The organism is Gordonia hongkongensis (assembly GCF_023078355.1).
GTDB lineage: Bacteria > Actinomycetota > Actinomycetes > Mycobacteriales > Mycobacteriaceae > Gordonia > Gordonia hongkongensis.
In genome coordinates, this window is sequence record NZ_CP095552.1 from 1,725,715 (window position 1) to 1,956,400 (window position 230,686).

A 230,686-nucleotide genomic window follows, 5' to 3' on the forward strand; every position below is an offset into this window, starting at 1 on the left:
CGGGATCGACATGCCGTTGCGCTTGTCGCGCAGACGAGCCCCGGCGACCGGCACGTCGACGGTCACCAGCAGGGTGTCGTACCCGGCCTTCGCCGCGCGGTCGACCAGGGCCATCGAGCGCTCCCGGTCCTTCCACATGTACAGCTGGAACCAGTTGCGGCCGTGCGGATTCGCATCCCGGACGTCCTCGATCGACGCCGTACCCATCGTCGACAGCGAGAAGGGGATCCCGGCCCGGCCGGCGGCACGTGCACCAGCGTATTCGCCCTCGGTCTGCATCATCCGGGTGAACCCGGTGGGCGCGATGCCGAACGGCAGTTCCGAACGCCCGCCGAGGATCGTGCACGAGGTGTCGACCTTGGACACGTCACGCAGGATGGCCGGATGGAACTCGATGTCGGCGAACGCCTGTCGTGCCCGTTCGATGGACAGCTCGGCCTCGGCCGAACCGTCGGTGTAGTCGAAGGCCGCCTTCGGGGTGCGGCGCTTGGCGATCGCGCGCAGGTCCTCGATGGTGAGGGCGGCGTCGAGGCGGCGCTTCTTCGCGTCGAACTGGGGCTTCTTGAACTGCATCAGCGGCGCGAGGTCGCGCGGCTTGGGAACTCGACGCTTCATGGGAGAACTGCCTTGCATGGTCATGCCTTTCCTGTCCCCACCGCGGTGCGGGAGCGCGTGCCGCGGGAGTGTCGGGGTGCGTAGTGTTGCGGCGGGAACCTGTCGGCGACGATAGACCTCATCGCCTCGAGGTCGCCACCGATCAGACCGTGGGCGCGGGCGGTGATCAGCACGTTGCCCAGCGCGGTCGCCTCCACCGGACCGGCCTGCACCGGCAGGCCCAGCCGATCGGCGGTGAGTTGGCACAGCAGTCGGTTCTGCGAGCCGCCGCCTACGAGATGGACCGTCTCCACCGTCGTGCCGGACAGTTCGGCGGCCCGGGCCACCCCGTCGGCGAAAGCCGCCGCCAGGCTCTCGACGATCGCGCGCACCATCTCGGCGCGGGTCATCGGCGGACGCATGCCGCGCTCGTCGTACCAGTTGCGGATGCGCCCGGGCATGTCTCCCGGCGGGAGGAATCGGGCGTCATCGGTGTCGAAGATCTCGACCGTCGCCGGCGCCTCGGCGGCCTGCGCGAGCAGTTCACCGAGTTCGGCGCGATACCCTTCGCGTTGGTACTGGCGGACCGTCTCGCTGAGCAGCCACAGGCCCATCACGTTGTGCAGGTAGCGGATACGGCCGCCGGCGCCGACCTCGTTGGTGAAGTTGGCCTTCCACCCGTCGCGGGAGACGACCGGCTGCTCGAGTTCGACGCCGACCAGACCCCAGGTCCCGCACGAGATGTACGCCGACCGCGACGGGTCCATCGGGATGGCGGCGACCGCCGACGCGGTGTCGTGGGACGCGACCGCGGTGACGCGGGTCGACGTCGACAGTCCGAGGCGCTCGGCGACGTCGCCGAGCAACGGGCCCTGGTCGGTTCCGGTCTCCACGAGGTCGGGGAACAAGCCGACGGGCAATCCGAGACGCTCCATCATCGCGGTGTCCCACCGCCCGTTGATGCCGAGCAATCCGGTGGTCGAGGCGTTGGTGCGTTCGGTGCCGCGTCGGCCCGTGAGCCAGTATGTGATGAGGTCCGGGATCAGCAGGGCGGTGTCGGCCTGATCGAGCAACCCGTCGGCCTTCTCGGCGGCGAATTGGTACACGGTGGTGAACGGCAGGAACTGTAAGCCGTTGCGCACGTACAGGTCCGCGGGACCGAGTTCGGCGTGCACGGCGTCGACCCCGACCACGCTCCGGGTGTCCCGGTAGTGGTGCGGCAACCCGATCATGCGGCCCTCCCGCAGGAGCGCGTAGTCCACCGCCCAGGAGTCCACCCCGATCCCGACCAGATCGTCGGACTGCCTGCCCGCCTCGGCGAGGCCGGCCGACGCGGCGCGGAACAGCGCCGGGACATCCCAGTGCAGCGCGGACCTGCGCCCGTTCCAGATGTGGACCGGGTCGTTGGTGAACCGGGCGACCTGTTCGAGCTCGAGTCGTCCGCGCGAGACGTCGGCCAGCATGACCCGGCCGCTGGTCGCGCCCAGGTCGATCGCGGCGACCTGGGCGGACCGGGTGGATCGGCTCATCGCAGGAACGCGGCGGCGACGCCCGCATCCACCGGCACGTGCAGGCCGGTGGTGTGCGAGAAGTCGGACGTGCAGAGTGCGAAGGCGGCGTTGGCGATGTTCTCCGGCAGCACCTCGCGCTTGAGCAGGGTGCGCTGCGCGTAGAACTTGCCCAGGTCCTTCTCCTCGACGCCGTAGACGGCGGCGCGCTTGGCGCCCCAGCCGCCGGCGAAGATCCCCGAACCACGCACCACGCCATCGGGATTGATGCCGTTGACCTTGACCCCGTGCTCGCCGAGTTCGACGGCCAGGAGCCGGACCTGATGGGCCTGGTCGGCCTTCGTCGCCGAATAGGCGATGTTGTTGGGGCCGGCGAAGACCGAGTTCTTCGACGAGATGTACAGGATGTCGCCGCCGAGCTTCTGGTCGATGAGGGCGCGTGCGGCGGCCTTGCTCACCAGGAACGAACCACGGGCCATCACGTTGTGCTGGAGGTCCCAGTCGGCGGCGGTCGTGTCCAGCAACGACTTCGACAGCGACAGGCCGGCGTTGTTCACGACGAGGTCGATGCCGCCGAAGGCGAGCACCGTCGCGTCGATCGCGGACTGGACGGCCGCTTCGTCGGTGACGTCGGCGGCCACCCCGATGGCGACATCGGTGGAACCGATCTCCTCGGCGGCCGCCCGTGCCTTCTCGGCGTCGAGGTCGGCGATCACCACGCACGCACCTTCGGCGGCCAGACGCGTCGCGATGGCCTTGCCGATACCGGAGGCCGCCCCGGTGACCAGGGCGATGCGGGTGGCGAGCGGTTTGGGCTTCGGCATGCGCGCGAGCTTGGCCTCCTCGAGCAGCCAGTACTCGATCCGGAACTTCTCCGACTCGTCGATCGGTGCGTAGGTCGAGATGGCCTCGGCGCCGCGCATCACGTTGATGGCGTTCAGGTAGAACTCGCCGGCGACACGTGCGGTCTGCTTGTCCTTGCCGAAGCTGAACATTCCGACGCCCGGGATCAGCACGATGGCCGGGTCGGCGCCGCGCATCGCGGGGCTGTCCGCGGTGGCGTGACGGTCGTAGTACGCGCGGTAGTCCTCGCGGTAGGCCTCGTGCAGTGCCGTGAGGCGCTCCTTGCACTCCTCGACGCTCGCGTCGGCCGGGAGGTCGAGGACCAGCGGCTTGACCTTGGTGCGCAGGAAGTGGTCCGGGCAACTGGTGCCGAGTGCGGCCAGGCGCGGATGCTCCTCTGCCGCCAGGAATTCGAGGACCGGGTCGACGTCGGTGAAGTGACCGACCTGCGGCTTGTCCATCGAGGCGAGGCCGCGGATGAACGCGGCGAGCGCCGCGGCCTTGGCCCGGCGTTCCTCGGCGGGCAATGCGCCGTAGCCGTCGATCGGGCCGCCGAAGGGTTGCGGCCGACCGTTGGCGGCGATGTACTCCTCGGCGGTGCGGATGATCTCCAGCGAATGTGCCTGCGCCTCATCGGAGGTGTCGCCCCAGGCGGTGATCCCGTGGCCGCCGAGGATGCAACCGATGGCCTGCGGGTTGTCCTTCTTGATCGCCGAGATGTCCAGCCCGAGCTGGAAACCCGGACGACGCCACGGCACCCACACGACGCGGTCACCGAAGATCTTGTGCGTCAAGACCTCGCCGTCGGCCGCGGTCGCGATGGCGATACCGGAGTCCGGGTGCAGGTGGTCGACGTGCGCGGCGTCGACGAGGCCGTGCATCGCGGTGTCGATCGACGGTGCGGCACCGCCCTTTCCGTGCAGGCAGTAATCGAAGGCGGCGACCATCTCGTCCTCACGGTCGAGGCCGGGATAGACGTCGACGAGCGCACGCATGCGATCGAGCCGGAGCACGGCCAGGCCCTTCTCGGTGAGGGTGCCGAGATCACCGCCGGAGCCCTTCACCCAGAGCAGTTCGACGTCTTCACCGGTGACCGGGTCGGTGTCGGAGCCCTTGGCGGAGGTGTTGCCGCCGGCGTAGTTGGTGTTCTTCGGATCCGATCCGAGTCGGTTGGACCGCTCGATGAGGGCGGCGACTGCGGGATTGGTCATTAGGGGTGATCTCCTCGGGAGTTCAGGGAACTGGGGCTGGGGGAGGGCTCAGGCGCCCCAGGACGACTGGGTACCGCCGACACGCTCGGCGACGATGCGCTCGTGGTATCCGGAGTCGACGTATGCGGCCATCGGGTCTGCGGGCAGGCCGCGACGGACACGACGCTCGGCGAGCATCGGACGGACGTCGGTGTAGAACGCGTCCATCACGATCGCGTTCGCGCCCAACACGTCTCCGGCGGCCTGTGCCTCGGTCAGCGCATCGGTGTCGACGAGTAGTGCGCGGGCCGTCATCTCCTCGACGTTCAGCACCGAACGGAGCTGGCCGGGGATCTTCTCCTCGACGTTGTGGCATTGATCGAGCATGAGAGCGACCGGCGACCCGGCGTCGAGCCCGCCGCCGCGGATCACCTCGAACAGGATCCGGAAGAGCTGGAACGGATCCGCGGCACCGACGATGAGGTCGTCATCGGCGTAGAAGCGCGAGTTGAAGTCGAAGGAACCCAGCTTTCCGAGGCGAAGCAGCTGCGCGACGATGAACTCGATGTTGGTTCCCGGCGCGTGATGGCCGGTGTCGAGGCAGACCATCGCCCGCTCGCCGAGCGCGGTCACATGGGCGTAGGAGGTGCCCCAGTCGGGGACGTCGGTGACATACGTCGCGGGCTCGAAGAACTTGTACTCCAACACGAGTCGCTGGTCGTCGCCGATGTGCTGGTAGATGGTCGCGAGCGACTCGGCGAGCCGGTCCTGGCGTCCGCGGATGTCGCCCTGTCCGGGGTAGTTGGTGCCGTCGGCCAGCCAGATCTTCAAATCGCGCGAACCGGTCGCGTTCATCACCTCGATGCAGGCGAGGTGATGGTCGATGGCCATCTGCCGCACCGTCTTGTCGGTGTGGGTCAGGCTGCCGAACTTGTAGGCGTCGTCCTGGAAGGTGTTGGAGTTGACGGTGCCCAGGCCGACGCCGAGATCCTTCGCGTAAGCGGCCAGGGCGGTGTAGTCGTCGACGGTGTCCCACGGGACGTGCAGGGCGACGGTGGGTGCCAGCCCGGTCAGCTCGTCGACCTTCGCGGCGTCGGCGATCTTCTCGTGGATGGTGCGGGGGGTGCCCGGGGTGCCGAACACCTTGAACCGGGTGCCGGAGTTGCCGAACGCCCAGGAGGGGAGCTCGATCTCGAGGTTGTCGAGGATCGTCTCGTCAAAGGTGGCCATGAAATTTCTTTCGGTTGGGATTCCCCGCCGCCGGCGTCGGGGTCAGCCGGCGGCGGGGAGGTCTGAGTGGAACATTCGAACTGGTGGAACGTTTCAATCGCGCACCGCGCGATCAGGCCGTGGTGTCAGGCCGGGGCCCGGTGTCCCGACTCCGCGGCCGGGTTGGTGCCCGGGGTCGGGTGCGCGGCGGATGCCGGTGTCTCGATGAGCTCGGGTGACAGCGGAGCGCCGTAGCGCTCGACCTCGATCTGCTGCAGCGTCTTGCCCTGGGTGTCCGGAGCCGCGATGGCGCCGATGATCAGCGCGACGGTGAGCAGTGCGACCAGCAGGATGCCGACCGTGGTGAGTCCGGTCGCCGCGAGCATGGTGGGGAAGAAGTAGCTCAACAGACCGGTTGCGGTGCGGACGGCGAAGAACATGACGCCCTGGGCGCTGGCCCGATAGGGCGTCGCGAACATCTCGCTGGCCCAGAGGCTGTAGAACGCTTGCGCGCCGATGCCCGAGGAGATGCCCCACAGGACCGCGAAGACGAGCATCGTGGCGACACCGCTGTCGGTGAAGGCGACCAGCACGATCCAGGCGACGATGCCCAATGCGGCGCCGAAGACGTACAGGGCGCGCTGGGAGACCCGGTCGGCATATCGCATGAAGCCGAAGTAGGTCGCGAGGACGGTGCATCCCCAGACCAGCACCTGCAGCAGGTTCTGCTGGACCGCGCTCTCGACGCCCGCGGTCTCGTAGACACGCGGCATGAAGATGCCGGCCTGTCCGGCCACGGTGTTCCAGAAGAGGTAGATGCCACCGAGCAGGAGTAGTGCGGTGATGTTGACCTTCTTGGAGAACAGGCCCTTGATTCCCCGGGCGCCGACGGAAGCGGTGAGCTCACGGGTCTCGTTGACCGCCTCGTCGGACCAGATCTTGGACTCCGCGAGCCCTTGGCGAATCCACCAGACGACCGCGGCGACGACGAAGAGGTGCAGGAAGATGATCCGCGAGCCGAGTAGGCCCATCGGGGCGAGCGCGGCCGCCAGTGCGAAGCCGATCAGGGGTCCGACCGACCAGGCGAGCTGGGCGGTGCCGACGTGTTTGGCGCGTTCGACCGATGGCGCCTCTTCGGCGATGTAGGTCCAGGACGCGGGTACGCCCGCGCCGACCGCGAGGCCGGTGATGATGAACGCCGCCAGCAGCATGGTGAAGTTGAGCGCGAAGGCGGCGAGCAACACGCCGGCCATGTAGACCAGCAGGTCGTAGGTGTAGATCGCCTTGCGGCCGTAGCGGTCGCACAGCGGTCCGCCGATGGCGGCGCCGACCGCCGCGCCGAACGCGTTGGCGCTCAGTGCGGCCAGCAGGCCGACGGCGAAGTTGCTGATGCCGAACTCGTCCTGCCAGAAGGTCAGGCTGGTGGCGATCGCGATGATCGAGCCGGCTTCGATGTAGTTCGACATGGCAACCGAGATGGTCGCCCGCCAGCCGGTGGTGGAGCGCGCTCCTACTTTCATGGGATTCCTAGCGTCGGAGATCAGTAGAGAGGGTCGGGATCGGAGGGGTCAAGCCGGGTTCGCTGATGTCGGTGTGCCCGTCAGTACGCGTCGTGTGTTCGATGTCGGTCAGTCGAGGTGGAAGTACTCGAGGAGTTCGGTACGGATGGTGTCGGGATTGGCGCCGTCGGCGTCTCCGCCGGTGGCCGGGAGGAAGTACTCGGACATGTGCGCCTGCCACCGGGCGTTGACGTCCGTTGCCTCCATGGCGGCGGCGGTCGTCGCGAAGTCGTCGGTCTCGAGGTAACCCACGACCATGCCGTCGTCCTTGCGGAGGAACAACGAGTAGTTGCGCCATCCGGTCTCGCGCAGGGCGTCGAGCATCTCCGGCCACACCTCCGTGTGGGCGTCGAGGTAGTCCTCGACGCGCTCCGGGCGGAGCTGGAGCACGAAGCAGACGCGCTGGGTATCGGGCATGGCTGCTCCTGACAAACGACGTGATGGGAAACGCAGACCGTCGAGAGAGGATCAACCCGGCGAATTAAAACGTTTCAATTTGTGATGGCAGCAACACTAAGAGCGGCCTGTGAGGATGTCAAGACCCGGTTCGCACAAAGCGCACCCCGCCGGAACGGGATCGGTCATGCTCTGTTCGTGCTGGAATTCGGGAAGACGCGCGGAGCAGATGTCGGGGGCAGGATCGCGATCGTGACCGGGGGCGGGTCCGGTATCGGGGCCGCGCTCACGCGCGCGCTGGTGACCCGGGGAGCCCACGTCACCTGCGCGGACATCGCCCTACCCGCGGCGCAGCGGGTGACGGACTCCTTGTCCGGTGGGCCGGGCACCGCACGGGCGGTGCAACTGGATGTGACGGATGCTGCCGCTGTGCAGCGGGTGGTCGACGAGGTCGTCGCCGAGTGGGGGCGCCTGGATCTGATGTTCAACAACGCAGGGATCACCTGGGGTGGTCCGACCGAGATGCTGACGCCGGAACAATGGGACGCGATCATCGACGTCAACATCCGGGGCGTCGTGCACGGGGTCGCGGCCGCGTACCCGGTGATGATCGAGCAGCGTTCCGGACACATCGTCAACACGGCGTCGATGGCCGGGCTCGTCGCCGCCGGACTGATCACGAGCTACGTGATGACCAAACATGCGGTCGTGGGGCTGTCGCTCGCACTACGGACCGAGGCTGCGGGCCGCGGGGTGAACGTGCTGGCGGTGTGTCCCTCGGCAGTGGAGACCCCGATCCTGGACAAGGGATCGGTCGGCGGATTCGTCGGTCGCTCTTATTATCTGGCGAGTCAGGGTTCGTCGACCGCGTACGACGCCGACCGCCTTGCCCGGGACACGCTCGCCGCCATCGAGCGGAATCAACCACTGCTGGTCGTCCCGCGTCGATCCCGGATCACCTGGCGCGTCCAGCGATTGGCGCCCGGCCTCACGAATCGGCTTGCCGCGCAATTCATCGATCGGCAACGCGCGGAGTTGCGGCCGGAGGGTTAACCGCCGGCGGTGCTGCTCAGGATGGCGATGATGACACCTGCCACGGTCAGTACACCGACGACCCAGGCCATCGTGATCGCGACCCGTCTGCGTCCGAACCGGGCCGCGTTGATTGCGATCCCGAGGCACACCAGGACCGCGATCGAGTACACCGAGATACCGAGGGTGAGCAGGGCGACGGAGGAGTCGGCGAGCAGGACAACCCGAGTGGACATGACACCGAGTACATCATCAGCGGGCTCGGGGGATGCACGCGGATCGAGACAGCCCAGTGGCGTGCCGGCTTTCCGTGACACTTCGTCTCGTGCTTTCGACGCAACGCGTTTGCAACGACGCAGGTAGCGGGATCAGGCGCAGAGGTCTGGCGGTGTTCTTGACGTGCTCCCGCGCAATTGGGATGTCGCCGTTGCGCACTGCGGAGTGAGTCGGGATGGGCGATCTGGCTATCGGTTCGGAACAAGCTCCCAACGACCTTGCTCCCAGGTGTAAGAATCCCTGATCCCTGAGTAATCGAAGGGCAGGGTGACAAAATCCTCGCCATTGTCGCGCCTCAGGTCATAGCGCACAGTTTTGCCGTTGACGATGAAGCGCAGCCGCAGGAACCACATGGTGGGTCGACTGGTGGTGTACGCGTGTACTCGGAAGACTTCGGTCGAACCTTGTGGTATTTCGAAGCGAAATGGCACGCGTGGGGCACTTGGGTCGTCACCGCGATGGCATACAAGTGTTTCGTCATCGAGTGACACGAGGAGATAGTTACCCTCTAATGGCCCGCCCGCGGGCGGAGGGAGAATCGCTATGCCATCGACACTGCCGAAGCCGGGCCGCAAGACGGGTTTACCGCCCGTCAGGGCAACGGTCGCATTTTGAGCTTGTACTTCGAACTCGAACACGGTGTGCCCCAGCTCGATTCCCCTGTTCTCATTGATCCAATCAAAGGGCTTACTGTAGCTGGTCCGAGAACCTAGATCCCGCAGCTCGGTCAACTCGTCCGGCGTCCCTACGGGGAAGAAGAAGCGTTTGACCCTCATGTCACCGAAGGTGTCATAGTCCTCGTCGACGCTAACTGTGACTCGGGATCGACGCAGATAGGCCTGCGCCGCTTGTCCTGCCAATGCCGCTCCTGCTACCGGGTCCATTCACATATCCTCTCACTCCCGGCGTTTCTGCCGAGCCAAAATGTTGGCGTCCGAGTTCGGGTTGCGCCGACACTCGGCGACTGCGGGCCAGGCGTAGGTGTCGTCCGCCGCACGATTTTCCCTGCGGTAGCGGGCGGCCGCGAAAGGCGAACGGCATCGCTAAGCCTGCGCCACACGTTCGCGGAGATGCAACTTATGGAGGGGAGCACTTCATGTGGTCAGCCGGTGGATGGGTCGCAGCACCTTCACCCCACACACTCGACGCCTACGGTGACTGGATTCCTGAGGAAGGCGGCGGCGCACTGAACGATTTGCCCGATCCCTCCCAGCTGATTCCGCATGAGGCCCCCGAGTCGTCGGATGACGTTCCTCTATTCGGACGGTGAAGGTAAATGGGCGTAGTTGCTCGCGTACGTCAAGACACGTGGCGCGAGTAAAATGTAGGGCGGAACCGGAACCTTCCGTGTGAACCCTAGACCGGACTGCAACGCGTAAAGACCCTCTTTTCCTTCGAAACGGTCGACAAGGTCTTTCACAGTCGCGACATCGTCAGCGATATCGGGATACAGAATCGCATCCAGTTGGTCTTGTAGTTCAGCAATCTGAGGTTGGGCGGCCTTGATCATGTCCAAGACGCTAGGATCGTAGTCGATGGCCTCGAGTTCGGTGATCTTGATCCATTTTTCTCGTGCAGCCCTGTTGGATTTGATCATGTAATCACGGTCCATAAACACGTTCGCGGTGCTCTCGCCTTCTAGGCGAGCATTGAGTTCAATCTTGAAAGCATTAATGTCGCCATGAAGCAGGGCGTCACGCATTTTGATTAACCATCGGTAATCAAACGATGACACGAGCAGATCATCAAACAGATCGAGAGCTTGTTTCTCCTCTACGGTCTTGCGGCCGAACTGCTCGCGAACTGCGCGGATGGACTGATCTCTATGACTGTGGAGCGCGCTAGTGAAAGATATGAGCGCTGAACGGATTCGCCTTCGGCGCTCGTCGAAAGCATCTTGATCGGACAGTGAAATTCGCCGACTAGTGACATCGGAAATTACTGCAATAAGCAAATCGCAGAATCTCTCATTTTCATCAGAAATGTGCTGGAGAAGTTCGCTGTCAATCATGCGGCGGAGGCGCTCGTGTGCCGTGCGATACTCTGCGTCTTCATCTGCAGTGAATGAGCAGAGCTTTTTGAAGATGATAGCAGCATCGATACCCGGATCGGAATATCCCAACATTGCTCCGTACGGGTCGGAGGCGGCAGCTGCGTCGTCGTCAGCGTCCTGTTTTATCTGTTGCTCTCCCTGTTCCTGTATCTTATTGAACACCGACAGAGAATTGGTGATTATTTCGCGAATCTCATCTTCTGTCGGGAGCTTTGTAGATAGCCAGTTGCGAGCGCGCTGAGCGACTTCTTGTAGTGCGGTGCGCATTGAGTTCTGGACGTCGTTTCTCGTCATTCGGTCGCGGGCGTCTGGTGTGTTCGCGTAGTCCATTGCCGCGGAGGCCAAGACCTCCGCTTGAGCCCGCATTGTCTCCAGCACAATGACCATGGCCGCGCTCTGAGGCGGTGGCGCGGTTTCCCTGGAGATTAGGTCCCGCCACGCGTCCATGAAGTGTTCGCAGAAGTCAAATGGGCTGTCGCCGTCGAATTCGTCTAACTTGGCGATCAGTCCGTCTAACTTTCGTATCCAGTCTTCCAAACTGGTCTTGGCTTCATCGTCTTCCGGTGGCACACTTCGACTCCTGTCATGCTCGAACTTCGCGGCCTCGTCGTGGACAGCCTGTAAGCATCGCACGTACGCAACTCATTGCGTCTGACATCTGATCCCGCGTGTCGCGCTGATGCGGCAGCTTAGGTAGCACGGGGGTGGCACTGTAATCGTTCGGATGACGCGAGGGAACGGCAATAGTCAATCTACCTGCGGCGATGCGGTGCCCCCAGTCGGACTCGAACCGACACTGTGCCGATTTTAAGTCGGCTGCCTCTGCCAATTGGGCTATGGGGGCGAAGGGTCCGCTCGACGACGGTCCCCACGGTGAGCATAGTCAGCCGCGGCAGCGTGTCCGAATTCGTCCGGCGTTGCCACCGACAGACGTCAACTCGACCGCCAGACCTCGATCGAGGTCTGGCAGTCGAGTCGACGTCTGGGAGTCAGCCGTCCTTGACCGGCCCAGTCGCCGGGGTGATCATGGGGCATGGACGCGGCAGCGGTGACCGGGGCACGCAATTGGGAGGCCGTCCGAGAACGGCATCCCGCCATCGTCGAGCGCCTCGAGGCGGGTCTGACGCAGGGTGATCCGCTCGCCGACACGGTGATCGTCGAGGCCAGAGAACGCGGAATCTCTTTCTCCACACTGGTCGCGCTCTTGGAAGAGCACACCTCCGCCGAGGAGGAGACCGATGTCGAACACCTCGAGATGCCCGCCTCGATGACGCATCTGTTGCAGGTCGCGAGCGCCCCACCTCCGTGGTTCGACCCGGCCTGGGCGGAGGCCGGCGCCCGCGCCTGGTGGCGGTTCGGCACGTTGCAGTCGTCGACGCTGTATCAGTCGCTGATCTACGGGTTCAAGGCGCAGGGATTCGTCCGTCCGCTGGTGGCCACCGGCCGGCTGGGATCGGGGACACGTGATCGAGTCGAGTCGACGGCCCGCTGGGTCGCCGAGGCGACCACGCCCGGATCGATGCTCCCGGGCCGTCCCGGTTGGGTTGCAACGCTTCGTATTCGGCTGCTACATGCCTACATCCGCGACGTCCTGCGGCACCCGCCCGGCGGCGATCCGACGGACGACGCCGGGGCCTGGGACGAAGGGGAGTGGGGCGCACCCATCAACCAGACGTATGCCGTGATGACCATCTCGTGCGGCTTCCTGGCTCTACCTCTCGTCGTCGCACGGGATTTCGGGATCCACTACAGCAGTGCGGAATGTGAGGCGATCACGCATCTGTGGCGCTGGATCGGCTGGGTCATCGGGGTCGACGACGACCTCCTGCCGCCGAGTTACGAGCGTCGAGCGAATTGTTCCGTATCGCAGGCGAATTCGAGCTGCAGCCCGACGATTCGTCGAAGGTGCTGATCAAGGCGCTGCTTCGCGAGGGGTACGACCTTCCGCGCGTCGTGCACGGGGCCGCGCCGATTCCGGTGCCGGGGTTGCTGGTCTCCGCGGTGGATGCGATCACCAGACCCCTGCTCATGTCGTCGTTCTCGGCCATCAGCACCAGATGGGTCGAGCGCCCGGTCGCCCGGCGGATGGGTCTGCGCCGGACGCCGTTGCACCATCTCGTCGACGTCGCACGGCCCGCCGTCAGGCTGCGCGAGATCGCGCGGGCGACCGGACTGCTCGGATCGGAGTCGACGGTGATCGAGCGCGAACTGCGAACGGTCCGACGCGGACTCGGCATGCCGCACGTCCCTGAATCGTCCTTGACCGCCTAAATTACTGCTGATAACTTAACGCCGTAAAGTCGACCGACGCGACAGGGGTCCGCATGCTGGTCAGATTGACACGGCTGGTCATATCCATGCCCAAACGAGTGCTGCTGGGTGCACTCATCCTGCTGGTGGTGTGCGGCGCGTACGGCGCCACCGCGGCCGAACATCTGCTGGCCGGAGGGTACAGCGATCCGAACTCGGGGTCGGCGCGGGCGGAGAGAACGCTCGACGAGACGTTCAACCGCGGCGGGGTCCAGGTCGTGCTCAAACTGGACGGTCCCGACGGAGTCGACGTCTCCCGCGACCCGACGGCCCGGGCGGTCGGTGAGGACATCGTCGCCGACCTGAATCGCAATCAGTACGTGCAGGACCAGATTTTGTCGGTGTGGGCCAATCCGGCGCTCGACTCCGCGCTCGTCAGTCGCGACCGGACGTCGACGCTGATCATCGCCTCGCTCGACGGTGGCGAGGATTCGGCGCCGGGGCACGCCGAGGAGATCGCCGCGGCCCTGGCCGGTGACCGCGACGGGATCACCGTGCAGGTCGGCGGTCAAGGAATGGTCTTCGCACAGGTCAACGATCAGACCGCGTCCGATCTCCTCGTCGCCGAGGCCATCGCGATCCCGATCACGTTCATCGTGTTGATCTTCATCTTCGGCGGATTGCTCGCCGCGGCCGTCCCGGTCGGCATCGGCATCGTCTCGATCATCCTCACCTTCGCGCTGCTCCGGGCGATCGGATCGGTCACCGACGTCTCGGTCTTCGCGCTCAACCTCACCACCGCACTGGGTCTCGCGCTCGCGATCGACTACACGCTGCTGATCCTGACGCGCTACCGGGAAGAGGTCGGACACGGTCTGAGCCGGCCCGACGCGATCGTCCGGACCCTGGCCACGGCCGGGCGGACGGTCGCCTTCTCCGCGGTGACCGTCGCCCTGTCGCTCAGCGCGCTCGTGCTGTTCCCGCAGTACTTCCTGCGCAGCTTCGCCTTCGCGGGTCTCGGCGTCGTGGTCGTGGCCGCGGTGTCGGCGCTCGTGCTCACGCCGGCCGTGCTCATGCTCCTCGGTGATCGCATCGACGCGTTCGATGCCCGGAAGCCACTCCGGCGCCTGCTTCGGCTGCCGCCGGCGCGGCCCGTCGAACCCGAGGACACCTGGTGGTACCGGCTCGTCCAGTGGGTGCTGCGCCACGCCTTGCCGGTCGCCGCGGTCGTCACGGTTTTCCTACTGGTACTCGGTGCGCCGTTCCTGTCGATGAAACTGGGGTTCCCCGACGACCGGGTGCTCCCCGAGTCGGCGAGCGCCCACGCGATCCAGCAGGAGATCCGAGACGACTACGAGGACGACCTGTCCGCAGCGGTCACCGTCGTCGTGCGGGGGCCGGTGGACGATGCGGCCCTGGCCGACTACACCCGCGCCCTGTCGACGGTCGGAGATGTCAACTCCGTAGGGTCGTCGGCCGGGACGTTCGTCCGGGGTGCGCCGGCCGCACCGGGCAGCCCGGACGACACCCGGGGCGACGTACACGTCCTGCAGGTGTCGACCGACCGCGACCCGATGAGCGAGTCGGGGATCGCCCAGCTCGACGAGCTGCGGGCGGTGCCGCCGCCGGCGGGAACGGAGACCCTGTTCAGCGGGCTCGCCGCCGCCACCGACGACACCGTCGGGTCGATCTACGCGCATCTGCCGTGGGTGCTCGGACTGATCGCGATCGCGACGTTCGTGCTGCTGTTCCTGTTCACCGGGAGCGTCGTGTTGCCGCTGAAGGCGCTCGTCCTCAACATCCTGTCGCTGTCGGCGACGTTTGGCGCGATGGTCTGGTTCTTCCAGGAAGGGCACCTCGGAGGTTTGGGGACCACCGCGACGGGCACCCTCAGCGCGACCATGCCGGTGCTGCTGTTCTGCGTGGCGTTCGGCCTGTCGATGGACTACGAGGTGTTCCTGTTGGGACGGATCCGCGAGGAGTGGTTGCGATCGGACCGGACGCGGGGGGCCACCGACCATGCCGTGGCCCTGGGCTTGGCCCGGACCGGCCGGGTCATCACGGCCGCGGCACTGCTGATGAGCATCGTCTTCGCCGCCATCGCGGCGTCGGAGGTCTCGTTCATGCGGATGTTCGGGGTCGGTCTCACCCTGGCGGTCCTGATGGACGCGACGATCATCCGCATGTTCCTCGTCCCCGCCTTCATGCGGCTGGCCGGGCGGGCGAACTGGTGGGCGCCGGGTCCGCTGCGACGGCTACATGATCGGATCGGGTTGTCCGAGGAGGCCCCGGAGGTCGGGCGTCCCGAGAAAGCGGCGCCGGACACCGCGCCGACGAGGGTCTGACACCGAATACGTCATGGCGACGGATGAACGGCGGCGGGACAGGTGCAGGAGTGCAGTGACGACACGTAGACGAGCGAGATCACCGCGCGGGTCCGGAGAGAACCTCGCGGAGGAGATCATCGAGGCGGCCGGCGAGCTGCTGGTGGAGAACGGTGACGACACCGCGATGTCGATCCGTGCGGTCGCCAACCGGGTCGGTGTCACACCGCCGTCGATCTACCTGCACTTCGCCGACAAGGAAGCCCTGCTCGACGCCGTGTGCGCGCGCTACTTCGAGCGTCTCGACGACGAGATGGCGGCCGCGTCGGAGGGCGTCGACGACGCCTTCCGGCGCGCACTCAACCAGGGGATGGCCTACGTACGCTTCGCCGTCGCCACCCCGGTGCTCTACCGGGTGGCGTTCGGCAAGCCCACCTCCGCGGGGCATCCGTCGAAGGTCGACGAGGTACTCGCCGCCAGTGCGTACTCGCGGTTCGCCGGAACCGTCACCGAGCTGGCCGACGAAGGGGTGTTCGATCACGCCGAGATCGCCGACATCGTTCTCGAGTTCTGGGCCGCCGCCCACGGGATCGCGTCGCTGATGCTCGCCAAACCGGGTCTCGCCTGGGGGGACGACTTCGCGCGTGCGGAAGCCATGCTCACCGCCATGTGCCTGGGCCGGGCCTCGCTCGCGACCGACGGCGGTATCGATCAGACCGCAGTGGGCCGCCGGTTGAGGTCGCTGCGCGACCGGGTGAACTGACCCGGTGGCGGGTGTCTGACGACAGAAGGGTCAAGAGTCGGTAAAGTCGACGTCGACTCGGTCGTTGCGAGCTCTCGTCAGGGAACTCTCAGAAACGGCCCGACGTTGAGACGGCAGACATCCGTACCGATGAAGGAGCGCTTCGTGCGAGAAAGCAGCAATCCGGTGATGCGCGGCGTGGTCCGCGACAATCAATCCGGATACGCGGGTTTCGGGGCCGGCATGGCCGGCGCCGGCGCCGCGGCCAACCAGTTCGGTCAGGCCACTGACCCCTACACCCAGCCGGCACCGCCGGCCACTCGTCAGCTCACGATCGACGACGTCGTCACCAAGACCGCGATCACGCTCGGAGTGCTGACGCTGGCCGCCGCTGCCACGTACTTCGCGATCAGCAGCCGCGCCACCGAGGCCGCCCAGGCGGCTCTCGCCACGCCGCTGATGCTGGTCGGCGCCATCGCCGGTCTCGTTCTCGTCCTCGTGGCGAGCTTCGGTCGCAAGCAGGACAACCCGGCCATCGTGCTGGCCTACGCCGCGTTCGAGGGCCTCTTCGTCGGTGCCATCTCGTTCGTGTTCGCGAACTGGGCGGTCGCCGGTGACACCTCGGCCGGTGCGCTGATCGGACAGGCAGTCCTCGGCACCTTCGGTGTGTTCTTCGGCATGCTGTTCGTGTACAAGGTCGGCGCCATCCGCGTGACGCCGCGATTCACCCGCATGCTGTTCGCTGGCATGATCGGTGTCCTGGTCCTGATGCTCGGCAACCTGGTCATCGGTCTGTTCACCGGTGAGGCCGGAGTCCTGCGCGACGGTGGCCCGATCGCCATCATCTTCTCGCTGGTCTGCATCGCCCTCGCCGCGTTCAGCTTCCTGCTGGACTTCGACGCCGCGGATCGCCTGATCCGCGCCGGCGCACCCGACCGGGCCGCCTGGGGCGTGGCACTCGGCCTGACCGTCACCCTGGTCTGGCTGTACGTCGAGATCCTGCGTCTGCTGACCTACTTCAACTCCGACTAGTCAGTCATGTGACAGTGGCCCCGCACCTCGGCAGGTGCGGGGCCACTGTCGCGTCAGGGTCGGTTGGCGACAAAGTGTGCCACCCGGTGCGTTTGCGGGAACAACCCAATCACCGCGGTTCTACCGTGCGGACATGGTGTTCTTTCTGATCCAGCTGGCGCTGATGATCATCGGCGCCGTCGTACACATACTGGTGGACCGATCGACGCGACGACGCACCGTCGGCCGCGCAGCCGAACTCGTGCTGCTCTGGATACTCGTCCCCGGCGGCGCATTCGGCATCCTCGCCGGGGTCGGCCACGTCGGCCCGAACGCCCCCGAGATCGCCGAGGGCATCGGGCCGGACTTCATCCCGTCCATGTTCCAGTGGGAGCTGGGGTGGAACGACATCGCCGTGGGCGTGCTCGGCGTGCTCTGCTACCGGGTGCGCAATCGTGGCGGATGGCTCGACGCCGCCGTGTGGGCACTGGCGATCAGCTACGGGGGAGACCTCGCCGGTCACATCTCGCAGTACTACATCCACGACAACACCGCGACGAACAACGTCTGGGCGATCCCCGCCGAGATCTACATCGTCGGTGCCGTCGTCATCGCCTGGTTCGTGTACCGGCGAACGACCCCCCGCAGCGTCGCGGTCCTGGGACCGAACGCGGCGAGGGATGTCGACGAGACGGAGACGGCCTCGCTCAGCTGAGGCGCTCCAGCACTGATCAGCTGAGGCGCTCGAGGACCATGGCCATGCCCTGACCGCCACCCACGCACATCGACTCGATGCCGAAGGTCTTGTCGCGGGTCTGCAGGTTGTTGAGCAGGGTGGTGGTGATGCGGGCGCCGGTCATCCCGAACGGGTGACCCAGGGCGATGGCGCCGCCGGACACGTTGAGCTTGTCGTGGTCGATGCCGAGATCACGGGCCGAACCGAGGACCTGCACGGCGAAGGCCTCGTTGATCTCGACGAGGTCGATGTCCGACAGCGACATCCCCGAGACCCGCAGCACCTTTCGGATCGCCTCGATCGGACCGAGCCCCATGATCTCCGGCGACAGGCCGGTGGCCGCGGTGGCGACAACGCGCGCCAGCGGGGTGAGGCCCAGTTCCTTCGCCTTGGTGTCGCTCATGATGACCAGCGCCGCGGCGCCGTCGTTGAGCGGGCATGCGTTACCCGCGGTGATCGTGCCGTCCGGGCGGAAGACCGGCTTGAGCTGCGAGATCTTCTCGTAGGTCGTGCCCGCGCGGGGGCCGTCGTCGGCGGTGACGAGCGTGCCGTCGGGCAGGGTGACCGGGTCGATCTCCCGCTCGAAGAAACCGGACTTGATGGCTTCCTCGGCGCGGTTCTGGCTCAGGACGCCCCACTTGTCCTGGTCCTCGCGCGAGATGCCGGTGAACGAGGCGACGTTCTCGGCGGTCTGGCCCATCGCGATGTACACGTCCGGGATGACCCCGTCCTTGCGCGGATCGTGCCAGATGCCCGCGTCACCGGCGGCCGCCTTCTCCGTGCGGGCCATCGCGTCGTCGAACAGCGGGTTCTTTGAATTCGGTGCGCCGTCGGCGCCGCCGGAGATGCCGAAGCTCGACACGCTCTCGACGCCACCGGAGATGAGGACGTCGGCCTCGCCGGCCTTGATGGCATGCAGCGCCATCCGGGTGGTCTGCAACGACGACGAGCAGTAGCGGTTCACCGTGACGCCCGGGATGTGGTCATGACCCAGCTCGACCGCGATGACCCGGGCGATGTTGTAACCGCCCTGTCCGCCGGGCTGGCCGATGCCCCAGTGGATGTCCTCGATCAGCGCCGGGTCGAGCTCCGGCACCTTGGCGAGCGCGGCTTCGACCATCTGACGGGACAGTTCGTCGGGTCGGATGTCTTTGAGGGATCCCTTGGCGGCGCGGCCGATCGGGGAACGGGCGTGGGCGACGATGACGGCTTCAGGCATACCTCGAAACTACCGCACCAAGCATCTGCTTGGTCGCGAGGCCGGTCAGCCCGGGTCGTGGCTGGTCACCGACGTGTCAGGCGTCTCCTGAGACGTGTGACGAACCGTGTTTCTTCGACGGCCTCGGACACCTTCGGCGGTTCGGGCAGCGGCGTCGGACCCCACTCGCCGATCGAGGCGAGCACCTCGGGCACCAGGATGTCGGCGGCGAGCTCATACCCCGCGGCCGACGGGTGGAATCGATCGGGCGACAGCATGTGCTCGGGGCGCGCGAGGAACTCCTCGGTCAGCAGGTCGGCCAATGGGACCGGCCGCCCCCCGGCGGCCCGGACCGCCGATCGCTGCGCCGCCGCCAGCGTGAGTCCCCAGCGTCGCAACACCATTCGCAGGGGCTGGGGGATCGCGGTCACCACGCCGAAATCCGGGCAGGTGCCGACGACGACCTTCGCGCCTTCGTCGACGAGTGCGTGGACGGCATCTCCGAGCCGGCGCGCCGACGGGAGCGGACTGTTGCGGGCGGTGACGTCGTTGGCGCCGACGAGGATGACGGCCACGTCGGGTCGCTCGTGATGGACGAACATCGCCTCGATCTGGGCCGCGAGCCCCTTCGACGTCGCGCCGACGATGGCCTTGTTGGCGTAGCGGACCACCCGATCGGTCTCCGCGGCCACGCGGCGGGCGATCTGGACTCCTGGCGTCTCGTCCGCGGTCTCGGCACCCAGTCCGGCCGCGGTCGAGTCCCCGAACACCACGAGATACAGGTCGTACACGGTGTCCCGGGTGAAACGTGCGCTGGTGCCGTCGGGGCGGTACACGCCGTCGCCGTCCGGGGCGTTGTCGGTACGGTGCGGGATCACCACGCGGGCCTCGGCGGCCTGACTGTTCAACAGGTTGTAGGCGGCCCAGCCGGCGCCGGCCGCGCCCGCGGTCGCAACCGCTGTCGCGCCGACGTCGCGCACGATCCTGGCGGGGACGATTCCTCGACGACTCGAACCGGACACGAGTGCCAGTTTAGGCGTTCAGCGGGATCTGCTGACTGGGGCAGCGGCCGGGTGTCGCTGTTCGCGGTGGCTCTGGGACCATGGACACATGCGCATCGCCAATCACGTCGTCGACCTGGTGGGCAACACCCCGCTGGTCAAGCTGAACTCGGTGACCTCACCCGGATCGGGCCTGGTCGCCGCCAAGGTCGAGTACCTCAATCCCGGTGGCAGCAGCAAGGACCGCATCGCCGTGCGGATGATCGACGCGGCGGAGGCCTCGGGTGAGCTGAAGCCGGGCGGGACCATCGTGGAACCGACGTCGGGAAACACCGGCGTCGGCCTGGCGCTCGTCGCCCAGCAGCGCGGCTACAAGTGCGTGTTCGTGTGCCCGGACAAGGTCGGTGAGGACAAGCGCAACGTCCTGCGCGCCTACGGTGCCGAGGTCGTCGTCTGCCCGACCGCGGTGGAGCCGTCCCACCCGGACAGCTACTACAGCGTCTCCGACCGCCTGGTCACCGAGATCGACGGTGCGTGGAAGCCCAACCAGTACGCGAACCCGGCCGGTCCGCAGAGTCACTACGAGACCACCGGTCCCGAGATCTGGGCCGACACCGACGGCAAGGTGACGCACTTCGTGGCCGGCGTCGGCACCGGCGGCACCATCACCGGCACCGGCCGGTACCTCAAGGAGGTGTCCGGCGGCTCGGTGAAGATCGTCGGCGTCGACCCTGAGGGGTCGGTGTACTCCGGCGGGACCGGGCGCCCCTACCTCGTCGAGGGTGTCGGGGAGGACTTCTGGCCGTCGGCCTACGACCCGGACATCCCCGACGAGATCATCGCGGTCTCCGACGCCGACTCGTTCGACATGACCCGGCGTCTCGCCCGCGAGGAAGGGCTGCTCGTCGGCGGCTCGTGCGGGATGGCGGTGGTCGCGGCCCTGCAGGTCGCCGAACGCGAGGGACCCGACGCCGTCGTCGTCGTACTGCTGCCCGACGGTGGCCGCGGCTACATGGCCAAGATCTTCAACGACCAGTGGATGAGCAGCTACGGCTTCCTGCGGACGCCGCTGGACGCCACCACCAAGGAATCCCTCGTCGGAGATGTGTTGCGCGGCAAGACCGGCGCCCTGCCCGACCTCGTGCACACCCACCCGCAGGAGACCCTGCGCGACGCGATCGAGATCCTGCGCGAGTACGGCGTCTCGCAGATGCCGGTCGTCGGCGCCGAGCCACCGGTGATGGCCGGCGAGGTCGCGGGTGCGGTCACCGAGCGCGACCTGCTCAGCGCGGTCTTCGAAGGTCGTGCCAGCCTCGCCGACCCGGTGTCGGCGCACATGGGAGAGCCGTTCCCGCTCATCGGTTCCGGCGAACCGGTGTCGGCGGCCACCAAGGCGCTCGGCGACTGCGACGCGCTGATGGTCGTCGAGGACGGCAAGCCCATCGGCGTGATCACGCGCCACGACCTGCTCGCCTTCGTGTCGAGCCACCCGATCGTCGGATAGGAGCATCACCGTGAGTGAACGACGCAGTGCCGCGGATTCGGTTCGCTGGCAAGGCTTCTCGACCCGCGCCATCCACGCCGGCTACGATCCGGATCCGCAGACCGGGGCGGTGAACGTCCCGATCTACGCCAGTTCGACCTTCGCCCAGGACGGCGTCGGCGGACTGCGCGACGGCTTCGAGTACGCGCGCACCGGCAACCCGACCCGACGCGCCCTCGAAGCCAATCTCGCTGCGCTCGAGAGCGGCACCTACGGACGGGCTTTCGCTTCCGGTATGGCCGCCACCGACTGCGTTCTGCGTTCGACGCTGCGGCCGGGCGATCATCTGGTGATCCCCAACGACGCCTACGGCGGCACCTTCCGGCTCATCGACAAGGTGTTCAGCCAGTGGGGCATCACCTACTCGGTGGCCCCGGTGTCCGACGTCGCCGCGGTGCGCGACGCCATCCGGCCGGAGACCAAGCTGGTCTGGACCGAGACGCCGACCAACCCGCTGCTCAACGTCGGCGACATCGAGACCCTCGCCGCCGTCGCGCACGAGGCCGGCGCGAAGCTCGTGGTCGACAACACCTTCGCCTCGCCGTACCTGCAGCAGCCGCTCGTCCTGGGCGCCGACGTGGTGCTCCACTCCACGACCAAATACCTGGGCGGGCACTCGGATGTCGTCGGCGGCGCACTGGTCACCGACAGCGAGGAGCTCGACGAGGCGTTCGCGTTCCTGCAGAACGGCGCCGGGGCGGTCCCCGGACCGTTCGACGGGTTCCTCACCCTGCGCGGCATCAAGACCCTCGGCGTCCGGATGGACCGGCACTGCGACAACGCGGAGAAGGTCGTCGACTATCTGAGCGGCCACGACAAGATCGACGCCGTCCTGTACCCGGGCTTGGAGAACCATCCGGGCCACGAGGTCGCGGGCAAACAGATGAAGCGCTACGGCGGCATGGTGTCGGTGCTGGTCAAGGGCGGGCTCGACGCCGCCAAGGAGTTCTGCGCCCGCACCGAGGTGTTCACGCTCGCCGAATCGCTCGGCGGCATCGAGTCGCTGATCGAACACCCCGGTGCGATGACGCACGCCTCGACGGCCGGATCGCTCCTCGAGGTCCCCGCCAACCTCGTCCGGCTCTCGGTCGGTATCGAGGACATCGACGACCTCCTCGGGGACCTGGAGAACGCGCTGCGCTGAGGAGTCGGGTGGGCGTCAGACCCGCGCCTCGAGGAGCAGGTTCGACGCAGTGGTCGCCGCGACACGCGCCGAGGTCAGACCGGCCGCCCGGAAGGTGTCGAGCAGTCGAGTGGGGCCGGCCTGGGCGCCCAGCGAGGTCGTGCCGTCGGCGATGCTGTGCGGTACGCAGAGGTATGAGCTACCCGAATAGAACAGCAGTGCAACGGGATTGGTCAGATTCTCGGCCAGTGTGTCGTGCGCCAGCGGTTCGACGGCGATCACCTGACCGCCGGGACGCAGTGACGACCGTGCGTGTGCGAGCGCACCCACCGGATCGCCGAAGTCGTGCAGGGCGTCGAAGATCATGATCGCGTCGTGGTCGCCGGCGTACGACTGGGCCGTGGCCACCTCGAAGCGGACCCGGTCGTCGACCCCGGCCGCATGGGCGGCTGCGGTGGCGCGCCGGACGGACTCCTCGTGGCTGTCTACGCCGACGAACGTGGAGTTCGGGAAGGCCTCGGCGAGCAGGATCGTGGGGACCCCGTACCCGCACCCGACGTCGAGAACGCGGATGCCGTCGGTGAGGCGCTGTCCGAGGCCGTCGATCGCCGGAACCCACTCGCTGAGCAACGACGCGCGGTAGATCGTGCCGTAGAACCGTTCGACGCCGGAGAACAGCCGGGAATCGTGGGCGTGCCAGGGCACGCCGTCGCCGGTCGCGTACGCATGCGCGAGCTGGTCGACCGAGGACCACACCGCGGCAGCGACCTCGAAGCCGGCCACGATCGCCGCCGGACTGTTGTCCTCGGCGAGCACCATCGCGTGCTCGGCGGGGAACACGAACACCTCTGGGCCATTCGCGGCGTCATCGCCGGCGTCGTGGAGCAGGACGTATCCGGCCGCGGCCTGCACGCACAACCATTCGTGCACATACCGTTCGGCGAGTCCCGAGCGTTCGGCGAGCTCGGCGCTCGTCGCCGAACCGAGTTGCGCCAGAGCCCGCCACAGTCCCAGGCGGTCGCCGAGGTAGGTGCTGATCGAGTGATAGGCATGGGTGAGATCGGCGCTCACCTGGCCGGCGAAGGCCTCGACCCGAGCGAAGTCGGTCGCGGTGCCGGAACCGGCGGCGTGTGTGGTGGTCATGGGATGAACCTCTCGTGTGCGATGTCGTAACCACGCCGGGCGGCGTGTGCACCGAGCGTGCGCCGGCGTCCTGTCGCGGCGCTGTCATGACCGGACCGTGACCCGCTGGGCGGTGAGCCGATGGTGACAGCCCCGTGACAGCGGGCTCGGAGACCGTCGACGCATGAGAACAACACAGATCAGCGACCTGGGCACCGTGATGTCCATCTGGGCTCACCCCGATGACGAGACCTACCTCGCCGGCGGCGTGATGGCCGCCGTCCGCGACGCGGGTGGGCGCGTGGTGTGCGTGACCGCGACCCGCGGCGAAGCGGCCGACGAGAATGCCACCGCCGCAGAGCGTTCGGAGCTCGCCCTGGTCCGGACCGGCGAGCTTGAGAAGGCTTTTATCGAGCTCGGCATCCAGGAGCACCACTGGTTGGACCTACCCGACGGTTCACTGGCGGCGATCGACGAGAGCGGCCCGGTCGGACGCATCACCGCCCTCCTCGACGACGTGTCACCCGACACCGTCCTGACCTTCGGTCCCGACGGCGTGACCGGGCACCCCGACCACCGCACCGTCAACCGGTGGGTCCGCCTCGCCGTCGACCGTTCGTCGACCTGCCCGCGAATCCTTCACCCGGTGGGCACCGGGCGGGGGATCGAGTTCGACCTCGCCCGTGAGTTCGACATGTGGGCGCTGGGCGGGCCGCGCCAGTGTCCGAAGGAGATGGTCGCGTTGCGAATCGATCTCGACGGGGCCGAACTGGACCGTAAGGTGCGAGCCCTGCTGGCTCAGCGCTCGCAGACCGCGGACCTGGCCGCGGCGATCGGCCTCGAGCGATATCGAACATGGGTGTCGGTGGAGACCTACGCTCATCCTGCATAGGCCGTCGGAGAACAGAGAGCGACGATCGGGATGGTGGTGCGCGAAACCGAAGACGGGCACGTGTCGCCCGCGGTCGAGGTCGGCCTGCTGGGTGCACTGAGGTTGCGGGTCGACGGTGCCGAGGTCGCGGTCCCCGGGGAACGACGACGCGCCCTGCTCGCGCTGTTGACCGTCGCCGGCCGGCACGGCATGGGTATCGGGCGGCTCGTCGACGCGCTGTGGGGCGACGATCTGCCGCGGGAACCGATTGCCGCACTGCACAATCTGGTGTCCCGGCTGCGACGCCATCTCGGCCGACACGCCGATCTGTTGGAACGACGCCCCGACGGCTACCGGCTCCGGGTGTCCGTCGTCGATGTGACGATCGTGCGCGACCTGCTCGCATCCGCCGCCGACACGCCCGATCCCGCCGAGCGTCTCCGTCTGACCGTCCGGGCCCGCGAACTCTGGCGCGGCGAGCCGCTCGGCGAGTTCGCCGGCATCCCGGACCTGGACACCGAACGCGTTGCGTTGGAGGACCTCCACAATCGGCTCGCCGACACCCACGTCGAAGCGCTGGTGGAGTGCCGCGACCCGAGCGCGACCGCGACAGCGAGGGCCGGTGTCGCGTCCGCGCCGCTCCGCGAGAGTTCGGCACGACTGCTCATCCGCGCACTCGCCGCCGACGGGCGTGTCGGCGACGCGATGGCGGTCGCGATGGAGTTCCGCGACCGGTTGCGCGAGCGGACGGGTCTCGATCCGAGCCCGGCCCTCGCGTCGCTCGAGCAGCGGGTGGCGGCGGGCTCCGAATACGGGCAGGCCGAGACGAATCCGGGGCCCGGCGTGACGTCGCGGCGTCGACCTGCTGCGCCGGCCGGGCCTCTGGTGGGGAGGGAGCGAGAACGCGCCGAGATCATCCGGCTGTTGTCGGCGCATCGGGTCGTGACCCTGACCGGTACGGGCGGCGTCGGCAAGACCAGTCTCGCGCTCGACGTCGCCGCCGACCCCGCGGTGTTCCCCGGGTACGGCGTTGCCGTCGTCAACCTCGCCGCGGTCGCGCGAGCCGACCGCGTCCTCCCGTCGGTGGTGTCCACCCTGGGTCTCGAGGTCGGGGTGGGTGCTTCCGTGGACGCGATCGCGCGCGCCGTCGACGGGTCGCTCCTGCTCGTCCTCGACAACTGCGAACATGTGTTGTCGTCCTGCCGCGAATTGGTCGCGGCGATCGTCGAACTGGCTCCTGCAGTGCGGATCCTGGCCACCTCCCGAGTCGTGCTCTCACTCTCCGCCGAGTACGTCCTGCGTCTGCAGCCCCTGACCTTTCCCACCCGCGTCGACGACGTCGACGCGGTCGTTCGGCAGCCTGCAGTGCGCGCGTTCGTCGAGCACGCGCTGCGACGCAATCCGACCTTCGCGGTGTCGAGTCGTGAGCTCACGGACCTCGTCGACGTCGTGCGCCGTGTCGACGGGCTCCCGCTCGGCATCGAGCTGGCGGCGCGTCAGGCCGCCGTGATGCCGATCGGCCGTGGCCCGAATGCTCGATGGTGCACTCGATCTCGCGACGGGAACCGGAGCCGACGACCAGCGGCGGCTGACGCTCCGCAGCAGCATCGACATGTCATTCCGACGGCTGAGCGTGGTCGATCAAGCCGTACTCGCCGCCCTCGCACCGTTTCCCGGCGGTGTGTCGCTGCGCACGTTCGAATCCGTCGCACTGAGCGTCGAAGCGGAGGTCGTCGGCGCAGCGGGCATCGGCACGCGAGGTGACGGCGGGCTCGACCCGGTGGAGACCCTGCACCGTCTGATCGACAGCTCGTTGCTCGTCGCCGACGCGTCGGGCGGCAGATACCGTCTCGTGCATCTCATCCGCACCCATCTGCTTGATCACCTCGACCGTGCGGGCGTGCTCGCCGCGGCCGAGGACCGGTTCCTCGACGAATGTGTCGCAACGGTGCGGGACATCGGCGACGAGTGGCTCGGCGTCGCGGAGTTCGAGGCGAATGAGCGTCTCCATGCCGAGATGGACAACCTGCGGTCGGCGCGGGACCTGGCACTGGCGCGCGGACGCGTCGACGTACTCGTGGCGATCACGACATCGCTGTCGCTGATCAGCACATGGCGCAACCTCAACGAATTGTGGACGTGGGCCGTCGAATCGGCGCGTTCGGCGTGGCTCGATGGTCATCCCGATCGCGCCGAGATGCTGTCCGCGGCGGCCGAGGCCGCGCGGCTCGTCGGCGAGTTCGACCTCGCCGTCGACTTCGCGACCTCCGCCCTACGTCCCGATGCCTCCGGGGCACCACCGGATCCGGATGCGCCCGCGTTGGTCGGCGCGCGGGCGGCCAGGGCGGCGGTCGCGCACTTCCGTGGCGACTTCGCGGTGGCGGTACGGGAATGGACCCGCTGCGGCACACACCCGTCCCTGGGGTCGGCGTTCCTCGCGTCTGCGGCGCTCGCCGCGTCGTACTCCGGTGACTCGAGCGGGGCTGCCCGGCTGTTGGCCGAGGCCCGGTCGACGCTGGACCCGTCGGCGGGGCCGTCGCAGCACGCCTTCCTCGACTACGTCCACGGCGAGCTGCTGTCCGCGCACGACCCGTCCAGCGCGCTCGCCCTCTACGAACGCGCCCACGAACGGGCCGCCGGCGTCGGGGCGACGTTCATCGTCGGGGTCGCTCGTGTCGGCGCGGCGGCGTGTCTCGTCCGCGTCGGCGATGTAGCGCGTGCCGCGGAGGCCTACGTCGTCCTGCTCGGGGCATGGCGCGACAGCGGTCAGCCGACGCAGCTGTGGACCACGGCGCGCGACGCCGCCGCACTGCTGCGCGTCCGGGGCCGGATCGACGTGGCCGACCTGCTCGTCGAGTGTGCCGATCTCGACCCCGCCGCGGCCTTCGACACACGCAGAGGTGCCGCGGACCGTGCTTTCGGGGACCTGGTGCACGCCGACAACACGGTCCACGCCGACACCGAAGTCGTGCTCGACCGGGCGATGCGCGAACTCCGAGAGATCAGGGAGTCGACGTCATCGGACGACCGCGGGAGCTCGGCGGCGCGATGACGTCTCCTCGGGTGGCTCCTGCAGGGCGGAGATGGCCGATACTGGTCGCATGCTGCTGACTGCCGACGACGTCGACCGCGCGACCGACGAGCTTGCGTCCGTGATCCGGCGGACCCCGACGATCGCGTCGCGGGTGGTGTCCGAGCGGAGCGGTGCGCAGGTGTGGCTCAAGTGCGAGAACCTGCAACGCACCGGATCTTTCAAGCCACGCGGCGCGTACCTGCGTATCTCGCGGTTGTCGGCGGGGGAACGTGCCCGTGGGGTCGTCGCGGCCAGTGCGGGCAATCATGCGCAGGGAGTCGCCTGGGCGGCATCGGAACTGGGGATCGCCTCACGGGTCTACATGCCGGTCGGAGCCGCGCTGCCGAAGATCGCCGCGACGAAAGCCTATGGCGCAGAGGTGGTGCTCGCCGGATCGACCGTCGACGAGGCGCTCGTCGAGGCGCAGCGTCATGCCGGTACGACGGGCGCGGCTCTGATCCACCCGTTCGATCATCTCGACATCGTTGCCGGACAGTCGACGGTCGGCGTCGAGATCCTGGAGCAGATCCCGGACGTGTCAACGATTCTCGTGCCACTCGGCGGCGGTGGGCTGCTCGCCGGCGTCGCCGCGGCGGCGCGTCTGCGACGACCGGAGGTCGAGGTGATCGGCGTGCAGGCGGCGCAGGCCGCGGCCTGGCCGACATCACTCGCCGAGGAGCGACCGACGCCGGTCGCGGCGATGAACACCATGGCCGACGGCATCGCCGTCGCGACACCCGGGAAGGTCCCGTTCGCGCACGTCTCCGAGTTCGTCGACCGGATCGTCACGGTCAGCGAGGAAGAGTTGAGCACCGCGCTGCTGCTCATGCTGGAGCGGGCGAAGCTGGTGGTCGAGCCTGCCGGGGCCGCGGCGGTGGCGGCGGCGGTGAGCGGTCGGCTCGCGCTGTCCGGGACCGTGTGCGTCGTGTTGTCCGGCGGCAACATCGACCCGCTGCTGCTGCGCCATGTGACGACCCACGGCCTGACCGCCGCCGGACGATTCCTGACCGTGACCGCGACCGTCTCCGACCGGCCCGGTGGACTGGTCGCACTGCTGGAACTGCTCCGCGACCTCGGCGCGAGTGTGCTCGACGTCGTCCATTCCCGCGTCGCCGACGATTTGTATCTCGGCGAGGTGCAGGTGACCGTCAGTGTCGAGACCCGCGGACACGACCACCAGCACGACGTCCGGCGGGCCCTCGCCGACGCGGGGTTCCTGCGGGACTGAGGGCGAACGTCGGCGCTAACCTGTCTGGGTGGCTGCCGACGGACCCGCCCTGATCGGTGTGCTGGGCCCGATCGCGGTCGGCGCGTGCCCGGTGGGCGCCGAGAGCCCCGATCGGCTCGTCGCGGTGCCGGGGCTGCGGGCCCGACGCCTGCTCGTGTCGCTCGCCCTCGCCGACGGGCGCGTGATCTCGGCGGACCGCCTCATCGACCACGTCTGGGCTGACGATCCGCCGCGTTCGCCGCACAGTGCGTTGCACACCCAGGTGTCCCGGCTGCGCAAGCTCCTGCCCGAGGGGGTTCTGGAGGGCACCGAGAACGGTTATCGACTGCGCAACAGCCGCACCGACCTCGACGTGGTCGACACGCTGCTCGCCGAAGGCGGCCGGGATGCCCACGACCGGGCCCGGCAGTGGTGGCGCGGCGTGCCCGGAGACGATCTCGGGGACGGGTCCCCGGTGACGGTGACACTGTCCGCACGCATTCGACGTACCCAGGACGCGCTCGACGGTGCGCAGCTGACGGCCTCGCTCGCCGAGGGTGACTTCGCGACCGCGCGATCCATCGCCGAACAACGCTGCGCGCGAGACCCGTTCGACGAGCCGGCACACACCGCCCTGATGCGGGCGCTCGCCGGGGAAGGCCGCGCCGCCGACGCGCTCGTGGTGTTCGACCGGCTCCGACGGCGGTTGTCGACCGAGCTGGGGACGGACCCGGGTACCGAGATGGCGCGGGTCCACGCCGAGATCCTCACCGCGACATCACCACCTGAGATCAGCGCGCCACGGCCGGTGCGTGCCGTCGGATTGCGCTCGCCCACCACCGAACTCATCGGACGCGGTGCCGACCTCGACGCCGTGGCGAGCATGCTCGACACCGGGCGCGTGGTGACCGTGCTCGGTCCCGGCGGCGTCGGCAAGACGCGGATCGCGACCGAGATCGGCCATCGGCTGCATGCGGCGGGCGCCCCGGTCTACTTCGTGTCGCTCGCCTCGGTGCGGTCCGGCGAGGACGTGATCCCGGCGATCGCCGCGACGCTCGGGGTCGGCGAATCCGATCTCTCCGCAACCGGCCGTCCCCGCATGACCCCCGGAGACCTGACCGCACGTCTCGAGGACGCGCTGCGCGAGCGGGCGTCGGTGGTGATCCTCGACAACTGCGAGCAGATCATCGGCGCGTGCGCCCGGATCGTCGCCGAACTCACCGCGGCCGTGCCCGGCGTCCGCGTCCTGTCCACCAGCCGAACGCCGCTGGCCATCGTCGGCGAGCAGGTGCATCAGCTACCCGTACTTGCGGCGGTGGACGTGAATTCATCTGCGGTGCAATTGTTCCGGACCCGCGCTCGGGCTGTGCGTCCCGACGCGGAGCTGCCCGCGGGGCGCGTCGTCGAGCTGTGCCGCCACCTCGACGGACTGCCGCTGGCCATCGAGCTGGCGGCGGCCCGGATCCGGACGATGACGGTCGAGGAGATCGCCGACCGCCTGGGGGAGAAGTTCGCGCTCCTGCGGTCCGCCGACCGCACGACGCCGGATCGCCATCGCACCCTCTACGCGGTGATCGAGTGGAGCTGGGAACTGCTCGACGACGCCGGCCGGGCAGCGCTGGTGCAGCTGTGCCGCTTTCCCGGTGGGTTCAGCCGATCGGCTGCCCGGGCGGTGACCGGGGCCTCCGGGACGGTTCTCGACGACACCCTCGAGAGTCTGACCAACCAGTCGCTGCTGTCGGTCGTGGAGACCGACGGTTCGGTCCGTTTCCGCATGCTGGAGATGGTTCGTGAGTTCGGCGAGACCCGGATGGCCGCCGACCTGGCGGCCCGGGTCGAGTCGCAAATGCGTGGCTGGGCCATCGAATTCGTTTCCCGTATGCGCGACCTGGCCGAGAACGGCGACCACCCCGCCGGTGCCGGCGGTTTGGCCCGGGAGGCCGACAACCTGACCTGGATTCTCCGGTCGGCCTGCGAGTCCGCGGTCGTGGCGCCCACCGACGACATCGTCGCGGTACTCACGACGCTGTACCCGGCACTGGCGTATCACTGGACGGTTCGTGGTCTGCACGGGGAGACGCGCGCGTGGGGCGCGCGGGTCCTGATGGCGTTACCGCGCCCACCCGCGGCACCCGACGACGCCCTGCGCGAGAACTGGCAGGTGACCGCCATCGTCGGTGCGGTGCACGGCATGATGACGGGCGAACTCCGAGTGCAGGCCACCGCCCGGTTCCTCTTGCGCTCGCTCCATCGTGCCCACCTCACATTCCACCGGGCGAGCGAGTTCCTGTCGGCCGTGGCGCTGGCCTCGACGTCGACGGGCGCGTACCGGATCATCTGCGAGGCGGCCGAGACCGCGGTCGACGACGAGGTCCGGGCACTGGCCCTGACGCTACGGTCACATCTCCGAGAGAATCGCGGGCTGGTCGGTCCGGCACTCCGGGACTCGACGGCTTCCGGCCGATGGCTCGCGGGCAGCCGCTACGCCTCGTGGTTCCAGGGCATGCGGCAGTCGAGCACGGGCGGTCTGTACGGACAGCAGGGCAGGTATTCCGAAGCCGCGGCGACCTATCGAGCCGGAATCGACTTGCTGGCACCACTGGGCGCCGTCGAAGACGTCCGCCAGATCAGGACCATGCTGGTCCTCACCTTGCTCGCCGGCGACTTCCCGGACGACGCGCGTCGCGAACTCCACGTGATCACCGACGACTGGGACCTCGAGGCCGAGGACCCACAGGGCAATCCGGAGGTGATCGGGCCCGCTCTGCTGGGTGTTGCCGAACTCGCCTTCGCAGACGGCGCGTCGAATCCGGAGGTGGCCGCGGGTTTTCTGCGCGCCGCACGGGTCATGCTGCGGGAACACCCCTTCGGCGTCGCCGACCCCGCGGTGCTCATGGTGGTGTCCGCCGCCGTCGCGGGCCTCGTCCGCAGCGGAGATGTCGACGCCGCGTGGGAGCTGGTTCCGGAAATGGTGAAGGGACTCGACGACATGACGTTCGGTCCGGGGTGGCAGGACCTGCCGCAGGCGGGCACGGTGGCATCGGCCTTCACCGTGCTGTGGAACGCCGGCCGCCCCACGGATTCCGTCGGCCGACGCCTCGTCGAGTTGGCGGTGAGTCTGCCCGGACGACGAGACTGCCCGTCGCTGGACTGGGCATGGCACTGGACACAGGAGCAGGCCGGAAAGGACGGGGTGGCGCGACACCCTGCGGTGCCGCGCCACGTGGCCGTCGAGGAGCTGCAGCGACTACTGCACGATCAGGCGTTTCGCATATAGGCCCGCACGGCGAGTGGTGCGAACACCGCGGTGATCACCGCGGCGCCGATCAGGGCCCACACGACGTGGATTCCGGCGTGACCGGAGTTCGTCAGTTCGCGGACCGCCGTGACCAGATGGCTGACCGGGTTGACGTTCACGAAGCCCTGCAGCCAACCGGGCATGCTGTCGACCGGGACGAAGGCATTCGACATGAAGGTCAGGGGGAACATGATCATCATCGAGATGCCCTGCACGGCTGATGCTTTGCTCATGAGGCAGCCCATGAGTGCGAAGATCCACGAGACCGCGAAGCTGCACACGATGATGAGTGCGGCCGAGGCGATGACACCGAGAACATCGGGGCGCCAGCCCATCAGCACGCCCATCACGACGGTCAGTACGGTGGCGATGGAGTAGCGGATGACGTCGGCGAGCAGGGCGCCGGCGAGTGGGCTGATCCGGGCGATCGGTAGCGAACGGAACCGGTCGAAGACGCCCTTGTCCATGTCCTCCCGCAACTGGGTGCCGGTGACGATGGAGGTCATGATCACGGTCTGCACGAGGATGCCCGGAATGATCACCGGGAGATAGGCTTCCACGTTGCCGCTGATCGCGCCGCCGAAGATGTAGGTGAACATCAGCGTGAAGATGATCGGCTGGAAGGTGACGTCGAAGAGCTGTTCGGGGTTGTGCCGGATCTTGAGCACACCGCGGTAGGCCATGCTGAAGGACTGCCGGAACGACTCGGCAAGGCTGATGGAGGTCTTGACCTGCGCGCGTGCGGCGCGGGTTGTGATCGAGGTCGACGGGGGATTGTCGAGGGTCGTGGTCATGAACGGGCCTCCTGGGTGGTGTCGGAAGAATCTGTGTCGGATGGCCGGTGCCCGGGTGCGCCGGTGTCGGCGTCGGATTCCGCGGGCCTACCGGTGATGGTGAGGAACACCTCGTCGAGGCTCGGCTTCTGCACGGTGATCTCTTCGACGCCGATCCCGTTCTCGCGCAGTGCGATCAGGACGTCGGGCACAAGCTCGGCCGAACTCAGCGGCACGGTCGTCCGCGCGGCCTCCGGACTCAACGTGGCCTTCTGCCCGAGGATCGACTCGGCGATCTCGCACACGCGGGGTGCGTCGGCACGGTCGGCCGCGACGAGCTGGAGTGTGCTGGCGCCGATCGAGTGCTTGAGTTCGTCAGCCGTGCCATCGGCGATGACGCGGCCGTGATCGATGACGGCGATCCGGTCGGCCAGCTGATCGGCCTCGTCGAGGTACTGGGTGGTGAGCAGGACTGTCGATCCGCCGGCGACGAGCCGGCGGATCGTGTCCCACATCTGGGCGCGGGTTCGCGGGTCGAGGCCGGTCGTCGGTTCGTCGAGGAACAGCAGCGGCGGGGTGTCGATCAGGCTGGCCGCGAGGTCGAGGCGCCGTCGCATACCGCCGGAGAAGTTCTTCAGCGGTCGAGCCGCGGCGTCGGTGAGGGCGAATGCTTCCAGCAACTCGTCTGCGCGCGAGCGGGCCGCGGTCCGTGAGAAGCCGAGCAGGCGGGCGAAGAGCACCAGGTTCTGGGTGGCGGTGAGGTCCTCGTCGACGGAGGCGTATTGACCGGTGACGCCGACGAGCGAGCGCACGGCGACCGCGTCGTCGACGACGTCGTAGCCGAACACGCGCGCCTCTCCGGCGTCCGGCCGCAGCAGGGTCGCCAGCATGCTGACGGTGGTCGTCTTTCCCGCACCGTTGGGGCCGAGGACGCCGTACACCGATCCGGTCGGCACGGCGAGGTCGACGCCGTTGACCGCGCGGGTCGAACCGAAGTGTTTGACGAGGCCGCGAGCGTCGATCGCGAGGTCGGTGCGGAGGGACCGGGCCGACCCGACGTCGGGCCGGGGAGTGGTTGTCGTTGTCATGCCGACAACTGTGGCGCCGTCGCCTGTCGTCGGGCTTGCGTCGGCTTACGTGGCGCTGTCGTTGGGGCGAAGTGTCCCGCAGAACGCTCCGGAGGGACGTTGAATCACCCTAGGTTCTGTGCCGCCTCCAATGTGGGCTGGTCCTCGGGGCCGAGGCCAGCGTAGTGAAGCGTTTCGAGCTCGGTCGGGGGGATCTGGCCGATACTCGAGTGCAGCCTGCTGTTGTTGTACCAGTCGACCCAACCAGCGGTCGCGAACTCGACGTCGGAGACTGTCTTGTACGGACCGGAGTGGAAGATCGTGGTCCGGATGCACTCGGTCTTGTACAAGCCGTTCACCGACTCGGCCAGCGCGTTGTCGTAGGCGTCCCCGACCGTTCCGATCGACGCGGCGATGTCTTCGAGTCGCAGACGTTCAGTCAGTGTAACCGATGTGTACTGACTTCCGGCATCTGAATGGTGAATCAGCTCAGCAGCTTTCACCGGATGCCCTTCCCGCTTGCGCTGCCACAGCGCCATCCGAAGCGGGACCGTCACCAGCTCGACTGTCTTCGATGTCGATGCGTGCCACGCCACGATTCGACGGGAGAACACGTCGATGATGAACACCACGTACACCCACCCGGCCCATGTCCGGCAGTAGGTGAAATCGGTCACCCAGACCCGGTTGGGTTCGGCGGCACTGAACTGTCGGTTCAGCAAATCCTCCGCGCGTACACCGTCAGCGGAGCGGACGGTCGTGCGGACCCCTTTGGATCTTCGAATTCCGTTGTGGCCTAGCATTTTCATTGCTCGATCAACAGCGCCGTAGGACACCCCAGGCAGTGTTGTGCGGTGCAGATGGGCGCGCATCTTCACCCGCCCGTAGAGGCCCTCGGGAGTCATCTTCCGTCGGCCGTCGTCATCGGTGCGCCAGACGACATTGCGCACCGCATCGACGACGTGAGCGTCGGAGACGGTACGAGCAGCAGGCATTCGTGTTCGCCATGCCCGGTAGGTTCGTGCGGCAACCATGCAGCCCTGCTCACGCAGGACCCGGCAGATCGACTCGACCGCAAAACCGTTGCTGCGCATCTGATCTATGAACGCCACGATCATCGGTTGCGGGGGTCGAGTTCCCCGCGAAGAAAGTTGTCGCCGCCTTCAGAATGGCAACGTCTTCTCGCAACTGCTTGTTCTCCGCCTTGAGACGCTTGATCTCGGCGGACTCCTTCGAGGTGGTCCCGGAGCGGGCGCCGGCATCGACCTGCGCCTGCACTGCCCACCTACGTACCGTCTCCCCGCCGACACCGACCTGCTTAGCGATCGCTTCGGCAGCGGCAGTCAACGACGTGTACTCGCCGCCGTGGGCCTCCAGCAACCGCAGAGCCCTCGAACGGACCTCTGGATCGATCTTTTTAGGCATGAGCTCATCCTTCCTGACTCAGCCTGGATCCGTGGACGGGTGCGGGGTGTCGATAACGTGAAAATGCCCTCTGAGCTGGAATGATTGGTGGTGTTGAGACAACAAAACAAACCAGTCAAAAGGCATTTTCAGTGAAAGTATCGCACACGTTCTCCGCCGAGTCCGCGGTCTTCGACGACGATAACCTGGTGTCGCACGCCGGGCTGGTACCGGTCATGAGAGTGGCCGAGTCGACCGGGTTGGCGTCCCTGCTGGGCGAACGGGTCGATCTCGGCACCACCCAGGTCGCCTCCGCCGGGGCCAACCTCGAGGCGAAACTGTTGACCGTGATCGCCGGATTGTGTTGCGGCGCTGACAGTATCGACGACCTCGGAAGGGTCCGCAGTGGTGGGCACACCCGCCTGTTCGACCGCGTGTACGCCCCAGCCACGATCGGACAAACGCTGCGCGAGTTCACCCCCGGACATGCCCGGCAACTCAACGCGGTGATGACCCACACATTGCCGGCGATGTGCGCCACGGCGGGTCTGCTGCCCACCGACGGGTCCCAGGTATTTGTCGACATTGACTCACTACTACGCCCGGTCTACGGCTACCAGAAAGAAGGCGGCTCCTACGGGCACGCCAAAATCGCCGGGCGTGAACTCCTGCGCAAAGGGTTGTCCCCACTAATCGCCACCCTGTCCGCAGCCGGGCATGCCCCGGTGATCGCCAACGCCTGGCTACGCGCCGGGCGCACCGCTTCCGGGAACGGGGCAGCGAGAATGATCGCTGAAACCCTGACCACCGCACGCCGGTGTGGGGCGAGCGGGGAGATCACCGTGCGCGGCGACGCCGCCTATGGCACCGCTGCGGTGATGCGTACCTGTCAACGCCTCGGAGCGACGTTCTCGCTGGTCCTGCGCACCAATACCGCGATCACCCGCGCCATCACCGCGATCGGAGACGACGCCTGGACCCCGGTGCACTATCCCGGGGCGGTCACCGACCCCGACACCGGCGAACTGATCTCTGACGCCGAAGTCGCCGAAACCACCTACACCGTGCAACCGGACTCCGCCCAGCCGGTCACCGCGCGACTGATCGTGCGTCGGGTCACAGCCCACCACCCCGCCGGCACCGACACATTGATGCCCGCGTGGCGGTACCACTCGTTTTTCACCAACACCACCGACGACACCGTCACCGCCGACCTCATCCACCGCCGCCACGCCATCATCGAAACCGTGTTCGCCGACCTCATCGACGGACCACTGGCGCATCTGCCCTCCGGACGGTTCGGCGCCAACGCCGCCTGGCTGGCCCTGACCGCGATCAGCCACAACCTGATGCGCACCCTCGCCGCACTCACCAACACCCCCACACTGCGAGCCGCGCGGGGCGCTACGCTGCGCCGCACCCTCATCGCGATACCCGCCCGACTAGCCCGACCAGCACGAACACCGGTCCTGCACCTACCCCGACACTGGCCCACCCAACACGCCTTCACCACCCTGTGGGCCGCGGCCAACACCACCTGACCTGACGTCGCCACCCGCCCACCCACCACCAAGGAACCCCAGTGAAAAGGCTGACACAGGTCAGCGAATACCACACGCCCACAACACAATCAGGCGATCACGCGCCCCAACCCCACCCCACCTGAACTCCTTCCACGGATCCAGGCTCAGAAGGAAGCGGCATCAAACCAGGGGTGATTCACGTCGCCGCCAACGGGCGACCGGCGTGGATTCGACGCGGCTGACACGAGGAGTTCTGTGGATGAGCGTCTGTGCTGTGGATTCTCGGTGCGGCTGCGATAGCGGGACGGATTACGTTGCCCGCTATGGGACGACGCACACACTCCGCCGAGGCGGCCTGGACACCACGGATTGCTCACCGCGTCCGTCACGAGCTCATGGATGACCTTCATGAGCAACGACGGAAGGCCTACCGGCGGCTGGACGAACTCGAGGCCGAAGCGAGTCTGCTGGCCGAAGATCTCAACGATGCGGACGATGGCTCGCTGCATCTCGATCCGGACGAGTACACCGACAGGGAGGCCGCACTCGAGGAGGCGGACCGACTCCTCAGGCTCATCAACTGGTGGTCTTCGTCCCTCGCGGTGACGGTGTTGCATCTCGCCGACGCGCCGGTGCACTGGGTCACTGCCCCGGCAGTAGAGCTGATCACAGGCGTGCGGAACGAGGAAGCCACCGCCGGGGATGGCGGTGTGGACACCCGCGTCCTACCAACATTGGGTAGCGCCGGTCTCGCCTTGTTCGAGAGGTCCGCCGGACGCCATCGTCCATCGAAGAGATGTCCGGGTCTCGACAATCGCGACGTCGGGATCGACGGCTTGTGCTGGTGGCGAGCAACACTCGGTGGGGAGAACTCGCCGCCCGTCGTGGACATGATCACGCTGCATGTGCTGACCCGCGACCGGAAGCTCTGCCGCTCTGCAGAGGTCGACGGGCGACGCCCGGCGGTCGTCGACGTGGATGCATTCACCGTGGCGGTCGAGCCTGCGTGGACGGGGAGCGCACAAGCGTCTCCATCGGTTCGCGTGCTGATGCGTCTCGCCGATGACCTGGTCCGGGGCACGCTGACTGCCTCGCCTATGCCGACGACGGGTCGAACTTCGGCGGCCGTCGCGGTGGTTGCCTGACAACCGGCCGGTGACTCACTTCGCAGGTTCGAGGTTCGCGAAATGCTTGAGGGTGTCGGCCTCGATGGTCTTGTAGACCGTCGACGACGCGGGACCGGAGAACGCGGTGACCACACGGGACGAGGTGGGCAACTCGAGCGCGAAGGTCCACTTGAGTCGGCAACCCATGTCGGCGGGCAAGATCTCCGTGGCCTCGCCGAAGCGTCGGATGCCGGGGACGTTCGCCCTCAGGACCCGGAAACCGTTGCGGTAGTGACCGTTCGCCGGGTCCTCGGTCCAGTCGAAGAAGTCCTCGTCGAGGGTCACGTAGCCGGGACCGAGGACCGCGCGGCGTTGCGTTCCCACACCGTACGGCGGCGGTGAGACGAACTCGATCTTCTTGATCGCGCGGCACCAGTCCAGCGTGTGCTGACGGGTGAACTCGGCCCACGCGCGCTCCGGCGCGACCGGCAGACGCACGTCGATGACGTGCCGCACCGGCGCATCGTCGAAGAAGTCGAGATCGAAGGACTCCAGCTCATGGGAACGTGCCATGGGTCACATTGAAGCACGGGCGTATGACCGGCGCGTCGGGCGTGCCTCGGTCCCGACGGTGCACGGTGATGCGGCTGGAGGTTCGTCCGTTCGGATGACACTGTGCGGCAACGGTTCTGTCGGACCCCGGTGCGACAGTGCGTGCAGATGCGGGACCGCTTCCCAGGTGCCGCACGGTAGATGAGGACATACGATGACCGACCCCCAGAACCAGAATCCCGACCCCAACGCGGGTCAGCAGCCGCCGTACGGCCAGCCGTATCAAGGGCAGCAGTACGGACAGCCGCCGCAACCCGGGGCTCCGCAACCCGGGGCTCCGCAGTACGGCGCTCCGCAGTACGGCGCTCCGCAGTACGGTGCTCCGCCGCAATCCGGGGCTCCGCAACCCGGGGCTCCGCAGTACGGCGCTCCGCCGCAGCCATACCCGAGCCCACCTGCGAAGAAGAAAAAGAAGTGGCCTTGGATCCTGGGGGCTCTCGTGGTCCTGCTGATCATCATTCTTGCCGCCACCTCCGGCGGAGGGGCGGAGGACACGGACACCACGGCTGATTCGGGTGTTTCGTCCGCCCCTCAGAAACCCACTGCGGCAGAAGATTCCGTGACTGACGAGGCCTCGACGCCGGCACAGGCTACGGAGCCGCAGCCACCCGCTGAGCAGGACCTGTCCTCTGAGCAGAAGAACGCCGTGTCGAAGGCGGAAGACTATCTGTCCCTGTCCGGATTCTCGAAGTCCGGCTTGATCAAGCAACTGGAGTTCGAGGGTTTCTCGAACGCGGATGCCACGGTGGCGGTGGACAAACTGGAGTCTGACGGAGACGTGAACTGGAATGAGCAGGCGGCCAAGAAGGCCGGCGAGTACCAAGCCGTGACACCCATGTCACGCCAGGGACTCGTCCAGCAGTTGGAGTTTGAAGGTTTCACGCCCGAACAGGCTGCATACGGGGCCGACAACGCTGATTCCTGAAGGTCAGGTCGACCGACACGGCGTGAGTCGTCGCAACCGGTGAACGTCAACTCGACTCCTGGACTTCGATCGAAGTCCAGGAGTCGAGTCGAGGTTCGCCGGTCGTGGGGTAAGCGACCCTCGCAAGCGGATCCGATATCGGCCCTGGTGCGTCCTAAAGTCATGACCTCTTTTCCCACCGACAGACACGGGCTGATTCGCCGCACGGCAACGCTGCGACTCGGCATCAACGACGACGCTGTGACAGCCGCCGTACGGCGCGGCGAACTGATTCGTCTTGCCCCGGGGGTCTGCGCACTGGCGGCCGACGAGGCGTCCGCCGAGGACCCGGGTGACCGTCTGTACCGACTGAGATCGATCGCGGTCGCGACGTCTGTTCGAGACTGTGACGCGTCGATCCTGAGTCACGACTCGGCGGCAGCCGTTCACGAGCTGCCGCTGCTGCACCCGGAACGCGAGGTCGTGCATCTGACGAAGAAGTCGAAGGTGGGCGGGTTCGGGCACGGGTTACGGATCGTCCATGCCGGGCCGGTGGCGCCCGACGAGGTGGTCGACATCGGCGGAATCAGGGTCACGTCTCGTGAGCGAACCGCCGTAGATGTTGCGATGTCCGGTGACTTCGCCCAAGCGCTGGCCGTGTTCGATCGCGCGCTAGCGTCCGGCGCCGACATCGCCACGATGACCCGTATCCTCGCGTCGCGGAACCGTTGGCGCGGTGCGGGGACCGCGCGTCGTGCCCTTGCGCATGCGGACGGTGCGTCGGAGAGTGTCGGGGAGTCGTGGAGCCGGGCGCAGATGATCGAGGCCGGGTTGCCGACTCCGCGACTGCAGCACACGTTCCAGACGGACGCCGGAGACGCGCGGACCGACTTCGACTGGGACGGAACACTTGTCGGTGAGTTCGACGGACTACAGAAGTACGGCCGACTGTTGCGCCAGGGTGAGAGCCCGCGCGATGCACTCATCCGGGAGAAGCGTCGGGAGGATGCGCTGCGCGCACAGGGGATCATGGTGATCCGATGGACGTGGGGAACGATCGAGCGCGGCGGGCTCGCCAATCTGCTCCGGCCGTGGTTGGACAAACTGACCGCGGCTTGACCGATGAACCCCAACTCGACTCCTGGACTTCGATCGAAGTCCAGGAGTCGAGTCGAGGTTCGCCGGTCGGAGCACGACCGTCGTTGGCACGCCGTGTGTGGCCCCGTCTGATTGCCGGCGTGGTCGCGGTGTGCGGAATTGCGTTGGGAGTCAGTACGATCGGCATTCAAAGTGGCGTCGCTGTGACCGCTACCGGTTCGAGCCAGGTGTTCGAGCAGTCACCGACGACCGGGACTCCCGGTGCAGAGTCACTCGCGACCTGGGAGCAGACGAGCGCAGTGGCGAAGGCGAAGGAGTACCTCTCGATCATGGCGTTCTCGAGAGCGGGTCTGATCGATCAGCTGGAGTACGAAGGGTTCTCGACGGCCGACGCGACGTACGCCGTGACCGAGGTCGAGGCTCAGGGCGCCGTCGACTGGAACGAACAGGCGGCGCAGAAGGCCCGCGACTATCGTTCGATGACGGCGTTCTCGCGGCAGGGCTTGATCGAACAGCTCGAGTATGAGGGCTTCACGTCCACGCAGGCGACGTATGGGGTCGACCACGCGTAGGGCACGACCGATGAACCCCAACTCGACTCCTGGACTTCGATCGAAGTCCAGGAGTCGAGTTGAGGTTCGCCGGTCGCGCGACCGGCGGTAGCTCACGGACGAGAACCCCCGAAAACACGAAACCCGGGACGGTCATACCGTCCCGGGTTGTGTTCGTCGTCCGATCAGCCGTGGTAGGGCTCCGCGCTGACCAGGGTCACCTTGATGGTGGCACCGCTGGGCACGGAGTACTCGCGGGTCTCGCCGACCTTGGCGTCGATGAGGGCGGCGCCGAGCGGGGAGCTCGGGGAGTAGGTCTCCAGGCCGCCCTGGCCGCTCTCCTCGCGGGTGGCGATGAGGAACGTCTCGGTGTCCTTCTCGTCGCCGTCGTAGTAGACGGTCACGACGGAACCGGGCAGTGCGACGCCGGACTGGGTCGGCGCCTCGCCGACCTTCGCGTTGTTCAGCAGTTCCTGCAGCTGGCGGATGCGCGCTTCCTGCTGGCCCTGCTCCTCGCGAGCGGCGTGGTAGCCACCGTTCTCCTTGAGGTCGCCTTCTTCGCGACGCTCGTTGATCTCGGCGGCGATGACCGGACGGTTGGCGATCAACGAATCGAGCTCGCTCTTGAGGCGGTCATGCGACTCTTGGGTCAGCCAGGTCACCTGGGTGTCGGTCATCGGTCACTCCTTTGTGTTGTCCGCGCCCCGGGCGACCGTTTACACCAGGGGCATATGGACTGCTGAAAATGCAGCAACACGACCCCTCGCGGAGCCGTGTATCCGTTCAGGGTACCAGGTGGTGAGACCTATGGCACATCGGTACTACCGCGCGACAGCGCGCCGAGAGCGTCCTGATACGTCGGTTCCATCCGTTTTAGCCATCCCACAACGAAATACGTCACAGGCATGAGGATGACCTCGACGAGTGTCTTCCACACGAACCCGACGATCGTGTAATTGATGAAATCTCCCCAGGTCGAGATACCCAGGGCGGTGGCGGCGATCGAACAGAAGACGATGGTGTCGGCCAACTGGCCGACAATCGTCGAACCCAGCAGGCGCGCCCAGAGGCGATTTTCCCCGGCGCGTTCCTTCATTTTCACCAGGACGAAGGAATTGAGGAATTCGCCCACGACGTAACCGGCCAATCCGGCGAGCAGGAATTGTGGGACGACCCCGGCAACCGTCTCGAAAGCCGCCTGGCCTTCGTAGAATTCGGCGGCCGGCAGGTGAATGGTCAACCAGAAACACAACGACGCGAGAATCAGGACCGCGAACCCGGCGAGGATCGTCCGGCGCATGGCACGGAACCCGTAGACCTCGCTGATCACGTCGCCCAGCACGTACGCGAGCGGGAACAGGAAGAAGGCGCCGTCGGTCACCAGGCCGTCCATCTGGATCGGCCCGAGATCGACCTGCAGCCATTCGTCGAACAGGACGACGCCCTTGGTGCCGGTGACGTTGCTGATGAGCATGACGCCGACGAAGACGGCGACCAGAAGGGGGAAGTAGCGGCTGCCGATGGAGGCGAAGGCGGCGCGCGGCGACGGCAGCTCGCTGCCGGTGGACGCGGTCACGAGGCCGAGGGCTTCAGGTAGGCGGGGACATCCAGGGTGCAGCCGAAGACCTCGCCGATGACCGGTGGTTTCGACGTCGTGACCTCGGTGCGGACGCCGATCCGTTCTGCGGAGTCCGCGGGGATCAGGATCTCGCGACGCCCGGTCTCGCCGCCGTCGCGGGAGCGGCCGCGCACCACACAGGCAGCCGCCCGGCTCGGATCGGAACGCTCGACGGTGAACTGCACCGCGACGGTCGAGCCGTCGATGATCTCGTAGCCGGTGGCCTCACCGGTCACGTCCGCCGACGAGAACTTGCTGTAGCCGATGACGGCGAGGGTCACGCCGGCCGCGACGACCAGGATCGACAGGGCGATGAACCAGCGACGACGCCCAGAGGCGGTCTCCGAACGCTCCGGATAGGTGGCGCGCGGACCGCTGTGCGGTCGCAAGGTGTCGGGTGTCGCGCGCGGCGCGTCACCGGCGTCTGCGGCGCCCCCGTCCGAACTGTTCACGCGTCAATACCTACCATGGGAGGAGTAGCGATCCGAAGGTGAGGAACTGTGACCGAATCCCACGTCGGCGACCCCAAGTCGGGTGTGTTCCGGCTGATGGCGGTGCACGCGCACCCAGACGACGAGTCGAGCAAGGGTGCCGCCACGACCGCGAAGTATGCGGCCGAGGGCAACGAAGTGCTCGTCGTCACACTCACCGGCGGTGAGCGTGGCGACATCCTGAATCCGGCGATGGACCGCCCGGGCATCAAAGAGCGGATGACCGAGGTCCGTCGCGAGGAGATGGCCAAGGCCGCCGAGGCGCTCGGCGTCCGACAGACATGGCTCGGCTTCGTCGACTCGGGCCTCCCCGAGGGCGACCCGCTCCCGCCTGTTCCGGAGGGTTCCTTCGCCTCGGTGCCGCTCGACGAGGCCACCGAGGCCTTGGTGCGCGTGGTCCGCGAGTTCCGCCCGCACGTGATCGTCACCTACGACGAGCACGGCGGATATCCGCATCCCGATCACATCCGCTGCCATGAGGTGTCGGTCGCGGCGTACGAGCAGTCCGGCGATCCGGACGCGTTCCCGGACGCCGGCGAACCGTGGACGGTGTCGAAGCTCTACTACACCCACGGGTTCATCCGGGACCGGATGGTCCTGTTCTCCGACGAGTTCGCGCGGCACGGCCAGGAGAGTCCGTTCGCCGAGTGGCTCAGCAAGTGGGACCCGAGCCGTGGCGATCTGATGGGACGTGTGACGACCCAGGTCGAGTGCTCCAAGTACTTCCCGCAGCGTGACGACGCGCTGCGCGCCCACGCCACGCAGATCGATCCGAACGGGGTGTTCTTCGCGGTGCCGCTGGAGTGGCAACAACGCCTGTGGCCGACGGAGGAGTTCGAGCTCGCCCGGACCCGGGTCAAGACCGCGTTGCCGGAGACCGATCTCTTCGCCGGGATCGAGGCGTGATGGGCACCAGCACAGTCGTGAACGACACCCTGATGGTCCTGGCGCAGGAACCCCAGGGGCCGGAGTTCGGCAAGGCCTCACCGCTGGGCCTGCTCGTGATCCTGTTGCTGCTCGTCGGGACTGCGTTCCTCATCTGGTCGATGAACCGGCAGCTGAAGAAGCTGCCCGCGTCCTTCGACGCCGAACACCCGGAGGCCGACCAGGCCTTCGACGAGGGAACCGATTCGCCGGGCCCGGCCGGTTCGGACGCGGTCGCACCGAACCCGCCCGGGACCCCGGGTGCCACCAGTGCCGCGGGCACCGACGACCGGCGGCCCGCCGACACCTGAGTCGAGGCGTAGAAGTGGAGTCATGCGCATCTCCACTCTGATCGGGACGTCACTCGCGACCGCTGCGGCGGCAGCCATCGGCAGTGTGGTCACCAAGCCGGCGGTCGAGACCTGGTATCCGAAGCTGGCGAAACCGTCCTTCGTACCACCGAACTGGGCGTTCCCGCTCGCCTGGACCTCGCTCTACGCCGACCTCGCGGTGACCTCGGCAGTCACCCTCGACGACCTGGCCGACGACGGCGACCACGAACAACGTCAGCGGTATCTCGCGGCGCTCGGCGCCAACCTCGTGCTCAACGGCGGGTGGAGCTGGATCTACTTCGGCCGGGGCGCCCTCGGAACCGCGTCGGTCGCGGCGGCGGCGCTCACCGTGAGCAGCGCCGACCTCGCCCGGCGCACCGCACGGACGAACCGGACGGCAGGTGCCGCGCTCGCCGCCTACCCGGCGTGGTGCGCGTTCGCCACCGTGCTCTCGACGAGCGCCTGGTGGCTCAATCGTGGTCGGCGGTCACCGGCGCCTGCCTGAGCGTCGCGGCGAATCGGTCCATCGCCCAGTCGATCTCGGATTCCGTGACCACGAGCGGTGGTGCGAGTCGCAGCGTCGAGCCGTGGGTGTCCTTGGCGAGGACATTGCGTTCGGACAGCCGCAGACAGAAGTCCTTGCCGGTGCCGAGCGCGGGGTCGAGATCGATCCCTGCCCACAGGCCGAGGCCGCGCACCGCCACCACCCCGTTCCCGACGAAGTCGCGCAGTCGGGCGTGCAGATGATCGCCCAGTTCCGCCGCCCGTCGTTGCCAGGTCCCGTCGGCGAGCATGTCGACGACGGTGTGACCGACGGCTGCGGCGAGCGGGTTACCGCCGAAGGTCGATCCGTGCTGACCGGGATGCAGCACGCCGAGGACGTCGTGGTCGGCAACCACCGCCGACACCGGTAGGAGCCCGCCGCCGAGTGCCTTCCCCAGCAGGTAGACGTCGGGTTCGACGCCCCAGTGCTCTACTGCGAAGGTCCTACCGGTGCGGCCCAGACCGGACTGGATCTCGTCGGCGATGAACAGCACGCCGCGTTCGGAGCAGAGGGCCCGCGTGCCGGGCAGGTAATCGTCGGGAGGCACGACGACGCCGGCTTCGCCTTGGACGGGTTCGAGCAGGACGGCCACCGTGTTCTCGTCGATCGCGGCATCGAGGGCAGCCAGGTCGCCGAACGGGACACGAACGAATCCCGGTGTGTAGGGGCCGAATCCGGCGCGCGCCTCGGGGTCGTCGCTGAACGAGACGATCGTCGTCGTGCGGCCGTGGAAGTTCCCGGAGGCCACCACGATCGTGGCGCGGCCGTCGGGTACGCCTTTGACGTCGTAACCCCACTTGCGGGCGACCTTGATCCCGGATTCGACCGCCTCCGCACCTGTGTTCATCGGCAGGACCATGTCCTTGCCGCACAGGGAAGCCAGTGCGGCGCAGAACGGTTCGAGTCGATCGGACCGAAATGCGCGGCTGGTGAGGGTGACCCGCGCCAGCTGATCGAGTGCGGCGGCGACGATGCGTGGATGGCGGTGGCCGAAATTGACCGCGGAATAGGCCCCGAGACAGTCGAGGTGTCGACGGCCGTCGATGTCGGTGATCCAGGCCCCCTCGGCGGTGGCCGCGGTCACCGGGATCGGCGAATAGTTGTGCGCCACATGAGGTTCGACGACGCCGAGCGGTGCGCCCGCGCTGGTGTGGGTGCCGGTGCCGGGGCTCGTCATCGTCATGAATCGAGGGTATCGTCGAGGTCTGGTGCAAACAATCGACGTCGATTGCGTCTGAACGCAACGGATCGCCGGTATGGAAGCAAAGGGGAGCGGTCTGTTGCGGACACTGGACGACCTCGACGAGAGGGTGCTCGCGCACCTCACCCGGGACGCCCGGGCGACCTACCAGCAGATCGGGCAGCAGGTGGGGTTGTCGGCCCCCGCGGTGAAACGACGCGTCGACCGCCTGGTCGCCGACGGCGTCATCCGGGGTTTCACCGCGGTCGTCGACCCGCACGCGATGCAGTGGACCACCGAGGCATACGTGTTGGTGTACTGCCGGGGCAACATCTCGCCCGACGAGTTGAAGGCGGCGTGGGAGCCCATACCGGAGGTGGTGGGTGCGGCGACGGTCACAGGTCAGGCCGACGCCGTCCTGCGCGTGATGGCCCGCGACGTACGGCACCTCGAGCAGGCGCTCGAACGCATCCGGCGGGCCGGCCCGGTGGATCGATCAGAGTCGATCCTCGTGCTCAGCGAGCTGATCGACCGGGGGCACCCGTGAGAATCGGGGTGTCGAAACCGTTGTGCTAGTGTGGTCGCCGTGATCAGCACCGTGCGCGCGTATTGGCGCTTTATCGAGGCTCCGGGTGGGGCCACGATGATGCGTTGACCTGACGCGCGCACGACACACCCGGAGCCCGAGCAGCGACCCCACGGTCGCTGCTCTTGTCATTTGAGCGGGGCTCCGACCACACCCAGGGCATGCCTCGTCACCACAACGACACGGGCATGACCTCGAAAGGCACACAACGTGACCACCTTGCCGGACCTCCCGATCCGATCCGACGACAACGCCGAATCGACCTCCGACCGCCGCATCCGGGCGTTCCGTCCGATCCCGTCGCCCGACACCGTGCGCAGCGAATTGCCCCTCTCGGCACGACGAGCCGTCGCCGTCCAGCGCGACCGGGACGAGATCGCCGACATCCTCGCCGGCCGCGATGACCGGCTGCTCGTCATCGTCGGGCCCTGTTCGGTCCACGATCCGATCGCCGCCATCGACTACGCCCGGCGCCTCGCGCCGCTGGCCGATGCCTACTCCGAGCGACTCAAGATCGTGATGCGCGTCTACTTCGAGAAGCCGCGCACCACCGTGGGGTGGAAGGGCCTGATCAACGACCCCGGGATGGACAACACCTTCGATGTCGAGCGTGGCCTGCGCACCGCCCGGTCGTTGCTGCTCGACATCATCGACCTCGGTCTGCCCGTCGGATGTGAGTTCCTCGAACCGACCAGCCCGCAGTACATCGCCGACGCGGTCGCGTGGGGTGCCATCGGCGCCCGCACCACCGAGTCCCAGGTCCACCGGCAGCTGGCGTCGGGCCTGTCGATGCCGATCGGCTTCAAGAACGGCACCGACGGCAACGTCCAGGTCGCCATCGACGGCGTGAAAGCCGCTGCGGCCGAACACGTCTTCTTCGGAGTCGACGACTTCGGCAACGGTGCCGTGGTGGAGACCGCGGGCAACGAGGACTGCCACATCATCCTGCGCGGCGGCACGCGCGGCCCGAACTTCGACGCGGAGTCGGTGTCGGCGGCCGCCGAGGCGCTCGCCGCGGCCGGCCTGCCCGCCCGGGTCATGATCGACTGTTCGCACGCCAATTCGGGCAAGGATCATGTCCGTCAGGCGGAGGTCGCCACCGAGATCGCGACGCGACTCCGGGCGGCGCGCGAGGCCGGTGAGCCCTCGAACGTCAGCGGCGTGATGCTGGAGAGCTTCCTCGAGCCCGGCGCGCAGTCGACCGAGGCCACCCCGCTGGTGTACGGCAAGTCCGTCACCGACAAGTGCATGGGCTGGGAGGCCAGCGCCCAGGTCCTGGCGGCGCTCGCGCGGGGCTGACCCTTCCCTCGCCTCAGTATCTGCGGCTCGGCGGCCGTCGTGGACCATGAAAGAACACTCGTGAGCGTCCGAATCTCATGCTCCCTGAGGTGCGAGCGAAGCGAGCCACGAAGGGTGTAGCAACGTGTCTCACCAGGCCCTTCGTGGCTCGTCGCTTGCGCTCCTCGCACCTCAGGGATCAGTGGGTTGTGTGCTTCTTTCGGACCGGGGAACGATGGGAGACGCTTCGCTCGGGTCAGACGACGTCGACCTCAGACGTCGAGTCCGGGATCGTGATCAGTGCTCGACGACGCAGTGTTCCGCGGGGCGACCGTACCGACGGCGCCACGCGGAACTCGGCCTCCCACCGATCGGAGTGGATCCGGTTGAGCAGGTAGCCGCGTTGCGAGTTGCCGAACCGGACGTGGGGTGACGCTTCCTTGAGGCGGCGGTCGCCGTCGTCGCTGTCCTCCCCGTCCCCGCCGGAGGTGATCGACGTCGCGGCCAATTCGACGCCGCGCGTGAGCGATTCATCGGTGTAGGAGGTCCGGAGGTCGGCGACCACGCTGCGATGGATGTCGCCGGCGAGGGACACCAGATTGCGCACGCCCCGGTCGGCGGCGCCGCCGAGGATGCGGGAGCGCGAGGCCTCGTAGCCGCTCCACCCGTCCATGCTGACCGCCCGGGTCGAGCCGACGGTTCGGGCGAGGTCGGCCATCGGTACCTGCTGGGCGAGGACGTTCCACCGGTGCCGGGACGAGGCGAAACCGTCGAGCACCCATCGTTCCTGTTCGGCGCCGAGGATGGTGCGGGAGACGTCCGCGGTGCGCGCGTTCTGCCCGGTGTCGTTGTCCCCGTTGGCCTGATCGCTGCGGTGACTGCGGGTGTCGAGGAGGGTGAGGTCGACGAGATCGCCGAAACCGAGCCGCCGATGCGCGCGGATGACGGTTCCGTTCGGTCGGGCCGCCACCCGCACCGGCGTGTTCTCCCACCAGGCGCGCAGCGCGCGGGCGCGACGCAGCGCGAACGCGGTGAGTGGGGTGTGGTCCTCGGGAATCGCTGCGGCCCAGTTGTTGTCGACCTCATGATCGTCGAAGGTGATCACGAACGGTGCCATCGCGTGGGCGAGTTGGAGGTCGGGGTCGGACTTGTACAGCGCGTAGCGCTCGCGGTAGTCGTCGAGGTCGACTGCTTCCCGTGTTGCCGAGAGAGGAAGCACCGCATCGGGTCTCGCACCACCATGAACCGGGATCGGCTTCTCGTAGATGTAGTCACCGAGGTGGAGCACCACGTCGGGTGCATGCGCCGCCAGGTCGGCGTACGCATGGTAGTAGCCGTCGGACCAGTTCTGGCAGGACGCGACGGCGACCGTCATCTTCTCGACGCGTGCGAAAGGTGCTGGTGCCGTTCGGGTCCGGCCGACCGTCGAGACCTCGCCGAGTGCCCGGAACCGATAGAAGTAGTCGGCGGCGGGCGCGAGACCGCGGACATCGACGTGCACGCTGTGCCCCCATTCCGCGGTGGCGTGGACCGTACCCCGACGCACGATGCGGGTCATGGATTCGTTGGCGGCGATCTCCCAGTCGACTCGCACCGGGCGTGGTCCCATGCCGCCACCGGGCGCGAACGGGTTGCGCGACAATCGCGTCCACAGCACAACGCCGTCGGGGAGGGGGTCACCGGACGCCACCCCGAGTCCGAACACGCCGGCGGGGTGAGCCGGTGTGGGTAGGGCCGGCGAGGTGCCGCCGAGGAGGCCGGGCGTGAACGCGAGACCGGCGACGAGTGCCGACCAGGTGAGGAAGCGGCGTCGGGAAGTGCCGCCGCGGAGCGTGAGGTCGGGATGACAACGGATGGTCGACGGTGTGAGAAGGGCCGGTGATGCGTCGGCCGGGTTTCCCCGCATGGCCTCAGCCGACCAGGATCACCTGACCTGGGCTCCACCTGCAGACGGCGGGGACATGATGCGGAGGTGAAGTCTCCGACCTCCACGCGTACGTCCCCGCCGCCTGCCCGACGGGCTACCGCGAGTCGATCAACCCGCTCGACTCGCTCTCGGCGTCGGTCACGACGCCGACTCGCTTGCGACGGGCGCGGATTCCGAGTGCGGCGTCGACCACGAGGAACCCGAGCAGGCTGAGTCCGAGCAACGGCACGAACCAGCCCACCACCGCGGCCACCACCACGATCGCGACCGCGCCGGCCACCGGCACCCGACGCAGTGCACCCCGTGCCGGCGGGCGACCCACCGCGACCGCGCCGCCACGCTTCGGCCGCCGTTGCCACCACATCTGATAGCCGCGGACGATCAACACCACGAGCGCGATCGCCAGGAGCAGGAGAACCAGCTGGCTCACCCAGCCGAACAGGATGCCCATGTGCAGTGCGATGCCCCAGGTCGTGAGTTTCGCGGCGAGCGGCCAGTCGGCGAACCGCAGTTCGTCGACAACGGCACCGGTCGCGCCGTTCACGGTGACGGTGTCCTGGGCGAACTGCCAGGGCTGCCTGGTCTCGGCGATGGTGAAGGCGGTGTCCGCATCGGTCGGGATCGAGACCTCCACCTGGCCGTCCACACCGGCGGCCCGAGCGGTGCCCAGCACCCGGTCGAGCTGCGCGATCGTCTGCCCGGACGCTTCCGGAACGTGCTGCTCGTGACCCGCGCCGCCGTGATCGCCGTGCCCGCTGTGATCACCCAGCCCGTCCGATCCGGACGTCGATCCGGACAGCGAGGTGTCGACCGTCGGGGTCGTCCAGCTCAGCGCCGTGCGCACATCGGAGACGTGCTCACCGGCGTACTTCGACCAAGTCAGACCGGTGGCCGACAAGAACACCAACCCCACCGCGATCCAGACGCCGATCACGCCGTGCCGGTTGCGGGTGCGGTTGCGTCCGGTCGCCGATCGGTCGAAGGCGACCAGGTCGGCGGCGCGTCGTTTTCGGCGCGCGCGATACGCGGAGATCCACAGCGTGAGGCCGGCCACGGCGATGACCCACAGCCAGGAGGCGGCGAGCTCGCTGTAGATCCGGCCGGGCTCGCCGAGATGGAGGTGACGGTGCAGTTCGCTGATCCAGGTGCGCATCGGCAACGCCGCGCTGCTGCCGTAGGACACCAGCTCTCCGGTCGATTCCAGGGTCACCGGATCGATGAACACGGCCTGGCGCTTCGACGCCCCGAGGGAGGGATCGTCGAACAGGACGCGGGTCGTGTCGCCGGCCTCGGCGGCCGGGCGCACCGCGGACAGGGTGAGGTCCGGGCGGAGCCGGGCCGCCGCCTCGACCTGTTCGGAGATCGGACGTGCGTCGCCGGTGCTGTCGGTGGAGAGTTGATCGCGGTAGACGACCTGTTCCAGCGACGGGGAGATCGCGTAGAGCCCGCCACTGACCGCCGCAACGATCAGGAACGGCGCGATGAAGATGCCTGCGTAGAAGTGCAAGCGGCGCAGCAGAGGTTGCCAGCTGTTCGGGGTCACCCGCCGGTCTGGTGCGGCGGCTGGTGGAGTGGGGTTGTCGTCGGATGTTTTGGGACGGGGGTCGGGCGGCCCGGTGGGTTCACCGGGGCGGGACAGGTTCGACAGGGACACGGTGGGCCTCTCATGCGGAAGACGGCGCGCGGCATCGACCGCGGTCAGGCGGGATGGCAGACGCGCACCGACCGGCCCGTCGGGTGACGGGTCGGCGGAGTAGGGAATCAGCGCGTGAGGGCCGGGGGTCCGCGGGTGTCGAGAGCGGCGATGGCGCGCAGGCGGGGCCGCGCGTCGTCGTGGGTCGCCCGCGGGGCGCGCAGGATCGCGTCGTCAGCGGGCGGGTCGAGGACGGCCCGGATGAGAGCGACGACCGCGGTCAGGACGCTGAGCAGGGCGGGTTCGACGACGTGGATGGCGGCGGCGGTGAGCAGAGTCGCCACCGCGTGGACGAACAGCATGGTCCCGCTCGGCGCGTGTGCAAGCGCACTCACACCGGCGTGGTGCGCCGACGAGGCATCGAGCGCGGTGAGGGACACGTGTGCGAGCACCTGTCCGGCCGCGAGGAGCCCGATCGTGCCGAGCCACCCGGGACGACGACGGGCCGTCGCGCCGATCGTCCAGCCGAGTACGGTGCACGCCGCGATCATGAACACCAGAGATGAGGTGGCGGGGAGAGAACCGGCCGCGAGCCCGTGCGCGGCCACCGCGGTGCTCGCCGACAGCGCGCCGACGACCCCACCGCGAAGGCGGTGGAGGGCGCGCACGTCCGGGTTCACGGAAGGAGCATAGCGACGGCGGTCATGCCCGAACCGCGCGCGGTCAGCGAACGGGCAGGTCAGCCCAACACCAGGAGCCAGGCGGCGACGTAGTGCAGCAGGGCCGCGACTGCGGTGCATGCATGGAACACCTCGTGATGACCGAAGGTCTCCGGCCAGGGGTCGGGCCAGCGTGCCGCATAGAGGACGCCACCGACGCTGTAGAAGACACCGCCGAGCGCGAGCAGGATCAGAACGGGCAGACCGGTCTCGCCGACGAGCGCCGGGGCGACGGCCACGATCACCCAGCCCAGCACGATGTAGAGGGTGACCCCGAGCCAGCGGGGTGCGCCGGGCCACGCGATCTTGAGGGTCGCACCGGCGGCTGCGCCGGCCCAGACGATGCCGAGGACCCACCAACTGGTCGGCGAGGGAAGCCCGAGGGCGCAGAACGGCGTGTAGGTGCCGGCGATGAACAGGAAGATCATCGCGTGGTCGCCACGTTTCATCCGGGTCCGCGCGCGGGCGGTCTTCCACGGAATCCGGTGGTAGCCGGCGCTGATCGCGAAGAGTCCGAGCACGGTGACCGCGTAGACGGCACACGGGACGACGGCGACGGGGTCGCCGACCGTGGCCGCGCCGATCACCAGGGCCAGCCCCGCGACCGCGGCCACATAGGCGGAGTAGTGGTGGATGACCCCGCGCAGTCGTGGGCGGACGTCAGCCGGCGGGTTCAGCAACGTGCTCACCGAACCTACGGTACCGTAACTTCGCGCGTCCACAGCGTCACCGGCAAGGCGCGATGCGACGCGTAAGGTGTCCTGCGTGACACGAGGCCGACACGACGCGGGAACGACGCGAGGATGAAGCTCCTGCCGGACCGGCTTCGACGACCCGTTCTCTCCGTCTACGAACGGCGGCTCATCCAGCTCCTCGACACCGAGCGCCTGCCGCGTCACGTGGCGATCATCTGCGACGGCAACCGGCGGTGGGCGCGTGAGGCTGGTTTCGAGGACGTCAGCCACGGACATCGCGTGGGTGCCCAGCGCATCGCGGACATGCTCGGCTGGTGCGCCGGCCTGGGCATCGAAGCCGTCACGATCTACCTGTTGTCGGCCGAGAACCTCAACCGGTCGTCGGACGAGCTCGACGCACTCCTCGAGATCGTGCCGGACATCGTCGACGAGATCTCCGCGTCCGAGGGCGAGTGGCGGATCCGCATCGTCGGCACCCTCGACGCACTGCCCGAGCCGGTGGCCGGACGTCTGCGGGCGGCCGCCGACCGCACCGCCGAACGGCAGGGGATGAACGTCAACGTCGCCGTCGGATACGGCGGGCGCCAGGAGATCGTGGACGCGGTTCGCGCACTCCTGGAGGAGAAGGTGACCGCCGGGGCGACTGCGGCCGAGATGGTGGATGCGGTCACCGTGGAGGCGATCGACGCCAATCTCTACACCAAGGGTCAGCCCGACCCGGATCTCGTGATCCGGACCTCCGGAGAGCAGCGGCTGTCGGGATTCCTGTTGTGGCAGAGCGCCTATTCGGAGATCTGGTTCACCGACGCCTACTGGCCGGAGTTCCGTCGGGTGGACTTCCTGCGCGCCTTGCGCGACTACTCCGCGCGGAGCCGGCGGTTCGGCAAGTGACTCCGCCGGTGTCGATCCGCGCCGGGTTCAGCGTGCGGCGGAGTCGGCCAGGAGCCCGGTCAATGCGGTGAGATCGGCGCCGAAGGTCGACGCCGCGGGAGTGCCGAAGCCGACGCCGATCCCGCCGGAGGGCAGCGGGTCGGCGTCGGGATGCCGGAACAGGGACTGTCCGGTCACCGCGATTCCGCGTTCGTAGGCCCGGTGGACGATGGTTCCCTCGTCGGCATGGTCGACGGGGATCAACGCGTGCAGTCCGGCGGCGATGCCGGGGAGTTCGAGTCCGATTCCGGCCAGGGCCGACACCAGCGCATCGCGCCGGGTCCGGTAGGCCTGACGGCTGCGCCGGATGTGCCGGTCGTAGGCTCCGGAACCGATCAGTTCGGCCAGCGTGAGCTGATCGACGATGCTCGCGTCGGCCTCACGGAAGCCCTTGCCGCGCAACACCGGTTCGACCAGGTGGGCGGGAGTGGCCAGCCAGCCCGCGCGTACCGCCGGCGACAGGCTCTTGCTCAGCGAGCCGGTGTGGACGACGACGTCGGGGCCGAGCGCCTGCAACGCACCGACCGGTTCGCGGTCGTAGCGGAACTCGCCGTCGTAGTCGTCCTCCACGATGACCGCGCCGGTCCGCCGCGCCCAGTCGACGACCTGCATCCGGCGCGCCGGCGAAAGAGCGACACCGGTGGGGAACTGGTGGCTGGGGGTCAGCACGACCGCGGCCGCCCCGGTGCGTTCGAGCTCGTCGATCACCATGCCGTCGGCGTCGATGCGCACCGGTACGACCCGCGCGCCGCCGCGCTCGAGGGCGTGCCGATGAAAGGGCAGACCGTGGCTCTCGACCGCGACGACACCACCGATCACCGTGCGCGCCAACAACTCCAGTGCCGACAGCACCGACGTCCCGAGAACGATCAGGTCCGGTGCGGTGCGGACACCCCGCGTGCGGGCCAGGTAACCGGTGAGGGCGTTCCGCAGCTCGAGGCGCCCGCGGGGGTGAGCCGGTCCGAAGGCGTCGTCGGGGGTCTCGGTCAGGGCGCGTCGGGTGGCGCGGATCCAGTCGTTGCGCGGGAACATCCCGGCGCAGGGTCGTCCCAGCGAGAAGTCGTGACGCAGGGCCGGCAAGGCGGTGGACGCACCGGGATCGTCGATGGCCGGTGGCCGTGCCGCACCGTCGGCGACCCGGGTGGCCGAGCCCTGGCGCGCGGTCAGCCACCCTTCCGCGATCAGTTCGGAGTAGACCGCCGACACGGTGCCGCGAGCGAGACCGAGGTCCGCGGCGAGGGATCGGTACGGCGGCAATGCGGTGCCCGCGGGCAGCCGGTTGTCGAGGATGGCCGAGCGCAGCGCCTCGGTGAGGGCCCGGCGCAGGGTGGCACCGCGCCCGCGTGCACCCGCGCCCGGATCGGGCTGCAGATCGAGGAAAAGGTCCGCGCCCAGCCGCTCGGCTACTTCGGCCCAGGGATCCGCCATCGAATTGACCCGCTTTTCTGCCATCGGATTGGACCACTTTCTTGAGCTAATTGCGGCATAGCCTAAACCCACAACACAGAGCTGTCCGTCCTTGAGGAGGAACGAGATGAAGATCGTGGTCGTGGGTGCCAGCGGTGCGCTGGGAAGTCGGGTCGCCGACCTGCTCGTCGAGCGGGGCCACGAGGTGGTGCGCGCCAGCCGGGCGACCGGCGTCGACGCCTACACCGGAACGGGTCTGGCGGCGGCGTTCGACGGTGCCGACGCCGTCGTCGACTGCCTCAGTCTCCAGACGCTGAAGGCGAAGGAGGCGATCGACTTCTTCGAGACCACGGCGACCAAGATCGGCCGCGCCGCGACGACGGCCGGCGTCGCGCACGTCGTCGTGGTGTCGATCGTCAACGCCGGCGATCCGGCGGTCAACGCCAAATTCGGTTACTACCAGGGCAAAGCGGCACAGGAGGCCGCCTACGGCGAGGTCGTCGACCCCGCGGCACTCAGCATCCTTGCGTCGGTGCAGTGGTTCGAGCTCGCCGAGCAGATGATGTCGTCGATGGGGTTCGGTCCGATCGCCGCGGTGCCCAGGATGCGGTGCGCCCCGGCCGCGGTCGCCGACGTGGCCGTGGCGGTCGCCGACGTGGTGACCGCGGGTCCGACCGGGAAGCGGACGATCGAGGTGAGCGGACCGGTGGAGATGGACCTGGTCGATGTGGCGAAAGCGGTTGCTGCGCAGACCGGCTCACCGCGATGGATATTCGGCGTCCGGTTCGGGGGGCCGGCGATCCGCGGGGGCGGACTCGTGCCCGCCGATCCCGACGTCGTCACGTCGACGACGCTCGACGGGTGGCTGGCCGGTCGCGAGAGTGCGAATGCCGGGGAACGGCGATGAGCGCCGCCGCCCGGCCGGCGACGAGAATGTGGATACCGCAGGACAATCCGTCCGTGTACAAGGCCCTCGTGGCTCTGCAGCGGGCATCGTCGGCCGGCGTTGACCCAGAACTCGCCGAACTGATCGTCATCCGGGCCTCGCAACTCAACGGGTGCGCCTACTGCCTGCACATGCACACCTCCGATGCCCTCGCCAAGGACATCGACCCGCACAAACTGATGATGATCGCCGCGTGGCGGGAGGCCGGATCGGCGTTCACCCCGGCCGAACGGGCGGCGCTGGCTCTCACCGAGAGCGTCACGCTGATCGGCGAGAACGGTGTCCCCGACGACGTGTTCGATTCCGCACGAGCCTATTTCGACGCCGCCGCGATGGGTCAGCTGGTCGCGTCGATCGTGATGATCAACGCGTGGAACCGCATCGCGCTGGCCGGCGGGTACCCGGCCGGACTCGACGAACGCCGGGCCGCGTCGTCGGTCAGAGCTTCCGCAGGCGCACCCGGTTGATGGAGTGGTCGTAGTCCTTGCGCAGCACCAGTGACGCCCGCGGCCGGGTGGGCAGGATGTTCTCGATCAGATTCGGACGGTTGATCGAGGTCCACAGATCCCGGGCCGCGGCGGTCGCCTGATCGTCGGTCAGCGACGCGTACGCGTGGAAGTGCGAGTCCGGGTTGGCGAACGAGGTGGTCCGCATCTGCAGGAAGCGCGAGATGTACCAGGATTCGATGTCGTCGATCTTGGCGTCGACGTAGATGGAGAAGTCGAACAGGTCCGAGACCATCAGCGTCGCTCCGGTCTGGAGCACGTTGAGGCCCTCGAGGATCAGGATGTCGGGCTGGCGCACATAGTGATAGACGTCGGGCACGATGTCGTAGGCGAGGTGCGAGTAGACCGGCGCGGCGACCTCGCGCGCACCCGACTTCACCTCGGTGACGAAGCGCAGAAGGGCCCGGCGATCGTAGGACTCGGGAAATCCCTTGCGGTGCAGAATGCCCCGACGCTGCATCTCCGCGGTGCGCAGCAGAAAACCGTCGGTGGTGATCAGGTCCACCTTCGGGTGGGACTCCCAGCGGGCGAGCAGGGCGGCGAGCACGCGTGCCGTCGTCGACTTCCCGACCGCCACACTGCCGGCGATCCCGATGACGAAGGGCACCTGCCGATTGGTCTGTCGCTCACCGAGGAAGGTGGAGGTCGCGGCGAACAACCGTTGCCGCGCAGCGACTTGCAGGTGGATCAGACGAGAGAGCGGCAGATACACGTCGGCGACCTCGTCGAGGTCGATCTGCTCACCGAGGCCGACGAGCTCGGCCAGTTCGTCCTCGTTGAGGACCAGGGGCATCGACTCGCGGAGTTCGCGCCACTGCCTCCGGTCGAGTTCCAGGTACAGACTGGGATCCCGATCGGTGGCGTTGCGGGCCATCAGGGCAGCTCCGCCGATGTCGGTTCCGCCGCTCCCGGAGTGATCATGCGTACAGCTTAGGGCGACGTGTGACAGCGTCGATCGGTAGCCTGCCGGTATGCCGTCCCCGACCGTCGCCGACACCGACCACGCCTCGGACCCGCTGGTGGCCGAGTACCTCCGCCTCGGCCTCGCTTTCGACCGCCTCGAACGGGGCTTCGTCGACGCCTACACCGGCGATCCCGCGCTGAAGGCGGAGGTCGAGAACGCGTCCGCACCCGATCCCGCCCGGCTCGCCGACCGCGCGCGCGGGCTGCTCGCCGACCTGCCCGGTGCTCTCGACGCGGCGCGCGCCGAGTTCATCGGCGCCCACCTGCGCGCGCTGGAGTGCTCGGCGCGCAAATTCGCCGGCGACGACGTCGGATTCGTCGACGAGGTCCGCGCCTACTTCGACGTCGACATCGCGATGGCCGATCCGGACCGGTATCGGCAGGCGCACGCCGACCTGGCGGAGGCCCTCGGCGTCCCGGGCGCCACCGGCGACGAGCTCCGCGACATCTACGCCGCGCACCGGCGTGCCGACGAGATCCCGCCCGAGCGGGTCGACGAGTGTGTCCGCGCGTTCAGCGGCGCGCTCCGCGAACGAGTTCGGTCCGCATATCCGTTGCCGGACAACGAGATCGTCGAGTTCGAGGTCGTCACCGACAAGCCGTGGTCGGGATTCAACTACTACCTCGGCAACTATCGCTCACGCGTCGCCATCAACGCCGATCTCACGCAGTACATGTCCTCCCTGCCCGCGCTCATCGCGCACGAGGCCTACCCCGGTCACCACACCGAGCACTGCCGTAAAGAGCAGTTGCTCGTCGGCGCGGGGCACGACGAGCAGTCGATCTTCCTGGTCAACACCCCGCAGTGCCTGATGGCCGAGGGCCTCGCCGACCACGCGCTGGCCGCGATCGTCGGTCCCGAGTGGGAAACGTGGGCACAGGAGATCTACGCCGACCTCGGACTCCGCTTCGACGCCGGCCGGGCGATGGGCGTCGGACGCGCCACCGCCGGGCTCCTCGGCGTTCGTCAGGACGCCGCGCTGCTGCTGCACGACCGCCACGCCGACGCCGACACCGTCGCCGAACATCTCCGGCGCTGGCTTCTCGCACCCGAGGAACGGGCCCGGCAGATGCTGCGATTCCTCACCTCGCCGCTCTGGCGCGCGTACATCAGCACCTACGTCGAGGGATACCGATTGGTCGAGGCGTGGCTCGAGCAGGCCGACGACCGCGCGGCCGCCTTCGGTCGCCTACTCGACGAACCACTCATCCCGGCGAGTCTGCGGCGCGAACTGCTGTAGACACTCGGCCCGCTCGCTTCGCTCCCGGCGCCTGGTACCTAGAATCGGGGCATGACCGCGAATCCGTCATCCTTGAACTCGATGTCCCTGGCCGAGCTCGACCCCGACGTCGCAGCCGCCATGAACGGTGAACTCAGCCGCCAGCGGGACACCCTCGAGATGATCGCCTCGGAGAACTTCGTGCCGCGTGCGGTGCTGCAGGCCCAGGGCAGCGTGTTGACCAACAAATACGCCGAGGGATATCCGGGACGTCGCTACTACGGCGGGTGCGAGTACGTCGACGTCGTCGAGGACATCGCCCGCAACCGGGCGAAGGAACTGTTCGGCGCCGACTTCGCGAACGTGCAACCGCACTCGGGTGCCCAGGCCAACGCCGCGGTGCTGCAGGCCCTGATGGAGCCGGGGGAGACCATGCTCGGTCTCGACCTCGCGCACGGCGGTCACCTCACCCACGGCATGCGCCTGAACTTCTCCGGCAAGCTCTACGAGAACGCCTTCTACGGCGTGAGCAAAGAGGACTTCCGCATCGACATGGACGAGGTGCGCAAGATCGCCCTCGACGTCAAACCGAAGGTCATCGTCGCCGGGTGGTCGGCCTACCCGCGCACGCTCGACTTTGAGGCGTTTCGCTCCGTCGCCGACGAGGTCGGTGCATACCTCTGGGTCGACATGGCCCACTTCGCCGGTCTCGTCGCCGCCGGCCTGCATCCGTCGCCGGTCCCGCATGCCGACGTCGTGTCCTCGACCGTGCACAAGACCCTCGGCGGCCCGCGTTCGGGGATCATCCTGGCCAAGCAGGAGTGGGCCAAGAAGCTGAACTCGGCGGTGTTCCCCGGTCAGCAGGGCGGGCCGCTCATGCACGCGATCGCCGGTAAGGCGGTGGCCCTGAAGATCGCCGCCACCGACGAATTCGCCGAGCGCCAGCGGCGCACCCTGTCCGGGGCGCGGATTCTCGCCGAACGCCTCAACGGCACGGATGTGGCCGGCGCCGGCGTCTCGGTCCTGACCGGCGGTACCGACGTCCACCTCGTGCTCGTCGATCTGCGCAACAGCGCACTCGACGGCCAGCAGGCCGAGGACCTGCTGCATCAGGTCGGCATCACCGTCAACCGCAATGCGGTGCCGTTCGATCCGCGGCCGCCGATGGTCACCTCGGGCCTGCGCATCGGCACCCCGGCGCTGGCCACCCGCGGCTTCGACGACGAACAGTTCACCGAGGTCGCCGACATCATCGCCACCGCGCTCGCGGCCGGCGACGCCGCCGACGTCTCGGCGCTGCGTGGTCGCGTGTCCAAGCTCGCGCTCGACTTCCCGCTCTACGACGGTCTCGAGGAGTGGGGCCTGATGAGCCGGATCTGACCTGGATTGCCTGTCCCGGCGGCGCGTCCGTATCCTTTCAGCGATGAACGCCCTCACTGAAGACGACCTGATCATCGCGCTCGAGAAGGCTCTTCCCGAGATCGCCGAAGACCACCAGTCGGCCGCGGCTCCGTGGAATCCGCACGACTGGGTGCCGTGGGACGACGGACGCAACTTCGGGTTCCTCGGCGGAGCGGATTTCGATCCGTCGGAGGCCTTCCTGTCCGATGAGGCACGTGCGGGACTGCTCGCCCTCCTGCTGACCAAGGACAACCTGCCGTCGTACCACCGGGTGCTGGCCAAGCACTTCCCGGCCTTCTCGGACTGGCGGCAGCTCGTGGGCGTGTGGACCGCCGAGGACAACCGCCACGCGATCGTCCTGCGCGACTACCTCGTCGTGCGGCGCGCGATCGATCCGGTGGACGCCGAGGAGCGTCGTCGCATCCACGTCACGCAGGGGTATCGGCAGACGCCGGAGCAGGTCGAGCCGCTCGGCCCGCTCGACGTGCTCGCGCTGATGGCGGTACACGAGAACCAGTGCGTGCACTTCATCAAGCGCCTGTCGGCGGTTGCCGGCGACGAGGCGCTCGTGGAGATCCTGACGAAGATCTCCAACGACGACCAGGGCCAGGCCACCACCTTCGGCGCGTCCCTCAACGCCGGTGTCGTCGCCGACCAGGACACCACGGTCCTCGCCATCGACCGGGCGCTGGCCCTCGACGAGCCGATCGGCCACGACATCGCCGACTTCGACGCCGAGCGCGCACTCCTCGCCGACTACGAGAACGCCGAGGTGAAGGCGGCCATCGCGGCGGCCCTGGCCGACGCGGTCAAGCTCGACACCGTCTCCGGTCTCGGTGAGGAGGCGGAGGCCGCGCGCACCCGCATCCTCGCCCGCACCGGCCGCTGACGACTCGCGCCCAGTACGAACACGGCGCCACCGGGACGACGAAAGTCCTGGTGGCGCCGTGTTGCGTCTCCGGTGGAAACGATACGGCGGTTTACCCACAATTCACGCCGACACACCGGATTCCGGCGCGCCGCCAACGATTTCCGCGCGTACGTTGGCGAGTGACGGACCGCGGGGAAGCGGTTCGTTCGGGAGGTTCAATTCGTGGTTTGTGCGAGCAACGCGAGGGGGCCGGCCCCGGTCCTCGTCCCCCTCGGCTGACGCCGGGACAACGGACAACTGGACCGGCCGGTCGACCAACACTGGTTTGTGCGGGAGCCGCACGAACGTAGGAGCCCCACGTGACCACACGCACCTACGTCCTCGATACCTCCGTGCTGCTGTCCGATCCCTGGGCGGTCATGCGTTTCGCCGAACACCACGTCGTGCTGCCACTGGTGGTCATCAGCGAACTCGAGGGCAAACGTCACCACCACGAACTCGGCTGGTTCGCGCGTGAGGCGTTGCGCATGCTCGACGACATGCGACTCGAACACGGCCGGCTCGACCTGCCGCTCGAGATCGGCGACGAGGGCGGCACCCTCCAGGTGGAGCTCAACCACACCGACCCCGCGGTGCTGCCCGCCGGCTTCCGCACCGATTCGAACGACTCCCGGATCCTCGCCTGCGCACTGAACCTGCGCGCCGAGGGCAAGGACGTGACCCTGGTCTCGAAGGACACACCGCTGCGGGTGAAGGCCGGCGCGGTGGGCCTGGCCGCCGACGAGTACCACGCGCAGGATGTCGTGGTCTCAGGGTGGTCGGGCATGACCGAACTCGATGTCGCCACCGCCACGGTCGACACGCTGTTCGCCGAGGGCGTCGTCGACCTCGACGAGGCACGCGAACTGCCGTGTCACACCGGTGTTCGACTGCTCAGCGCCACGTCGAGTGCCCTGGGCCGGGTGAACGCGGACAAGCGGGTGCAACTGGTCCGCGGCGACCGCGAGGCCTTCGGACTGCACGGACGGTCGGCCGAGCAGCGGGTCGCCCTCGACCTGCTCCTCGACGAGAGCGTGGGGATCGTCTCGCTCGGCGGCAAGGCCGGTACCGGAAAATCGGCGCTCGCGCTTTGTGCGGGACTGGAAGCGGTCCTGGAACGGCGTACCCAGCGGAAGGTCGTCGTGTTCCGGCCGCTGTACGCCGTCGGCGGACAACAGCTCGGCTATCTGCCCGGTAGTGAGTCCGACAAGATGGGTCCGTGGGCGCAGGCGGTCTTCGACACGCTGGAGGGGCTCGCGTCGCCGGAGGTCATCGACGAGGTCTTGAGCCGCGGCATGCTGGAGGTGCTGCCCCTGACGCACATCCGCGGGCGGTCGCTGCACGATTCGTTCGTCATCGTCGACGAGGCGCAGTCGCTGGAACGCAACGTGCTGCTCACCGTACTGTCCCGCCTGGGGTCGGGATCTCGCGTGGTGCTGACACACGATGTCGCGCAACGTGACAATCTTCGCGTGGGCCGCCATGACGGCGTCGCCGCGGTCATCGAGAAGCTGAAGGGACACCCGCTCTTCGCGCACATCACGCTCACCCGCAGCGAGCGGTCGCCGATCGCCGCACTCGTGACCGAGATGCTCGAGGAGTTCGCGCCGTAGGGTCGGCGCCGACCTCTGGGTTCCAATTGCTCGGTGGCCGTAAGGATTTCGCCGCCGGAAACTCGAAGGCCGCGTCGACTCCGGAAGGGAGTCGACGCGGCCCTCGTGTGTCAGATCAGGCGGTCGGCGGTTCGATCGGGGTGAAGTCGCGGAGCGAATTCAAGAGGTCGACGATGGCGGTGAGCAGTTCGACGTTCTCCAAGGATGTCATTGTTCTCCTTTAATCGAATGGCTATCCGTTTCGACGGCCGCCTTTATTCGACGCCGTCGTTCGCAACAGTAATGATCTGATAACAAACGCGCAAACAAAGTCCAAGAGAATTCGACCCCTTTCTCAGATTAATTCGTCGAATGCGTTTTTGTACTGCATCTCGAATCATGGCAATTCGGTGTTTTCGAATCGAGAAATCGACCTCGACCGAGTGAATCCGGCTTCTGTCCATACGCTGACCGACTCGTCGCCGACACCCGATCCGAACCGCACCGTGACCAGGACGTGACTCATGGTCTCTTGCGTACTGTCAGACTGGCATGGTGCAGAAGTTACTGATGAGGCGAATGAGACTGCTGGGACTGTTGGTGATCGCGGTGCTCGCCGCGGTTGTCGGCGGCGCCGGGCAGTCGGTCGCCGCCCCAGAGACAACTACACCCGAGACATCCACGCCGGGGACGTCCACCACGCCTAGTCCGGGAACGACGCCCGGGTCGGGCATGCCGCTGCTCGACGGCATTCTCGACCAGCTCGCCGGTGGGACCGGGTCGGACGACGGCACCGGCGGTGCCGGTGTACCCGGGGCGGGTGGGCCGACGAGCCAGATGATCGTCGTGACCGCGCCGAAGGCGTCCGACACCACCGCCACCCTGACGGCCTTCGACCGGGGCGCCGACGGCAGTTGGAAACCCGTCATCGGCCCGACGAAGGCCTACCTCGGTTCGCTGGGCATGGGCGAGCCGAAGGACAACGTCCACCGGACCCCGCAGGGCACCTTCCCGCTCGACCAGGCCTTCGGCCGTGCGGAGAATCCCGGGACCAAGATGCCGTATCGCAAGGTCGACCAGCAGGACTGGTGGGACTCGAACATGAAGTCGCCGACCTACAACACGCACGTGCGTCAGCCGCAGAGCCCCGGCGGAGACAGTGAGAACCTCTACAACTCCGGACCGGTCTACGACTACGCGGTCAACATCGCGCACAACCCGCAACGCACCCCGGGGCGGGCGTCGGCGATGTTCCTCCACGTGACGAACGGTGAACCGACCATGGGTTGTGTCGCGATCGAACGCGAGCTGATGAAACAGATCCTCGTGTGGCTCGATCCGGCCAAGAACCCGAAGATCACCATCGGTGTCAACCAGGGTGCACCCGCAGGCGACGTGCCCGGAGCAACCCCTCAAACCGCTCCGGGCACGACGCCGGGGGCGACGCCTCCCACCACCTCGGGCGTTCCGGGTGCCGACGTCCTGACCGGTCTGCTCTCGCAGCTCGTCGGCGTGGTTCCGGCCCTCTTCGGGCTCGGCGGTCAGGCGGGCTGATCGGTCCGGCCGGGCCGGGCGCGAACGTCGGACAAACTCATCCGGGCACATTGGCAGCCGGGGCACCACGTGGCCTCGGTGCCGGTGTGCCACCCGTTGACCCGGGCGAGATCGTCCAGATCGGACTGGCGGAGCGGCGTACGGATCGCGAACGCGCGTCCGCAACTACCGCAGTGCCGGTCGGAGGGGGAAGTCCCGGTTTCCACGAATGCGGAAACAACTGTCATCTCGATGGATCTCTCTGTCACGGTTCGGGCGTCGGTCCGCACTCGTCCGAGAGCCCTCCCAGTCGGACGAGCGACCATTTCAGTGTCAGCTTATGTGATGTAGATCTCAAGAGTCGAATGACACATCGTTCGATCGACCCCTCCGCGTGGCCCCCCGCGCGGCGTTTCAGCGTCGTCGGTCGCGGTTCGCGGTCTTCGCCGCGTACACCGCCGCCTGGGTCCGGCGCTCCATGCCGAGCCTGCCGAGCAGTCGCGAGACATAGTTCTTGACGGTCTTCTCGGCGAGATGCATCCGCGCGGCGATCTGCCGGTTGGTCAGGCCCTCGCCGAGAAGGGCCAGCAGCGTCCGATCCTGCTCGCTGAGTCCGTCGTCCGCCGGTTCCGCGGCGTCCTGCCGGGCGCGTAGCCGATCCATCAACGCCGCCGCGGCGCGGTTGTCGAGCAGAGACCGGCCGGCGCCCACCTCGGCGATCGCCCGCGCCAGTTCCAACCCGGTGATGTCCTTGATGACGTATCCGCTGGCCCCGGCCAGGATGGCGTCCATCATCGCCTCGTCGTCGGTCAGTGAGGTCAGCATGAGGCAACGCAGGCCGTCCACCCTGCTGAGGAGCTCACGGCACAATTCGATGCCGTTGCCGTCCGGAAGCCGGACGTCGAGCACGGCGACATCCGGAGACACCGCGGGAATGCGCGCGAGCGCCTGCGCGACGCTGGCGGCCTCGCCGACGACCTCCACGTCGGAAACGGAGTCGAGCAACTCGACGAGTCCCCGTCGGACGATTTCGTGGTCGTCCACCAGGAAAACCCTGATCATGCCGTCTCCCTCCGGATCGGACACCTGAGTCGGATTGTAGGACGGGCCGAACGAATTAGACGAATGTGTGCAGGTCTAACCAAATGTCATCGCTCGTGTCCCAACCCGAGCGAAACCGCGTTCGAACCCGAAGTGCAGCACCCGGAAATGAACCTGACTATGATCCGGTACATGGTTTCCGAATTCTCGGAACTGGATCCGAGATCGCTCGAATTGCGGAAAGCGCTGTCGCAGATGCGTTTGCGCGAACTGCTCGACGAGGTCTCCGACCGGATCAGCCAGATCGCCGACGTACGCGATCAGACCGACGGGCTCCTGCAGGCGATGCTGGTCGTCAGTTCCGGACTCGATCTGGAAACCACCCTCGAATCGATCGTGGCGTCGGCGATCCGTCTCGTCGACGCCGAGTACGGGGCGCTGGGCGTGCTCGGGAGCGGGCATCACCTGTCCGCGTTCCTCTCCCAGGGCATCGACGCCGAGACCCGGGTACTGATCGGCGACCTGCCCACCGGTGGCGGCGTCCTCGGTCAGCTCATCGACCAGCCCGAGCTCCTGCGGTTGTCCGACCTGTCCGAGCACCCCGAATCGGTGGGTTTCCCCGCCAACCACCCGCCGATGACGAGTTTCCTGGGCACACCGATCCGGGTCCGCGACGAGGTCTTCGGCAATCTCTATCTGACCGAGAAGAGGAACGGCGGCGTCTTCACCGAGGACGACGAGGTGGTCATCCAGGCACTGGCCTCGGCTGCCGGGATCGCGATCGACAACGCCCGGCTCTACGCGCAGGCGCAGAACCAGCTGGCCTGGATCGAGGCCAACCGCGACGTGATGACCGAATTGCTGACCGGCGCCGATCATCAAGACGTCCTCGAGCAGATCGCGCGGAAGGTGCTGACCCTGGCCGATGCCGACCTGGTCTTCATCGCCGAGCCCCACGACACCGAAGAACCCGTGGAACTGATCGACGAACTGGTGATCACGGTCGCCGAGGGAGAAGACGGACACGTCTTCCGCGGCCAGAGCATCCCCATCACCGGGTCGACCTCGGGGACGGCGTTCGTCCAGCGCCGGCCCGTGCTCCGGAATCACCTGGAGTACGAGGTCGGCGATTCGACGCGCTACGGGCCGGTCATGGCCGCCCCGCTGCGCACCGTCGATTCCACACGAGGCGTGCTGATCGCGATGCGGGCCGACGGGCGGGAGCCGTTCGCCCGGGATCTCCTCGGGCTGAGCGCCGACTTCGCCGACCAGGCCGCACTCGCGATGCAGCTGGCCACCGCGACGATGCAGGCCCACCACATGCGCGTGCTCGAAGACCGCGAGCGTATCGCGCGCGACCTCCACGATCATGTGATCCAGCGGATCTTCGCCGAGGGGCTCAGCCTACAGGCGACGCTGCAGCGCACCCACTCACCCGATATCCGGTCGCGGCTCACCCGCTCGATCAACAACCTCCAGGACATCGTCCAGGAGGTGCGCTCGACCATCTTCGACCTGCAGACGGAGGACATGACCGTCACTCGGTTGCGCCAGCGTGTGCAGGAGGTCATCGACCAGCAGATCGACGACCTGCCGATCCAGATGCACGTGCGGACCTCGGGTCCGCTGTCCGTGGTCGATCGCCCATTGGCCGAGAATGTCGTCGCGGTGATACGCGAGGCGGTCAGCAACGTCGTGAAGCACGCCCGGGCCACGACGGTGACGGTGTCGATCACGGTCGCCGACGAGCTGGTCGTCGAGGTCATCGACAACGGCATCGGGCTGCCGGCGGACGTGACTCCGAGCGGTCTGGCCAACCTCGCGCTCCGGGCCGAGAAGGCCGGCGGAACGTTCACGACGACCCCGCCGCCGGGCGGCGGTCTCGCGCTGCGGTGGTCGGCGCAGCTCTAGTGACACACCACTAGGGGGCGTCCGCCTCGGCCGGTAGTCGCCATGCCGACATGCGTTCGGTCAGCCAGGCGACCGTTTGGAGTCCGGTGAGCACGCCGAAGAGCACGAGCAGCCACACGGACAATCCGATGATCGCGCAGACGGCGAATGCGGCGAGGAAAGCGACGAGAACGGCCGTGAGAGTGATGACGGTCCCCCTGGGAGAGCTTGCTCCGACTGTGTGCGGAGAAATTGACCCTCACACCATCCACCGACGTCGCGCCCGCCGGGAGGGGCCGAAGGTCACCGATCCGAGGGGCCAAGGAAACGTCGGGTCGTCGCCGCTGCCGCTGCTGATGCGCGGCGGGTCGTGCCGACTCAGGCGGGCCGACCCCGTTTGAGCTCGAAGCCGGTCACATGACGGGGGTCGCCCTCTCGAGGCGCGGTCGCCATCTCGATCTGCGCCCGCGCCTGGTCGACGACCGGGGTGTCCGGATCGAGGACGGAGAGGTAGCGGTCGTGGGCGGCGAGTGCTCGAACGGCCGCGTCGAGTTGTTCCTCGACCTCGACGCCGTGGGTCGCCGCCGGACCGTTCTCGAACAACCACGACGGCGGGGCTTCCAGGGCGTCGTAGGCCTCGAGGACCGCCGCGGCGAACTCCATGTGGTCGCGCTGATTGGGCATGCCCGGCGCCCACTCGGGTCCACCGAAGAGCGAGACGATCACCTGCGGCCGCACCCGTTCGACGGTCTCGGTGATCTTGTCCCGCAACTCCGGCACGTTGCGGATGTCACTGTCGGGGAACCCCCAGAACTCCACCTCGTCCACGCCGACGATCGACGCGGACGCGCGCTGCTCCGCTTCCCGCAGGGGGCCGCACTCGGCGGGCGGCAGACCCTCGATGCCCCGCTCGCCGCTCGAGGCCAGCGCGTAGACGACGCGCTTGCCCTCGCCGGTCCAGCGGGCGACGGCCGCCGCCATCCCGTACTCGGGGTCGTCGGGGTGGGCGACGAGCACGAGCGCGGTCTGCCAGTCGGTGGGGAAGGGGAGCAGCTGCGCCGTCACGGTTCTCAGCGCTCCCGGTCGAGATTGGCCATCTTCAGCACGTCGAGCCGGGCGTCCAGTTCGTCCTCGGTCAGCTTCTCGCCGACCAGGCCACGTTCGAGGACGGTCTCGCGGATGGTCTTGCCCTCCTTCAGTGCCTGCTTGGCGACGGCCGCTGCCTCCTCGTAGCCGATGGCGCTGTTGAGGGGGTGACGATCGACGGCGAACTCTCCGCGAGCGTGCGCAACCGCTCGGTGTTGGCCTGCAGACCGGTAATACAGCGGTCGGCGAACAACCGCGAGACGTTCGCGAGCAGCTTGAGGGACTCGAGGACGTTGCGCGCCATCATCGGGATGTAGACGTTGAGTTCGAAGGCGCCGTTGCCGCCGCCCCAGGTGACCGCGGCGTCGTTGCCGATGACCTGCGCCGCCACCTGCGTGACAGCTTCGGGCAGAACGGGATTGACCTTGCCCGGCATGATGGAGCTGCCCGGCTGCAGGTCGGGGAGCAGGATCTCGCCGAGCCCGGTGAGCGGACCCGAGCCCATCCAGCGGACGTCGTTGGCGATCTTGGTCAGCGACACCGCGATCGTCTTCAACTGGCCGGAGAGTTCGACGAGCCCGTCACGGGCCGCCTGCGCCTCGAAGTTGTCCTTCGCGAGGGTGAGTGACTCGACGCCGGTGAGCGACACGAGTTCGGCGACCACCTTGGTGCCGAAGCCATCTGGCGCATTGAGGCCGGTGCCGACCGCGGTACCGCCGATGGGCAGTTCGCCGACGCGCGGGAGGGCGGCGGTGATGCGCTCGATGCCGGCCTCGACCTGACGCGCGTAACCGCCGAACTCCTGTCCGAGCGTGACCGGTACCGCGTCCATCAGATGCGTGCGCCCGCTCTTGACGACCTCACGCCATTCGGTTGCCTTGTCGGCCAACGTCTTCTGCAGATGTTCGAGCGCCGGGATCAGGTCGGTGACGGCGGCCTCGGTGGCGGCGACGTGCGTCGCCGTCGGGAAGGTGTCGTTGGACGACTGGGACATGTTGACGTGGTCGTTCGGATGCACCTCGACGCCGTTGGACTTGGCGATCGACGCGATGACCTCGTTGGTGTTCATGTTCGAGCTGGTGCCCGAACCGGTCTGGAACACGTCGATCGGGAACTGGTCGTCGTGGCGTCCGTCCGCGATCTCGGTGGCCGCGGCGACGATCGCGTCGGCCTTCTCCTTGTCGAGCAGACCGAGGTCGGCGTTGACGGTGGCGCAGGCCGCCTTCAGCAGTCCCATCGCCCGGATCTGGGTCCGTTCGAGGGGGCGTCCGCTGATCGGGAAGTTCTCCACGGCACGCTGCGTCTGTGCCCGCCACAGGGCGTCGACGGGTACCCGGACCTCGCCCATGGTGTCGTGCTCGATGCGGTATTGCTCGCCCTGCGCGTCGGTCTGTGTTTCCTCGGTCATCGGCGTGCCTACTCCTTCGATCGAATCCTTATGCCGCTCAGCGGGACGTTGACGGCCCCACTCGGGTCGGTGAAAAAGTCGTTGCCCTTGTCGTCAACGACGATGAAGGCCGGAAAATTCTCGACCTCGATCTTCCACACGGCCTCCATGCCGAGTTCGGGGTACTCGATGATCTCCTGGCTCTTGATGCAGTCGAGCGCGAGACGTGCCGCGGGCCCGCCGATGGAGCCGAGGTAGAAACCGCCGTGCGCGCCGCACGCCTCGGTGACCTGCTTGGATCGATTCCCCTTGGCCAGCATGACCATCGAGCCCCCGGCGGCCTGGAACTGCTCGACATAGCTGTCCATCCGGCCGGCCGTCGTCGGACCGAACGATCCGGAGGCCATGCCCTCGGGGGTCTTCGCCGGCCCGGCGTAGTAGACCGGGTGGTCGCGCAGGTAGTCGGGCATCGGCTCGCCGGCATCGAGGCGTTCCTTGATCTTGGCGTGGGCGATGTCGCGCGCGACGACCAGCGGTCCGGTCAGCGACAGGCGCGTCTTGACCGGATACTGCGAGAGTTGCGCGAGGATCTCCGGCATCGGGCGGTTGAGGTCGACCTCGACCACCTCGCCACCCGAGATGTCCTCGGCCACACCGGCTGCGGGCATGTAGCGGGCCGGATCGGTCTCGAGCTGTTCGAGGAACACGCCGTCGGCGGTGATCTTGCCGAGGGCCTGACGGTCGGCCGAGCAGGAGACCGCGATCGCCACCGGGCACGACGCACCGTGGCGGGGCAGCCGGACCACGCGCACATCGTGACAGAAGTACTTGCCGCCGAACTGCGCCCCGATGCCGAAGGACTGTGTGAGCCGGAAGACCTCGTCCTCGAGCTCGAGATCGCGGAAACCGTGCGCCGACATCGAACCCTGCGTGGGCAGGTTGTCGAGGTAGTGCGCCGACGCGTACTTGGCGGTCTTGAGCGCGAATTCGGCTGAGGTGCCGCCGATCACGACGGCCAGGTGGTACGGCGGGCAGGCCGCGGTGCCCAGCGAGCGGATCTTCTCGTCGAGGAACTTCAGGATGCTCGTCGGGTTCAGGATCGCCTTCGTCTCCTGGAACAGGAACGACTTGTTGGCGCTGCCACCGCCCTTGGCCATGAACAGGAACTTGTACTCCGGACCCTTGGGCCCCTGCTCGGTGGCGTAGATCTCGATCTGGGCGGGCAGGTTCGAGCCGGTGTTCTTCTCCTCGTACGTCGTCAGCGGGGCGAGCTGCGAGTACCGCAGGTTGAGCTGCGTGTAGGCGTCGTAGACACCGCGGGAGATGGCCTCGGCGTCGTCGGTGCCGGTCAGGACCCCTTCGCTCTTCTTGCCCATCACGATGGCGGTGCCGGTGTCCTGGCACATCGGCAGCACGCCGCCGGCGGAGATGTTGACGTTCTTCAGCAGGTCAAGGGCGACGAACCGGTCGTTGCCCGAGGCCTCCGGGTCGTCGATGATCTTGCGCAACTGCGCGAGATGAGCCGGGCGGAGATAGTGGCTGATGTCGTGCATGGCCTCCGCGGTGAGCCTCCGGATGGCCTCCGGGTCGACCTTCAGGAAGGTCCGACCGTCGACGGAGAACGTGGACACACCCTCGGTCGTGATCAACCGGTACGGGGTCTCGTCGGCGCCGGTCGGGAGCAGATCGGAGTAGAGAAACTCGGGGGCTGAGGCTGGTTTACTCACGGACCGCATCGTATCGCCCACGACATCGGCCCCACGCCAGAGGTTGACTCGTGAAGTCACCGGTGTTGGTGTGGGGCCGATGTCGTGTCTCAGAGATCGATTCGGGAGTAGCCGCGAAGCTTGGCCGGCTTGTGGACGGCCTCGATGCGGCGGACGGTGCCGGACTTCGAGCGCATCACCAGCGACCGGGTCGTCGCGCCATTGGGCCGGTAGGTGACGCCGCGCAGCATGTCGCCGTTGGTGACCCCGGTGGCGCAGAAGAAGGCGTTCTCGCCGCTGACCAGGATGTCGTTGGTCAGCACCCGGTCCAGGTCGTGGCCGGCATCGATGGCCTTCTGACGTTCGTCGTCGTTGCGAGGCCACAGCTTGCCCTGGATCTCGCCGCCCATGCACTTCATCGCGACGGCGGTGATGATGCCCTCGGGAGTGCCGCCGACGCCCATCAGCATGTCGACGGTGGAGTAGTCGTCGGCGGCCGCGACCGCACCGGCGACGTCGCCGTCGGAGATGAGGCGGATCTTGGCGCCGGCCTGGCGGATCTCACCGATGAGATCGGCGTGGCGAGGACGGTCGAGGACGATCACGGTCAGATCGGCGACGTCGATGCCCTTGGCCTTCGCGACCGAGTTGATGTTCCACTCGACGGACTCGTTGATGTTGATGGCGCCCTTGGCCTCGGGCCCGACGGCGATCTTGTCCATGTAGAAGACCGCCGACGGGTCGTACATGGTGCCGCGCTCGCTGACCGCGATCACCGAGATCGAGTTGGGGCGGCCCTCCGCCATCAGCGTGGTGCCGTCGATGGGATCCACGGCGACGTCACAGTCGGGGCCTTCGCCGTTGCCCACCTCTTCGCCGTTGTAGAGCATCGGCGCCTCGTCCTTCTCGCCCTCTCCGATGACCACGACACCGCGCATCGAGACCGACGACAACAGTTCGCGCATCGCGTCGACCGCCGCGCCGTCGCCGCCGTTCTTGTCGCCACGACCGACCCAACGACCGGCCGCGAGTGCAGCCGACTCGGTCACGCGGACCAACTCCATCGCGAGGTTGCGGTCCGGGGCCTGATGGGTGCTGACGGTCATGGGCAATCGACTCCTCTGTTCGGCGCGGGTCGACTCCAGCGGCGCCGAGTGATGGTGGCGGTGGTCTCGACCACCATCCTTGCATGTCACACCGGGCATTCGGTCAGTGACCCTGCTGGTGGGATACTCGGCGCCATGGCTGACAAACCCCGCATTCTGAACAACGGCAAGGACATGTTCTGGTCGTTGGTCCCGTTGCTCGCGCTGTGTGCGCTGGTGGCGATCGCGTCGGGGAACTGCTCGATCGGGGCCTCCAAGGACGTGGCCGACAGCAAGCTGCCGCCGTTCGACGTGGTCAGCGCATTGAACGCCGACGCCGCCCAGCTCCCGTTCCCGATCCGCCGCCCGCCTACGCCGGAGGGCTGGCGGCCCAACTCCGGTTCGTCGGACGCGATCGAGGGGCACCGGGTCAGCACGGTGGGATGGCTCAGCAGCGACGGCGCCTACGTCCAGCTCAGTCAGTCCGATGCGCCCGAGGACGTGTTCGTCCCCTACCTCGGCGGCGGCAGCGGGGTGATTTCGCCGACATCTCCGGTACCGGTACGCGCCAGGCGGGCGGGCGGCAGTGGGTGACCTACGAGACGTCGGAGGGCAAGCGGTTCTGGATCACGGACCTGGGCAAGGTACGCATCGCGGTCCTGTCACGCGGCAGCGACGCCGACATCGAGACGATCGCGTCGTCGGTCGTCGCCCAGCAGCCGCTGCAATTGGGGTAGCGCACTACTCGTGAGAACCCGGCCCGCGGTTCCTAGCGTCTTCGGCAGGAGGCGCTCATGGATGGGGGATCGGGGTTCGGCTTGCACCTCGTGTGGGCCAGGCTCGTGCTCGTCGCGGTCCTCGTGCTGCTCGTGGTGACCGTTCCGGTGCAACAGGCGGGCGCCATCGATGCGCCGACCGACCCGCGATCCGGGGCCGCGACTGCATCCGGTCTTCCGTACATCGTCGGGCCGCCTCCGGATTCCGCTGTGGGGCGGCCGCTTTCCTCCTCATCGAGGGGTGGGGAGGATCGTCGGCCGGTCCTCGCGCGGGCCGGTGCGCGACCGACCGCCGAGCACACGCGCATCAGTGTTCTCGACCGCGAGGCGCTCACCCGGTTCGACTGATCGGTCTCAGTCGTCCTCGGGGTCGTCGGGATCGGAGCCGGTGCTGATGACCGCCTCGATGCGCTCGCGGGCACCGCGCAGGTGCTCCTCGCAGCGGGTCGCGAGGGCCTCGCCACGCTCCCAGAGCGCCAGCGAGGCGTCGAGGTCGAGTCCGCCGTGCTCGAGGGCGGTGACGATCTCGGCGAGTTCGTCGCGTGCTTCCTCGTATCCGAGTTCCTCGATCGGAGTGGATGATTCGTCGGTGCTCACGCATTTCCTCCGTGTTCCGGCATGGTCGTGGGTTCGTCGACCCGGGCGGTTGCGGCGCCGTCGGCGACCCGGATGCGCAGGGGTGCACCCGGCGGCAGGTCCGCGAGCGTGCCGACCACATGGGGTGGGTCGGTGTCGGTGCGCTGTACCACCGCGTAGCCGCGGGCCAGGGTCTGCGCGGGACCGAGTGTTGACAGGCGCGCACCGAGATGGTCGGTACGTCGTTCCTCGGAGTCGATGTGGCGCAACACATCTCGGCGCAGGGCGCGGACCAGCTCAGCCACCTGCCCGGCTTCGGAGTCCACGAGCACCCCGGGACGGGCGAGCACCGGCCGCGCCCGCAACGCGGCGACGACGCCGGACTCGCGGCGCACCCAGTTGCGCAGGGCCTGCGCGCTGCGTCGCCGCAGATCCGCGATGCCCGCGAGTTCGGCCTCGACGTCGGGAACGACCCGCTTCGCCGCATCCGTCGGAGTGGCGGCGCGCAGATCCGCGACGAGATCGAGCAGTGGATTGTCCGGTTCGTGCCCGATCGCGCTGACGACCGGGGTCCGGCACCGCGACACCGCGCGCAGCAACGCCTCGTCGGAGAACGGGAGCAGGTCTTCGACGCTGCCCCCGCCGCGCGCGATGATGATGACCTCGACATCGGGGTGGGCATCGAGATCGGCGAGGTGGGTCAGGATGCGGGCGACCGCCGTCGGCCCCTGCACGGGGGCCTCGCGGATGTCGAAGCGCACGTTCGACCATCGAGCGGTCGCGACGCTCACGACGTCGTGCTGCGCTGCGCTCGCGCGGCCACTGATCAGGCCGACGGCGCGCGGCAGGAACGGCAGCGGCCGTTTGAGCCGTGAATCGAAGAGGCCCTCGGCGGCCATGAGCTGCCGCAGCCGTTCGATGCGCAGCAACAGCTCGCCGATGCCCACGGCCCGGATCTCGCTGACCCGCAGCGACACCGTGCCGCGCCCGGTGTAGTAACTCGGCCGGCCCAGGACCACCACGGAGCTGCCGTCCGTCAGCGGGACCTCGGTGCGTGCCAGCAGGTCGGGGCTGCACGTCACCGAGATCGAGATGTCGGCAGCGGGATCGCGCAGGGTGAGGAACGCGGTGCGGGTCCCCGGCCGCCGGCTGATCTGGGTGACCTGTCCCTCGACCCAGATCTGTCCGAGCCGATGGATCCAGTCGGCGATCTTGGTGTTCACCGTCCGGACCGGCCAGGGATGCTCGGCCGAGTTCGGTGACGAGGAACGTCGCGGTGTGTCGCTCGTGTCGGCCCCGGTCACGCTTCGGTGGAGCGCTTGTTCTGCGCGGCGATCCGGTTCTCGAGCATCGTCACGAACGGCGCGCGGTCGCGGCGGGATTTCTCATAGTCGACGAGTGCGATCAGGTCCTCGACGGCGACCGACCGCAGGCGGGCCCGGAGTTGCGCGAGGGTGAGGGTGTCGTAGTCGATGAGCTCGACGATCTCGGGCCCCGAGCCGTCGGCGGAACCCACCGCCTCGGTGCCCGGCACCTCGGCCGCGACGACCTCGTCGGGGGTCGAGCTGTACAGCGCGAACCGCCCGGCATCGGCGCGCGGCGGTGCGGCGAGATCGGCGTCGGCGGCCGCCTCCTCGATCTCCTCGTCGATGGTCGTGGGCGACGGGGTCGTCGCGGCGGCCTTCGGCTTCTCGTCCTGCACAGACGTGTCGGTGATCGCCGCGGGCGCGACCGGGTCGGGACCCGCTGCGTCGTCCTCGTCGAAACGTGCCCACTCGGGCTGTTCGTCGGGCCGGTCGAAGAGCATCTCCAGGGCGGCGTCGCCTTTGATGGCCAGTTCGGCGATGTTCTGTTGCGCTCGCATACCGGCCTGGAGGGTCTGGCTGATGGCGGTCATCGGCAACGTGATGAGCAGCGCCGGGAGTTTGCGTGTCTCCTCGAGGGCGGTGACGATCAGACCTGCGGCTATCCGGGCGGGGTACGGTGCGCGATCCATGCCAACACTCTGCCATCACGGGCAACGCCGCGTAACCCGTACCCTGGGAAGCATGTCTGAGACGAAGCGTGTCCTGCTCGCCGAACCCCGCGGCTACTGCGCTGGTGTCGACCGTGCGGTGGAGACGGTCGAGCGTGCCCTCGACAAGCACGGCGCTCCCGTCTACGTGCGCAAGGAGATCGTGCACAACCGGCACGTCGTGGAGACCCTGGCCGAGCGCGGGGCGATCTTCGTCGGCGAGACCGACGAGGTGCCCGAGGGTGCGTTGGTCGTGTTCTCCGCGCACGGGGTGTCCCCGCTGGTGCACCAGACCGCCGCCGAGCGCAACCTGCGCACCATCGACGCCACGTGTCCGCTGGTCACGAAGGTTCACCAGGAGGCGAAGCGGTTCGCGCGCGACGACTACGACATCCTCCTGATCGGCCATGAGGGCCACGAAGAGGTCGAGGGCACCGCCGGCGAGGCCCCACAGCACATCCAGCTCGTCGACGGTCCCGACAGCGTGGACGCGGTCGAGGTCCGTGACGAGTCGAAGCTGGTCTGGTTGTCGCAGACCACCCTGTCCGTCGACGAGACCATGGAGACGGTCCGTCGACTCCGCGAGAAGTTCCCGCTGCTCAACGACCCGCCCAGCGACGACATCTGCTACGCCACCCAGAACCGGCAGGTGGCGGTCAAGGCGATGGCTCCCGAATGCGACCTGGTGATCGTCGTCGGATCGCAGAACTCCTCGAACTCGGTGCGCCTCGTCGAGGTGGCCCTGCAGGCCGGCGCGAAGGCAGGCCACCTGGTCGATTACGCCCGTGAGATCGACGACTCGTGGCTCGACGGTGTGACGACGGTCGGGGTCACCTCTGGCGCGTCGGTGCCCGAGGTGCTGGTCCGCGGGGTTCTCGACTACCTGGCCGAACGCGGCTACGGCACGGTCGAGACGGTCAACACGGCCAACGAGACGCTGACCTTCGCGCTCCCGCGCGAGCTGCGCCCCGCACGTTCGTCCAGCTGACCTCGGGCCACGATCCGGCGTCGACAGATCAGAACTCGTCCGGGTCGAGCTTGCGCACCCGTCGGTGGGGTAGTGCGATCGCGAGGACGGCGGCGATGACGATCGCCGCGACGGCGCTGCCGATGATCGCGACGTTGCGCGCGGAATCGTCCGGTGGCTGCGCCACGGGAGGTGCGGCGATGGGCGCCGAGGCCCGGTCCGGCTGCTGATCGGCCGGCACTTCGGCGGTCAGGGCGGCGACCGGATCGATGACACCGTGTCCGATCCGCTGATCGCGCCCGGTTCCCGGGGAGTGGGCGGTGGCGATGATGCGGTCCATCACCTCGCGCGCGGTCAGATCCGGGAAGCGGGCCCGGATCAGCGCGGCGGTGCCCGCGACGTACGGCGCGGCGAAACTCGTGCCGATCAAGGGCACCGGCCCGCCGTCGCTCTGCTGGGCCGACGCCAGCCGGCTCGAACCGCGCTTGCTGTCCAGGCTCACGATGTCGGTGCCCGGCGCTGCGACGCTCACCCACGGGCCATGCAGGCTGAAATCGCTCGGTGAGCCGGTGTCGGCGTCCACCGAGCCGACCGTGAGGACGTACGGCGAGTACCAGGCGGGACTGGCGACGGTCGCGACCGACCGCCATCCGTCGGGGTCGTCGGCGGCGGGAGCCGGATTCTGGTTCTGGCAGGCGCCGTCGCGCGTCAGGTTGCCGGCTGCCACGACGACCACGACGTTCCGGTCGTAGGCGTGCCGGATGGCCGCACCGAGCGCCCGGTCGTCGACCGAATCCGCCGCCGACGCGCACGCCACCTCGGAGATGTTGATGACGGTGGCGCGTAGATCGACCGCGCGCACGATGGCGTGCGCCAGCGTCCGGACGGACCCGTAACCCGAGCCGACCACCGGTGCGGCGTCGTCCCGGGCGCGGTCGTTCTTCTTCTGGAAAGCGCTGCTGGACTGGCGGATCGCGATGATGGATGCCGCGGGCGCGACGCCGACGAACGCGTCGGCGGTGCTGGGCCGGGCGGCGATGATCCCGGCGACCAGGGTGCCGTGGGCGTCGCAGTCGTCGAGTCCGTTGCCGCCCGAGACGTAATCGCCACCGGCGACGACGCGACCGAGCCGAGGATGGGGCGTCACCCCGGTGTCGATGACGGCCACCCGCTGACCCTGTCCGCGACTGAAACGCCACGCCTCCGGGAGATTCATCATCGCCTGCGCCGCGGTCGGTTTCGTCACGGTGCGCGTCAGTTCCGGGATGTTGCACAGGTGCCGCTGCTCGGTCGGTTCGAGCGGGGCGACCGGGGCCGACCGGACGAGGGCGCCGGGATCGATCCGAGGCGGGGTCACCGCCGCAGCGGGCGTCGCCGAGGCCCCGACGAGTGCCGCGACGAGGGTCGTCGCGAATACTCCAGCACCACGGACACGCTTGTCGCGCATCAGATCTCGCGGACCATTCGGTACAGGTCGAGCAGCCACAACAGCAGGGGCACGATGAGGGCGACGAGGATGTACTCGCCGATTTCGGCCCACCGACGCATCACGGGTGAGAAGTCCTGGTTCGGTGCGACGACCCCGAAGACGAGGGCGCCGATCACCACGAGGATGCCGAGGGCGAAACCGATCACCGGCCACTGGTCGTCGCCGAACGCGAGACCGGTGATCAGGGTGATCACCACGAGCGATCCGCCGATGACGAGGATTCCCGCCTGGAACAGGTCGCTGTGAGAGCGGCCCCGCAGACACAGCACGACGCCGATGATCGCGGCGTAGACGGCGTTGCGCCATTCGAACCCGGCGAGCGGGGCGGCGGTGAGCACGGCCGCGATGGCGGTGACGATCGTGAGCCCGCCGACGATGCCGGTCAGGTACGCGTTGGCGAGGTAGGAACGACGTTCCAGCGCATCGGCTTTGGGAAGGGCGGTCGCGCCGATCGCCCCGATGCCCTCGATGGCCGGTCGCGGTTCGATGTCCTTGACGTCGATGGCGGCACCCGCGGTCGGCACCGGGGGCAGCGGCAGTTTCGCGAGCAGGATCGTCGTGCGGGGAGCCAGACCGATGCACAGCAGACCGACCGCGGCGATGACGGCGGCGACATCGGCCACCGGCGCATCGATGAGGAGTCGCGCCCCGCAACCGGTGGCGCCGAGCAGCGCCGCGCTGGTCACAGCGCTGTGTGCGGTCGCCCCGGCCGCGGTCATGCGATAACTGACGACCGCGGCGACGAGTGCGAACGCGAAGCCCAGGGTGAGGTGTGCGGCGCCGTATGACCCGGGCGTCACGATCATCCCGGTCACGAAGGCCATCGGTGCGGCACACAGGGACAGCACCGTCGAACTCTGCTCGTCGCGGTAGTAGCGGGACACGATCGTCGAGGCGGTGACGAATCCGACGACCGCCAGCCCGGACAACCCGGCGAACCACAGGGCGCCGGTGCCGGAGCGGACCGCGGCCAGGGACGCCGCCGCCGCGATCGCGGCGACGAGTGCCAGTGCGTAACCGACCTTCCGCGCGGACGCCGCGGTCCAGTCGACGAACTGTGATTCGTTCAATCGGGCGACAGCGTCGACCACGTCGTCGAACAGCACCGGGGACTCCCCGGTTCGCGTGGAGGTCAACAGCAGCAGGTCGCCGTCACGGATTCCCGACTCCGACAGCGACCGGTGCAGGGGCAGTGGGTCCTGTCCGACGAGCGCGAGCGTCCACTTGTTCTGCCGGTCGTGCGGTCGGCCGGGATTGCGGGCGTCGGCATCCGGGTCGTCGGGGTCCGACCTCGAGGGATTGCGCGATTCGATCTGGGCGACAAGGTCACCGATGAGTCCGGCGATGGGGATGCCGGCCGGCAGTCCGACGTCGAGCTGGGTGTTGCCGCCCAGCACGGACACCCGTACGAGTTGCGGCTCGACGGCCCCCTCACCCCGCCGGCGATCCCCGGTGTCCGCGTCGGCAGCGGTGGCCGGGTACCCCGGTGCGAATCCGTCCACAGACGACATCAGGTCAATCCTCCCCCTAGATTCAGCAGCTAACATAGCCAACCGCGGCGGGTTCGACCGCCCGGGGATACACAGCGCGACATGTCAGGGGGGACGTGTGGTCACGACGACGGAGGGCTTTGTGCGTCGCCCGCGCATCACGCCCCCACGCACGCCCGGAGGCGAGGTCAACATCCAGGCGCCGCCGGATGTGCCGCGGGTGGTGCCCGGCGGCCTCCTGATGAAACTGCTGCCGGTGGTGATGGTCGTCGCCGTCGTCGGCATGGTGGCACTGATGGTCGTCACCGGTGGGCGCAACATCCTGACCAACCCGCTGTTCATGATGTTCCCGCTGATGATGCTGATGTCGATGTTCGGCATGTTCGCCGCCGGCGGCCGTGGCGGGGGCAAACGCGCCGGAGAACTCAACGAGGAACGCAAGGACTACTTCCGCTATCTCGGCCAGCTGCGCGGCCAGGTCTTCGAGACCGTCGACAACCAGCGCGCAGCACGCACCTGGAGCCACCCGGACCCGCGTGCGCTGCTCGACGTGATCGGCAGCAGGCGCATGTGGGAACGCCGCCCCAGCGACGCCGACTTCGCCCATGTGCGCGTCGGGGTGGGTGTCCAGCGACTCGCCACGCGGCTCATGCCGCCGGAGACCGGGCCCCTCGAGGACATCGAGCCGGTGTCGATGGTGGCCCTGCGCCGGTTCGTGCGCACGCACTCCGCGGTGTACCGCCTGCCCACCTCGATCTCGCTGCGCGGCTTCCCCGCCATCAACATCGAGGGTGCGCGGCAGGAGACCCGCGAACTCATCCGGTCGATGGTCGTGGAGCTGTGTGCGTTCCACGGTCCCGATCATCTGCACATCGGCATCGTGACCGGTGATCCGGCGGGGGAGGCCTGGGACTGGGCGAAATGGCTTCCGCATGTGGGACATCCGACGCTGCGCGACGGCGTCGGGGCGATGCGGATGATCTATCCGACGCTGGCGGACCTCGAGAACTCGATGGCCGCGGACCTCCTCGAGCGCGGCCGGTTCAGCCGGTCGGCGCCGCCGAACGCCAACCGCGCACACCTCGTGGTGATCATCGACGACGGTTACGTCGCCGGCGACGAGCGGATCATCAACGACGCCGGCATGGAAGGCGTCACGATCCTCGACCTGACCGCGCCGCCGGACGGTCTCGCGGTGCGGCGCGGGCTGCAACTCGTCGTGCGCGGGGGCAAGGTCTCCGCGCGCAGTGCCGCCGGCGTCGAGGAGTTCGCCGACATGGACTCGCTGACGATTCCCGAGGCGGAGGCGATCGCCCGGCGCATGGCGCGCTACCGGCTGGCCACCGCTGCGACGCTGGCCCACCTCGAGTCCGAGGCGACCTCGGCCGACCCCGGCCTGCCCGCGCTGCTGGGCATCGACGACGCCGCACGCTTCGATCCGGCGACGGCCTGGCGCGGTCGTACCGGCCGGGAGCGCCTGCGCGTGCCGATCGGTTACACGCCGACCGGCGCGCCCGTGGAGATCGACATCAAGGAGAGCGCACACGGCGGCATGGGTCCGCACGGGCTGTGCATCGGCGCCACCGGATCGGGGAAGTCGGAGTTCCTGCGCACGCTGGTCCTGGCGATGCTGGCGACTCATTCGCCGTCGGAGCTGAATCTCGTGCTCGTGGACTTCAAGGGCGGCGCGACGTTCCTGGGCTTGGAATCCGCGCCGCACGTCGCCGCGATCATCACGAACCTCGAGCAGGAACTCTCGATGGTCGACCGGATGAAGGACGCGCTCTCGGGCGAGATGAACCGGCGCCAGGAGGTGTTGCGGGCGGCGGGCAACTACGCGAACGTCGCCGACTACGAGCGCGCCCGCGCCTCGGGGGTGCGCCTCGATCCGCTGCCGGCACTGTTCATCGTCGTCGACGAGTTCTCCGAACTGCTCTCGCAGAAGCCCGATTTCGCCGAACTGTTCGTCGCCATCGGTCGTCTGGGTCGCTCGCTGCACATCCATCTGCTGCTCGCCTCGCAGCGGCTGGAAGAAGGCAAACTCCGGGGCCTGGACTCGCACCTGTCGTATCGGATCGGCCTGAAGACGTTCTCCGCCAACGAGTCCCGCTCGGTTCTCGGTGTTCCCGACGCCTATCACCTGCCGAGCGTCCCGGGTTCGGCGTACCTCAAGTGCGATTCGGCGGACCCGATCAGGTTCAACACCTCCTACGTGTCGGGGGCCTACTACTCGCCGACGGTCACCGAGTCGGTCGATCCGACGACCACGGCGTCATCGCGTCGCGGAAACCTCAAGGTGTTCACCGCACTTCCGGTGCCGCTGGAGGAGGGCGCGTCGCGTTCGCTGCTCGATCAGGCCGAGAGCCTGCTCGACGAGGAACCGCCGGCACCCGAGGCGCCCACCGAGTTCGAGCCGGTCTCGGCGCAGGTGCCCACGCTCATGGAGACCATCGTCGAACGCATGGAGCACGCGGGCCCGCCGGCCCACCGCGTGTGGCTGCCGCCGCTGGACGACTCGCCCACCGTGGAACATCTTCTCGGCGAGCGGGACTGGTCCCACCCGGCGGTGCCGGGGCATCTCACGGTTCCGATCGGTGTCGTCGACCGGCCCTACGACCAGCGACGCGACCCGCTCGTCATCGACCTCGCGGGGGCCGCGGGCAACGTGGCGGTGGTCGGCGGTCCGCAGTCGGGCAAGTCGACGACGCTGCGCACGATCATCATGTCGGCCGCCGCGTCCCACACGCCCGAACAGGTGCAGTTCTACTGTCTGGACTTCGGCGGCGGCAGTCTGGCCGGTCTCGCCGGGCTCCCGCATGTCGGCTCGGTCGCCTCGCGCGGCGACATGGACGCGGTCCGCCGTACGGTCGCCGAGGTGGCGGCCGTGGTCCGCTCGCGCGAACTGCTGTTCACCCGGCTGGGCATCGAGTCGATGCGCGACTACAGGTCCCGCCGGGAAGCGTGGTTCCGGTCCGGCGTCACCTCGCCGGCGTCGGACCCGCTCGCGCAGGACCGGTTCGGCGACGTGTTCCTCGTTCTCGACGGCATGAACGTGCTGCGTACCGAACTGGAATCGCTCGAGGAACAGATCACCGCGATCGTGGCCCAGGGGTTGAGCTACGGCGTCCACGTCATGGTCACCGCGTCCCGATGGGCCGAGGTGCGCCCGGCGGTCCGCGATCTCATGGGTACCCGGATCGAGCTGCGGCTGGGCGACCCAATGGATTCCGACATGGGTCGTCGCGCCGCCGCGCTGGTCCCGCAGAACCGACCCGGCCGCGGCCTGACCGGGCAGGAGCTGCACATGCTGATCGCGCTGCCCCGGCTCGATTCGGTCAGCAGTGCCGAGTCGTTGCCCGCGGGCGTCGCCCAGTCGGTCGAGAAGCTCACCGCCGCCTATCCGGGCCGCTCGGCGATGGCCGTGCGCAAGCTGAGCACCGAGATCGGCTACGCATCGGTGCAGCGCGCGGTTGCCGCCGCCGGGCTGACGCTGGCACCCAATCAGGTGGCGATCGGTGTCGGTGAGCTCGAACTCGCCCCGGTGGTCCTCGATTTCACCGCCCAACCGCATTTCATGGCGTTCGCCGACGTCGAACACGGCAAGACCAACCTGCTGCGGACGATCGTCACCGGGCTGGTCGCGGGTGCCACACCCGAGCAGGTGCGCATCGTCTTCGTCGACTACCGCCGCACGATGCTGGGGATCATCGACGGCGATCATCTTGCCGGCTACGCGAGTTCGCCCGACCGCGCGGCGTCGATGATGACGGAGCTGGCGGCGTATCTGAAGAACCGGATGCCGCCCGAGGACGTGACGGTCCAGCAACTGCGGGACCGCACCTGGCTCGACGGCCAGCCCGAGGTGTACGTGGTGGTCGACGACTACGACATGGTCGTCACCTCGACCGGCAATCCGATGCTGCCGATCGTCGAACTGGCCTCCCATGCGCGCGACATCGGGCTGCACATCGTGCTCGCCCGACGTTCCGGCGGCCTCGGTCGGGCGATGTTCGATCCGCTGATCGCGCGCCTCAAGGACCTGTCGTCGGACATCCTGCTGATGAGCGGTGACCGGGACGAGGGATTCATCACCGGCCGGTCGAGGATGCAGACGCTGGTGCCCGGCCGCGGCGAACTGGTGTCGCGCGTCCGGCCGCAGGAGATGATCCAGGTCGCCCATCTCCCGATCGGCGACTAGGGGTGGGTCGGGCCGGATGACACAGCCGGGCGAGGTGCAACCGATCGGCGACGGGATCCGTCCGATGGTGGTCGATCTCGCGTTCGGGACGCCGCTGGTCCATGACCCGGAGCGCGGGCTGCGCCGGGTGGATCGCGATGTGCGGCCGCTGCTCGAGGCGGTGGACCAGATGAGTGTCGTGGTCGACGGTCGGCGCGAACACCTGCGGCAGGTGTGGCGGCGGGTCTTCGCCGGCCTCGACCTGCCCGCGGGTCGACCGCTCGTCGTCGGGCACCCGAGCACCTGGGGACCCCGTCGGGCATCGACCCTCGCCGACCTCGCCGACGGCCGCGCGCCGGTGGCTCTCCTACCGCGGGCGGTGCTCGTCGCGCGCAGTCACGCCGACCTCACCGTGCGACGGTGCGCCGTCGTCGAGACCACTCATCTCCCGCGGCCGCCCGCCGATCCCGGCCACCCGCGACCAGCGTGGTGGGACGTGCAGATCGTGGGGCGCGGTCCGGACGGCTGGGTGATCGAGCGCTCCGGGCTCATCCGTCCCGGTGCCGACCGTGCGCCGCGCTCCTCGCCGAATGCGGACGGGCTCGACATCATCGACGACTCGGTCGAGGCGGTGTTCGTCGACGGGGACCGCCCGGACGAGGTGTCCGCGGCGATCGGCGTCATCGCCGGGCACGCGGTCGCCGGACGCGTGGTCGCCGTCGACCGCGAGCTCGTGGTCCGGCTCGGCCACCGCACCGGCGGTGCGGACGAGGACACGATGGCCCCGGCCCCTGATCCCGGGCCCCCGGACCCGCTCCCGGTCGGCGCCACCCGGCGCCGGTCAGGGACGCTGCTCGCCGCGGCGGTGATGGCGATCCTGGTCGTGAGCGGTGCGATCGGGGTGGGACTCTGGCAGCGCGGCACCGCACCGGACGCGGCGTCGACGGAGGTCGGCCTCGGGCGTGCGACGCTGACGGTGCCCGGCGACTGGCGGCAGTCCGAACAGCGGACCCCGAGCGGTTCGGCCGATGACCCCTCGACCACTCGCGCGGTGTTCGTCGATCCCGACGACGGCCGGCGCATCATCGCCGTCCTCACCGAGGTGCGCGCCGGCTCGACCCGGGAATCGGTCGCGGGGAGCCTGCGCAACCGGATCGAGCAGCGCGGCGACGACGTCGTCACCGAGTTCTCCGCCGCCACCCGGTTCGGCGGGCGGGACGTCATCGGCTACCGCGAGTCACCGGCCTCGGGCGGCGCGATCCGCTGGTACGTCGTGGTCGACGATGGTCTGCAGGTCTCGATCGGTTGTCAGGCGGGTACCGCGGCCGAGTCCCCCGACGACGAATGCGCGGCGGCGGTGCGGTCGGTCCGGGTGTCGCCGTCGTCGTGAGGGCCGAGTCCGTTTTGACCCCGGCCGGAGGCTGAGTCCGTTTTGACCCTGACCAGCACGGTCGCGTAGCCTGGATCGCTGGTGCTCGGCGCCTGGCGCACAGCTGTGTGTCCAGGTCAGCGGAGGCCCGGGTCCCCACTGGTCGCCGGGAACAACCTCTGCCGTGCACCCGACCAGCATTCATTCGACAAGAGTTGAGGACAACTGTGCCTACCTACACCCCGAAGGCCGGTGACATCACGCGTACGTGGCATGTCATCGACGCCGAGAACGTGGTGCTCGGCCGGCTGGCCGTGCAGGTCGCGAACCTGCTTCGCGGCAAGCACAAGCCGACCTACGCCCCGCACATGGACGGCGGCGACTTCGTCGTCATCATCAACGCGGAAAAGGTCGCGCTGACCAGCAACAAGGCTGATCGCAAGCTGAACTACACCCACTCGGGGCACCCCGGTGGCCTGAAGTCCCGCACCACCACCGAGCTGCTCGCGACCTACCCCGAGCGGGTCATCGAGAAGGCCGTCAAGGGCATGCTGCCGTCGACCAAGCTCGGCCGCGCCATGGCCTCGAAGCTGAAGGTCTACGCCGGCCCGAACCATCCGCACGCGGCCCAGCGCCCCGTCCCCTTCGAGATCAAGCAGGTGGCCCAGTGAGCAACGAGAACATCAACGACGCCGTCGAGGCCGTCGACGAGGCTGCCGTCGAGGTCGTGGAGGCCGTCGAGGTCGCCGCTGACGACTACGACGCCGCTGTCGTCGAAGAGGTCCGCGAGCCGGTCGTCATCGACCGTCCGATCCAGACCGTCGGCCGCCGCAAGGAGGCCGTCGTCCGCGTTCGCCTGGCGCCGGGTTCCGGTGAGTTCACCCTCAACGGCCGTTCGCTGGAGGACTACTTCCCCAACAAGGTGCACCAGCAGCTGATCAAGGCCCCGCTGGTCACCGTCGAGCGCACCGAGTCGTTCGACATCTACGCCAAGCTCGTCGGCGGCGGCCCGGGCCAGGCCGGCGCGCTGCGTCTCGCCATCGCGCGTGCGCTCATCGAGGTCACCCCGGAGGATCGTCCCGCCCTGAAGAAGGCCGGCTTCCTCACCCGTGACCCGCGTGCGGTCGAGCGCAAGAAGTACGGCCTCAAGAAGGCCCGCAAGGCGTCGCAGTACTCCAAGCGCTGATCTTGGCACGCCTTTTCGGAACCGACGGCGTCCGAGGCCTGGCCAACGACGAGCTCACCCCCGAGCTCGCGTTGCGCCTGGCCTCGGCCGCCGCGGTCGTTTTCGCAGAGAGTTCGGCGACCGATTCGCACCGGCGTCCGCGCGCGGTCGTCGGACGTGATCCGCGCGCATCCGGCGAGATGCTGGAAGCCGCGGTGTGTGCGGGGCTCGCCGCCACCGGAGTCGACGCCATCTGCGTCGGCACCGTGCCGACCCCGGCGGTCGCCTTCCTGACCGCGGACTACCACGCCGACTTCGGCGTGATGATCTCCGCGTCGCACAACCCCATGCCCGACAACGGGATCAAGTTCTTCTCCGGCGGCGGGCACAAGCTCGACGACGCTGTCGAGGACCGCATCGAAGCGACCATGGACGGCGAGTTCATCCGCCCGATCGGGGCTGCGGTGGGCCGGATCGTCGCTGCGCCGGACGCCGGCGACCGCTACCGGCGCCACCTCGCACAGGCCGTCGACACCCGCCTCGACGGATTGACCGTGGTCGTCGACTGCGCGCACGGCGCGGCGTCGGAGCTCGCTCCGCAGGTCTACGCCGACGCCGGGGCGACGGTCATCGCGATCCACGCCGAGCCGGACGGCCTCAACATCAACGCCGACTGCGGGTCCACGCACATGGACAAGTTGCAGGCGGCCGTGCTCGAGCACGGAGCCGACCTCGGACTCGCTCACGACGGTGACGCAGACCGCTGTCTCGCAGTCGATTCCACGGGTCAGATCGTCGACGGCGATGCCATCATGGCCGTGCTGGCGACGTCCCTGAAAGACCAGGGCAAGCTCCACGACGATGTGCTCGTCGCGACCGTCATGAGCAATCTCGGACTGCACATCGCCATGCGCGAGGCCGGGATCACCGTGCACACCACCGGGGTCGGGGACCGGTACGTCCTCGAGGAACTACGGCGGGGTGGTTATTCGATCGGCGGGGAACAGTCCGGTCACATCGTCGTCCCGGGTTCGGGCACGACGGGTGACGGCATCCTGACCGGGCTGATGCTGATGGCGCGGATGGCCGCCACGTCGACGCGGCTCGCCGACCTGGCCGGCATCGTGACGGTGCTGCCGCAGGAGCTCATCAACGTGCGCGTCGGCGACAAACACGCAGTGGCCCAATCGCAATCGGTGAAAGAAGCGGTCGTGGCCGCCGAAGCCGAACTGGGGGAGACCGGTCGCGTCTTGCTGCGTCCGTCGGGAACCGAGCAACTCGTCCGCGTGATGGTCGAAGCCGCGACCGCCGATCAGGCGCTGGCGGTGGCCGGCCGTCTGGCCGACGTCGTCCAGGGGGCCGGGGCATGACCGGTGGGGCACCGCGCGCGGTCCTGTTCGACTTCTCCGGCACCCTGTTCCGCTTCGAGGCGCGCGACGAGTGGTTCGCCGACCTGCGCGACGACTCCGGTGCCGAGTTCGACCGCGACCGTCAGGCGGACATCATCCGGCGCATGGTCGCACCCGTCGGTCTGCCCGACGGCGTCGTCGGTGCCGACCAGGATGCCTGGGAACGTCGTGATCTCGACCCGGCGCTGCATCGGACCGGTTACCTGGCGTTGCTGCGCACGGTCGGGATGAGCAATGCCGACCACGCGAACGCTCTCTACAACCGGGTGCTCGACCCGTCCTCGTGGGTTCCGTTCGCCGACACCGTCGCGGTGCTGCAGAAGCTCGGTGCGGCAGGGGTTCCGGTCGGCATCGTCAGCAACATCGCCTTCGACCTGCGCAAGGTCCTGGCCCTGCACGGCGTCGAGGACCTCGTCGCCGCGTTCGCGCTGTCGTACGAGGTCGGGGCGATCAAACCCGACCCCCGGATCTTCCGCGCCGCGCTCGACCCGCTCGGCGTGCCGGCCGATGAGGTGCTGATGGTCGGGGACAGCGAGACCGCCGACGGCGGGGCGCGCGCCCTCGGCTGCGCGTTCGCGCTGGTCCACGACGTCCCGGCCGCCGACCGGCCCACCGCTCTGCTCGACGCCGTGACCTCGAACGGCATCGAACTGCCCGACTGAGCGCTCGTCTGATGCCGCTCTGGCGCCTCGTGCCTCCGTACGCGACAATTCCCTGCGTGTCCGGAGAAGTCCCGGGAACCGACGGCCGCTGCCGTGCGTCCAAGAATGCAGGCCGCGCGGACGGGATCGCGGTGAACTGGTGGGCGCACGTCGGGGAGGGGTGACATGAACGGCAACGGTGCGGACGGTGTCGGGTCGCGCCCGATCTCGATGGACACCGCCGCGGTGTCCGCGGTGTCGGCGTACTACCGCAGGTCCTCGCTGGTGCTGTCGGCGGTCGCCGACGATCTGGCCGCACACGACTTCGGGACCTGGGCTCGGGAGTCGATCGCAGCAGACGGGAACCCGGTCGCCTTCGGGCCGTCGGCCGCGGCGTACGCCGAGATGAGCGCGACGCTGTCGCGCCGGTTACGGGTGCAGGCCACGGCCGCTGCGGCGCTCGCTGACACTCTCCGTAACAGTGCGCTGACCATGGCGGACGGGGATCGGCGCGTGGCGGGCGAGATCTCGCGAGCGCTGCCGCCTTCGGAGGTGGACGTCCGGTGAGGCGCGGCGCGGACTCGCTGTCGGTGCTGAGGTCCGACGCCCGGGGTGGCGTCGAGACGTTGATCGAACTCGTGGCGGCCGGGCGTCTGATGGGGGTCGCCGCCCCCGACGATGTCACCCTCCGCAACGGACTCCGCGTGGTCGACGGATTCGACATCGCGGCCTTGTCCGCGGACAGCCGCGCCCTGGTGTCGGCGCACCGGGCCGTGTCCGAACAACTCCACCATCTCCCCGAACAGCAGGTCCGCCTCGACGACGGCTGGAACAGCGAGTCCGCGGCCGTCGCCCTCACGACGGTCATCGACCATCAGCGTCGCGCCGAATCGGATCTGCACATCCTGCGCACGCTCACCGACGCCACCTCGGCCGCGGCGTCGGGCATCGACCGCCTGCTGCGCACCTTCTATCTGGCCGTCGCCCGGTTGTCGGCACCGACCGCGGCCGGGGTGCTGCCGGCGGAACTGCCGCAGGCGGTGCTCACCGGTCGCGTGCCGATCGGGGTGGCGGTCGAGGACATCTCGTCCCGGCTGGCCCTGTTCAGCACCTCGCTCGAGACGACGACCCGCGGGATCGTCGGAATCCTCGACCTCCTGAACCGGTCCGTCGACGGCATCGACGACGAGGCTTATCCGGTCGACGCCGGGCCCCCGGGCGCCGTCCCGGTCGTGTCGCCGGGATCACCGTCCGCGGCGGCACCGGCGCAGACCGTCGCCGCGCCCGCACCGGGACCCCAGACCTGGATGGCCGAATCGACCACCGATGCCCGACCGGCGGAAACCGGGGCGGCGACCGCCGCGGCACGATCAGAGCCCCCGGTGTCGATGTCAGGTGTCGCCGCGTCCGAGCCCCCGGCGTCCGTACGGTCGTCGGAGCCCGACGAGTCGGCGCGCGCATCCCGCGACGACGGCGTCGACGTCCCGTTCCGGCTGGGCGGCGCCGAGGGACACGACGCGCCCGTCGCGTCGGGGCCGACGGCATCGGCCACCGTCGAGGCGGCAACCGGGGCGGTCGCCGAAACCGAAGCCGCGGAACCGAATCGGTCGGAACAGAATCGGTCGGGGCCGGAACCGGAGGCATCGCCGGACCGATCGTCGGGTGATCTGGCGTTGGCGGGTGACCAGTGAACCTCGCCGACCAGATCGAGGCCCTCGCCCGCACCGCGACCGCCGGCGTCGCGGAGGCGTCACACGTGTTCTCCGCTCGACAGCGGGACCTCGAACTCGCCATGGACGAGCATCGCCGCAACGCGGTGCGGTCGGAGACGCAGCAGCTCCGGGACGAGCTCGAGAACGCCGCCGACGCCGCGGACGCCACCCCGGGCATCATGTTGCCGGCCGACGTGGCCGACGCCAGTCCCCATCTGCCGCCGCGCAACACATAGGCTGTCTGCTGTGCCAGGCAAGAAGCAGCAGAAGCCGACGCAGTCGCCCGCGAAGCTGATGAAGGCGCTCGCCCGACGCGGCCCCCATCGCGTGTTGCGCGGCAACCTCGGGATCGTCGGGACCCCGGGTGTCGTGTTCACTCCCGCCGAGGGCGAACGACTCCCCGCCATCGCGTTCGGGCACGGGTGGATGACGTCGGTCGAGCGCTACCGCGACCTGTGCCACCACCTCGCGTCCTGGGGCATCGTCGTCGCCGTCCCGGCGGGTCAGCGAGGCGTGCTCGCGTCCGACGACACGATGGCCGCCCAGCTCCGTTCAGCGCTGTCGATCGTGACCCGGGTCCCGCTCGGCTTCGGCGAGATCACCGTCGACCCGCGCAAGATCGGGTTCGCCGGCCACGGCTTCGGTGCCGCCGCAGCGGTATTGGCCGCGTCGGAGGGCGTGCTGCACGGTCAGCCGCAACCGCCGGCCCGGGGGTGGTCGCACTGTTCCCGGCGCCGACGACTGCGCAACTCCTGCCCGCGGCCCGCCGGGTGAGTGCTCCGGGACTCATCGTGTCGGCGATCGGCGAACTCGACACCATCGACGGCAACGCCCTGCCGCTGGCACAGGCGTACGGGTCGGAGTCGGCCGCCGATCCCCGTCCCGGTGTGGTGCTGCGTACCCCGCCGGCCGCGACGTCCCGCGGGCTGATCGAGCACCGGTCGATCAAATCACTCCTCGGCGGCAACGGCGCCGACAAGAAGACGCACACCGCCGCACGCGCCCTGACCACGGGATTCCTGCTGCACACCCTCGACGACGACAGCCGGTACAAGGCCTTCGCCGACGCCGACACCGAGCTCGGCAAGGTGCCCGCGGTGGACCTCGACGATCCGCCGGAGATCCAGGACAAGATCGCCAAGTTGCTCGGCGCGAAAGAACGCAAACGCCGCCGCGCGGCGAGCCCGGTGCCGTCCCGGGCCCCGAACGCGGTGGTGCCCGACACCATTGAGTGACGTCCGTGCCGCGGCACCCGACGGCGGCCTGCTGTGACCCCCGCTCGGCACCCGACGCGCCGCGCTGCCGCCCGCGCGTCCGCAGGTACCCTGACTAGCTATGTGTGGAATCGTGGGATACGTGGGGCGGCGCGATGCCCTGGACATCGTCGTCGACGCGTTGCGGCGGATGGAATACCGCGGGTACGACTCGGCGGGCGTCGCGATCCTCGACGGTGAGGGAAGCACTGCGATCCAGAAGAAGGCACTCCGGCTGGAGAACCTCGAGAAGCAGATCGCCACGGTCGGGCGCGAGTCGCTGTCGGGCACGACCGGGATCGGACACACGCGGTGGGCCACGCACGGCAAGCCGACCGATCGGAACGCGCATCCGCACGCCAGTGACGACGGCAAGCTCGCCGTCGTCCACAACGGCATCATCGAGAACTACGCCGAGCTACGCGCCGAACTCGAGGACGACGGCATCGAGTTCGTGTCCGAGACCGACACCGAGACCGCCGTGCACCTCGTGTCGAAGTACTACGCGTTCGGGCCGACCGCCGGCGACTTCGTGGCGAGCGCGTATGCGGCGCTGCGTCGCCTCGAAGGTGCGTTCACGCTCGTGTTCACCCATGCCGACCACGCGGACACCATCGTCGCCGCGCGGCGGTCGACCCCGCTCGTGGTGGGTGTCGGGCAGGGCGAGATGTTCCTCGCGTCGGACGTCACGGCCTTCATCGAACACACCCGGGACGCGGTCGAGCTCGGCCAGGACGAAGTCGTGGTGATCACCGCCGACTCGTACACGGTCACCGACTTCGACGAGAACGCCCGGGACGGCAAGCCGTTCCACATCGACTGGGATCTCGCGGCCGCGGAGAAGGGCGGCTACGACTTCTTCATGCTCAAGGAGATCGCCGAGCAGCCGCGCGCGATCGCCGACACCCTCCTCGGGCACCTGCAGAACGGTCGCATCGTGCTCGACGAGCAACGCCTGACCGACGACGATCTGCGCGACGTCGACAAGGTGTTCGTGGTGGCCTGCGGCACCGCCTACCACGCCGGGCTGCTCGCCAAGTACGCGATCGAGCACTGGACGCGCCTCCCGGTCGAGATCGAACTCGCCAGTGAGTTCCGCTACCGCGACCCGGTTCTCGACCGGTCGACCCTGGTGGTGGCCATCTCGCAGTCCGGTGAGACCGCCGACACGCTCGAGGCGGTCCGGCACGCGAAGGACCAGAAGGCACGCGTCCTCGCGATCTGCAACACCAACGGGGCACAGATCCCCCGGGAATCCGACGCGGTTCTCTACACCCACGCGGGCCCCGAGATCGGCGTCGCGTCGACGAAGTGCTTCCTCGCGCAGATCGTCGCCGCCTATCTCGTGGGGCTCGCGCTTGCGCAGGCACGCGGCACGAAGTACGCCGACGAGGTCGCCCGCGAGTTCGCGGCCATCGAGGCGATGACCGACTCGGTCGCGCAGGTGCTGGACACGATGGAGCCGGTCCGGGAGCTGGCGCGTTCGCTGGCGCACCACAACACGGTGCTGTTCATCGGCCGGCATGTCGGGTATCCGGTGGCGCTCGAGGGCGCTCTCAAACTCAAGGAACTCGCGTACATGCACGCCGAGGGGTTCGCGGCCGGCGAGCTCAAGCACGGGCCGATCGCGCTGATCGAGGACGGGCTCCCGGTGATCACGGTCATGCCCTCGCCGGACGGCCGCGCCGTGCTGCACTCGAAGATGGTCAGCAACATCCGCGAGATCCAGGCCCGCGGAGCCCGCACGATCGTCATCGCCGAGCCCGACGACGCGGCCGCCCGTGCCGTCGCCGACGAGTTCATCCCCATCCCGAAGACGCCGACGCTCCTGCAACCGCTGGTCTCGACCGTGCCGCTGCAGGTGTTCGCGGCGAGCGTCGCCCAGGCCCGTGGCTACGACGTCGACAAACCGCGGAACCTGGCCAAGTCGGTGACCGTCGAATAGCGGTTCCGCATGCCGATCCGGTACCTGACGGCCGATGAGGTCCGCGCCGCCGAGCGGGCGACGGGGAACCTGCTCACCGACGGCGTCCTGATGCGCCGGGCGTCGCACGGCGTCGCCCGGGTGATCGCGGCAGAGCTGAGCCGGACCGGCGGATGTTATGGACGGCCGGTCGGGCTGGTCGTCGGTGCGGGGGACAACGGCGGCGACGCGCTGTTCGCCGGTGCCGAGCTGTGCCGCCGCGGCGTGCGGGTCGACGCGGTCCTGCTCGCCCCGGACCGCGCCCACGCCGCCGGGCTGCGGGCATTCCGCGCCGCCGGCGGACGGATCGGCGAGCGGCTACCCGACGGCCTCGAGGTGATCGTCGACGGCGTGGTCGGACTCGGTGGCCAGGGGCCGCTGCGGGCGAACGCCGCCGAGGTCTTCGCGGCGGTCGGTCCGGAAACCACCGTCATCGCGGTCGACCTGCCGTCGGGCGTCGACGCCGACACCGGTGAGGTCCACGACCCGGCGGTCCGTGCCGACATCACCGTCACCTTCGGGGTCCTACGCCGCGCCCACCTGCTCGCCGCCCCACAGTGCGGGCGGGTCGTCCTCGTCGACATCGGCCTCGATGACGCCGGCCTCGGTGACCCCGCCGATTCGGCGCTCGCCACCTTGACCGACGACGAGATCGATTGGCCGACACCGGGTCCCGGGGACGACAAGTACACGCAGGGGGTGGTCGGGGTGATCGCCGGGTCGCATCGGTACCCCGGTGCGGCCGTCCTCGCCACCGGCGCGGCGGTGACCGCGACCTCCGGAATGACCCGGTTCGTCGGCTCCGCCCACGCCGAGGTGGTGGCGCAGTGGCCGGAGGTCGTCGCCACGCCCGACCTCGCCGGTGCCGGACGCGTGCAGGCGTGGGTCCTCGGCCCCGGCATGGGTACCGACGATGCGGCGGCGACGAGCCTGCGCACCGTCCTGGACACGGATCTGCCGGTCCTGGCCGACGCCGACGCGCTCACCCTGATAGCCCGCGACCCGGGCCTTGTCGACGGACGGACGGCACCGACGCTGCTGACCCCGCACGCCGGCGAATTCGCCCGCTTGACCGGTACCGAACTGGGCGCCGACCGTCTGACCGCCGTCTCCGGTCTCGCCGCGCGGTGGGGCGTCACGGTGCTGCTCAAGGGACGTATCACGCTGGTCGCCGACCCGACGGGTCACGTCCTGGGCAACGACGCGGTGTCGTCGTGGGCGGCGACCGCCGGGGCCGGCGACGTCCTGTCGGGGATCGCCGGGGCCCTGCTCGCCGCCGGGAGGTCGCCGCTGGTCGCCGGTGCGTCCGCGGCGCGCGTCCACGCCCGGGCGGCGCAGCTCGCGAGTGGCGGCGCGCCGATCGGGGCGTCGACGCTGCTGGCGGCGCTGCGGCCGGCGATCCGTGAGTTCACCACGCCGCCAGCGCGAACGCGAGCGGGTACAGCGCCGTCAGCACGCTGAACGCGGTGACCGACGACAGCACGATCGCGTCGGCGATGACGCCCGGGCGCCGAAAGGCGCCGTGCCAGACCCGCTGGACGAACGACACGACGAGACCCGCGCAGGCGACGATCGTCGCGAGTACTCCCACGCCGAAGGCGACGAGAGCCGCGACCCCGTACCCGTCGGCGGGTTCGCCCGCCATGGCGTGCCCGAGGGCGAGAAGGAAGAGCACCGCGGCCGTGGCGAACGCCACCCACCCGATGGTGTTGGCGGCCCACGACGTCAGCGATGCGCGCAGGCCCGGCCGACCGGGAGGCGCGGGCGGGACGACCGGGTCGACGGGCACGAAGCCGGCGGGCGTGAAGCCGGCGAGGTCGTGGGCTGGGCGCACGAGGCCGACCGGGGTGAGAACGGCGGGGTCCTGCGGATTCGAGTTCGTGTACATGGTGACTTCCGGTGGATGCGGCGGTTCGGGATCAGCGTCGGGGTCCACTCAACCGTCCTGCCCGACGCCGCACATCGGTGTGACTACTCAGACCATCTCCGCAGAACGACGCGCACCTCACGCCGGAGGCAGCCGGGACGAACCGCACCCGGCGATCTGGGACAATGGTCGACGATGACTTCCCCTGCTCTGACCGCGACCGTGGATCTCGGCGCGATCGCCCACAACGTCGGCGTGCTGCGCGCCGCTTCGGGCGCTGACGTGATGGCGGTCGTGAAGGCCGACGCCTACGGCCATGGCGCCCTGCCGGTGGCCCGCGCCGTGCTCGCCGCCGGCGCCGCCGAACTCGGGGTCGCGCACCTCACCGAGGCGGCCGCGCTCCGCGCAGCCGGCATCGACGCCCCGATCACCGCGTGGCTGCACACGCCGGGAGCCGACTTCGCCGGAGCGATCGCCGACGGCATCGACATCGCCCTCTCGTCGATCTCGCAACTCGACGCGGTGATCGCGGCGGCACACCGCACCGGCCGGTCCGCGGTCGTCACCGCGAAGGTGGACACCGGCCTCAATCGGAGCGGCGTCGCGGTGGACGAATGGGCGGATTTCGCCGAGCGGGTGGCGAAGGCGCACGTCGATGGCTCGGTGGCCCTGCGTGCGGCGATGTGCCACCTCGCGCGCGGCGACGAACCCGATCACCCGCTGAACGACGCACAGGCGCAGCGGCTCGACGCCGCGGTCGCCGACCTGACCCGACTCGGCGCTGCACCGCAGGTGGTGCACATCGCCAATTCGCCTGCCGCGCTGACCCGTCCGGATCTCGCCCGCGACCTGGTACGGCCGGGGATCGCCGTCTACGGCCGGACCCCGGTACCGGCACGCGGCGACTTCGGGCTGATCCCGGCGATGACCCTGACCGCGACCATCGCGCTCGTGAAGAGGGTCGCCGCGGGGCAGGGTGTGTCCTACAGCGAGACGTGGATCGCGCCGCGCGACACGGTGGTGGCCGTGGTCGCCGCGGGGTACGCCGACGGCGTGCCGCGACTGCTGTCGGGCCGGATCCGGGTCCGGATCGGCGAGCGGATGTTCGACGGGGTGGGCCGGATCTGCATGGATCAGCTGGTCGTCGACCTCGGACCCGACGGCGCGGGTGTCCGCGAGGGCGACCAGGCCGAACTGTTCGGCACCGGCGCCTCGGGCGGCCCCACCGCGAAGGACTGGGCGGACGCGATCGGCACCATCGACTACGAGATCGTCTCCCAGGTCGGGACGCGCGTGGTCCGTCGTTACCTCGGCGAGAGGCAGGTCGGGCTCGCCGCCGAGACAACGGAGACCGGACAGTGAGCGAGGCAGCAGTGGTGGAATCCGACCGGGTCGGACTGCTGGCCGGGGTGGCGGGGATCGCCGCCCTGGGCGGCATGGCAGCCGTCGGGGCAGCGCGCAACATCGCCCGCAAGAGCGTGGTGGGCCGTCCGGATCCGCACGCCGATGTCGATCTCACCGCGCTCTACCGCGAGCGGGGGACCACGGTCACCGCCGACGACGGGCTGGATCTCGCGGTGCGGATCGTCGACCTCGGGACGGTGTCGGAAGGCTCCGTGCCCGACCTCACGATCGTGTTCGTGCACGGCTTCAGCCTCCGGTTGTCGAGCTGGCATTTCCAGCGCGAGCAACTCGCCGCCGAGTGGCACGATCGCAACTACCGGCTGGTGTTCTTCGATCACCGGGGGCACGGGGAGAGCGACCCGGCCCCGACCGAGACCTGCACGATCGCGCAGCTGGCCGACGACGCGGCAGCGGTGATCCGTGCCACCGTACCTGTGGGACCCGTTGTCCTCGTGGGTCATTCGATGGGCGGGATGACGCTGATGGGGCTCGCGCGCCGGCACCCGGCATTGTTCTCGTCGCACGGTCCGGTCGCCGGGGTGGCGCTGGTGGCGACGGCGTCGCGCGGTGTCACCGACGCCGGACTCGGTGAGGGACTGCGCAATCCGGTGGTGGATGCCTTCCGGATGAGTGTGCGCCGCGCGCCGCGCCTGGTCCAGGCGGGCCGCGGACTGACCCGCGCCGCCCTCGAACCGGTGCTGGTCGCGGCGAGTTTCGGGCCGACGTTCTACAGTCCGGCCCTCGGCGCCGCGGTGGACACGATGATCCAGAGCACGCCGATCGAGACCATCGTGAACTTCTTGCACGCCTTGGAGATCCACGACGAGTCGACCGCCCTGCCGGTGGTCGCCCAGGTGCCGACCACGGTCGTGTGCGGAGACCGGGACCGGCTCACACCATTACGCAACTCGGTCCGGATGTACTCCCAGCTGGGCGCCGATTCCCGCCTGGTCGTCTCCAAGGGCGCCGGCCACATGGTCCAGATGGAGGAGCCCCGGCTCGTCAGCGACGCGATCGCCGAACTGGTGGATCGCGCGCGGATCGCTCTGCCGGCCCCCGTCGGCGCTGGTGGAAGCGAGGCCGCCGATGAGCGGCGTGGGTCCCCGCGGTACGCGCGACCTCCCCGAGGTCGACGACACCGAGGCCTTCGGCGCCGAGCTGGCGTCGACCCTCGCAGCAGGTGACGTGGTCATCCTCGACGGTCCGTTGGGCGCGGGAAAGACGGCGCTGGCCCGCGGGATCGGTGCCGGTCTCGGCGTCGAGGGGCGGGTGACCTCGCCGACGTTCATCATCGCCCGCGAGCACCGGCCGGGCCGGCCCGACCGCCCGGGGATGGTCCACGTCGACGCCTATCGGCTCGGCGGTACGGGAAGCGGGTCCGGGATGCTCGACGAACTCGATGCCCTGGACCTGGACTCCGACCTGGACGAGGCGGTCGTCGTCGTCGAGTGGGGCGAAGGTGTGGCCGAGCGGCTCGCCGACCGGCATCTGGTCGTGCGGCTGCGACGGGACACCGAAACCGATGTGCGACACGCCGAGTGGGAGTGGGTGAGCGCGGAATGAGTCAGGGTCTGGTGCTGGCGGTCGACACCGCCACCGATTCGGTGGTGGCCGGAGTGGCCGAACTGCGCGACGGTGAGGTGCGCGTGCTGGCCGAACGGGTGGTCGCCGACCACCGACGGCACGCGGAACTGCTCACCACCCTGGTCGCCGAGTGTCTTGCCGAATCCGGCACGGCCCGAACCGAACTGACCGCGGTTGTCGTCGGCTGCGGGCCCGGGCCGTTCACCGGACTCCGGGTGGGGATGGCGACCGGCGCCGCCTTCGCCGACGCGCTGGGGATACCGGCGTATGGCGTGTGCTCCCTCGATGCGCTTGCCGTCGACGCCGGTCCGGACGACGCAGGATCGCGGGCTCTGGTGGTGACCGACGCGCGCCGGCGCGAGGTCTACTGGGCGCTCTACGAGGGTGGCCGCCGTGTGCGCGGCCCCGAGGTGACCGCGCCCGCGGTGGTCGCCGAGGAGCTCGCCCCCGATGTCGCCGGGGGGCGGATCGGTGCGGTGGCGGGTTCTGCGGCCCACCTCGAACTCGCCGGCTGGACCGGTGATCCACCCGCGACCGGCGTGCCGACCGTACGCGGGGTGGTCATGGCGGCTGCCGCCGACATCGTCGCGGGCGCCGAACCCGAACCCCTTGTGCCGCTGTATCTACGACGCCCCGACGCGGTCGAGCAGAAGGCCCGTCGGGCGGGTGCGGCGCGATGACCACACCGGAGCTGGTCATCGACGCGCTCACCTTCGGTGACATCCCGCGCTGCGCCGCGCTGGAACGGCGGATGTTCGCCGACGACTCACCCTGGCCCGCCGCGGCTTTCCGCGCCGAACTCAACGCCCCGTACAACACCTATTTCGCGGCTCGGGAGCGCCTCGGCGCCGACGTCATCGGTTACGCCGGGATCTCCACGCTCGGGCAACCCGACGCCTGGGAGTGCGAGATCCACACCATCGCCGTCGATCCGGACCATCGGGGACGGGGAGTGGGCCGGGCGCTGCTCGAGGCCATGCTCGCCGTCGCGGACGAGAACGACGCCGCGGTGTTCCTGGAGGTACGCACCGACAACGAGGTGGCTATCGGGCTGTACTCACATCACGGGTTCAGCACCGCGGGTCTTCGCCGCAACTACTATCAGCCGTCCGGCGCGGATGCCTACACGATGTTGCGGCTCCCGGTGTCGGGCCGGCCGCTCGAACCGGAGGAGGGCCCGGCGTGATCGTTCTCGGCATCGAAAGCTCCTGCGACGAAACGGGTGTCGGCATCGTCCGGTGGACGCCGGGCGACGGCGACACACCCGGATTCGCGACGATGCTGGCCGACGAGGTCGCGTCGAGCGTGGACGAACACGCCCGGTTCGGCGGCGTGGTCCCCGAGATCGCCTCCCGAGCGCACCTGGAGGCGATCGTCCCCACGATGCGTCGGGCGCGGGAGGCGGCCGGGATCGACCGCCCCGACGCCATCGCGGTCACCATCGGGCCGGGACTCGCCGGCGCGTTGCTCGTCGGGGTGGCCGCGGCGAAGGCCTACGCACTCGCCTGGGACGTGCCGCTGTACGCGATGAACCATCTCGGCGGGCACGTCGCGGTGGACACCCTCGAGCACGGACCGATGCCGGAGTGCGTCGCACTGCTGGTCTCCGGTGGACATACGCACCTGCTGCACGTCACCGATCTCGCCGAGCCCATCGTCGAACTGGGCACCACGGTCGACGACGCGGCCGGGGAGGCCTTCGACAAGGTCGCCCGCCTGCTCGATCTCGGTTTTCCCGGGGGGCCGGCGCTGGACCGCGTCGCCCGTGAGGGTGACCCGGGTGCGATCGCCTTCCCACGCGGTATGACCGGTCCCCGCGACTCGCGGCACGACTTCTCCTTCAGCGGACTCAAGACCGCGGTCGCACGGTATGTCGAGAAATGCGTGCGCGACGGTGTGGAGGTACCGGTGGCGGACGTCGCGGCCTCGTTCCAGGAGGCGGTGGCGGACGTGCTGACGATGAAGGCAGTCCGGGCCTGCGGTGACCTCGGGGTGGACACCCTGGTCCTCGGCGGCGGTGCCACCGCCAATTCGCGCATCCGATCGCTGGCGGAGGAACGCTGCGCGGCGGCCGGGATCGACCTGCGGGTTCCGAAGCCGCGCCTGTGCACCGACAACGGCGTCATGATCGCGACGCTCGGCGCTCATGTGATCGGCGGGGGCGCGGCGCCCTCGCCGCTGACCGTGGCGTCGGACCCGGCGATGTCGGTGCGTGTCAGTCAGCTGTAGCGGACGGAGCCCGGCCGTCTTCGCGGGGAGCGAACACGGCCGGGTTTTTGCAGCCTCCACCCTTGAGTGCTGGCACTCGCATGTATAGAGTGCTAGATGGCGCTGACCGAAGCCTCGGACACCCGCGACGACGGGGTTTTGCAGGGCCGTGAACGTGCAGATTCTTTCTCAGTACGAAAGTTGAGGACTCACATCGTGGCGAGCGTGAACATCAAGCCGCTTGAGGACAAGATCCTGGTGCAGGCCGTCGAGGCCGAGACGACCACCGCGTCGGGCCTGGTCATCCCGGACTCCGCCAAGGAGAAGCCGCAGGAAGGCACCGTCATCGCTGTCGGCGAGGGTCGGGTCACCGAGCAGGGCAACCGCGTCCCCGTGGACGTCAAGGAAGGTGACACCGTCATCTACAGCAAGTACGGCGGCACCGAGATCAAGTACGCCGGCGAGGAGTACCTGATCCTCTCGGCGCGCGACGTCCTCGCCGTCATCGGCAAGTAGGACCGGCACCGAACTCCGGCCGAGTTAGACCCCGCGAGCCTTCATCGCGTCTCACATCGCCCCGGCGCCCCGTGCAGGGGTACCGGGGCGATGTGCGTTACGCCGACAGGCTCCCGTTGCAGAAAGTGATTCATGGCCAAGCAGATTGAATTCAACGAAACCGCGCGCCGGGCGCTCGAGCGAGGCATCGACCAGCTCGCCGACACCGTGAAGGTCACCCTCGGCCCGCGCGGACGGCACGTGGTCCTCGCCAAGGCGTTCGGCGGACCGAGTGTCACCAACGACGGCGTCACCATCGCGCGCGACATCGAGCTCGACGATCCGTTCGAGAACCTCGGCGCGCAATTGGTGAAGTCCGTCGCCACCAAGACCAACGACGTGGCGGGCGACGGCACCACCACCGCGACCGTGCTGGCACAGGCGATGGTCAAGGCCGGCCTGCGCAACGTCGCCGCCGGGTCCAACCCGATCGCTCTCGGGCAGGGCATCAGCAAGGCTGCCGATGCGCTGAGCGAGGCCCTGCTCGCCGCTGCGACCCCCGTCGCCGGTGAACAGGCCATCGCCCAGATCGCCACCGTGTCCTCCCGCGACGAGGAGATCGGCGAGATGGTCGGCAAGGCGATGACCGCGGTCGGCGCCGATGGTGTCGTGACCGTCGAGGAGAGCTCGGGGCTGAGCACCGACCTCGAGATCACCGAGGGCGTCCAGTTCGACAAGGGCTTCCTCTCGCCCTACTTCGTCACCGATCTCGACAGCCAGGAAGCGGTTCTCGAGGACGCGCTGGTCCTGCTCTACCGCGACAAGATCAGCTCCCTGCCGGACTTCCTGCCGCTGCTGGAGAAGGTCGTCGAAGCCGGCAAGGCGCTGCTGATCATCGCCGAGGATGTCGAGGGCGAGCCGCTGTCGACCCTCGTCGTGAACTCGATCCGCAAGACGATCCGCGCCGTCGCCGTCAAGGCGCCGTTCTTCGGCGACCGCCGCAAGGCCTTCCTCGAAGACCTCGCGATCGTCACCGGCGGAACCGTCGTCTCCTCCGACATCGGCCTGAGCCTGCCGACGGTCGGTCTCGACGTGCTCGGCTCGGTCCGTCGCGTCGTCGTCACCAAGGACGCCACCACCCTCGTCGAGGGTGCCGGCACCAAGGACGCGATCGCGGACCGTTCGGCGCAGCTGCGACGGGAGATCGAGCAGTCCGACTCCGACTGGGACAAGGAGAAGCTCGCCGAGCGTCTGGCGAAGCTCTCCGGTGGTGTCGCGGTGATCCGCGTGGGTGCGGCCACCGAGACCGCGCTCAAGGAGCGCAAGCACCGCGTCGAGGACGCCGTCGCGGCGGCCAAGGCCGCCGTCGAGGAGGGGATCATCCCCGGTGGTGGCTCGGCCATCGTGCAGGCGTCGAAGAAGCTCGACGCCCTCGCCGAGTCCCTGACCGGTGACGAGGCCCTGGGTGTGCGGGTCGTCCGCGACTCCGCGCGGGCGCCGCTCTACTGGATCGCCGCGAACGCTGGACTCGACGGTGCGGTCGTGGTCGACAAGGTCGCCGGTGGGGCCGAGGGCTCGGGGTTCAACGCCGCGAGCCTGTCCTACGGCGACCTGGTCGCCGAAGGCATCATCGACCCGGTGAAGGTCACCCGGTCGGCGGTCGTCAACGCCGCGTCGGTGGCCCGCATGGTGCTGACGACCGAGACGGCGATCACCGATCAGCCGGCCGACGAACCGGCCGGTCACGCGGGACACGGGCACGCGCACTGACGTAACTCCGCGCAGTTCGACGAACACGAGAGCCGGGCATCCTCGCAGGGATGCCCGGCTCTCGCGGTCGTGGTCTGGTCGGGTTCGACGCCCCTGGCCTCAGCTGGCCATCCGGCGGCCGACGCCCCGCTTCATCAAGATGCTGCGCTCGGATTCGGACAGTCCGCCCCAGATGCCGTACGGCTCCGCCACCGCGAGTGCGTGCTCCCGGCATTGCGCGATGACCGGGCACTGGTGGCACATCTCTTTGGCGCGTCGCTCACGCTGCGCTCGGGCGCGGCCGCGTTCGCCGTCCGGATGGAAGAACATCGACGAGTCGACGCCGCGGCAGAGTCCTGACATCTGCCAGTCCCAGATGTCAGCGTTGGGGCCGGGGAGATGATTGGGCTGAGGCATGACAGCTACTCCTTGTCGTGGGCCGCACCGGGGTGCTTCGGTGGGAAACGTCGATTTCCTGCAACGCTGAACTCACATTAAGCGGGCCTGAGAAATTGCGTCAATAGCCCTGAAATGGGACCGGATTGCTGCGAAAGTCTCAGAAATGTTAACGGCGGGTTAGGTGATCGCGGTTGGATAGCACAGCGCGGATGCGTCGTTGCGGTGCCCCCTGATCCGGGGTGACCGACCCGGTGTGACCTGCAATGATGACTGCCGGGTCCAGGTGTCTGTCCAGTGCGTCGGACGTAGGGGTGTGGTGACGTCGATCGAACCGATTTACACGGCGGAAATCTTCCGATGATGCACCCGTGATCTGTCCAGAGAATTAACGTTGGGAATCGTTCGTTAAATTCATGCAAACCGAAAAAGATCGAGTGACCAAGAACACCTCCTCGACGCTCGACGAAGCCGTTGAGCTGCGTCGACACCCCTCGATGCGACCTTCGGTGGTCCCGCTGCTGCATGCGTGGGCCGCGGCGGTCTCCGCCGGCGGGGACGGGAACTACGCCCGCGCGCTCACCGAGCTCGCGTCCCTCGAACGGGTCGCCGGTGTGCGAGCGCGGGGATTCGCGCCCACCGACCCCCACCTCGCCGTGCTGTCTCTGTGTCAGAGCACGCGGGCCTCGCTGATCCGCCAGGCCGGGCGACACCACATCTCGCATGGGGTCGACGGTCGAGCCCTCCTCACCGTCGGCATCTCCGGCGCCCGGGCCGAGCCGGGTGCACCGGGCCCCGGGCCACGCGAGGTCTCGCTCATCCGAGCGGCGGTCGCGGACGGACTCGTCGGGCTCGCGGCCGACAATCTGGGTCTGCTGCGGTTCGATGCGTCCCGTCGGCTGCTCGACCGGGCGCGAACGGTCCTCGATCCCACGGACGAGCGGCCGGTCGGGGCGAACCCCGAACAGTGGTCCTGGCGGCCGGCGGACGCGGACTGGATGACGGCCACGCGCTGCCGCCTGCGCTGGGAATGGGTGAGCGCCGAACTCGGTCTGTACCGCGGTGACGTGGCGTCCGGGCTCGAACACGCCCGAGCGGGGGCACTGCTGGTGCGGGAGATGCACGACGCGGCGACTCCGGTCCCGGCCCGCCATCGAGTGAAGACCGCGTTGATCGCCGCGGCTGCCGCCGCGGGCGCGGGGGATCGGGGTGGCACCGCGAACGCGGCGCGGGACGTCGTCGCCGACGCTCGCGACGAGGCCCTCCTGCCCCTGGAGTGGGCGGCGATGAGCCTGCTGCTGGGCACCGGAGCCGCGTCCGGCGACGAGGCCGTTCACCACCGCCGGCTCCGCGCCACGCTGATCGGCAAGGGCATGGCGCTGATGCCGGACGGTTGATCGCTAAGGTGTGTTGGGGTCTGCCACGTCGTCGCCGCCGGAGACGTCGCCGGAACGCGCTCTCCAGCCGCGTGCCACGACGATCGCCACCGGCGGCGTCACCGTGCCGGGGCCCGGACCAGGACCGGCAATTAGACCGGTTGGCCGACTTGTAACACGGGGATTCCTACGCGCGATGAAGTTGACAGGTGGTGAGTTGAACGACGCCGTTCGGGCCGCGGGCCAAGGCGATCGGGCAGCTCTCACGTCAGTTCTCGAAAGCGTGCAGGAACCGATCCTGCGCTACTGCCGAGGACGCATCGGGGTAGGGGAACGGCATCTGTTCTCCGCCGACGACATCGCGCAGGAGGCATTGATGGCGGTGATGACCGCGTTACCACGGTACCGTGACCAGGGCAAACCGTTCATGGCCTTCGTCTACGGCATCGCCTCGCACAAGGTCGCCGACGCCATGCGGGTGGCGGCACGGGTGAAGTCGGACCCGGTCGAGGAGATCCCCGAGGTCTCACACGTCACCGGTGGCCCCGAGCAGTTCGCGATCGATGCCGACGGCAGCAGGCGGATGAGAGCCCTGCTGGGCATCCTCCCCGAGAAACAACGCGAGGTACTGGTCCTGCGGTTGATCGTCGGGATGTCGGCGGAGGAGACCGCGCAGGCGATCGGCAGCACCGCGGGAGCAGTACGAGTCGCCCAGCATCGAGCGCTGGCGAAATTGAAAGACGAGTTGAGACGGACAGGAGGTCACGATGAGCGGACAGTCTGATTGGCGTAGACGCCGTGTCGCCGGTGGTGACCAGCCGAATCGACCCGGTCAGCCGCCGGCGCACCGTCGCGCGCCCGGTTCGAGCGGCCCGGCGCCCGCCGGGCCCGGACCCCGCCCGGTTGACCCGTTCTCCTCGGACGCGGAGTCCGGACTCGACGCGTTCGATCTCTCCGCTTCCGATGACGCGCTCGATCTCTCCGAACTGAACTTCGACGAGAACTTCCTCGACGCGCTGACCCGCGATGTGCCGGTGCCGACCCGCGACGCGGCCGAGTATCAGCTGGCCGAGATGCTGTCGGGCTGGCGGTCGGAGATCGTGTCCACCCCCGAGCCCGAGCTGCTGTCCGTCGACGACGTCGAGCGGGCAATCGGGACCAGCGAGCGCGCGAGTCGCGGCCGCCGCATGGTCCGTCACCTGCGCGTCGTGTCGGGTGCCGCCGCGATCGTCATCGTTGCGGCTGCCGGCCTGACCGTGCTCTCCGAGGGCTCGCAACCCGGCGACCCGCTGTGGGGCATCAAACAGGTCGTGTTCGCCGAGGCCGCGTCGCAGACGCAGGCGGCCCACGACGTCCGGAACAACCTCGAGCGTGCCGAGGCCGCGATCGCCGCCGGTGATCCGGGTGCGGCGGCCAGCCTGCTGGCCGAGGCGCAGGAGCGCATGGGTCCGATGGACAACGAGATGCGTGACGAGATGACGGACTGGATGAACCGCATCCGCGCGGGTGCGGGTCTGCCGACCGAGACCACCGATCCCGCACCGTCGACCGGTGCGGAACAGCCCGGGACGATCGACCCGACCCGGCCCGATCTCCGGAACTCCGAGGACCAGCCCTCACCCGACGCGTCGACGCCTCCGGGCGGCGGGACGGATGAACCGACCACGCCGTCCGAGCAGACGAGCGACCCGCAGGAGCCGTCGTCGGTCCCGCCCTCGAGCGAGCCGGCAGAACCGTCGACGCCGTCGTCGAGCACGAAGGTCACCCGTTTCCCGGCCGAGTTCCCCGAGATCCCGTGGACGCCGCCGCCCGGCGTGGACGCCGGTCGGCCGATCGGCTGACGCGACCGCACCATCGCCGGCCCCAACGGTCGTTGGAGATCATGAGCGAGGCCCCGCACCGGATCGATCGGTGCGGGGCCTCGCTCATTGGTGGTGCCGGAGAGTCGGCGACAGTTACCGCCGCGTCCGTGGAGGATCAGCGCTCGTCGTCGAGATGACTACGGGCGTCGGCGTAACCGCGGCAGTAATCCCACGTGACGTAGGCGTCCGGACGGGGATCCACCGCGGGCTCGTGCGGCCGGACGGTGCCGTCGATGAGAAGCTGGATCAGGTTGGCGCGCAACATGTCCCAGTCGTGGTAGTGGTCCTCGCGGCAGTCCTCACACACGACGACCAGGCCGCGTACACCGCGATTGGCCAGTAGGGCCTCGTAGAGTGCGAGATCGGCGAGGTCTTCTTCGACCGCGAGCCGCTCGTTCTCGTCCAACGGGATACCCGGCTCCACGCTGTCCAATGCGGATGCGGGATCGCTGGGATCGTCGGCGAACGGATCCGGCGGGAGGCCGGGTGGCAGGTGGTCACGCACCACACCACCGTAGCCGATCCGCGGGTGCGCGCGCCGCAGGCGTTCACCGGTCGAGCGCACCTGTTGAGAGTGGGTCGGGCGACCTCATCGGCGCGAAGACTCCTGTGTGACGATCGCCGCAACAAGGGACTCGATACCATGGTCCGATGACTGCTGTTCGTACCGGTGGAGACGATCCCGGCAAGGTCGCGATGCTCGGCCTGACCTTCGACGACGTCCTGTTGCTGCCCTCGGCGTCGGACGTGATACCCAGCGAGGTCGACACCTCGTCGCGGGTGACCAAGAACGTGACGCTGCGTGTCCCGCTGGTGAGTTCGGCGATGGACACCGTGACCGAGTCCCGGATGGCGATCGCGATGGCGCGCGCCGGGGGTATGGGTGTCCTCCACCGCAATCTGTCGATCGAGGAGCAGGCCGGCCAGGTCGAGACCGTCAAGCGGTCCGAGGCGGGCATGGTCACCGATCCGGTGACGTGCACCCCCACGCACACGCTCGCCGAGGTGGACGCCATGTGCGCGCGCTACCGCATCTCCGGTCTGCCCGTTGTCGACGACAAGGGTGAGCTCGTCGGCATCATCACCAACCGCGACATGCGGTTCGAGGTCGACCAGAGCCGTCCGGTCGCCGAGGTGATGACCAAGGCCCCGCTCATCACCGCCCAGGAGGGCGTCTCCGCAGAGGCCGCACTGGGACTGCTCCGCCGGCACAAGATCGAGAAGCTGCCGATCGTCGACGGCAACGGTCGCCTGACCGGACTCATCACCGTCAAGGACTTCGTCAAGACCGAACAGCATCCGCTGGCGACCAAGGACTCCGACGGACGGTTGCTCGTCGGGGCGGCCGTCGGCACCGGTGACCCGCAGTGGGACCGGGCGATGGCGTTGGCCGACGCCGGGGCCGACGTGATCATCGTCGACACCGCCCACGCGCACAACCGGCTCGTGCTCGACATGGTGGCCAAGTTGAAGGCCGAGGTCGGCGATCGGGTGGACGTGGTCGGCGGCAACGTCGCGACCCGCGAGGCCGCGCAGGCCCTCGTCGACGCCGGCGCCGATGCGGTGAAGGTCGGCGTCGGACCGGGCTCGATCTGCACCACCCGCGTCGTGGCGGGTGTCGGTGCCCCGCAGATCACCGCCATCCTCGAAGCCGTGGCGGTCTGTCAGAAGGCGGGAGTGCCCGTGATCGCCGACGGTGGTCTGCAGTACTCCGGCGACATCGCCAAGGCCCTCGCGGCGGGGGCGTCGACCGCGATGCTCGGTTCGCTCCTCGCCGGCACCGCCGAGGCCCCCGGCGAGCTGGTCCTGGTCAACGGCAAGCAGTTCAAGAGCTACCGCGGCATGGGTTCGCTGGGTGCGATGCAGGGTCGCGGACAGGCGAAGTCGTACTCCAAGGACCGCTACTTCCAGGACGACGTCCTCAAAGGAGAAGCTGGTTCCCGAGGGCATCGAGGGACGGGTGCCGTTCCGCGGTCCGCTGTCGCAGGTGATACATCAGCTCGTCGGCGGCCTTCGTGCCGCGATGGGCTACACCGGCGCGTCGACGATCCCGGATCTGCAGACCGCGCGGTTCGTCCAGATCACCGCGGCCGGCCTGAAGGAATCCCACCCGCACGACATCACGCTGACCGCAGAGGCACCCAACTACTATTCCCGCTGAACTCCCCGAGGTCGTTCCCGCCGGACTCGTCCGGGGGCCAGGCCGTAGGGTCGTTGTGCAGCTGAACTCCGCAGAAAGGCGCAGTGGTGCGTGACCTCGTCGAAATCGGCATGGGCCGGACAGCCCGACGGACCTACGAGCTGGGGGACATCAGCATCGTCCCGTCCCGTCGGACCCGTTCGTCCAAGGACGTCTCCACCGCATGGCAGATCGATGCCTACCGGTTCTCCTCGCCGATCCTGAGCCACCCGACGGATGCCCTGGTGTCGCCGTCGGTCGCGATCGAACTGGGCAAGCTCGGCGCGCTCGGCGTCCTGAACGGTGAGGGGCTGTGGGCCCGTCACCGCGACGTCGAGGCGAAGATCGCCGAACTCGTCGCCATCGCGGCGGAGGACCCGGATCCCTATGCGGCGGTTCGACACCTGCAGCAACTCCACTCGGCCCCGCTCGACAGCGGGTTGCTCGGCGAGGCCGTGGCCCAGGTCCGCGACGCGGGGGTCACCACGGCCGTCCGCGTCAGCCCGCAGCACGCACCCGAGCTGACCCCGGCGCTGCTGGCCGCCGGGGTGGAGATCCTGGTGGTGCACGGCACGATCATCTCGGCGGAGCACGTGGCGCAGGTCGATGCCGACGGCACGCAGCGGGAACCGCTGAACCTGAAGACCTTCATCGCCGATCTCGACGTACCGGTCATCGCGGGCGGCGTGCACGACCACCGCACCGCGCTGCACCTGATGCGGACGGGTGCCGCGGGCGTGATCGTCGGCTACGGTTCCGCCGCGGGAGCCACCACGACGGGCGAGGTGCTCGGCATCGGTGTGCCGATGGCCACCGCCATCGCCGACGCCGCCGCCGCGCGTCGCGACTACCTGGACGAGACCGGCGGCCGCTATGTCCACGTCATCGCCGACGGCGACATCCACAGCTCGGGCGACATCGTCAAGGCGATCGCCTGTGGAGCCGACGCCGCGGTCCTCGGGACCTCGCTCGCCGCAACGAGTTCCGCGCCCGGCAACGGGTGGTACTGGCCGTCGGCCGCTGCTCACCCCGACACCCCGCGCGGCGCCCTCCTGCAGGTCGCCGCGGGCGAGGACCGACCGAGTCTCGAGCGGGTCCTCTACGGCCCCTCCGACGACCCGTACGGCGAGCTGAACGTCGTCGGCGCACTGCGTCGGGCCATGGCGAAGGCCGGTTACTGCGACCTCAAGGAATTCCAGCGCGTGGGGTTGTCCGTCCGCGGCTGAGCTGAGGAGCGCCCGGAGCTTGCGGAACGGCAGCGGCCCCTCCGCTCCCTGGGGAGCGCTCGGAGCTTGCGGGACGGCAGCGGCCCCTCCGCTCCCTGGGGAGCGCTCGGAGCTTGCGGGACGGCAGCGGCCCCTCCGCTCCCTGAGGAGCGCCCGGAGCTTGCGGGACGGCAGCGGCCCCTCCGCTCCCTGAGGAGCGCCCGGAGCTTGCGGAGGGTGCGTCACGAAGGGTTAGGGTGACCTGGGTCTCTTTATGTGACAAGGCGCGTTAGTATGTTCGGCATGGGATTCGACAAGTCGACCGAACGCGCCACCGACTTCGACGTTCTGATCGTCGGCTCCGGGTTCGGCGGCAGCGTGAGTGCGCTGCGGCTCGTGGAGAAGGGGTACCGCGTCGGCGTGGTCGAGGCCGGTCGTCGGTTCGAGGACGAGGACTTCGCCAAGACCAGCTGGCGCCTCAACCGGTGGTTGTGGGCACCGAAGCTGGGCCTGTACGGCATCCAGCGGATCCACGCCCTGAAAGACGTGATGATCCTCGCCGGGGCGGGCGTCGGCGGCGGCTCGCTCAACTACGCCAACACGCTCTACAAGCCCCCGACGCCGTTCTTCACCGATCCCCAGTGGAATCACATCACCGACTGGGAGGACGAGCTCAGCCCGTACTACGACCAGGCCCGGCGGATGCTCGGCGTGGTCACCAACCCGACGGTCACCGCGTCCGACCGCGTGGTCGCCGAAGTCGCCGCCGAGATGGGTGTCGGGGACACGGTGACCCCGACGCCGGTCGGTGTGTTCTTCGGTGCGAAGACGGGTCTGTCCGGGGCGCCCGGCGAGACCGTCGCCGACCCGTACTTCGGCGGTGCGGGTCCGGACCGGACCGCCTGCACCGAGTGCGGCGCGTGCATGACCGGGTGCCGGGTGGGTGCCAAGAACACCCTGCTGAAGAACTATCTCGGCCTCGCGGAACGCCACGGCGCCACCATCATCGACCGGACCACGGTGGACTCGCTCCGGCAGCGCGCCGACGGTGTCTGGGAGGTGGGCACGCATCACTCGTCGTCGTGGGGTCCGCTCGGACGCCGTCGACGCACGATCACGGCGGGTCAGGTCATCCTGGCGGCCGGCACGTTCAACACCCAACGACTGCTGCACCACGCGAAACTCGGTACGCTGCCGCAGATCTCGGACGCGATGGGTCGGCTCACGCGCACCAACTCGGAGTCGATACTGGGTGCGATGGGGTCGCGGATCGATCCGGAGAACGACTACTCGCGCGGCGTCGCGATCACTTCGTCGTTCTATCCCGAGCCGAACACGCACATCGAACCGGTGCGATACGGCAAGGGCTCCAACGCGATCGCGTACCTGCAGACCCTGCTCACCGACGGCGGGTCCCGGCGCAATCGGTTCGGGCAGTTCCTGCGTCAGGTCGCCCGCAACCCGTTCCTGCTGGTGCGGTTGCTCGTGGTGCGACAGTGGAGCGAGCGGACCGTGATCGCCCTGGTCATGCAGAACAACAACAACTCGCTGACCACCTTCGTCCGCAAGCGCGGACCGGTGCGGTACGTCACCAGCAAGCAGGGCCACGGCGAGCCGAACCCGACGTGGATTCCGAAGGGCAACGAGGCAACTCGCCGGATCGCGGCGAAACTCGACGGCGGCGTCGCCGGCGGGACCTGGGGCGACATCGTCAACATGCCGCTGACCGCGCACTATCTCGGCGGCTGCGCGATCTCCGACGACCCGGACAACGGCGTCATCGATCCCTACCAGCGCGTGTGGAACTACCCGACGTTGCACATCGCCGACGGCGCGTCGGTGTCGGCGAACCTCGGCGTCAATCCGTCGCTGACGATCTGCGCGCAGGCGGAACGCGCGGCGGCACTGTGGCCGAACAAGGGCGAACAGGACCGGCGTCCTGCGCAGGGCGACCCGTACCGCCGCATCGAGCCGACGACGCCGGCGTCCCCGGTGGTGCCGGCCGACGCACCCGGCGCCCTGCGGCTGCCGATCACCCCGGTCGTCCCCGCCACTCCACTCACGGCACAACGCATCTCGTAGCGCCGGTGCGCCGTCACGCGCACTGTGACCACGAAATCCCGGTCGGAGGCGTCGGCGGGTAGTGTCGTCGTCCAGTGCCGAACGGGGGAGACGCATGTCGGGTACAGAGCCGCTGACCGTGGTGTTGGCGGGCGGAAGTGGCTCGCTGGGAACGCATCTGGCGACCGATCTCGCCGAGCGTGGATACCATCCGGTCATCCTGACGCGGCGGGTCGATCCGTCGTCGCCGTTCGAGCAGGTGGTCTGGGACGGCAGGACCCAGGGCGACTGGGTCGAGACGCTGGCCGCAGATCGTCCGACGGCGGTGGTCAACCTCGCGGGCAAACTCGTGGATTGCCGCCCCACGGACGCCAACATCGCCGCACTGCGGAACAGTCGGGTCGACGCGACGCGAGCACTCGTCACCGCATCGCGCGAACGCACGACGCCGATCTCGTACTGGCTGCAGTCCAGCACGACCGCGATCTGGAGCGACGCGGGTGAACTGTGGTGCACCGAATCGACGCCGATCCCGGTGGGCCTCCCGCAGATGACCGGTGTGGCGCAGCCCTGGGAGGAGGCGGTGGACGGCGCGAACACCGACCATCTGACCGTGCTGCGCACCTCGATCGTGCTCGATGCGGATTCGCCGGCCATCCGACGCCTCGTGGGCCTGACCAGGTTCGGACTCGGCGGGCGGGTCGGCGACGGCCGGCAATGGTTCAGCTGGATTCACATCGACGACTGGCTCGCGATCGCCCGCGCGGCGCTGCGGGTCGACGGCGCGGTGTCGCTGCCCGACGGTGTCGTCGTGGCGGCCAGTCCGAATCCGGTGCGCAACTCCGAACTTATGGCGATGCTGCGCGCGGAGATCGGACGGCCGCCCGCGCCGCCGACGCCCGCGTGGTTGCTGAAGCTCGGTGCGGTGGTGCTGCGCACGGACCCGGCCCTCGGACTCACGGGGCGCCGCGCGCGGTCTGATGTACTGGCCGACGCCGGTTTCGAATTCCGCTTCCCACGGCTCGAGGACGCACTCTCCGATCTGCTCTGAGAGGTCGCCTCAGTCCAGTCCGCGCGCGGTGAGGGTGTCGGCGAAACCGTCGGCGGTGCGCAGGGCGGCGAGGACAACCGGCGCGACGAGGATGCGTGGACCGGGCCGGAGCCCGCGAGCCTTGCGTGCCTCGTCGACCTCCCGCACCACCTCGACCATCAGCGGGATCGCCCGAATGGTCAGCGCCAGCGCGAGGGCGATGAGGTCCACGCGCACCCCGAGCCGTCTCAGGGGGCCGAGCGCACGGACGATCGTGTCGAGCATGTCCGTCGTGCGGGTGGTCAGCGAGACGGCCGCGGCGAGTGCGACCGACAGCGCGAGGACGCCGCAGACGATTACCGCCCGCCGCCAGTCGGTGAAGACGACCTGGAACGCGAAGATGAACAGCAGCAACCACATCAGTGGCCGCAGCTGCCGCCACGCCTCGCGCGGCCCGATCCCCGCCAGCGCGTAGACGACCGCGACCCCGGCCGTCGCGATGCCGAGGGCGGTGAGCGACCGGACCGTCAGCGACAGCACCAGGATCACCACGCCCATCGCGACGAACTTGACGCCTGCGGGCAGTCGGTGCAGCAGCGTGTTGCCGGGACGGTAGACGCCGAGGACGTTCACGACATCATCCCGCGGTAGGCGGCCAGCGCAGGCCGAGGTTCGTCGTCGACGACGACCCGCCCCTCGTCGATGACGATGACGCGGTCGAAGTCGGCCAGGATGTCGAGATCGTGGCTGACGACGACGAGTTGCTCGTCGAGGGTCGCGAACACGTCGGTGAGCATGCGGGTGTTGCGCAGGTCGAGCAGGGTGGTGGGTTCGTCGGCGACGATGATCGCGGGGTCGGTCACGAACACCGACGCCAGGGCGAGGAGCTGCTTCTGCCCGCCGGAGAGCCGCTGGGCCGGATGGTCCGCGTGGTCGGCGAGGCCGAATCGGGCGAGCACCTCGCCGGCACGCTCGGCGCGCGCGGACTTGTCGAGATCGGTTCGACGAAGCGACAGTTCGATGTCCTCGCGGACCGTCGGCATGATGATTTGACGGTCGGGGTCGGAGAAGATGAAGCCCACCCGGCGTCGGACCTCACGCTTGTTCTTCGCGACCGATAGCCCGTCGACGATGACGGTCCCGGAGTCGGGCACGACGAGCGCGTTGATCATCCGCGCCAGCGTCGACTTGCCGCTGCCGTTGGCGCCGACGATCCCGATCCGGTTCTCCGACAACGTCAGTGAGACCTCGCGCAGGACGACCCGGTCGCCGTAGGCGTGGGTGACATCGGTGAATTCGATCATCGCCGCTGGGGTGGGGCGGCTTCTCAGCCGGCCACGGTGCCGGATCGGCGCGCGCGCAACGGTTCGATGAGGCCCGGCCGGCCGCGGTGGACCTGGGCCGCGACCAGGGCCGCGATGACGCACTTGGCGATGTCGCCGGGGATGAACGAACCGTTGGTCGCGATGGCCGCCCACAGTGTCAGGTCGGTCCGCACCAGCAGGCCGAGCACCCCGCAGGCGTAGAGGACGACGATGCCGCCGAGCGCGTTGATGCCGATGCCCCACAGCACGCGATATTTCCCGGAGCCCGTCTTCCCGCCGGTCGAGACCATGAGTGCGGTCAGCACCCCGATGACGATGACCGCCGGGAGGAACCCGATGAAGTATCCGGCCGTCGGGGAGGACAGCGCGGTGAGGCCGTTGCGTCCGCCCGAGAGGATCGGGAGTCCGGCGATCGCCAGCACCATGAAGATGACCACGGCCAGCGTGCCCTTCCGCGGGCCGAGGACCGCCCCGGCGAGGATGACCCCGAGCGACTGGAACGTGATCGGCACACCGCTGGTGCCGATGTTGATGGTCCCGGGCAGGCCGAGCGCGGCGATCAGCGCGGCGAACACGGCGGCCTGGGTGAGGTCGCCGATGCTCAGCGACCAGCGGTTGGGGGATTTCGGCGATGCAGTCATGTCGATTCCGGAGTATTTCACGCGGCGGCGGCGCAGCCGCACCCACCGGGCGGGGTGACCAGGTATCGACGCCGGTCCGCCCACTAGACTCGGCCCGGTGACAGACACTTCTTCTGCGAACTCGTCCTCTCCCGAGGATTTCCTCGAGGGCCCGCGGCCGGTGCTCGTCGTCGACTTCGGCGCGCAGTACGCGCAGCTGATCGCGCGTCGGGTGCGGGAAGCGCGGATCTACTCGGAGGTGATCTCGCACGAGGCGCCGATCGCGGAGATCCAGGAGAAGGATCCGGTCGCGATCATCCTGTCGGGCGGACCGTCGTCGGTGTACGCGGAGGACGCGCCGGACCTCGATCCCGCCCTCTTCGACCTCGACGTCCCGGTCTTCGGCATCTGCTACGGCTTCCAGGCGATGGCGGACAAGCTGGGCGGCGAGGTGGCCAACACCGGCGGGCGCGAGTTCGGCCGGACGACGTTCACGACCAACGGCGAAGGCGTTCTCCACCAAGGTCTCTCGGACACCCAGCCGGTCTGGATGAGCCACAACGACGCCGTCCAGTCCCCGCCGGAGGGGTTCACCGTCACCGGGTCGACGCCCGGCGCGCCGGTCGCATCCTTCGAGAACCTGAAGCGCCGGATGGCCGGTGTGCAGTACCACCCCGAGGTGCTGCACACACCGCACGGCCAGCAGATCCTCACCCGTTTCCTGTACGAGATCGCCGGTCTCGAGGCCACCTGGACGGCGGCCAACATCGCCGACGCGCTGATCGACGCGGTCGCCGACCAGATCGGTGACGGGCGGGCCATCTGCGGGCTCTCCGGCGGCGTGGATTCCGCGGTGGCCGCCGCGCTGGTGCAGCGCGCCATCGGCGATCGTCTGACCTGTGTCTTCGTCGACCACGGTCTTCTGCGCGCCGGAGAACGCGAACAGGTACAGCACGATTTCGTCGGGGCGACCGGGGCGAAGCTGGTGACGGTCGACGCCGCCGACACCTTCTTGCGTGAGCTGTCCGGCGTCAGCGACCCCGAGACCAAGCGCAAGATCATCGGCCGCGAGTTCATCCGGTCGTTCGAGGGTGCGGTCAGCGAGGTCCTCGGCGAGGAGGCCGAGGCGGGGGAGAAGGTCGACTTCCTCGTCCAGGGCACGTTGTACCCCGACGTCGTCGAGTCCGGCGGCGGCAGCGGCACCGCGAACATCAAAAGTCATCACAACGTCGGCGGTCTGCCCGACGACCTCGAGTTCAGTCTCGTGGAACCGCTGCGTCTGCTGTTCAAGGACGAGGTGCGTGCGGTCGGCCGCGAACTGGGGCTGCCCGAGGAGATCGTCGCCCGCCAGCCGTTCCCCGGGCCCGGCCTGGCGATCCGCATCGTCGGCGAGGTGACCGGCGACCGACTGGAGACGCTGCGCAAGGCCGACCTGATCGCGCGCGAGGAACTGACCGCCGCCGGCCTCGACTCGCAGATCTGGCAGTGTCCGGTCGTGTTGCTGGCCGACGTGCGCAGTGTGGGCGTGCAGGGAGACGGCCGCACCTACGGCCACCCGATCGTGCTGCGCCCGGTGTCGAGCGAGGACGCGATGACCGCGGACTGGACGCGTGTGCCCTACGAGGTCCTCGAGATCATCTCCACCCGCATCACCAACGAGGTCGCCGAGGTCAACCGGGTGGTGCTCGACGTGACGAGCAAGCCGCCGGGCACCATCGAGTGGGAATGAGCTGACGAGAGCGGCCGGTGGCGTCTGCCACCGGCCGCTCTCGTCTGCGCGTGCCGGGTCTCAGCGCCGGGAACGCGTGCCGGACACGATCAGCACGAGTCCGACCAGCAGCCCGATCCCGACGACGACCCATCCGAGGTCGGCGGCGTCGGGAAGCGCCGGCCCGTCGGCGAGCCCCCACCCGGCCACGGCAAGGGCGGCGAGTCCGAGCAGCCCCAGACCGGGAGCGCGATGGGTGGCGCCACAACCTCGGTCGTCATCGGTGCCGGAAGCGTTCATCTCAGTGCTCATCGCAGGACCTCTACCTCTCCCAATCCGGTGCGGGCCTCGATCTGCAGGACCGGGCCATCGGTGCCGTCACGTCCGCCGTCGAGCCCGGTGGGGCAGTTGTAGTCGCCGACACCGGTCTGGCAGTCGGCACGCACGTTCATCGTCTCCGGCACGTGGACCGTGATCTTGCCGACCCCGCTCTCGAGTCGTACGGTCCGGTCGGCGGTGAGTTCGACCGCGCGCAGGTCCAGGGCCATCTCGCCGATGCCGAGTGAGTACTCGGCCTGGATGTCGTTCTCGGTCAACGGCTTCCACTCGCGGTCACCGACCCCGCCGGGCGGCAGCGGGCCGGACAGGCCGTTGACCCCGGAGATCACGGTGGTGACGATGACCGCGGCACCGAGAGAGACCGCGATGGGCGCCAGGCCCGTGCTGTGCTCGCCGGTGCGACGCTTGACGACGGCCGCGACGAGGAGTCCGGCTCCGATCACGGCGAGGGAGAGCGACAGGATGTGGGGGACGGTGAACCACTCGACACCCATCTGGTGCAGGCCCGCACCGATCGCACCCACGATGGTCGCCAGACCGACCACGATCAGGGTCAGCGGTGAGCGACGGTGCCGACGGACGGCCGGTTCGGCCGGGCGGGTCGGTTCGGGCAGATCCCAGGCGAACCGCGCCGCTCCCAACGGATCCCACGCGGGTGGACTCGCCTCGAGTGGTTCGTTCTTCGACAGTTCGACTTCCGGCACCGGGGTGGCCGGGTGTTCGGTGGCCGGATTCCCGCCGATCGCGGACGTGCCCGGTGCTTTGGTCATGGATACTCCTGGGGTCTGGGGGCCGTCCGTGGGGGTGACCGCGCCGGGGGCCGGGTGGCTCATCGCGCGCGGCACCCACCGTTCGAACTGCCCGGCCGCCGGTGGCGGGACGACGATGTCGGTGACCGCCGCGGTGTCGATGCTGGTACCGGCCGGTGGAGTCGGGGTCCGCAGGTACAGCAGGTACCAGCCGCCGAGCATCAGGATCGCGCCGACGAGCCCGCCCGAGCCCCAGGTGCGATTGGGGCCGAATGAGGTGACGATGACGATCGCGAGCACGACCAGCAGGATCACCTGCGGATTCCCCAGGCCGTGCATCGAGTTGTGCGACGCGGTGTGACCGGCCCGGGGGGAATCGACACGGAGCGCATCGGCGCGGGCGCGTCCGGCGCCCGGGAACGCGACCCAGGCCGCGAGGTAGAGGATGAGTCCGCTGCCGCCGAAGAAGGCGGCCACCACGAACGCGACCTTCACCAGAGTCGGGTCGACGCGATACCGGGCGGCGATGCCGGTGCACACGCCGGCAATCGTCCGATCGTCGGGCCGATACGGACGGGTCGCCCACAGGCCCTGGATCTGCTGCTGGAACTCCTTGGTGTCCATGACGATCATCGTGCCGCCCGTCCGGCCCCGGACACATCGGGTGATCCCCTGAATTGTCCCCCGGAGAATCCGCCAGGCCCGGGGGCGGCGGAGCGGACACACCCTGAGATCGCGGCGCATGAACCGGGGTTGACCCCGATGTCGCGAAGCCGATCGCATGGGACGATCGAGGAGTGAGTCGAATGGAGGTCGAGCCGGTCCCGAAACTGGTGCGCCGCGACGGCGGCCGCGTCGTCGCCGGTGTCGCCGGCGGATTGGCCGATCATCTCGGGGTCGAGGTCTTCCGCGTGCGGATCGTCTTCGTGGTCCTGGCCGCGCTGGCCGGCGCCGGGGTCGCCGCCTACGGGCTGCTGTGGTTCTTCTGCCCGCAGGGCGACGACACCGCGTCACCGGCACCGGGAGAGCGTCGTCAATCCCTCGGTCTGGCGATGGTCGGGCTGGTGGCCATGGGCGTGGTCGGATTCGCGGCGTCGGGGACCCCGGCGGAGTACCTCATCCCGTTCGTCTTCATCGCGTTGGGCGCCGCCCTCGTGTGGCGCGAATTCGATACATCCCCGCGCGCACCCCGCACCCCACTGCGCACTTGGACGCGGTTGATCGGCGGCGTCGCGCTCGTTGTCGGCGGCCTCGTGGTCGTGGTGGTGGCCGGGGATCGCAGCTTCGGCGGTCTCAATTCCACGATCCTCGCGGTCGGGGCGACCCTGATCGGCGTCGTCCTGTTGACCGTGCCCCTGTGGATGCGGATGCTGCGCACCATCAACGAGGAGCGCTCGGCCCGCATTCGCAACGCCGAGCGCGAGGAGATCGCCTCGCATCTGCACGACTCGGTCCTGCAGACCCTGGCCCTGATCCAGAAGAAGGCGGGCCGCCCCGAGGAGGTGGCACGCCTGGCCCGGAGTCAGGAACGCGAGCTGCGGGCCTGGCTGTTCGGCGACCCGGCCACCGAACGCGGCTCGCTCGCGGCCGCACTCCGGAGTGTCGGCGCCGAGGTCGAGGACGCCTACGGTATCGAGGTGGAGATCATCACCGTCGGCGATCTGCGTCCGGACAACACCCGGGACGCCAAACGCTGGTCGGCTCTCGTGGGGGCCACCCGCGAGGCGCTGGTCAACGCCGCCAAGCACTCCGGTGAACGCACCGTGGACGTGTACGGCGAGATCACCGACGACGAGGTCGAGGTGTATGTCCGTGACCGGGGAATCGGTTTCGACCCCGACGCCGTCGACGACGACCGCCAGGGCATCTCCCGGTCGATCCGCGCACGTGTGGAGAGGATGGGCGGCCGCGTGCGGATCACGTCGACCCCCGGGCGCGGGACGAACGTGGGTCTGATGATGCCGCGTGGTGACGGGGGATCGGGATCGATCGACGAGAGAGCGGACGACACCCGACGCTCTGCCGAGGTGACCGTCGACGCGGTCGCCCCGACCGACAACAGGAAGGCACGATGACGCCGAGTTCCCCGAGTTCCGACCCGACCGGCCCCGGTCCGGTGACCTTCTATCTCGTCGACGACCATGCGGTCTTCCGCTCCGGGGTCCGTGCCGAACTGGCCGACGAGCCGGGCCTGCGCGTCGTCGGCGAGGCGGGCACCGTACCCGAGGCAATCGACGGGATCGTGGCGGCGGCTCCCGATGTGGTCCTGCTCGACGTGCACATGCCGGCCGGCGGCGGGGTGGCGGTCCTGCGCGGGGTGCTCGATCGACTCGGATCGAACGGAACGGGTTCGAATGCAACGGGTTCGACACCGCCGGTCTTCCTGGCCCTGAGTGTGTCGGACGCGGCCGAGGATGTCATCGCGACCATCCGGGCCGGTGCCCGCGGTTACGTGACCAAGACGATCGCGGGCCCGGAACTCGCCGACGCGGTCCGCCGGGTCGCCGACGGCGACGCGGTGTTCAGCCCACGTCTCGCGGGTTTCGTCCTCGACTCGTTCACCGGAAAATCCTCGGCACCCGAACCGCCGCTCGACCCCGAACTCGACTCGCTGACCAGGCGCGAACTGGAGGTGTTGCGCCTGCTGGCGCGCGGGTACACCTATCGGGAGATCGCCGAGGAGCTGTTCATCTCGATCAAGACGGTCGAGACACATGCGTCGAACGTTTTGCGGAAGACCCAGCAGTCCAACCGCAATGCCCTCACCCGATGGGCGGCCACCCGTCACATCGGCTGACCGCAGCGGCGCCGGCTCAGCGCAACAGCGCGATCGCGAGTACGACGACGACCGCGAGCACGGCGAAGAACACGAAGATCGACACCGCCAGTGCCGTGCTCGACGTGCCCGGCGCCGGCGGACCGGGGTTCGGTTGCCGGGATTCGGACGAGTACTGCTGGGAGGCAGGCGGTCTCGGCGTCGACGAATGTGGTTGCGGCGTCGACATCAGGGTCGGGGACATGCCGCGACGTGTGTCCGGAAGGTCGCGGGAGCCGCGATCGGCGGACATCGTCGGGGCGTAGGGGGGCAGGGTGGCACCGGCCGGACGATGCGAACCGGTCGTCGACGACCGGCCGCCGCGCTGTGACCAGGTCGGCGTGCCCGCTCCGGGCCGGGTGATGAGGCCGGTCAGGACCTGGTCGCGGGTGCCTCGGGAACCGGCCGCGAACGAGGTGAGCATGTCTCGTGCCTGACTCATCGTCGGGCGTTTGGTCGGGCTCGGTTCCAGGAGGCGCAGCAGGATCGGCTCGAGCTCGGCGGCATTCTGCATGGGATTGATGCGTGCGCGTGCGACCTTGTGTAGCAGCGCGATCGAGTTGTCGTCGACACCGAAGGGCGGCTGACCCTCCACCATCGTGTAGACGGTCGCGCCCAGCGAGTAGACGTCCGAGGCCTCCTGCGGATCGGCGCCGCGCGCGACCTCGGGAGCGAAATACGCAGGCGTTCCGGTGATCACGCCGGTCTGGGTGAGAGTGACATCGTCCTTCGCCCGCGAGATCCCGAAGTCGGTGATCTTGACCAGGCCGGTCTGCCGTCCGCCCTCGGCGATGAGGATGTTGCCGGGCTTGATGTCGCGGTGCACGATCCCCGCGGCGTGGGCCTCGACCATCGCATCGGCCACCTGGGCGCCGATCTGGGCAGCCTCGGCGGGCGCGAGAGTCTTTGTGGTGTGCAAGATCTGGGCCACACTGCGGGAGGGTAGGTATTCCATGACCAGCCAGGGCTCACCCCGGTCGAGGGCGACGTCGTGCATGGCGATCGCATTGCGGTGGGAGAGCTTCGCGGCGATCCGCCCCTCCCGCATGGCCCGCTTGCGCACGTTGTCGGCGGAGTCCTCGGTGAGGCCCTCGGTGGAGACGACCTGCTTGACGGCGACGTCACGGTCGAGGAGCTGGTCGCGGGCGAGCCACACGGTTCCCATGCCGCCGCCGCCGATGCGCGACTTCAGACGGTACCGGCCGGCCACCAGGTACTGGGGACCCGGCGCATGGTGGGTTCCGGCGGTCGTCGACATACGGAGATGATAGCGGCGAGGTCGACGCCGCGGGCACCGCACTTGACAGCCATCTCGTACGTATGTTCGACTCCCATCATGCGATGGTCGGATCAGGCGGTCGAGGTCGACGACGGGTCGCTCCCGGGGCTGAGCCGCTCGGGTCTGGTGCGGTCGGTGCGTACGCCCGATTTCGAGGGTGTCACATTCCACGAGGTGCTGGCCAAGAGTGCGCTCAACCGCGTGCCGGAGGCCTCGCAGCTCCCGTTTCAGTTCACGGTCAACACCTTTCGCGGGTGCACGCATGCCTGCCGCTACTGTTTCGCCCGTCCGACGCACGAGTACCTCGACCTCGACGCGGGCACCGATTTCGACACCCAGGTCGTGGTGAAGCTCAACGTCGCGGCGGTGTTGCGCAAGGAACTCAAACGCCGGTCGTGGACCCGGGAGACGGTGGCGCTGGGCACCAACACGGACCCGTATCAGCGTGCCGAGGGGCGGTACCGACTCATGCCGGGCGTGATCTCCGCGCTCGCCGAGTCCCGGACGCCGTTCTCCATCCTGACCAAGGGCACCTTGATCCGTCGGGATCTTCCGCTGTTGCGTCAGGCTGCGGGGGAGGTCTCGGTCAGCGTCGGGATCTCGCTGGCGATCCTCGATCAGGACCTGCAGAAGAAGATCGAACCGGGGACGCCGTCGCCCCAGGCGCGGCTGTCGGTGATCCGCGATCTCGCCGATGCCGGCATCGCGCCGCATGTGATGGTGGCCCCCGTCATCCCGTACCTCACGGATTCGACCGCGCATCTCGACTCGTTGCTCGAGGCACTCGCCGAGGCGGGCGCGTCTGGTGTGACCGCGTTCCCGATGCATCTGCGATCCTCGACCAAGCCGTGGTTCCTCGAGTGGCTGGCGGAGGAGCATCCGGCGCTCATCCGCCGGTACCGGGGGCTCTACGGGCGTGGCGCCTATGTCACCCCGGAGTACTCCTCGTGGCTGCGTGACCGGATGAAGCCGCTCGTGCACCGGCATGGCCTGGCCGGTTCCGGCGGTCTCCGGCAATCGGGTCCCGACTCGCCGGCGACGGTGGCCGCGCCCGAGCTGCAGCACGCCCTCACCCTGTTCTGACCCGTGCCGTCCTGACCGCGCCCCTGAGCTGGGCTGTTTTCGGCGTGGATGCAAACATCCTGTGCTGCGCAACGGCTTTCGGCTTCGGTTGACGCTTGTCGGTGGTTGGTTCTACTCTCGAACAATCGAAACAGTGTTCGAATGATCGGCGGACGAGGGGCCTCCTCGGGATCGTTCGGGAACTGTGTCGAGAACCCTGATGGCGCGCACCTTCCCGGCTCGCTCGAGAACTACTCATGTCGACTGGAGGGTGCCGGATGGATGTCTCTGCTGGTGTGGCCGTGACCGATGCCGTGACCGATACGGCGGCCGGTGGCCGGGCCGACGAGCTGGCGGGTTTGCGCCGGCGGATGGCGGCCATGTCCGGTCGGCCCGACCAGCGGGTGGTCGAGGTCCGAGACCGGTCGGTGGGTGTCCTTCCCGTGCCGGAATCGTTGTCGGACATCTTGCCGCACAACGGTATTCCGCGAGGGTCGGTGGCCCGGCTCGACGGCGCCCGTTCGGTGCTGATCGCGATGATCGCTTCGGTGACCCGTGCGGGTGGACAGGTGGGGATCGTCGGGTTGCCCCGGTTGAGTCTGCTGCCCGCGGCGGAGATGGGCGCCGACCTGTCCCGCATCGCCACCATCCCCGATCCCGGTCCCGACCCGGTCGAGGTGGCAGCGGTGCTGCTCGACGGTATGGACCTGGTGATCCTGGACCTGGGGAGCGGTGGCGAGGGTGCTCGCCCGCGGAACGAGATGGTGGCCCCCTCGCGTGCCCGGGTGGTCATGGGCCGCGTGCGCAAACAGTCGTCGGTGCTGCTGGTGACCGGTGGTGCATGGCCGGGTGCGCAACTGGCCCTCGAGGCCCGTGTCCTCACCTACCGGCACAGTCCGGGCCTGCCCGGCCGGTCTGCTCCCGCCTCCCGCGCGGCCGGTCTCGACTCCGCACGCAGCGGCTACGGCCGCATCGGCGGGATGCGGCTGGAGGTCACGGTGTCGGGCCGCGGCCGGCGATCCGAGAGCACCGAGGTCGAACTCCGGGCGACGGGCCACGGTGCCGATCGCACGGTCGAGATGGTCGCGGCGGCGACCGTCTCCCCGGTGCTCGCGGTGGCGAACTGATGCCCTCCGGAGAGCAGGGGTCCCGGCGTATCCTCGCGCTCTGGTGCCCGGACTGGCCGGCGATGGCCGCGGCGGCCGAGGCGGATCTGCCCCCGCTGCATCCGGTCGCGGTGCTGTCGGCGAATCGGGTGGTGGCCTGTTCGGCCTCGGCACGGGCCGCCGGTGTGCGGCGGGGAATGCGGAAGCGACAGGCGCAGGCGGCGTGCACGGAGATGACCGTGGTCGCCGCCGACGAGAACCGGGACGGACGGCTGTTCGAACCGGTGGTCGCCGCGGTCGCCGAGGTGATCCCCGCCCTCGAAGTGCTCCGGCCGGGTCTCCTGGTGATCGCCGGCGACCGTGCCGCCCGCTACTTCGGCGGGATGGAGGCCCTCGCGGAGGAGCTCGTCGACGTGGTGTCGGCGTGCGGCATCGAGTCGCAGGTCGGCATCGCCGACGAGATCTTCACCGCCGTCCTCGCCGCCCGGAACGGGCATCAGGTGGAGCCCGGGGGTGACCGGGAGTACCTCGCCGGCCGCCCCGTCGCCGACCTCGCCGTCGAACCCAGCATGAGCGATCCGTCCCGTGCCGATCTCGTGGAGTTGCTGCGCCGGTTGGGGATCGGCACGATCGGCGCCTTCGCCGACATGTCCGTCACCGACGTCGCCACCCGGTTCGCCCGGGATGCGGTCGTCGCGCACCGGCTGGCCAATGCGCTGCCGGGGCGTGTCCCGTCGTCACGTGGTGTGCCGGCCGAACTCGACGTCGACCACACCTGCGACCCGCCGGTCGACCGCATCGACGTCGCGGCGTTCATCGGTCGCACCCTCGCCGACGTGCTGCACCGACGCCTGCGTGATGCCGCGGTGGCCTGCACGCGACTCACCATCATCGCGACCACCGAACGCGGACAACAGCATTCGCGAACCTGGCGATGTGCCCAACCGCTGACGCCGGAGACGACCGCGGATCGTGTCCGATGGCAACTCGAGGGGTGGCTGACCGGCGCGGCGCGGCCCACCTCCCCGCGGGTCGAGCCGCGCGCAGCGAGGAGCAGTGCCCGACCCGACTCGCCGATCGTCCGGCTGCGGCTCGAACCGGTCGAGGTCGTCGAGGCCGGGGCCCTGCACTATCAGCTCACCGACGATCTCTCCCGTGGCGGGCTGGCCGGTGAACCGGATGTGGAGGAGCGCGCCCGGCGTTCGCTGGTGCGGATACAGGGGCTGCTGGGCGGGGATGCGGTCCGTATTCCCGTGCTGAGCGGTGGTCGTGGACCCGCCGAACGGATCACCATGGTCTCACTGGGCGACGAGCCGGCTCCGCGCCGGGATCCGTCGGCGCCATGGCCCGGACGCCTGCCACAACCCAGCCCGACGGTGCTGGTGGAGACCGCGATCCACGTGCTCGACGCCGTGGGGCAACCGGTGAAGGTGACCGATCGCGGGGCCTTCACCGCCGAACCGGTGACCGTCGCGCTGGCCTCGTCCCGGGCGCGCCGGTCGAGTTGGGGCCTGTGCTGGTGGGCCGGGCCCTGGCCGGTCGGAGGCGCCGACCTGCCCGCCGGGGCCTCGGTGCCGACCGGAGCCGCCGAGACCGGACTGACCGCGCGGGCGCAGGTGCTGCTCGACGATTCGCGCGCCCTGCTGCTGTGTTACCGCGCCGGGGAGTGGATCGTCGAAGGTGTCTACGAGTGACTGCGTCCCGCGGAGTGGCTTCGAGAAGAAACGCCGCGACCGAAAGCGTGCGCGTTCGCCTCTGAGATGCCACTCTCGACGCATGGCACGTACCTGGTTGTCGGTGACAGTGGAACTGCTCGGTGGTCGCGGCGTTGAGTTGTGGCCCTGGCCCGGAAGGGTTTTCGCGGTCGGACCGGCGCACACGTTCAAGGATCTGGCGACCGCCATCGATGACGCGTTCGCTCGATGGGATCGTTCCCATCTGTCACTTTTCACCCTGGACGACGGCAGGGTGGTCGCCGACGCCGCGCTCGGTGCCGACCTGGCCGGTGGTATCGGCGGCCCGATCTCCGAGCCCGTGGACATCGCCACGGCCAAGGTCGCCGCGTTCGCAGCGACCGGTTCCGAGTTCCAGTACACCTTCGATCTAGGCGACGAGTGGACCCATCGGTGCGTCGTGGGAGATCTGAAGGTCGACCCGGTGGACGTGTTGGGCATCAAGCCGACAGCGCCGCTGGCGTACTTCGGTTGGGGCGACATCCCGGATCAGTACGGTCGACGGACGGCCGATGGGGACGACGAGACGCCACCACGCCCCACCGTTCCTCATCCGATGCTCGTCGGCCAGTGGCCCGCGCAGAAGGAGATACGTGAACTCGATCTGGGCGAGGTACGCGGGTCGATCGCGTCGTCGGATGCCGATCGTTTCCTGGATGCCGTCATCGGATGCGATCTGCACGACGCACTCCAGCAGGTCGGCCCCGGGGTACCGATGGCACTGCAGAAGCGCCGCGAGCGAGCCGAACCGGTGGCTGTGTCGATCGTCGAACAACTCAAACGACGGGGAGAGGCCGGCGACGCCGAACTCGCCGAGGAACTGCTCGCGAGCCTGCGCGGGGAACCCGCGCCGGGACGGCCGATCGCGGTGGATCTCGAGATGCTCAGCGACGAGATGGAGGGTGATCCGAACCGGTCCACCGGCGGACTCATCGACCTGAGCACCGGCTTCGTGTACAACGACGAGATGCTCGACCCGGGCGTGCTCGATGAGGAGATCGACGTCGAGGAGGACCCGGACCGCTGGCTGCGCTTCGACTGCATCGGTTCGCGCGACAGCTGGCGGGACATGGCCGATTTCGCCACGCGCACCACCGATCCCGACCTGCGAAACCGTCTGGAGCGCGCGATCGAGGGACGAGGTGCGTTCCGCAGGTTCCGGGACGTCGTCCACGAAGCGGGTGTGAGTCAGCAGTGGTATGCGTTCTCCACCGACCGCAAGTTCGGACGGGCACGCAAATTCCTGGTCCGTGAAGGCATCCGACCGATCTGACTCAACTGTTGTGCCCCCGCGCGATGACCGGCCACCGGCTGTCCGAGCCGTCGATCGCCACCAGTTCGTCGACGAGATTGACCGCAGTGCAGACGTGGTTCGGCACCACCCGGATCACGTCGCCCAACCGGGGGCTGACGTCGATTCCGCCGGGAACTCCACCACCGCGTGATGTTCGGACAACTGCACGACGCGGGCGTCGGGGTGATCGAGGAGGCGTCCGTGGCCGGTCGCCCAGGCGGCTCGGTCGGCGCCGAGGATCTTGCTGCCGGCGTCGAGGACGATCCGTCCGGGTTCGCTCCGCACCACGGTTGCCACCGCGGTCAGAGCGACGTCGTCGAATCCGCAGGTGCCGATCTCGACCTGCTGGGCGTCGTTGAGGGGATACACGCCCGGACGGATCTCGGTGAGCACGCCCGCATACGTGGGGTCGCCGACGAATTCGACGGTGGGTGTGGATCCGCCGCTGCGCACCCGCGGATCGATGCCCTGCGCTCGGAGACTCTCCGCCGCCGTACGCAGTGCCGCCACCTCCTGTTCCGCGGCCCGCCGGCGGGTGTCGCCGACGCCGTAGCCGTGGCCGGGGAAGGTGAAGACGCCGACGACGTCGAGCCCCGCTGACACGCCCGCCGCCGCGACGCCTCCGGCGTCCCCGGGTGCGGTCCCGGTGCGGTGTTGCCCGGAGTCGACCTCGACGAGTGCCTCGACCCGCTGCCCGCCGAGCAGCGCCCCGAGATGCCGTGCGCCCTCCGCCGAGTCGACACCCACCCGTAGCGACACCCGGTCTGCGAGGGCGCGTAACCGGGCGGCTTTCGCCGGGGTCGGCCAGATGGGATAGGCGATGAAGATGTCGGTGCACGAGGTGATGTCGGCGGCGTCGGCGAAGGCCTCGGCCTCGCCGATGGTGGCCACCGCCAGCCCCGTGGCACCGGAATCGATCTGCATCCCGCGATCTCGGCGCATTTGTGGGTCTTCGCATGCGGCCGGAAGTCGACGCCCGCCGATCGCGCGCGGTCGGCGAGCACCGCGAGGTTGCGCGTCATGCGGTCGACGTCGACCTCGAGATACGGGGTGTCGATCACGCGTCCCGCCCGCCGGCGTCACGATCCGAACGGCCCAGCGCCGCCGCCGATTCGCCGAAGACCAGGTACTCCTGGTGCAGGATGCGGGTGGTCAGTCCGGGGGTGACGCGGTGCCCGATCTCGGCGACGAGCCCGACCAGCGAGTCGACGCGCTTGGGTCGATCGATGATCGCGTGCAGCACGCGCGCCGCGGCCCGGTCGACGTTCCAGGTCCCGGGCTGGTTGTCGTAGGCCTCGGTGGGCGCGATCATCCGCGTCTTCACGAGGGGGAGACGGACATTGGAGAAGGTCACGTGGTCGGACACCGTTTCGGTGCCGGTGACGTCGCTGAAGGCCTCCAGAGCGGCTTTTGACGCCGCGTAGGCACCGAACCGCGGGCCACGCGACTGCACCGCGATCGAGGTCACGTTTACCACATGACCCGCCTGCCGGGCGATCATGTGCGGCAGCAGTCCGAGGACGAGGTTCACCGCGCCGAAGTAGTTGACCGCCATCACCCGGTGGTAGTCGTGAGACCGATCCACCGAGTTGATCGTGGCACGACGGATCGACCGGCCGGCATTGTTGACCAGGACGTCCACGTGACCGTGCGCGGCGAGCACGGTCTTGACGAGCGCATTGACCGATTCCTCGTCGGTGATGTCGCACTGGTATGCGGTCACCTGACCGGGCGGGATGCCCTTCTTGCTCGTCGTCGAGTTCAATTCCTCGGTCGCCGATTCCAGTTCGTCGGCGTTGCGGGCGACGATGAGGACGTTGGCCCCGCGTGCGACGCACATCCGTGCGGTGGCCTTGCCGATCCCGCTCGACCCGCCGGTGATGAGAACGTTCTTGCCGACGAGCGGCCCGCGCGGATCGGTGCGCCGGTTGCGTGACCGGTCGAGGTGTCGTGACCAGTAGGTCCACAGGCGCGGGGCGTAGTCGGCGAAGTCGGGCACGGTGATGCCGAGGTCACCCAGGACCGCCACGGTGGTGTCGGCGCGGAAGTCGACCGGCAGCGTCACCGCGTCGAGTACTGCCCCGGGGATCCCCTGCTGGGCGGCTACGAGGTTGCGTCCGACGCGCGCGATCCCCATGCCGGACAACGTCATCACGGGTTCCACCGCAGCCCGTGGGATGGCGTCGAACCCCTTCGGCGCCTTGAACGCCGGTGCCAGCGCGTTGTACATCTCGGTGGTGGTGAGCGACTTCGGGTCGCTGAGATGGAACACCAAACCGCTGCGCGTGGGGTTCACGCCGAGGAGGGCGACCATCGCGGCGGCGACGTAATCGACCGGCACGATGTTGAGCGTCCCGAGATCGGGCATCGGCAGTCGCAGCATCGAGGGCAGTCGGCCGAGCGTCGCGAGGTGGCCGAAGAAGTAGTAGGGACCGTCGATCTTGTCCATCTCGCCGGTGCGCGAGTCGCCGACCACGATCGACGGCCGGTAGACGCGCCAGCGGAGTCCCTCGCGTTCGCGCACGACACGTTCGGCCTCGAACTTGGTGCGATGGTAGGCAGTCGGAAAGCCCTGTCCGACTTCGAAGTCCATCTCGGTGAACCGCCCGCGGTGGTCACCGGCCACGGCGATCGAGGAGACGTGGTGGAACAGCGCATCGTGCGCGATCGCGAAGTCGGCGGCGCGCGAGGTCCCGACGACGTTGGCGGCGCGCTGTGACTCCGCATCGGCGGCCATGTCGTAGATCGCCGCGAGGTGGATGACGTGATCGATCGCGGGGACGGTGTCCGGTGCGATACCGAGTCCGGGTGCGGTCAGGTCGCCGACCACGGGTGTCACGCGGTCGCCCGCGTCGAGGTCGTCGAGCATGGCGACGAACGCCGCGCGCGAGGTCTCGCGTACCAGTGCGTGGATGGTGGCGTCGGGAGCGACGGTCAGGAGACGTTCGAGTACGCGTCGCCCGATGAACCCGCTGCCCCCGGTGATGAAGTAGCTCGTCATGGAAGAGATCCCATCAGATGGGCGGGCCGACGGCCCGCTGGCTGTCCACGGTCCGCGGGCCGCGGATCTGTCTGGTACTCAGGGTGACACTAACTTGCGGCGATGGCAATGACTACGCGCGCGGCGTCGCGCGCCCGTACGCGTCGATCGTGCGTCTCATTCCGTCGACTGTGCGTTCGACCCCGTCGATTGTGCACCGCGATCGCCCGACCAGGCCGACTTCCGCAACAGGCGGGCGCCGTTGAGCGCGACGAGCACGGTCGAACCCTCGTGCCCGGCCACGGCCAGGGGGAGTGGCAGGGTGCCGATGAGATCCCAGGTCACGAGGGTGAGGATCACGGTGGCGGCGATGCACAGATTGGCGATGACGTAACGGCGGGCGAGGCGGGACAGCCGTATCAGCGCGGGGACCGCGGTGAGGTCGTCACGCACGATGATCGCGTCGGCGGTCTGGACGGCGAGGTCCGCACCGCGACGACCCATCGCGATGCCGGTCCCGGCCGCCATGAGTGCCGGTGCGTCGTTGATGCCGTCGCCGACCACGAGCACGTGTCCCTCGATCTCGCCGACGATCCGGACCTTGTCCTCCGGCAGCAGGTCGGCGTGTACCTCGCGGATTCCGGTCCGGTCGGCGACGTCCGCGGCGACCGATGGCCGGTCGCCGGTCAGCAGCAGGACCGAACCCGACGTGACGTCGCCGATAAGCCGCACCGCCTCGGCGGCGTCGTCCCGCAGGCGATCGACGAGTTCGATCCGGCCGATCTCCCGCCCGTCGACGAGTACGCCGACCACCGTCCCGGTCGAACCGGCGACGGTGCGCTCGACGGTGACGCGGCGCCCGCCGACCGCCCCCGTCACCCCGCGTCCGGGAAGCGCCCGGAAACCCTCCACCGATTCGACGTCCAGTCCGCGGTCGGCGGCGGCGGTGACGATCGCGCGACCGAGGGGATGCTCGCTGGGGTACTCGACCGCGGCGGCCAGCGCCAACACCTGCGACGGGTCGTGACCGTCGAGCGCCGCCACGTCGACGACCTGCGGGCGTCCCTCGGTGAGGGTGCCGGTCTTGTCGAACGCGACGACCGAGGTCCGTCCCACCGACTCCATCACCGCGGCGGACTTGACCAGGACGCCGTGCCGACCGGCATTGGCGATCGACGCGAGCAGCGGCGGCATCGTCGACAGGACGACGGCGCAGGGCGAGGCGACGATCATGAACACGATGGCACGAAGCAGCGCCTCGTCGAAAGTATTGCCGAACAACATCACCGGGATGCCCAGCACCAGCAGGGTGGCGACGACGACGATGACGGAGTACGTCTGCTCGACCTTCTCGATGAAGAGCTGGGTCGGTGCCTTCGTCTCGGATGCCTCGGCCACGAGCGTCGCGATGCGGGCGATGGCCGACTCCGACGCCGGACGGGCGACCTCGACGATCAGCGCGCCGGTGCCGTTGACGGTGCCGGACAGCACGTCGTCGCCCGCCGCCCGCACGATCGGGACCGACTCGCCGGTCACGGCCTGCTGATCGACCTCGCTGCGGCCGTCGACGACGACGCCGTCCGCGCCCACCCGTTCGCCCGGACGGACGAGGATACGCTGGCCGACTTCGAGTTCGCGGCAGTCGATCTCGCGTGTCGTGCCGTCGGGCGCATACAGGGTGGCACGTTCGGGGGCCAGTCCGAGCAGGGCGGTCACCGAATCGGCGGTGCGCTGGGTGACGACGACCTCCAGAGCTCCCGAGGTCGCGAAGATCACGATCAGCAGCGCGCCGTCGAAGACCTGCCCGATCGACGCGGCGGCGACGGCGGCGACGATCATCAGCAGATCGACGTCGAGTCGTCGTCCCCGCAGTTCCTGCAGGCCCGATCGGGTCGGTTCCCATCCGCCGGCCAGATAGCACGCGAGATACGCGGTCCACCAGGACCATTCGGGCGCCTGGCTGATCTGGAGCAACCAACCCGCGAGGAACAGTGCCAGCGCGAGGCCCGCCCAGCGCACCTCGGGTAGCCGGAGTCCCGTCCGGAGGATCGACGGCGGGGTGCTCCCGCGGTCGGCTCCCGCGCGCGTCGAGTTGCGGGCCGTTCGTTCCGTCGTCTCCGCCGTACCCATCGTGTCTCCCGTCTGTCGTCGGCCCTCCTGCTGGTTGAGCCGGCACCGAGCGTGAGCGAGGCGCCGAGTCGAAGCCACTTGCCGACAGCCGCCCTCCTGCTGGTTGAGCCGGCACCGAGCGCGAGCGAGGCGCCGAGTCGAAGCCACTTGCCGGCAGCCACCCTCCTGCTGGTTGAGCCGGCACCGAGCGCGAGCGAGGCGCCGAGTCGAAGCGACTCGCCGACAACCACCTTCCTGCTGGTTGAGCCGGCACCGAGCGCGAGCGAGGCGCCGAGTCGAAGCCACTCGCCGACATCCACCTCTCAGACAGTAACAGTTCATATGAAGAGGTTTTCATGTAATGTCCAGCCGGTAGCATCCGCTGCATGGGACACGGCATCGACGAGGGGATGCGGCCGGCTGCGCGGCTCGATCCGGAATCGGCCGTGCACGTCGCCACCACCCTGCAGGCGCTGGCGACCCCGAGCCGGCTGCTCATCCTCACCGAGTTGCGGTCCGGACCGCGCTCGGTGACCGATCTCGCCGACGCCGTCGGCATGGAGCAGTCCGCGGTCTCCCATCAGCTCCGGTTGCTCCGCAACCTCGGGCTGGTCACCGGCACCCGGTCGGGTCGGTCGATCAGTTACAGCCTCTATGACAGCCATGTCGCCCAGCTGCTCGACGAGGCGGTCTACCACAGCGAACACTTGCGGCTCGGGCTCGCCGAGCGTCCGCAATCGGCGGGTTGATCCGACGTCACCGAAAGGCATCGCATGACCAGTGACCACACGGCCACGTCGGGAGAACCGCTTCTGTGGATCGAGCAATCCGGGCGGGTGCGGACGTTGGTCCTCAACCGTCCGTAGGTCCGGAATGCGCTCAGCTTTGACCTGATCGTCGCTCTCCGTTCCGAATTGGCGAACGCGGATCACGACGATGACGTCGACGTCGTCATCCTCACCGGCGCGGGCTCGGCATTCTGCGCCGGCCTGGACCTGGCCGAGTTGGGCTCGTCGACCGACAGTGCTCGACTGCTCGATCATGCGGACGTACCTGTCGGGCATCCGTGGCGCCCCATCTCGAAGCCGATCATCGGCGCCGTCAACGGTGTCGCCGCCACCGGTGGTCTGGAGTTCGCCCTCGCGTGCGATGTCCTGATCGCGTCCGAACGGGCCCGCTTCGTCGACACCCATTCGCGGGTCGGGGTGCTGCCGGGCTGGGGTCTGACGTCTCGATTGCCGGCAGCGGTCGGCCGGGGTTTCGCGCGCCGCATGAGCCTGTCCGGGGAGTTCGTCGATGCCCAGACGGCGCTGCGGGTCGGTTTGGTGACCGAGGTGGTGGCCCACGATCAGCTGATGGCCTCGGCGATGGAACTCGCGGTGTCCATGGCCGGGAGTGACCAGCTCGCGGTGCGGACCATGCTCGACTCGTATCGGCGTGCCGAGCAGCATCTCGTCGGCCCGGCGCTCGACGTGGAGAACGACACGTCGGTCGAGTGGATGTCAGGTTTCGACCCCGCTCGGGTGGCCGATCGTCGGTCCGGCATCGTCGAGCGGGGCCGGGCCAACAGCTGACCCCTCCCCGCTGTCGCATCGAACTTGTGTTCGATAGGCTTGGCGGGTGGGCTGGGATCAAGGACCACCGACGTGGTCGGAGATGGAACGGGTGCTCGCCGGCCGAGCGCCCGGCAGTGCCGACCGGCCCGGCACCGAGTTCGGTCCCGACCTCAGCGAATGGGCGCCGTTCCCCGGGGATGGCGGCGACAGTCCGGCCTGGTCGCGCAAACGCGGCGCCTACCAGGCCGAGGACATCGCGCGCGGCTCGTCGGCGGTGCCCTACGCCGAACTGCACGCCCACAGTTCGTACAGCTTCCTCGATGGTGCGTCGATGCCGGAGGAGCTGGTGGAGGAGGCGCAACGGCTCGGACTCCGCGCACTGGCCGTCACCGATCACGACGGGTTCTACGGCATCGTGCGCTTCGCCGAGGCGGCCCGTGAGTTCGGCATGCCGACCGTCTTCGGTGCCGAGCTGTCACTGGAACCCGACATCGCGCGGACAGGCCAGAACGATCCACCGGGCGAGCATCTGCTGGTCCTCGCCCGGGACGGTGAGGGCTACCGCCGTCTGTCACGGACCATCGCCGACGCGCACATGGTCGCGGGGGAGAAGGGCCTGCTCCGTTACGACCGCGAAGCCCTCGCCGCGGCCGGCGGCGGGCACTGGCTCATCCTCACCGGATGCCGGAAGGGTGCCCTCCGACGAGCACTCGATCGCGGCGGCGTCCCGGCCGCCGAGCAGGCGCTGCGAGAACTGATCGAGACCTACGGCCACGACAACATCGTCGTCGAGCTGACCGCGCAGGGCATGGCCGACGACGACGAAGGCAACGCGGTGCTCGCCGGCCTCGCCGCCGGGGCAGGCGTGCCGACCGTGGCCACCACCGGCGCCCACTTCGCCGCGCCCCGGCGCCGACGGCTGGCGATGGCGATGGCCGCCGTCCGGGCCCGCACCGACATCGACACCATCTCGGGGTGGATGCCCGGCGTTGCCGGATCACATCTGCGCAGCGGCGACGAGATGGCGCGGCTGCTGCCCGCACATCCCGATGCCATCGACAACGCGGTGGGCATCGCCGCGGACTGCGCATTCCACCTGGGCCTCATCGCACCGCAGTTGCCACCCTTCGACGTCCCCGACGGGTACACCGAGGCGAGTTGGTTGCGCGAACTCACCATGACCCGGGCACGCCGCCGGTACGGCACCCCCGCCGAACATCCGCAGGCCTACCGGCAGATCGAGCACGAACTCGCCATCATCGAGACGCTCACGTTCCCCGGCTACTTCCTGGTGGTCGCCGACATCGTCGATTACTGCAAGGCCAACGACATCCTCTGCCAGGGCCGGGGGAGCGCGGCCAACTCGGCCGTCTGTTACGCCCTCGGCATCACCAACGTCGACCCGGTCGCCAACACGCTGCTCTTCGAACGGTTCCTGGCCCCCGAGCGCGACGGCCCGCCCGACATCGACATCGACATCGAATCCGACCGACGCGAGGAGGCCATCCAGTACGTCTACCGCCGCTACACCCGGGAGCGCAGCGCGCAGGTCGCCAACGTCATCACCTACCGGGGGAAGTCGGCGATCCGGGACATGGCCCGGGCGCTCGGGTACGCGCCCGGTCAGCAGGACGCCTGGGCCAAGATGCCTGACACCGCGCCCGCCGACGTCGCCGAACTCGCCGGCGAGATCCTCGGCATGCCAAGGCATCTGGGTATCCACTCCGGCGGCATGGTGATCTGCGACCGGCCGATCGCCGATGTCTGCCCCACGGAGTGGGCGCGGATGGAGAACCGCAGCGTGCTGCAGTGGGACAAGGACGACTGCGCCGCCATCGGACTGGTCAAGTTCGACATGCTGGGTCTCGGCATGCTCTCCGCCCTGCACTATGCGATCGACCTGGTCGCCGAACACAAGGGGATCGACGTCGACCTCGCCACCCTCGACCTCGCTGAACCCGCCGTGTACGAGATGCTCTGTCGCGCCGACTCGGTCGGCGTGTTCCAAGTGGAGTCCCGTGCGCAGATGGCCACCCTCCCGCGGCTGAAACCGCGCTGCTTCTACGATCTCGTCGTCGAGGTGGCCCTGATCCGGCCCGGCCCCATCCAGGGCGGCTCGGTGCATCCGTTCATCAAGCGGCGCAACGGAGAAGAGCCGGTGACGGTCGAGCATCCGTCGATGAGCAGGGCGCTCGAACGCACCCTGGGGGTGCCGCTGTTCCAGGAGCAGCTGATGCAGTTGGCCGTCGACGTGGCCGGGTTCGACGCCTCCGAGGCCGACCAGTTGCGCCGGGCGATGGGTTCCAAACGGTCGCCGGAGAAGATGGAACGCCTGCGGCAACGTTTCTACGAGGGCATGGAGAACCTGCACGGCATCACCGGGGACACCGCCGACCGCATCTTCGAGAAGATGGCCGCGTTCGCCAATTTCGGCTTCCCGGAGAGTCATTCGCAGAGCTTCGCGTCCCTGGTGTTCTACTCGTCGTGGTTCAAGCTGCATCACCCGGCGGCGTTCTGCGCCGCGCTGCTACGGGCGCAACCGATGGGTTTCTACTCACCGCAGACCCTGGTGGCCGACGCCCGACGGCACGGTGTCGCGGTCCATCGCCCCGACATCAATGCCTCACTCGCGCACGCCACTCTGGAGAACGAGGGTCTCGATGTCCGGTTGGGTCTCGACGGTGTACGCGGGGTCGGGGAGGAGGCGGCGCAGCGCATCGTCGACCGCCGGTCCGACGGTCCCTACCTCGACATCACCGATCTCTCCCGGCGCGCCCGGCTGACGACCAAGGAACTCGAGGGGCTCGCCGGTGCCGGCGCCTTCGACGGGTTCGGCCTCAGCCGGCGTCAGGCCCTGTGGGAGGCCGGGGCCGCCGCGACGGTGCGCGACGATCAGCTGGCCCTGGAATCGGCGCAGGCGACCCCCACCCTTCCGGGTCTCTCCGACGTCGAGCTGGCGGCCACCGACGCCTGGGCCACGGGGATCACCCCCACGTCGTATCCGACGCAGTTCCTGCGTCCCCGGCTCGACGCGATGGGAGTGCTGGCCGCCGATCGCCTGCTGTCGGTGCCCGACGGTTCGCGCGTGTTGGTCGGTGGCGCGGTGACCCATCGGCAGCGTCCCGCCACCGCGTCCGGGGTGACCTTCATCAACCTCGAGGACGAGACCGGGATGGTCAACGTGGTGTGTTCGGTCGGTTTGTGGGCGCGGTACCGTGTACTCGCTCAGACGGCACCCGCTCTGCTGATCCGCGGCCGGGTGCAGAACGCCGAAGGCGCTGTGACCGTCGTCGCAGATCGACTGCAGCGCATGGATCTTCGGGTGGGGAGCAGATCCCGGGACTGGCAGTAGTCCTCCGGCGGACGCGCCGGGATGTCCGAGCCGGATCGGTGTTCACGAAGAACAGGAAGAGTCATGCCGCAACAGGTCGTGGTGACCGTCAAACCGAAGAGCAGCAAGGGCCCGTTGGTCGAGACGGGTCCCGGCGGCGCGATCACCGTCTACGTCCGCGAGCCGGCCACCGAGGGCCGGGCGAACAAGGCCGTCTCCGAACTGCTCGCCGCCCACCTCGGGGTCCCGAAGAGCAAGATCGCGCTCATCGGCGGTGCCACGGCACGCATCAAGCGCTACCGCGTCGGCTGATCACACCGCGCCGGCGAAACCGTGCTGACGCCACGCCTCGTAGACGACGATGCTCGCGGCGTTGGCGAGGTTGTGGGAACGACGTCCGGCGAGCATCGGGATGCGGACCCGGTCGGTCACCTCGGGTTCGTCGAGGACCTCCGCCGGTAACCCGGTCGGCTCGGGGCCGAACAGCAACACGTCGCCCGGCTGGTAGTCGACGTCGGTGTGATAGCGCTCGGCATGGGCGGTGAACGCGAAGACCCGTTCCGGCTTCAGCGTCGTCCAGGCGGTCACCAGGTTCGGATGCACGGTGACGTTGGCCATCTCGTGATAGTCGAGTCCCGCGCGCTTCACCTGCGCGTCGGACATCGAGAACCCCAGCGGTTCGATGAGGTGCAGTTCGCACCCCGTGTTGGCGGCCAGCCGGATCGCGTTGCCGGTGTTCGGCGGGATGCACGGCTGGTAGAACATGATTCGGAACATGATGGTGTCAGCGTAGTCGGTGACGACCGTCGCAGATGTCGCGCGATCGCGCCGGTCACACGGCGAGCGCGGTGTTGGCCCCGCAGAGCACGATGCACAGCGTCGAATCGGGTTGCGGCCGAACAGCTCCCGAGACCACACCGGCGACCGCGGTGGCGGTGCCGTGTTCGACGAGGATGCGGTGGGTGTCCCAGAGCATCCGTCGCGCCGCGATGATCTGTTCGTCGGTCACCAGGACGCTCCCGACCGCCGGGTTCCCGGCGACGGCGTTCCAACAGAGCCCGCCGACGCTGGTGGCGCCGAGCGAGTCCGCGGCGATGCTCTCGAGTTCGACGGGTACGGGAGTTCTCGCGGCGAGGGCCTGATGCAGACATGACGCGCCGAGTGGTTCGACGCCGACGATGCGGTCGCCCGGGCGCAGCGTCGCCGCGAGGCCCGCCAGAAGCCCGCCCCCGCCCACACAGACGACGGTCGTGAGCGGTCCGGGCACGTCGTCGATCATCTCGAGACCGATGGTGCCGGCGCCGGCGACGACATCGGGGAGATCGTAGGCGTGCAGCGCGAGCGCTCCGGTCTGCTCTGCCAGCGCGACGGCGGCGTCGGCGGCCTCGGAATAGCGCCGTCCCATGAGGTGGACGCGCGCTCCCGCGGCGCGCAGCGCGTCGATCTTGACCGGCGGCGCGGTCTCGGGGATCACCACGGTGACCGGCACGCCGACGATCCGCGCCGCGATTGTCGCGCCGATCGCGGCGTTGCCGCCGGAGGCGACGAGCACACCGGCGTCGGTCAGCAATCCCTGGTCTTGGGCGTGCAGCGTCGCCCAGAGGCTGCCGCGCGGTTTGAAACACCCGCCGACTTGGGCGTACTCGAGTTTGAGAACCACCTCGACCGGCCCGTGGACGGTGTCGATGGTCGTGCGTAGTGTCGGCGTGCGACGGAGGTGGGGTGCGATCGCCGCGCGGGCGAGGTCGACGTCGCTGCGCACCACGGTCACCGTTCCGACAGTAGCGCCGTGGAAGAATGTCGGCGTGACCGCGATACGACTCGATGGCAAGACCACGCGCGACGAGATCTTCGCTGATCTGGCCGAGCGGGTGGAGAAGCTCAGGCTGGCGGGTATCACGCCTGGTCTGGGTACCGTTCTGGTCGGCGACGATCCGGGTTCGCACTCCTATGTCAAGGGAAAGCACGCCGATTGCGCCCGGATCGGCGTTGCCTCCATCCGCAAGGACCTGCCGGCCGATGCCACCACCGAGCAGCTCAACGCGGCGATCGACGAGCTCAACGCCGATCCGGCCTGCACGGGCTACATCGTGCAGTTGCCGCTGCCCAAGCATCTTGACGAGAATGCCGCCCTCGAGCGGATCGACCCGCTGAAAGACGCCGATGGACTCCACCCGATCAACCTCGGGCGGTTGGTGCTGGGCAAGGAGTCGACGCTGCCGTGCACCCCGCGCGGGGTCATCCACCTCCTGCGACGCTACGACGTCCCGCTGGCCGGCGCCCGGGTCACGGTGGTCGGGCGCGGGGTCACCATCGGCCGGCCCATCGGGCTGCTCCTGACCCGGCGGAGTGAGAACGCCACGGTCACGCTGTGCCACACCGGCACCACGGATCTGGCGTCGGAGATCGCCCGGGCCGACATCGTGATCGCCGCGGCCGGCGTGCCGCACCTCATCACCGCGGACATGGTGAAGCCCGGCGCCGCGGTGGTCGACGTGGGTGTCAGCCGTACTGACGAGGGTCGTCTCGCCGGCGACGTTCATCCCGATGTCTGGGAGGTCGCGGGCCACGTCTCGCCGAACCCCGGTGGTGTGGGTCCGCTGACGCGGGCGTTCCTGCTGGTCAACGTGGTCGAACGTGCTGAGCAGATGCTCGCCTCGGGGAGTGGTAGCGACGCGTGACCCGAGAGGAGCACCAGAGTGAGTCCGCTCACTCCGAACCGCCCGGCGCCGCGGACGCCCGTCCCGGACACCGGGGGCGTCGTGCCGCCGACTCCTCCCGGTTGCGGGCAGTGCTCATCCAGCTCCCGTACCTGCTGGTGATGTTGGGTGTGCTGGCCGCCGCGCTGCTCGTGATGTTCGATCGCTGGCGGCGTGGGTCCTTCGTCTTCGGGGCGGCTCTGCTCGTCGGAGCCGTACTCCGTGCCTTCATCCCCTCCTCGCAGGCAGGCCTGTTGCAGGTCAGGGGCAAATCGTTCGACGTGACGGCGATGGCCACGGTCGGCGGCGTGATGCTGTGGCTGGCGGCGTCGATCGACTCTTTGGGCACGGATTGATTACAATAGAGACCTGAGCGTGACCTGGCGGACCAGTCATGCGTTCAACCAGGCAATTTTCCGCTGCTCTGCGCAGACACACCGACCGCTGGAGTTTGTATCACCGCATCACCAACCGACGGCACCGTGAATGAAGTGACGTCCATGGGCGTGTCAGCAGGGGCTGGCATGATTCACTACGTCCTCTTGACGCGTGACGATCTCGGTCGCAGTGTGGTCGATTCCCGCGTGATCGACGTGGATCCCACCGACGGCCTCGATTCCGCCGGCCGGGTCAACGCCGGGATCGACGTGATGCTCAGCGCCGCCCGCGAGACCGGGACGCGAGTGGGCCCGATCGGGGTCGCCGCACGCACGGGGAGCCAGCGTCGGCAATTGCGTTCACGGGGCAGCGGACCCCGGCGTCAGGTCCGTCTCGCCGGCGAGGACGAGGCCGTGCTGGCCTACCTGACCGACACCGGGGAGATCGACCGTTTCTCGTCTGCCGTCGTCGTCGACTGCGGCGACACCGGCATGTCGCTCTACACCGTCGATCCCCGCGAGGGTCGCATCGGCGACGCCGAGCACTCGACCGTGCTGAGCGGTCGTCGTCTCGACCGGTCCATCGTCGACCAGCTGACCGCCGACAATCCCGTCCTGGGCGACGCCACTCGGACGCGGGCGGAGCGCAGCGAGTTGCGCAGCGCGTGCCGGACCGCGAAAGAAGAGATCGCCTACGGCGGCGTCGCGGCCGCCGAGTCGGTCGTCGCGGTCTCGGCGAACACCGGTCGTGTGGCGCTGTCCGCGACCCAGGTCGAGCAGGCGATCGCGCCGATGATCGGTGATGCGAAAGAAGTGTTCGCCCGCTATGTAGCGGCCGTCAGGTCACGCGGCGTACGACCGGACGCGGTGGTGTTCATCGGCGGACTCGCCAACCTCCCCGCGGTGCGCGCGATCGCGGCAGAGCATGAGCTCGAGGTCGTGAACCCGACGGCGCCGGAGCTGGTCGTGGCCACCGGCGCAGCCTTGCTGGCCCTCCAGAGTTATTCGGGCGCAGCGCGTCTGGCGTTCATCGGGGGCAAGCGGCAGCGCGAGTGGCTTTCCGCGACCCCAATTGCGGTTGCCGGGGCGGTCATCGCGGCCACATTGATGACGATCTACGCGGTGAGCTCGTCGTTCGCCGACCGTCCGGCCGTCGAGCCGCAGCCGTCGGTCAGCAGTGTGCCCCCCGCGGCGGCGACCAGCGAGGAGGAGCCGCCGTCCACCGCGCGGCCCACCTCCCAGCCGATCACCCGAATCCCGGCCGAACCCGTCGAGCCCACCGTCGTCACTCCCGTTCCGACGCAACGGCCCGCGCCCGAGACCGGCTGGAACGACCCGCCGGCATGGGCGACGACGGAGTTGCCGCCGACGCGGCCGTCCACGAGTACCAGCACCCGCACCCTCTCGCCGTTCCCGTGGCCGGACCTGACCTTCCCGCCCGGTTCGACACCGACGATCCCGCCGGACCTGCTGCCCCCGGGTATGCGTCCGCCGAGTGTGGCGCCCACTCCGCCGCCGCCCACGTACTCGACGTCGACGTTGCGCTCCGCGCCCAGCGGCCCGCCGCGGCCGAGCAGCACCCGCGCCACCGGGTCGACTGAGATTCCGGGTGTAGCCGAACCGGGGAAATCCGTTGACGGGGAGTCGGGCTCACCGGTGACCCCGGTACCTCGGTCCGGCAGCCCGGTCCCGTCGGTGCCGGCGCCGCGCTGACAGGACGCCGCCGACAGCTGGGTTACGGTCCGTCAGGCGTCGCGACGCGCGAGTTCGACAGTGCGCTTGAGTAGATCGCTGATGGCATCGAATTCGGTGAGGAATCCGTCGTGGCCGGTCTCGGAGTTGACGACCTGGAGCCCGCCGACGCAGTTGCCCAGCTCGTCGGCGAGTTCGACCTGCAGCCGGATCGGGTAGAGACGATCGGAGTCGATCCCCCCGACGATCACCGGAACGCGGCAATTGTTGAGCGCCTTGGCGACTCCGCCGCGACCACGGCCGACGTCGTGGTGGTTGAGGACCTCGGTGAGGACGACGTAGCTGGCCGGGTCGAAGCGGGACATCAGCTTCGACGCCTGGTGGTCGAGATAGCTTTGCACGGCGTAGCGCCCGCCGGTCAGGGGATTCTCGTCGCCCTGGGCGTCGTTGCCGAAGCGGGAGTCGAGCTCCGGCTCGCTGCGGTACATGAGGTGGGCGATCCGACGCGCGATCCCCATGCCCTGCAACGGAATGCGGCCGGTGCCGTGGTAGTCGCCGCCGCACCAGTCCGGGTCGGCCTTGATCGCGGCGATCTGTGCGGACTGGATACCGATCTGATCCGCGGTCGCGCGGGCGCCGACGGCGAGCACGAGGGCGCTGCGGACGCGGTCGGGGTACTCGATGGCCCACTCGAGCGCGCGGGCGCCGCCCATCGAACCGCCGAGAACCGCACCGACGCTGCGGATTCCGAGGCGGTCCAGCAGTGCCACCTCGGCGCGGACCTGGTCGAGCACGGTGATCTGTGGGAAGCGTGAGCCCCAGGGCCGACCGTCGGGGGCGATGGAGCCCGGACCCGTCGAGCCCTTGCATCCGCCCAGGACGTTGGCGGAGATGACGCACCATTCGTCGGTGTCGATGGCCTGTCCCGGGCCGATCAGCCCGTCCCACCATCCGGCCGAGTCGTGGTCGGCGTCGGCGGGTCCGGTGACGTGCGAGTCGCCGGTCAGTGCGTGGAGCGTGAGGATGACGTTGTCGCGGGACGGCGACAACGTCCCCCAGCGCTGGAACGCCAGGGTGACGTCGTCGATCCGTGCTCCGCTGTCGAGAGGCAACGAGCCGATGGGAATGCCGACGAGTTCCCCGTCCGGGAGGGTCTCCCAGTCGGGCTGATCAGATGCTGTCGCATTCAGGTCGATACTCACCGACAAAGCTGCCTCACCTGTTTCACTTGGCCGCCGCGAATCCCTGTTCGAGATCGGCCAAGATGTCGTCGATTCCCTCGATGCCCACGGCGAGCCGGACCAGTCCCGGGGCCACGCCCGCGGCGAGCTGCTCCTCGGGGGTGAGCTGGCTGTGTGTGGTCGAGGCGGGGTGGATGACCAGCGACCGCACATCGCCGATGTTGGCGACGTGGCTGTGCAGGCTGAGCGCGTCCACGAACTTCTTGCCGGCGTCCACTCCGCCCTGGATCTCGAAGGCGATGATCGCACCCTGACCCTTCGGGGCCAATTCCTGACCGCGCTTGTACCAGGGCGAGGACTCCAGACCCGCGTACGCCACGGACTCGACCTGCGGGTGTGCATCGAGGAAGGCGGCGACCTTCTGCGCGTTGGCGACGTGGCGCTCGATGCGCAGACTCAGCGTCTCCAGGCCCTGTGCCAACAGGAACGCGTTGAACGGGGAGATCGCCGCGCCGGTGTCACGCAACCACTGCACGCGTGCCTTGAGTGCGAAGGCGGGCGCGCCCAGGTCGGCGAAGACAGCACCGTGGTAGCTCGGGTCCGGCGTGGTGAAACCGGGGAACAGGTCCTTCCCGTCGCGCTGGACCCGCCAGTCGAAGGTGCCGCCGTCGACGATGACGCCGCCGATCGCGGTGCCGTGACCGCCGATGTACTTCGTCGCCGAGTGCACGACGATGTCGGCGCCGTGGGCCAGCGGGCTGATCAGGTACGGGGTGGCGACGGTGTTGTCGATGATGAGGGGTACGCCGTTGCGGTGCGCGACCTCCGCGATCCCCGAGATGTCGAGGATCTCGTTGTTGGGGTTGGAGATCGACTCACCGAAGAACGCGCGGGTGTTGTCCTTGACCGCGGCCTGCCACGACGCCGGATCCTCGGGGTCCTCGACGAAGCTCACCTCGACCCCGAGCTTGGGCAGTGTGTAGTGGAAGAGGTTGTACGTGCCGCCGTACAGGCGGGGGCTCGACACCACGTGCCCGCCGGTCTCGACGGCGTTGAGGATCGCGTAGGTCTCGGCGGCCTGTCCCGATGCGACGAGCAGCGCGGCGACGCCGCCCTCGAGCGCGGCGATCCGCTGCTCGACGGCATCCTGCGTGGGATTCATGATGCGTGTGTAGATGTTGCCCGGTTCGGCGAGCCCGAAGAGATTGGCCGCGTGCTGGGTGTCGTTGAAGACATACGACGTCGTCTGGTAGATCGGCAGCGCACGGGCGTTGGTCACCGCGTCCGCGGACTGCCCGACGTGGATCTGCTTCGTCTCGAAGCTCCAGTTCTCGCTGGGATCGTTGCTGTCGAGGGTGCCGTCAGGGACATCAGACATGGCGATTCATCACTTTCTACGGTCGGCAGGGCCAACTCGACCCTGTTGGGGTCCGACCTTCGGACCCGCGCTTGCCGGGGATCGCCACTGCGATCCCGCAACCCGGTCATCACCCGGAGCACCCCACCGCGGAAGGAGGGTTGCCGATCAGCCAGCCGGGGCTTCGCACTGATACTCATGACCTGGCGACAAGGATATAACACGGATGTGAGCGCCCGAGAACCGTCCCGGTCACGCCGCGCCCAACCCTTGAGAAGTGCACCGGAAGGGTGCCGGTGGCTGTCCTCCGACCGAGTGAAATCGGGTGTGGTCAGATACGAAACCACTGGTCAAGGTAGTTAGCGACGCTCAGCGTGCTGTCGGTTCCGCGATCGCGGATCTAGAGTTCGGGACAGCCCCGGCTGCACCGGAATGCTCCGCTCAGGTGGTCCGGGTTCGCACAGGAGCGCTCATGGCCGTGATGGCTCATCTCCGGACCCGACGCGTCGCTCTGTTGGCCGCCTCGATGTCGACGTTGTCGACCCTCGCCGCATTCGGCTTCACCGGGGTGGCGGCGGCGACAGCCGGCGGGCCCTCGTGCAGCGGTGCCGTCGTGGTGGTCGGGGGGACCGTCGACGCTGAGTCGCTATTGCTCGAGGGCGTCAAGGAGCGTTACCGCGAGCAGGGCTATGAGGTGATCAACGCGCCCTACCCGGCGACCATATGGCCGCTCGGAGCGACGGGGTACGACCGCAGTACCGAACAGGGGATCGCATCGACGGCGTCCGCGATCTCGTCGTATCGAGAAGCGTGCGGGTCCGAGGCGCCGGTGGTGGTGACGGGCTATTCGCAAGGGGCGCGCATCGCTGGAGACGTGCTCGCCGGTATCGGCAACGGCCGGAAGTTCGATGTCGCGAACACGCCCGACGATCCCAGCGACGACGTCGTGATCTCCGACGTCGGGGTGTCGGGCGAGCTGTATTCGGATCCGCGGCAGGCCGGTGACAAGACCGGGCGAGGTATCGAGCTGTCGCTGATCGGGATCATTCCCGGACTGACCATGTCGGGGCCACGTGGTGCCGGCAGCACGGACGCCGGCTTCGGGACGGTCAGCGACCGGGTCGTGTCGGTGTGCATCGAGGGCGACCCGATCTGCGACCTGCCCGATCCCGTCTACGACCCGATCGGCGCCATCGACGGCATCCTCGGCTACCAGGTCAAGCATTTCCTGTATCCAGAGGAGATGTCGGGCAACCCGCTGCAGCCGGGATACACGTGGGCGAAACGTCCGGTCGAATGTGCGGACGGCGTCTGTATGGTCGCTGCGGACTCCGCACTCGCCGAACTCGTCCAGGGCTGGGCTCGCAACCTCGGCTACCAGGGCGCCATCGGCGATTTCCTGTCGGATCGCCCGACCATCGGGCTTCCGTTCGGCATCGAACTGGCGAATCTGCAGCCGGTGGTCCGGCTGGTGCAGGGCTTGCTGCCGCCACTCCCACGTCTCGGGTACGGCGCATACCTACCCGACATCTTCGTCTTCGAGGACATCCTGCAGGGCATCGTCACCGCGACACCGGCTCGGTTCGTGCGCGGTGTCAGCGCCCTGGCTGCCAGCGTGCGCAGCATCGTCCTGCTGCCGGTCAACTTCGTCCGATACTGGGCGGGCGCGCTCATCGGGCCGGTGGCGTCGGAGGGCGGCGCCGTCACGATTCTCGCGGCGGACACGTCGCACCTGCGATCGTCCACGTTCGCGCGACTGGCAGCCGTACCCGACGAGTCCGTGGGGCCGGTCCGCGCTGAAGAAGTGGGCGGGTCCGGCCCCTCGTCCGAGCCGTCGGCGGCCCGGGGTGCCGAACCGGATGCCACCGACCCGTCACCGGCCGAGCAGCCCCCGGTGGGCCACACGACCGACACGTCGTCGGGGGCCGACACGGGCACCGATACCGAGACCGATACGCCCGACGCGGACCCCGCGCCTGCCCCGCCTCGCGACGACGACTCGCCGGCCGCCACCGATCCCTCGGGAAGCGATGTCAAGACGTCTGGAACCGACGGCCACGGGGGAGAGGACGGCGAGAAGGCCGGCTCGTCCGACACGGCTTCGGACCCGGACGGGCCTTCCGCAGACCCGTCCGACCCCGACAGCGATGCGGGCTCCGAAGCCGGCGACTGACACCCCGCGCGATGCTGAGGACACTGCGTGTGTGAATGAACTCACCACCGGCTGAGGAATCAGCGCTGACGGGCGCGGGTTGGCATCGACCGTGCCTGATGCTCTCTCGACGACCGAAGCCCCGGCCGACCCCTCACTGACGGGTCCGTCCACCGCCGGGGAACTCCGCAGCCCCGCGCGGGCCGAATCGGCCGAGGTGTCCCGCCGGGTGCGTCGGTGGACGATCCTCGCCCTTGCGCTGGGTGGATTCGGGATCGGGACGACCGAGTTCGTCGCCATGGGCCTCCTGCCCAACATCGCCGGATCTCTGGGTGTCTCGGAACCGACTGCCGGACATGTCATCTCGGCCTACGCGATGGGTGTGGTGGTGGGTGCGCCGCTGATCGCGGCGCTCACCGCGCGGATGTCCCGTCGGACGCTTCTGATCGGCTTGATGGTGGCGTTCACGGTCGGCAACCTCGCGACCGTCCTCGCACCGGATTACGGTTTGCTGCTGGTGGCGAGATTCGTCGCCGGCCTCCCGCACGGCGCCTACTTCGGTGTCGCGGCTCTGGTCGCCGCTCATCTGGCCGGCCCGCGCAACCGTGGCAAGGCCGTGGGACAGGTGATGCTCGGTCTGTCCGTCGCGAACGTCCTCGGCGTACCGGCGGCCGCCTGGCTCGGTGAGACGCTCGGCTGGCGGTCCGCGTTCGCGATCGTGGTCGTGATCGGAATCGCCACCGTCGTCGCGCTGATCCGGGTGCTTCCCACGCTCAGCGGGGTGAAGACCACCGACCCGCTCACCGAGCTCGGTGCACTCAAGCGGTCCCAGGTCTGGTTCACACTGGTCATCGGAACCGTCGGGTTCGGTGGGATGTTCGCGTTCTACACGTATCTCAACTCCGCGCTGACCACCGACACCGGGCTGTCGGTGTCGGTCGTGCCGTTCGCCCTGATGTTGTACGGACTGGGAATGGTGACCGGCAACTTCGTCGGCGGTTATGTCGCGGACCGCAGCGTGGCGGTGGCGATCCTCGGCGGACTCACCGCCACCGCACTCTCCCTCGGCGCTTTTGCGGTGCTGGCCGAGAATGCTTGGGCGGCATTGATCCTCACCTACCTCGTGGCGCTCACGGGATCGATGATGCTACCCGCGCTGCAGACCAGGCTGATGGATGTGGCGGCCGATGCACAGACCCTGGCCGCGGCCCTGAACCATTCCGCGCTCAACATCGCCAACGCGGCCGGAGCGCTGCTCGGTGGCGTGGTGGTCGGTGCCGGCTACGGATACCTGGCGCCGTCGGTGGTCGGGGTGATGCTCGCGGTGGCGGGTATCGCGGTCACCGTCGTGGCCCTCGCGACCGCGCGGCACCAGCCCGTCGGGTCCTGAACGAGCGCGGCCGTTCTACCTACGACGAGGGCCGACCGGATAAGTCCGGTCGGCCCTCGTGTCGTCGAGTCGGTGCAATCAGCCGTTCGTGGGCGGTGTGGCGATCGTCTTCGACAGGTAGAGCTGCTCGCCGAGCTTGTTGATCAGCTCGAGTTGCGTCTCGAGATAGTCGATGTGTTCCTCTTCGTCGGCGAGGATCTGCTCCAAGAGGTTGGCGCTGGTGATGTCGCCCTTGGACCGGCACATCGCGATTCCGGGGCGGAGTCGTTCCACCACCTCGACCTCGATCGACATGTCCGACTCGAACTGCTCCCGGATCGACTGCCCAATACGCAGCGGCAGCAGGCGCTGATAGTTGGGCAGGGCGTCGAGGAACAGGATGCGATCGGTCAGGACCTCGGCGTGAGTCATCTCCTCGATCGACTCGGCCCGTGTCTTCGCGGCGATCTCGGTGAGACCCCAGCTCTGCTGCATCTTCGCGTGCAGGAAGTACTGGTTGATCGCGGTCAGCTCACTCGTGAGCTGTTCGTTGAGGAGGTCGATGACCTCGGGGTCGCCACGCATCTGTCCGCCTCCCATTTCCCGTGTATGTCCGTTCGAACCGTAACACGACAAAACCCCCCGCGCGTCGTCTCGCGCGAGGTTCGTCGGGTCGGAGGTCAGGTCATGCAGCGGTCGTCGCGGTTGACGCCCTTTCGCTCAGGATGGTGTGCAGTTCGTCCAGGCAGGTCCCGCAGCCTTCGCCCGCGCCGCAGCGGTCGCTGATCGCGTCGACCGTGTACGCGCCCGCATCGCAGTGCGCATGGACCTCGTCCACGGTGACGGCGCGGCATATGCAAACGAACATCTCGGAAACTCACCTTCGTGCCTGGATTAGGCAATGCTTACATATTTTAGGGTGTCCGCACAAGGGTTGCCTTACCTTTTATCGACGCTGTCCGAGTGGCGCGATCACGGCCGATGGGCTGTCGGACCGCCGCCGTAGGATGTGGCCCCGTGCCACTCACGATCTCCACGGTGAACGTCAACGGAATCCGCGCAGCGGTCAAACATCGATCGGAGGCCAACCGCGGCCTGCTGCCCTGGCTCGACACATCTGGACCGGATGTGGTCCTGCTGCAGGAGGTCCGCGCGAGCGAGGAACTCGCCCGCGACGCGCTGGCGCCGGTGCTCGACACCGGATGGCATCTGACGATGAGCGAGTCCTCGGTGAAGGGTCACGCGGGCGTCGGTGTGCTGACACGTAGCGCGCCGTCGGCGGTGCGCGTCGGATTCGGGAGCGCGGAGTTCGACGACCTCGGCCGCTATCTCGAAGTCGACGTCGACACCGACCTGGGACCGCTGACCGCGGGAAGCCTGTACCTGCCGAAGGGTGCCGCGCTCTCCGACGCCGAGAAGGACATCGCCAAGCACGACGAGAAGGTCCGTTTCATGCGTGAGTTCGGCGCATACCTGGATCGGTTGGTCCGTCGACGCCGCCACGTCGTCGTGGGTGGCGACTGGAACATCGCGCCCGCCGAAGCCGACATCAAGAACTGGAAGGGCAATCTCAAGAGCCCCGGCTTCCTACCGCACGAACGGGCCTGGGTGGCCGACCTGCTCGCCGCCGGGTGGCGCGACGTCATGCGCGAACTCTTCCCCGACGACGCCGGGCCCTACTCGTGGTGGTCGTGGCGCGGTAAGGCCTTCGACAACGATTCCGGATGGCGGATCGACTATCAGCTCACCAACAAGATGCTGGCCGGCCGGGCGACCAAGGCCGAGGTGGAACGTGCGGCGGCCTACGACCTCCGCTGGTCCGACCACGCTCCGGTCACCGTGCGGTACGAGTGACCGGGTCTGACAAACTGGGCGTCATGACCAGCGACGTAGAGCGCAACGGAGAGCCCGCGGCCGAGTCGATGCCGACCCGTCCGCGTGTGCTGTCCGGTATCCAGCCGACGAGTGACTCCTTCCACCTCGGGAACTATCTCGGTGCGGTCCGGCAGTGGGTGGCCTTGCAGGACGACTTCGAGGCGTTCTACTTCATCCCGGACATGCACGCACTCACGGTGCCGTTCGACCCCAAGGTCCTCGCCGAACGCACCCGCCTGAGCGTCGCGCAATTGCTCGCCGTCGGTGTGGACCCCGAGCGGTCGACGATCTATGTGCAGTCCCACATCCCCGAGATCGCCCAGCTGACGTGGGTCCTGTCGTGCATCACCGGTTTCGGCGAGGCCAGCCGGATGACCCAGTTCAAGGACAAGTCGGCCAAGCAGGGCGTCGACGCGGCGGGCGTCGGCCTGTTCACCTACCCCATCCTGATGGCCGCGGACATCCTCGCCTTTCAGGTCGATCGGGTTCCGGTCGGGGAGGACCAGCGGCAGCATCTCGAACTCACCCGCGACCTCGCCCAGCGATTCAACTCCCGGTTCGGCAAGGTGCTGAAGGTGCCCCAGGCGCACATCGTCGCCGAGTTCGCCAAGATCTACGACCTGCAGAACCCGACGGCCAAGATGAGCAAATCCGCCGAGACCGACAAAGGTCTGATCAATCTGCTCGACGATCCGAAACGTTCGGCGAAGAAGATCCGGTCGGCTGTCACCGATACCGGTTCGGAGATCCGGTTCGATGTCGTCGATAAGCCTGGTGTCTCCAACCTGCTGACCATCCAGTCGGCCCTGTCCGGTGTCGGCGTCGACGATCTGGTCGCCAAATACGAGGGCAAGGGATACGGCGACCTGAAGGTCGACACCGCGGAGGTGCTGACCGAGTTCGTCACCCCGCTGCGCGGGCGGGTCGAGGAGTACCTGTCCGATCCGGCCGAACTCGACGCCATCCTGGCTCGGGGCGCGGCCCGCGCGCGTGCCATCGCCTCCGAGACGCTGGCGTCGGTCTATGACAAGGTGGGGTTCCTGGCGCCTGGCCGGTGAGACCGCATCCGCCGGACGCCGTCCCGCGATCCGACCAGGAAGGCGATCCATGACCTCCGCGCGCGACTCGGCGAGATCACCGGTGGACACGGCGAAATCGGCGGTGGACAAAGGGATGACGACCGTCGACAAGGGCAAGTCGGCCTTCGCCGCGGCGCGGGAGAAGTGGCCCGCCGTCGAGCACCTGGTGCAGACCGTCGAACGCTACAACGACCGGCGCGGAAACGTGTATGCGGCGGCCATCAGCTTCAACGGCATCCTCGCGCTCGTCCCGATCATCATGGTGGTGTTCTCGGTCGCCGCGTTCGTGTTGGCGAATCAGCCACAGCTGCTCGAAGACCTGCAACAGGCGGTTGTCGACGCCGCGCCCGGCAAGATGGGCGAGCAGCTCAGTGAGGTCATCGATTCGGCGATCTCCTCCCGCGCCGCGGTAGGGATCGTCGGTCTGATCGGTGCCGCCTTCACCGGGATCGGGTGGATCTCCGGCGTCCGGGTGGCCTTCACCGAGATGTACGGGGGTCGCGTCGACCGCAACCCCGTGCTGTCGAAGGTGTGGGATCTCCTCACGTTCGCATTGCTGGGCATGGCCTTCGCCGTGACGATGGCGCTGACGACGCTGGGCAACAGCGGGCTCACCACCACGATGCTCTCCTGGGTGGGCCTCGACGACGCGTCATGGGCCCCGGTCGTGGTGCGGGCCGTCGCCATCGTCGTGTCGGTGTTCGCCAGCTGGCTGCTCTTCACCTTCGTGCTGGCGCGGCTACCGCTGGTGCCGCTGCCGATGACGCACGCCATGAAGGCCGGGCTGGTCATCGCGATCGCGTTCGAGCTGATGAAATCCCTTGGCGGGCTGTATCTCCAATCGGTCCTGGGTTCGCCGGCCGGGGTGGCGTTCGGTCCGATCTTCGGTGTGTTCGTCTTCGCGTACCTCGCGTCGCGGATCGTGCTGTATGCCACCGCGTGGTGCGCGACCGACCCCATCAACAGCAAGTACCAGGTGGTGGAAGAACCGGACGCGGAACTGCACCGGCCGGTCCAGATCTCGCCGACGGTCGAGGTGAGCCCGGCGCCCCGGCCCGGCGCCCTCGCGGCCGCCGTCGGACTGGGCGCAGTCGCGGCCGCGCTGATCGGAGCGCGTCGGCGGCGTTGACCTCCGGCGCTGGTCGTCTGATCAGCGGCGTCCGGCGAGCTTCAACCCGATGAGCAGGAGGATGACCGCCGCGAGTGCGGCCACGAGCCCGATGAGGATCTGGACGGAGGTCGACGACGCCTGGTCGGAACCTGTTGCGACGGCGCGGTTCTCGGTCCGCGTCGGCGCTGGTGTCGAGGACGGTCCGGACGCGGCCGACGGCTCGACGAGGCGGCCCACCGAGATGGCGGGGTCGGTTCGGAATCCGTAGTCGAACATCGCCTTCGCCTGGTCCCAGTACAGATCCCCGTCGACGGACAGGCCGAACATCTGCACGATGATCACCGTCCGGCCGTCGCGTTCGGCGGCACCCACGAACGTCTTCCGTGCGTCGTCGGTGTAACCGGTCTTGCCGCCGAGCATTCCCGGATACCCATCGACGAGGAGGCGGTTGGTGCTGTACATGTCGTAGGGCGGATGATCTCTGTCGCCGGGCACATCTGGACGCCGCGGGTAGCCCGGGAAACGGAACGTGGGCATCGCGATGATCTCGCGAAAGGTCGGCTCGGTCATCGCGGCCCGGAACAGCAGCGCCAGATCGTAGGGCGAGGAGGACATCCCGGCGGCGTCCAGTCCGGACGGGCTGGCAGCACGCGTGTCCGTCGCGCCCAGCTGCGCGGCCCGGTCATTCATCTTCTCAAGTGTCGCGTCGATGCCGCCGAGCTGACGCGCGAGCGCATGCGCGCAGTCGTTGCCGGACACCAACAACAGTCCGGTGAGCACGTCGCGAACGGTGTAGACACCACCGGGCCCCATGCCACAGGAGTCGCCTTCGGTGCTCCAGTCCTCGACGGTGGGCACGACCGGCGCGGCGAGGTCGAGTTCGTCGAGTGCGACCAGTGCGAGCAGCACCTTGATCGTCGACGCGGGCCGGTAACGGCCGTGGGGATCCTTGGCGGCGATGACTTGTCCGGACTCGAGATCGGCGATCAACCAACCCGCGGAGGTCAGCAGTGGCGGAACGGGACCGGCCGACGGATCGGCGATGACCCCGCAACCGGCGAGTTGGTCACCGCCGACGGCCGGTGCGGGAACAGGAAGGGGAGTGGGGGTCGTCGAACCCGGTGCGACGACCTCGGATTCGTCGACGGCCGGAGGCGTGGCGACTTTGTGCGGGCAGTGATCGGTGACCGGCGTGGTGATCGCCGGAGGCGGTACGGTCGGCAGCGGGACGGCCACGGCCGGGCCGACGCGAAGGACGAGGCCGAGCACTCCGACGGTCAGCACGGCGACGAGCGCGCACGCGGTACGACGAGTCCACGTCGGGGTCATCGGCCGCACGTTACCAGCGGGGCCGTGCGCTGCCGACGACATCGTGCAACCAGCGCCGCATCACTGCCTCCGCCGTCGGCACGGTCACTTTCTCGGCGGCCGCGGCGTCGATCGGGAAGCGGTCGGTGGCCGACTCACCCAGGACCTCGGCCACCGCGGACCGTGATTCCTGGTGTGACAGCCACCCCCTGACGAGATCGCCGCCGGCTTCGAGGTGGAACTGCACTCCGTAGCAGTTGTCCACGCGGAACAACTGATTGACGCAGGCGTCGGAGGACGCGAGCAGGGTGGCCCCGGGTGGCAGGGTGAACGTGTCGAAATGCCACTGGACTGTGTCGATGTCGCGTGGTGCGGGTGCGATGACCGCCCCGCCCCACACCGGGTCGGCCATCCCTGCGTCGTTGAGACGCACCCGGCGTACACCGAGTTCCGGTATGTCGCTCGTGTGCACCTCGCCACCGAGAGCCGCTGCCAGCATCTGCGCGCCCAGACAGACACCCCAGATGGGCACACCGCGTTCACGGGCACGGCGGAGCAGGTCGATCTCGTCGGCGATCCACGGGATGCGGTCCGCGTCACCGACTCCCATCGCTCCGCCGAGAACGAGGATGGCGTCGAAATCCGCTGGATCGACGGTCGCGGGTTCGCGCCAGATCCGCAGGGTGGCCGTCTCGGTGATCGCGTGCAGGGCGGGTCCGTAGGCGCCGGGTGGTTCGGACTCCGCGTGCCGGATCTCCAAGACCCGCAACCGCTCCCGCGGGCGCTCGACCGGCTGTGTTCTGGTGCTCATGACGAGTGCAAGAGTACGGTCTCGGTGGCGATTCCTCTCGCCGACGCGGGGTCGGAACCCACGCCGGGCTGCGTCAACCGGAATGACATGAACTCGTCGGACGGGACCCGTGCGCGGTGTGGTCGGCGACCCGTTCACCGTCGACGGTGATCTCGCACCGGGCGAACCGCCCGCCGGACTGGAACAGCGCGTCGACCGGTGCCTCGGCCGCGGCCCGCGTGTACACCAACGACGCCTTGAACTTGCCGTCTGGATCTCGTTGCGACAGCGGCACTTCGGACTGTGTGCGGAGTCTTCCGTCTGCGTCCGTCCACGCTGCGGCGCCGTTGTGCTCGTGGTCGGAGATCAGCGTGATCGTGATGCGTTGCGTGTCGGTGGTGGGTGCTGCCGCGGCCGGTGCGAACACCAGGAGGCACGCGAGCGCACTCACCGCGAGTGTCAGCAGCAGCCGGAACAGAAGGGCGCGGGCCATGAAGTACTCCGTTCGATGGGCGATCACCGGTCCGGCGACGGGCCGGGTTCCTCGGTCTTCCTTCGACGCATCGGACGGCATATCGGTTCCATCGCGCTGCTGAGCGAGCGGAAGTCGGGATTCTGCTGTCAGCGGGTGATCGTCAGCGGCAGCGTGGTGAAACGACGGACGAGAACCCCGGGCTCCCACGCCGTCTGCGTCAGATCGACCCGGAAAGCGGTCGTGGAGCGCAGCAGATGCTCGACCGCGAGGCGCGCCTGCAAGCGTGCCAATGTCGCCCCGACACACAGGTGCAGGCCCTTGCCGAACGCCAGGTGCGACCGCCGCGCCGCCGGATCGAGATCGATCGCGCCGGGATCGTCGAAATGCGCGGGATCCCGATTGGCGGCACCCCACATCAGGAACACATGTGACCCCGCCGGCAATGCGGAGTCGCCCAGCGTCGTGTCGGCGACCACGTGCCGGAAATGCCCACGAAACGGGGTCTCGAGCCGAAGGGCCTCCTCCACGAACACCGGGATGAGCCCGGGGTCGCTGCGTAACCGTTCGACGACGTCGGGATGGCGGTCCAACAGCCAGACGGCACTGTTGAGCAGGCTCGTGGTCGACTCGGCCCCGGCGGCGACCAGTTGGAACAGGATCATCACCGCGGTCTCGTGATCGAGACCGCCCTCGGCGACGCGGCGTGCCACCTCGACCAGCGCGGTCGGCCCGCTCGCTTCGCTCCCGGCGCCGGTGTCATTGTCTGCGTTGCTCATCGCCGCCGACAGATAAGCCGTCAGCTCACCGACCGCCGCGGTTGCCGTCGTCAGCTGGTCCGGCGTGATGACGCCGTCGATCAGGACGTTCGTCGCGATCGCCCACCGGGTCAGCGTGGCACGGTCGGCGACCGGCAATCCGATCACCGCCGTGGCGACCTCCATCGGAATCCGTTGCGCGACAGCGCTCACCCAATCGATCCGGCCACCACGGAGATCGTCGGCCCATGCCTCCGTGATGTATCGACGAATGGTCGGTTCGAGCTCGCGGGTACGTGCCGGAGACACCGACCGCATGGCGAGCTTCCGATGATCGCGGTGCCTGGCCCCGTCGGCGGTGGCGAGGACGTGCATAGCGTCGCCCAGGCCGGCGACCGGGAACTCCGAGACCGTGCCGTCGCCGTGCCACACCATCGTGGCGGTCAGGTTCGACGAGAAGTCCTCCGGGCGTCGGACCGCGTCGGCGATCAGGTCCCAGGAGCCGACGGCGAAGAACGATGAATCCCCGATTCGCTGCACGGGCGAACCGGTGTGCAGACGCGAGTAGAAGGTCGTGGGATCGGCGGTGGTGTCCATGGAGTCCAGCGTGGGCGACCCCGGGCCGTCGACGCACGCATATCCCCGAAGTCGAGATCGGTGAGAAGTCACAGCACCATCCGGTGTCTCAGGCTAGCCTCGTGAACAGCTGGAACGTCCTTCATCGACAGGATGGTTCGTCTCACCATGAGAACGGGGGAGCGATGGCCCGGGACTGGCTGGTCGACGGAGACCGGCACGATGCTGCACGCGAGCGTCTGATCGCGCACGCGGCGGCCCTCATCGCACGCCGTGGCCTCGACGGGTTCGACCTCGACGAGCTCGGTCGTCGGGCGCACTGTTCGAGGGCGACGATCTACCGCCATGCCGGCGGTCGGTCCGCGCTGATCGAGTCCGTGCTGGCCACCACGTCGGCACCGGTGCTCGCCGCCATCCGTGCGACCGTCGCGGATCTCACCGGGCCCGATCGCGCCCAGACGGCGATCATCGAGACCCTGCGCGCACTACGCGGCGACCGGGTCATCCGGCAGTTCCTCCGGCCCGACAACCTCATCGGCGCGACGCCAACCGTCCTGTCGTCCCCCGCGGTGCACGCGGTGGCCGCCGATCTGGTCGGCGTCGACCCCGATGATCCCGCGGATGCACGGTTCCTCATCCGTTCCGTTCTCGCCCTGCTGCTCTGGCCCGCCGAACCCGACGAGGAGGCGCGGAGCGCGGAATCGATCGTCGCCGGCATCTTCCGTCGGGACCCCGGCACCGACGACGACGGCCCGCACCCCTGAGGGTGCGGGCCGTTGCCGGGCTGCAGAGAAAGTTCGAATCGGCTAGCGCGAGAACATGAGTGCGCGCTTGACCTCCGAGATCGCCTGGGTGACCTGAATGCCACGCGGGCACGCGTCGGTGCAGTTGAACGTGGTGCGGCAACGCCACACACCGTCGACGTCGTTGAGGATGTCGAGTCGCTCGACGGCCCCCTCGTCGCGGCTGTCGAAGATGAACCGGTGCGCGTTGACGATCGCGGCGGGACCGAAGTACGAACCCTCGGTCCAGAAGACCGGGCAGCTCGTCGTACAGCAGGCGCACAGGATGCACTTGGTGGTGTCGTCGAACCGGGCGCGGTCGGCCTGGCTCTGGATGCGTTCGCGGGTCGGCTCGTTGCCCGAGGTGATCAGGAACGGCTTGATCGCGCGGAACGCGTCGAAGAACGGTTCCATGTCGACCACGAGATCCTTCTCCACCGGCAGGCCGCGGATCGGCTCGATGGTGATCGTGATCTCCTTGGACTTGTCCTTCGGGAGCATGTCCTTCATCAGCAGCTTGCAGGCGAGACGGTTGACGCCGTTGATCCGCATCGCGTCCGACCCGCACACGCCGTGGGCGCAACTACGACGGAACGTGAGCGTCCCGTCCAGGTAGCCCTTCACGTACAGGAGCAGGTTGAGCAGGCGGTCGGTCGGCAGCGCCGGGACGCGGAAGCTCTCGAAGCCCTGGGCGTCGGGATTCTCCGGGTTGAAGCGGAAGATCTTGAGCGTCACCATGGTGGCCTCGTCGGGCACCGGAGGCAACGGCGGATCGTCGGAAGACGGTGCGGGCTTGTCCAGAACAGATGTCATCAGTACTTACGCTCCATCGGCTCGTAGCGGGTTTCCACGACCGGCTTGTACTCCAACTCGATGTCTGAAAGGAGGTCCGTGCCCTTTTTGTAGGCCATGGTGTGCCGCTTGTAGTTGACGTCGTCACGATCCGGGTAGTCCTCGCGTGCGTGACCGCCGCGCGACTCCTTGCGGTTCAGGGCTCCGGCCACCGTCACCTCCGCCATCTCCAGCAGGAAGCCGAGTTCGATGGCCTCGAGGAGATCGCTGTTGAAGCGCTTGCCCTTGTCATGGACTCGGATGTGGGCGTAGCGCTCCTTGAACCGGTGGATGTCGGTCAGGGCCTGCTTGAGGGTCTCCTCGGTGCGGAACACCGAGGCGTTCGCGTCCATCGAGGCCTGCAGCTCGGTACGGATGTCGGCGACGCGCTCGTGTCCGTGGTCGCTGAGCAGCAGCTCGAGCCACGAGTCGACCATCTCGGTGGGCGTCTCGGGGAGCTCGGCGAACTCGGCCGAGTTCGCGTAGTCCGCGGCCGCGATTCCCGCGCGTCGTCCGAAGACGTTGATGTCGAGCAGCGAGTTGGTGCCCAGCCGGTTGGCTCCGTGGACCGACACGCACGCACACTCGCCGGCGGCGTACAGGCCGTGGACGACCTCGTCGTTGTTGCGCAGCACCTGACCGTTGATGTTGGTCGGGATGCCGCCCATGACGTAGTGACAGGTGGGGAACACCGGCACGTACTCGGTGACCGGGTCGACGCCGAGGTAGGTACGGGCGAACTCGGTGATGTCGGGGAGCTTCTCGTTGAGGACGTCCTCGCCGAGGTGGGTCACGTCGATGTAGACGTAGTCCTTGTTCGGGCCGGCACCGCGACCTTCGAGCACCTCGAGCACCATCGACCGGGCCACGATGTCGCGCGGCGCGAGGTCCTTGATGGTGGGGGCGTAGCGCTCCATGAAACGCTCGCCGTCGGCGTTGCGCAGGATGCCGCCCTCACCGCGGACCGCCTCCGAGATGAGGATGCCGAGCCCCGCGAGACCCGTCGGATGGAACTGGTGGAACTCCATGTCCTCGAGGGGCAGGCCCTTGCGGAAGATGATGCCCATGCCGTCGCCGGTCAGCGTGTGCGCGTTCGAGGTCGTCTTGTACATACGGCCCGAGCCGCCGGTGGCGAACACGATCGACTTGGCGTGGAAGACGTGGATCTCGCCGGTCGCGAGCTCGTAGGCGACGACACCGGTCGCGACCTGCTCGCCCTTCTCGTTCTCCGTGAGGCAGATGTCGAGGGCGTAGAACTCGTTGAAGAACTCGACGTCGTGCTTGACGCAGTTCTGGTAGAGCGTCTGCAGGATCATGTGGCCGGTGCGGTCGGCGGCGTAGCAGGCCCGCCGGACCGGGGACTTGCCGTGATCGCGGGTGTGGCCGCCGAAGCGTCGCTGATCGATCTTGCCCTCGGGTGTCCGGTTGAAGGGCAGGCCCATCTTCTCGAGATCGAGCACCGCGTCGATGGCCTCCTTGGCCATGATCTCGACGGCATCCTGATCGGCGAGGTAGTCACCACCCTTGACGGTGTCGAAGGTGTGCCACTCCCAGTTGTCTTCCTCGACGTTGGCGAGTGCCGCACACATGCCGCCCTGGGCCGCGCCGGTGTGGCTGCGGGTCGGGTACAGCTTGGTCAGCACCGCGGTGCGGGCCCGAGGGGCGGCTTCGATCGCCGCGCGCATGCCTGCGCCGCCGGCGCCCACGATGACGACGTCGTAGCGATGTTCCTGCATGTTGTGGGTCTCCTTTAGCCGACGCTGTTGACGTCGAAGGTCAGGAGGGCGTAGGTGCCCATCGTGAGGACGAGGATCATCGACACGGCGAGCAGCACGTTCAGCCAGAAACGGGTCGAGTCCTTGCGGGAGTAGTCGGCGATGACGGTGCGCACACCGTTGCCGCCGTGCAGTTGGGCCAGCCACAGCATGGTGAGGTCCCAGATCTGCCAGAAGGGTGAGCTCCACCGCGCGGCGACGAACGAGGAGTCGATGCGGTGCACGCCGCCGTCCCAGGCCAGCATGATGAACATGTGGCCGATCGTCAGGACGACGAGCAGCAGCCCGGAGAACCGCATGAACAGCCATGCGTTCTTCTCGAAGTTGCCGCCCTTGGGCTTGCGGGGCGAGCGCGGGTTGTCCAGGCTCGCGGGACGGTCGTGCTGAGTACCGAGGGTCTTGGCGACACCGGTGGCTTCCGAGGTGGTCATCTCTGGTGTCTCCTACAGGTGGCTGAACATGATCTGCAGCAGGCGGACCGTGCCGGCACCGAAGACGATGACGAACAGGGTCATGGCCACCCACAGCATCTGTCGCTGGTACTTGGGTCCCTTGGACCAGAAGTCCACGAGGATCAGGCGCACACCGTTGAAGGCGTGGAACAGGACGCACGCGACCAGGGCAATCTCCATGAGACCGATGATCGGCGTCTTGTAGGTCTCGATGATCTCGTCGTACTGATTGGGGTCGACTCGGATGACCGCGGTGTCGAGCACGTGTACGAAGAGGAAGAAGAAGATCGTGACGCCGGTGATGCGGTGCAGGACCCACGACCACATGCCGGGATCGCCGCGATAAAGAGATCGTCTGCGCACCGGGTCGGGTGCGACTTCGGTCGAGGTGCTCATCGGGAAAGTGGCCTCCAACATCGTCGATGGACGCGTCGAATCGGCATGCTCCGACTCGACCATGGACCCATACGAAGAGACTCTAAACCCATGCACATTCCGGTGGTAAATTGCCCGAACCGATCTGGGCGACAAGACATTACGACTTAGGTTTGCCTTACCCAAGCTTTGCGGTGATGAAATCCGGATGAACGGCCGATGACGCCGGGCGACAGGAGATCCACGTGGTTACAGAAATCGATTGGGATGTGTTGCGGGACAAGGCCAGATCGATGATCGGTCGTGCTTACGCACCCTACTCCCGGTACCCGGTGGGCGCCGCCGGGATCACAGCCGAGGGCGGTGTCGTCGCCGGTTGCAATGTGGAAAATGTCTCATATGGCCTGGGTATCTGCGCCGAGGTCGCACTGGTCGCGGCCCTGGTGAACGACGGAGGCGGAGCGCTGCGGGCGGTCAGCGTCTGCGACGCCCGCGGGGCGGTTCTGATGCCGTGCGGACGGTGCCGACAGGTCCTGCTCGAACACGGCGGGCGCGAGCTCCTCGTCGACCACCCCGGTGGTCCCCGGATGCTCGCCGAGCTGCTTCCCGATGCCTTCGGACCCGACGATCTCGAGGCGGTCCGTTCATGACGGTCGACGCCCGGGAGATCATCCACGCGGTGTCGGTGATCGCCACCAAGCGGGGCGGACACGAACTCGCCGACGCACAGATCGCGTGGATGGTCGACGGCTACACCCGCGGCGAGGTGGCGGCGGAACAGATGTCGGCATTGCTGATGGCCATATATCTGCGCGGGATGAATCGCCGTGAGATCGCGTCCTGGACGCACGCGATGATCGACAGCGGGCGCCGGATGGACCTGTCCGGTCTGCAGCGGGACGGGCGGCCGCTGGCCACCGTGGACAAACACTCCACCGGCGGCGTCGGGGACAAGATCACCCTCCCGCTCACGCCGCTCGTCGCGTCGTTCGGTGTCGCGGTGCCGCAGCTGTCCGGTCGGGGGCTCGGTCACACCGGTGGGACGCTCGACAAGCTGGAGTCCATCCCGGGGTGGCGGGCCGAGGTGAGCACGTCTGACATGCTCGACCAGCTCGAGCGGGTCGGCGCGGTCATCTGTGCCGCAGGCGCCGACCTGGCACCCGCCGATCGCAAGCTCTACGCCCTGCGCGATGTCACGGGCACGGTCGAGTCCATTCCGCTGCTGGCGTCGTCGATCATGAGCAAGAAGATCGCCGAGGGCACCGGTGCGCTGGTCCTCGACGTCAAGACCGGGTCGGGTGCCTTCCTGCCCGACGAGGACGACGCGCGCGAACTGGCGTCGACCATGGTCGAACTCGGTCACGACGCCGGTGTCGACACCCGTGCGGTCATCACCGACATGGGCACACCGCTCGGACTCGCGATCGGCAACGCCGTTGAGGTGGCCGAGTCGGTGGAGGTACTCGCCGGCGGCGGACCCGCCGACGTCGTCGAACTGACCCTGGCCCTCGCCCGGGAGATGCTCGACGCCGCTGGGCTCGTCGACGCCGACCCCGCAACCCATCTCGCCGACGGCCGGGCGATGGACACGTGGCGGGCGATGATCGCGGCGCAAGGTGGCGACCCCGATGCGCCCCTGCCGACGGCGCGCCACCACGACACCGTGACCGCGTCGGGCGACGGCATCGTCACCGAGATGGACGCGCGCGCGGTCGGCGACGCCGCGTGGCGACTCGGCGGCGGCCGATCGCAGCCGGGGGAGGCGGTCGCGGCAGAGGCGGGAGTGACCATCCATGCGAAGCCCGGTGATCGTGTCCGAGCCGGTCAACCGCTGTTCACCCTCCACACGCAGGATGAGGACCGGATCCCCGGAGCCCGCTCCTGCCTGGCCGGGGCGACGACCGTGGGGCCCGACTCCGCCGAACACGCGGGCGGCGCGCGCACCCGTCCACTGATCATCGACCGCGTTAGGTTTCCATCATGACGACGCTGACCCCGGCGAACATCTCCCTCGCCCCGAAGGTGCTCCTCCACGACCACCTCGACGGCGGACTCCGGCCCGCGACGGTCCTCGAGTTGGCCCACGAGGTGGGATACGACGGCCTCCCGGCGGATGAGAACGGCAGGCAGATCGACGACGCCGAGACGCTCGGGCAGTGGTTCCGACGTGCGGCCGACAGCGGCTCGCTCGAGCGCTACCTCGAGACCTTCTCGCATACGGTCGCGGTGATGCAGACCGTCGGCGGGTTGGAACGCGTCGCGCGCGAGTGCGTGGAGGACCTCGCCGCCGACGGGGTCGTGTACGCCGAGGTGCGTTATGCGCCCGAACAGCATCTCGAAGGCGGGCTGACCCTCGACGAGGTCGTCGAGGCGGTGCTGCGGGGCTTCGCCGAGGGCGAGGCGGTCGCGGCCGAGCGGGGCCGGACGATCACCGTGCGGTGCCTGGTCACCGCGATGCGCCACGCCGCCCGGTCACGCGAGATCGCCGAACTCGCGGTCCGCTACCGGGACCGGGGTGTCGTCGGTTTCGACATCGCCGGCGCCGAGGCGGGGCATCCGCCGACCCGCCATCTCGACGCCTTCGAATACATGCGGGCCAACTGTGCGCCCTTCACCATCCACGCCGGCGAGGCATTCGGGCTGCCGTCGATCCACGAGGCCATCGGCTTCTGCGGGACGGACCGGTTGGGTCACGGCGTCCGCGTCTTCGACGACATCGAACTCCCGGAGGGGGTCGATCTCGCGGCGCACTCGTTCGCGGGTGCGCGGCTGGGTCAGGTGGCGAACATCGTGCGGGACAAGCGGATTCCGCTGGAGCTGTGCCCGAGTTCGAATGTGCAGACCGGGGCGGTCGGTTCACTCGCCGAGCATCCGTTCAACGTGTTGGCGCGCCTACGGTTCCGGGTGACGGTGAACACCGACAACCGACTGATGTCCGACACCACCATGAGCAAGGAATTCGGCCTGCTCGCCGATCGGTTCGGCTACGGCTGGGCGGATTTCGAACGGTTCACGGTGAACGCGATGAAGTCGGCGTTCATCCACTTCGACGAGCGGCTGGCGTTCATCGACGACGTGATCAAGCCCGGCTACGCGGTGCTGCTCGGCTGAGCAGCACCGTCGCGGCCGGTTATGGGCGGAGAGGACTGCGCCCGTCAGCCCTTCTTGGTGAGCCGGGCCTCGAAGTCGTGCTCGAGCGCGCGCCACGCCTCGGCCTCGTTGTCGAACGGACCGCTGGGCGCCATGCGCTTGGGGTCGGGGTTGACGGTGTAGTCGACGAACCATCCCAGCGGGGTGGTGGTGCCGAGGGCCTCGGAGACCGTGTTGTCACCGGCGTAGTCGGCTGCGTCGGTGAAGAGTTCGACGGCGAGGTCGAGCTGGTCGCGATCCATTCGGCGGGGGCCGTCGGCGATGTCGTCGGCGAGACCCGGCAGGACGTAGACGTTGTCGTCGATGACGTCGAACTCGAGGGATCCGTTGGTCGCCTCGGTGCGGACCTCGTCGAACGTGGACAGGTCGGCGAGGTCATGCGTGTTGTCGTCGGCGAGGAACCGCGAGAGCGAGCGCGCCGAGGTGAACACGAAGATCTTGCCCTTGGTGCCGAGGAACACCGGGTCGTCTCCGAGATAGCACCGCAGTGTCAGGTACTCGTTCGCGCTGGTGACGATCTTGATCGGGTCGATGCCGACCGACGCCCAGAAATCGTCGTCGTCGTAGTCGTCCTCGTCCTCGTCGTCCGTGTCCTCTTCGAGGTCATCGTCGTCGGCGGCGTCCGAGGACTCGGCGTCGGGGGCACCGACGATCTCGATGTCATCGTCGGTCGGCTCGTCCTCGTCCTCGGCGGACGCGGCGGCCTCGAGTTCGGCCTCGGCGGTCTCGACGGCCTTGGCGTCCACCTTCGGTGTGCTGATGACACCGTCGATGGCATCGAGCACGTCATCCCAGTGCTTGGCGATGAGCCGGCCGATGCGCACCCAGAGGTCGGTGCCCTCGCGGCCGTCGAAGTTGCGTGTGCCGGTGGTGACGGCGCCCAGGATCGGGTTGCCGTTGAAGAACTTGGTGACCGGTGTCAGTTCGCAGACCTCACCGAGGATGCGCACGATCTCGAGTGCGTCTTCGAGTTCGGCGATGACCTCGGCGGTGGGGTCCTCCGCGGCGAGCTCGGGTACGCCGACGAGGTCGTAGCTGTGGCGCTCGTCGGGGACCAGTTCATCGGCCTGCAGGCCGACCACGGTCGACCACGCCGGATGCTCGACGAGATCGTTGTCCTCGTTGGTGCGGATGAACGCGGCGAGCTCGGCGACAGAGGGCAGGACGTACAGGTCCTCGTCCAGTCCGAGGAAGGCCTCCCATTCGTCATCGCCCTCACGCCAGCGGGGTGCCCACAGGGTGAAGCTGTTTCCGTCGGTGAGTCCGAGCTCAATCGGGACGATGTCTCCGGCCATGGGGACACAGCCTAGCGATTGTCGGCGGCGGATCCAGTAGTGCCCCCACAGACGGTCGGTGGTGTGCCGACGACTTTTCGATGAACTCCTGACTCGCCCGCGGGTGCGACCATCGGCGCGGCTCTCATCGTGGACGGAAGAATCCTTCGAATGCCTGGTCGAGGTTCGAGGTTCGCACCGGCGAGACGCCTACGGGGTCACCGGCTTCGATCATTTGACCATTGCCGATGTACATCGCCACGTGGCCGGACCACACCGCGAGGTCTCCGGGCTGCAGCTGCGCCTGGGACACCTGATACCCGGCGGTGTCCTGCTCCTGGGCGAGGCGGGGGATTTCGAGCCCGGCCTGCCGGTAGGCCCACTGTGTGAAGCCGCTGCAGTCGAATCCGTCGGGCGTCGTCCCGCCCCAGACATAGGGCACCCCGCGTTGACTCAGCGCGGCCCGCACCGCGGTCGCCGCGCGTTCGTTCGGAGCGTGGGCGACCGAGCCGTCGGGCAGCGTGATGGGGACGCCGCCGGGCGTGGGGACGGGCGACAGTCTGGCGGCGTCGCCGCCTGCGACTCCGACCATCTCGGCCGGCGCCGTGCGGCGGGCCAGGGCGGCCATCGCCTCGGTGTCGGAGCCGAGCTCGGCGCGAGCACGACCGATGATCTCCACGCCGCGGCTCAGATGCTCGACGGCGATCGGCAGGACCGCGAGAAGGACTGCCGGAGTGGCCAATCCGCCGTTGAGGCCACGGACATGCCGTTCCAGGGAGTCCACGAGGCCGTTCAGCGCGGTCGACGCCATGTGGACGGTACGGCCGGCGCTCTCGACGAGCCGGCCGAACTGGGCGGCGCATTCGGTGAGTTCGGTGAGTCGGCGCTGGTTCGCCGCGGTCGCGGCTGCGGCTCCGGCGGCCCCGGCTCCGTCCCACCGCGTGCGGACGGACTCGGCGGCCGACGTCGACCGCTGGCGCACCGACTCGACGGTGCCCGCTACGGTCCGGACCTGCTCGGCGGGGTTGCCCGGTGCCAGGATGCCGGTCCCCAGCGCGGCGATCAGTTGCCGCAGTGGCTCGATGAGGAGTTCGACGGGGATCACAGCGTCAGCTCACCGGCCGTCGCGATCCGGTCGGCGGCGGCGCAGTCGCAGTCGGCGTAGGACGTTGCGGCCGAGCTCGTCGTGAGTCCGACGCGTTCCTCGCGCGCCGTCGCGGCCTCGATGGTGCGACGGTGCAGGTCGAGGAACTCGACGACGGCGGTGAGGAACTCGATGCCGATGAGACCGAAGGTGATGGCTAGTTCGACCACGGCGGCGTCGTCGCTGCCGGTCCCGCCCTCGAGCATCTGGGCGTTCGTGCGGTGTGCGCCGGAGAACTCGTGCAGCGCAGACGAATCGGCGAACAGTCGGCCACCTGTGTCCGGGCCTGGCCGGGTGGGTGCGGGATAGGGATGGGGGGAGGACGGGCTCATGGGTTTTCGACGCGGCGCGGCCCCGTTGGGTTCCATCAAATTCTCGCGGCGACCCAGACCGGCGTGGTGGAGCTCGCCCAAGCGGCACGCGAGCGCCGGGGAGGAAATAGGGTGTCGGCATGGAGTCCCTGATCGTCGACCATCCCCTCGCAGCCGCGCGTCTGACCACGATGCGTGACGAGACCACCGACAACGCCGGATTCCGGGCTGCGCTGTCCGACCTCACCCAGATGCTGATCTACGAGGCGCTTGCCGGTGCGCCGCGCGCCGACGTCGCGATCAACACGCCGATGACCGCGCACACGGGATCGAGGCTGGCATCCCCGCCTCTCCTGGTCCCGGTCCTGCGGGCCGGCCTCGGGATGGTCGAGCAGGCGCACGCGATGGTGCCCGAGGCGCATGTCGGTTTCGTGGGCCTCGCCCGCGACGAGGAGACCGCACAACCCGTGCCGTACCTGGAGTCGCTGCCGGAGGACCTGTCGGGACGGCCGGTGTTCGTCCTCGACCCCATGCTCGCCACCGGCGGCTCCATGCTCCACACCATCGAGTTGCTGGTCGCCCGCAATGCCACCGACATCACCGCCGTGTGTGTCGTCGCCGCACCTGAAGGGGTTGCGGCGCTGGAGAATTCCGGTCACCCGTGCCGGCTCGTCGTGGCTGCCGTGGACGACGGGCTCAACGAGGTCAACTACATCGTGCCCGGTCTCGGTGACGCGGGCGACCGGCAGTTCGGTCCGAGGTATTCGTGAGTATGGCTGAACCTCGCGCGGCACGTCGCTGAGACAAGCCACACGTCGTCATTCAAAGGCCCTCATGACCCGCCCTGATGTTCTTTTCGCCGAACGCCGCCGTCTGGTACTGGCAGGATGCTTCGTCGATCACCGATCACGGACGGCCGCTGCGGTGGGCCGCCGGACGGTTTGAATGCTCGAGCGACGGCCGAGAAACGGGTCGACGGCTACCGCGTTCACGGCGAAGCCGGCATGACAGATCACTCCAGCCGCCCCACCTGTCACCCAACGAACCCCGGTGCGACGTGAACGTCGAATCATCGAGCTACGCCTATCTCCCCGCCGGGACGCAGCTCCTATTGCCACGCATCTACTGCTGCGAGATCGACCGTCGAGGCGGTGCTGCGCCGATACGGGATGCCACTGTTGCGACACCTCGCCCAGGCCACCGCGCTGCCGGTACGCCGAACCCCACCGCGCCGCTTAGATCACGGCGCTCCCGGAGGCCTCCATATCGTCGACGACCACACTCGGCTGCGTACTCCGAGATCCTCACCGACGAACGCACAGAGACCGATACGCAATTCTGGGGCCGGGCACGCCCTTCTTCCACGCGCACGGCATCACGGACAAGAGTTGTTGACCGACTACGGCGGCAGTTGCCGCCCAGGGCTTTCCGCGCATGCCCTCGGCCATGAGATCGCGCACCAGAGACCCGTCTGTACCGGCCACAGACCACAACAGAGTTGAACGCTTCCACCGGTTGCTCGCCTCGGAAAGGGCCTACGCGAGGTCTACACCACTGAGGCCGCCCGAGCGGCGACCTACGACGACTGGCTGCACGACTACGAAAACCACCGAATCCACACCGGTATCGGCGGATTCGCCCGAACGCCTACGCGTCCACAACTTCACCGGGGCTACAGCGAGTCCGCGGCAAGAACACCGTTGGAAGAACGAATTCCGAAACGGGTGTGACTGAAGTTCACCACTGTCATCGATCCACGCACTGCAAACGCACGGTGGACGAAAAGCGCTGCACAGTCATTGGTTTCGTAATTTCTGGGCTTGTGGAGTTTTCTCGTAATCGAATGGATGTTCCTGTACCTTGGAGTCATGTCAGAGCTAGCCACTCTCCTCGATCAACTCATCGAGACCACCCCACCCGCCGACGACCCCACCGGCAGAGCAACATTCGACGCCCTCGACACATGGCGCCTGATCCGCAACCTTGCTGATCATCAGATCGTCACCCACGCAGCGCAACTCGACGAACTCGGCGTCGCGCAGAAAGCCGGCAGTACCACCAAGAAGTTGCTGATCGAAAGCGGCCACGCACCTGCCGCTGCTCTTCGCACCGTGCGAAGTGTCAACGCCCTACCGACGCTGCCCGTGGTGGCGCGTCACGCGGCCGACGGGAGACTGGCTGGCGAGATCGTCGACGCCATCGTGCGCGGGGTGAACGAGATCGAGAAACGTTGTCACGAAGGGCTTTCCGACGACGATCGCACCCGGCATGAGAGCGAGCTCGTCGCCCAGGCGCTGTCGGGCGCGACACCGACTGAAGTACTCAAGCACGCTCGAGCCATCGGCAACACACTCTGCGACGACTCTGACACCGGTGTACCGGCGGCCGACGACCCATCGCTGAACTCGGTCAACGCACACACCACCGACGACGGCCGCGTCGAGGTCCGTGCCGATCTCACCCAGGTGGTCGGCGAGAAGTTCCTGGCCATGATCGACGAACGCTCCTGCCCAAAACCCGAACCCGACGGAGCCGAGGATCGTCGCACCGCCGAGCAACGCCGCGCCGACGCTTTCGAGTTGATCCTCGACCAAGCCGCGATCGGCGCGACCATCGATACCGTTGGTTCCCCGCGCACGCAACTGATGCTGACGATCCCCGCGACCGGAGAGCTGGCAACGCTGCCGTGGACCGGGACGGTCAGCCAAGCGACCGCCAAAAAGGTGTCGTGCGACGGGTCCCTGACCGAGATAATCCTCGACCGTGAGGGCGTACCGCTGCAGATGGGTCACACCCGCCGGTTGTATCCGGCACACCTCCGCAAAGCAATCATCGTGCGCGACGCCTGCTGCATCAAATGCGGTGCACCACCCTCACATACCCAAGTCCACCACATCCGGTCATGGGCCGACGGCGGACCCACCGACCTCGACAACGGCTGCCTGCTCTGCCAACGCTGCCACACCCAGGTCCACCACCACGGCTGGGACATCGTCATTGGTTACGACCGGCACCCGTGGCTCATCCCACCCGCGTCGATCGACCCGCACCGCCGGCCACTACCCGCCTACAACCGACGCACCATGCGACTCGACGACGCCGCCTGACCACACCTTCGCGCAGCACCTTCCGCACCCGGGCCACACCCGGGACCGAACCTGTCCCTTGACAACTCAACAGTGTCACCCCAGCGGCAACCGCCCGTACGAGACCGGAACGTCTCGTCGTCGTGGGTGGAAGGCGACTGCCGAGCGCCGAATGAGGGCCCGGACCTGGGCCAGTGCTGCCGGGTGTTCCAAACTGCCGGGGACGGTGGTCGTCTGTGCCCCAGGCGAACTGGCGGCACGTCCAAGCGGGGGCGGCAACGTCGGCGTGGCAACGGTCGTCCCGTCACGCACGCTTCGAATTACGGTGACCGGGCTGCGCCGAACCGCGGTCAGCGAGGTGCGGCGGGTCTCAGCCGGGCAGCGACCAGTACGCGAGCATCGGCTCCTCGGTGAGCACGGCGCCGCCGTCGACGATGGTGAGACTTGTCGGCGAGACGAGGTAACGCACCGAACCGTTGCGCGCCTCGAAGGTGTCGCCGGTGCGGGTCGGGAACTGGAGTTCGATCCCGCCCTCGGGTGCGGCGCCCTTGTAGTACAAGCGGCCCGTCTGGGTGCCCACCTGGCAGATCACCACGCGCGACCGGGCGGTCTGTCCGACGGCCACGGCGGGGTCGTCGGCGGCGTTGCAGCGGGGACCGCTGGTGAATCCCTGCCAGTCGGCGCCGGCGACGGTGGGGGTCGGCCGGACCGGGGGCGGCGGCGTCGTCGTGGTGGTGGTCGCGGTGGTGGGGGTCGTCGTCTCCGCGGGGCGGGTGACGGTACTCGTGAAGGTCGACGCCGACGGTTGTCCGCCGTCCGCGCTGTCGCGGTCCGCGGACTCGTCGTCCGCGGGGATCAGGAGCAGCGCCGCGAGGACGCCCACCACCACCAGCAGCACGCCCGCGCCGATCGCCACCAGCACCGCCGGCGACGACCACGGGGACCGCGGCGGGCCAGGTGGCACCGGGCCCTGCGGGTAACCGCCCGACGGATAGCCACCCTGGGGATAGCCGCCTGGACCGCTCGGTGGATAGGTCATCTCGCTCCTTCGGTTCGGCCGGCCGCCGGTTCCGTTCGGTCCTACAGTTCGCCGATGATCCGGGCCAACAGCTCGCCCATCCGGGTTGCCGACGCGCGGCCGACCTCCAGGACCTCTGCGTGGCTCAGGTGTTCGCCGGTCATGCCGGCCGCGAGGTTGGTGACCAGGGAGATGCCGAGCACATCGAGTCCGGCGGCGCGCGCCGCGATGGTCTCGTGCACGGTCGACATCCCGACCAGGTCCGCACCCATCGTCCGCAGCATCCGGATCTCGGCGGGGGTCTCGTAGTGCGGGCCGGGGAGCCCGGCGTAGACCCCCTCGGCGAGGCCCGGGTCGATGCCGCGCGCGATCTGTCGCAGCCGCGGTGAATAGGCATCGACCAGGTCGACGAACTGGGCGCCGACCAACGGGGAGCGGGCCGTGAGATTCAGATGATCCGAGATGAGCACGGGTTGCCCGACCGACATGTCCTCGCGCAGACCGCCCGCCGCGTTGGTGAGCACGACGGTGTGGACACCGGCCGCGGCTGCGGTGCGGACCGGGTGGACCACGCGAGCGAGGTCGTGGCCCTCGTAGGCGTGAATACGTCCCAGCATCAACAGGACTCGTCGATCACCGATCCGGACGGAGTGGACCACGCCGCCGTGGCCGGCGGCCTTGGGCGGGACGAATCCCGGGATCGACGCCATCGGCAACGAGCGGATGGGCCGCCCGAAGGCGTCGGCGGCAGGTGACCATCCCGACCCGAGGATGACGGCCACATCGTGTGTAGCGGCGTCGGTCTCGGCAGCGATCGTGGCCGCGGCGACGATGGCCGCGGCATCGGGGTCGGCGGTGGGCTCCATGCGCCAACCCTAAACCGTTCCCAGGCCCACACGGCCGCGCGTCGCAGCGCGCCGACCGATCGGGTCGGTGGCGACGAGACCGGGAGCGATAAGGTCGGGACATGCCATTTCTGAACGGTGACGGGGAGGTCGTCGAGCTCCATCTCGGAGCGCGCGGTGAGGAGATCAGCGAGTCCAATCCGGAGAACCGCTTCCGGGCCGACTGGTTGGACGAGGTCGATGCACTGCTGGACCAGGTGGTCGTCGACCGCACACGACCGCTGGTGATCACCGCCACCGGGAAGTTCTTCTCCAACGGCCTGGACACCGACCACATCTTCGCCGCTCCCGACCAGCTGCCCGGTTACCTCGACCGCGTGCACGCCCTGTACGCGAAGGTGCTCACCCTGCCCGTTCCGACGGTCAGCGCCGTCAACGGACACGCCTTCGGCGCCGGAGCGATGCTCGCGTTGTGCACCGACCACGTCCTGATGCGCACCGAACGCGGTTTCTGGTCGCTGCCCGAGGCCGCTCTCACCATGCCGTTCACCCGTGGGATGGCGACGTTGCTGCGCACCCGACTGACCGATCGCACCGCCACCGAGGCGATGTACACCAGCCGGCGGTACGGCGCCGACGACGCGGTGCGTGCGGGAATCGTCGACGAGGCCGTGGACGCCGAACTCCTCGTGAAGCGGGCCATCGAGATCGCGGCCGCCCGCTCCGCGACCGCCGGACCCAACCTGGCGCTGATCAAGCGCGGACTCCGTGGCCCCCTGCTCGACGACCTCGCACGTCAGACCCCGCCCGGAGTCTTCTGATGTCGGCCGCGGGAGCGGATTTCGCCGCGGCGGACGATCCCATCGACGCCTGGCTCGCCGAGCACGGCGGCGATCTCATCGCGTGGCGCCGGCAGATCCATGCGCATCCGGAACTGTCCCGGCAAGAGGTCCGCACCACCGAGCTGGTGATGAGCGAGCTCACCGCTGCCGGACTCACCCCGCGCCGGCTGCCGCTGGGCACCGGAGTGGTGTGCGACCTCGGTCCCGCCGGTGAGCCCCGTATCGCGCTGCGCGCGGACATGGATGCCCTGCCGGTGACCGAACACACCGGCCTGCCGTTCACCTCGGCGGTGGAGGGCGCGTCGCACTCGTGCGGTCACGACGCGCACACGGCCATCCTGATCGGCGTCGCGAAGCTCCTCGCCGCGGCCGAACCACTTCCGGTCGGCGTGCGTCTGATCTTCCAGGCCGCCGAGGAGGTCATGCCCGGCGGAGCCCTCGACGCCATCGAGGCGGGCGTCACCACCGGTCTCGGCCGCATCTTCGCCTTGCACTGCGACCCTCGCCTGCCGGTCGGCATGGTCGGCCTGCGGTCCGGCCCGTTGACGTCCGCGGCCGACCACATCGATCTGCAGCTGCACTCGGCCGGCGGGCACACGTCGCGGCCGCACCTCACCGGGGATCTCATCTACGCGATGGGCACGGTGATCACCGGCCTGCCCGGGGTGCTGTCGCGACGGATCGACCCGCGTTCGGGCACGGTGATGGTGTGGGGCGCGGCGAACGCCGGCAGCGCCGCCAACGCCATCCCGCAGGAAGGTCGCATGCGCGGCACGGTCCGCACCGGCGATCACGCCACCTGGGCCCAGCTCGAGCCGCTGGTCCGCAGCGTCGTCGGCGAGCTGCTGGCACCGCTCGGCGTCCGGTACGACCTCTCGTACTTCCGCGGGGTGCCGCCGGTCGTCAACGACGAGGTCGCGGTCGGGATGTTCGAACGGTCCGTCGCCGCGATCGGGTCCAAGGCGATCGCGGACACCCCGCAGTCACCCGGCGGCGAGGACTTCTCCTGGTATCTCGAACACGTCCCGGGAGCGATGGCCCGCCTCGGCGTGTGGGACGGATTCGGACCGCAGGTCGATCTGCACGCGCCCAACTTCGATCTCGACGAACGTGCCCTCGCGATCGGTGTGCGCGCGCTCGCCGGGATCGTGCTGAACGCGACCAGCGCCGCCGGCTAGGACACTCGGTCTATTCCGCGGGCCCCGGCCCGGGTCCGACATTGCGCGACTCGCGCAACCGGAGGTCCTGCACATACTCCGCGGGTGCGCCGGCGATCTCCGCGGCCTCGGCCATGACGCCGAGATAGCGCGCCGAGGGCAACCCGCCCTCGAAGGCGTCGAGGACGTACAACCAGGCCAGCACCGGGCCGTCGGCGGTGTCGACGCGGGCGCGGATCTTGCGGTGGATGCCGAGCTCGGAACCCTCCCACCGGTCGAGCAGATCCTCGTCCTCGGTGGTGACGTCGTAGAGAACCACGAACACCCGGGCGTCGGGGTCGTCGCGGTCCTCGGTGACCGTGGCCAGGGACCCCTCCCACCCGATGTCGCCGCCGCCGAACGTCAGACGCCAGCCGCGGAGCCATCCGGTGCCCGACATCGGGGAGTGCGGCGCGCGCTCGGCCATCTGCTCGGGATGCATGTTGGATCCATAGGCAGCATAGATGGGCACGGATGGAGCCTAGATGGTCCCCGCCGAGTCCGGAAGGCGACACCGTGGCCCGGCTCCGGTGTGCGACCACGTTCACAACGACGGACCCGCCCGACTAGTTTGGTAGGCGGCGCGAACGGGGGCGACCGTCTCGCGCGACCCGAGGAGCGTGTCACCCCGCGTTCCCGTCGAGCCACGACACACAGCCGGGCGCAGCTTCCCCACGAAGGACGCGGCGAGCCGGCGTGGAGAACAGGAGTCACAGTGACCAGGATCGTCATCATCGGCGGAGGACCCGCGGGTTACGAGGCAGCGCTCGCGGCGGCCGCCTACGGGGCCGACATCACGGTGATCGATTCGGACGGGATCGGCGGTGCCTGCGTGTTGTGGGACTGCGTCCCGTCCAAGACGTTCATCGCGTCCACCGGCATCCGCACCGAGGTCCGTCGCGCCGTCGACCTGGGCATCAACATCAAGACCGACGACACTTCCATCACGTTGCCGCAGATCCACCAGCGGGTCCGTGACCTCGCGTTCGCCCAGTCCGCGGACATCCGCTCACGACTCATCAGCGAAGGCGTGACGCTCGTCTCCGGTACGGCCGTGCTCGACGAGCGGCAGGTCGGCGTCTCGACGCATACCGTCGTCGCGACGCTCGCCGACGGAACCACCGAACGCTACGACGGCGATGTGGTCCTGCTGGCGACCGGCGCGTCGCCCCGCGTGCTGCCCGACGCCCAGCCCGACGGCGAGCGCATCCTCACCTGGCGTCAGCTCTACGACCTCGAGGAGCTGCCCGAGCACCTCGTCGTCATCGGTTCCGGCGTCACCGGCGCCGAGTTCGTCCACGCCTACACCGAACTGGGCGTCAAGGTGACGCTCGTGTCGAGCCGCGACCGGGTCCTCCCGCACGAGGACGAGGACGCCGCGCTGGTGCTCGAGGACGCACTCGCCGAACGCGGCGTCGAGCTGGTCAAGCACGCCCGCGCCGACAAGGTCGAGCGGCACGGCGATTCGGTCACCGCGCATCTGGCCGACGGCTCGACCGTGACCGGCAGTCACGTGCTGATGACCGTCGGTTCGGTCCCCAACACCACCGATCTCGGACTCGATCGTGCCGGGGTCGCGGTCGGCAAGGGCGGTTACATCGAGGTCGACCGGGTGTCCCGCACGTCGGTCGCGGGGATCTATGCGGCCGGCGACTGCACCGGGCTGTTCCCGCTGGCATCGGTGGCCGCCATGCAGGGCCGCATCGCGATGTACCACGCACTCGGCGAGGGCGTGAGCCCGATCAAGCTGAAAACCGTTGCGTCCGCGATCTTCACGCGTCCGGAGATCGCCACGGTGGGGGTGTCGCAGAACGCCATCGACACCGGTGAGTACCCGGCGCGCACCGTGATGCTGCCGTTGGCCACCAACCCGCGCGCCAAGATGAGCGGTCTGCGCCGGGGCTTCGTGAAGATCTTCTGCCGGCCGGCCACCGGTGTGGTCATCGGCGGTGTCGTGGTGGCGCCGAACGCCTCCGAACTGATCCTGCCCATCGCCCTCGCGGTGCAGAACAAGCTCACCGTCGGCGACCTGGCCCAGACGTTCTCGGTGTACCCGTCGCTGACCGGGTCCATCACCGAGGCGGCGCGGCAGCTGGTTCGGCACGACGACCTGGACTGAGCGCCGCCCGCCCGCTGTGCACAGCCGGTGCCGGTGTGCGCCGCCGGGTGCGTCGTCACGGTAGGGTCGGACGAATTCGTTCGTCCCGGCCGGCGACCAAGGGGGTGTCGTGAGCTCGCCGCAGCAGTCCTACAACACCTACGGCAGTCGCAACGACCGCGCGTTCGCTCGCGGTCGCACGCAGTGGGCGGGCATGAGCATCGACGAGATCCTCGACGTCCTGAGCACGATGGAACCCGGTCGTGCCGGCGGTGACGTCAACACGATCCTGCAGGCGATCGAGTCCGTCCGGCGCGCGGCCGAACGGATGCACGCGATGTTCGGCGACGGCATGCTCGGTCAGGCTTCCGACGCGGCGCTGGAGGCGGGCCGGTCGCTGTCGGCCGATCTGGCGACGACCTCGGAGACCGCCGGCCAGATCGGGGATGCGCTGGCCGGCGCGACAGGCATCCTCGGATCGGCTCGCGGTCAGGAGGGGCGGTTGCGTGAGCTGCAGCAGCACATCCGTGACAATCCCGAGGACGCGCCGGCTGTCCGGCATGAGGTCGACCGGGCGATGACGGGCGCCTACTCCTCGCCGATGATCGGGCTGCAGCGCTCCCTGCCGAACGACCCGACCGGGGCGAACGGGGTGACCGCAGGACTCGGCGGCGGGCCGACCGCCGGCGGTTCCGGCGCCGCGGGCTCCGGGCCGGACGCTCCCCGCGGTCAGGCCGCCAACACCGTCGACGCCGGCGACTTCGGGCGTGCCACTCCGACTGCCGGGCCGGTGCCGGTCGCTGCGGGCGGTCCACCACCCGGTGGCGGCGGACCCGGTGCGTCGTCGACGCCGCCAGGGCCTGCGGGTCCGGGCGGCGGACCATCCGGTCGTGGCAACACCGACGGCCCCGACGGGTTGGTGCGTGGTGGTCGGGCGACGCCCGAGTCGACGACCCGCGGCGCCGCGGCTCCCGAAACGCACCGGTCGGGAGGCGCCGACGGGATCGGCGAGAACAGCGGATCCGGTTCCGGTGGCGGTGCGCCGGCGAGTGGAGGCGCCGGGGTCCCGGTCGCGATGCCCGCTCCCGGCTTGCTCCCACCCGCGTCGGCGCCGACGCCGACCCCGGTCGCCGGCGGCTCACCGACGCCGGCGACCCCCGCCACCGCCGGGCCGGTTGCCCAGCGCCCGACGGGGATGCCGCTCGCCGGGGCCCCGGGCGGCGGACGGCGGCCCGGCGCCGACGACGACAGCCACCGGGCAGCGCCGTACCTGCACACTCGGGAACACGGCGCGCAGCTCGTCGGCGACATGCCGCTCGTCGGTCCGCCCGTCATCGGCGACTGGATCCGGCAGGCATCCCCGGCGGTCGACGACGCCGCGCCGGCCGGGCCGGATCAGGCCTTGTCCCTGCGGCCCGCGGCACCCGGCGACGCCGTCTCCCGGACCCCCGTCGACGGTGCGGCGCAGGAGGTCTCGGACGACACCGATCCACCGTCGGGCGGTTCGGCCACGTCGAGACCGGAGACCGTGTGAACGCCAGGCTGAAGCGTGTCGACCGGTTACCGGGCGGCGTCGCCCGCCTCGTCGACTCGGTGCCCGACGAGGACCTCACGGCGTGTCTGCACCTGATCGTCGCGACCGTCCTGGACGTCACGGCGGTCTCGACGCCCGAGATCCGGGAGGCGATCAGCCAGTGGCGGCGGCAGGGCGGTGCGTCGACGGCCGGCATCGCACGTCTGCGGCTCGTCGCGGCACAGCACGACTTCGACGCCTTCGCGCATCAGCGTCGTGGCGACGTGGACGCCCAGCGCGACAGCTTCCGCCGCGCCCGCGCCGTCGACTGCCTGGTGGCCGCGATGTCGACGCCCGCCGCTGGTGAGTCGCTGCGCGATGCGCTCCGCGAATCAGCCTACGAGGCCGCCGCGGCACTGGGCGGCACGGCCGGTGTGGTCGCCATCCTCGCCGACCACGTGATGTGAGGCGGCGGCACCGTCGCGCCGGTCAGGTCAGGCCGAAGCTGTGCTCGACGGCTCGGTTCCATCCCGCGTAGAGGCGGTCGCGGTCGTCGGCGGCCATCCCGGGCTCCCACCGGCGGTCTTCGGCCCAGTTGGCGCGGATGTCGTCCTCGCTCTCCCAGAAACCGACGGCCAGGCCGGCCGCGTAGGCCGCGCCGAGGGCGGTCGTCTCGTTGACGACCGGCCGCACGACGGGTACGTCGAGGATGTCGGCCTGGAACTGCATGAGCAGTTCGTTCACGACCATTCCGCCGTCGACCTTCAACGTCGACAGTTCGACCCCGGAGTCGGCCTGCATCGCCTCGATGACCTCACGCGTCTGAAAGGCGCTGGCTTCCAGTGCGGCTCGGGCGATGTGGCCCTTGTCGGCGAACCGGGTGAGACCCACGATGACGCCGCGGGCATCGGGGCGCCAGCGCGGCGCGAAGAGTCCGGAGAACGCCGGGACGAAGTAGACGCCGCCGTTGTCGTCGACCCCGCCGGCCAGTTTCTCGACGTCAGATGCCTGCGGGATCAGGCCGAGGTTGTCGCGCAGCCACTGGATGAGCGAACCGGTCACCGCGATCGAGCCCTCGAGTGCGTATCGTGCGGGCTGCTCGCCGATGCGGTAGCAGACGGTGGTGAGCAGTCCGTGCGCGCTGAAGACCGGCTCGGTGCCGGTGTTGAGGAGCAGGAAGTTGCCGGTCCCGTAGGTGTTCTTGGCCTCGCCGGGTTCCAGGCAGGCCTGGCCGAAGGTCGCGGCCTGCTGGTCGCCGAGGATGCCGGCGAGCGGTACCCCGGGGAGTGGGCCGTTGCCCCGGAGGGCGCCGAAATCGCCTGAGGAGCTCCTGATCTCGGGCAGCATGGCCATCGGGATGCCCATCTCGGCGCAGATGTCGGCGTCCCAGGTCTGGGTCCGCAGGTCCATCAACATGGTGCGCGATGCGTTGGTGACATCCGTGACGTGCCGGCCGCCGTCCACCCCGCCGGTCATGTTCCAGGCCATCCAGGAATCCATGGTGCCGAAACACAATTCTCCGTTCTCGGCGCGTTCGCGGAGGCCGTCGACGGAGTCGAGGAGCCAGCGGGCCTTGGGGCCGGCGAAGTAGGTCGACAACGGCAGGCCGGTGCGATCGCGGAACCGGTCCATGCCGACATCTCCGGCCAGCTCGGTGCACAGATCATCGGTGCGCGTGTCCTGCCACACGATGGCGTTGTGCACCGGCTTGCCGGTGTCGCGCTCCCAGATCACGGTGGTCTCGCGCTGATTGGTGAGGCCGCAGGCGACGATGTCCTTCGCGGTCAGTTCGGCCGACGCGAGGGCAGCGGCGCCGACGCGGCGGGTGTTACGCCAGATCTCGGCGGCGTCGTGTTCCACCCAGCCCGCGCGCGGGAAGATCTGTTCGTGTTCGAGCTGTTCGGCGCCGACGACGCGACCCTCGTGATCGAAGATCATCGCCCGGGTCGAGGTGGTGCCCTGGTCGATTGCCGCCACGTATTTGCCTGACCTACCCACGCCGGACAGTGTCGCACGCTGTCGAGGCCACAGAGATCAATTAGGCTCAGCAACCATGAACACCGAGTTCAACCCGGACCGGCCCGCCGACATGGGGCCCCTCTACCGCGCCGAGGCATGGCGGAGGTTCGGGGAGGAACAGTTCGACGTGGTGGTCATCGGTGGCGGCGTGGTGGGTGTCGGTGCCGCACTCGACGCCGCGACACGCGGTCTGCGCGTCGCGCTGGTCGAGGCACGCGACATCGCCTCGGGCACATCGAGCCGGTCGTCGAAGATGTTCCACGGCGGCCTCCGCTATCTCGAGCAGCTCGAATTCGGCCTCGTGCGTGAGGCTCTACGCGAACGCGAGTTGTCGCTCCGGTTCCTCGCGCCACATCTGGTCAAGCCGTTGCCGTTCCTGTATCCGCTCACGCAACGGGTGTGGGAGCGGCCGTATGTCGGAGCCGGCATCTTCCTCTACGACCGGATGGGCGGCGCCAAGTCCGTTCCCGGACAGCGTCATGTCACCCGATCGGGTGCCCTGCGCGTGGCCCCGGCACTCAAGCGCAGCTCGCTCATCGGCGGGATCCGGTACTACGACACCGTCGTCGACGACGCGCGGCACAGCCTCACGGTCGCCCGCACAGCGGCCAATTACGGTGCGGTCATCCGGACCTCGACCCAGGTCACCGGATTTCTGCGCGAATCCGACCGGGTGCTCGGAGTCCGGGTGCGCGACACCGAGAACGGCGATGTGACCGAGATCCGTGCCCACTGCGTGATCAACGCCGCGGGCGTGTGGACCGACGAGGTGCAGGCACTGTCCAAGCAGCGCGGGCACTTCAAGGTCCGGGCCTCCAAGGGCGTGCACATCGTGGTGCCGCGCGACCGGATCGTCAGCGAGACCGCGATCATCCTGCGCACCGCCAACTCGGTGCTGTTCGTCATCCCGTGGGAGACGCACTGGATCATCGGCACCACCGACACCGACTGGAACCTCGACCTCGCGCATCCGGCCGCCACCCGCGCCGACATCGACTACATCCTCGAACGCGTCAACGAGGTCCTGGTCACCAAGCTCAACCACGACGACATCGAAGGCGTCTACGCCGGCCTCCGGCCGCTGTTGGCCGGGGAGGACGACGAGACCTCGAAGCTGTCCCGGGAACACGCGGTCGCGACCGTCGCGCCCGGACTCGTGTCGATCGCCGGCGGCAAGTACACCACCTACCGTGTGATGGCCGCCGACGCCGTCGACGCGTGCGACGACTTCATCCCCACCCGGGTGGCGCCGTCGATCACCGAACGCGTCCCGCTGCTCGGGGCGGACGGTTACTTCGCGCTCATCAACCAGTGCGAGCACCTCGGACGCCGATTCGGGTTGCACCCGTACCGGATTCGCCGGTTGCTGAACCGCTACGGCTCGCTGATCGACGACGTGCTGTACTACGCCGACGGCGACAAGAGCCTGCTGCAACCGCTGGCCGCGGCGCCGCAGTATCTGCGCGTGGAGGTGGTGTACGCCGCGGTCGACGAGGCGGCGCTGCACCTCGAGGACGTCCTCGCCCGGCGGACCCGCATCGCCATCGAGTACTCCCATCGTGGCGTCGACTGCGCCGACGAGGTCGCCGACCTGCTGGCGCCCCTCCTCGGCTGGACCACCGAGCAACGCGACTTCGAGGTGGCGACCTACGTCGCGCGCGTGGAGGCCGAGGTGGCCTCGCAGCAGCAACCCGACGACGACTCCGCCGACGCCCTGCGCGCCGCGGCCCCCGAGGCCCGGGCCGAGATCCTGGAGCCGGTGCCCGTTCCGAAATGACGGTGGCTCCGGTCGAGTCGGGACGTTGGCCTCTGTCTCTGCCCCCTGATGCCGCGGCACGATCGGGGTGGGGGAAGAAGGAGACGAGATCATGGTCGACGAATCGGTTCGGGTGCTCACCCCCGACCAGGCCTGGGATCTGTTGGGAGTAGCCGAGCTCGGTCGGATCGCACTGAGCGTCGACGGCCAGCCCGACATCTTTCCGGTGAACTTCCATGCGACCGACGGCCGCATCATGCTGCGGTCCGGCGAGGGCACGAAACTGTCGGAGCTGGCGGTGAATTCGCGAGTGGCGTTCGAAGCCGACGGACATACCGAGACCGACGGGTGGAGTGTCGTTGCCAAGGGGACGGCGCGGATCCTGGTGTCGCTCCACGAGATCGAGGCGGCCGACCAGCTGCCGCTGCGCCCGTGGATCGCGACGATGAAATACAACTACGTGGAGATCACGGTCGACTCGATCACCGCCCGCCGCTTCGAGTTCGGGCCCGAGCCCGAGCGCTACCCCGTGTGAGGGGCCTCGGCCGGATCACACCTGGCACCGGGGACACCAATAGACGGATCGTTCGCCGCCCGGGGATTCGAGTTCGCCCCGCTTCACCGGGGTGGCGCAGCGCCGGCACAGCCGCCCGTGGCGTCCGTACACCCACATCCGCGCATTGGGCGATGTGTTGCCCGTGGTGGTGCGGGCCGATCGCAAGCGGTTCGCCCACAGCAGGCGTCGGCTGAGGTCCACGACCGGCCCTAGGTCGACCTCGCCGACCGGCCGGGTCGGCAGGACCCGCCGCAGGAAACAGATCTCGCTGCGGAAGACGTTGCCGATTCCCGCGATCAGCCGCTGGTCGAGCATGGCCGCACCGATCGTCGCGTCCGGGTCGGAACCGAGACGTCGGATCGCCTCCTCGCGATCGAAGTCGTCGGCGAGCAGGTCGGGGCCGAGGTAGGCGAGCGCGGCGTCGGGGTCGGCGAGCAGTTCCAGTACGCCGAGGTCGAAACCGACCGCCTCATGGTCGGCGGTGCGCAGGACGGCGCGGGCCTGGTAGGCCGGGCGGCGCCACCGTTGCCCCCGCGGGTGCGCGTGCCAGGCGCCCTCCATCTTCAGATGCGAGTGGATGCTGAGGGTGTCGCCGACACCCGGACCGCTCTCGGCGACGTCGATCAGCAGGTGCTTGCCCACCGATCGCACCGCGAGGACCTCGCGTCCGGAGAGGTCCGCGGTGGCCAGCGACGGGATGCGGAAGTCCGACGACTCGAGCACCCGTCCCGCGAGCCCCGCCCGCAGTCGTGCGGCGGCCGCGTAGACGGTGTCGCCCTCAGGCATGGTCCACCTCAGGCATGATCACCGAAACGCAGCCGGATGCCGCGCGGGGTCGTCGAGAATCCCGCTTCGACGAGCACCTTGCCGAAGTCGGTGGCGCGCACGGGTTCCGAGTCGATGTGGTCGATCGTCAGACGCGCGATCCGGCCCCGCCGGACCAGTGCGACCAGCGCGCCCGCGGCCGACTCCAGCCGCGGGATCGAGTCGCTGAACGTCAGCAGTGTCTTGCCGCCGCGTTCGACGAAACACACCACGTCACCGTCGACGATCACCACGAGCGCCCCCGGTTTGCGGCCCGGGCGGTGACCGGCCTCGGCGTCGCGAGACGCCGGCCACTCGAGCGCCGCCCCGTAGGGATTGGCCGGGTCCGTCGCGGCCAGCACGGTTGCCTCGCGGGGCGCTTTGCGATCGGGCAGCGCATGCCGGCGCAATTCGTCGACCGTGGCCGGCGAGGCGAACTGCGCCCCGCCGAGGCCGTCGACGTAGTAGCCGCGACGAACATGTCCGTTGTCCTCGAAGACGGTGAGCGCCTTGTAGACCCGCGCGAAGCCGCCGGTCACCTCCTCCGAGACCACGCTGCCGCGCGTGATCACGCCGTATCGGGTCAGCAACTGATCGCAGAGGCCCTGCGTGGCGATGGTCGGCTCGGTGGACGGGTGGTCGAGGGCGAACCAGCGGCCACTCGCCGTCGGCGACACCGGGGGAGCGACGGAGTGTTCGGTGAGGTACCGGGCCGACAGGCGGCCGGCCCGGAGCCGGGGTGCGCGCCCGCGTGCCCGATGCGCGGGCGCCGAGCGCGGTGCGGACGGGCTGCGCCGCGGTTGCAGCAGGGCGCGGACGGGCGCGAAGCTGTCGTTGCTGACCCGGCCCGCCCACACGAGGTCCCACAGGGCACTCTCGATGTCGGCGGCCGGCGTGGTGGTGCCGGTGCTGATGTCGGCGGCGATCTGTGGGAACCGCAGGGCACCACCGGGTTCGAGTGCGGCGGTGACCCCGTCGTGGACCGGGGTGGTGTCGATCTCGTCGGCGTCGGGCAGCGTCAGGACGGCGACGTCCGCGGGATGCAGCGCCACCCAGCCGTCGGAGTTCCCGATGCGGCCGTGTCCGGACCAGATGACCTCACCGGCGCTGAGCAGTTCGTCGAGCATCGGCGCTGCGTAATCGGACACCCGGGCCGGCAGTACGAGGGACTCCCACGCGGACGCCGGCAGCGGGAACCCGGCCAGCTGGTCGATGACCGTCGCCACCCCGTCGACACCCCGGAGCTGGGTGCCCGACGACGCGTGCTGCCAGTCGAGGAGGAACCGGGTGAGGACGTCGGTACCGACGGGAGCCACCTCGGCGCGGCTCGCCGCCAGGGAACCGCGTCGGATCTGACCCAGCACGTCGGCGTGACACCATTGCCCGTCCCGGGGGCCGGTACCGGCATCGGGCAGGAAGTCACCCTCGACGACGCGTCGCTCCGATGCGAGACGGTTGAGGGTGTCGCGCACGACCCCGGTCGCGATACCCAGAGCAGCGGAGGCCTCGGGCACGGTGAACGGGCCATGGGTGCGGGCGTACCGGCCGATGAGGTCTCCGACTGGGTCGGGCACCTCCTCGAGATAGGCCGCCGGGATGCCGAGAGGTGCGGGCACCCCGAGAGCGTCACGGAGGCGGGCGGTGTCGTCGATGGCCGCCCACAGCGCACGTGCGTTGTGGTTGACCGAGATGATCTGCCCGACCCGGTGCAGCTCGGTGAGCAGGTCGGCGGCCGGCTCGTCGCCGCGATACCGGGCCGCGACCTCCTCGGTGGTGAGCGGGCCCAGCCATCGCAGGAGGTCGACGATGTCCTCGGCGTCGCGCGCCTGACGCTCGGGGGACAGGCGTTGGAGCCGGGCGATCACGTCGGCGATGACCGCCGGATCGAGGAGCTCGCGCAGGTCGACGCGCCCGAGCAACTGGGCCAGCAGGCTGGTGTCGAGGGAGAGGGCGGCCGCGCGGCGCTCGGCGAGCGGCGCGTCGTCGGCGTACATGAAGGCTCCCACGTACCCGAACAGCAGCGACGCGGCGAAGGGAGAGGGGCTTTGGGTCTCGGTCTCCACCACCCGGATCCGGCGCGTGCGGATGCGGTTCAGCAGATCGAGCAGGGCGGGGAGGTCGTAGACGTCCTGCAGGCATTCGCGGACGGCTTCGAGCACGATCGGGAAGTCGGGGAATTTGGATGCGACGGAGAGCAGTTGGGCGCTGCGCTGGCGCTGTTGCCACAGCGGGGCGCGCCGGCCCGGATCCCGGCGCGGCAACAGCAGGGCGCGGGCGGCGCATTCGCGGAAACGGGACGCGAACATCGACGAGTCGGCCAGACCGTCGGTCACGAGTTGCTCGACCTCGTCGGGGTCGAGGAGGAACACATCGGCTCCGGGAGGGGCGTCGTCGGTGTCGGGCATCCGCAGGATGATGCCGTCGTCGGAGGCGGTGGTGGCGCCCTCGATGCCGAGGGTCTCCAGCAGGCGCTGCGAGATGGCACTGGCCCAGGGGGCGTGTACACGTAAGCCGTAGGGGGAGTGCAGGATCACCCGCCAGTCGCCGAGTTCGTCGCGGAACCTCTCGACGACCAGCGTGCGATCGGTGGGCAGGTGTCCGGTCGCCTCGCGCTGCTCGGCGATGAGTGTCGCGAGGTTGCTGCGGGCGTTCTCGGTGAGCCCGAGCCGGTCTGCCTGGTCGTCGAGCTTCCCGGGATCGGCGACCGACTGGGTGAAGGCACCGATCGCGGCGCCCAGTTCGGCGGGGCGTCCGATCGCGTCACCGATCCAGAACGGCAACCGGCCCGGTTGACCGAACGCGGGGGAGACGAGTACGCGGTCGTGGGTGATGTCCTCGATCCGCCAACTGGTGGCGCCCAGCGCGAACACATCGCCGACTCGGGACTCATAGACCATCTCCTCGTCGAGTTCGCCTACGCGAGTGGCCTTCTCGCCGACCATGAACACGCCGAAGAGTCCGCGGTCGGGTATGGAACCGCCCGAGGTGACGGCGAGCCGCTGGGCGCCGCGCCGGCCGGTGATGACTCCGGCGTCGCGGTCCCAGTTCACCCGGGGGCGCAGTTCGGCGAACTCGTCGGACGGGAAGCGGCCCGCGATCAGGTCGAGGGTCGCGTCGAAGACGCCCCGGCCCAGTTCGCGGTAGGGCGCCGCGCGCCGGACGACCTCGTACCAGTGATCGACCTCGAGGTCGTCGACCGCGGCCGCCGCGATGGTCTGCTGGGCGAGGATGTCGAGCGGATTCTGCGGGACCTTGATCTCCTCGATCGCGCCGTCGAGCATCCGGCCCACCGTCACCGTGCAGTGCAGCAGATCGGTGCGGTGCTTGGGGTAGAGGATGCCCTGGCTGATCTCGCCGACCTGGTGCCCGGCGCGGCCGATCCGCTGCAGTCCACTCGCCACCGACGGCGGGGACTCCACCTGGATGACGAGATCGACCGCACCCATGTCGATGCCGAGTTCGAGTGAGCTGGTGGCCACCACACACGAGAGGCGGCCGGCCTTCAGGTCGTCCTCGATCTGGGCGCGCTGCTCCTTGCTGACCGAGCCGTGATGGGCGCGGGCGAGAACCGGCTCGGCGCCGGAGCTCGCGCCGCTGCCCATCACGAACGCCGGGGCGCCGCCCGCGACCGACGGATTGCCGGTCGGTTCGGCAGGCTCGCCGTGGCGCTCGGCGTGGATCTCGTTGAGCCGAGCGGTGAGCTTCTCGGCGAGGCGTCGGGAGTTGGCGAAGACGATCGTGGCGCGGTTCGCCTCGATCTGGTCGACGATCGAGGCCTCGACGTACGGCCACAACGAGCCGGCAGTCGGCGAGAACGCGTCGTCCAGCGCCGCGGGGTCGGCATCGGACACCGGCGGCGGGATGTTGGCCATGTCCTCGACGGGGACGTCGACGCGCAGGTCGAATGTCTTGTCGGCCTTGGGTTTGACCACCTGGCACGGCGCGGCGCCGGACAGGAACCCCGCGACCACCTCGGGCGGGCGGACCGTCGCCGAGAGGCCGATCCGCTGGGCGGGTTTGTCCAGCAGTTCGTCGAGGCGCTCGAGGGTCAGCGCGAGATGGGTACCTCGTTTGGTCGCGGCGACCGCGTGGACCTCGTCGACGATGATCGCCTCCACGCCGGTGAGACTCTCCCGCGCGGCCGAGGTGAGCATCAGGTACAGCGACTCGGGGGTGGTGATGAGGATGTCGGGTGGGGTTTTGACCAGCGCACGCCGATCGGCGGCGGAGGTGTCGCCCGACCGCACGCCCACGGTGATGTTGGGCTCCGGAAGGTTCAGCTCCTGGGCCGCCCGGGTGATGCCGGTCAGCGGTGCGCGCAGGTTGCGCTCGACGTCGACGGCCAGCGCCTTCAACGGCGAGATGTAGACGACCTTGGTGCCCGCGGGACGATTGCCGGCGTCGGCGGCGAGCCGATCGAGAGCCCAGAGGAACGCGGCCAGGGTCTTCCCGGACCCGGTCGGTGCGATGACCAAGGTGTTCGCGCCGTCGGCGATGGAGGTCCAGGCGCCCTTCTGCGCAGCGGTGGGCGCGGTGAACGCACCCGAGAACCACCGCCGGGTGGGGGCGGTGAAGCGGTCGAGCACCGAGGGGCGGGGCATCTCTCCACTATGTCGCACTCGTACGACAGAACGCGGTATACAGTCTCCTCACGCCTGTACGGGGAATCCGGTGAGAGTCCGGAACGGTCGCGCCACTGTGAACGCAGCCCAGATCGACACGGTCGACGTGACGGGGCATGCGTGAGTCAGGATGCCGTGCCGGCGTGCACCACCCGTGAACTCTCCGACGCGAGATCGGCGAAAGGACCCACCATGACAGCTCCCCGTACCGAGGCGGCATCACCGGTCGCCCCGGCCCGTGCCCTGCCCGTACCGAACATCTCCGTCGCGAGCGCGGCGCTCTGGCTCAGCCTGACCGTGCTGCTCGCCGGGCTGGCGTACTACTTCCTCGGTTACGACCAGGGGGTCGTGTCGGTCTTCGGCTCCGACACCCACGTGCACGAGTTCGTGCACGACGCCCGCCATTTCCTCGGCTTCCCCTGCCACTGAGTCGACATGGAGAAGAAGTTCATCGGCGCCGGCCTGCTCGCAGGTCTGATCGCCGGCATCGTCTCGTTCGTGTTCGCGCGGTTCTACCTCGAACCCGTCGTGGGCAAGGCCATCGACTACGAGAGCGCCCGCTCGGCGGCCGAGGAGGCCCTGGCCCATGCCGCCGAACCGGGTGGTCACACCCATGGTGAGGGCGGAGAGTTGTTCACCCGCGCGATGCAGGAGAACCTCGGCGCGGGGATCGGCAACGTCGTGTTCGCAGTGTGCATGGGCGCGTTCTTCGCGGTGGCGTTCACGGTCTTGTGGAGCCACGTCGGCAGCCGTCACCCGGCCACCGATCCCCGTGCGGTCGCCGGCGTGCTCGGCGGCATCGGTTTCGTCGCCGTCTTCGCCGTCCCGTTCTTCGCCTACCCGGCGAACCCACCCGCCGTCGGCGACGACGACACCATCGGCGAACGAACCGGTGCCTTCCTCACCATCACCGTGTCGTCGGTGATCCTCGCCATCGCGGCGGTGGTCCTGGCGTCGTGGTTGCGTCCGCGCATCGGTGGGTTGGTCTCGGCGGTCGCCGCCACGGTCGCCTATCTGGCCGGCATCGCGATCGTGCTCGCCTTCCTGCCGTCGTTCAGCGAGGTCCCCGGCCCGGTCCGCGACGACGCCGGACAGGTCGTGTTCCCGGGCTTCCCCGGTGACGTGATCGGGGATTTCCGGGTGTACGCGATCGCCAACCAGGTCATTCTGTGGACGGTTCTCACCGTCTCGTTCGCACTGATCGTGGGGGCGATGGCCCGGTCGCGGGCGACTGACCGCGCTCGCGCGGTCTCCGCGCCGAACTGAGGCGATCACTGCCCGGCATGCAGATCATCACCGCCGGGCGCACCGGCCCCAACCGGTCGGTGCGATTCGGCGGTGACCCGGTTCTCGATCAGCGGGGTCGACGCGACGTGCTCGTTCTGAGCGCGTCGCTCACGCGCCCGATCGACATCTGCGGCCCGGAGGCGGCGACCCGCGCCACCGCCGAGGTACTCGGCGCGACAGGCGGCCTCATCGTCGACGACGCGCTGCGGACGCTCGATGTCGGTGCGTGGTCGGGCCTGTCCCCGGAGGAGATCGACCCCGTCGACCTCGGCGGGTGGTTCACCGACCCGGAGGCCCGCCCGCACGGGGGTGAGAGTGTCGCGCAGTTCGTCGACCGAGTCCATGCCTGGCGTGCCGGGCAGGCCGAGCACGGCGATGGCTACGTGGTGGTCGCGATGCCGGTGGCGCAGGCCCTGCTGTGCGCCGATGCGGACGGGTTCTTCGCGCGGGAGGTGCGCCCGGCCACCCTCTACACCTGCACCGATGTTCGGTAGGAACAGATCTGCGACGACGTACCTAGACATCGGCAGTGACTCCTGACACAGTTGGGGACGACAAAACTGAAACGTGTTCGCCCCTGCGCGGACACCGGTCTGGGAGTGTGACGATGTTCGAGTGGTCCGAAGAAGATCTGATGGTTCGGGACGCCCTGCGGGCGTTCATCGACAAGGAGATCCGGCCACATCTCGACGAACTCGAATCCGGCACGCTGCCGCCCTACGACATCACCCGCAAACTGCTGTCGAGCTTCGGTGTCGACGCGATGGCCAAGGACGCTCTCGAGAAGGAGCTCGAGGCCGAGGCCAACGGGGAGAAGAAGAAGCCCTCGGGCGACGGCGGCGGTATGGGCGGCTCGATGTTCATGATGGTCAACATCGAACTGGCGGGGGTCTGTCTCGGTCTCGTCGCATCCTTGGGCGTGAGCATGGGCCTGACCGCCTCGACCATCCGCGGCAAGGGCACGCTCGCCCAGAAGAAGCGGTGGCTGCCCGAACTGGTCACGATGGAGAAGGTCGGCGCCTGGGCGATCACCGAACCCGACTCCGGATCGGACGCGCTGGGCGGTATGAAGACGACGGTCCGTCGCGATGGTGACGACTACATCCTCAACGGGCAGAAGACCTTCATCACCAATGGCCCCTACGCCGACACCATCGTCGTGTTCGCCAAGCTCGACGACGGCAGCGGCACCCCGATGCGGGACCGTAAGGTCCTGTCGTTCGTCCTCGACAAGGGGATGCCGGGACTGACCCAGGGCAAGCCGTTCAAGAAGATGGGCATGATGAGTTCGCCGACGGGCGAGCTGTTTTTCGACAACGTGCGCGTCGGCAAGGACCGCCTTCTCGGCGAGACCGAGGACACCGGTTCGGACGCGCGCGGATCCGAAGGCGCCAAGGCCGGTTTCACCGCGGAGCGGGTCGGGATCGCGGCCCTGTCGCTGGGCATCATCAACGAGGCGCAACGGCTTTCGATCGACTACGCGAAGAACCGCAAGCTGTGGGGCCAGGAGATCGCACAGTTCCAGCTCATCCAGCTCAAGCTGGCCGAGATGGAGGTCGCGCGCATCAACGTCCAGAACATGCTCTTCAGTGCCCTCGAGCGGGGCAAGGCGGGCAAGCCGCTGAGCTTGTCCGAGGCGTCGGCGATGAAGCTCTACTCGTCGAAGGCGGCCACCGACGTCGCGATGGAGGCGGTGCAGTTGTTCGGCGGCAACGGCTACATGGCCGAGTATCGCGTGGAGCAGCTTGCGCGCGACGCCAAGTCGCTGATGATCTACGCCGGCAGCAACGAGATCCAGGTGACCCACGTCGCCAAGGGGCTGCTGCGGGGCTGACGAACAGGCCCGATCGTGTCGGACCATGCCGACACGATCGGGCCGGGTTCAGGCGACCTCGTCGGCCCGGACCTCGACCGTCTGCGGCGTGGTGCCGGGCGTCGGCGACACGAGCGTCAGGTGGTCCGGCTGTGCCAGGAAGTCCTCGATGTCGCGTCGAGCCGCTTTCTCGATCAACAACGGCACGAAGATCCTGACCTTGCAGTCGGCGAATCGTCCGTAGACGGCGTGCACACGTGCGTCGATGTCGTCGACAGCCATAACCGGAAACCGTGCGATCAGGCGTCGAATCACCTGTTCGACTTCGAGCATCTCCTCAACCCGAGCCATTGGGACATTCTGCGGGAAAACCTTTGCGGCTGCAGGCTCATCGGGGAAACGACTGGTCACGATCGAGCATGCGACGGTGTGCCCCGTACCTGCCACGACAATTGCGCGTCCTCTTCGTCGGTTACCGCGCGGATGCCTCGGACGTGGCACAGAATGACCAGTTAGTCATTCGGTCCAGCCACGGGAGCGTACGGCCATGCCTGATTTCTCATCGTCCTCGGGTGAACTCCGAGGCCCGGATCACGACGGCCCGTCGGGCCCGATGTCGGGCAAGAAGTACCGCAAGCATCTCGAACCGCTGCACGCCGAGTTGGTCGCCATGCAGGAATGGGTCCGTGCGACCGGGGCGAAGGTCTGCATCGTCTTCGAGGGCCGGGACACGGCGGGCAAAGGCGGAGTCATCAAGGCGATCACGGCCAGGGTGAGCCCGCGGGTCTTCCGCGTGGTCGCGCTGCCCGCGCCCACCGAACGGGAGAAGTCGCAGATGTACCTCCAGCGGTACATCCCGCATCTGCCCGCGGCCGGCGAGGTCGTCATCTTCGACCGCAGTTGGTACAACCGGGCCGGCATCGAACGAGTGCTCGGATTCTGCACGGAGAAGCAGGCACACCAGTTCCTGGAACAGGTGCCCACGGTGGAACGGTCGATGGTCGAGTCGGGGATCATCCTGCTCAAGTACTGGCTCGAGATCAGCGAGGAACAGCAGACCCTTCGCCTGCAGAGCCGGATCGACGATCCGCGGAAGATCTGGAAGCTCTCCGACATGGACCTCGCGTCCTACAGCCGCTGGTACGACTATTCGCGGGCCCGAGACGAGATGTTCCGGTTCACCGACACGGGCTGGGCGCCCTGGTATGTCGTCTCCACCGACGACAAGAAACGGGGTCGGTTGAATGTGATCGAGCACCTTCTCGGTCAGGTTCCCTACACGCCGCTCGAACGTCCCCGGATCGAACTGCCGAAGCGGCAGAAGGCCAAGGACTATCGGCCACCCGAGCAGGCCCTGCACTGGATCCCGACCCCGTATTGACGACCCGAAACCGAACCGCAGTCGAGTAGTCACGACACCGCCCGAGCCCGAGGCAGGAGAGTTGCATGGCCATCGCACGCCCGCCGTCGTCACCGGAACGTCGGGAGGACGACGCCCCCGCACCGGCCTGGCACGTCCAGGACGTCGAATCCGTCGTGTCGGCGCTCGAGTCCGACAGCACCGGTGGACTGTCGTCGGCCGAGATCGACGACCGACGGACGCGGTTCGGCGACAACGTGATCGCCGCGGAACCGGCCCCGTCGGTGGCTGCACTGGTGCTGCTGCAGCTCAAGGATCCGATGAACCTGATGCTGATCGCCGTGGTGATCGTCAGCCTGGTGATCGCGGAGGTCTCGACCGCGCTGGTGGTCGCCGCCCTGGTGGTGCTCAACCTGGTGCTGGGCACTCGGCAGGAGCTGAAGGCCCGGGCCAGCGTGGACGCCCTGGCGCGGATTCAGGTTCCGCAGGCCCGCGTGGTCCGGGGTGGAGTCCTGGTGGAAGTTCCCGCGGCGCAACTCGTTCCCGGGGACATCGTGCAGCTCGAAGCCGGCGACTTGGTGCCGGCCGACGGACGTCTGGTGCGGGCCGCCACGCTGGAGACGCAGGAGGCCGCGCTGACCGGCGAGAGCGCGCCGATCCCGAAGGACCCCGCCGCGCTCACCGATGTCGAGCTGGCCCTGGGTGACCGCAGCAACATGCTCTTCCAGAACACCTCGGTCACCCGCGGCACGGCGACGATGGTCGTCACCGAGACCGGGATGCGGACGCAGATGGGACAGATCGCGTCGATGCTGTCGGCGATCGCTCCACAGCGGTCACCCTGCAGCGCGAGCTGGATTCACTCACCAAGATCCTGGGCGTGATCGCCTGGACCGCCGTGGCGATCATCGTGGTGATCGGGCTGGTGCGCGGACAAGACCTGGCGACGGTGATGCTGCTCGGTATCTCGATGGGCATCTCGGCGATACCCTCCGGTCTGCCCACTTTCGTCCAGGCGATGCTGGCCTTCGGGGCCCGGCAGCTCGCGGATGCGAAGGCGGTCGTCAAGAACCTCACCGACGTGGAGACGCTCGGCGCGACGAGTCTGATCAACTCGGACAAGACCGGGACGCTCACCATGAACCAGATGATGGTGCGCTCGTTGTACTTCCACGGTCAGTGGTTCGCCGTCGACGGTGAGGGCTACGGCAAGACCGGGAGCATCACCCAGGCGGCGGGCGAGCCGGTTCCCGACTTCACCATGCTCGCGTACGGACTGTGCCTCGACAGCGACGCCACCGTGTCGGACGCCGGCGCCGTCATCGGCGATCCGACCGAGGCGGCGCTGATCGTGCTGGCAGCCAAGATGGGGGTCGACGCGCCGCTCACCCGCCAGACCTATCCCCGTCTCGCCGAGGTTCCATTCGACTCGGCCTACAAGTTCATGGCGACGTTCCACCGGCTGCCGGTGGACGGCACCGTCCGTTTCGTCGAGATGGTCAAGGGCGGTCCGGATGTCGTGCTGAACCGCTGCCGCTGGGCGTTCCGCCCCGGACGGGAGAGGGTGGAGCTGGCGGAGGTCCGGGCCGAGATCGAGGCGGCCAACGAGCAGATGTCGGCCGAGGGCCTACGTGTGCTGGCCTTCGCCGCGCGCGTGCTCGACGGCCGGGAGGACGAGGTGACCGCCGACCCGATGGCGTTCGTGGACGATCTCGTCTTCGTCGGGATGGTCGGGATCATCGACCCGTTGCGTGCCGAGGCCGTCGACGCCGTCCGCACGGCGCACGCCGCGGGGATCGATGTGCGGATGATCACGGGGGACCACACGGGAACCGCGTCGGCGATCGGTGCGCAGCTGGGACTCGGTCCCGGGGCCATCAGCGGTACCGAACTCGCCGCGATGTCCGACGAGGAACTCGCCGAGGCGCTTCCGCGGTTGCATGTGTTCGGGCGTGTCACGCCGTCGGACAAACTCCGGCTCGCCGACGTGATGCAGCGCCAGGGCGCGGTCGTCGCGATGACCGGCGACGCGGTCAACGACGCGGCCGCGCTGAAGAAGGCCGACATCGGGGTGGCGATGGGCTCGGGCAGCGAGGTCACCAAGCAGGCCGGCAAGCTGATCCTCACCGACGACAACTTCGGGACGTTGATCACCGCGATCCGGTTGGGGCGCAGCGTCTACGACAAGATCGTCGCCTACATCCGCTACCAGATGTCCAAGCTGTTCTCACTGGTGCTCCTGTTCCTGGTCGCGAGCATCTTCGACATCAACGAGGGCGTCGCGCTGGCGCCGCTGATGGTGGTCTTCCAGCACTTTTTCATCACCCTGTTCCCGGTGATCGTGATCATGCAGGACCCGCCGGCACCGGATCTGATGGCCAAACCACCACGGGACCCGAAACAGCCGATCACGAATCGCGCGTCGTTCGTGCAGTGGTTCGCCTACGGGGTCCTGCAGTTCGCGGTGACCTTCGTCGCGATGATGGTGGCGCCCGGTCCGATGAGCCCGACCGAACCGAACGTCCCGATGACCATGGGCTTCGTGGTGCTGTCCCTGGGTTCGGTGTTCGCCGGGTTGGTGATGCGGCGCGATCCGGAGTCGGGCCTCACACCGCCGATCGTCAACGCCGTGAAGATCCTGTCGATCCCGATCATCGTCACCGTGCTCGCGGTGGAGCTCGGATTTCTGCAAGACCTGCTGCAGACGACCTCGCTGACCGGCGGCCAGTGGCTCGCCTGCATCGGATGGTCGCTGATCATCCCCGTCGTGGTGGAGGCGGAGAAGTGGGTGCGACGTCGCCGGAGTCCGGCGGTGTCCGCGATCTCGGCCGTGGAAGCGGTGGCACCCCGGCGAGCTCTTCGCTGACCGAACGGGCGGCTACGAGGCCCGGTGTGGGTTCCACGCCAGGTACCACAACTGCAGCCAGTCCAGTTGTGGTGGCGCGACCCGGGTCTCGGGCCGGTGCCGGGGGACCCGTACGCGGAGCGCCCCGGGCGTGATGGTGCACCGCACCGGCGTCGTGAGCTGCAACGATTCACCGTCGACCCCGACCGGGATGACCTCGGCGTCGGCGTCGACGGTCACCTCGGTGGCGATGCGCTGGACGAGTCCGCGGTCGTGGGTGCGCCGCAGGAGGCCGACGGCCTGCCGGGTGTCGGACACCGAGACGGTGACGACCCCGAGCCGTCCCTCGTCGATGCGGGTGCGGCGACCGAGCCCGGCCACGTCGTTGGTGGCATAGGGGCCGTTGCTGACGAGGACGGCCTGGGGATCGGCGATGGTCTCGCTGCCGACGACGGCCCGCAGACCCGACCTCGTCCCTCTGCCCAGGAGGTCGGGAAGCATGCGTAACACCGTGCGTGTCTTGTCATCTCGATACTGCGGACTCTGGACCACCTCGGCGTAGATGCCGAACGACGCGTTGTTGACGAACGGCCGACCGTTGATGTGACAGAGGTCGACATGGAACTCGACGCCGTCGCGCAGCGCGTCGAGACACCGGGCGGGGTCCTGACGGTCGAGCCCGAGATCGAGCGCGAAATGGTTTCGGGTGCCGGCACTGATGACCAGGAAGGGTACGCCCGCCTCGGCCGCGACTCCGGCGACGAGGGCCTGGGTGCCGTCACCTCCCGCGACACCCAGCAGGTCGGCCCCGCGCGCCACCGCGTCCCGTGCCAATTGCTCCACGTCGATCTCCACCGGCCCGTCCAGCAATACGACCTCGGCGCCGAGGGATTCGGCCTTGCGCTGCAGATCGAATCGGACGACCTTCCCGCCACCCGAACGCGGGTTCATGATGATGAACGGGCGGTGGACGTCCGGCGCCGGGTGTTCGGGCATCAGGGAGTCGATGCGGGACGGCCGCAGCGCGCGCCGACCGCATCCGACCGCGGCGGCCGCCAGCAGCGCGGCGGCGATCACGACCCAGAGCTGTCGCTCGCGAAGGAGGAACACCACGAGAACCGCCACCGGCAGGACCGCGAGAGCAGCCGAGACGATGCGGAGGACACCACGGCTGATGAGGAACCAGTACACCGCGGCGACGACGACGACGGCACAGACACCACAGATCGCCAGGAGGCCCAGCAGGCGGAGGAGGCCGGCTGCGGCCACCGGGAGCAGGATCGCGGCGACGGCCAGCGCCATGGCCGCGCGCGCCCACCATCTGCGTGTCGTGGGCGGCGCGACCTCGGCGGCGACCGACGCCTGACTCATACCGTCTCGATGGCCGGCGTCGCCTCATCGGGCGTCTGCTGATCCGGCGGATCCGACTCCTCGCTCCGGTCCTGGGCGGCCCAGTCCTTCGCCGGCCTGATCACGAGTTCGAGGATCAGGAGGGCGAGGAGTCCGAAGACGGCGATGAGGAGGACCACCAGACCGGTCGGATAGCTCCAGAAGACGAGCAGCAGCGCCGCGATGCCGATGATCGCGCTGCGCAACGCGATTCGCGCGCGGAACAGGCTTTCCTCGAAGGCATTCGGCGGCCGCGAGCGTCGTATCCGCTGCACCGAGTCGAGTCCGTGGCCGAATCCGCGCCGGACGGCCGTGGCCGAGGCGGACCCGCCCAGCAGGTAGGCCCCGACGGCGACCACGAGCCCGAGGACCGCCACGGCACGCAGCGCCAACCGCAGCGGATCGAGCACTGTGTCGATGGTGGCGGCCGCGGCATCCGGGGCGAGGATGTCGGGCGGCATCGCGTCGAGATAGAGCGCTCGGCCGATCAGCAACGCGATGGCGAGGACGAGCATGGCGAGGACGAGTGACAGTCCGGCGAGCGAGAGGGCCCGCAGACGCCGACTGCGGGGTGCGACGGCCACAGCGGCGAAGGCGAGCGCGATCATCAGCCAGGGCAGGACGTCGGCGGCGGTGTCGAGTGCCGAGACGGCACGCTGGGCGCGGACCAATTCGGGTGAGCGGAACAGGACGAACTGCTTGTCGACGGCGGGGATCTTCTCGGCGAAGGTGAAGCCGCGGTCGAGGAGGCGTGCCTTGACGTTGTCGATCACGGTGCCGAGCGAGATGCTGACGGTGCCGGAGTCGTCCACGGTCACCGACGACGGTCCGACGTCACCGGTCACGACCGCGACAAGGGCGGTGTGTGCGGCCCGATTCGCCTGCAGCCACAGGGATTCGAACTGATCGCTGGCGACGAACGACGACACGGTCTGTTGCACGAAGCCGCGGGCCTGGCCGGCCAGGACGGGAGCGAGACCCTCGACCGCCCGGTCGACGCGTGGTGCGTTCTCGGTGGCCGGAACCGCGTCGGTCAGGGTCGTCAGCGCCGCCGCGGTGAGTCCCTCGACGTCGATGCGACTGAAGATCTCATCGGTGATCGTGTTCGAGATCTCGGCTTGCACTGCGGGATCCGAGGCGAGCGGAGCGACGGTGCTGACGTAGCGGTCGGTGTCGAGGATCTCGCCGCGGACGAACCGCGATGTCACCGAGGTGATGGCGAGTACGGCGACGAGGATGCACAGGACCGCGACGGCGAACCAGCGCCACCGGTTCCGCCGGGTCGGGTCGGGGGTCTTGGTGGCCGGCCCGGTGCCGGTCGCGTCGCGCAGGCGCGCGACCTCGGCTCGTAGTCGTTCGAGTTCGGCGCGCTCGGAGTCGGTGATGCCGACGCTCGGCTCCGCGCTCTGTCCGTTGGTGTCCGTGGTCATCACGACGCCGCCCTTCCGGCCGCTGATCGTCTGGGGTTCCGGTGCTGACAGAACGCGCTCCACCGCCGAGGGGCGCCTCGACGGTGGAGCGTGGGTCGGGATCTAGCGGTATTCGGCCTTCGGCTGCCAGGTCGAGACGGCCCAGATGACCACGATGTCGAGAGCGATGATCAGGATCGACCACCAGGGGTAGTAGGGCAACCACAGGAAGTTGGCGATGATCGACAGGCCGGCGATCACGATCGCGGTGAACCGCGCCCAGGTCGCGCCGGTGACGAGTGCGACGCCGACGCCGGCCATCACGACCCCGAGGGCGATGTGAATCCAGCCCCACGTGGTGAAGTCGAGCTTGTAGACGTACTCGACGCCGCGGACGAAGACCTCGTCTTCGGCGACCGCGGCGATGCCCTGGAAGAGTTGGATGACACCGAGGACGATGAGGATGATCGCGGCGCCGATGGAGGTCCCCGCGGCGATGTTCTGTGAGGTGGATGGACGGTTGTTCTCGTGGGTGGGTGCGGTGTGAGTCATGACGACGCCCTTCTCTGGACAACCTTGACTGTGGACTACCCGTACAGGGGGAGTGTCCTACGAGTCATGCCGCCCCGCAACCGTTTCGGCGAGAGCGGGCCCAGAATTGTGACCATGTGCCGGAACTCGATGCCGTTGCCGCGCAAACCGATGCGCATTGCTAACGAAAAAGGGTCAGGTCTCTTGCCGAGCGAGTCGCCAGATGCGGTCGCGTGACATCGGCGTCTCGACGGGCCGGCTCCCGAGTGCGCGACGGATGGCGTTCGCGAGCGCCGGCGCGACCGGGTTGTACGGTGACTCGCTCATCGATTTGGCGCCGAACGGGCCGAGTTCGTCGCTGGTCTCGGCGAAGTAGACCTCCGTGACGGGGATGTCGGCCATCTGCGGGACGCGGTACACCCGGAAGACGTTCGTGATCGGCCGTCCGGCCTCGTCGATCATGATCTCCTCGTAGAGCGCGGTGCCGATGCCTTGCGCGACACCACCTTCCACCTGGCCGCGACATTGCTCGGGGTTCATCACGGTGCCCGCGTCGGCCGCGTGCACCGATTGCAGGATGCGAACGGTGCCGGTCTCGGTGTCGACCGCGACGCGGAAGGCCTGCACGTTGAACGCGATGGACCGCATCTCCCCGCGTTCGGCGCCCGCGGCGACGGCGCGCGGTCCCGCGGGGTGCTCGACCCGGTTCGACGGGTCGACAGCGCCGATGAGATCGGCGAACCCGACGATCCGGCCGTCGACGAGCGCGCCCTCCACGCCGAGGCCGACCTGTGCCGGGTCCGTTCCGGTGAGCCGCGCCGCGGCGTCGACAAGGGTGTCACGCAACGCGAGACATGCTGAGTGCAGCGCCTTCCCGGCCACGGTCGTGCCCGCCGAGGCGAACGCCCCGGTGTCGTGCACGACGGCGTCGGTGTCGCCGTGCCACAGCGAGACCCGGTCCAGTCCGGTCGACAGCGCGGTGGCGACGATCTGGGCGTGGACCGTGGTCGTGCCGTTGCCGAACTCGGCGGTGCCCACGCCCACGTGGTACGTGCCGGCGGCGTCGACCGCGACGGTGACGTCGGCGAAGTGCCCGCGCGGGGCCATGGTGGCGATCGCGGCGATGGCCATGCCCTCGCCGACGTGCCAGCGATCTCCCGACGGTGCCTCGACCCCGTTGCCGGCGTGCAATGCACGCTCGGCCAGATCGAGACACTGGTCGAGTCCGTAACTGCCGTAGACCAGGTCGACCTCGGGATCGGCGCGTGCGATGAGGAGGGGATCGCCGTCGGCGACGGCGTTGCGGCGTCGGAACTCGAACGGGTCGATGCCGAGTTCGATCGCGAGTTCGTCCATCGCGCTCTCCACGGCGAAGACCACCTGGCCGAGGCCGTAACCGCGGAACGCGCCCGAGGGCGGGTTGTTGGTGTAGACGACCTCGGCGTCGAGCCGCTTCACCGGGCAGTTGTACACCGACACCGATTCGGCGCAGGCGTGGAACATCACGCCGATCGCGTGGTTGCCGTAGGCGCCGGTGTCCGACAACAGGTTCACCCGCAGGCCCGTCAGCCTGCCGTCCTCGTCGGCGCCGACGTCGACGGTGACCCGCATCGGATGCCGGTACGTGGTCCGGGTCAGCTCGTCTGTGCGCGTCATCTCGTAGGCGCAGGGTCTGCCCGTGCGGAGTACGGCCAGGGCGACGAGGTCCTCGGTCAGCATCTCCTGCTTGCCGCCGAACCCACCGCCCACCCGGGCGCTGAAGACCCGGATACGCTCCGGCGGCAGATCGAAGAGGAGCGCGAGCTCGTTGCGGACCAGGAACGGGACCTGGGTGCTGGTCCGGATGACGAGGCGCCCGTGTTCGTCGAACCACCCGATCGACCCGTGGGTCTCCAACTGGGCGTGGGAGACCCGCCCACTGGACCAGGTGCCGTGCACCGTCGCCGACGATGCGGCGAGTGCGGCGTCGACGTCACCGCCGAACCCCTCGTGAAAGGTGGCGATGACGTTGCGATGGGCCTCGGCGACCCGGTCGGCGGGAGTGCGATCGGGGTGCAGCAGTGGGGCTCCGGGGCTTCTGGCCGCTTCCGGGTCGAAGACCGCGGGGAGCACTTCGTAGGTGACGTCGATGAGCGCCAGGGCCTGGTCGGCGACCGCTGGGGACGACGCGACCACCGCGGCGACCCGCTGACCGACGAATCGCACCACCGGGTCGAAGACGAGTGTGTCGTCGGGATCCTCGAGGCGGCTCTCGTGGCGTCCCGTGGAAAACCGCGTAGTGGAGACGTTTTCGTGGGTGAGGATCAGCTCGACGCCGGGTAGCGCGGCGGCGTCGGTGGTGTCGATGGCGGTGATCCGTGCGTGCGCGTGCGGCGAACCGAGTACGTGGATGTGCAACATCCCGGGCGTGGGGACGTCGAAGGTGTACGGCTCGGTTCCGGTCACCACGCGCCGGGCGGCGAGCGGAGCGACCGATTCGCCCACGAGTGGCCGTTGCGCGGGCTCCGCGGGCACAGCGGGGGACGCGGTGCCCGTGGCGGCCGCGGTGATCGCGTCCCGGATGGAGCGGTAACCGGTGCAGCGGCACAGGTTTCCCTTCATCCGCCGCGGCAGGTCGGAGAGATGCTCGGCGGTGACGGTGGAGGCGGTCACGATCATTCCCGCGGTGCAGAAACCGCACTGGAACCCGAAGTTGTCGACGAAGGACTGCTGGACGGGGTGCAGGTCGTCTGGGGTGCCGAGCCCGGCCACCGTCGTCACCGACTTCCCGGCGGCGCGGTGAGCGGGATAGATGCAGGAGTGCACGGGTTGTCCGTCGACGAGCACCGAGCACGCCCCGCAGTCGCCGGCGTCGCAGCCCTTCTTGACCTCGTAGTGCGCGTGTTCGCGAAGAAGCATCCGAAGGCACTGTCCCGCAGCGGGTTCGGCGTCGAGCGACTCTCCGTTGACCTCGAATCTCATGCGCCGGCTCCGAATCCCATGTCCTTGATTCCGTTCGTCGCCGACGACAACTCCGTGCGGACCTCCTCGCCCAGCACCGCCGAGACGCCGCGGCGCCAGTCGGCCGAACCCAGCGCGTCGGTGTAATAGCCACTTGCCGAGACGATGTCGTCGTGCAGCGCGTCGCGGGTCGGTAACCCGGTGTAGCGCAGAACGGTCGGCCATTCGGTGGCCGCGGTGATCCCGAAGGTGGCGGCGCCGTCGTCGTCGACCCGGCCGGTCACCACGGCCCCCGAGCGACCGAGCTCGGCGAGGGCGATCTTGCGCACGGAGGTGCGGGCGCGTAACGCGTGGGCGGGGAAGTCGATGGCGCGCAGGACTTCTCCCGGTGCCAGGAGGTTGATGCCGTTGCCGATGACCAGCTCGGCGACGGGTAGATCGCGGTCGGTGCCATCGGGACTCCACACGTGGGCGGTCGCGTCGAGCCCGACCGCCAGCGAGACCATCGACGCTGCCGCGTACGACCGGCAGATGTTGCCGCCGACGGTCGCCATGTTCCAGATCTTGAACGACGCCAGCAGTGCGTTCGCGCACTGCGCGAACATCGGGTGGGCCACGAAGCCGGGGCGCGGGGGGAGTGCGACGAGTTCGGCGATCGAGCAGGTGGCCGCGATCCGGAGACCACCTCCCGGCAGGTCTTCGACAGGTGCCCAACCCATCTCGCTCAGGTCGACTAGTCCCGTGGTCGCCGGCTGCGGCTCGGAGAACACCCAGGTGCCCCCGGCGACGATCTGTTCGCCGGGGGCGGGGAACGCCTCATCCCGCGTGCGCGCGAACCGGTAGTGGGAGACGGCGGTGAGGTCCATCAGCGTGCCTTGTCGAGGAGGCGGGATGCGGCGGTGGGTGGCTCCCACCGTACGAGGCCGATGCGCCCGTCGGAGCGGATCGCGGAGATCGACGTCGAGAGAAGCACGGCGTCACGCTACGTGCATCCGGTGCGGTCCGCATCTCGTGGGCCGGCGACCCGGCCCACAGGTGACCGGGTCGTCAGACCGGGGTCTCGGCGCTGCGGCCGTGCGCGGGAATCGCGAAGGCGACCACGGCGGCGATCGCACTCATGACGAGGGCGATGGCCGACGCCCACAGGTAGCCCTCGGCGGTCGGCACCTCGATCGCGGTGCCGTCGGCGACGGGAACCGAGATCATCGACCACGTCAGCAGCATGCCGACCGCGGCGGCGGCCGTCGAGGTGCCGATGATCCGCATGAGGGCGTTGACGCCGTTGGACTCGCCGGTCTGCTCGACGCTGACCGATTGCATGATGAGCGCCGGCATCGCGGAGTAGGCGATGCCGAGGCCGGCGCCGATGCAGCAGGCGATGACCATCATGTGGATCCAGGTGAGGTCCCACGGGCCGGCGATGCCGACGATGAAGATCACGTAGCCGATGCCGATGATGACCGCGCCCAGGGCGAGGGAGATGCGGGCGCCGAAGACGGCGTTGATGCGACCGCTGATGTGTGAGAACACGAACATGACCAGACCGCTGGGCGCGAGGATGAGACTCGCGTGCACCATGTCGTACCCGAAGCCGTCCGGGCTGTTCGTCGGGGCCATCAGCAACTGGATCGGGATGAGTTGCATCGCGTAGAAGGCGAAACCGGTCGCGATCGAGGCCAGATTCGTCAGCAGCAGCGGGCGCTTGCCCAGGATGCGGAGATCGATCAACGGACTGTCGCGACGGAGTTCGACGAGGACCCACACGCCCAGCGACACGAGGAAGCCGGCGAACAGGCCGAGCGTCAGCGGAGCGGACCATCCCCACTCGGCGCCCTTGGACAACGGCAGCAGCAGACAGACGAGGAGCACCGTCAGACCGAGGGCGCCGAGCGCGTCGAACCGGCCGCCGGAGGGCTTGGCGGTGGAGCGGACCGTGAGGGCCACGCCGACACCGGCCAGCGTCGCGGCACCCGCACACGACCAGAACAGGGCGTGCCAGCTCACGTGTTGGGCGATGAGGGCGGCGACGGGGAGCCCGAGCGCACCGCCGATGCCGAGTGAGGCGCTCATCGTTCCCACCGACGAGCCGAGGTGGCGGGGCGGGACGATGTCGCGCATGACGCTGATGCCGAGCGCGACGATGCCGAAACCCAGCCCCTGGAGACCGCGGCCGATGATGAACAGCGGGAGCGACGTCGCGACCGCGCAGGCCACGGAACCCGCTGCGACGAAGCCGAGACTGACCAGGATGGCGAGGCGTTTGCCGTACATGTCGCCGATCCGCCCGCCGATGGGGGTGGCGACCGCGCCGAGCAGCAGCGTGATCGTGATCGCCCACGTGGTGTCGGAGGCATCGGCGTGCAGCAGCGCGGGGAGCTGAGGGATGAGCGGCACGATGATCGTCTGCATCAACGCGACGACGATGCCGGCGAGGCAGAGCACGGCCACCGCGAGCCGCGGGTGGGGCTTCTCGGCGGTGGGATCGGGGGGCGGGAGGTCCGGAGTGCTGTCCGTCGTTCCGTCGGCGTCGGTGCGGCTGGTCACGCCGTCATCCCGCTGGTTCCGCTCATCGATTGTGCACACCTCCGAACGACCAGGATATCTGGCAGGCCGCGGGTGCAGACGTTCGCACCCGGAGGGGAGCCTCGGCGTCCGGGCTACGCGAGGTCTGCCAGGCCGACGGGACGGGGCCAGCGCGGGGTGAGTCCGTCGCCCGACGAGACGCCGCGGATGCGGCGCACCACCCAGGGGCCGAGAAAGGTCCGCGCCCACTCCGCGTTCTGACGCCGCTGCTCCCGCCGGGTGGCGACCGCGGCGGCGGCCATCGTCTCGGGCGTGATGTGGTGGTCGACGCCGAGCAGGTCGAGGACCCGGCCGGCCATCTGTGCGTGACCGAGCGGCGACATGTGCAGGCGATCGGCGTCCCACATGCGGTAGTCGTCATAACCGGCCATCCGCCAGAAGTCGCAGATCAGTGCACCGTGCTTCTCGGCGACCGCCCGGACGAGCTCGTTGTAGATGGCGACCCGTCCACGCAGCATCCGGAACACCGGAGCCCATCCGGTGTCGTAGGCGGTGAAGACGACGACGGTGGCGCCCGTCGCGGTCAGGTCGCGCAGGGCCGCGTCGTACCGCGCGATCATCGCGTCGAGGTCGAGGGACGGGCGCATGAGATCGTTGCCGCCGGCGTAGATGGTGACCAGGTCGGGCTCCAGGGCGATCGCCGGGCCGATCTGCTGGACGAGCACCTCGTCGAGCAACCGGCCGCGGATGGCCAGGTTCGCATAGCCGAAGCCCGCCCCGCCCTCGGCGGACGCCGCGGCGGCGAGTTGTTCGGCGACACGGTCGGCCCACCCGCGTACCCCGTTGGGTCGGGCCGGGTCCGGATCGCCGACTCCCTCGGTGAACGAGTCGTCCAAGGCGACGTAACGGGTGAAGCCCACGGCAACGCCTTCCGGTCGGATCGGAGTGGTTCCGACGACGCTAATCCCGTGCGCCGTCGGCCGACAAAGCGAGCCCGAGACAGAGCGATCGGTCGGCATTCCGACGGAGCGATCGATCGGCATTCGCGAATTCCCGGCGCTGCGGATCTCTCATTGTCGAATCCTGCTGGAGAGTATTTCTCAACACTGCGGCAATGAGTGCCACGTACATTGCGCGGCAATTGTTTTCGATCACCTCTCCCGAGGCGTCACAGTGCCGTGCCGCCGCCTTTCCGACGCGGTGGACGGCGTCGGGGGGCACGGTTTCAGAGGGGGTCGAAGGCGGTGTGAGGGGGTGGCCGAACGGCCGGTCTCGGTGAGTAGGATCACGACGTGAACTGCCCGTGGAAACGGGTCGGCGTCGTCGGGACATTCGCGTCGATCCGTGCCCGTCGGGAGTTTGTTCGCGCGATCTCCACCGCGATTGTGCGAGTCGCTGAGCACGCGCCGGACCGGCGCAGGCGTGAGAGAAAGAGAACACCACGATGTTCGACAAGGTTCTGGTCGCCAACCGCGGCGAGATCGCCATCCGCGCATTCCGCGCCGCCTACGAACTGGGTGCGCGCACGGTCGCGATCTTCCCGTACGAGGATCGCAACTCCGTGCACCGGCTGAAGGCCGACGAGTCCTACCAGATCGGGGTGCCGGGACATCCGGTGCGGGCCTACCTGTCGGTCGACGAGGTCGTCGGCGCGGCGGTCCGGTGTGGCGCCGATGCGATCTACCCCGGTTACGGATTCCTGTCGGAGAACCAGGGTCTCGCCGCCGCGTGCGCGGAGGCGGGCATCACCTTCGTGGGCCCGAGCGCCGACATCCTGGAGATGACCGGCAACAAGGCGACCGCGGTGGCCGCGGCGAAGGCGGCGGGGATCCCCGTGCTCGCGAGCTCGGAGCCGTCGTCGGATCTCGACGAGTTGCTCGCCGCGGCGGAGGACATGCAGTTCCCGGTCTTCGTCAAGGCGGTCGCGGGTGGCGGCGGGCGGGGGATGCGCCGCGTCGACGAGCGTGCCGACCTCGCCGAGGCCATCGCGGCCGCGTCGCGTGAGGCCGAGGCCGCGTTCGGCGACGCGACGGTGTTCCTGGAGCAGGCCGTGGTCAACCCGCGGCACATCGAGGTGCAGATCCTCGCCGACACCTACGGCAACGTCATCCACCTCTACGAGCGCGACTGCAGCCTGCAGCGCCGCCACCAGAAGGTGATCGAGCTCGCGCCCGCACCGAACCTCTCCGACGAGTTGCGCGAGCAGATCTGCTCGGACGCAGTGGCTTTCGCGCGATCGATCGGCTACTCGTGCGCGGGCACGGTGGAGTTCCTGCTCGACGAACAGGGTCGCCACGTGTTCATCGAGATGAACCCGCGTATCCAGGTCGAGCACACGGTGACCGAGGAGATCACCGACGTCGACCTCGTCAGCGCGCAGCTGCGCATCGCATCGGGGGAGTCGCTGGCGGATCTCGGACTGACCCAGGACACGATCCGCATCCGCGGTGCCGCGCTGCAGTGCCGGATCACCACCGAGGACCCCGCCAACGGCTTCCGGCCCGATGTCGGGCGCATCACCGCCTACCGTAGCCCCGGCGGTGCCGGCGTCCGGCTCGACGGCGGTGCGAACCTCGGCGCCGAGGTGAGTGGCCACTTCGACTCGATGCTCGTCAAACTGACTTGTCGCGGACGGGATTTCCCGACCGCGGTGCGGCGTGCGCGCCGCGCCGTGGCCGAGTTTCGAATCCGTGGCGTCGCGACCAACATCCCGTTCCTGCAGGCGGTGCTCGACGATCCGGATTTCCGCGCCGGGCGCGTCACGACCTCGTTCATCGACGAGCGTCCCGGTCTGCTGACCTCGCGTTCGTCAGCCGACCGCGGTACCAAGATCCTGTCGTACCTGGCCGACGTCACCGTGAACAAGCCGCACGGTGAGCGGCCCACCACGGTGTACCCGCGCGACAAGCTGCCCACCGTCGAGCGGTCGGTGCTCGCCTCGCCGCCGAACGGCTCGCGGCAGCGTCTGCTGGAGCTCGGACCCGAGGGGTTCGCGCGCGACCTGCGCGAGAACCCGCGGCTGGGCATCACCGACACGACGTTCCGCGATGCGCACCAATCGCTGCTCGCGACTCGCGTGCGCACCAACGGGCTGCTCAACGTGGCGCCGTACGTGGCCGCGCTGACCCCCGAACTGCTGTCCGTCGAGTGCTGGGGCGGGGCGACCTACGATGTGGCGCTTCGCTTCCTGAAGGAAGACCCGTGGGATCGGCTGGCGCAGTTGCGGGAGGCGATCCCCAACATCTGTCTGCAGATGCTGTTGCGCGGCGCCAACACGGTCGGTTACACGCCGTATCCCACCAAGGTGACGACCGCGTTCGTGTCCGAGGCGACCGACGTCGGCATCGACATCTTCCGGATCTTCGACGCGCTCAACAACATCGACGCGATGCGACCCGCGATCGACGCGGTCCGCGAGACCGGTACGGCGGTGGCCGAGGTGGCGATGAGCTACACCGGCGATCTGTCCGACCCGGGCGAGGACCTCTACACGCTCGACTACTACCTGCGGCTGGCCGAACAGATCGTGGAGGCGGGCGCGCACGTCCTGGCGATCAAGGACATGGCGGGTCTGCTGCGCGCTCCCGCGGCGACCACCCTGGTGTCGGCGCTGCGGCGTGAGTTCGATCTGCCGATCCACGTGCACACCCACGACACCCCGGGCGGACAGCTGGCGACCTACATGGCCGCGTGGCAGGCGGGGGCCGACGCGGTCGACGGCGCCAGTGCCGCGCTGGCGGGTACCACGAGCCAGCCGCCGCTGTCGGCGATCGTCGCCGCGACCGCCCACACCGAGCGGGACAGCGGCATCGACCTCGCGCGGGTGTGTGACCTCGAGCCGTACTGGGAGGCGCTGCGAAAGGTGTACTCGCCGTTCGAATCCGGTCTCCCGGCGCCGACCGGGCGGGTCTACTCACACGAGATCCCGGGCGGGCAGCTGTCGAACCTGCGGCAGCAGGCCATCTCCCTCGGTCTGGGCAACCGGTTCGAGGCCGTCGAGCAGGCGTACGCCGCCGCTGATTCGATGCTCGGCCGACTGGTCAAGGTGACCCCGTCGTCGAAGGTCGTCGGCGACCTCGCGCTCGCGCTGGTCGGCCGCGGCATCACCGCCTCGGACTTCGCGGCCGACCCGGCGTCCTACGACATCCCGGACTCGGTGATCGGCTTCCTGCGCGGCGAGCTGGGCGACCCACCCGGTGGCTGGCCCGAACCGCTGCGCACCCTCGCGCTGCAGGGCCGCGCGCCGGCCCCCGAGGTCACCCCACTGTCCGCCGACGACGAGGCCATCCTCGACAAGCCGGGTCGTGACCGTCAGGTCCGGCTCAACCACCTGCTCTTCCCCGGTCCGGCAAAGGAATTCGAGGAGCACTACGAGGCCTACGGTGACACGTCGAGGCTCTCGGCCAACCAGTTCTTCTACGGACTGCGCTACGGCGAGGAACACCGCGTCGAACTCGAACCCGGTGTCGATCTGCTCATCGGGCTGGAGGCGGTCAGCGAACCGGACGAGCAGGGCATGCGAACCGTCATGTGCGTCCTGAACGGTCAGCTGCGTCCGATCGCCGTGCGCGACCACTCCGTCGACTCGGCTGTCGCGTCGGCGGAGAAGGCGGACCGCTCCAACCCGCACCACATCGGTGCCCCGTTCGCGGGCGTCGTGTCGCTGTCGGTCGACGTCGGCGACGAGGTCGCCGCCGGCGCGACGATCGGCACCATCGAGGCGATGAAGATGGAGGCGGCGATCACCGCCCCGGTCGCGGGCACCGTGACCCGACTCGCCATCGGACAGGTCACCCAGGTCGCCCCGGGGGATCTGCTGATCGAGATCCGCTGAGCAGATCGGCGGCGGGGCGCCTCGCCCCGCCGCCGGTTCAGCTACCCCGGTACGTCGAGTAGGCGAAGGGGCTCAACAGGATCGGTACGTGGTGATGTCGCCCGGGATCGTCGATCTCGAAACAGACGTCGATCTCGGGATAGAAACCCTTGATGTCGTTGTCGGCGAACCAGTTACCGGTGTCGAAGACGAGATGGTAGATCCCGGGGACGAGCGCCTCGGTGTTCACTGCGGTGATGCGACCGTCCGAATCAGTGCTGCCGCTGGACAATTCGGTCCCCGACGCATCCTGCAGGGACACCTCGAGGCCGACGGCGGGTGAACCCGACACCGCGTCGAGGACGTGCGTGGACAGACCGGTCATCTCGAAATCCCTTCGTCGGCGGCGTGCTCGGTCGACAGCATACGGAGCAGGCGGGCGCGGTTGATCTTCGCCAGTTCCGCACGCAGTACCCGGCGTTCGGTGGAGGCGTCGTTGGTCATCCGCGTCCGGAGGATGGCGAGCAGCTCGTCGGCGGGCCGCCCGTTCGCGAAGACCAGGTAGACGTGCCCGAACCGTGCCTCGTAGGCGACATTGGCGTCTCTCAGCTCGGCGAGCACCGAGGCCGACGAGCCCGCCACCCCGGACTGTTCGCGCGCCGACGAGGCGTTGTCGGGCCGGTCGCCGATCCGCGGATGCCCGGCGAGCGCCTCGTCGAGGTCGTCCTCGCTGATCTCGGCCAGTGCTCGATCGGCGGCATCGAGCACAGCGGGTACATCGCCGAAGGGCCGCGCGAGCATCATGCGCTCGACCCAGGCCGTCGATGCGCAACAGCTGCGCAGCGCTGCACGGGCTTCGTCGTCGTCCATCTCGTTGAGCCGCATGATGACCAGCCTAGGAGGCGTGGGCGCAGACGGCGCGTGGAAGATGGGGCGATGGACGACGTCACCGGGACAGCGCCCCCGGACGTCCCCGCGGGACGGGTGCTCGGTGTGGTACTCGCCGCCGGAGCCGGGACCAGGTACGGGATGCCGAAGATCCTCGCGCACGACGGCCAGTGGCTCGAGCGGGCGGTCGCGGCGTTGCGCGACGGCGGTTGCTCCGAGGTGACGGTCGCCATGGGCGCCGCGGTCGTCGAACCACCGGCCGGTGCCGAGACGCTGATCGTCGAGGACTGGGCCGACGGCGTCGGCGCCACGGTGGCGGCGGCCCTGCGGTGGGCGATGGCACGACCGGACGCGGCGGGGCTGACGGTGCACGTGGTCGACACCCCGGCCACGGGCGCCGACGTCGTAGCCCGCGTCCTGGGCGCGGCATCGGGTGACCGCGCACTTCTCGCGCGAGCGGTCTTCGACGGCAGTCCGGGGCACCCGGTGTACATCGGTGCCGACCATTTCGGACCGGCTCTGCGTGTGGTCGATGGTGACGTGGGTGCTCAGGTGTATCTCCGGTCCCGGGCGGTGACCCGCGTCGAGTGCGGGGATCTGGCGCCCGGCGTGGACATCGACGAGCGGCCCTGACCGGGGATCAGCGTGCCCATTTCGAGACCTTCTCGTCGCCGTTCCGGTGCACGGTGATCCCACGTGGGACAAGCGTCCATGTCTAGGGTGCAGACATAGCCGGGTAACGGACCGCACTCTCGTCGAAGCGGGTGATCACCGTGGCGCACGATCGTCGTCGACGCCTCACCGCGATTCTCGCCGCGCTCGTCGTGGGAGCCGGCCTCGCGGCATGCGCCACCGGGCCCGACGGACCGGAGCGGACACCGCCGGCCCGCGCCGCGCAGGACGCGCATCTGCCGCCCGGATTCGACACCACCTTTCGCTGGACCGCGACCGGTGTCCTCGATCCATAGTCCGCCGAGGGCACCTTCGTCCGAGCCTTCACCGAGTCCTTCGAACTCGCCAACGCCGGACGGTCGGCGCGGTGGGGCTACCCCGGTTTCGCCGACGCCGCGCCGTCGAACATCGACCAGATGGTGACGGCGTACCCCCCGATCCAGTCGACCTCGGGCCGCGAGGTCGGCACCGCCTTCTATCAGGGGTTGCGCCGCGTCGACGACAACGGCTGGGCGCGAATCGTGATGTGCCGTCACGGGTATCGGTCGGTGCAGCAGAACGGCGAGTGGACCGTCGGATACGACACCCCGCGGCCGGTTGAGATCGACATCCGCCGCGTGGGAACCGATCCCGCGGCCGCACCACGCGGGGGCGAGCGGACCCCCGGCGCCGACGTGTTCGGCGGCTGGTACACCTCCCGCTACGACTTCGCGGCCCTGTATGCGACGCCGACCCCGGATCAGAAGGCGTGCGCCGCAATGACTCCGGACGGTATGCCGCAGTGGCTGCCGATGGCCGACACCGAGCCGTGGCCGGCCCAGCAGCCGGTACCGGGGTGGTCGAGCTATCCGGGCGCGGCCTGACTCCGCACCGCAGGGCAGCGACTACTGGTAAGGCAGTCCGCCGAGCAGATCGTCGAGGTGCGCCGGCAGGTCCCGGACCCGTACCCCGGTGGCGTTGTAGATCGCGTTGACCACCGCGGCGGCACTGCCGACGATCCCGATCTCGCCCGCACCGCGCGAACCCATCGGGGTGGCGTGCTCGTCGCGGTCGTCGAGGCAGATCGCGTCGACGTCGGCGATGTCGGCGTGCACGGGAATGTGGTACTCGGCGAGATCCTGCGTGACCACGTGTCCGAACCGGTGATCGCGGACGCTCTCCTCATGCAACGCCATCGAGATACCGAAGGTCATGCCGCCGATGAGTTGCGAACGGACGGTGCGCGGGTTGATGGCGCGGCCGATGGAGAACACCCCGAGCATGCGCGGGATGCGGATCTCCCCGGTGTCGATGTCGACGCCGACCTCGACGAAGTGCGCGCCGAACGAGGCCACGGTGAACTTCTCGAGATCGGGGTTGTCCGCCGCCTCCGCGCTGAGTTCGGCGTCCGGAGGCGGATCGTCGCCGAAACGTGCACGGAACTGATGCGCGGCGGTGACGATGGCCGATCCCCAGGACGAGGTGCCCGACGAACCGCCGGCGACGGTCGCGCTGGGCAGCGCGCTGTCGCCGATCTCGATGTCGACGACGTCGGTGGGTACGTCGAGCGCGTCGGCGGCGATGATCTTCAGGGTCGTCCACGCACCGGTGCCGATGTCGGTGGCGGCGATCCGGACCGTGTACCGGCCGTCGCGATGGGTGATCGACGCCGCGTTGCCCGGCTGCACCATGTGGGGATAGGTCGACGACGCGACCCCCAGGCCGACCAGCTGCCGACCGTTCCGGCGGGCCGCCGGCTCCGCCACACGCCGCTCCCAGCCGAATCGTCCGGCCCCCTCGCGGAGACAGTCGAGCAGCCGCCGCGACGACCACGGGTTGCCCGTCTCGGGGTCCTCGGGCGGTTCGTTGCGCACACGCAACTCGATCGGATCGAGGTCGAGGGCATGTGCAAGTTCGTCCATGGCGACCTCGCCGGCGAACATCCCCGGAGCCTCGCCGGGCGCACGCATCCAGAACGGGACCGGGACATCGAGGGGGACGACGTGGTGATCGGTCCGCCGATGGTCGGCCGAGTACATCGATCGTGAGGTGACCGCGGCCTGCTCGGCGAACTCCCCGGCGTGTGCGCTGTGGGTGAATGCCTCGTGCACCATCGCGGTGATGTGGCCGTCCCGATCGGCGGCCAGCCGCAGACGGGATCGGGTGGGCGCGCGGTGTCCGACGTAGACGAACATGTGCTGCCGGGTCACCGCGAACTTCACCGGACGACCGGGCAGGCGCATGGCCGCCATGGCCGCGAGCACGTCGTGCGAGTGCGGCGAGCCCTTCGACCCGAATCCACCGCCGACGTGCGGCGCCATCACCCTCATCTGCTCGGGTTCGAGACCCAGCACCGGCGCCAGCGAGGACACCACGCCCTGGGTCGACTGGGTCGAGTCGTAGAGCGTGAGGACAGCGGCATCCGCATCCCAGGTGGCCACCACGGTGTGCGGCTCCATCGGGTTGTTGTGCTCCTCCGGGGTGGAGTACCACTGGTCGACCGTGACCGTGTCCCCGCCGGTGGTACTGGCCGCTTCGTCCAGGATTCGATCGGGGTCGCCGTCCTGTGAGGTGGGCTCGAACCCGCCGTTGACCTGTTCGGGCCGGTAGCTGTCGGGGTGATCGACGCGGAACTCGGTGTCGTGGGCGTCCTCGTCGTAGGTGACGGTCACCGCCGAGGCGGCTTCGCGTGCCGTCTCGGGACTCTCCGCGACGACGGCGCCGATCAGCTGCCCGCGGTAGGCGATTTCGGGCGACTGCAGGATCGTGAGGTCGCCGCTGGAGGTGTCGGCCAGTTCCGGTGCATTCTCGGGTGTGAGTACGTACAGCACACCGGGCGTCGATTCGGCTGCGGCCGTGTCGAATCCGGTGATGCGTCCGCGCGCGATGGTCGCGGTGATCGGCCACAGGTACGCGGCCTCGGTGAGGTGCTCGTAGGCATACGGCGCAGTGCCGCGCACCTTGTCGGCGCCGTCGATGCGGGCGTGGGAGGTACCGATCGCGGTCATCGAGTGCTCAGCTCCCGCAGGGTGGCGATCAGGGTGCGGCGGGCGAGGGGCACCTTGAACTCGTTGCCCTCGAGTGCACGGGCCTCGCCGAGTTCGGCATCGGCTGCCGCGGCGAACAATTCGGTCGACGGTCGCTGACCACGCAGCACCTCTTCGGCCCGCGCGGCCCGCCAGGGCTTGTGCGCGACACCGCCGAACGCGATCCGCGTTGCGCCGATGGCGTCACCGTCCATGCTCACCTCGGCCCCGACGGACACGAGCGCGAAGGCGTACGACGCACGGTCGCGCACCTTGCGGTAGGTCGACGACGAGTCCGGCAGGGGCGGTGGCACGTCGATGGCCACGATGACATCGTGCGGCTCGAGAATCGTGTCGCGCTCGGGATGCTCACCCGGGAGCCGGTAGAAGTCACCGATGTCCACCACGCGCTCGCCGTCGGGGCCTTGCACGACGATGCGCGCGTCGAGGGCGGTGAGGGCCACCGCCATGTCGGAGGGGTGGGTCGCGACGCAGGTCTCGGATGCACCCAGGATGGCGTGATACCGCGTGTATCCGCCGACGGCCGAGCAGCCCGAGCCCGGCGTCCGCTTGTTGCACGGGGTCGTGACGTCCTGGAAGTAGACGCATCTGGTGCGCTGCAACAGGTTTCCCGCATTGGTCGCGAGGTTGCGCAACTGCGGCGAGGCGCCCGAGAGCAGGGCGCGGGCCAGGACGGGGTAGCGGCGCCGGACGAGGGGATGGGCGGCGGTGTCGGCGTTGCGGGCGGTGGCGCCGAGCCGGAGCGAGCCGTCGGGGCGTTCGGTGATGTCGTCGAGCGGCAGGCGGGAGATGTCGAGCAGCGCCGGCGGGTCGGCGACGCCCAGCTTCATGTGGTCGACCAGGTTGGTGCCGCCGGCGATCAGCTTCGCGCCGTCGTGATCCCGCAGGAAGTCCACGGCGGCGGGGACGTCGGTCGCACGCTCGTAGGTGAACGGGATCATCGATCGGCCGCCTGTCGGATCGCCGCGAGGATGTTCGGGTACGCCGCGCATCGGCAGAGGTTGCCGCTCATCCGTTCCCGGATCTCGTCGTCGGCCAGCGGACTCGCGTCGCCGCTCGACGACGGGTCGAGGTCCTCGGTGACGTGGCTGGGATACCCCTGTTTCGCCTCGTCGAGCATCCCGATGGCCGAGCACAACTGGCCGGGGGTGCAGTAGCCGCACTGGAAGGCGTCCTCGTCGATGAACGCCTGCTGCATGTCGTGTAGCTCGTCACCGTCGCCCAGGCCCTCGGCGGTGACGATGTCGCTGCCTTCGTAGGAGACGGCGAAGGACAGGCAACTGACGATGCGCCTGCCGTCGACCAGAACGGTGCACGAACCGCACTGGCCGTGATCGCATCCCTTCTTGGGCGAGAAGATGCCCAGCCGGTCACGCAGACCGTCGAGCAGTGTTGTTCGCGTGTCCACGACGACGTCGTGTTCGGCACCGTTCACGGTCAAGGAGACTTTGGCTTCCACGTCGCGAGGCATACCCGTCCGTAGAGGCGGTAAACACCCGCCGAGAACCGCGAAATGTCTGGAACAATCGGTCGAATGGCCCCCTCGAGACCCAGAGTTGTTGTGATCGGTGCCGGATTCGCGGGTATGCACTGCGCCCGCAGGCTCAAGAACGAGCCGGTCGACGTCACCATCGTCGACCGCGGGACCAGCCATCTGTTCCAGCCGCTGCTGTACCAGTGCGCCACCGGTCTGTTGTCCGAGGGCGCGATCTCCAGCCCGGTTCGGCATCTGACCCGTCGGCACAAGAACCTCGACGTCGTCCTCGGCGAGGCGTCGGCCATCGACGTCGAGGGTCACGAGCTGACGGTCGACCGCATCGACGGGTCGTCGTTCCGTCTCGGCTACGACTACCTCGTGGTCGGCGCCGGCATGCGCACCGCCTACCGCGGCAACGAGACGTTCGCGGAGTTCGCGCCCGGGATGAAGACGCTCGATGACGCGCTGTCGATCCGCCGCAAGATCATGGCCGCGTTCGAGATGGCCGAGACGATCACCGACCCGGAGGAGCAGCGGTCCTGGCTCACCTTCGCGGTGGCGGGCGGCGGCCCGACCGGCGTCGAGCTCGCCGGACAGATCCGGGAGGTCGCGACCCTGGCGCTCGAGCGCGAGTTCGACGCGATCGATCCGGCGCAGGCGCGGGTGCTGCTGCTCCACGGCGGCGACCGCGTGCTGCCGTCGTTCTCGACGCGGCTCTCGGCCAGCGCCCAGCGCACGCTCGACAACCTCGGCGTCGAGACCCACCTCGGCGTGCACGTCACCGGGGTCGGAGAGGACCACGTCGAGACGACCCGCAAGGCCGACGGGACCAAGAACGTCTACCCGGCGCGCACGACGCTGTGGACGACGGGCGTCGAGGCCGTCCCCTTCGCCACCACACTCGCACGGTCGCTGGGTGTCGAACAGGACCACGGCGGGCGGATACCGGTCGAGGACGATCTCTCGGTCCCGGGCCATCCCGACATCTTCGTCTGCGGCGACATGAGTTCCTACCGAGACCTGCCCGGGGTCGCCGAGGTGGCGATGCAGGGCGGCCGGCACGCCGGGGCGGTGATCGCGGAAACCGTTGCAGGGCAACAGGAAAGAAGTCCGTTCAGATACCGCGATCTGGGTACCGCGGCCTACATCGCCCGCCGCCACGCGATCGTCCAGTCCGGCCCGCTCCAGCTGTCGGGGTTCCTCGGCTGGGTGGCCTGGGGCGTCATCCACATCGCCTTCCTGGCGGGTGTCCGCAACCGGATGGGGACCGTCATGACGTGGGGCGCAACGCTGCTCACCGACACTCGGCGGGAGCGCGCCATCACCTACGGCAGCCCGGAGACGGCGAGGCAGCCCTACCGGCAGTGACCGGGTAGATTCGGCCCGCTCGCTTCGCTCCCGGCGCCGGGACCCGAGTTCTCCCCGATCGCTTGTCCGTGACCGCCTCGCCTGGTACTCAGAGTAGAACACGTTCTAATTCTGGTTGTTCTTCCGACGGGCGAGGAGTCCTCCATGCACACCCCGATCTGCGACGAGCTCGGTATCGAGTTCCCGATCTTCGCGTTCACCCACTGCCGGGACGTGGTGGTCGCGGTGAGCAAGGCGGGCGGTTTCGGAGTGCTCGGCGCGGTTGGCTTCACCCCCGAGGAGCTCGAGATCGAGCTCAACTGGATCGACGAGCACATCGGCGACCGTCCCTACGGCGTCGACATCGTCATCCCGAACAAGTACGAGGGCATGGACTCGAACATGTCGGGCGAGGAACTCACCAAGATGTTGCAGTCGATGGTGCCGGCGGAGACCCTCGACTTCGGACGCAAGCTCCTGCGTGACCACGGCGTGCCGCTCAACGAGGACAGTGACAACTCCCTGCAGCTTCTCGGTTGGACCGAGGCCACTGCCACGCCGCAGGTCGAGATCGCGCTCCAGCACCCCAAGGTCACCCTGATCGCGAACGCCCTCGGGACGCCACCCGCCGACATGATCGAGAAGATCCAGTCCGCCGGCCGCAAGGTCGCCGCGCTGTGCGGATCGCCGAAGCAGGCCCGCAAGCACGCCGATGCGGGTGTCGACATCATCATCGCCCAGGGCGGCGAGGGCGGCGGTCACTGCGGCGAGGTCGGCTCCATCGTGCTCTGGCCGCAGGTCGTCAAAGAGGTTGCGCCGGTTCCGGTTCTGGCCGCCGGTGGCATCGGCAGCGGTGAGCAGATCGCGGCGGCGCTGGCCCTCGGGGCGCAGGGCGCGTGGACCGGATCGCAGTGGCTGATGGTCGAGGAGGCCGAGAACACCCCGGTCCAGCAGCAGACCTACATCGACGCCTCCAGCCGGGACACCGTACGGAGCCGATCGTTCACCGGCAAGCCGTGCCGCATGCTGCGCAACGACTGGACCGAGGCCTGGGAGGATCCGAAGAATCCCGATCCGCTGGGGATGCCGTTGCAGTACATGGTCTCCGGGATGGCGGTGGCCGCGACGCACAAGTACCCCGACGAGAGCATCGACGTCGCCTTCAACCCGGTCGGGCAGGTGGTCGGGCAGTTCCGCAAGGTCGAGAAGACCTCTGCGGTGATCGAGCGGTGGGTGACCGAGTACATCGACGCCACGAGCAGCCTGGACTCGTTCGCCAACGCGAACGCCTAGCCGGGGCTAATTCGCGCGGCCTCGTTTCCGTCCCGCTGATTGGATTCAATCAGCGGGACGGAAACGGCGACGCGGGAGCCGGGGAGTGGCCGGCGCCGTCCTCGGCGATCGTCGCGAGGGGGAGAGTCACCTGGACGGTGGTGCCCGACGGTTCGTTCGGCAGGTACCGGATCGTCCCGCCGTGGCGCTCGACGATGTGCTCGGAGATGATGAGCCCGATTCCGGAACCGTCCTGCTTGGACGAGAACGCGCCGGAGGCGAGGCGATCGGTGGGCGCGCCCGTCATGCCGCGTCCCTGGTCACGGATCCACACCGAGGCCAGTCCGTCGGACTCGCCGGTCTGGATCGTCAGTTCCTTCACCTCGGTTGTCGGACGGACGATCTCGTCGAGTGCGTTGACGCACAGGTTGATGATGACCTGTCCGATGAGCACGTTCTCGCCCTGGATCGGCAGGTCGCGGTCGGGGATCTCGGCGTACACGCGTACGCCCTGCTCGGCCGCGCGTAGTCGCACGAAGTACAGGCTCTCCTCGACGGTCTCGTTGAGATCCATGAGCGTCGAGGTGCTCTCGATGCGTCGTACGTAGCGGCGGACGGAGGCCACGATGTCGGCGGCGCGGTGGAGTTGCTTCTCGATCTGGTCGATGCCGTAGGCGAGGCTGCGGGCGTCGACGGTGTCGGCGGAGACGCGGGCCTTGAGCCCGCTCAGGTAGTTGGTCGACGCCGCGAGCGGTTGACCGAGCTCGTGGGCGAGGATCATCGCCATGTCACCCATCGCGTGGTAACGGCTCAGATATTGGAGGTTGGCCTCCTGGTAGGCGTTGCGGCGTTCCCATTCGACGCGGTCGGTCACGTCGCGCACGGTCAGGACCCGCGAGGAGATGCCGTCGTGGGCGACGATCTCGAGTTCGCCGGCCAGCCACACGGTGCTGCCGTCGTCCTTGATGATCTCCTGTTGGATCTCGACCGAGCCCGCTCCGTCCGTCAGCCGTTCGATGACAGGGTCACTGGTCAGCCGGGGCTCACACCGGCCGAGGTCTTCCAGATGGACGCCCGACAGCTCCGCGGGGGTGCGGCCGAACAGCTTGGCGGCCAGTGGGGAGATGTCGTCGATGCAGTTCTCGTCGTCGAGCACGACGATCCCGGCCGACGTGTGGGTCATGATGCGCTGCAACGACTCCGACACCCAGGTCAGCTCTTCCTGCAACTCGACCTCGTCGGAGATGTTGCGGAACTCGACCATCACGACCGGCCCGTCCTCGCAACGCACCAGGGTCGCGCGGGCATCGGTGAGGAACTCGGTGCCGTCCTTGGCGCGGTACTTCCACTGCTTGCGGCTCGACCCGTGCACCACCGCGGACTGGAGCCACGCCACGCCGACCTCGCGGCGGTACTGACGCTCCTGGGCGCTCATGTGGTGTGCCTTGAGGGGCTTGAGTTCCTCCAGGGTGAACCCGAAGATGCGGCAGGCGGCCGGGTTGGCCCACAGGATGTTCTTCGAACTCGCCTCGTGGATGAGGATGCCGGTGCCGGTGTGCAGGATCATCTGCTCGAAGTCCCGACGCGCGGGGAACATCGCCATCACCTCACCTTCGCCGAGTTCTGATCTTCGCCCCCGCCACGATGCCATGCAGGTGAGGACACGCAAGTAAGGAATTGCTTACCCGCGGCGCGGGAAATCCCGATACCGCGTCGGGTCCCGCGTCCATAGTGTCGGACTCGAGATCGAGATTCGATTCCGAACGGAGACAATGATGACCGCGGAGAGCCTGACCGAACGGGTGTGTGCGGAACCGGCGGGGGCGGCGCGCGACGCCGCGTTCGACCACGCGCTCGACGTGCTCCGGGATCGTCGGGACGAGTTCAACTCGCAGCGCTACGTGCCCGCCGACTTCATCGCGTTGCTGAAGCGTGCCGGCATGTACCGGGCCTCGACGCCGGCGGCGTTCGGAGGCGAGCCGATGGCACCGTCGGATTTCATGTCGCTGGTCGAACGCATCTCCGCCGTCGACCCCGCCACCGGGTGGGTGTCCAGTTTCGGATCGTCGCTGGTGTACTTCGCCGCGCTGCCGGCCGAGACCCAGCAGAAGATCTACGCGCACGGTCCCGATGTCGCCTACGCGGGCGGGCTGTTCCCCATGCAGGAGGCGCAGCGGGTCGACGGCGGCTACCTGTGCTCGGGGGTCTGGCAGTTCGCCAGCGGATGTCGCGGCGCCGACCTCCTCGGGATCGGTCTGGCCGGCGGACCCGAGACCGGCGGCAAACCGCTGACGGCGCTGGTCGATCCGGCCGAGGTGGAGATCGTCGACAACTGGGATGTCGCCGGGATGAAGGCGACCGGTTCCCATGCCATCCGCGCCGACCGCGTGTTCGTGCCCGAGGAGATGACCTTCGTGCGGGGCGGCGCACCGCAGATCGACGAACCGCTGACCCGGTACCCGGCGCTGGCCTACGCCGCGCAGGTGCTGGCGGTGGTGACCCTCGGCGCGGCCCGGGGCGCGCTCGACTACGCGATCGAGGTCGGTGCGGCGCGGACCTCGATCACCGGGGGTGCCAGCAAGGGCAACCGGCCGGCGTACAAGAGCGGCCTGGCGGTCGCCGAGGCCGAATTGCGTTCGGCGCGTGCGTTCTTCTACGACAGCACCGACCGGGTGTGGGCCAAGGCCGTCGCGGGACAGCACATCTCGACCGACGATCAGGCCCTGTTGCGGTTGAGTGCCACCCACGCCGCACACGTCGGGCGCAGCGTCGTGCTGCAGGTGTTCGACCTCGCCGGCACCGGGGCCATCTACGAGACCCATCCGCTGCAGCGGTTCCTGCAGGACGCGTTGGTGCCCGCGCAGCACGCGATGTTGCAGACCAACACCTACGAGGCCGCCGGTGCTCTGCTTCTCGGCCTCGAGGCCGGAATCCCCAGCTTTCCCTGACCCACCCGTCATCCAGCCCAGACGTCACGACCGCGAGGAGACCATCACCCATGTCCGACGAACCGTTGCGCACGCTGTTCTGTGTCGGGAACAACCAGAACTTCTTCGACCTGCCCAAGGCCGACATCGGTCCGGTGTGGGAGGCCACGATGGAGTTCCTCACGAGTCTGAAGAACCTCGACGGCGTCGAGATCATCGGGACCTTCGACGACGACGCCCACATGGTCGGCCCGTCCGATGGCTGGCCGTGGACGTTCTACGTCCTCGCCGACGTGCGCGACCAGCCGACCGTCCGGGCGGCCTGCAACCTGTTGCGCACCATCATGGTCGGTGAGTATGCGCTCTGGAAGTACTTCAAGGTCGAGGCGCGGATGGGACGAGCCCTCACCATCCGCGACGACGTCCCCTCATGAGCACCGCCTCCTGATCTCTCGCGCACCGACAGCCCCTCTCCGCGCCCCGGCGCGGTCGACACACGAAGGAACATCGATGACCACCATCGAGCGGCCGACCCGCGGCTTCGCGGACCTCGCCGAGAAGGACCGCGTCGCCGGTCAGCTGTACACCGATCCCGTGATCTTCGCCGAGGAGATGCGCAAGATCTTCTACCGCACCTGGGTGTGGGTCGCGCACGAGAGCGAGGTCCCCGAGGCGGGCTCGTTCAAGACCACCCAGGTCGGGGATCAACCGGTCATCGTGACCCGGGATCGCAAGGGCAACTTCAACACCCTGCTCAACCGGTGCCGGCATCGCGGGGCGACGGTGTGCGACCAGCGCAGCGGCAAGGCCAACGGCTTCACCTGCCCGTACCACAACTGGTCGTACACCCTCGACGGTCGACTGCGCGGCATCCCGTACCCGGACGGTTACGAGGGCGTCGTCGAGAAGAACGACTTCCCCCTGCAGAAGCTGCGCACCGAGAGCTATCTCGGCATGATCTTCGCGACGTTCAACACCGAGATCGAACCGCTCGAAGACCACCTGGGTGATGCGAAGATCTGGATGGAGCGATTCCTGAAGCAGTCCAACGGATTCCCCACCAAGGTCCTCGGCAGTCACAAGTTCCGGTTCAAGGGCAACTGGAAGATCCAGCTCGAGAACACCACCGACGGTTACCACTTCCCGATGGTGCACAAGTCGTGGATGGCCTCTGTCGACGCCGAGACCGCGAACATGATGTCGTTCATGGACGATCCGGCCGCCGAGACGCACGCGCTCGGCAACGGTCACAGCGTCGCGATCATGGCGGCCGCGCACGCGGACCTCGACATCGACGACGGTTCCGAGGAGGTGCAGCCGCGGTTCCAGCATCTCGTCGACGAACTCGCCGAGGCGGGGGAGAGTCCCGAACGCATCCGTCGCTACATGCGCTCGATGCACGGCTGCGGGTTCAACCTCAACATGTTCCCGAACATCGCCATGTCGTCGTCGTTCTTCCGGGTCCTCATCCCGATCAGCGTGGACGTGACCGAGGTGTGGCACATGGCGATCGGCATGGACGGCGGGCCGGAGAGCATCAACCGCGAGCGCCTGCGGATCCACGAGCACTTCCAGGGCCCCTTCGGCTTCGGCAGCCCCGACGACGCCGAGGGATGGGATCGCGTCCAGATCGGCGCCGGTGGCAACCCGAACATGCCGATCCTGGTCAACCGCGGGGAGAACCGCGAGTACACGACCGAAGAGGGTTGGCCCACATCGCATGTCACCGACGAGACGGGGATGCGTGAGTCCTACGCCATGTGGAAGAAGATGATGAGCGATGACTGAATTGCACAGTTTCAACGACCCGCGCGTCCTGCGCGCGATCGCGCTCGTGTGGAAGGAAGCCGAACTCCTCGACGCCAAGGACTACCCGGCGTGGGAGGCCCTCTACACCGATGACGCGCACTACGTCATCCCGATCGATCCCGACACCGACGATTTCGACTCGTCGCTGAACATGGTGTACGACGACCAGCGGATGCGGCGCCTGCGCGTCGAACGGATGATGCAGGGTTACGCACCGTCGGCGGTCGCCGCTGCCCGCACGGTCCGGGTCATCTCGCGGTTCACCGTGTCGGACGTCAGCGACGACACCGTCATCCTGCGGTCTGCGCAGATCCTCAACGCGTTCAAGCGCGACGCCTTCTCGACGATCGGCGCCGAGCTCACCCACACCATCAGCCTCGGTTCCGACGGTGACGACCGGATCAGCCTGAAGGTGGCCCGTCTCATCGACAGCGAGGACGCGGTCAGCGCCTCCGGTTACCTGGTGTGAGGACGGACCTGGACATGACTTCGACGAACAAGGGGATCGCGGTCGTCACCGGTGCCGCCGGCGGCATGGGTTCGCACATCGCCCGCCGGCTGCACCGGGACGGTCATCGCGTCCTGCTCACCGACATCGCCCTCGATCCGGCCCAGCGCATCGCCGAAGAACTCTCGCCCGACGGGTCGACCGCACGGGCGGCCGTCCTCGACGTCGCGCACCGGCAGGGTTTCGTCGACGCGCTGGCGCATGTGCAATCCGTCTGGGGTACACCGACGATCGTCGTGAACAACGCGGCACTGACCCAGGCGGCCGATCTCATGACGCTCGACGAGCCGGACTTCACCCGCGTGCTGAACACGAACGTCAACAGCATCTTCTTCGGCTGTCAGGTCTTCGGGGCCGCGATGGCCGACGAGGGGTACGGACGCATCGTCAACATGGCGTCGCTGGCCGGTCAGAACGGCGGCACCGCCACCGGCGCGCACTATGCCACGTCCAAGGGTGCGATCCTGACGGTCACCAAGATCTTCGCCAAAGAGCTTGCGGCCAAGGGTGTCACGGTCAACGCGATCGCGCCCGGGCCCCACGACCTGCCCGTCGTGAAGGCGACCGTGCCGCCGGCGAAACTCGACGCCGTGATCGCCGGCATCCCCGTCGGCAAGCTGGGCAGCCCCGAGTTCATCGGGGACATGGTCGGCCTGTTGACCGCCGAGAACGCTTTCTTCGTCACGGGTGCGTGCTGGGACGTCAACGGCGGGCTCTTCGTCCGCTGATCGCACCTCGAGAACCATTCGCCACCACCAGGAGCACCGCCATGGCCCTCACCGACGTCATCGTCTCCGCGATCGTCCAGGAGACCCCGAGCATCAAGACCTTCTACCTGTCGAGGCCCGACGGCTCGACGATGGGGGAGTACACGCCCGGAGCGCACATCGATGTCGTCGGGCCGACCGCCATCACCCGCCAGTACTCGCTGTGCAGCCGGCCCGACGGGCGGGAGTCCTTCGCCGTGGCCGTCAAGCGCGAGGATCAGTCCCGAGGTGGTTCGGCCGCACTGCACGAACTGCGCGTCGGCGACCGGCTGCAGATCAGCGAGCCACGGAACCTGCTCGGGATCGATTCCACGGCAACGCATCACGTCCTGGTGGCGGCCGGCATCGGGATCACCCCGATGCTCAGCATGGCGCGCTACATGGACGTGCACGGGATCAGCTTCGAATTGCACTACTTCGCCCGGACGGTCGATGACGCGGCGTTCCTGCCGCTGCTGCGGGAGCGTTGCCCGGACAAGCTGCACGCGCATGTCGGCGTCGGTCGTGAGGCCCACGGACCGATCCTGACCGCCGCGCTGGAATCGGCGCCGCAGGGCTCGCATGTCTATGTCTGCGGCCCGGACGGGTTCATGACCAAGGTCCGCGAACTGGCGGAACAGTTCATCCCGGCCGACGCGGTCCACTTCGAGAACTTCCACGCCACCGATCAGCCGGATGCGTCGGAGAACACGTCCTTCGACGTCGAACTCGACGGCGAGACCTATCACGTCCCGGCCGACCGGAGCATCGTCGAGGTCCTCGAGGAGAACGGCTGCGACGTCGACACCTCGTGTCAGGAGGGCATCTGCGGTACGTGCATCATGCAGGTCCTCTCCGGTGAGCCCGAGCACCGCGACAACGTGCTGACCAAGGCCGAGCGAGAGTCCGGAGAGGTGATGGCGGTCTGCGTCTCGCGGACCACCGGCGAGAAGATCGTGCTCGATTATTACTGACCCGAGCGCGCCGGCCACCCCTACGCCGTTGCCCTAGGGGTTGGTCGGCACCTCGACGTCGAACCGCAGGATGTCCCGGACCAGCGTGCTGATGCTGTCGGCGTCGGTCTTGCTCTTGATCCGGGCACGGTGCACGTCCACCGTCTTGACGCTCATGTCGAGGCGGCGGGCGATGTTCTGGCTGGGCAGACCTTCGACGACCAGCGCGAGGATCTCGCGTTCCCGCGGGGTCAACAGCGCGACCTTCGATTCCACCCACCGCTTCTGCGCGTGGGTGCGGAAGCGCTCGACCGCCTTCTCCATCCCCGCCTGGACGGCGTCGAGCAGCCGCTGCGGGTCGTAGGGCTTCTCCAGGAAGTCCATCGCGCCGGCCTGCAGGGTGGACACCGACATCCGGATGTCGCCGTGCGCGGAGACGAAGATGATGGCGACGTGCGGTGCGAACTCGTTGAGCTTCTCCTGCAGCCGCGGGCCGCTCATCGTCGGCATGCGGACGTCGAGCACGATGCACGCGGGGGTGTCCCCGGAGTACTGCGCGAGGAAGTCGTCGGCGCTGTGGCAGATCCGCGGCGAGATCCCGATGCTGCCGAGCAGCCAGTCGACCGATTCGCAGAGTTCCGGGTCGTCGTCGACGACGTAGACCGTCGCGGTCACATCCGATGCGGTCACGTCCACGCCGCGTCGGCCGTCCAGTAGTTCATCCCGACGGCACTCACCTGGTGGCGCCACTCCGAGGTCCGGTTGAGCCAGGGTTCCTCGCGCCGGACCGACTCGTCGGCCGCCTCCGGGCCGTCGGCCTCGACGGTCCAGTGCACCCAGTTGACCTCCCGGCCGTACTCGTCGTGCACGAACAGGTCGACATGATGCCAGCCGTAGTTGAAGGTGTCCTCGTAGCACGTGAGGAACATCCGGTGGTGCGTCTCGGGACGGGGTTTGACTGTCATGCAGATCTTCTCTCTCGCAACCGGATCAGACCGGGACGACCGGATGGGACCGGAGCTCGTTCTCGAGCACCGCGGCGACCTCGAACAGGGCCGACTCCCGCCCCGGCAAGCCGATCACCTGTAGTCCGAGGGGCATCCCGGAGTCCGTGGTCGCCCCCGGGACGACGACGACCGGGCAGCCGAGCAGCTGCCACGGTCGGCTCAGGACCGGCGACCCGGTCGCGTCGAGGCCGCTCGGTGCGGGGCCGGGTGCGGCGGGACCGACGATCACCGTGTGATCGCCGAGCGTCTCGGCCAGCAGATCCCGCGAGCGGTCGCGGCGGATGAGGGCGGCCGCGTGGTCCGCGGGCCGGACCGCGCGGCCGGCGTCGACGAGGTCGAGCAGCGCGGGGCTGAGCGCGGCCGCATGGTCCCGGACGACATCGTCCAGGGTCTCGGCCGCCTCATGGGACATGACGGTCACGTGGTCGTCGGCCAGGGTGCGGACATGGTCGTCGTATTCGAGTGCGCGGGTCTCGACGTCGGCTCGCTCGAGCAGGTCCGGCAGCCGGTCGACCAGGTCCGCCATCGCCGGGTCGATCGGGTGCAGGTCGCTGCCGCCCCACACCACCACGGTCCGGACGGTGGAGCGACCGGGAACGATCGGCGAGCGGCCGGTGAAGGCGGTGTACACGTACTGCAGGTCGGCGATGTCGCGGGTGAGGATGCCCAGCGAGTCCAGCGACTCCGAGAGTCCGGTGACGCCGGACAGATCCGTCGAGCCGTGCGCGAGAACCATGCCCGCGGCGCCGCAGTAGGCGGCCGGCCGGGTCAACGAGCCGGCGGTCTGCGTACCCAACGCCACCGGGATGACGCCCGCGCCGACGGCGGCGGCCGAACCGCTCGACGACCCACCCGGCGTGTGCCCGGGGTGGTGCGGATTGCGCGTCGGCCCGGGCGAGAAGTAGCCGAACTCGGTCGTGACCGTCTTGCCCTGGATCACCGCGCCCAGATCGCGAAAACGATTGACACAGGGCGCATCCGACGCAGCCGGCGACGACGACGTGACGGGTGAACCGGCACGGGTCGGGAGGCCCTCGACGTCGATGAGGTCCTTGACCCCGAGCGAGACGCCTCGCAGGGGCCGGCGACCCGGTATCCCATCCTGCCGGCGTGCCTCGTCGACGACGGCCGGGGACAGCTCGACCCACGCGCGCAGATCGGTGTCGGTGCCGAGGATCTTCTCACGGACCTGTTCCGCGAGAATTTCCGCCGACACCACCTTCTCGTGGACCGCGGTCGCCTGCTCACTGATGGGCTGTTTCCAGTAGGCCGAGCTCACCGTTCCTCCTTCATGTGCTGGGACCAGTCTGCCCTGTCGCGCATCGCGGCGACAGTAAAGATTTCCCTCGTATCCCCGTAGGGACGGGTGGCCATAACGTCGTTGCCAGCCCCCGACAGCCCGGCGTCTTCGCACCCGCCAGTCCAAGGAAATCCAATGAGCCTCAGAGAACCCGCGGTGACGACGCCGTCGTCGCCGACCGCCCCCGATCGACGAATCGACTTCGGCCGCATGTCGAGACGGGCCTGGATCGTCACCGGCATGCTCGTGCTGTTCCAGATCATCGCCTTCGCCGACAAAGCGGTGCTCGGCTTGGTCTCGGCCGACGCGATGCCCGAACTCGGATTGACCGCAACCGAATTCGGATTCATCGGCAGTGCCTTCTTCTTCCTGTACGCGATCGTCTCGGTCGTCACCGGGTTCCTTGCGTCGAAGATCTCGGTGAAGTGGATCCTGTTCGCGATGGGCGTCACCTGGGCGGTGCTGCAATTCCCGATGCTGCTCGGCGGCGGCGCCGCCATCCTGCTGGTGACGCGGATCATCCTCGGCGGCGCCGAGGGTCCCGCGACCGCCATGTCGCTCACCTCCGCGCACACCTGGTTCTCGCCCACCCGTCGTGCGCTGCCGTCGAACCTGATCGCCGCCGGCTCCACGCTGGGCCCTGTCTTCGCGGCGCCGCTGCTGGCCTGGGTCATCGCCGTGTGGGGTTGGCGCTGGGCGTTCGGTGTTCTCGGCATCATCGGCCTGGTGTGGGTGATCGCCTGGTGGGCGATCGGCGCGGACGGTCCCTACCGTCCCAAGAAGGCCTCGTCGCCGGACGACCCGGCACTCGACACCGACGAGACGGTTGCCGATGCGAAGGAGGTCGCGACCTCCGCGGTCGACGAGCAGAAGCCGGTCAAGATCTGGCGTGCGCTGCTGAGCCTGGCGTTCATCTCCGCCGTGATCGGCGGGGCGTCGAACTTCTGGGTGCAGGGCTTCCTGACAACCTGGCTGCCCCAGTACCTGGGCACCGTGGTCGGGCTGTCACTCGGTGAGGTCGGTGCGGTGACCACCGTGCCGTGGGTGGTCGGCGCGCTCGTCCTGCTCGGACTGGGTGCGCTCGGGCACCGGATGCTGCACCGGGGGAGTTCGGCACATCGGGCGATCGCCGTCCCGTTCGGCTGCGCCGCGGTCCTGGCCGGGTTGTGCTTCATCGCCATCCAGGCGTCGTCGGGGGTCACGGCGGTCGCGCTGCTGTGCCTCGCCGGTGGATGCAGCCTGGCGTTCCCGATGACCGCCACCGCGATCGGTTATGCGGTCGGCGCTCGGCAGCGACCGATCCTCATGGCCACCCTCGGCGGCGTGGCGTCGTTCGGCGCGGTCATTTCGCCGATCCTGGTCGGCTGGCTCATGACCGACGCGGGGTATGTGTCGCCGCCGAAGGGTGAGAAGCCCAGCGCGGAGATGGCCGACAACATGGCGGCCGGCGTGCACCAGGCGTTCACGATCACCGGCATCGTCCTGCTGGTCGGCGGCGCACTGTGCATCGCCTTCCTCCGGCCGGAGCGACTCGGTGCCATTCTGCAGAAGCGTTACGTCAAGGAGCCGGTCGAGGCCCGGTCCGCCTGAGTGCCCGACCACCGCGACGATTCGATCCCAGGAGAAGACATGTCCGACAACGTGATCAGTGCCATCGACCCAGGCATCTTCCGAAATGTGATGGGGCACTATCCCACCGGCGTGGTCGTGGTGACGGGACGCGGTGACGACGGCTCCGTGCTGGCCATGGTCGTCGGGACTTTCAGTTCGGTGTCGATGGACCCGCCGTTGGTGTCCTTCATGCCGATGAAAACCTCGCGCACCTTCGAGAAGATGCGGGCCTGCGAGTCGTTGTGCATCAACATCCTCGGCGGTGAACAGGAGGACGTCGTCCTCACCATCGCGCAGCGTTGGGAGGACAAGCTCGCGGGCATCGACTGGTTCCCTTCGCCGTCGGGCGATCCGGTTCTCGCGGATTCGGTGGCCTGGATCGACACCCGCATCAGCAACATCGTCGAAGCGGGTGATCACTGGATAACGCTCTGTGAGGTGCGGGATCTGGCCGTGACCAACCCGGTGTCGCCGCTGATCTTCTTCCAGGGTGGCTACGGCAGTTTCGTGTCGACGTCCCTGATGGCCCGAATGGACCACGAGATCCTGCCGACGATCCATGCCGCACACGCGGCGCGTCCGCAGGTGGAGGCATTGGCGACGTCCGTCGGCTGCGAGGTGTCGGTCCTCACCTCGGTCAGCCGCGACGAGATGGCCGTCGTGTTGTCGGCCACCGCGCCGGGCGTCGACCGTGAGGAAGGCCTCGCGTACCGCATCCCGATGGTGCCGCCCATCGGGGACACGTACGTGTTCGACCAGGACGACGAGACCCGGGAGCGGTGGCTGGCGAAGCTCCGGCATGCCGATGATGATGTGCGGCAGGTACATCGCGACCGTCTCGACTTCGTGCGGCGGCACGGTTACCTGGTGTCCTTCCTGCCCGATGCCTCGTCGACTGCGTACGAGGAGATGCGGGAGGCGACGAAATCCTATGAGCGGGGCCGGTTGACGCCTTCGCAGGAGCGCGAGATCTGCGAGTCCATCGGGAAGTCGGCCGTGGACTATCGCCTTCGCGAGGTGCGACCCGATCAGACCTATGACGTCGGTTCCGTCGTCCTGCCGATCCGGGACGCACGCAGCGGATACTCGATGACGCTCCGGTTGTCGCAGTTGCCGCTGGGCGTGAACGGCTCTGAGGTCGAGGCCTGGATCTCGGAGGCGCGTGCGGTGGTCGAGGTGCTCGGGCGATGAGCGATGTCGATGCCAGGATCTCGGCGCTCGTCGCGCGGGTCGAGACCCTGGAGGCCGAAGCCGAGATCCGGCGAATCCAGGCTCGGTACATGTTCCTCTGTGACACCCCGTGTCCCGAACCCGGTCTCGCGGATGACGCCGAGCGCGTCGAGCGCATCCTGGACCTCTACACCGACGACGCCGTGTGGGAGGGCGTCGGCGAGTACTACGACGGTCAGTTCGGGCGCGCGGAGGGCAAGCAGGCCATCGGCGAGCACTTCCAGCGCTTCTGGGGCGAGAAGCGGGACCCGGCACTGGTGCTCAATGCGCATTACCTGACGTCGGAGCAGATCCACGTCGACGGCGACGAGGCCGAAGGGCAGTGGATTCACATGCAGCCGTGGCTGTTCGGCGACGGCTCGGCCCTGTTGCGGTCGAGTCGGCTGAACAACGCCTTTCGCAGGGACGACGGCCGGTGGCGGATCACCCGTACCCGCACCGAGAACGTCTTCATCGCGCCGCTTCCCAACGGATTCGCCGAGAGCTGCCCGTCGGCGTCGGTGTTGTTGGGCTGAGGCTTTCGACGCCGGTGACGGGTCACGCGCCTGTGGTCAGTCGGATCATGTAGACCGTAGCCGCCACGCCGAGGAGCAGGAAGGCGCCCGGGAACGCGATGTTGTAGAAGACGCGGGCCCGCACATGGGCGATGACCGCGCCGACGAAGAACAGAGTGAGCCCGGTTCCGGCGGCGACGCCGATCCAGGGTTCGATCGTCAACCCGAGGACAAGCCCTGCTGCTCCGGCGGCCTTGAGTGTCGCGAGGTGGGGCAGGAACCGAGGTGGGACGTGGACCTCGGCCGAATTGGCCAGCACGAACTCGGCCCGGGCGAAGTCGGCGATGGCGATACCGGCATTGGCCACGATGCAGATGATCGTGGCGACGAACAGGGCGGTGGTCATCGCCGGGGGCCCTTCGCCGGTCGGGTTCCGCCGCGCGGTGGCCGGGTCGGTACGGTCGACATGTGTCCTCCTCTGAGGTGGGTTGTCGGATGGTCGGATGTGAGTGTGGTGCTCTCACCCGTTCCGACGTCCCGCTCCACGAGAAGGTGACATCCGGTGGTACCGACATCAGAATTCGAAGATCTACGACCGCAGCTGACGGCCATGGCGTTCCGGATGCTCGGCTCTATTCACGACGCCGAGGACGCCGTGCAGAGCACGTGGCTCAACTCGGTGCGTGTCGACGGCACCGAGATCCGCAACCCTGCCGCATGGTTCACGACAACACTCACCCGGGTGTGTCTCGATCAGTTGCGCGCCCGCGGCAGACGTCGGGAAGATCCGCTGTTCGCCGACGCTCTCCCGGCGGAGGCTGTCGCGGCCGACGAGCTCTATCTGCAGCGCGAGAACGTGTCACGTGCGCTGATGGTGGTCCTCGATCGGTTGACGCCGTCGCAACGCGTGGCCTATGTGCTGCATGACCTCTTTGCGGTTCCGTTCGGTGAGGTCGCAACGATCCTCGACACCAGTGTGGACGGTGCGAAGAAGCATGCGAGCCGGGCACGCGGCCGGATCGCGTTGACGCAGCTGGACTGCGAGTCGAAATCCGAGCTGCCGTCGGCCGCCGCGGCCCGGGTCGTGGACGCCTTCTTGGCCGCGGCGCGCGGCGGCGATCTCGATGCGATGGTCGCGCTGCTGGCTGATGATTGCGTCCGTGTCGCCGACCGGTCACTGGTCCCGCCGGACACACCGACCGTGGTCCGAGGCGCCCGGGCGGTCGCAGAGGAGACCACGTTGTTCGTCGACCGCATCCGGGCGAGTACGCCGATGTGGCTGGGCGACCGGGTGGTTCATGTGATCGCACCGGGCGGACACCCGCTCGCCGTTGTCGATGTCCTCGTGGTCGATGGCCGCGTCGCGAGAATCGACATCCATCGCATGACTTCAGCCACCGTGTCAGAGTGGTCCTGACCGGCGATGTGGGGAGCTGCTCCGTCCGGAGCGGGATCTCTAGAACGGTGGCGGGTTGGCGTCGTTCCAGCGCTTCTCGGCGCGTTGGTGGCGCCGGAAGTCGTTGTCGCGCTGCGTGTCGAGTCTGTCGCGGGCGGGATGATCGGGTGACCGTCTGGGGAAGAGCTTGTTGAACAGGTCGCGTCCGCTGAAGGCGTTGCCGACGAACATGTGCCCGGTGGGGGTGGTGAACCAGGCGGTGCGGGACTCGTCTTGGTGGTCCTGCCAGCTGGTGAAGGTCTTGATGCGGTGATGGAACCGGCACAGCGGTTTGAGGTTGCGCGCATCGGTCGGGCCACCGCGACGCGGGTCGGTGTGATCGAAGGGTTCGGTGTGGTCGAGATCGATCTGCCAGACCGGGGCGTTGCAGCCGGGGAAGGTGCAGCACAGTTCGCCGGCGCGCACCAGCGCCTGGAGCTTCTTCGACGGGGTGTACCGCCTTGTCGAACTGTCCGCGTCGGGAGCCGGTGCCGGTGACGCGTCGGGCGCGTCGGGGGTTGGTGCGGGATGGATGTAGGTGCGGCGGGCTTCGGCGAGGAGCTGACGGGCGGTGTCGGCGTCGATGATGCCGTGGCGGTCGAGGAAGGCGGGGTCGTCGTCGAGACCGATCAGGGTTGACAGGTTCACCACGATGTGGAAGGTCGCGCGCGGCGCCAGC

197 protein-coding genes, 1 tRNA gene, 10 pseudogenes and 2 riboswitches (2 of these 210 running past the window's edge) are annotated in these 230,686 nt (G+C 68.6%); of the genes and pseudogenes, 117 read left to right on the forward strand and 91 right to left on the reverse strand.

Annotation, left to right across the window (positions count from 1 at the left end; translation table 11 throughout):
• From MVF96_RS07840 to MVF96_RS07865, 6 genes are all read right to left on the reverse strand, one after another.
• A protein-coding gene (locus tag MVF96_RS07840) for an alpha-hydroxy acid oxidase (protein ID WP_058250776.1) crosses the window boundary here: on the reverse strand, positions 1–615 show its start. The gene continues 621 nt to the left of window position 1, outside the view; only the first 615 of its 1,236 coding nucleotides appear in the window; its start codon is at positions 613–615; its stop codon lies off the left edge, out of view.
• A 20-nt stretch (positions 616–635) separates the two neighbouring features.
• Positions 636–2,123, reverse strand: a complete 1,488-nt coding sequence (locus MVF96_RS07845) for a rhamnulokinase (protein WP_247451824.1) — start codon at positions 2,121–2,123, stop codon at positions 636–638.
• Positions 2,120–4,156 (reverse strand): bifunctional aldolase/short-chain dehydrogenase, encoded by a 2,037-nt coding sequence (locus MVF96_RS07850; RefSeq protein WP_247451825.1) that lies wholly within the window; start codon positions 4,154–4,156, stop codon positions 2,120–2,122. Before MVF96_RS07850 ends, MVF96_RS07845 begins: the two co-directional genes overlap by 4 nt.
• 48 nt (positions 4,157–4,204) lie before the next feature.
• Complete coding sequence (rhaI, locus tag MVF96_RS07855) at positions 4,205–5,365, reverse strand: L-rhamnose isomerase (protein WP_058250773.1); 1,161 nt, start codon at positions 5,363–5,365, stop codon at positions 4,205–4,207.
• Positions 5,366–5,490: 125 nt separating this feature from the next.
• Complete coding sequence (locus tag MVF96_RS07860; RefSeq protein ID WP_058250772.1) at positions 5,491–6,864, reverse strand: MFS transporter; 1,374 nt, start codon at positions 6,862–6,864, stop codon at positions 5,491–5,493.
• A 108-nt stretch (positions 6,865–6,972) separates the two neighbouring features.
• The gene (locus MVF96_RS07865) at positions 6,973–7,320 is read right to left on the reverse strand and encodes an L-rhamnose mutarotase (RefSeq protein ID WP_065631970.1); all 348 of its coding nucleotides are present in this window, start codon (positions 7,318–7,320) and stop codon (positions 6,973–6,975) included.
• Positions 7,321–7,497: 177 nt separating this feature from the next.
• Here MVF96_RS07865 and MVF96_RS07870 point away from each other — a divergent pair, with 177 nt between their 5' ends.
• Positions 7,498–8,352: an SDR family NAD(P)-dependent oxidoreductase gene (locus MVF96_RS07870; RefSeq protein ID WP_058250770.1), complete on the forward strand. Its 855-nt coding sequence runs from the start codon at positions 7,498–7,500 to the stop codon at positions 8,350–8,352.
• Here MVF96_RS07870 and MVF96_RS07875 read toward each other — a convergent pair.
• From MVF96_RS07875 to MVF96_RS07890, 4 genes are all read right to left on the reverse strand, one after another.
• Complete coding sequence (locus tag MVF96_RS07875) at positions 8,349–8,567, reverse strand: hypothetical protein (RefSeq protein ID WP_004020299.1); 219 nt, start codon at positions 8,565–8,567, stop codon at positions 8,349–8,351. The genes MVF96_RS07870 and MVF96_RS07875 overlap by 4 nt on opposite strands.
• Positions 8,568–8,795: 228 nt before the next feature.
• On the reverse strand, positions 8,796–9,491 hold the full coding sequence (locus MVF96_RS07880) for a hypothetical protein (protein WP_139114196.1): 696 nt from the start codon (positions 9,489–9,491) through the stop codon (positions 8,796–8,798).
• A gap of 371 nt (positions 9,492–9,862) precedes the next feature.
• Positions 9,863–11,230 carry a hypothetical protein gene (locus tag MVF96_RS07885; protein WP_211538192.1) on the reverse strand — a complete coding sequence of 456 codons (1,368 nt, stop codon included), beginning with the start codon at positions 11,228–11,230 and terminating at the stop codon, positions 9,863–9,865.
• Positions 11,231–11,430: 200 nt separating this feature from the next.
• A tRNA-Leu gene (locus MVF96_RS07890) sits at positions 11,431–11,504 on the reverse strand.
• A 189-nt stretch (positions 11,505–11,693) separates the two neighbouring features.
• On the opposite strand from MVF96_RS07890, the gene MVF96_RS07895 reads away from it, so the two are divergent.
• The 6 genes from MVF96_RS07895 to MVF96_RS07915 all read left to right on the forward strand — a co-directional run bounded on the left by MVF96_RS07895 (position 11,694) and on the right by MVF96_RS07915 (position 17,702).
• Positions 11,694–12,572 (forward strand): oxygenase MpaB family protein, encoded by an 879-nt coding sequence (locus MVF96_RS07895; protein WP_307848009.1) that lies wholly within the window; start codon positions 11,694–11,696, stop codon positions 12,570–12,572.
• On the forward strand, positions 12,566–12,931 hold the full coding sequence (locus MVF96_RS24540) for a hypothetical protein (RefSeq protein ID WP_336286640.1): 366 nt from the start codon (positions 12,566–12,568) through the stop codon (positions 12,929–12,931). Before MVF96_RS07895 ends, MVF96_RS24540 begins: the two co-directional genes overlap by 7 nt.
• 53 nt (positions 12,932–12,984) lie before the next feature.
• The gene (locus tag MVF96_RS07900) at positions 12,985–15,255 is read left to right on the forward strand and encodes an MMPL family transporter (protein ID WP_211538191.1); all 2,271 of its coding nucleotides are present in this window, start codon (positions 12,985–12,987) and stop codon (positions 15,253–15,255) included.
• Between the two features lie 55 nt (positions 15,256–15,310).
• On the forward strand, positions 15,311–15,997 hold the full coding sequence (locus MVF96_RS07905) for a TetR/AcrR family transcriptional regulator (RefSeq protein WP_058250756.1): 687 nt from the start codon (positions 15,311–15,313) through the stop codon (positions 15,995–15,997).
• A 144-nt stretch (positions 15,998–16,141) separates the two neighbouring features.
• A complete protein-coding gene (locus tag MVF96_RS07910; RefSeq protein WP_055474978.1) occupies positions 16,142–17,008 on the forward strand; it encodes a Bax inhibitor-1/YccA family protein in 867 nt (288 codons plus the stop codon).
• 133 nt (positions 17,009–17,141) lie between these two features.
• Positions 17,142–17,702 (forward strand): DUF6790 family protein, encoded by a 561-nt coding sequence (locus MVF96_RS07915; RefSeq protein WP_211538190.1) that lies wholly within the window; start codon positions 17,142–17,144, stop codon positions 17,700–17,702.
• Positions 17,703–17,718: 16 nt separating this feature from the next.
• Here the strand turns inward: MVF96_RS07915 and MVF96_RS07920 are convergent, their stop codons facing one another.
• Entirely contained in the window at positions 17,719–18,942 is a 1,224-nt protein-coding gene (locus MVF96_RS07920; protein WP_211538189.1) for an acetyl-CoA C-acetyltransferase, read from the reverse strand.
• A gap of 65 nt (positions 18,943–19,007) precedes the next feature.
• The gene (locus tag MVF96_RS07925) at positions 19,008–19,943 is read right to left on the reverse strand and encodes an SGNH/GDSL hydrolase family protein (protein WP_374193861.1); all 936 of its coding nucleotides are present in this window, start codon (positions 19,941–19,943) and stop codon (positions 19,008–19,010) included.
• An 88-nt stretch (positions 19,944–20,031) separates the two neighbouring features.
• Here MVF96_RS07925 and MVF96_RS07930 point away from each other — a divergent pair, with 88 nt between their 5' ends.
• Together MVF96_RS07930 and MVF96_RS07935 are read left to right on the forward strand one after the other, a co-directional pair.
• Entirely contained in the window at positions 20,032–21,426 is a 1,395-nt protein-coding gene (locus tag MVF96_RS07930) for a cystathionine beta-synthase (protein WP_078112090.1), read from the forward strand.
• A gap of 10 nt (positions 21,427–21,436) precedes the next feature.
• Positions 21,437–22,609, forward strand: coding sequence for a cystathionine gamma-synthase (locus tag MVF96_RS07935; protein WP_058250752.1), 1,173 nt, complete (start codon positions 21,437–21,439; stop codon positions 22,607–22,609).
• Positions 22,610–22,624: 15 nt separating this feature from the next.
• On the opposite strand, the gene MVF96_RS07940 is transcribed toward MVF96_RS07935, so the two are convergent.
• Positions 22,625–23,731: a class I SAM-dependent methyltransferase gene (locus tag MVF96_RS07940; RefSeq protein ID WP_058250751.1), complete on the reverse strand. Its 1,107-nt coding sequence runs from the start codon at positions 23,729–23,731 to the stop codon at positions 22,625–22,627.
• Positions 23,732–23,894: 163 nt separating this feature from the next.
• Here MVF96_RS07940 and MVF96_RS07945 point away from each other — a divergent pair, with 163 nt between their 5' ends.
• From MVF96_RS07945 to MVF96_RS07965, 5 genes are read left to right on the forward strand one after another with little or no spacing between them, the layout of a single operon-like run.
• Positions 23,895–24,602, forward strand: coding sequence for a PIG-L deacetylase family protein (locus MVF96_RS07945; RefSeq protein ID WP_058250750.1), 708 nt, complete (start codon positions 23,895–23,897; stop codon positions 24,600–24,602).
• A gap of 30 nt (positions 24,603–24,632) precedes the next feature.
• A complete protein-coding gene (locus tag MVF96_RS07950) occupies positions 24,633–26,345 on the forward strand; it encodes an AfsR/SARP family transcriptional regulator (protein ID WP_247451826.1) in 1,713 nt (570 codons plus the stop codon).
• Positions 26,263–27,633, forward strand: a complete 1,371-nt coding sequence (locus tag MVF96_RS07955; RefSeq protein ID WP_247451827.1) for a hypothetical protein — start codon at positions 26,263–26,265, stop codon at positions 27,631–27,633. Before MVF96_RS07950 ends, MVF96_RS07955 begins: the two co-directional genes overlap by 83 nt.
• Positions 27,634–27,682: 49 nt before the next feature.
• Positions 27,683–28,882 (forward strand): threonine ammonia-lyase, encoded by a 1,200-nt coding sequence (gene ilvA, locus MVF96_RS07960; protein WP_058250748.1) that lies wholly within the window; start codon positions 27,683–27,685, stop codon positions 28,880–28,882.
• Between the two features lie 28 nt (positions 28,883–28,910).
• Positions 28,911–32,138, forward strand: a complete 3,228-nt coding sequence (locus MVF96_RS07965; protein WP_078112088.1) for an AfsR/SARP family transcriptional regulator — start codon at positions 28,911–28,913, stop codon at positions 32,136–32,138.
• Here MVF96_RS07965 and MVF96_RS07970 read toward each other — a convergent pair.
• The 3 genes from MVF96_RS07970 to MVF96_RS07980 form a co-directional block, all read right to left on the reverse strand.
• Complete coding sequence (locus MVF96_RS07970) at positions 32,120–32,953, reverse strand: ABC transporter permease (protein ID WP_058250746.1); 834 nt, start codon at positions 32,951–32,953, stop codon at positions 32,120–32,122. The genes MVF96_RS07965 and MVF96_RS07970 overlap by 19 nt on opposite strands.
• Positions 32,950–34,020, reverse strand: coding sequence for an ATP-binding cassette domain-containing protein (locus MVF96_RS07975; protein WP_058250745.1), 1,071 nt, complete (start codon positions 34,018–34,020; stop codon positions 32,950–32,952). The genes MVF96_RS07970 and MVF96_RS07975 overlap by 4 nt, the downstream gene beginning before the upstream one ends.
• A gap of 104 nt (positions 34,021–34,124) precedes the next feature.
• Positions 34,125–35,424 (reverse strand): IS3 family transposase gene (locus MVF96_RS07980; protein WP_156354154.1). Its coding sequence is split into 2 segments (ribosomal slippage): positions 34,125–35,139 and positions 35,138–35,424, totalling 1,302 coding nucleotides; the frame shifts between segments, so codons are not numbered across the junction.
• 131 nt (positions 35,425–35,555) lie between these two features.
• Here MVF96_RS07980 and MVF96_RS07985 point away from each other — a divergent pair.
• Together MVF96_RS07985 and MVF96_RS07990 are read left to right on the forward strand one after the other, a co-directional pair.
• Entirely contained in the window at positions 35,556–36,944 is a 1,389-nt protein-coding gene (locus MVF96_RS07985; RefSeq protein WP_247451705.1) for an IS1380 family transposase, read from the forward strand.
• Positions 36,945–37,321: 377 nt separating this feature from the next.
• The gene (locus tag MVF96_RS07990; RefSeq protein ID WP_055474891.1) at positions 37,322–38,071 is read left to right on the forward strand and encodes a hypothetical protein; all 750 of its coding nucleotides are present in this window, start codon (positions 37,322–37,324) and stop codon (positions 38,069–38,071) included.
• A gap of 15 nt (positions 38,072–38,086) precedes the next feature.
• On the opposite strand, the gene MVF96_RS07995 is transcribed toward MVF96_RS07990, so the two are convergent.
• Positions 38,087–38,605, reverse strand: coding sequence for an SRPBCC family protein (locus MVF96_RS07995; protein ID WP_055474890.1), 519 nt, complete (start codon positions 38,603–38,605; stop codon positions 38,087–38,089).
• A 193-nt stretch (positions 38,606–38,798) separates the two neighbouring features.
• On the opposite strand from MVF96_RS07995, the gene MVF96_RS08000 reads away from it, so the two are divergent.
• The 3 genes from MVF96_RS08000 to MVF96_RS08010 all read left to right on the forward strand — a co-directional run bounded on the left by MVF96_RS08000 (position 38,799) and on the right by MVF96_RS08010 (position 41,218).
• Positions 38,799–39,569 (forward strand): Ltp family lipoprotein, encoded by a 771-nt coding sequence (locus tag MVF96_RS08000; RefSeq protein ID WP_084817203.1) that lies wholly within the window; start codon positions 38,799–38,801, stop codon positions 39,567–39,569.
• A 162-nt stretch (positions 39,570–39,731) separates the two neighbouring features.
• Positions 39,732–40,667, forward strand: coding sequence for a hypothetical protein (locus MVF96_RS08005; protein ID WP_247451828.1), 936 nt, complete (start codon positions 39,732–39,734; stop codon positions 40,665–40,667).
• A 182-nt stretch (positions 40,668–40,849) separates the two neighbouring features.
• Positions 40,850–41,218 (forward strand): Ltp family lipoprotein, encoded by a 369-nt coding sequence (locus tag MVF96_RS08010; protein ID WP_223258958.1) that lies wholly within the window; start codon positions 40,850–40,852, stop codon positions 41,216–41,218.
• A 164-nt stretch (positions 41,219–41,382) separates the two neighbouring features.
• Here MVF96_RS08010 and greA read toward each other — a convergent pair whose 3' ends face one another.
• The 3 genes from greA to MVF96_RS08025 all read right to left on the reverse strand — a co-directional run bounded on the left by greA (position 41,383) and on the right by MVF96_RS08025 (position 43,267).
• A complete protein-coding gene (greA, locus tag MVF96_RS08015) occupies positions 41,383–41,874 on the reverse strand; it encodes a transcription elongation factor GreA (protein ID WP_004020945.1) in 492 nt (163 codons plus the stop codon).
• A gap of 128 nt (positions 41,875–42,002) precedes the next feature.
• Positions 42,003–42,773 carry a queuosine precursor transporter gene (locus tag MVF96_RS08020; RefSeq protein WP_065629941.1) on the reverse strand — a complete coding sequence of 257 codons (771 nt, stop codon included), beginning with the start codon at positions 42,771–42,773 and terminating at the stop codon, positions 42,003–42,005.
• Entirely contained in the window at positions 42,770–43,267 is a 498-nt protein-coding gene (locus MVF96_RS08025) for a DUF4307 domain-containing protein (protein ID WP_055474887.1), read from the reverse strand. The genes MVF96_RS08020 and MVF96_RS08025 overlap by 4 nt, the downstream gene beginning before the upstream one ends.
• Positions 43,268–43,315: 48 nt before the next feature.
• Here MVF96_RS08025 and mca point away from each other — a divergent pair, with 48 nt between their 5' ends.
• The 3 genes from mca to MVF96_RS08040 are packed head-to-tail and all read left to right on the forward strand — an operon-like array spanning position 43,316 to position 45,067.
• Positions 43,316–44,212 carry a mycothiol conjugate amidase Mca gene (gene mca, locus MVF96_RS08030; protein WP_055474886.1) on the forward strand — a complete coding sequence of 299 codons (897 nt, stop codon included), beginning with the start codon at positions 43,316–43,318 and terminating at the stop codon, positions 44,210–44,212.
• Positions 44,212–44,541 (forward strand): hypothetical protein, encoded by a 330-nt coding sequence (locus tag MVF96_RS08035; RefSeq protein ID WP_058250739.1) that lies wholly within the window; start codon positions 44,212–44,214, stop codon positions 44,539–44,541. Before mca ends, MVF96_RS08035 begins: the two co-directional genes overlap by 1 nt.
• A gap of 22 nt (positions 44,542–44,563) precedes the next feature.
• Positions 44,564–45,067: a TspO/MBR family protein gene (locus MVF96_RS08040; protein ID WP_058250738.1), complete on the forward strand. Its 504-nt coding sequence runs from the start codon at positions 44,564–44,566 to the stop codon at positions 45,065–45,067.
• Here MVF96_RS08040 and rocD read toward each other — a convergent pair.
• Positions 45,033–46,289 carry an ornithine--oxo-acid transaminase gene (gene rocD / locus MVF96_RS08045; protein WP_058250737.1) on the reverse strand — a complete coding sequence of 419 codons (1,257 nt, stop codon included), beginning with the start codon at positions 46,287–46,289 and terminating at the stop codon, positions 45,033–45,035. The genes MVF96_RS08040 and rocD overlap by 35 nt on opposite strands.
• Before the next feature lie 97 nt (positions 46,290–46,386).
• On the opposite strand from rocD, the gene MVF96_RS08050 reads away from it, so the two are divergent.
• Both MVF96_RS08050 and MVF96_RS08055 read left to right on the forward strand, forming a co-directional pair.
• Positions 46,387–46,833 (forward strand): Lrp/AsnC family transcriptional regulator, encoded by a 447-nt coding sequence (locus tag MVF96_RS08050; protein ID WP_058250893.1) that lies wholly within the window; start codon positions 46,387–46,389, stop codon positions 46,831–46,833.
• A 249-nt stretch (positions 46,834–47,082) separates the two neighbouring features.
• Positions 47,083–48,171 carry a 3-deoxy-7-phosphoheptulonate synthase gene (locus tag MVF96_RS08055; RefSeq protein WP_058250736.1) on the forward strand — a complete coding sequence of 363 codons (1,089 nt, stop codon included), beginning with the start codon at positions 47,083–47,085 and terminating at the stop codon, positions 48,169–48,171.
• A gap of 235 nt (positions 48,172–48,406) precedes the next feature.
• Here MVF96_RS08055 and MVF96_RS08060 read toward each other — a convergent pair whose 3' ends face one another.
• From MVF96_RS08060 to trhA, 4 genes are all read right to left on the reverse strand, one after another.
• Positions 48,407–50,056, reverse strand: a complete 1,650-nt coding sequence (locus MVF96_RS08060; protein WP_058250735.1) for an alkaline phosphatase D family protein — start codon at positions 50,054–50,056, stop codon at positions 48,407–48,409.
• 115 nt (positions 50,057–50,171) lie between these two features.
• Positions 50,172–51,716: a PepSY-associated TM helix domain-containing protein gene (locus MVF96_RS08065; protein ID WP_058250892.1), complete on the reverse strand. Its 1,545-nt coding sequence runs from the start codon at positions 51,714–51,716 to the stop codon at positions 50,172–50,174.
• Positions 51,717–51,838: 122 nt separating this feature from the next.
• Entirely contained in the window at positions 51,839–52,390 is a 552-nt protein-coding gene (locus MVF96_RS08070; protein ID WP_231742312.1) for a hypothetical protein, read from the reverse strand.
• A 59-nt stretch (positions 52,391–52,449) separates the two neighbouring features.
• A complete protein-coding gene (gene trhA / locus MVF96_RS08075) occupies positions 52,450–53,118 on the reverse strand; it encodes a PAQR family membrane homeostasis protein TrhA (RefSeq protein ID WP_247451829.1) in 669 nt (222 codons plus the stop codon).
• Between the two features lie 114 nt (positions 53,119–53,232).
• Between trhA and MVF96_RS08080 the strand changes: the two genes are divergently transcribed.
• Positions 53,233–54,015: an isoprenyl transferase gene (locus MVF96_RS08080; protein WP_058250733.1), complete on the forward strand. Its 783-nt coding sequence runs from the start codon at positions 53,233–53,235 to the stop codon at positions 54,013–54,015.
• Positions 54,016–54,042: 27 nt separating this feature from the next.
• Here MVF96_RS08080 and pdxR read toward each other — a convergent pair whose 3' ends face one another.
• Positions 54,043–55,506, reverse strand: coding sequence for a MocR-like pyridoxine biosynthesis transcription factor PdxR (gene pdxR, locus MVF96_RS08085; RefSeq protein ID WP_058250732.1), 1,464 nt, complete (start codon positions 55,504–55,506; stop codon positions 54,043–54,045).
• 82 nt (positions 55,507–55,588) lie between these two features.
• Between pdxR and MVF96_RS08090 the strand changes: the two genes are divergently transcribed.
• Positions 55,589–56,368: an SDR family oxidoreductase gene (locus MVF96_RS08090; protein ID WP_058250731.1), complete on the forward strand. Its 780-nt coding sequence runs from the start codon at positions 55,589–55,591 to the stop codon at positions 56,366–56,368.
• Entirely contained in the window at positions 56,365–56,874 is a 510-nt protein-coding gene (locus MVF96_RS08095; protein WP_058250730.1) for a carboxymuconolactone decarboxylase family protein, read from the forward strand. The genes MVF96_RS08090 and MVF96_RS08095 overlap by 4 nt, the downstream gene beginning before the upstream one ends.
• Here the strand turns inward: MVF96_RS08095 and coaA are convergent.
• Complete coding sequence (coaA, locus tag MVF96_RS08100) at positions 56,846–57,787, reverse strand: type I pantothenate kinase (RefSeq protein WP_058250729.1); 942 nt, start codon at positions 57,785–57,787, stop codon at positions 56,846–56,848. The two genes, MVF96_RS08095 and coaA, sit on opposite strands and share 29 nt — an antisense overlap.
• Before the next feature lie 97 nt (positions 57,788–57,884).
• On the opposite strand from coaA, the gene MVF96_RS08105 reads away from it, so the two are divergent.
• From MVF96_RS08105 to MVF96_RS08125, 5 genes are all read left to right on the forward strand, one after another.
• Positions 57,885–59,117, forward strand: coding sequence for a hypothetical protein (locus MVF96_RS08105; protein ID WP_058250728.1), 1,233 nt, complete (start codon positions 57,885–57,887; stop codon positions 59,115–59,117).
• Between the two features lie 51 nt (positions 59,118–59,168).
• On the forward strand, positions 59,169–60,476 hold the full coding sequence (gene glyA / locus MVF96_RS08110; RefSeq protein WP_058250727.1) for a serine hydroxymethyltransferase: 1,308 nt from the start codon (positions 59,169–59,171) through the stop codon (positions 60,474–60,476).
• Between the two features lie 43 nt (positions 60,477–60,519).
• Positions 60,520–61,386: an acyl-ACP desaturase gene (locus MVF96_RS08115; protein WP_058250726.1), complete on the forward strand. Its 867-nt coding sequence runs from the start codon at positions 60,520–60,522 to the stop codon at positions 61,384–61,386.
• 341 nt (positions 61,387–61,727) lie between these two features.
• Positions 61,728–63,020 (forward strand): PhoH family protein, encoded by a 1,293-nt coding sequence (locus MVF96_RS08120; protein WP_058250725.1) that lies wholly within the window; start codon positions 61,728–61,730, stop codon positions 63,018–63,020.
• 558 nt (positions 63,021–63,578) lie between these two features.
• The gene (locus MVF96_RS08125) at positions 63,579–64,553 is read left to right on the forward strand and encodes a L,D-transpeptidase family protein (RefSeq protein WP_211538250.1); all 975 of its coding nucleotides are present in this window, start codon (positions 63,579–63,581) and stop codon (positions 64,551–64,553) included.
• A 393-nt stretch (positions 64,554–64,946) separates the two neighbouring features.
• Here the strand turns inward: MVF96_RS08125 and MVF96_RS08130 are convergent, their stop codons facing one another.
• Positions 64,947–65,594, reverse strand: a complete 648-nt coding sequence (locus MVF96_RS08130) for a response regulator (RefSeq protein WP_211538188.1) — start codon at positions 65,592–65,594, stop codon at positions 64,947–64,949.
• Between the two features lie 171 nt (positions 65,595–65,765).
• Here MVF96_RS08130 and MVF96_RS08135 point away from each other — a divergent pair, with 171 nt between their 5' ends.
• Positions 65,766–67,484, forward strand: a complete 1,719-nt coding sequence (locus MVF96_RS08135; RefSeq protein WP_211538187.1) for a sensor histidine kinase — start codon at positions 65,766–65,768, stop codon at positions 67,482–67,484.
• 357 nt (positions 67,485–67,841) lie between these two features.
• Here MVF96_RS08135 and MVF96_RS08140 read toward each other — a convergent pair whose 3' ends face one another.
• The 4 genes and pseudogenes from MVF96_RS08140 to glpX all read right to left on the reverse strand — a co-directional run bounded on the left by MVF96_RS08140 (position 67,842) and on the right by glpX (position 72,748).
• Positions 67,842–68,528 carry a PIG-L deacetylase family protein gene (locus MVF96_RS08140; protein ID WP_211538186.1) on the reverse strand — a complete coding sequence of 229 codons (687 nt, stop codon included), beginning with the start codon at positions 68,526–68,528 and terminating at the stop codon, positions 67,842–67,844.
• A 5-nt stretch (positions 68,529–68,533) separates the two neighbouring features.
• Positions 68,534–69,957, reverse strand: a pseudogene (locus tag MVF96_RS08145) (class II fumarate hydratase).
• Between the two features lie 8 nt (positions 69,958–69,965).
• Positions 69,966–71,663 (reverse strand): fumarate hydratase, encoded by a 1,698-nt coding sequence (locus MVF96_RS08150; protein WP_272499061.1) that lies wholly within the window; start codon positions 71,661–71,663, stop codon positions 69,966–69,968.
• A gap of 89 nt (positions 71,664–71,752) precedes the next feature.
• Positions 71,753–72,748: a class II fructose-bisphosphatase gene (glpX, locus tag MVF96_RS08155; protein ID WP_058250720.1), complete on the reverse strand. Its 996-nt coding sequence runs from the start codon at positions 72,746–72,748 to the stop codon at positions 71,753–71,755.
• Between the two features lie 135 nt (positions 72,749–72,883).
• Here glpX and MVF96_RS08160 point away from each other — a divergent pair.
• Together MVF96_RS08160 and MVF96_RS08165 are read left to right on the forward strand one after the other, a co-directional pair.
• Positions 72,884–73,464: pseudogene (locus MVF96_RS08160) on the forward strand (DUF4245 domain-containing protein).
• Between the two features lie 57 nt (positions 73,465–73,521).
• Positions 73,522–73,851 (forward strand): hypothetical protein, encoded by a 330-nt coding sequence (locus MVF96_RS08165; protein ID WP_058250719.1) that lies wholly within the window; start codon positions 73,522–73,524, stop codon positions 73,849–73,851.
• A 6-nt stretch (positions 73,852–73,857) separates the two neighbouring features.
• Here the strand turns inward: MVF96_RS08165 and MVF96_RS08170 are convergent, their stop codons facing one another.
• Genes MVF96_RS08170 through MVF96_RS08180 form a run of 3 tightly spaced genes read right to left on the reverse strand, consistent with a single transcriptional unit; the run spans position 73,858 to position 76,075 of the window.
• Entirely contained in the window at positions 73,858–74,100 is a 243-nt protein-coding gene (locus tag MVF96_RS08170) for an exodeoxyribonuclease VII small subunit (protein ID WP_058250718.1), read from the reverse strand.
• Positions 74,097–75,383, reverse strand: a complete 1,287-nt coding sequence (gene xseA / locus MVF96_RS08175; protein WP_058250717.1) for an exodeoxyribonuclease VII large subunit — start codon at positions 75,381–75,383, stop codon at positions 74,097–74,099. Before xseA ends, MVF96_RS08170 begins: the two co-directional genes overlap by 4 nt.
• Positions 75,380–76,075 (reverse strand): lipid droplet-associated protein, encoded by a 696-nt coding sequence (locus MVF96_RS08180; RefSeq protein WP_058250716.1) that lies wholly within the window; start codon positions 76,073–76,075, stop codon positions 75,380–75,382. Before MVF96_RS08180 ends, xseA begins: the two co-directional genes overlap by 4 nt.
• A gap of 52 nt (positions 76,076–76,127) precedes the next feature.
• On the opposite strand from MVF96_RS08180, the gene MVF96_RS08185 reads away from it, so the two are divergent.
• Positions 76,128–77,081 (forward strand): 4-hydroxy-3-methylbut-2-enyl diphosphate reductase, encoded by a 954-nt coding sequence (locus MVF96_RS08185; protein WP_058250715.1) that lies wholly within the window; start codon positions 76,128–76,130, stop codon positions 77,079–77,081.
• Between the two features lie 28 nt (positions 77,082–77,109).
• Here MVF96_RS08185 and mycP read toward each other — a convergent pair whose 3' ends face one another.
• Together mycP and eccD are read right to left on the reverse strand one after the other, a co-directional pair.
• On the reverse strand, positions 77,110–78,507 hold the full coding sequence (gene mycP / locus MVF96_RS08190) for a type VII secretion-associated serine protease mycosin (protein ID WP_247451831.1): 1,398 nt from the start codon (positions 78,505–78,507) through the stop codon (positions 77,110–77,112).
• Positions 78,507–80,060, reverse strand: coding sequence for a type VII secretion integral membrane protein EccD (gene eccD, locus MVF96_RS08195; RefSeq protein ID WP_058250713.1), 1,554 nt, complete (start codon positions 80,058–80,060; stop codon positions 78,507–78,509). Before eccD ends, mycP begins: the two co-directional genes overlap by 1 nt.
• A gap of 97 nt (positions 80,061–80,157) precedes the next feature.
• Here eccD and eccCa point away from each other — a divergent pair, with 97 nt between their 5' ends.
• The 12 genes and pseudogenes from eccCa (at position 80,158) to MVF96_RS08255 (ending at position 95,189) form a co-directional block, all read left to right on the forward strand.
• On the forward strand, positions 80,158–84,237 hold the full coding sequence (gene eccCa, locus MVF96_RS08200; protein ID WP_247451832.1) for a type VII secretion protein EccCa: 4,080 nt from the start codon (positions 80,158–80,160) through the stop codon (positions 84,235–84,237).
• Between the two features lie 16 nt (positions 84,238–84,253).
• Complete coding sequence (locus MVF96_RS08205) at positions 84,254–85,606, forward strand: type VII secretion-associated protein (protein WP_247451833.1); 1,353 nt, start codon at positions 84,254–84,256, stop codon at positions 85,604–85,606.
• Positions 85,607–85,812: 206 nt separating this feature from the next.
• Entirely contained in the window at positions 85,813–86,256 is a 444-nt protein-coding gene (rplM, locus tag MVF96_RS08210; RefSeq protein ID WP_058250710.1) for a 50S ribosomal protein L13, read from the forward strand.
• Positions 86,253–86,771, forward strand: coding sequence for a 30S ribosomal protein S9 (gene rpsI, locus MVF96_RS08215; RefSeq protein WP_247451834.1), 519 nt, complete (start codon positions 86,253–86,255; stop codon positions 86,769–86,771). The genes rplM and rpsI overlap by 4 nt, the downstream gene beginning before the upstream one ends.
• 2 nt (positions 86,772–86,773) lie before the next feature.
• Positions 86,774–88,120, forward strand: a complete 1,347-nt coding sequence (glmM, locus tag MVF96_RS08220; protein ID WP_068970164.1) for a phosphoglucosamine mutase — start codon at positions 86,774–86,776, stop codon at positions 88,118–88,120.
• A complete protein-coding gene (locus MVF96_RS08225) occupies positions 88,117–88,821 on the forward strand; it encodes an HAD family hydrolase (protein ID WP_068970165.1) in 705 nt (234 codons plus the stop codon). The genes glmM and MVF96_RS08225 overlap by 4 nt, the downstream gene beginning before the upstream one ends.
• 165 nt (positions 88,822–88,986) lie before the next feature.
• The gene (locus tag MVF96_RS08230; RefSeq protein WP_068970166.1) at positions 88,987–89,367 is read left to right on the forward strand and encodes a hypothetical protein; all 381 of its coding nucleotides are present in this window, start codon (positions 88,987–88,989) and stop codon (positions 89,365–89,367) included.
• On the forward strand, positions 89,364–90,491 hold the full coding sequence (locus tag MVF96_RS08235; protein ID WP_068970167.1) for a hypothetical protein: 1,128 nt from the start codon (positions 89,364–89,366) through the stop codon (positions 90,489–90,491). The genes MVF96_RS08230 and MVF96_RS08235 overlap by 4 nt, the downstream gene beginning before the upstream one ends.
• Positions 90,488–90,748 (forward strand): hypothetical protein, encoded by a 261-nt coding sequence (locus MVF96_RS08240; RefSeq protein WP_058250705.1) that lies wholly within the window; start codon positions 90,488–90,490, stop codon positions 90,746–90,748. The genes MVF96_RS08235 and MVF96_RS08240 overlap by 4 nt, the downstream gene beginning before the upstream one ends.
• A 10-nt stretch (positions 90,749–90,758) precedes the next feature.
• Positions 90,759–91,747 (forward strand): annotated as a pseudogene (locus MVF96_RS08245) (dienelactone hydrolase family protein).
• Between the two features lie 100 nt (positions 91,748–91,847).
• A complete protein-coding gene (gene glmS, locus MVF96_RS08250; protein ID WP_058250703.1) occupies positions 91,848–93,710 on the forward strand; it encodes a glutamine--fructose-6-phosphate transaminase (isomerizing) in 1,863 nt (620 codons plus the stop codon).
• A 9-nt stretch (positions 93,711–93,719) separates the two neighbouring features.
• The gene (locus MVF96_RS08255) at positions 93,720–95,189 is read left to right on the forward strand and encodes an NAD(P)H-hydrate dehydratase (RefSeq protein ID WP_068970169.1); all 1,470 of its coding nucleotides are present in this window, start codon (positions 93,720–93,722) and stop codon (positions 95,187–95,189) included.
• On the opposite strand, the gene MVF96_RS08260 is transcribed toward MVF96_RS08255, so the two are convergent.
• Entirely contained in the window at positions 95,137–95,664 is a 528-nt protein-coding gene (locus MVF96_RS08260) for a hypothetical protein (protein ID WP_242696987.1), read from the reverse strand. The genes MVF96_RS08255 and MVF96_RS08260 overlap by 53 nt on opposite strands.
• A gap of 126 nt (positions 95,665–95,790) precedes the next feature.
• Between MVF96_RS08260 and alr the strand changes: the two genes are divergently transcribed.
• The 8 genes and pseudogenes from alr to groL all read left to right on the forward strand — a co-directional run bounded on the left by alr (position 95,791) and on the right by groL (position 103,056).
• Entirely contained in the window at positions 95,791–96,957 is a 1,167-nt protein-coding gene (gene alr, locus MVF96_RS08265; RefSeq protein WP_068970171.1) for an alanine racemase, read from the forward strand.
• A gap of 11 nt (positions 96,958–96,968) precedes the next feature.
• A pseudogene (locus MVF96_RS08270) lies at positions 96,969–98,089 on the forward strand (alpha/beta fold hydrolase).
• Positions 98,086–98,562, forward strand: coding sequence for a tRNA (adenosine(37)-N6)-threonylcarbamoyltransferase complex ATPase subunit type 1 TsaE (gene tsaE / locus MVF96_RS08275; RefSeq protein WP_068970173.1), 477 nt, complete (start codon positions 98,086–98,088; stop codon positions 98,560–98,562). Before MVF96_RS08270 ends, tsaE begins: the two are co-directional and overlap by 4 nt.
• The gene (tsaB, locus tag MVF96_RS08280; RefSeq protein ID WP_137809234.1) at positions 98,559–99,263 is read left to right on the forward strand and encodes a tRNA (adenosine(37)-N6)-threonylcarbamoyltransferase complex dimerization subunit type 1 TsaB; all 705 of its coding nucleotides are present in this window, start codon (positions 98,559–98,561) and stop codon (positions 99,261–99,263) included. Before tsaE ends, tsaB begins: the two co-directional genes overlap by 4 nt.
• Positions 99,260–99,769 (forward strand): ribosomal protein S18-alanine N-acetyltransferase, encoded by a 510-nt coding sequence (rimI, locus tag MVF96_RS08285; protein WP_065629901.1) that lies wholly within the window; start codon positions 99,260–99,262, stop codon positions 99,767–99,769. Before tsaB ends, rimI begins: the two co-directional genes overlap by 4 nt.
• Positions 99,766–100,812, forward strand: coding sequence for a tRNA (adenosine(37)-N6)-threonylcarbamoyltransferase complex transferase subunit TsaD (tsaD, locus tag MVF96_RS08290; RefSeq protein WP_068970174.1), 1,047 nt, complete (start codon positions 99,766–99,768; stop codon positions 100,810–100,812). The genes rimI and tsaD overlap by 4 nt, the downstream gene beginning before the upstream one ends.
• Before the next feature lie 195 nt (positions 100,813–101,007).
• A complete protein-coding gene (groES, locus tag MVF96_RS08295; RefSeq protein WP_004019185.1) occupies positions 101,008–101,307 on the forward strand; it encodes a co-chaperone GroES in 300 nt (99 codons plus the stop codon).
• 132 nt (positions 101,308–101,439) lie between these two features.
• Positions 101,440–103,056, forward strand: coding sequence for a chaperonin GroEL (gene groL / locus MVF96_RS08300; protein WP_247451835.1), 1,617 nt, complete (start codon positions 101,440–101,442; stop codon positions 103,054–103,056).
• 99 nt (positions 103,057–103,155) lie between these two features.
• Here groL and MVF96_RS08305 read toward each other — a convergent pair whose 3' ends face one another.
• Complete coding sequence (locus tag MVF96_RS08305) at positions 103,156–103,452, reverse strand: WhiB family transcriptional regulator (protein WP_010841865.1); 297 nt, start codon at positions 103,450–103,452, stop codon at positions 103,156–103,158.
• A 416-nt stretch (positions 103,453–103,868) separates the two neighbouring features.
• Here MVF96_RS08305 and MVF96_RS08310 point away from each other — a divergent pair, with 416 nt between their 5' ends.
• From MVF96_RS08310 to MVF96_RS08320, 3 genes are all read left to right on the forward strand, one after another.
• A complete protein-coding gene (locus MVF96_RS08310) occupies positions 103,869–104,828 on the forward strand; it encodes a hypothetical protein (RefSeq protein ID WP_247451836.1) in 960 nt (319 codons plus the stop codon).
• A gap of 175 nt (positions 104,829–105,003) precedes the next feature.
• A complete protein-coding gene (locus MVF96_RS08315) occupies positions 105,004–105,591 on the forward strand; it encodes a sigma-70 family RNA polymerase sigma factor (protein ID WP_010841867.1) in 588 nt (195 codons plus the stop codon).
• Positions 105,575–106,648 carry an anti-sigma-D factor RsdA gene (locus MVF96_RS08320; protein ID WP_068971738.1) on the forward strand — a complete coding sequence of 358 codons (1,074 nt, stop codon included), beginning with the start codon at positions 105,575–105,577 and terminating at the stop codon, positions 106,646–106,648. The genes MVF96_RS08315 and MVF96_RS08320 overlap by 17 nt, the downstream gene beginning before the upstream one ends.
• A 136-nt stretch (positions 106,649–106,784) precedes the next feature.
• On the opposite strand, the gene MVF96_RS08325 is transcribed toward MVF96_RS08320, so the two are convergent.
• Complete coding sequence (locus MVF96_RS08325) at positions 106,785–107,174, reverse strand: DUF5319 domain-containing protein (protein WP_058250883.1); 390 nt, start codon at positions 107,172–107,174, stop codon at positions 106,785–106,787.
• 146 nt (positions 107,175–107,320) lie between these two features.
• Between MVF96_RS08325 and guaB the strand changes: the two are divergent.
• The 4 genes and pseudogenes from guaB to MVF96_RS08345 all read left to right on the forward strand — a co-directional run bounded on the left by guaB (position 107,321) and on the right by MVF96_RS08345 (position 113,165).
• Positions 107,321–108,830 (forward strand): annotated as a pseudogene (gene guaB, locus MVF96_RS08330) (IMP dehydrogenase).
• 86 nt (positions 108,831–108,916) lie between these two features.
• Entirely contained in the window at positions 108,917–110,074 is a 1,158-nt protein-coding gene (locus MVF96_RS08335) for a GuaB3 family IMP dehydrogenase-related protein (RefSeq protein WP_058250882.1), read from the forward strand.
• A gap of 273 nt (positions 110,075–110,347) precedes the next feature.
• A complete protein-coding gene (locus MVF96_RS08340) occupies positions 110,348–112,135 on the forward strand; it encodes an FAD-dependent oxidoreductase (RefSeq protein ID WP_078112082.1) in 1,788 nt (595 codons plus the stop codon).
• 94 nt (positions 112,136–112,229) lie between these two features.
• The gene (locus tag MVF96_RS08345; RefSeq protein WP_058250691.1) at positions 112,230–113,165 is read left to right on the forward strand and encodes an epimerase; all 936 of its coding nucleotides are present in this window, start codon (positions 112,230–112,232) and stop codon (positions 113,163–113,165) included.
• A gap of 9 nt (positions 113,166–113,174) precedes the next feature.
• Here MVF96_RS08345 and MVF96_RS08350 read toward each other — a convergent pair whose 3' ends face one another.
• Genes MVF96_RS08350 through MVF96_RS08360 form a run of 3 tightly spaced genes read right to left on the reverse strand, consistent with a single transcriptional unit; the run spans position 113,175 to position 115,110 of the window.
• Positions 113,175–113,777, reverse strand: coding sequence for an energy-coupling factor transporter transmembrane component T family protein (locus tag MVF96_RS08350; protein WP_058250690.1), 603 nt, complete (start codon positions 113,775–113,777; stop codon positions 113,175–113,177).
• Positions 113,774–114,448 carry an energy-coupling factor ABC transporter ATP-binding protein gene (locus tag MVF96_RS08355; RefSeq protein WP_058250689.1) on the reverse strand — a complete coding sequence of 225 codons (675 nt, stop codon included), beginning with the start codon at positions 114,446–114,448 and terminating at the stop codon, positions 113,774–113,776. The genes MVF96_RS08350 and MVF96_RS08355 overlap by 4 nt, the downstream gene beginning before the upstream one ends.
• Before the next feature lie 23 nt (positions 114,449–114,471).
• Complete coding sequence (locus MVF96_RS08360) at positions 114,472–115,110, reverse strand: biotin transporter BioY (RefSeq protein WP_058250881.1); 639 nt, start codon at positions 115,108–115,110, stop codon at positions 114,472–114,474.
• Positions 115,111–115,207: 97 nt separating this feature from the next.
• Here MVF96_RS08360 and guaA point away from each other — a divergent pair, with 97 nt between their 5' ends.
• Positions 115,208–116,818, forward strand: coding sequence for a glutamine-hydrolyzing GMP synthase (gene guaA / locus MVF96_RS08365; RefSeq protein ID WP_442902776.1), 1,611 nt, complete (start codon positions 115,208–115,210; stop codon positions 116,816–116,818).
• A gap of 60 nt (positions 116,819–116,878) precedes the next feature.
• Here guaA and MVF96_RS08370 read toward each other — a convergent pair whose 3' ends face one another.
• On the reverse strand, positions 116,879–117,109 hold the full coding sequence (locus MVF96_RS08370) for a hypothetical protein (protein WP_058250687.1): 231 nt from the start codon (positions 117,107–117,109) through the stop codon (positions 116,879–116,881).
• The gene (locus tag MVF96_RS08375; protein WP_068971769.1) at positions 117,106–118,518 is read right to left on the reverse strand and encodes a PspC domain-containing protein; all 1,413 of its coding nucleotides are present in this window, start codon (positions 118,516–118,518) and stop codon (positions 117,106–117,108) included. Before MVF96_RS08375 ends, MVF96_RS08370 begins: the two co-directional genes overlap by 4 nt.
• Before the next feature lie 173 nt (positions 118,519–118,691).
• On the opposite strand from MVF96_RS08375, the gene MVF96_RS08380 reads away from it, so the two are divergent.
• On the forward strand, positions 118,692–119,960 hold the full coding sequence (locus tag MVF96_RS08380; protein WP_058250685.1) for an ATP-binding protein: 1,269 nt from the start codon (positions 118,692–118,694) through the stop codon (positions 119,958–119,960).
• On the forward strand, positions 119,957–120,682 hold the full coding sequence (locus MVF96_RS08385; protein WP_058250684.1) for a LuxR C-terminal-related transcriptional regulator: 726 nt from the start codon (positions 119,957–119,959) through the stop codon (positions 120,680–120,682). Before MVF96_RS08380 ends, MVF96_RS08385 begins: the two co-directional genes overlap by 4 nt.
• 16 nt (positions 120,683–120,698) lie before the next feature.
• On the opposite strand, the gene MVF96_RS08390 is transcribed toward MVF96_RS08385, so the two are convergent.
• Positions 120,699–121,958, reverse strand: coding sequence for a serine/threonine-protein kinase (locus MVF96_RS08390; protein WP_058250683.1), 1,260 nt, complete (start codon positions 121,956–121,958; stop codon positions 120,699–120,701).
• 78 nt (positions 121,959–122,036) lie between these two features.
• Here MVF96_RS08390 and MVF96_RS08395 point away from each other — a divergent pair, with 78 nt between their 5' ends.
• From MVF96_RS08395 to MVF96_RS08410, 4 genes are all read left to right on the forward strand, one after another.
• Positions 122,037–123,062 (forward strand): Rv2578c family radical SAM protein, encoded by a 1,026-nt coding sequence (locus MVF96_RS08395; protein WP_058250682.1) that lies wholly within the window; start codon positions 122,037–122,039, stop codon positions 123,060–123,062.
• A 257-nt stretch (positions 123,063–123,319) separates the two neighbouring features.
• Complete coding sequence (locus MVF96_RS08400; RefSeq protein WP_175404281.1) at positions 123,320–124,168, forward strand: hypothetical protein; 849 nt, start codon at positions 123,320–123,322, stop codon at positions 124,166–124,168.
• The gene (locus MVF96_RS08405; RefSeq protein WP_058250680.1) at positions 124,168–125,841 is read left to right on the forward strand and encodes a DNA polymerase Y family protein; all 1,674 of its coding nucleotides are present in this window, start codon (positions 124,168–124,170) and stop codon (positions 125,839–125,841) included. Before MVF96_RS08400 ends, MVF96_RS08405 begins: the two co-directional genes overlap by 1 nt.
• Positions 125,842–125,923: 82 nt before the next feature.
• Positions 125,924–127,153, forward strand: a complete 1,230-nt coding sequence (locus MVF96_RS08410; RefSeq protein ID WP_058250679.1) for a UPF0158 family protein — start codon at positions 125,924–125,926, stop codon at positions 127,151–127,153.
• A gap of 1 nt (position 127,154) precedes the next feature.
• Here MVF96_RS08410 and MVF96_RS08415 read toward each other — a convergent pair.
• The 3 genes and pseudogenes from MVF96_RS08415 to MVF96_RS08425 form a co-directional block, all read right to left on the reverse strand.
• A pseudogene (locus tag MVF96_RS08415) lies at positions 127,155–128,196 on the reverse strand (alanine racemase).
• Between the two features lie 35 nt (positions 128,197–128,231).
• Positions 128,232–130,175, reverse strand: a complete 1,944-nt coding sequence (locus MVF96_RS08420) for an SDR family oxidoreductase (protein WP_078112079.1) — start codon at positions 130,173–130,175, stop codon at positions 128,232–128,234.
• A gap of 156 nt (positions 130,176–130,331) precedes the next feature.
• Positions 130,332–132,284, reverse strand: a complete 1,953-nt coding sequence (locus tag MVF96_RS08425) for a heavy metal translocating P-type ATPase (RefSeq protein ID WP_078112078.1) — start codon at positions 132,282–132,284, stop codon at positions 130,332–130,334.
• A gap of 365 nt (positions 132,285–132,649) precedes the next feature.
• On the opposite strand from MVF96_RS08425, the gene MVF96_RS08430 reads away from it, so the two are divergent.
• The 4 genes and pseudogenes from MVF96_RS08430 to MVF96_RS08445 all read left to right on the forward strand — a co-directional run bounded on the left by MVF96_RS08430 (position 132,650) and on the right by MVF96_RS08445 (position 137,462).
• A complete protein-coding gene (locus tag MVF96_RS08430; RefSeq protein ID WP_078112077.1) occupies positions 132,650–133,012 on the forward strand; it encodes an ArsR/SmtB family transcription factor in 363 nt (120 codons plus the stop codon).
• Positions 133,013–133,036: 24 nt separating this feature from the next.
• Positions 133,037–133,837: pseudogene (locus MVF96_RS08435) on the forward strand (enoyl-CoA hydratase).
• A gap of 46 nt (positions 133,838–133,883) precedes the next feature.
• Complete coding sequence (locus MVF96_RS08440) at positions 133,884–137,171, forward strand: error-prone DNA polymerase (protein ID WP_165630259.1); 3,288 nt, start codon at positions 133,884–133,886, stop codon at positions 137,169–137,171.
• 63 nt (positions 137,172–137,234) lie between these two features.
• Complete coding sequence (locus MVF96_RS08445; RefSeq protein WP_058250673.1) at positions 137,235–137,462, forward strand: DUF167 domain-containing protein; 228 nt, start codon at positions 137,235–137,237, stop codon at positions 137,460–137,462.
• Here the strand turns inward: MVF96_RS08445 and MVF96_RS08450 are convergent, their stop codons facing one another.
• Both MVF96_RS08450 and MVF96_RS08455 read right to left on the reverse strand, forming a co-directional pair.
• Positions 137,463–137,927 (reverse strand): tRNA (cytidine(34)-2'-O)-methyltransferase, encoded by a 465-nt coding sequence (locus tag MVF96_RS08450; protein ID WP_058250672.1) that lies wholly within the window; start codon positions 137,925–137,927, stop codon positions 137,463–137,465.
• 55 nt (positions 137,928–137,982) lie between these two features.
• Positions 137,983–138,915 (reverse strand): serine/threonine dehydratase, encoded by a 933-nt coding sequence (locus MVF96_RS08455; RefSeq protein ID WP_058250880.1) that lies wholly within the window; start codon positions 138,913–138,915, stop codon positions 137,983–137,985.
• 40 nt (positions 138,916–138,955) lie between these two features.
• Here MVF96_RS08455 and MVF96_RS08460 point away from each other — a divergent pair, with 40 nt between their 5' ends.
• The 3 genes from MVF96_RS08460 to MVF96_RS08470 all read left to right on the forward strand — a co-directional run bounded on the left by MVF96_RS08460 (position 138,956) and on the right by MVF96_RS08470 (position 141,939).
• Entirely contained in the window at positions 138,956–139,831 is an 876-nt protein-coding gene (locus MVF96_RS08460; protein WP_175404280.1) for a bifunctional methylenetetrahydrofolate dehydrogenase/methenyltetrahydrofolate cyclohydrolase, read from the forward strand.
• A 101-nt stretch (positions 139,832–139,932) separates the two neighbouring features.
• Positions 139,933–140,205: a DUF3017 domain-containing protein gene (locus MVF96_RS08465; RefSeq protein WP_058250878.1), complete on the forward strand. Its 273-nt coding sequence runs from the start codon at positions 139,933–139,935 to the stop codon at positions 140,203–140,205.
• A gap of 168 nt (positions 140,206–140,373) precedes the next feature.
• A complete protein-coding gene (locus MVF96_RS08470; protein ID WP_058250671.1) occupies positions 140,374–141,939 on the forward strand; it encodes an Hsp70 family protein in 1,566 nt (521 codons plus the stop codon).
• Between the two features lie 32 nt (positions 141,940–141,971).
• Here MVF96_RS08470 and metX read toward each other — a convergent pair whose 3' ends face one another.
• Together metX and MVF96_RS08480 are read right to left on the reverse strand one after the other, a co-directional pair.
• On the reverse strand, positions 141,972–143,126 hold the full coding sequence (metX, locus tag MVF96_RS08475; RefSeq protein ID WP_058250670.1) for a homoserine O-acetyltransferase MetX: 1,155 nt from the start codon (positions 143,124–143,126) through the stop codon (positions 141,972–141,974).
• Positions 143,127–143,142: 16 nt separating this feature from the next.
• Positions 143,143–144,477 (reverse strand): bifunctional o-acetylhomoserine/o-acetylserine sulfhydrylase, encoded by a 1,335-nt coding sequence (locus MVF96_RS08480; protein ID WP_058250669.1) that lies wholly within the window; start codon positions 144,475–144,477, stop codon positions 143,143–143,145.
• A 62-nt stretch (positions 144,478–144,539) separates the two neighbouring features.
• Positions 144,540–144,660, reverse strand: a riboswitch (SAM riboswitch).
• 268 nt (positions 144,661–144,928) lie between these two features.
• Here MVF96_RS08480 and MVF96_RS08485 point away from each other — a divergent pair.
• A complete protein-coding gene (locus MVF96_RS08485) occupies positions 144,929–146,629 on the forward strand; it encodes a cutinase family protein (protein ID WP_068971755.1) in 1,701 nt (566 codons plus the stop codon).
• 91 nt (positions 146,630–146,720) lie between these two features.
• Positions 146,721–147,998: an MFS transporter gene (locus MVF96_RS08490; RefSeq protein ID WP_058250668.1), complete on the forward strand. Its 1,278-nt coding sequence runs from the start codon at positions 146,721–146,723 to the stop codon at positions 147,996–147,998.
• Positions 147,999–148,076: 78 nt separating this feature from the next.
• Here MVF96_RS08490 and bfr read toward each other — a convergent pair whose 3' ends face one another.
• Complete coding sequence (gene bfr, locus MVF96_RS08495; protein ID WP_058250877.1) at positions 148,077–148,562, reverse strand: bacterioferritin; 486 nt, start codon at positions 148,560–148,562, stop codon at positions 148,077–148,079.
• A 100-nt stretch (positions 148,563–148,662) separates the two neighbouring features.
• A complete protein-coding gene (locus tag MVF96_RS08500) occupies positions 148,663–148,845 on the reverse strand; it encodes a (2Fe-2S)-binding protein (protein ID WP_058250667.1) in 183 nt (60 codons plus the stop codon).
• A 149-nt stretch (positions 148,846–148,994) separates the two neighbouring features.
• Between MVF96_RS08500 and MVF96_RS08505 the strand changes: the two genes are divergently transcribed.
• Genes MVF96_RS08505 through MVF96_RS08515 form a run of 3 tightly spaced genes read left to right on the forward strand, consistent with a single transcriptional unit; the run spans position 148,995 to position 152,060 of the window.
• A complete protein-coding gene (locus MVF96_RS08505) occupies positions 148,995–149,831 on the forward strand; it encodes an exodeoxyribonuclease III (RefSeq protein WP_058250666.1) in 837 nt (278 codons plus the stop codon).
• 23 nt (positions 149,832–149,854) lie between these two features.
• Positions 149,855–150,910, forward strand: a complete 1,056-nt coding sequence (trpS, locus tag MVF96_RS08510) for a tryptophan--tRNA ligase (RefSeq protein ID WP_058250876.1) — start codon at positions 149,855–149,857, stop codon at positions 150,908–150,910.
• Positions 150,911–150,959: 49 nt separating this feature from the next.
• Positions 150,960–152,060: a YhjD/YihY/BrkB family envelope integrity protein gene (locus MVF96_RS08515; protein ID WP_058250665.1), complete on the forward strand. Its 1,101-nt coding sequence runs from the start codon at positions 150,960–150,962 to the stop codon at positions 152,058–152,060.
• 21 nt (positions 152,061–152,081) lie between these two features.
• Here the strand turns inward: MVF96_RS08515 and MVF96_RS08520 are convergent, their stop codons facing one another.
• From MVF96_RS08520 to MVF96_RS08535, 4 genes are all read right to left on the reverse strand, one after another.
• A complete protein-coding gene (locus MVF96_RS08520; RefSeq protein WP_058250875.1) occupies positions 152,082–153,371 on the reverse strand; it encodes a D-alanyl-D-alanine carboxypeptidase family protein in 1,290 nt (429 codons plus the stop codon).
• A gap of 10 nt (positions 153,372–153,381) precedes the next feature.
• Complete coding sequence (locus tag MVF96_RS08525; RefSeq protein ID WP_058250664.1) at positions 153,382–154,161, reverse strand: type 1 glutamine amidotransferase; 780 nt, start codon at positions 154,159–154,161, stop codon at positions 153,382–153,384.
• A 73-nt stretch (positions 154,162–154,234) separates the two neighbouring features.
• Positions 154,235–154,714: a hypothetical protein gene (locus MVF96_RS08530; RefSeq protein WP_223258988.1), complete on the reverse strand. Its 480-nt coding sequence runs from the start codon at positions 154,712–154,714 to the stop codon at positions 154,235–154,237.
• A 47-nt stretch (positions 154,715–154,761) separates the two neighbouring features.
• Positions 154,762–155,967, reverse strand: coding sequence for a cytochrome P450 (locus tag MVF96_RS08535; RefSeq protein WP_058250663.1), 1,206 nt, complete (start codon positions 155,965–155,967; stop codon positions 154,762–154,764).
• A gap of 164 nt (positions 155,968–156,131) precedes the next feature.
• Here MVF96_RS08535 and MVF96_RS08540 point away from each other — a divergent pair, with 164 nt between their 5' ends.
• Entirely contained in the window at positions 156,132–156,710 is a 579-nt protein-coding gene (locus tag MVF96_RS08540; protein ID WP_058250662.1) for a TetR/AcrR family transcriptional regulator, read from the forward strand.
• Positions 156,711–156,752: 42 nt separating this feature from the next.
• Here MVF96_RS08540 and MVF96_RS08545 read toward each other — a convergent pair whose 3' ends face one another.
• The 4 genes from MVF96_RS08545 to sdhC are packed head-to-tail and all read right to left on the reverse strand — an operon-like array spanning position 156,753 to position 160,182.
• Entirely contained in the window at positions 156,753–157,541 is a 789-nt protein-coding gene (locus MVF96_RS08545) for a succinate dehydrogenase iron-sulfur subunit (RefSeq protein WP_058250661.1), read from the reverse strand.
• Positions 157,541–159,295 (reverse strand): succinate dehydrogenase flavoprotein subunit, encoded by a 1,755-nt coding sequence (sdhA, locus tag MVF96_RS08550; RefSeq protein ID WP_058250660.1) that lies wholly within the window; start codon positions 159,293–159,295, stop codon positions 157,541–157,543. The genes MVF96_RS08545 and sdhA overlap by 1 nt, the downstream gene beginning before the upstream one ends.
• A gap of 14 nt (positions 159,296–159,309) precedes the next feature.
• A complete protein-coding gene (locus tag MVF96_RS08555) occupies positions 159,310–159,765 on the reverse strand; it encodes a succinate dehydrogenase hydrophobic membrane anchor subunit (protein WP_058250659.1) in 456 nt (151 codons plus the stop codon).
• 12 nt (positions 159,766–159,777) lie between these two features.
• Complete coding sequence (gene sdhC, locus MVF96_RS08560) at positions 159,778–160,182, reverse strand: succinate dehydrogenase, cytochrome b556 subunit (RefSeq protein ID WP_058250873.1); 405 nt, start codon at positions 160,180–160,182, stop codon at positions 159,778–159,780.
• 224 nt (positions 160,183–160,406) lie between these two features.
• Here sdhC and MVF96_RS08565 point away from each other — a divergent pair, with 224 nt between their 5' ends.
• The 3 genes from MVF96_RS08565 to MVF96_RS08575 are packed head-to-tail and all read left to right on the forward strand — an operon-like array spanning position 160,407 to position 163,272.
• On the forward strand, positions 160,407–160,811 hold the full coding sequence (locus MVF96_RS08565) for a cytidine deaminase (protein WP_058250658.1): 405 nt from the start codon (positions 160,407–160,409) through the stop codon (positions 160,809–160,811).
• The gene (locus tag MVF96_RS08570) at positions 160,808–162,145 is read left to right on the forward strand and encodes a thymidine phosphorylase (RefSeq protein ID WP_211538162.1); all 1,338 of its coding nucleotides are present in this window, start codon (positions 160,808–160,810) and stop codon (positions 162,143–162,145) included. Before MVF96_RS08565 ends, MVF96_RS08570 begins: the two co-directional genes overlap by 4 nt.
• Positions 162,142–163,272, forward strand: a complete 1,131-nt coding sequence (locus MVF96_RS08575; protein ID WP_068971758.1) for an adenosine deaminase — start codon at positions 162,142–162,144, stop codon at positions 163,270–163,272. The genes MVF96_RS08570 and MVF96_RS08575 overlap by 4 nt, the downstream gene beginning before the upstream one ends.
• Before the next feature lie 44 nt (positions 163,273–163,316).
• On the opposite strand, the gene MVF96_RS08580 is transcribed toward MVF96_RS08575, so the two are convergent.
• The 3 genes from MVF96_RS08580 to MVF96_RS08590 all read right to left on the reverse strand — a co-directional run bounded on the left by MVF96_RS08580 (position 163,317) and on the right by MVF96_RS08590 (position 166,061).
• Positions 163,317–164,606 carry a primosomal protein gene (locus tag MVF96_RS08580; RefSeq protein ID WP_211538161.1) on the reverse strand — a complete coding sequence of 430 codons (1,290 nt, stop codon included), beginning with the start codon at positions 164,604–164,606 and terminating at the stop codon, positions 163,317–163,319.
• A gap of 124 nt (positions 164,607–164,730) precedes the next feature.
• Positions 164,731–165,690, reverse strand: a complete 960-nt coding sequence (locus tag MVF96_RS08585; RefSeq protein WP_211538160.1) for a C40 family peptidase — start codon at positions 165,688–165,690, stop codon at positions 164,731–164,733.
• The gene (locus MVF96_RS08590) at positions 165,687–166,061 is read right to left on the reverse strand and encodes a type VII secretion target (RefSeq protein WP_068971760.1); all 375 of its coding nucleotides are present in this window, start codon (positions 166,059–166,061) and stop codon (positions 165,687–165,689) included. Before MVF96_RS08590 ends, MVF96_RS08585 begins: the two co-directional genes overlap by 4 nt.
• A gap of 119 nt (positions 166,062–166,180) precedes the next feature.
• On the opposite strand from MVF96_RS08590, the gene upp reads away from it, so the two are divergent.
• From upp to MVF96_RS08605, 3 genes and pseudogenes are all read left to right on the forward strand, one after another.
• A complete protein-coding gene (upp, locus tag MVF96_RS08595) occupies positions 166,181–166,810 on the forward strand; it encodes a uracil phosphoribosyltransferase (protein WP_058250653.1) in 630 nt (209 codons plus the stop codon).
• A 254-nt stretch (positions 166,811–167,064) separates the two neighbouring features.
• A pseudogene (locus MVF96_RS08600) lies at positions 167,065–167,774 on the forward strand (integrase core domain-containing protein); the annotation flags it as partial.
• Positions 167,775–167,887: 113 nt separating this feature from the next.
• Positions 167,888–169,147 (forward strand): HNH endonuclease signature motif containing protein, encoded by a 1,260-nt coding sequence (locus MVF96_RS08605; RefSeq protein ID WP_211538159.1) that lies wholly within the window; start codon positions 167,888–167,890, stop codon positions 169,145–169,147.
• A 349-nt stretch (positions 169,148–169,496) separates the two neighbouring features.
• On the opposite strand, the gene MVF96_RS08610 is transcribed toward MVF96_RS08605, so the two are convergent.
• Together MVF96_RS08610 and MVF96_RS08615 are read right to left on the reverse strand one after the other, a co-directional pair.
• Positions 169,497–170,165, reverse strand: a complete 669-nt coding sequence (locus tag MVF96_RS08610; protein ID WP_247451837.1) for a hypothetical protein — start codon at positions 170,163–170,165, stop codon at positions 169,497–169,499.
• Positions 170,166–170,206: 41 nt separating this feature from the next.
• Complete coding sequence (locus tag MVF96_RS08615) at positions 170,207–171,010, reverse strand: purine-nucleoside phosphorylase (protein WP_058250650.1); 804 nt, start codon at positions 171,008–171,010, stop codon at positions 170,207–170,209.
• Between the two features lie 101 nt (positions 171,011–171,111).
• Between MVF96_RS08615 and MVF96_RS08620 the strand changes: the two genes are divergently transcribed.
• Both MVF96_RS08620 and MVF96_RS08625 read left to right on the forward strand, forming a co-directional pair.
• Positions 171,112–171,810 (forward strand): enoyl-CoA hydratase/isomerase family protein, encoded by a 699-nt coding sequence (locus tag MVF96_RS08620; protein ID WP_065630724.1) that lies wholly within the window; start codon positions 171,112–171,114, stop codon positions 171,808–171,810.
• On the forward strand, positions 171,810–173,009 hold the full coding sequence (locus tag MVF96_RS08625; RefSeq protein WP_247451838.1) for an amidohydrolase: 1,200 nt from the start codon (positions 171,810–171,812) through the stop codon (positions 173,007–173,009). Before MVF96_RS08620 ends, MVF96_RS08625 begins: the two co-directional genes overlap by 1 nt.
• Before the next feature lie 10 nt (positions 173,010–173,019).
• Here the strand turns inward: MVF96_RS08625 and MVF96_RS08630 are convergent, their stop codons facing one another.
• Positions 173,020–173,499 carry a gamma-glutamylcyclotransferase family protein gene (locus tag MVF96_RS08630; RefSeq protein ID WP_004021668.1) on the reverse strand — a complete coding sequence of 160 codons (480 nt, stop codon included), beginning with the start codon at positions 173,497–173,499 and terminating at the stop codon, positions 173,020–173,022.
• A gap of 243 nt (positions 173,500–173,742) precedes the next feature.
• On the opposite strand from MVF96_RS08630, the gene MVF96_RS08635 reads away from it, so the two are divergent.
• The 3 genes from MVF96_RS08635 (at position 173,743) to MVF96_RS08645 (ending at position 177,105) form a co-directional block, all read left to right on the forward strand.
• Positions 173,743–175,146 (forward strand): NAD(P)H-quinone dehydrogenase, encoded by a 1,404-nt coding sequence (locus tag MVF96_RS08635; RefSeq protein WP_247451839.1) that lies wholly within the window; start codon positions 173,743–173,745, stop codon positions 175,144–175,146.
• A 109-nt stretch (positions 175,147–175,255) separates the two neighbouring features.
• Complete coding sequence (locus MVF96_RS08640) at positions 175,256–176,659, forward strand: hypothetical protein (RefSeq protein WP_247451840.1); 1,404 nt, start codon at positions 175,256–175,258, stop codon at positions 176,657–176,659.
• Positions 176,656–177,105 (forward strand): hypothetical protein, encoded by a 450-nt coding sequence (locus tag MVF96_RS08645; protein WP_247451841.1) that lies wholly within the window; start codon positions 176,656–176,658, stop codon positions 177,103–177,105. The genes MVF96_RS08640 and MVF96_RS08645 overlap by 4 nt, the downstream gene beginning before the upstream one ends.
• A gap of 22 nt (positions 177,106–177,127) precedes the next feature.
• Here MVF96_RS08645 and glpK read toward each other — a convergent pair whose 3' ends face one another.
• Complete coding sequence (gene glpK, locus MVF96_RS08650) at positions 177,128–178,615, reverse strand: glycerol kinase GlpK (RefSeq protein WP_247452079.1); 1,488 nt, start codon at positions 178,613–178,615, stop codon at positions 177,128–177,130.
• A gap of 76 nt (positions 178,616–178,691) precedes the next feature.
• Between glpK and glpD the strand changes: the two genes are divergently transcribed.
• Both glpD and MVF96_RS08660 read left to right on the forward strand, forming a co-directional pair.
• Positions 178,692–180,434: a glycerol-3-phosphate dehydrogenase gene (gene glpD, locus MVF96_RS08655; protein ID WP_137809901.1), complete on the forward strand. Its 1,743-nt coding sequence runs from the start codon at positions 178,692–178,694 to the stop codon at positions 180,432–180,434.
• Between the two features lie 91 nt (positions 180,435–180,525).
• The gene (locus MVF96_RS08660; protein ID WP_247451842.1) at positions 180,526–180,948 is read left to right on the forward strand and encodes a pyridoxamine 5'-phosphate oxidase family protein; all 423 of its coding nucleotides are present in this window, start codon (positions 180,526–180,528) and stop codon (positions 180,946–180,948) included.
• Between the two features lie 15 nt (positions 180,949–180,963).
• Here MVF96_RS08660 and MVF96_RS08665 read toward each other — a convergent pair whose 3' ends face one another.
• The gene (locus MVF96_RS08665) at positions 180,964–181,755 is read right to left on the reverse strand and encodes a DNA-formamidopyrimidine glycosylase family protein (protein WP_247451843.1); all 792 of its coding nucleotides are present in this window, start codon (positions 181,753–181,755) and stop codon (positions 180,964–180,966) included.
• Between the two features lie 8 nt (positions 181,756–181,763).
• Positions 181,764–186,374 (reverse strand): ATP-dependent helicase, encoded by a 4,611-nt coding sequence (locus MVF96_RS08670; protein WP_247451844.1) that lies wholly within the window; start codon positions 186,372–186,374, stop codon positions 181,764–181,766.
• A 61-nt stretch (positions 186,375–186,435) separates the two neighbouring features.
• Positions 186,436–186,530, forward strand: a riboswitch (cobalamin riboswitch).
• A gap of 57 nt (positions 186,531–186,587) precedes the next feature.
• On the opposite strand from MVF96_RS08670, the gene MVF96_RS08675 reads away from it, so the two are divergent.
• The 4 genes from MVF96_RS08675 (at position 186,588) to MVF96_RS08690 (ending at position 189,516) form a co-directional block, all read left to right on the forward strand.
• Positions 186,588–186,824 (forward strand): CbtB domain-containing protein, encoded by a 237-nt coding sequence (locus MVF96_RS08675; protein ID WP_058250870.1) that lies wholly within the window; start codon positions 186,588–186,590, stop codon positions 186,822–186,824.
• 6 nt (positions 186,825–186,830) lie between these two features.
• A complete protein-coding gene (locus MVF96_RS08680) occupies positions 186,831–187,661 on the forward strand; it encodes a CbtA family protein (protein WP_247451845.1) in 831 nt (276 codons plus the stop codon).
• A 17-nt stretch (positions 187,662–187,678) separates the two neighbouring features.
• Positions 187,679–188,176 (forward strand): histidine phosphatase family protein, encoded by a 498-nt coding sequence (locus tag MVF96_RS08685; RefSeq protein ID WP_211538151.1) that lies wholly within the window; start codon positions 187,679–187,681, stop codon positions 188,174–188,176.
• 113 nt (positions 188,177–188,289) lie between these two features.
• The gene (locus MVF96_RS08690; RefSeq protein ID WP_058250638.1) at positions 188,290–189,516 is read left to right on the forward strand and encodes an acyl-CoA dehydrogenase family protein; all 1,227 of its coding nucleotides are present in this window, start codon (positions 188,290–188,292) and stop codon (positions 189,514–189,516) included.
• 48 nt (positions 189,517–189,564) lie between these two features.
• Here MVF96_RS08690 and MVF96_RS08695 read toward each other — a convergent pair whose 3' ends face one another.
• Positions 189,565–189,846: a three-helix bundle dimerization domain-containing protein gene (locus MVF96_RS08695; protein WP_203235912.1), complete on the reverse strand. Its 282-nt coding sequence runs from the start codon at positions 189,844–189,846 to the stop codon at positions 189,565–189,567.
• A 196-nt stretch (positions 189,847–190,042) separates the two neighbouring features.
• Here MVF96_RS08695 and ppk2 point away from each other — a divergent pair, with 196 nt between their 5' ends.
• Positions 190,043–190,876, forward strand: a complete 834-nt coding sequence (gene ppk2 / locus MVF96_RS08700) for a polyphosphate kinase 2 (RefSeq protein ID WP_238995051.1) — start codon at positions 190,043–190,045, stop codon at positions 190,874–190,876.
• A 65-nt stretch (positions 190,877–190,941) separates the two neighbouring features.
• Positions 190,942–193,721 (forward strand): annotated as a pseudogene (locus MVF96_RS08710) (cation-translocating P-type ATPase).
• Positions 193,722–193,733: 12 nt separating this feature from the next.
• Here the strand turns inward: MVF96_RS08710 and MVF96_RS08715 are convergent.
• The 7 genes from MVF96_RS08715 to MVF96_RS08745 form a co-directional block, all read right to left on the reverse strand.
• Entirely contained in the window at positions 193,734–195,071 is a 1,338-nt protein-coding gene (locus MVF96_RS08715) for a diacylglycerol/lipid kinase family protein (RefSeq protein ID WP_247451846.1), read from the reverse strand.
• Entirely contained in the window at positions 195,068–196,519 is a 1,452-nt protein-coding gene (locus tag MVF96_RS08720; RefSeq protein WP_247451847.1) for a hypothetical protein, read from the reverse strand. The genes MVF96_RS08715 and MVF96_RS08720 overlap by 4 nt, the downstream gene beginning before the upstream one ends.
• Positions 196,520–196,621: 102 nt before the next feature.
• Entirely contained in the window at positions 196,622–197,050 is a 429-nt protein-coding gene (locus tag MVF96_RS08725) for a DUF7144 family membrane protein (RefSeq protein WP_159370508.1), read from the reverse strand.
• Positions 197,051–197,224: 174 nt separating this feature from the next.
• The gene (locus MVF96_RS08730; protein ID WP_247451848.1) at positions 197,225–199,990 is read right to left on the reverse strand and encodes a molybdopterin-dependent oxidoreductase; all 2,766 of its coding nucleotides are present in this window, start codon (positions 199,988–199,990) and stop codon (positions 197,225–197,227) included.
• Positions 199,987–200,835 carry an FAD binding domain-containing protein gene (locus tag MVF96_RS08735; protein ID WP_247451849.1) on the reverse strand — a complete coding sequence of 283 codons (849 nt, stop codon included), beginning with the start codon at positions 200,833–200,835 and terminating at the stop codon, positions 199,987–199,989. Before MVF96_RS08735 ends, MVF96_RS08730 begins: the two co-directional genes overlap by 4 nt.
• Before the next feature lie 181 nt (positions 200,836–201,016).
• On the reverse strand, positions 201,017–202,513 hold the full coding sequence (locus MVF96_RS08740) for an MFS transporter (RefSeq protein WP_247451850.1): 1,497 nt from the start codon (positions 202,511–202,513) through the stop codon (positions 201,017–201,019).
• Between the two features lie 113 nt (positions 202,514–202,626).
• Positions 202,627–203,412 (reverse strand): SGNH/GDSL hydrolase family protein, encoded by a 786-nt coding sequence (locus MVF96_RS08745; RefSeq protein WP_247451851.1) that lies wholly within the window; start codon positions 203,410–203,412, stop codon positions 202,627–202,629.
• 524 nt (positions 203,413–203,936) lie between these two features.
• Between MVF96_RS08745 and MVF96_RS08750 the strand changes: the two genes are divergently transcribed.
• A complete protein-coding gene (locus MVF96_RS08750; RefSeq protein ID WP_137809911.1) occupies positions 203,937–207,326 on the forward strand; it encodes a pyruvate carboxylase in 3,390 nt (1,129 codons plus the stop codon).
• Positions 207,327–207,363: 37 nt separating this feature from the next.
• On the opposite strand, the gene uraH is transcribed toward MVF96_RS08750, so the two are convergent.
• The gene (gene uraH, locus MVF96_RS08755) at positions 207,364–207,690 is read right to left on the reverse strand and encodes a hydroxyisourate hydrolase (protein WP_055475092.1); all 327 of its coding nucleotides are present in this window, start codon (positions 207,688–207,690) and stop codon (positions 207,364–207,366) included.
• Positions 207,687–208,190, reverse strand: a complete 504-nt coding sequence (gene uraD, locus MVF96_RS08760; protein WP_247451852.1) for a 2-oxo-4-hydroxy-4-carboxy-5-ureidoimidazoline decarboxylase — start codon at positions 208,188–208,190, stop codon at positions 207,687–207,689. Before uraD ends, uraH begins: the two co-directional genes overlap by 4 nt.
• Positions 208,191–208,241: 51 nt before the next feature.
• Here uraD and MVF96_RS08765 point away from each other — a divergent pair, with 51 nt between their 5' ends.
• Both MVF96_RS08765 and MVF96_RS08770 read left to right on the forward strand, forming a co-directional pair.
• Positions 208,242–208,826: a nucleotidyltransferase family protein gene (locus MVF96_RS08765; protein WP_247451853.1), complete on the forward strand. Its 585-nt coding sequence runs from the start codon at positions 208,242–208,244 to the stop codon at positions 208,824–208,826.
• Positions 208,827–208,957: 131 nt separating this feature from the next.
• A pseudogene (locus MVF96_RS08770) lies at positions 208,958–209,728 on the forward strand (hypothetical protein).
• A 21-nt stretch (positions 209,729–209,749) separates the two neighbouring features.
• Here the strand turns inward: MVF96_RS08770 and MVF96_RS08775 are convergent.
• The 3 genes from MVF96_RS08775 to MVF96_RS08785 are packed head-to-tail and all read right to left on the reverse strand — an operon-like array spanning position 209,750 to position 213,350.
• Positions 209,750–211,852, reverse strand: a complete 2,103-nt coding sequence (locus MVF96_RS08775; protein ID WP_247451854.1) for a xanthine dehydrogenase family protein molybdopterin-binding subunit — start codon at positions 211,850–211,852, stop codon at positions 209,750–209,752.
• Positions 211,849–212,832 (reverse strand): FAD binding domain-containing protein, encoded by a 984-nt coding sequence (locus MVF96_RS08780; protein ID WP_247451855.1) that lies wholly within the window; start codon positions 212,830–212,832, stop codon positions 211,849–211,851. Before MVF96_RS08780 ends, MVF96_RS08775 begins: the two co-directional genes overlap by 4 nt.
• A complete protein-coding gene (locus MVF96_RS08785) occupies positions 212,829–213,350 on the reverse strand; it encodes a 2Fe-2S iron-sulfur cluster-binding protein (protein ID WP_055475121.1) in 522 nt (173 codons plus the stop codon). The genes MVF96_RS08780 and MVF96_RS08785 overlap by 4 nt, the downstream gene beginning before the upstream one ends.
• Before the next feature lie 75 nt (positions 213,351–213,425).
• On the opposite strand from MVF96_RS08785, the gene MVF96_RS08790 reads away from it, so the two are divergent.
• Together MVF96_RS08790 and MVF96_RS08795 are read left to right on the forward strand one after the other, a co-directional pair.
• Positions 213,426–214,736, forward strand: coding sequence for an NAD(P)/FAD-dependent oxidoreductase (locus MVF96_RS08790; protein ID WP_247451856.1), 1,311 nt, complete (start codon positions 213,426–213,428; stop codon positions 214,734–214,736).
• Positions 214,737–214,880: 144 nt separating this feature from the next.
• Positions 214,881–216,008, forward strand: a complete 1,128-nt coding sequence (locus MVF96_RS08795) for a nitronate monooxygenase (protein WP_055475085.1) — start codon at positions 214,881–214,883, stop codon at positions 216,006–216,008.
• Between the two features lie 49 nt (positions 216,009–216,057).
• On the opposite strand, the gene MVF96_RS08800 is transcribed toward MVF96_RS08795, so the two are convergent.
• Positions 216,058–217,584, reverse strand: a complete 1,527-nt coding sequence (locus MVF96_RS08800) for a PAS domain S-box protein (protein WP_247452081.1) — start codon at positions 217,582–217,584, stop codon at positions 216,058–216,060.
• Positions 217,585–217,759: 175 nt separating this feature from the next.
• On the opposite strand from MVF96_RS08800, the gene MVF96_RS08805 reads away from it, so the two are divergent.
• From MVF96_RS08805 to MVF96_RS08830, 6 genes are all read left to right on the forward strand, one after another.
• A complete protein-coding gene (locus tag MVF96_RS08805; protein WP_055475084.1) occupies positions 217,760–218,935 on the forward strand; it encodes an acyl-CoA dehydrogenase family protein in 1,176 nt (391 codons plus the stop codon).
• A gap of 50 nt (positions 218,936–218,985) precedes the next feature.
• Positions 218,986–219,348 (forward strand): hypothetical protein, encoded by a 363-nt coding sequence (locus MVF96_RS08810; RefSeq protein ID WP_247451857.1) that lies wholly within the window; start codon positions 218,986–218,988, stop codon positions 219,346–219,348.
• Between the two features lie 76 nt (positions 219,349–219,424).
• The gene (locus tag MVF96_RS08815; protein ID WP_247451858.1) at positions 219,425–220,702 is read left to right on the forward strand and encodes an aromatic ring-hydroxylating oxygenase subunit alpha; all 1,278 of its coding nucleotides are present in this window, start codon (positions 219,425–219,427) and stop codon (positions 220,700–220,702) included.
• Positions 220,695–221,192 (forward strand): aromatic-ring-hydroxylating dioxygenase subunit beta, encoded by a 498-nt coding sequence (locus tag MVF96_RS08820; RefSeq protein WP_205333736.1) that lies wholly within the window; start codon positions 220,695–220,697, stop codon positions 221,190–221,192. The genes MVF96_RS08815 and MVF96_RS08820 overlap by 8 nt, the downstream gene beginning before the upstream one ends.
• A gap of 14 nt (positions 221,193–221,206) precedes the next feature.
• Positions 221,207–221,959, forward strand: coding sequence for an SDR family NAD(P)-dependent oxidoreductase (locus tag MVF96_RS08825; protein WP_247451859.1), 753 nt, complete (start codon positions 221,207–221,209; stop codon positions 221,957–221,959).
• A 41-nt stretch (positions 221,960–222,000) separates the two neighbouring features.
• Positions 222,001–222,951, forward strand: a complete 951-nt coding sequence (locus MVF96_RS08830; RefSeq protein WP_137809916.1) for a PDR/VanB family oxidoreductase — start codon at positions 222,001–222,003, stop codon at positions 222,949–222,951.
• A 33-nt stretch (positions 222,952–222,984) separates the two neighbouring features.
• Here MVF96_RS08830 and MVF96_RS08835 read toward each other — a convergent pair whose 3' ends face one another.
• From MVF96_RS08835 to MVF96_RS08845, 3 genes are read right to left on the reverse strand one after another with little or no spacing between them, the layout of a single operon-like run.
• On the reverse strand, positions 222,985–223,620 hold the full coding sequence (locus MVF96_RS08835) for a response regulator transcription factor (RefSeq protein WP_418930426.1): 636 nt from the start codon (positions 223,618–223,620) through the stop codon (positions 222,985–222,987).
• Positions 223,617–223,895 (reverse strand): hypothetical protein, encoded by a 279-nt coding sequence (locus tag MVF96_RS08840; RefSeq protein ID WP_058250617.1) that lies wholly within the window; start codon positions 223,893–223,895, stop codon positions 223,617–223,619. Before MVF96_RS08840 ends, MVF96_RS08835 begins: the two co-directional genes overlap by 4 nt.
• 25 nt (positions 223,896–223,920) lie before the next feature.
• Positions 223,921–225,216 carry an amidase gene (locus MVF96_RS08845; RefSeq protein WP_247451861.1) on the reverse strand — a complete coding sequence of 432 codons (1,296 nt, stop codon included), beginning with the start codon at positions 225,214–225,216 and terminating at the stop codon, positions 223,921–223,923.
• Positions 225,217–225,372: 156 nt separating this feature from the next.
• Between MVF96_RS08845 and MVF96_RS08850 the strand changes: the two genes are divergently transcribed.
• Genes MVF96_RS08850 through MVF96_RS08860 form a run of 3 tightly spaced genes read left to right on the forward strand, consistent with a single transcriptional unit; the run spans position 225,373 to position 228,593 of the window.
• Positions 225,373–226,827, forward strand: coding sequence for an MFS transporter (locus MVF96_RS08850; protein WP_247451862.1), 1,455 nt, complete (start codon positions 225,373–225,375; stop codon positions 226,825–226,827).
• Positions 226,828–226,866: 39 nt separating this feature from the next.
• The gene (locus MVF96_RS08855) at positions 226,867–228,039 is read left to right on the forward strand and encodes a flavin reductase family protein (RefSeq protein WP_247451863.1); all 1,173 of its coding nucleotides are present in this window, start codon (positions 226,867–226,869) and stop codon (positions 228,037–228,039) included.
• The gene (locus MVF96_RS08860; protein WP_247451864.1) at positions 228,036–228,593 is read left to right on the forward strand and encodes a nuclear transport factor 2 family protein; all 558 of its coding nucleotides are present in this window, start codon (positions 228,036–228,038) and stop codon (positions 228,591–228,593) included. The genes MVF96_RS08855 and MVF96_RS08860 overlap by 4 nt, the downstream gene beginning before the upstream one ends.
• A 22-nt stretch (positions 228,594–228,615) precedes the next feature.
• Here MVF96_RS08860 and MVF96_RS08865 read toward each other — a convergent pair whose 3' ends face one another.
• Positions 228,616–228,978 (reverse strand): DoxX family protein, encoded by a 363-nt coding sequence (locus MVF96_RS08865; RefSeq protein ID WP_226512958.1) that lies wholly within the window; start codon positions 228,976–228,978, stop codon positions 228,616–228,618.
• Between the two features lie 156 nt (positions 228,979–229,134).
• Between MVF96_RS08865 and MVF96_RS08870 the strand changes: the two genes are divergently transcribed.
• On the forward strand, positions 229,135–229,989 hold the full coding sequence (locus MVF96_RS08870; protein ID WP_247451865.1) for a sigma-70 family RNA polymerase sigma factor: 855 nt from the start codon (positions 229,135–229,137) through the stop codon (positions 229,987–229,989).
• Positions 229,990–230,028: 39 nt separating this feature from the next.
• Here the strand turns inward: MVF96_RS08870 and MVF96_RS08875 are convergent, their stop codons facing one another.
• Positions 230,029–230,686, reverse strand: partial view of an HNH endonuclease signature motif containing protein gene (locus MVF96_RS08875; protein ID WP_418930427.1) — the end only. Its footprint extends 1,064 nt past the window's final position; the window shows 658 of its 1,722 coding nt (coding positions 1,065–1,722); its start codon lies beyond the right edge, outside the window — the gene reads right to left on this strand; it ends in the stop codon at positions 230,029–230,031.

Excerpts from the sequence above, each read along its gene's own strand:
- MVF96_RS07845 (WP_247451824.1), bottom strand. The coding sequence starts at position 2,123 with ATGAGCCGATCCACCCGGTCCGCCCAGGTCGCCGCGATCGACCTGGGC.
- MVF96_RS07850 (WP_247451825.1), bottom strand. The coding sequence starts at position 4,156 with ATGACCAATCCCGCAGTCGCCGCCCTCATCGAGCGGTCCAACCGACTC.
- rhaI (WP_058250773.1), bottom strand. The coding sequence starts at position 5,365 with ATGGCCACCTTTGACGAGACGATCCTCGACAACCTCGAGATCGAGCTC.
- MVF96_RS07860 (WP_058250772.1), bottom strand. The coding sequence starts at position 6,864 with ATGAAAGTAGGAGCGCGCTCCACCACCGGCTGGCGGGCGACCATCTCG.
- MVF96_RS07865 (WP_065631970.1), bottom strand. The coding sequence starts at position 7,320 with ATGCCCGATACCCAGCGCGTCTGCTTCGTGCTCCAGCTCCGCCCGGAG.
- MVF96_RS07875 (WP_004020299.1), bottom strand. The coding sequence starts at position 8,567 with ATGTCCACTCGGGTTGTCCTGCTCGCCGACTCCTCCGTCGCCCTGCTC.
- MVF96_RS07880 (WP_139114196.1), bottom strand. The coding sequence starts at position 9,491 with ATGGACCCGGTAGCAGGAGCGGCATTGGCAGGACAAGCGGCGCAGGCC.
- MVF96_RS07895 (WP_307848009.1), top strand. The coding sequence starts at position 11,694 with ATGGACGCGGCAGCGGTGACCGGGGCACGCAATTGGGAGGCCGTCCGA.
- MVF96_RS07900 (WP_211538191.1), top strand. The coding sequence starts at position 12,985 with ATGCTGGTCAGATTGACACGGCTGGTCATATCCATGCCCAAACGAGTG.
- MVF96_RS07915 (WP_211538190.1), top strand. The coding sequence starts at position 17,142 with ATGGTGTTCTTTCTGATCCAGCTGGCGCTGATGATCATCGGCGCCGTC.
- MVF96_RS07920 (WP_211538189.1), bottom strand. The coding sequence starts at position 18,942 with ATGCCTGAAGCCGTCATCGTCGCCCACGCCCGTTCCCCGATCGGCCGC.
- MVF96_RS07930 (WP_078112090.1), top strand. The coding sequence starts at position 20,032 with ATGCGCATCGCCAATCACGTCGTCGACCTGGTGGGCAACACCCCGCTG.
- MVF96_RS07940 (WP_058250751.1), bottom strand. The coding sequence starts at position 23,731 with ATGACCACCACACACGCCGCCGGTTCCGGCACCGCGACCGACTTCGCT.
- MVF96_RS07945 (WP_058250750.1), top strand. The coding sequence starts at position 23,895 with ATGAGAACAACACAGATCAGCGACCTGGGCACCGTGATGTCCATCTGG.
- MVF96_RS07950 (WP_247451826.1), top strand. The coding sequence starts at position 24,633 with ATGGTGGTGCGCGAAACCGAAGACGGGCACGTGTCGCCCGCGGTCGAG.
- ilvA (WP_058250748.1), top strand. The coding sequence starts at position 27,683 with ATGCTGCTGACTGCCGACGACGTCGACCGCGCGACCGACGAGCTTGCG.
- MVF96_RS07970 (WP_058250746.1), bottom strand. The coding sequence starts at position 32,953 with ATGACCACGACCCTCGACAATCCCCCGTCGACCTCGATCACAACCCGC.
- MVF96_RS07975 (WP_058250745.1), bottom strand. The coding sequence starts at position 34,020 with ATGACAACGACAACCACTCCCCGGCCCGACGTCGGGTCGGCCCGGTCC.
- MVF96_RS07990 (WP_055474891.1), top strand. The coding sequence starts at position 37,322 with ATGGATGACCTTCATGAGCAACGACGGAAGGCCTACCGGCGGCTGGAC.
- MVF96_RS07995 (WP_055474890.1), bottom strand. The coding sequence starts at position 38,605 with ATGGCACGTTCCCATGAGCTGGAGTCCTTCGATCTCGACTTCTTCGAC.
- MVF96_RS08000 (WP_084817203.1), top strand. The coding sequence starts at position 38,799 with ATGACCGACCCCCAGAACCAGAATCCCGACCCCAACGCGGGTCAGCAG.
- MVF96_RS08005 (WP_247451828.1), top strand. The coding sequence starts at position 39,732 with ATGACCTCTTTTCCCACCGACAGACACGGGCTGATTCGCCGCACGGCA.
- greA (WP_004020945.1), bottom strand. The coding sequence starts at position 41,874 with ATGACCGACACCCAGGTGACCTGGCTGACCCAAGAGTCGCATGACCGC.
- MVF96_RS08035 (WP_058250739.1), top strand. The coding sequence starts at position 44,212 with ATGGGCACCAGCACAGTCGTGAACGACACCCTGATGGTCCTGGCGCAG.
- MVF96_RS08040 (WP_058250738.1), top strand. The coding sequence starts at position 44,564 with ATGCGCATCTCCACTCTGATCGGGACGTCACTCGCGACCGCTGCGGCG.
- rocD (WP_058250737.1), bottom strand. The coding sequence starts at position 46,289 with ATGACGATGACGAGCCCCGGCACCGGCACCCACACCAGCGCGGGCGCA.
- MVF96_RS08060 (WP_058250735.1), bottom strand. The coding sequence starts at position 50,056 with ATGCGGGGAAACCCGGCCGACGCATCACCGGCCCTTCTCACACCGTCG.
- MVF96_RS08080 (WP_058250733.1), top strand. The coding sequence starts at position 53,233 with ATGAAGCTCCTGCCGGACCGGCTTCGACGACCCGTTCTCTCCGTCTAC.
- pdxR (WP_058250732.1), bottom strand. The coding sequence starts at position 55,506 with ATGGCAGAAAAGCGGGTCAATTCGATGGCGGATCCCTGGGCCGAAGTA.
- MVF96_RS08090 (WP_058250731.1), top strand. The coding sequence starts at position 55,589 with ATGAAGATCGTGGTCGTGGGTGCCAGCGGTGCGCTGGGAAGTCGGGTC.
- MVF96_RS08095 (WP_058250730.1), top strand. The coding sequence starts at position 56,365 with ATGAGCGCCGCCGCCCGGCCGGCGACGAGAATGTGGATACCGCAGGAC.
- coaA (WP_058250729.1), bottom strand. The coding sequence starts at position 57,787 with ATGGCCCGCAACGCCACCGATCGGGATCCCAGTCTGTACCTGGAACTC.
- MVF96_RS08105 (WP_058250728.1), top strand. The coding sequence starts at position 57,885 with ATGCCGTCCCCGACCGTCGCCGACACCGACCACGCCTCGGACCCGCTG.
- glyA (WP_058250727.1), top strand. The coding sequence starts at position 59,169 with ATGACCGCGAATCCGTCATCCTTGAACTCGATGTCCCTGGCCGAGCTC.
- MVF96_RS08115 (WP_058250726.1), top strand. The coding sequence starts at position 60,520 with ATGAACGCCCTCACTGAAGACGACCTGATCATCGCGCTCGAGAAGGCT.
- MVF96_RS08125 (WP_211538250.1), top strand. The coding sequence starts at position 63,579 with ATGAGACTGCTGGGACTGTTGGTGATCGCGGTGCTCGCCGCGGTTGTC.
- MVF96_RS08130 (WP_211538188.1), bottom strand. The coding sequence starts at position 65,594 with ATGATCAGGGTTTTCCTGGTGGACGACCACGAAATCGTCCGACGGGGA.
- MVF96_RS08135 (WP_211538187.1), top strand. The coding sequence starts at position 65,766 with ATGGTTTCCGAATTCTCGGAACTGGATCCGAGATCGCTCGAATTGCGG.
- glpX (WP_058250720.1), bottom strand. The coding sequence starts at position 72,748 with ATGACCGTCAGCACCCATCAGGCCCCGGACCGCAACCTCGCGATGGAG.
- MVF96_RS08165 (WP_058250719.1), top strand. The coding sequence starts at position 73,522 with ATGGATGGGGGATCGGGGTTCGGCTTGCACCTCGTGTGGGCCAGGCTC.
- MVF96_RS08180 (WP_058250716.1), bottom strand. The coding sequence starts at position 76,075 with ATGGATCGCGCACCGTACCCCGCCCGGATAGCCGCAGGTCTGATCGTC.
- MVF96_RS08185 (WP_058250715.1), top strand. The coding sequence starts at position 76,128 with ATGTCTGAGACGAAGCGTGTCCTGCTCGCCGAACCCCGCGGCTACTGC.
- mycP (WP_247451831.1), bottom strand. The coding sequence starts at position 78,507 with ATGCGCGACAAGCGTGTCCGTGGTGCTGGAGTATTCGCGACGACCCTC.
- eccD (WP_058250713.1), bottom strand. The coding sequence starts at position 80,060 with ATGTCGTCTGTGGACGGATTCGCACCGGGGTACCCGGCCACCGCTGCC.
- MVF96_RS08205 (WP_247451833.1), top strand. The coding sequence starts at position 84,254 with ATGACACAGCCGGGCGAGGTGCAACCGATCGGCGACGGGATCCGTCCG.
- MVF96_RS08225 (WP_068970165.1), top strand. The coding sequence starts at position 88,117 with ATGACCGGTGGGGCACCGCGCGCGGTCCTGTTCGACTTCTCCGGCACC.
- MVF96_RS08230 (WP_068970166.1), top strand. The coding sequence starts at position 88,987 with ATGAACGGCAACGGTGCGGACGGTGTCGGGTCGCGCCCGATCTCGATG.
- glmS (WP_058250703.1), top strand. The coding sequence starts at position 91,848 with ATGTGTGGAATCGTGGGATACGTGGGGCGGCGCGATGCCCTGGACATC.
- MVF96_RS08255 (WP_068970169.1), top strand. The coding sequence starts at position 93,720 with ATGCCGATCCGGTACCTGACGGCCGATGAGGTCCGCGCCGCCGAGCGG.
- alr (WP_068970171.1), top strand. The coding sequence starts at position 95,791 with ATGACTTCCCCTGCTCTGACCGCGACCGTGGATCTCGGCGCGATCGCC.
- tsaE (WP_068970173.1), top strand. The coding sequence starts at position 98,086 with ATGAGCGGCGTGGGTCCCCGCGGTACGCGCGACCTCCCCGAGGTCGAC.
- tsaB (WP_137809234.1), top strand. The coding sequence starts at position 98,559 with ATGAGTCAGGGTCTGGTGCTGGCGGTCGACACCGCCACCGATTCGGTG.
- rimI (WP_065629901.1), top strand. The coding sequence starts at position 99,260 with ATGACCACACCGGAGCTGGTCATCGACGCGCTCACCTTCGGTGACATC.
- groL (WP_247451835.1), top strand. The coding sequence starts at position 101,440 with ATGGCCAAGCAGATTGAATTCAACGAAACCGCGCGCCGGGCGCTCGAG.
- MVF96_RS08305 (WP_010841865.1), bottom strand. The coding sequence starts at position 103,452 with ATGCCTCAGCCCAATCATCTCCCCGGCCCCAACGCTGACATCTGGGAC.
- MVF96_RS08315 (WP_010841867.1), top strand. The coding sequence starts at position 105,004 with ATGAAGTTGACAGGTGGTGAGTTGAACGACGCCGTTCGGGCCGCGGGC.
- MVF96_RS08320 (WP_068971738.1), top strand. The coding sequence starts at position 105,575 with ATGAGCGGACAGTCTGATTGGCGTAGACGCCGTGTCGCCGGTGGTGAC.
- MVF96_RS08340 (WP_078112082.1), top strand. The coding sequence starts at position 110,348 with ATGTTCGGCATGGGATTCGACAAGTCGACCGAACGCGCCACCGACTTC.
- MVF96_RS08345 (WP_058250691.1), top strand. The coding sequence starts at position 112,230 with ATGTCGGGTACAGAGCCGCTGACCGTGGTGTTGGCGGGCGGAAGTGGC.
- MVF96_RS08355 (WP_058250689.1), bottom strand. The coding sequence starts at position 114,448 with ATGATCGAATTCACCGATGTCACCCACGCCTACGGCGACCGGGTCGTC.
- MVF96_RS08360 (WP_058250881.1), bottom strand. The coding sequence starts at position 115,110 with ATGACTGCATCGCCGAAATCCCCCAACCGCTGGTCGCTGAGCATCGGC.
- MVF96_RS08370 (WP_058250687.1), bottom strand. The coding sequence starts at position 117,109 with ATGAGCACTGAGATGAACGCTTCCGGCACCGATGACGACCGAGGTTGT.
- MVF96_RS08375 (WP_068971769.1), bottom strand. The coding sequence starts at position 118,518 with ATGATCGTCATGGACACCAAGGAGTTCCAGCAGCAGATCCAGGGCCTG.
- MVF96_RS08380 (WP_058250685.1), top strand. The coding sequence starts at position 118,692 with ATGGAGGTCGAGCCGGTCCCGAAACTGGTGCGCCGCGACGGCGGCCGC.
- MVF96_RS08385 (WP_058250684.1), top strand. The coding sequence starts at position 119,957 with ATGACGCCGAGTTCCCCGAGTTCCGACCCGACCGGCCCCGGTCCGGTG.
- MVF96_RS08390 (WP_058250683.1), bottom strand. The coding sequence starts at position 121,958 with ATGTCGACGACCGCCGGAACCCACCATGCGCCGGGTCCCCAGTACCTG.
- MVF96_RS08395 (WP_058250682.1), top strand. The coding sequence starts at position 122,037 with ATGCGATGGTCGGATCAGGCGGTCGAGGTCGACGACGGGTCGCTCCCG.
- MVF96_RS08400 (WP_175404281.1), top strand. The coding sequence starts at position 123,320 with ATGGATGTCTCTGCTGGTGTGGCCGTGACCGATGCCGTGACCGATACG.
- MVF96_RS08405 (WP_058250680.1), top strand. The coding sequence starts at position 124,168 with ATGCCCTCCGGAGAGCAGGGGTCCCGGCGTATCCTCGCGCTCTGGTGC.
- MVF96_RS08410 (WP_058250679.1), top strand. The coding sequence starts at position 125,924 with ATGGCACGTACCTGGTTGTCGGTGACAGTGGAACTGCTCGGTGGTCGC.
- MVF96_RS08420 (WP_078112079.1), bottom strand. The coding sequence starts at position 130,175 with ATGACGAGCTACTTCATCACCGGGGGCAGCGGGTTCATCGGGCGACGC.
- MVF96_RS08425 (WP_078112078.1), bottom strand. The coding sequence starts at position 132,284 with ATGGGTACGGCGGAGACGACGGAACGAACGGCCCGCAACTCGACGCGC.
- MVF96_RS08430 (WP_078112077.1), top strand. The coding sequence starts at position 132,650 with ATGGGACACGGCATCGACGAGGGGATGCGGCCGGCTGCGCGGCTCGAT.
- MVF96_RS08445 (WP_058250673.1), top strand. The coding sequence starts at position 137,235 with ATGCCGCAACAGGTCGTGGTGACCGTCAAACCGAAGAGCAGCAAGGGC.
- MVF96_RS08450 (WP_058250672.1), bottom strand. The coding sequence starts at position 137,927 with ATGTTCCGAATCATGTTCTACCAGCCGTGCATCCCGCCGAACACCGGC.
- MVF96_RS08470 (WP_058250671.1), top strand. The coding sequence starts at position 140,374 with ATGATTCACTACGTCCTCTTGACGCGTGACGATCTCGGTCGCAGTGTG.
- MVF96_RS08480 (WP_058250669.1), bottom strand. The coding sequence starts at position 144,477 with ATGTCTGATGTCCCTGACGGCACCCTCGACAGCAACGATCCCAGCGAG.
- MVF96_RS08485 (WP_068971755.1), top strand. The coding sequence starts at position 144,929 with ATGGCCGTGATGGCTCATCTCCGGACCCGACGCGTCGCTCTGTTGGCC.
- bfr (WP_058250877.1), bottom strand. The coding sequence starts at position 148,562 with ATGCGTGGCGACCCCGAGGTCATCGACCTCCTCAACGAACAGCTCACG.
- MVF96_RS08500 (WP_058250667.1), bottom strand. The coding sequence starts at position 148,845 with ATGTTCGTTTGCATATGCCGCGCCGTCACCGTGGACGAGGTCCATGCG.
- trpS (WP_058250876.1), top strand. The coding sequence starts at position 149,855 with ATGACCAGCGACGTAGAGCGCAACGGAGAGCCCGCGGCCGAGTCGATG.
- MVF96_RS08515 (WP_058250665.1), top strand. The coding sequence starts at position 150,960 with ATGACCTCCGCGCGCGACTCGGCGAGATCACCGGTGGACACGGCGAAA.
- MVF96_RS08520 (WP_058250875.1), bottom strand. The coding sequence starts at position 153,371 with ATGACCCCGACGTGGACTCGTCGTACCGCGTGCGCGCTCGTCGCCGTG.
- MVF96_RS08525 (WP_058250664.1), bottom strand. The coding sequence starts at position 154,161 with ATGAGCACCAGAACACAGCCGGTCGAGCGCCCGCGGGAGCGGTTGCGG.
- MVF96_RS08530 (WP_223258988.1), bottom strand. The coding sequence starts at position 154,714 with ATGCCGTCCGATGCGTCGAAGGAAGACCGAGGAACCCGGCCCGTCGCC.
- MVF96_RS08535 (WP_058250663.1), bottom strand. The coding sequence starts at position 155,967 with ATGGACACCACCGCCGATCCCACGACCTTCTACTCGCGTCTGCACACC.
- MVF96_RS08540 (WP_058250662.1), top strand. The coding sequence starts at position 156,132 with ATGGCCCGGGACTGGCTGGTCGACGGAGACCGGCACGATGCTGCACGC.
- MVF96_RS08545 (WP_058250661.1), bottom strand. The coding sequence starts at position 157,541 with ATGACATCTGTTCTGGACAAGCCCGCACCGTCTTCCGACGATCCGCCG.
- sdhA (WP_058250660.1), bottom strand. The coding sequence starts at position 159,295 with ATGCAGGAACATCGCTACGACGTCGTCATCGTGGGCGCCGGCGGCGCA.
- MVF96_RS08555 (WP_058250659.1), bottom strand. The coding sequence starts at position 159,765 with ATGACCACCTCGGAAGCCACCGGTGTCGCCAAGACCCTCGGTACTCAG.
- sdhC (WP_058250873.1), bottom strand. The coding sequence starts at position 160,182 with ATGAGCACCTCGACCGAAGTCGCACCCGACCCGGTGCGCAGACGATCT.
- MVF96_RS08570 (WP_211538162.1), top strand. The coding sequence starts at position 160,808 with ATGACGGTCGACGCCCGGGAGATCATCCACGCGGTGTCGGTGATCGCC.
- MVF96_RS08575 (WP_068971758.1), top strand. The coding sequence starts at position 162,142 with ATGACGACGCTGACCCCGGCGAACATCTCCCTCGCCCCGAAGGTGCTC.
- MVF96_RS08580 (WP_211538161.1), bottom strand. The coding sequence starts at position 164,606 with ATGGCCGGAGACATCGTCCCGATTGAGCTCGGACTCACCGACGGAAAC.
- MVF96_RS08590 (WP_068971760.1), bottom strand. The coding sequence starts at position 166,061 with ATGAGCCCGTCCTCCCCCCATCCCTATCCCGCACCCACCCGGCCAGGC.
- upp (WP_058250653.1), top strand. The coding sequence starts at position 166,181 with ATGGAGTCCCTGATCGTCGACCATCCCCTCGCAGCCGCGCGTCTGACC.
- MVF96_RS08605 (WP_211538159.1), top strand. The coding sequence starts at position 167,888 with ATGTTCCTGTACCTTGGAGTCATGTCAGAGCTAGCCACTCTCCTCGAT.
- MVF96_RS08610 (WP_247451837.1), bottom strand. The coding sequence starts at position 170,165 with ATGACCTATCCACCGAGCGGTCCAGGCGGCTATCCCCAGGGTGGCTAT.
- MVF96_RS08615 (WP_058250650.1), bottom strand. The coding sequence starts at position 171,010 with ATGGAGCCCACCGCCGACCCCGATGCCGCGGCCATCGTCGCCGCGGCC.
- MVF96_RS08620 (WP_065630724.1), top strand. The coding sequence starts at position 171,112 with ATGCCATTTCTGAACGGTGACGGGGAGGTCGTCGAGCTCCATCTCGGA.
- MVF96_RS08625 (WP_247451838.1), top strand. The coding sequence starts at position 171,810 with ATGTCGGCCGCGGGAGCGGATTTCGCCGCGGCGGACGATCCCATCGAC.
- glpD (WP_137809901.1), top strand. The coding sequence starts at position 178,692 with ATGAACACCGAGTTCAACCCGGACCGGCCCGCCGACATGGGGCCCCTC.
- MVF96_RS08660 (WP_247451842.1), top strand. The coding sequence starts at position 180,526 with ATGGTCGACGAATCGGTTCGGGTGCTCACCCCCGACCAGGCCTGGGAT.
- MVF96_RS08665 (WP_247451843.1), bottom strand. The coding sequence starts at position 181,755 with ATGCCTGAGGGCGACACCGTCTACGCGGCCGCCGCACGACTGCGGGCG.
- MVF96_RS08670 (WP_247451844.1), bottom strand. The coding sequence starts at position 186,374 with ATGCCCCGCCCCTCGGTGCTCGACCGCTTCACCGCCCCCACCCGGCGG.
- MVF96_RS08675 (WP_058250870.1), top strand. The coding sequence starts at position 186,588 with ATGACAGCTCCCCGTACCGAGGCGGCATCACCGGTCGCCCCGGCCCGT.
- MVF96_RS08680 (WP_247451845.1), top strand. The coding sequence starts at position 186,831 with ATGGAGAAGAAGTTCATCGGCGCCGGCCTGCTCGCAGGTCTGATCGCC.
- MVF96_RS08685 (WP_211538151.1), top strand. The coding sequence starts at position 187,679 with ATGCAGATCATCACCGCCGGGCGCACCGGCCCCAACCGGTCGGTGCGA.
- MVF96_RS08690 (WP_058250638.1), top strand. The coding sequence starts at position 188,290 with ATGTTCGAGTGGTCCGAAGAAGATCTGATGGTTCGGGACGCCCTGCGG.
- MVF96_RS08695 (WP_203235912.1), bottom strand. The coding sequence starts at position 189,846 with ATGGCTCGGGTTGAGGAGATGCTCGAAGTCGAACAGGTGATTCGACGC.
- ppk2 (WP_238995051.1), top strand. The coding sequence starts at position 190,043 with ATGCCTGATTTCTCATCGTCCTCGGGTGAACTCCGAGGCCCGGATCAC.
- MVF96_RS08715 (WP_247451846.1), bottom strand. The coding sequence starts at position 195,071 with ATGAGTCAGGCGTCGGTCGCCGCCGAGGTCGCGCCGCCCACGACACGC.
- MVF96_RS08720 (WP_247451847.1), bottom strand. The coding sequence starts at position 196,519 with ATGACCACGGACACCAACGGACAGAGCGCGGAGCCGAGCGTCGGCATC.
- MVF96_RS08725 (WP_159370508.1), bottom strand. The coding sequence starts at position 197,050 with ATGACTCACACCGCACCCACCCACGAGAACAACCGTCCATCCACCTCA.
- MVF96_RS08730 (WP_247451848.1), bottom strand. The coding sequence starts at position 199,990 with ATGAGATTCGAGGTCAACGGAGAGTCGCTCGACGCCGAACCCGCTGCG.
- MVF96_RS08735 (WP_247451849.1), bottom strand. The coding sequence starts at position 200,835 with ATGGACCTCACCGCCGTCTCCCACTACCGGTTCGCGCGCACGCGGGAT.
- MVF96_RS08750 (WP_137809911.1), top strand. The coding sequence starts at position 203,937 with ATGTTCGACAAGGTTCTGGTCGCCAACCGCGGCGAGATCGCCATCCGC.
- uraH (WP_055475092.1), bottom strand. The coding sequence starts at position 207,690 with ATGACCGGTCTGTCCACGCACGTCCTCGACGCGGTGTCGGGTTCACCC.
- uraD (WP_247451852.1), bottom strand. The coding sequence starts at position 208,190 with ATGCGGCTCAACGAGATGGACGACGACGAAGCCCGTGCAGCGCTGCGC.
- MVF96_RS08765 (WP_247451853.1), top strand. The coding sequence starts at position 208,242 with ATGGACGACGTCACCGGGACAGCGCCCCCGGACGTCCCCGCGGGACGG.
- MVF96_RS08775 (WP_247451854.1), bottom strand. The coding sequence starts at position 211,852 with ATGACCGCGATCGGTACCTCCCACGCCCGCATCGACGGCGCCGACAAG.
- MVF96_RS08780 (WP_247451855.1), bottom strand. The coding sequence starts at position 212,832 with ATGATCCCGTTCACCTACGAGCGTGCGACCGACGTCCCCGCCGCCGTG.
- MVF96_RS08790 (WP_247451856.1), top strand. The coding sequence starts at position 213,426 with ATGGCCCCCTCGAGACCCAGAGTTGTTGTGATCGGTGCCGGATTCGCG.
- MVF96_RS08795 (WP_055475085.1), top strand. The coding sequence starts at position 214,881 with ATGCACACCCCGATCTGCGACGAGCTCGGTATCGAGTTCCCGATCTTC.
- MVF96_RS08800 (WP_247452081.1), bottom strand. The coding sequence starts at position 217,584 with ATGTTCCCCGCGCGTCGGGACTTCGAGCAGATGATCCTGCACACCGGC.
- MVF96_RS08805 (WP_055475084.1), top strand. The coding sequence starts at position 217,760 with ATGATGACCGCGGAGAGCCTGACCGAACGGGTGTGTGCGGAACCGGCG.
- MVF96_RS08810 (WP_247451857.1), top strand. The coding sequence starts at position 218,986 with ATGTCCGACGAACCGTTGCGCACGCTGTTCTGTGTCGGGAACAACCAG.
- MVF96_RS08815 (WP_247451858.1), top strand. The coding sequence starts at position 219,425 with ATGACCACCATCGAGCGGCCGACCCGCGGCTTCGCGGACCTCGCCGAG.
- MVF96_RS08820 (WP_205333736.1), top strand. The coding sequence starts at position 220,695 with ATGACTGAATTGCACAGTTTCAACGACCCGCGCGTCCTGCGCGCGATC.
- MVF96_RS08825 (WP_247451859.1), top strand. The coding sequence starts at position 221,207 with ATGACTTCGACGAACAAGGGGATCGCGGTCGTCACCGGTGCCGCCGGC.
- MVF96_RS08830 (WP_137809916.1), top strand. The coding sequence starts at position 222,001 with ATGGCCCTCACCGACGTCATCGTCTCCGCGATCGTCCAGGAGACCCCG.
- MVF96_RS08840 (WP_058250617.1), bottom strand. The coding sequence starts at position 223,895 with ATGACAGTCAAACCCCGTCCCGAGACGCACCACCGGATGTTCCTCACG.
- MVF96_RS08850 (WP_247451862.1), top strand. The coding sequence starts at position 225,373 with ATGAGCCTCAGAGAACCCGCGGTGACGACGCCGTCGTCGCCGACCGCC.
- MVF96_RS08855 (WP_247451863.1), top strand. The coding sequence starts at position 226,867 with ATGTCCGACAACGTGATCAGTGCCATCGACCCAGGCATCTTCCGAAAT.
- MVF96_RS08860 (WP_247451864.1), top strand. The coding sequence starts at position 228,036 with ATGAGCGATGTCGATGCCAGGATCTCGGCGCTCGTCGCGCGGGTCGAG.
- MVF96_RS08865 (WP_226512958.1), bottom strand. The coding sequence starts at position 228,978 with ATGACCACCGCCCTGTTCGTCGCCACGATCATCTGCATCGTGGCCAAT.